The organism is Ruegeria sp. CL7, from assembly GCF_056536445.1.
This window is the reverse complement of the sequence record NZ_JBQFPQ010000004.1, coordinates 110,688-287,527: the sequence shown is the minus strand read 5'-3', so window position 1 is coordinate 287,527 and position 176,840 is coordinate 110,688. Positions and strand designations below refer to the sequence as shown.

General features: G+C 58.6%; 170 protein-coding genes and 1 riboswitch. Of the genes, 95 read left to right on the top strand and 75 right to left on the bottom strand.

Going from position 1 to position 176,840, the window contains the following annotated elements; genetic code table 11:
* Positions 1-79, top strand: a 79-nt coding sequence (locus tag ACR0LI_RS13325; protein WP_371832347.1) for an EF-Tu C-terminal domain-related protein, incomplete at its 5' end; no start/stop codon positions are given.
* Positions 80-201: 122 nt separating this feature from the next.
* Here the strand turns inward: ACR0LI_RS13325 and ACR0LI_RS13320 are convergent.
* The 3 genes from ACR0LI_RS13320 to phnF all read right to left on the bottom strand — a co-directional run bounded on the left by ACR0LI_RS13320 (position 202) and on the right by phnF (position 2,660).
* Complete coding sequence (locus tag ACR0LI_RS13320) at positions 202-726, bottom strand: hypothetical protein (protein WP_480718659.1); 525 nt, start codon at positions 724-726, stop codon at positions 202-204.
* A 364-nt stretch (positions 727-1,090) separates the two neighbouring features.
* Entirely contained in the window at positions 1,091-1,780 is a 690-nt protein-coding gene (rpe, locus tag ACR0LI_RS13315; protein ID WP_171636657.1) for a ribulose-phosphate 3-epimerase, read from the bottom strand.
* Between the two features lie 160 nt (positions 1,781-1,940).
* The gene (phnF, locus tag ACR0LI_RS13310) at positions 1,941-2,660 is read right to left on the bottom strand and encodes a phosphonate metabolism transcriptional regulator PhnF (RefSeq protein ID WP_480718658.1); all 720 of its coding nucleotides are present in this window, start codon (positions 2,658-2,660) and stop codon (positions 1,941-1,943) included.
* A gap of 103 nt (positions 2,661-2,763) precedes the next feature.
* On the opposite strand from phnF, the gene phnG reads away from it, so the two are divergent.
* From phnG to ACR0LI_RS13270, 8 genes are read left to right on the top strand one after another with little or no spacing between them, the layout of a single operon-like run.
* Positions 2,764-3,222 (top strand): phosphonate C-P lyase system protein PhnG, encoded by a 459-nt coding sequence (gene phnG / locus ACR0LI_RS13305; protein ID WP_480718657.1) that lies wholly within the window; start codon positions 2,764-2,766, stop codon positions 3,220-3,222.
* Positions 3,222-3,797 (top strand): phosphonate C-P lyase system protein PhnH, encoded by a 576-nt coding sequence (gene phnH, locus ACR0LI_RS13300; RefSeq protein WP_480491373.1) that lies wholly within the window; start codon positions 3,222-3,224, stop codon positions 3,795-3,797. The genes phnG and phnH overlap by 1 nt, the downstream gene beginning before the upstream one ends.
* Positions 3,798-3,800: 3 nt before the next feature.
* Positions 3,801-4,889: a carbon-phosphorus lyase complex subunit gene (locus tag ACR0LI_RS13295; protein ID WP_171724513.1), complete on the top strand. Its 1,089-nt coding sequence runs from the start codon at positions 3,801-3,803 to the stop codon at positions 4,887-4,889.
* Positions 4,886-5,482: an HAD family hydrolase gene (locus ACR0LI_RS13290; RefSeq protein WP_480718656.1), complete on the top strand. Its 597-nt coding sequence runs from the start codon at positions 4,886-4,888 to the stop codon at positions 5,480-5,482. The genes ACR0LI_RS13295 and ACR0LI_RS13290 overlap by 4 nt, the downstream gene beginning before the upstream one ends.
* Complete coding sequence (locus ACR0LI_RS13285) at positions 5,479-6,339, top strand: alpha-D-ribose 1-methylphosphonate 5-phosphate C-P-lyase PhnJ (RefSeq protein ID WP_480718655.1); 861 nt, start codon at positions 5,479-5,481, stop codon at positions 6,337-6,339. Before ACR0LI_RS13290 ends, ACR0LI_RS13285 begins: the two co-directional genes overlap by 4 nt.
* The gene (gene phnK / locus ACR0LI_RS13280; protein ID WP_480718654.1) at positions 6,336-7,106 is read left to right on the top strand and encodes a phosphonate C-P lyase system protein PhnK; all 771 of its coding nucleotides are present in this window, start codon (positions 6,336-6,338) and stop codon (positions 7,104-7,106) included. The genes ACR0LI_RS13285 and phnK overlap by 4 nt, the downstream gene beginning before the upstream one ends.
* A gap of 22 nt (positions 7,107-7,128) precedes the next feature.
* Positions 7,129-7,812 (top strand): phosphonate C-P lyase system protein PhnL, encoded by a 684-nt coding sequence (gene phnL / locus ACR0LI_RS13275; RefSeq protein ID WP_171724510.1) that lies wholly within the window; start codon positions 7,129-7,131, stop codon positions 7,810-7,812.
* Positions 7,809-8,357 carry a phosphonate metabolism protein/1,5-bisphosphokinase (PRPP-forming) PhnN gene (locus ACR0LI_RS13270; protein ID WP_171724509.1) on the top strand — a complete coding sequence of 183 codons (549 nt, stop codon included), beginning with the start codon at positions 7,809-7,811 and terminating at the stop codon, positions 8,355-8,357. The genes phnL and ACR0LI_RS13270 overlap by 4 nt, the downstream gene beginning before the upstream one ends.
* Here the strand turns inward: ACR0LI_RS13270 and ACR0LI_RS13265 are convergent.
* Positions 8,339-9,022: a DUF1045 domain-containing protein gene (locus ACR0LI_RS13265; protein WP_171724508.1), complete on the bottom strand. Its 684-nt coding sequence runs from the start codon at positions 9,020-9,022 to the stop codon at positions 8,339-8,341. The genes ACR0LI_RS13270 and ACR0LI_RS13265 overlap by 19 nt on opposite strands.
* A gap of 52 nt (positions 9,023-9,074) precedes the next feature.
* Here ACR0LI_RS13265 and ACR0LI_RS13260 point away from each other — a divergent pair, with 52 nt between their 5' ends.
* On the top strand, positions 9,075-10,217 hold the full coding sequence (locus ACR0LI_RS13260) for an alpha-D-ribose 1-methylphosphonate 5-triphosphate diphosphatase (protein WP_171636945.1): 1,143 nt from the start codon (positions 9,075-9,077) through the stop codon (positions 10,215-10,217).
* On the opposite strand, the gene ACR0LI_RS13255 is transcribed toward ACR0LI_RS13260, so the two are convergent.
* From ACR0LI_RS13255 to ACR0LI_RS13225, 7 genes are read right to left on the bottom strand one after another with little or no spacing between them, the layout of a single operon-like run.
* Positions 10,218-10,694: a class I SAM-dependent methyltransferase gene (locus tag ACR0LI_RS13255; protein ID WP_480718653.1), complete on the bottom strand. Its 477-nt coding sequence runs from the start codon at positions 10,692-10,694 to the stop codon at positions 10,218-10,220.
* A gap of 10 nt (positions 10,695-10,704) precedes the next feature.
* A complete protein-coding gene (locus ACR0LI_RS13250; RefSeq protein ID WP_480718652.1) occupies positions 10,705-11,460 on the bottom strand; it encodes a polysaccharide deacetylase family protein in 756 nt (251 codons plus the stop codon).
* The gene (locus ACR0LI_RS13245) at positions 11,457-12,599 is read right to left on the bottom strand and encodes a glycosyltransferase family protein (protein WP_480718651.1); all 1,143 of its coding nucleotides are present in this window, start codon (positions 12,597-12,599) and stop codon (positions 11,457-11,459) included. Before ACR0LI_RS13245 ends, ACR0LI_RS13250 begins: the two co-directional genes overlap by 4 nt.
* A complete protein-coding gene (locus tag ACR0LI_RS13240) occupies positions 12,596-13,180 on the bottom strand; it encodes a histidine phosphatase family protein (RefSeq protein ID WP_171636684.1) in 585 nt (194 codons plus the stop codon). Before ACR0LI_RS13240 ends, ACR0LI_RS13245 begins: the two co-directional genes overlap by 4 nt.
* A complete protein-coding gene (locus tag ACR0LI_RS13235) occupies positions 13,177-14,253 on the bottom strand; it encodes a glycosyltransferase family 4 protein (RefSeq protein WP_480718650.1) in 1,077 nt (358 codons plus the stop codon). Before ACR0LI_RS13235 ends, ACR0LI_RS13240 begins: the two co-directional genes overlap by 4 nt.
* A complete protein-coding gene (locus tag ACR0LI_RS13230) occupies positions 14,253-15,500 on the bottom strand; it encodes a glycosyltransferase family 4 protein (protein WP_480718649.1) in 1,248 nt (415 codons plus the stop codon). Before ACR0LI_RS13230 ends, ACR0LI_RS13235 begins: the two co-directional genes overlap by 1 nt.
* A complete protein-coding gene (locus ACR0LI_RS13225; protein WP_171636690.1) occupies positions 15,497-16,711 on the bottom strand; it encodes a glycosyltransferase family protein in 1,215 nt (404 codons plus the stop codon). Before ACR0LI_RS13225 ends, ACR0LI_RS13230 begins: the two co-directional genes overlap by 4 nt.
* A 386-nt stretch (positions 16,712-17,097) precedes the next feature.
* On the opposite strand from ACR0LI_RS13225, the gene ACR0LI_RS13220 reads away from it, so the two are divergent.
* Complete coding sequence (locus tag ACR0LI_RS13220) at positions 17,098-19,473, top strand: mechanosensitive ion channel domain-containing protein (RefSeq protein WP_480718648.1); 2,376 nt, start codon at positions 17,098-17,100, stop codon at positions 19,471-19,473.
* A 23-nt stretch (positions 19,474-19,496) separates the two neighbouring features.
* Here ACR0LI_RS13220 and ACR0LI_RS13215 read toward each other — a convergent pair whose 3' ends face one another.
* Genes ACR0LI_RS13215 through ACR0LI_RS13195 form a run of 5 tightly spaced genes read right to left on the bottom strand, consistent with a single transcriptional unit; the run spans position 19,497 to position 26,721 of the window.
* Positions 19,497-20,852 (bottom strand): CoA transferase, encoded by a 1,356-nt coding sequence (locus ACR0LI_RS13215; RefSeq protein ID WP_480718647.1) that lies wholly within the window; start codon positions 20,850-20,852, stop codon positions 19,497-19,499.
* Entirely contained in the window at positions 20,849-22,003 is a 1,155-nt protein-coding gene (locus ACR0LI_RS13210; RefSeq protein ID WP_171724500.1) for an ABC transporter permease, read from the bottom strand. The genes ACR0LI_RS13215 and ACR0LI_RS13210 overlap by 4 nt, the downstream gene beginning before the upstream one ends.
* The gene (locus tag ACR0LI_RS13205) at positions 22,000-23,028 is read right to left on the bottom strand and encodes an ABC transporter permease (protein WP_152457137.1); all 1,029 of its coding nucleotides are present in this window, start codon (positions 23,026-23,028) and stop codon (positions 22,000-22,002) included. Before ACR0LI_RS13205 ends, ACR0LI_RS13210 begins: the two co-directional genes overlap by 4 nt.
* Before the next feature lie 14 nt (positions 23,029-23,042).
* On the bottom strand, positions 23,043-24,956 hold the full coding sequence (locus tag ACR0LI_RS13200) for an ABC transporter substrate-binding protein (protein WP_171636697.1): 1,914 nt from the start codon (positions 24,954-24,956) through the stop codon (positions 23,043-23,045).
* Positions 24,949-26,721 carry an ABC transporter ATP-binding protein gene (locus tag ACR0LI_RS13195; protein ID WP_171636699.1) on the bottom strand — a complete coding sequence of 591 codons (1,773 nt, stop codon included), beginning with the start codon at positions 26,719-26,721 and terminating at the stop codon, positions 24,949-24,951. The genes ACR0LI_RS13200 and ACR0LI_RS13195 overlap by 8 nt, the downstream gene beginning before the upstream one ends.
* A 209-nt stretch (positions 26,722-26,930) precedes the next feature.
* On the opposite strand from ACR0LI_RS13195, the gene ACR0LI_RS13190 reads away from it, so the two are divergent.
* The 7 genes from ACR0LI_RS13190 to ACR0LI_RS13160 all read left to right on the top strand — a co-directional run bounded on the left by ACR0LI_RS13190 (position 26,931) and on the right by ACR0LI_RS13160 (position 34,925).
* Positions 26,931-27,452, top strand: coding sequence for a class I SAM-dependent methyltransferase (locus tag ACR0LI_RS13190; RefSeq protein WP_171636701.1), 522 nt, complete (start codon positions 26,931-26,933; stop codon positions 27,450-27,452).
* Positions 27,453-27,470: 18 nt separating this feature from the next.
* Complete coding sequence (locus ACR0LI_RS13185; RefSeq protein ID WP_480486808.1) at positions 27,471-28,100, top strand: glutathione S-transferase family protein; 630 nt, start codon at positions 27,471-27,473, stop codon at positions 28,098-28,100.
* Between the two features lie 111 nt (positions 28,101-28,211).
* Positions 28,212-30,614 carry a GcvT family protein gene (locus ACR0LI_RS13180; protein ID WP_480718646.1) on the top strand — a complete coding sequence of 801 codons (2,403 nt, stop codon included), beginning with the start codon at positions 28,212-28,214 and terminating at the stop codon, positions 30,612-30,614.
* Positions 30,615-30,616: 2 nt separating this feature from the next.
* Complete coding sequence (locus ACR0LI_RS13175; RefSeq protein ID WP_480718645.1) at positions 30,617-32,161, top strand: trimethylamine methyltransferase family protein; 1,545 nt, start codon at positions 30,617-30,619, stop codon at positions 32,159-32,161.
* The gene (locus ACR0LI_RS13170; protein WP_171636708.1) at positions 32,162-32,836 is read left to right on the top strand and encodes a TetR/AcrR family transcriptional regulator; all 675 of its coding nucleotides are present in this window, start codon (positions 32,162-32,164) and stop codon (positions 32,834-32,836) included.
* On the top strand, positions 32,833-34,137 hold the full coding sequence (locus ACR0LI_RS13165) for an NAD(P)/FAD-dependent oxidoreductase (RefSeq protein WP_480718644.1): 1,305 nt from the start codon (positions 32,833-32,835) through the stop codon (positions 34,135-34,137). Before ACR0LI_RS13170 ends, ACR0LI_RS13165 begins: the two co-directional genes overlap by 4 nt.
* Before the next feature lie 56 nt (positions 34,138-34,193).
* Positions 34,194-34,925 carry a hypothetical protein gene (locus ACR0LI_RS13160; RefSeq protein ID WP_210093566.1) on the top strand — a complete coding sequence of 244 codons (732 nt, stop codon included), beginning with the start codon at positions 34,194-34,196 and terminating at the stop codon, positions 34,923-34,925.
* Positions 34,926-34,931: 6 nt separating this feature from the next.
* On the opposite strand, the gene ACR0LI_RS13155 is transcribed toward ACR0LI_RS13160, so the two are convergent.
* On the bottom strand, positions 34,932-35,291 hold the full coding sequence (locus ACR0LI_RS13155; RefSeq protein ID WP_371807769.1) for a DUF3307 domain-containing protein: 360 nt from the start codon (positions 35,289-35,291) through the stop codon (positions 34,932-34,934).
* Positions 35,292-35,535: 244 nt separating this feature from the next.
* Between ACR0LI_RS13155 and ACR0LI_RS13150 the strand changes: the two genes are divergently transcribed.
* A complete protein-coding gene (locus tag ACR0LI_RS13150) occupies positions 35,536-38,532 on the top strand; it encodes a cyclic nucleotide-binding domain-containing protein (protein ID WP_480718662.1) in 2,997 nt (998 codons plus the stop codon).
* Between the two features lie 3 nt (positions 38,533-38,535).
* On the opposite strand, the gene ACR0LI_RS13145 is transcribed toward ACR0LI_RS13150, so the two are convergent.
* The 9 genes from ACR0LI_RS13145 to ACR0LI_RS13105 form a co-directional block, all read right to left on the bottom strand.
* Positions 38,536-38,823 (bottom strand): ArsR/SmtB family transcription factor, encoded by a 288-nt coding sequence (locus ACR0LI_RS13145; protein WP_171636950.1) that lies wholly within the window; start codon positions 38,821-38,823, stop codon positions 38,536-38,538.
* A 112-nt stretch (positions 38,824-38,935) separates the two neighbouring features.
* Positions 38,936-40,168 (bottom strand): mandelate racemase/muconate lactonizing enzyme family protein, encoded by a 1,233-nt coding sequence (locus ACR0LI_RS13140; protein WP_480620714.1) that lies wholly within the window; start codon positions 40,166-40,168, stop codon positions 38,936-38,938.
* Between the two features lie 19 nt (positions 40,169-40,187).
* Entirely contained in the window at positions 40,188-41,282 is a 1,095-nt protein-coding gene (locus ACR0LI_RS13135) for a Zn-dependent alcohol dehydrogenase (RefSeq protein WP_480718643.1), read from the bottom strand.
* An 82-nt stretch (positions 41,283-41,364) separates the two neighbouring features.
* The gene (locus ACR0LI_RS13130) at positions 41,365-42,564 is read right to left on the bottom strand and encodes a TCR/Tet family MFS transporter (RefSeq protein WP_171724489.1); all 1,200 of its coding nucleotides are present in this window, start codon (positions 42,562-42,564) and stop codon (positions 41,365-41,367) included.
* Between the two features lie 100 nt (positions 42,565-42,664).
* A complete protein-coding gene (locus tag ACR0LI_RS13125) occupies positions 42,665-43,378 on the bottom strand; it encodes an alpha/beta fold hydrolase (RefSeq protein WP_171636722.1) in 714 nt (237 codons plus the stop codon).
* A gap of 12 nt (positions 43,379-43,390) precedes the next feature.
* The gene (gene pcaD / locus ACR0LI_RS13120) at positions 43,391-44,179 is read right to left on the bottom strand and encodes a 3-oxoadipate enol-lactonase (protein ID WP_480718642.1); all 789 of its coding nucleotides are present in this window, start codon (positions 44,177-44,179) and stop codon (positions 43,391-43,393) included.
* Between the two features lie 59 nt (positions 44,180-44,238).
* Complete coding sequence (locus ACR0LI_RS13115) at positions 44,239-45,213, bottom strand: threonine ammonia-lyase (protein WP_171636724.1); 975 nt, start codon at positions 45,211-45,213, stop codon at positions 44,239-44,241.
* On the bottom strand, positions 45,210-46,040 hold the full coding sequence (locus ACR0LI_RS13110; protein ID WP_480718641.1) for an alpha/beta fold hydrolase: 831 nt from the start codon (positions 46,038-46,040) through the stop codon (positions 45,210-45,212). Before ACR0LI_RS13110 ends, ACR0LI_RS13115 begins: the two co-directional genes overlap by 4 nt.
* Positions 46,040-46,726, bottom strand: coding sequence for a haloacid dehalogenase type II (locus tag ACR0LI_RS13105; protein ID WP_480718640.1), 687 nt, complete (start codon positions 46,724-46,726; stop codon positions 46,040-46,042). The genes ACR0LI_RS13110 and ACR0LI_RS13105 overlap by 1 nt, the downstream gene beginning before the upstream one ends.
* Before the next feature lie 126 nt (positions 46,727-46,852).
* On the opposite strand from ACR0LI_RS13105, the gene ACR0LI_RS13100 reads away from it, so the two are divergent.
* A complete protein-coding gene (locus tag ACR0LI_RS13100) occupies positions 46,853-47,281 on the top strand; it encodes an FKBP-type peptidyl-prolyl cis-trans isomerase (protein ID WP_171330048.1) in 429 nt (142 codons plus the stop codon).
* A gap of 271 nt (positions 47,282-47,552) precedes the next feature.
* Here the strand turns inward: ACR0LI_RS13100 and ACR0LI_RS13095 are convergent, their stop codons facing one another.
* Genes ACR0LI_RS13095 through fabA form a run of 3 tightly spaced genes read right to left on the bottom strand, consistent with a single transcriptional unit; the run spans position 47,553 to position 50,127 of the window.
* Entirely contained in the window at positions 47,553-48,344 is a 792-nt protein-coding gene (locus ACR0LI_RS13095; RefSeq protein WP_480491405.1) for an enoyl-ACP reductase FabI, read from the bottom strand.
* A 12-nt stretch (positions 48,345-48,356) separates the two neighbouring features.
* Entirely contained in the window at positions 48,357-49,586 is a 1,230-nt protein-coding gene (fabB, locus tag ACR0LI_RS13090; RefSeq protein WP_480718639.1) for a beta-ketoacyl-ACP synthase I, read from the bottom strand.
* A gap of 31 nt (positions 49,587-49,617) precedes the next feature.
* A complete protein-coding gene (gene fabA / locus ACR0LI_RS13085) occupies positions 49,618-50,127 on the bottom strand; it encodes a bifunctional 3-hydroxydecanoyl-ACP dehydratase/trans-2-decenoyl-ACP isomerase (RefSeq protein WP_152457158.1) in 510 nt (169 codons plus the stop codon).
* 186 nt (positions 50,128-50,313) lie between these two features.
* On the opposite strand from fabA, the gene irrA reads away from it, so the two are divergent.
* A complete protein-coding gene (gene irrA, locus ACR0LI_RS13080; protein WP_117872833.1) occupies positions 50,314-50,730 on the top strand; it encodes an iron response transcriptional regulator IrrA in 417 nt (138 codons plus the stop codon).
* 6 nt (positions 50,731-50,736) lie between these two features.
* On the opposite strand, the gene ACR0LI_RS13075 is transcribed toward irrA, so the two are convergent.
* Positions 50,737-51,633, bottom strand: a complete 897-nt coding sequence (locus tag ACR0LI_RS13075; protein ID WP_480718638.1) for a LysR family transcriptional regulator — start codon at positions 51,631-51,633, stop codon at positions 50,737-50,739.
* Positions 51,634-51,716: 83 nt separating this feature from the next.
* Here ACR0LI_RS13075 and ACR0LI_RS13070 point away from each other — a divergent pair, with 83 nt between their 5' ends.
* Positions 51,717-52,538 carry a phytanoyl-CoA dioxygenase family protein gene (locus tag ACR0LI_RS13070; protein WP_480718637.1) on the top strand — a complete coding sequence of 274 codons (822 nt, stop codon included), beginning with the start codon at positions 51,717-51,719 and terminating at the stop codon, positions 52,536-52,538.
* Here ACR0LI_RS13070 and ACR0LI_RS13065 read toward each other — a convergent pair.
* Complete coding sequence (locus ACR0LI_RS13065) at positions 52,521-53,384, bottom strand: hypothetical protein (protein WP_171636737.1); 864 nt, start codon at positions 53,382-53,384, stop codon at positions 52,521-52,523. The genes ACR0LI_RS13070 and ACR0LI_RS13065 overlap by 18 nt on opposite strands.
* Positions 53,385-53,507: 123 nt before the next feature.
* Between ACR0LI_RS13065 and miaB the strand changes: the two genes are divergently transcribed.
* The 10 genes from miaB (at position 53,508) to cmk (ending at position 63,993) form a co-directional block, all read left to right on the top strand.
* Positions 53,508-54,827 carry a tRNA (N6-isopentenyl adenosine(37)-C2)-methylthiotransferase MiaB gene (gene miaB / locus ACR0LI_RS13060; protein WP_209834883.1) on the top strand — a complete coding sequence of 440 codons (1,320 nt, stop codon included), beginning with the start codon at positions 53,508-53,510 and terminating at the stop codon, positions 54,825-54,827.
* A gap of 170 nt (positions 54,828-54,997) precedes the next feature.
* Positions 54,998-55,762, top strand: coding sequence for an outer membrane protein (locus ACR0LI_RS13055; RefSeq protein ID WP_348539536.1), 765 nt, complete (start codon positions 54,998-55,000; stop codon positions 55,760-55,762).
* Between the two features lie 136 nt (positions 55,763-55,898).
* Entirely contained in the window at positions 55,899-56,921 is a 1,023-nt protein-coding gene (locus tag ACR0LI_RS13050) for a PhoH family protein (RefSeq protein ID WP_171636743.1), read from the top strand.
* Between the two features lie 36 nt (positions 56,922-56,957).
* Complete coding sequence (gene ybeY / locus ACR0LI_RS13045) at positions 56,958-57,452, top strand: rRNA maturation RNase YbeY (RefSeq protein WP_480620730.1); 495 nt, start codon at positions 56,958-56,960, stop codon at positions 57,450-57,452.
* Between the two features lie 36 nt (positions 57,453-57,488).
* Complete coding sequence (locus ACR0LI_RS13040; protein WP_171636747.1) at positions 57,489-58,376, top strand: hemolysin family protein; 888 nt, start codon at positions 57,489-57,491, stop codon at positions 58,374-58,376.
* On the top strand, positions 58,373-59,878 hold the full coding sequence (gene lnt, locus ACR0LI_RS13035) for an apolipoprotein N-acyltransferase (RefSeq protein ID WP_480718636.1): 1,506 nt from the start codon (positions 58,373-58,375) through the stop codon (positions 59,876-59,878). The genes ACR0LI_RS13040 and lnt overlap by 4 nt, the downstream gene beginning before the upstream one ends.
* A gap of 41 nt (positions 59,879-59,919) precedes the next feature.
* Positions 59,920-59,969, top strand: a riboswitch (SAM-SAH riboswitch).
* A 5-nt stretch (positions 59,970-59,974) separates the two neighbouring features.
* The gene (metK, locus tag ACR0LI_RS13030) at positions 59,975-61,156 is read left to right on the top strand and encodes a methionine adenosyltransferase (protein ID WP_480718635.1); all 1,182 of its coding nucleotides are present in this window, start codon (positions 59,975-59,977) and stop codon (positions 61,154-61,156) included.
* A 97-nt stretch (positions 61,157-61,253) separates the two neighbouring features.
* Complete coding sequence (gene trmB, locus ACR0LI_RS13025; protein ID WP_480718634.1) at positions 61,254-61,964, top strand: tRNA (guanosine(46)-N7)-methyltransferase TrmB; 711 nt, start codon at positions 61,254-61,256, stop codon at positions 61,962-61,964.
* A 68-nt stretch (positions 61,965-62,032) separates the two neighbouring features.
* Positions 62,033-63,379 (top strand): 3-phosphoshikimate 1-carboxyvinyltransferase, encoded by a 1,347-nt coding sequence (gene aroA, locus ACR0LI_RS13020; protein ID WP_480718633.1) that lies wholly within the window; start codon positions 62,033-62,035, stop codon positions 63,377-63,379.
* Positions 63,376-63,993, top strand: coding sequence for a (d)CMP kinase (gene cmk / locus ACR0LI_RS13015; RefSeq protein ID WP_171636757.1), 618 nt, complete (start codon positions 63,376-63,378; stop codon positions 63,991-63,993). Before aroA ends, cmk begins: the two co-directional genes overlap by 4 nt.
* A gap of 21 nt (positions 63,994-64,014) precedes the next feature.
* Here the strand turns inward: cmk and ACR0LI_RS13010 are convergent, their stop codons facing one another.
* A complete protein-coding gene (locus ACR0LI_RS13010; RefSeq protein ID WP_171724473.1) occupies positions 64,015-64,491 on the bottom strand; it encodes a YHS domain-containing (seleno)protein in 477 nt (158 codons plus the stop codon).
* A gap of 217 nt (positions 64,492-64,708) precedes the next feature.
* Here ACR0LI_RS13010 and ACR0LI_RS13005 point away from each other — a divergent pair, with 217 nt between their 5' ends.
* The 10 genes from ACR0LI_RS13005 to ACR0LI_RS12960 all read left to right on the top strand — a co-directional run bounded on the left by ACR0LI_RS13005 (position 64,709) and on the right by ACR0LI_RS12960 (position 75,065).
* Positions 64,709-65,245, top strand: a complete 537-nt coding sequence (locus tag ACR0LI_RS13005) for a hypothetical protein (protein ID WP_170344921.1) — start codon at positions 64,709-64,711, stop codon at positions 65,243-65,245.
* Positions 65,246-65,438: 193 nt separating this feature from the next.
* Entirely contained in the window at positions 65,439-67,124 is a 1,686-nt protein-coding gene (locus ACR0LI_RS13000) for a tryptophan halogenase family protein (protein ID WP_171636759.1), read from the top strand.
* A 126-nt stretch (positions 67,125-67,250) separates the two neighbouring features.
* Complete coding sequence (locus tag ACR0LI_RS12995; RefSeq protein WP_480718632.1) at positions 67,251-67,568, top strand: DUF6525 family protein; 318 nt, start codon at positions 67,251-67,253, stop codon at positions 67,566-67,568.
* Between the two features lie 231 nt (positions 67,569-67,799).
* Positions 67,800-69,476, top strand: a complete 1,677-nt coding sequence (gene rpsA, locus ACR0LI_RS12990) for a 30S ribosomal protein S1 (RefSeq protein ID WP_068337749.1) — start codon at positions 67,800-67,802, stop codon at positions 69,474-69,476.
* Between the two features lie 270 nt (positions 69,477-69,746).
* Positions 69,747-70,031, top strand: a complete 285-nt coding sequence (gene ihfB, locus ACR0LI_RS12985; RefSeq protein ID WP_050603110.1) for an integration host factor subunit beta — start codon at positions 69,747-69,749, stop codon at positions 70,029-70,031.
* A gap of 7 nt (positions 70,032-70,038) precedes the next feature.
* Positions 70,039-70,389 carry a lipopolysaccharide assembly protein LapA domain-containing protein gene (locus ACR0LI_RS12980; protein WP_171724471.1) on the top strand — a complete coding sequence of 117 codons (351 nt, stop codon included), beginning with the start codon at positions 70,039-70,041 and terminating at the stop codon, positions 70,387-70,389.
* A gap of 11 nt (positions 70,390-70,400) precedes the next feature.
* Positions 70,401-71,042, top strand: a complete 642-nt coding sequence (locus tag ACR0LI_RS12975) for a phosphoribosylanthranilate isomerase (protein ID WP_480491416.1) — start codon at positions 70,401-70,403, stop codon at positions 71,040-71,042.
* A gap of 47 nt (positions 71,043-71,089) precedes the next feature.
* On the top strand, positions 71,090-71,425 hold the full coding sequence (locus ACR0LI_RS12970) for a hypothetical protein (RefSeq protein WP_480491418.1): 336 nt from the start codon (positions 71,090-71,092) through the stop codon (positions 71,423-71,425).
* Positions 71,426-71,493: 68 nt separating this feature from the next.
* The gene (trpB, locus tag ACR0LI_RS12965; RefSeq protein WP_480718631.1) at positions 71,494-72,741 is read left to right on the top strand and encodes a tryptophan synthase subunit beta; all 1,248 of its coding nucleotides are present in this window, start codon (positions 71,494-71,496) and stop codon (positions 72,739-72,741) included.
* Between the two features lie 671 nt (positions 72,742-73,412).
* On the top strand, positions 73,413-75,065 hold the full coding sequence (locus ACR0LI_RS12960) for an Ig-like domain-containing protein (protein ID WP_480718630.1): 1,653 nt from the start codon (positions 73,413-73,415) through the stop codon (positions 75,063-75,065).
* A gap of 54 nt (positions 75,066-75,119) precedes the next feature.
* Here ACR0LI_RS12960 and ACR0LI_RS12955 read toward each other — a convergent pair whose 3' ends face one another.
* From ACR0LI_RS12955 to ACR0LI_RS12925, 7 genes are all read right to left on the bottom strand, one after another.
* The gene (locus ACR0LI_RS12955; RefSeq protein WP_171117420.1) at positions 75,120-75,494 is read right to left on the bottom strand and encodes a DUF2237 family protein; all 375 of its coding nucleotides are present in this window, start codon (positions 75,492-75,494) and stop codon (positions 75,120-75,122) included.
* A 9-nt stretch (positions 75,495-75,503) separates the two neighbouring features.
* Complete coding sequence (locus ACR0LI_RS12950; RefSeq protein WP_480718629.1) at positions 75,504-76,667, bottom strand: serine hydrolase domain-containing protein; 1,164 nt, start codon at positions 76,665-76,667, stop codon at positions 75,504-75,506.
* Positions 76,668-76,750: 83 nt separating this feature from the next.
* On the bottom strand, positions 76,751-77,431 hold the full coding sequence (gene pth, locus ACR0LI_RS12945; protein WP_480718628.1) for an aminoacyl-tRNA hydrolase: 681 nt from the start codon (positions 77,429-77,431) through the stop codon (positions 76,751-76,753).
* Between the two features lie 142 nt (positions 77,432-77,573).
* Positions 77,574-78,227: a 50S ribosomal protein L25/general stress protein Ctc gene (locus tag ACR0LI_RS12940; protein WP_480718627.1), complete on the bottom strand. Its 654-nt coding sequence runs from the start codon at positions 78,225-78,227 to the stop codon at positions 77,574-77,576.
* Between the two features lie 250 nt (positions 78,228-78,477).
* On the bottom strand, positions 78,478-79,644 hold the full coding sequence (locus ACR0LI_RS12935; RefSeq protein ID WP_171724464.1) for an alpha-hydroxy acid oxidase: 1,167 nt from the start codon (positions 79,642-79,644) through the stop codon (positions 78,478-78,480).
* Between the two features lie 145 nt (positions 79,645-79,789).
* The gene (trpA, locus tag ACR0LI_RS12930) at positions 79,790-80,581 is read right to left on the bottom strand and encodes a tryptophan synthase subunit alpha (RefSeq protein WP_209834901.1); all 792 of its coding nucleotides are present in this window, start codon (positions 80,579-80,581) and stop codon (positions 79,790-79,792) included.
* Positions 80,582-80,659: 78 nt separating this feature from the next.
* Positions 80,660-81,148 carry an acyloxyacyl hydrolase gene (locus ACR0LI_RS12925; protein ID WP_171636774.1) on the bottom strand — a complete coding sequence of 163 codons (489 nt, stop codon included), beginning with the start codon at positions 81,146-81,148 and terminating at the stop codon, positions 80,660-80,662.
* A gap of 198 nt (positions 81,149-81,346) precedes the next feature.
* Here ACR0LI_RS12925 and ychF point away from each other — a divergent pair, with 198 nt between their 5' ends.
* Positions 81,347-82,444, top strand: coding sequence for a redox-regulated ATPase YchF (ychF, locus tag ACR0LI_RS12920; RefSeq protein ID WP_171724461.1), 1,098 nt, complete (start codon positions 81,347-81,349; stop codon positions 82,442-82,444).
* Positions 82,445-82,522: 78 nt separating this feature from the next.
* On the opposite strand, the gene ACR0LI_RS12915 is transcribed toward ychF, so the two are convergent.
* Positions 82,523-82,915 (bottom strand): GFA family protein, encoded by a 393-nt coding sequence (locus tag ACR0LI_RS12915; protein WP_480718626.1) that lies wholly within the window; start codon positions 82,913-82,915, stop codon positions 82,523-82,525.
* Positions 82,916-83,130: 215 nt separating this feature from the next.
* On the opposite strand from ACR0LI_RS12915, the gene ACR0LI_RS12910 reads away from it, so the two are divergent.
* From ACR0LI_RS12910 to fdhF, 3 genes are all read left to right on the top strand, one after another.
* Complete coding sequence (locus tag ACR0LI_RS12910) at positions 83,131-84,012, top strand: LysR family transcriptional regulator (protein WP_171636780.1); 882 nt, start codon at positions 83,131-83,133, stop codon at positions 84,010-84,012.
* An 85-nt stretch (positions 84,013-84,097) separates the two neighbouring features.
* Positions 84,098-85,801 carry an NAD(P)H-dependent oxidoreductase subunit E gene (locus ACR0LI_RS12905; protein WP_480718625.1) on the top strand — a complete coding sequence of 568 codons (1,704 nt, stop codon included), beginning with the start codon at positions 84,098-84,100 and terminating at the stop codon, positions 85,799-85,801.
* Between the two features lie 13 nt (positions 85,802-85,814).
* Positions 85,815-88,598 carry a formate dehydrogenase subunit alpha gene (gene fdhF / locus ACR0LI_RS12900; protein ID WP_480718624.1) on the top strand — a complete coding sequence of 928 codons (2,784 nt, stop codon included), beginning with the start codon at positions 85,815-85,817 and terminating at the stop codon, positions 88,596-88,598.
* A gap of 269 nt (positions 88,599-88,867) precedes the next feature.
* Here fdhF and ACR0LI_RS12895 read toward each other — a convergent pair whose 3' ends face one another.
* From ACR0LI_RS12895 to ACR0LI_RS12880, 4 genes are all read right to left on the bottom strand, one after another.
* Positions 88,868-92,956: a translocation/assembly module TamB domain-containing protein gene (locus ACR0LI_RS12895; protein WP_480718623.1), complete on the bottom strand. Its 4,089-nt coding sequence runs from the start codon at positions 92,954-92,956 to the stop codon at positions 88,868-88,870.
* A complete protein-coding gene (locus tag ACR0LI_RS12890; RefSeq protein ID WP_171636786.1) occupies positions 92,953-94,758 on the bottom strand; it encodes an autotransporter assembly complex protein TamA in 1,806 nt (601 codons plus the stop codon). The genes ACR0LI_RS12895 and ACR0LI_RS12890 overlap by 4 nt, the downstream gene beginning before the upstream one ends.
* A 152-nt stretch (positions 94,759-94,910) precedes the next feature.
* Positions 94,911-95,897, bottom strand: coding sequence for a type I glyceraldehyde-3-phosphate dehydrogenase (locus ACR0LI_RS12885; RefSeq protein WP_209834909.1), 987 nt, complete (start codon positions 95,895-95,897; stop codon positions 94,911-94,913).
* Positions 95,898-95,951: 54 nt separating this feature from the next.
* Entirely contained in the window at positions 95,952-96,275 is a 324-nt protein-coding gene (locus ACR0LI_RS12880; protein ID WP_170344942.1) for a hypothetical protein, read from the bottom strand.
* Positions 96,276-96,600: 325 nt separating this feature from the next.
* On the opposite strand from ACR0LI_RS12880, the gene ACR0LI_RS12875 reads away from it, so the two are divergent.
* Entirely contained in the window at positions 96,601-96,957 is a 357-nt protein-coding gene (locus tag ACR0LI_RS12875) for a hypothetical protein (RefSeq protein ID WP_209834911.1), read from the top strand.
* 15 nt (positions 96,958-96,972) lie between these two features.
* On the opposite strand, the gene ACR0LI_RS12870 is transcribed toward ACR0LI_RS12875, so the two are convergent.
* Positions 96,973-97,908: a 2-hydroxyacid dehydrogenase gene (locus tag ACR0LI_RS12870; protein WP_171636791.1), complete on the bottom strand. Its 936-nt coding sequence runs from the start codon at positions 97,906-97,908 to the stop codon at positions 96,973-96,975.
* 130 nt (positions 97,909-98,038) lie between these two features.
* On the opposite strand from ACR0LI_RS12870, the gene ACR0LI_RS12865 reads away from it, so the two are divergent.
* The 4 genes from ACR0LI_RS12865 to ACR0LI_RS12850 all read left to right on the top strand — a co-directional run bounded on the left by ACR0LI_RS12865 (position 98,039) and on the right by ACR0LI_RS12850 (position 100,720).
* Entirely contained in the window at positions 98,039-98,266 is a 228-nt protein-coding gene (locus tag ACR0LI_RS12865) for a hypothetical protein (RefSeq protein ID WP_171636793.1), read from the top strand.
* 7 nt (positions 98,267-98,273) lie between these two features.
* Positions 98,274-99,080 carry a thioesterase family protein gene (locus ACR0LI_RS12860; protein WP_480718622.1) on the top strand — a complete coding sequence of 269 codons (807 nt, stop codon included), beginning with the start codon at positions 98,274-98,276 and terminating at the stop codon, positions 99,078-99,080.
* A gap of 72 nt (positions 99,081-99,152) precedes the next feature.
* A complete protein-coding gene (locus ACR0LI_RS12855) occupies positions 99,153-99,800 on the top strand; it encodes a DUF1007 family protein (RefSeq protein ID WP_480491437.1) in 648 nt (215 codons plus the stop codon).
* A complete protein-coding gene (locus ACR0LI_RS12850) occupies positions 99,785-100,720 on the top strand; it encodes a nickel/cobalt transporter (RefSeq protein WP_480718621.1) in 936 nt (311 codons plus the stop codon). The genes ACR0LI_RS12855 and ACR0LI_RS12850 overlap by 16 nt, the downstream gene beginning before the upstream one ends.
* Position 100,721: 1 nt before the next feature.
* On the opposite strand, the gene truA is transcribed toward ACR0LI_RS12850, so the two are convergent.
* Positions 100,722-101,489, bottom strand: a complete 768-nt coding sequence (gene truA / locus ACR0LI_RS12845; RefSeq protein ID WP_480486862.1) for a tRNA pseudouridine(38-40) synthase TruA — start codon at positions 101,487-101,489, stop codon at positions 100,722-100,724.
* A gap of 107 nt (positions 101,490-101,596) precedes the next feature.
* Here truA and ACR0LI_RS12840 point away from each other — a divergent pair, with 107 nt between their 5' ends.
* The 6 genes from ACR0LI_RS12840 to ileS all read left to right on the top strand — a co-directional run bounded on the left by ACR0LI_RS12840 (position 101,597) and on the right by ileS (position 111,181).
* Positions 101,597-103,012 (top strand): YcjX family GTP-binding protein, encoded by a 1,416-nt coding sequence (locus ACR0LI_RS12840; protein ID WP_480718620.1) that lies wholly within the window; start codon positions 101,597-101,599, stop codon positions 103,010-103,012.
* Positions 103,009-103,464 (top strand): N-acetyltransferase family protein, encoded by a 456-nt coding sequence (locus tag ACR0LI_RS12835; RefSeq protein WP_480718619.1) that lies wholly within the window; start codon positions 103,009-103,011, stop codon positions 103,462-103,464. The genes ACR0LI_RS12840 and ACR0LI_RS12835 overlap by 4 nt, the downstream gene beginning before the upstream one ends.
* Positions 103,457-104,446: a YcjF family protein gene (locus tag ACR0LI_RS12830; RefSeq protein WP_480486866.1), complete on the top strand. Its 990-nt coding sequence runs from the start codon at positions 103,457-103,459 to the stop codon at positions 104,444-104,446. The genes ACR0LI_RS12835 and ACR0LI_RS12830 overlap by 8 nt, the downstream gene beginning before the upstream one ends.
* Positions 104,447-104,506: 60 nt before the next feature.
* Entirely contained in the window at positions 104,507-105,217 is a 711-nt protein-coding gene (locus ACR0LI_RS12825; protein ID WP_171636806.1) for a VIT1/CCC1 transporter family protein, read from the top strand.
* Positions 105,218-105,395: 178 nt separating this feature from the next.
* Complete coding sequence (locus ACR0LI_RS12820) at positions 105,396-108,104, top strand: DUF2339 domain-containing protein (RefSeq protein WP_480718618.1); 2,709 nt, start codon at positions 105,396-105,398, stop codon at positions 108,102-108,104.
* A gap of 164 nt (positions 108,105-108,268) precedes the next feature.
* Complete coding sequence (gene ileS, locus ACR0LI_RS12815) at positions 108,269-111,181, top strand: isoleucine--tRNA ligase (RefSeq protein WP_480718617.1); 2,913 nt, start codon at positions 108,269-108,271, stop codon at positions 111,179-111,181.
* A gap of 40 nt (positions 111,182-111,221) precedes the next feature.
* Here ileS and ACR0LI_RS12810 read toward each other — a convergent pair whose 3' ends face one another.
* Entirely contained in the window at positions 111,222-113,180 is a 1,959-nt protein-coding gene (locus ACR0LI_RS12810; RefSeq protein WP_480718616.1) for a lipase family protein, read from the bottom strand.
* A gap of 134 nt (positions 113,181-113,314) precedes the next feature.
* Between ACR0LI_RS12810 and ACR0LI_RS12805 the strand changes: the two genes are divergently transcribed.
* Together ACR0LI_RS12805 and ACR0LI_RS12800 are read left to right on the top strand one after the other, a co-directional pair.
* Positions 113,315-113,770, top strand: a complete 456-nt coding sequence (locus tag ACR0LI_RS12805; RefSeq protein ID WP_480718615.1) for a methylated-DNA--[protein]-cysteine S-methyltransferase — start codon at positions 113,315-113,317, stop codon at positions 113,768-113,770.
* Positions 113,771-113,846: 76 nt separating this feature from the next.
* Entirely contained in the window at positions 113,847-114,314 is a 468-nt protein-coding gene (locus ACR0LI_RS12800; RefSeq protein WP_152457211.1) for a hypothetical protein, read from the top strand.
* Positions 114,315-114,335: 21 nt separating this feature from the next.
* Here ACR0LI_RS12800 and ACR0LI_RS12795 read toward each other — a convergent pair whose 3' ends face one another.
* From ACR0LI_RS12795 to fsa, 4 genes are all read right to left on the bottom strand, one after another.
* Positions 114,336-115,031: a CDP-alcohol phosphatidyltransferase family protein gene (locus tag ACR0LI_RS12795; RefSeq protein ID WP_170344959.1), complete on the bottom strand. Its 696-nt coding sequence runs from the start codon at positions 115,029-115,031 to the stop codon at positions 114,336-114,338.
* A gap of 68 nt (positions 115,032-115,099) precedes the next feature.
* On the bottom strand, positions 115,100-116,020 hold the full coding sequence (locus ACR0LI_RS12790) for a tyrosine recombinase XerC (protein ID WP_171636812.1): 921 nt from the start codon (positions 116,018-116,020) through the stop codon (positions 115,100-115,102).
* The gene (locus tag ACR0LI_RS12785; protein WP_171636814.1) at positions 116,017-116,724 is read right to left on the bottom strand and encodes a DUF484 family protein; all 708 of its coding nucleotides are present in this window, start codon (positions 116,722-116,724) and stop codon (positions 116,017-116,019) included. Before ACR0LI_RS12785 ends, ACR0LI_RS12790 begins: the two co-directional genes overlap by 4 nt.
* A gap of 197 nt (positions 116,725-116,921) precedes the next feature.
* Entirely contained in the window at positions 116,922-117,575 is a 654-nt protein-coding gene (gene fsa / locus ACR0LI_RS12780) for a fructose-6-phosphate aldolase (RefSeq protein ID WP_152457215.1), read from the bottom strand.
* Positions 117,576-117,663: 88 nt separating this feature from the next.
* Between fsa and ACR0LI_RS12775 the strand changes: the two genes are divergently transcribed.
* The 4 genes from ACR0LI_RS12775 (at position 117,664) to ACR0LI_RS12760 (ending at position 122,562) form a co-directional block, all read left to right on the top strand.
* Complete coding sequence (locus tag ACR0LI_RS12775; protein ID WP_480718614.1) at positions 117,664-119,859, top strand: primosomal protein N'; 2,196 nt, start codon at positions 117,664-117,666, stop codon at positions 119,857-119,859.
* Positions 119,860-119,938: 79 nt separating this feature from the next.
* Entirely contained in the window at positions 119,939-121,171 is a 1,233-nt protein-coding gene (locus tag ACR0LI_RS12770; protein ID WP_171724443.1) for an MFS transporter, read from the top strand.
* A 66-nt stretch (positions 121,172-121,237) separates the two neighbouring features.
* Positions 121,238-122,116, top strand: a complete 879-nt coding sequence (locus tag ACR0LI_RS12765; protein WP_480620770.1) for a 50S ribosomal protein L11 methyltransferase — start codon at positions 121,238-121,240, stop codon at positions 122,114-122,116.
* A 101-nt stretch (positions 122,117-122,217) separates the two neighbouring features.
* A complete protein-coding gene (locus tag ACR0LI_RS12760; protein ID WP_171636822.1) occupies positions 122,218-122,562 on the top strand; it encodes a hypothetical protein in 345 nt (114 codons plus the stop codon).
* 111 nt (positions 122,563-122,673) lie between these two features.
* Here ACR0LI_RS12760 and ACR0LI_RS12755 read toward each other — a convergent pair whose 3' ends face one another.
* Complete coding sequence (locus tag ACR0LI_RS12755) at positions 122,674-122,889, bottom strand: DUF1127 domain-containing protein (protein ID WP_171636824.1); 216 nt, start codon at positions 122,887-122,889, stop codon at positions 122,674-122,676.
* Between the two features lie 333 nt (positions 122,890-123,222).
* Between ACR0LI_RS12755 and ruvC the strand changes: the two genes are divergently transcribed.
* The 18 genes from ruvC (at position 123,223) to ACR0LI_RS12665 (ending at position 139,634) form a co-directional block, all read left to right on the top strand.
* Positions 123,223-123,720, top strand: coding sequence for a crossover junction endodeoxyribonuclease RuvC (ruvC, locus tag ACR0LI_RS12750; protein ID WP_152457220.1), 498 nt, complete (start codon positions 123,223-123,225; stop codon positions 123,718-123,720).
* Entirely contained in the window at positions 123,717-124,394 is a 678-nt protein-coding gene (ruvA, locus tag ACR0LI_RS12745) for a Holliday junction branch migration protein RuvA (protein ID WP_171229582.1), read from the top strand. Before ruvC ends, ruvA begins: the two co-directional genes overlap by 4 nt.
* A gap of 4 nt (positions 124,395-124,398) precedes the next feature.
* Positions 124,399-125,418 (top strand): Holliday junction branch migration DNA helicase RuvB, encoded by a 1,020-nt coding sequence (ruvB, locus tag ACR0LI_RS12740; RefSeq protein ID WP_171229583.1) that lies wholly within the window; start codon positions 124,399-124,401, stop codon positions 125,416-125,418.
* Positions 125,419-125,481: 63 nt separating this feature from the next.
* On the top strand, positions 125,482-126,105 hold the full coding sequence (locus tag ACR0LI_RS12735) for a hypothetical protein (protein WP_480718661.1): 624 nt from the start codon (positions 125,482-125,484) through the stop codon (positions 126,103-126,105).
* Positions 126,102-126,485 carry a tol-pal system-associated acyl-CoA thioesterase gene (gene ybgC / locus ACR0LI_RS12730; protein ID WP_171636827.1) on the top strand — a complete coding sequence of 128 codons (384 nt, stop codon included), beginning with the start codon at positions 126,102-126,104 and terminating at the stop codon, positions 126,483-126,485. The genes ACR0LI_RS12735 and ybgC overlap by 4 nt, the downstream gene beginning before the upstream one ends.
* A 110-nt stretch (positions 126,486-126,595) precedes the next feature.
* The gene (gene tolQ / locus ACR0LI_RS12725) at positions 126,596-127,291 is read left to right on the top strand and encodes a protein TolQ (RefSeq protein WP_152457225.1); all 696 of its coding nucleotides are present in this window, start codon (positions 126,596-126,598) and stop codon (positions 127,289-127,291) included.
* A 2-nt stretch (positions 127,292-127,293) separates the two neighbouring features.
* Complete coding sequence (gene tolR / locus ACR0LI_RS12720; protein ID WP_152457226.1) at positions 127,294-127,770, top strand: protein TolR; 477 nt, start codon at positions 127,294-127,296, stop codon at positions 127,768-127,770.
* A gap of 9 nt (positions 127,771-127,779) precedes the next feature.
* Positions 127,780-128,883 carry an energy transducer TonB gene (locus ACR0LI_RS12715; RefSeq protein ID WP_480718613.1) on the top strand — a complete coding sequence of 368 codons (1,104 nt, stop codon included), beginning with the start codon at positions 127,780-127,782 and terminating at the stop codon, positions 128,881-128,883.
* Positions 128,880-130,199 carry a Tol-Pal system beta propeller repeat protein TolB gene (tolB, locus tag ACR0LI_RS12710; RefSeq protein WP_171232590.1) on the top strand — a complete coding sequence of 440 codons (1,320 nt, stop codon included), beginning with the start codon at positions 128,880-128,882 and terminating at the stop codon, positions 130,197-130,199. The genes ACR0LI_RS12715 and tolB overlap by 4 nt, the downstream gene beginning before the upstream one ends.
* Positions 130,200-130,271: 72 nt before the next feature.
* Positions 130,272-130,778 (top strand): peptidoglycan-associated lipoprotein Pal, encoded by a 507-nt coding sequence (gene pal, locus ACR0LI_RS12705; RefSeq protein ID WP_152457229.1) that lies wholly within the window; start codon positions 130,272-130,274, stop codon positions 130,776-130,778.
* Between the two features lie 4 nt (positions 130,779-130,782).
* Positions 130,783-131,607, top strand: coding sequence for a tol-pal system protein YbgF (gene ybgF, locus ACR0LI_RS12700; protein WP_171636830.1), 825 nt, complete (start codon positions 130,783-130,785; stop codon positions 131,605-131,607).
* The gene (gene tilS / locus ACR0LI_RS12695; protein ID WP_480718612.1) at positions 131,598-132,857 is read left to right on the top strand and encodes a tRNA lysidine(34) synthetase TilS; all 1,260 of its coding nucleotides are present in this window, start codon (positions 131,598-131,600) and stop codon (positions 132,855-132,857) included. Before ybgF ends, tilS begins: the two co-directional genes overlap by 10 nt.
* A 75-nt stretch (positions 132,858-132,932) precedes the next feature.
* Complete coding sequence (gene ftsH / locus ACR0LI_RS12690) at positions 132,933-134,846, top strand: ATP-dependent zinc metalloprotease FtsH (protein WP_171636833.1); 1,914 nt, start codon at positions 132,933-132,935, stop codon at positions 134,844-134,846.
* A gap of 97 nt (positions 134,847-134,943) precedes the next feature.
* Complete coding sequence (locus ACR0LI_RS12685; RefSeq protein ID WP_480491478.1) at positions 134,944-135,540, top strand: MOSC domain-containing protein; 597 nt, start codon at positions 134,944-134,946, stop codon at positions 135,538-135,540.
* 144 nt (positions 135,541-135,684) lie between these two features.
* A complete protein-coding gene (locus ACR0LI_RS12680; protein ID WP_171170859.1) occupies positions 135,685-137,361 on the top strand; it encodes a formate--tetrahydrofolate ligase in 1,677 nt (558 codons plus the stop codon).
* Between the two features lie 60 nt (positions 137,362-137,421).
* Positions 137,422-137,727: a chorismate mutase gene (locus ACR0LI_RS12675; RefSeq protein WP_171636837.1), complete on the top strand. Its 306-nt coding sequence runs from the start codon at positions 137,422-137,424 to the stop codon at positions 137,725-137,727.
* Positions 137,728-137,780: 53 nt separating this feature from the next.
* Positions 137,781-138,671 (top strand): bifunctional methylenetetrahydrofolate dehydrogenase/methenyltetrahydrofolate cyclohydrolase FolD, encoded by an 891-nt coding sequence (gene folD, locus ACR0LI_RS12670; RefSeq protein ID WP_171636839.1) that lies wholly within the window; start codon positions 137,781-137,783, stop codon positions 138,669-138,671.
* 369 nt (positions 138,672-139,040) lie between these two features.
* Positions 139,041-139,634: a LytTR family DNA-binding domain-containing protein gene (locus ACR0LI_RS12665; RefSeq protein ID WP_480718611.1), complete on the top strand. Its 594-nt coding sequence runs from the start codon at positions 139,041-139,043 to the stop codon at positions 139,632-139,634.
* Between the two features lie 2 nt (positions 139,635-139,636).
* Here ACR0LI_RS12665 and pdeM read toward each other — a convergent pair whose 3' ends face one another.
* From pdeM to ACR0LI_RS12590, 15 genes are all read right to left on the bottom strand, one after another.
* Entirely contained in the window at positions 139,637-140,299 is a 663-nt protein-coding gene (gene pdeM, locus ACR0LI_RS12660; protein ID WP_480491481.1) for a ligase-associated DNA damage response endonuclease PdeM, read from the bottom strand.
* Between the two features lie 40 nt (positions 140,300-140,339).
* Entirely contained in the window at positions 140,340-142,751 is a 2,412-nt protein-coding gene (locus tag ACR0LI_RS12655) for a ligase-associated DNA damage response DEXH box helicase (RefSeq protein WP_480718610.1), read from the bottom strand.
* A 40-nt stretch (positions 142,752-142,791) separates the two neighbouring features.
* The gene (locus tag ACR0LI_RS12650; protein WP_171636847.1) at positions 142,792-144,099 is read right to left on the bottom strand and encodes an ATPase; all 1,308 of its coding nucleotides are present in this window, start codon (positions 144,097-144,099) and stop codon (positions 142,792-142,794) included.
* Between the two features lie 115 nt (positions 144,100-144,214).
* Positions 144,215-144,760 carry a prepilin peptidase gene (locus tag ACR0LI_RS12645; RefSeq protein ID WP_171724435.1) on the bottom strand — a complete coding sequence of 182 codons (546 nt, stop codon included), beginning with the start codon at positions 144,758-144,760 and terminating at the stop codon, positions 144,215-144,217.
* Between the two features lie 3 nt (positions 144,761-144,763).
* Entirely contained in the window at positions 144,764-145,615 is an 852-nt protein-coding gene (locus ACR0LI_RS12640; protein ID WP_171636850.1) for a tetratricopeptide repeat protein, read from the bottom strand.
* Positions 145,616-145,645: 30 nt separating this feature from the next.
* The gene (locus ACR0LI_RS12635; protein ID WP_371732270.1) at positions 145,646-146,188 is read right to left on the bottom strand and encodes a tetratricopeptide repeat protein; all 543 of its coding nucleotides are present in this window, start codon (positions 146,186-146,188) and stop codon (positions 145,646-145,648) included.
* A 57-nt stretch (positions 146,189-146,245) separates the two neighbouring features.
* Complete coding sequence (locus tag ACR0LI_RS12630) at positions 146,246-147,220, bottom strand: type II secretion system F family protein (RefSeq protein ID WP_171636852.1); 975 nt, start codon at positions 147,218-147,220, stop codon at positions 146,246-146,248.
* Positions 147,221-147,230: 10 nt separating this feature from the next.
* The gene (locus ACR0LI_RS12625; protein ID WP_117869719.1) at positions 147,231-148,199 is read right to left on the bottom strand and encodes a type II secretion system F family protein; all 969 of its coding nucleotides are present in this window, start codon (positions 148,197-148,199) and stop codon (positions 147,231-147,233) included.
* 11 nt (positions 148,200-148,210) lie between these two features.
* On the bottom strand, positions 148,211-149,653 hold the full coding sequence (locus ACR0LI_RS12620) for a TadA family conjugal transfer-associated ATPase (RefSeq protein WP_480491488.1): 1,443 nt from the start codon (positions 149,651-149,653) through the stop codon (positions 148,211-148,213).
* Between the two features lie 25 nt (positions 149,654-149,678).
* The gene (locus ACR0LI_RS12615) at positions 149,679-150,914 is read right to left on the bottom strand and encodes a CpaE/TadZ family protein (protein WP_152457246.1); all 1,236 of its coding nucleotides are present in this window, start codon (positions 150,912-150,914) and stop codon (positions 149,679-149,681) included.
* Positions 150,915-151,135: 221 nt separating this feature from the next.
* Positions 151,136-151,759 carry an OmpA family protein gene (locus ACR0LI_RS12610; protein ID WP_171636857.1) on the bottom strand — a complete coding sequence of 208 codons (624 nt, stop codon included), beginning with the start codon at positions 151,757-151,759 and terminating at the stop codon, positions 151,136-151,138.
* 17 nt (positions 151,760-151,776) lie between these two features.
* The gene (locus ACR0LI_RS12605; protein ID WP_209834954.1) at positions 151,777-153,150 is read right to left on the bottom strand and encodes a type II and III secretion system protein family protein; all 1,374 of its coding nucleotides are present in this window, start codon (positions 153,148-153,150) and stop codon (positions 151,777-151,779) included.
* Between the two features lie 193 nt (positions 153,151-153,343).
* On the bottom strand, positions 153,344-154,222 hold the full coding sequence (gene cpaB, locus ACR0LI_RS12600) for a Flp pilus assembly protein CpaB (RefSeq protein WP_480718609.1): 879 nt from the start codon (positions 154,220-154,222) through the stop codon (positions 153,344-153,346).
* A 293-nt stretch (positions 154,223-154,515) separates the two neighbouring features.
* Positions 154,516-154,743, bottom strand: coding sequence for a hypothetical protein (locus tag ACR0LI_RS12595; protein ID WP_171724433.1), 228 nt, complete (start codon positions 154,741-154,743; stop codon positions 154,516-154,518).
* Between the two features lie 303 nt (positions 154,744-155,046).
* Complete coding sequence (locus ACR0LI_RS12590; RefSeq protein WP_171724432.1) at positions 155,047-155,274, bottom strand: Flp family type IVb pilin; 228 nt, start codon at positions 155,272-155,274, stop codon at positions 155,047-155,049.
* 353 nt (positions 155,275-155,627) lie between these two features.
* On the opposite strand from ACR0LI_RS12590, the gene ACR0LI_RS12585 reads away from it, so the two are divergent.
* On the top strand, positions 155,628-156,494 hold the full coding sequence (locus ACR0LI_RS12585; protein ID WP_171636865.1) for a lytic transglycosylase domain-containing protein: 867 nt from the start codon (positions 155,628-155,630) through the stop codon (positions 156,492-156,494).
* A 37-nt stretch (positions 156,495-156,531) separates the two neighbouring features.
* On the opposite strand, the gene ACR0LI_RS12580 is transcribed toward ACR0LI_RS12585, so the two are convergent.
* Both ACR0LI_RS12580 and ACR0LI_RS12575 read right to left on the bottom strand, forming a co-directional pair.
* On the bottom strand, positions 156,532-157,158 hold the full coding sequence (locus ACR0LI_RS12580) for a CoA transferase subunit B (protein ID WP_152457252.1): 627 nt from the start codon (positions 157,156-157,158) through the stop codon (positions 156,532-156,534).
* Positions 157,158-157,862 (bottom strand): CoA transferase subunit A, encoded by a 705-nt coding sequence (locus ACR0LI_RS12575; protein WP_171724430.1) that lies wholly within the window; start codon positions 157,860-157,862, stop codon positions 157,158-157,160. The genes ACR0LI_RS12580 and ACR0LI_RS12575 overlap by 1 nt, the downstream gene beginning before the upstream one ends.
* Before the next feature lie 205 nt (positions 157,863-158,067).
* Here ACR0LI_RS12575 and ACR0LI_RS12570 point away from each other — a divergent pair, with 205 nt between their 5' ends.
* Positions 158,068-158,403 (top strand): hypothetical protein, encoded by a 336-nt coding sequence (locus ACR0LI_RS12570; protein ID WP_480620789.1) that lies wholly within the window; start codon positions 158,068-158,070, stop codon positions 158,401-158,403.
* Positions 158,404-158,475: 72 nt separating this feature from the next.
* On the opposite strand, the gene topA is transcribed toward ACR0LI_RS12570, so the two are convergent.
* From topA to tldD, 3 genes are all read right to left on the bottom strand, one after another.
* Positions 158,476-161,103 (bottom strand): type I DNA topoisomerase, encoded by a 2,628-nt coding sequence (gene topA / locus ACR0LI_RS12565; RefSeq protein ID WP_480718608.1) that lies wholly within the window; start codon positions 161,101-161,103, stop codon positions 158,476-158,478.
* Positions 161,104-161,270: 167 nt separating this feature from the next.
* Positions 161,271-162,395, bottom strand: coding sequence for a DNA-processing protein DprA (dprA, locus tag ACR0LI_RS12560; RefSeq protein ID WP_480718607.1), 1,125 nt, complete (start codon positions 162,393-162,395; stop codon positions 161,271-161,273).
* Positions 162,396-162,633: 238 nt separating this feature from the next.
* Positions 162,634-164,055 carry a metalloprotease TldD gene (gene tldD, locus ACR0LI_RS12555; protein WP_171724428.1) on the bottom strand — a complete coding sequence of 474 codons (1,422 nt, stop codon included), beginning with the start codon at positions 164,053-164,055 and terminating at the stop codon, positions 162,634-162,636.
* Positions 164,056-164,231: 176 nt separating this feature from the next.
* On the opposite strand from tldD, the gene coxB reads away from it, so the two are divergent.
* The 11 genes from coxB (at position 164,232) to ACR0LI_RS12500 (ending at position 174,191) form a co-directional block, all read left to right on the top strand.
* On the top strand, positions 164,232-165,143 hold the full coding sequence (gene coxB, locus ACR0LI_RS12550) for a cytochrome c oxidase subunit II (RefSeq protein WP_171636878.1): 912 nt from the start codon (positions 164,232-164,234) through the stop codon (positions 165,141-165,143).
* Positions 165,144-165,231: 88 nt separating this feature from the next.
* Complete coding sequence (cyoE, locus tag ACR0LI_RS12545; RefSeq protein ID WP_171636880.1) at positions 165,232-166,182, top strand: heme o synthase; 951 nt, start codon at positions 165,232-165,234, stop codon at positions 166,180-166,182.
* Complete coding sequence (locus tag ACR0LI_RS12540; RefSeq protein WP_162896804.1) at positions 166,179-166,340, top strand: hypothetical protein; 162 nt, start codon at positions 166,179-166,181, stop codon at positions 166,338-166,340. Before cyoE ends, ACR0LI_RS12540 begins: the two co-directional genes overlap by 4 nt.
* A complete protein-coding gene (locus ACR0LI_RS12535) occupies positions 166,340-166,915 on the top strand; it encodes a cytochrome c oxidase assembly protein (RefSeq protein ID WP_152457260.1) in 576 nt (191 codons plus the stop codon). Before ACR0LI_RS12540 ends, ACR0LI_RS12535 begins: the two co-directional genes overlap by 1 nt.
* A 22-nt stretch (positions 166,916-166,937) precedes the next feature.
* Complete coding sequence (locus ACR0LI_RS12530; RefSeq protein ID WP_152457261.1) at positions 166,938-167,753, top strand: cytochrome c oxidase subunit 3; 816 nt, start codon at positions 166,938-166,940, stop codon at positions 167,751-167,753.
* A 157-nt stretch (positions 167,754-167,910) separates the two neighbouring features.
* Entirely contained in the window at positions 167,911-168,588 is a 678-nt protein-coding gene (locus ACR0LI_RS12525) for an SURF1 family protein (RefSeq protein ID WP_480718606.1), read from the top strand.
* Positions 168,585-169,973, top strand: a complete 1,389-nt coding sequence (thrC, locus tag ACR0LI_RS12520; protein WP_480718605.1) for a threonine synthase — start codon at positions 168,585-168,587, stop codon at positions 169,971-169,973. The genes ACR0LI_RS12525 and thrC overlap by 4 nt, the downstream gene beginning before the upstream one ends.
* A complete protein-coding gene (locus ACR0LI_RS12515; protein ID WP_209834968.1) occupies positions 169,970-171,232 on the top strand; it encodes a M16 family metallopeptidase in 1,263 nt (420 codons plus the stop codon). The genes thrC and ACR0LI_RS12515 overlap by 4 nt, the downstream gene beginning before the upstream one ends.
* Positions 171,232-171,816, top strand: a complete 585-nt coding sequence (locus tag ACR0LI_RS12510) for a GNAT family N-acetyltransferase (RefSeq protein WP_171636888.1) — start codon at positions 171,232-171,234, stop codon at positions 171,814-171,816. Before ACR0LI_RS12515 ends, ACR0LI_RS12510 begins: the two co-directional genes overlap by 1 nt.
* Positions 171,817-171,918: 102 nt before the next feature.
* Positions 171,919-172,737 (top strand): MBL fold metallo-hydrolase, encoded by an 819-nt coding sequence (locus tag ACR0LI_RS12505; RefSeq protein ID WP_210093517.1) that lies wholly within the window; start codon positions 171,919-171,921, stop codon positions 172,735-172,737.
* 38 nt (positions 172,738-172,775) lie between these two features.
* Positions 172,776-174,191, top strand: coding sequence for an FAD-binding oxidoreductase (locus ACR0LI_RS12500; protein ID WP_480718604.1), 1,416 nt, complete (start codon positions 172,776-172,778; stop codon positions 174,189-174,191).
* 36 nt (positions 174,192-174,227) lie between these two features.
* Here ACR0LI_RS12500 and ACR0LI_RS12495 read toward each other — a convergent pair whose 3' ends face one another.
* Entirely contained in the window at positions 174,228-174,710 is a 483-nt protein-coding gene (locus ACR0LI_RS12495; protein ID WP_117869700.1) for a fasciclin domain-containing protein, read from the bottom strand.
* Positions 174,711-174,880: 170 nt separating this feature from the next.
* A complete protein-coding gene (locus ACR0LI_RS12490; RefSeq protein WP_171636894.1) occupies positions 174,881-175,420 on the bottom strand; it encodes an adenine phosphoribosyltransferase in 540 nt (179 codons plus the stop codon).
* A 438-nt stretch (positions 175,421-175,858) separates the two neighbouring features.
* Between ACR0LI_RS12490 and ACR0LI_RS12485 the strand changes: the two genes are divergently transcribed.
* On the top strand, positions 175,859-176,032 hold the full coding sequence (locus ACR0LI_RS12485; protein WP_210093516.1) for a hypothetical protein: 174 nt from the start codon (positions 175,859-175,861) through the stop codon (positions 176,030-176,032).
* A gap of 7 nt (positions 176,033-176,039) precedes the next feature.
* Here ACR0LI_RS12485 and ACR0LI_RS12480 read toward each other — a convergent pair whose 3' ends face one another.
* Positions 176,040-176,669, bottom strand: a complete 630-nt coding sequence (locus ACR0LI_RS12480) for a LysE family translocator (protein WP_171636898.1) — start codon at positions 176,667-176,669, stop codon at positions 176,040-176,042.
* Positions 176,670-176,840 lie beyond the last annotated feature (171 nt).

Sequence of the window (176,840 nt, the reverse complement as noted above, 5' to 3'; positions counted from 1 at the left end):
GGAAGACGGCCTGCGCTTCGCCATCCGCGAAGGCGGCCGCACCGTCGGCGCCGGCGTCGTGTCGAAAATCATCGAGTAAGTCGGCTTTGCCGACTGGTGGGCCGCAGTTGCTCTGAAAGAGCAATGAGAGCCCACACCGTCGAACCAAAGAAGGCCGCTCCACACCGGGGCGGCCTTTTTTATTTTGTGTGAAGACCTTGGCTATTTACAAATATTAACCAATTCTTCCAGCGCTTCTAACAGAGGTGAATTGTTATCTGCTGAATTGTAGTGTTCGGCGTGTGAGCTACCCAAATCACTTGTGCAATGCGTTTCATTGCATTCGATGGCTGTCTCCCGAATGAGCTGGCCAGCAGGCTGAAGAGCTTCATCGTTGTTGTAGGTTTCCATGAACGCAATCGAGTAGTTTTCTGCATTGTCACCCCCACCACTAAATACAACGTAATGGTCATCCGCTCTCAGGATGCGGAGGTCTACAATCGGAGTTTTCAAATAGGTTCCCTGATGCAAGATACCGTTTTGATCTGAAGTTTCCGTGCCGATCAAAAATATACATTTCTGTGGAAAGGAGATCTGCTGGGTTTTCTTTCGTCCGGCTGCCTGCGGCTGTGATGTCAAAGACATCTTGGCGATTTTGTGAGTCAGGCTCTCATAGTCGGTTTCGCCAGCTAAAACCGCGCGACAAGCTACGATGATTAGAATGGAGGCACCTAATAGGTGTTTCATATTGTTTCCTTCGAATGACGCTAGTCGACGGTTGGTATAATCCTTAAGGAGAAATCCCAATACCGAAAGCAACTTTAACGCGCGATGATTCCGTTTGCAGAGCATGGATTCCCCCTTGCCAAACCCCGCCAACCCCACTTTACGCGCGTTCTCAACAAGAACGTCACGGTGGGGTGATCCCAGCTTTTGAGGCGTGACGTGGATTGGCGATGCGCGTCTGTCCTCCTCCCTGCTGCGACGTCAAGGAAACGGGCAGAGCGTCTCATGTGGGCGCGGTCCGCACGGACTGAAGCCCTTACTTGACAAGGGCTGTGATCCATACCGGCGGCTGACGGTCTTGCCGTCAGCCGCTGGTGATTGCAAATCAGGACAGTGCTGATTCAGCCGCCGCCCGGACAGCGCGGATGTTGTTTCCGTAGACCTGTGGGGTTGAAACCGAACCGCCTTTGAATACAGCCGAACCGGCCACCAGCACATCCGCACCCGCCGCTGCCACCAGCGGGGCGGTATTCGGGTCGACGCCACCGTCAATCTCGATATGCACTGGACGATCACCGATCATCTGACGCAGTTTTTTAACCTTGCCAGTCATGTCGATGAATTTCTGGCCCCCAAAGCCGGGGTTCACGGTCATCACGCAAACCAGATCCGTGAGGTCCAGCAGATGCTCGACCGCTTCGGCAGGGGTGCCGGGGTTCAGGGCAACGCCGGCTTTCATTCCGGCGCCGCGAATGGCCTGCAAGGTGCGATGGGTATGTGGGCCAGCCTCGATATGTGCGGTCAGAATGTCCGCTCCGGCATCGGCATAGGCCTGGATGTAGGGATCGACCGGCGTGATCATCAGGTGAACGTCCATCACCGTTTTCACATGCGGGCGAAAGGCTTTCACGGCCGGAGGGCCAAAGGTCAGGTTTGGAACGAAATGGCCATCCATCACGTCAACATGAACCCAGTCGGCGCCCTGCGCTTCGATGGCCTGAATTTCCTGCCCAAAATTGGCGAAATCGGCGGACAGGATAGACGGCGCGATCTTGATGGTGCGGTCAAAGCTCATGGTGGCCTCGTATCAGCTGAAGAGTCGCGGATGCGTATACCCCTGAGCCGGTGGGATGGATAGCCCCCGCAAACGCTGTGCCGCCACAAAACTCTTACCGCGTAGCATCTGACCCAATGGGTTGAGGCCTCGGCCCGGAGGTCGGATGCGGCTGAGAATCCTAGTTCGCTGATGCCTCGTTCAGGGTCAGCGTTACACGCTCACCCGCGAAAACCGTGCGGCCGTACTCGACTGGCCGTCCATCCGGGTCGGCATTGACGCCGACCGAAAAGAGAACAGGAGCACCTTCAGACAATTGAAGTTGCAGCGCCTGCGTTGCGGTTGCCCCGCGCGCGGTCAGGCGAGTCGAGACGCGGACGTAATCCTTGACGCCGCAGGCTTGCAGCGCTTTGGTGACGGATTGGGTTTCGGTCAATGTCTGCAAGATATCCGGAAACCGTTCCGCGGGGAAAACGCTTTGAAACAGGGCTATTGGCTGCCCGTCCGCCAGGGATAATCCGTCATAGACGTGCACTGGATCACCCTTGTTAAGGCCCAGAGCTTCGGCTTCGGCTTCATCGGCGACGCGCGTAGTCAAAGCTAGGATTTTCTTACCCGGTATCTTGCCGCTGGCCGAGATGTTCTTGTGATAGCGCACCCTTTTGCCGATCGGATAATCCGTTGGCCGTGCCGCAACAAAAACGCCCGCACCGCGCCGAGCGTGCACCAGCCCCTGATCAGACATGTCAGCCAAAGCGCGCCGTACCGTGTGGCGGTTGACGCCATAGGTGGCGGCCAGCTGAGTTTCGGTCGGCAGGCGATCTCCGGTTTGATAGCGCCCCTCGGCGATGTCCGAGGTCAGGCGCAGGGCAATACTTTTCCAGATCGGCGTTTTGCTCATTCCACCAAACCTTCAAACGGTCGCAGATTGCGTTTTGACAACCTGTCGGTTAACATTTGTCTAGTTGTATAGTTCATGTAGACAACCTATCCAAGAGGCTTTGATGGCAAACCATACGAAAATCGGGATCAAGGCACGGAAGGAATGGATGGGTCTGCTGGCGCGCGCGCCGGACACTGCCCTAATGGCGCTGTGGGACGGCATTCAGGACTGCCCGAGTTTCGAATGGCTGCGCAGGCCCGAAGTGGGTGGTGTCATGGTGCGTGGCCGCATCGGAGGAACCGGCGCTTTGTTCAACCTGGGTGAAATGACCGTTACGCGCTGCTCGGTCGTGTTGCAGGATGGTACGGTCGGTCACGGATATGTTCAGGGCAGGTCGAAATCCAAAGCAGAAGCGGCGGCATTGATTGATGCGATGATGCAGACGGCCGCTGCTGGTGATTTGCAGGAACGGCTGCTTGATCCGCTGAGGCTGCAAATGCAGTCGATCAAGACAGCGCGCGCCGCAAAGGCAGCGGCCACCAAGGTCGAGTTTTTCACGCTGGCTCGGGGGGAAGACTGATGCCTGTTCAAATGCGGTACTCGGGGGGCTTTCAAGACGCACCTGTCGACGCGGCACATGCATTCCGCGCGGCCATGACCGCCATGGCGCGCCCGGGTGAACTCCGCACCCTGACTGGCTGCGCACCACCTGCGCCCTTGTCCGTTGCGGCTGGCACGCTGCTCCTGACGCTTTGCGACGCCGAGACAAACGTTCATCTGGCGGGTGAAGCCGACACCGATGTGGTGCGCGAATGGCTGACCTTTCACACGGGTGCACCGATAGTGGCGGCGGAAGAGGCTGATTTTGCCCTTGGTACGTGGGATGCACTGGCGCCGCTCAACACCTATCGTATCGGGACGCCGGAATACCCGGACCGGTCCGCGACACTTGTTGTGGAATGCAGGCGGCTGGAGCAGAACGGAGCGGTTCTCAGCGGCCCCGGCATCCGGCACACGGCGCGGCTTTCTCTGCCGGATATTCCGGCTCTTCAGAACAATGCGCTGCTTTACCCTTTGGGGTGTGATTTTTTCTTCACCTGCGGTGAGGCGGTCGCGGCCCTGCCGCGTAGCACGCAAATCAGGTCCAGGGGGTAAGCCATGTATGTCGCTGTCAAAGGGGGCGAAAAAGCCATCGAAAACGCCCATGCGTGGCTTGCCGAAGAACGCCGCGGTGCGACAGATGTCGCGGAACTGAGCTTCGCGCAGATCCGTGAACAGTTGGGCCTTGCGGTGAACCGGGTCATGGCCGAGGGGTCGTTATACGATCCCGACCTTGCTGCGCTGGCAATCAAACAGGCGCGCGGCGATCTGATCGAGGCGATTTTCCTCGTCCGCGCTTACCGCACGACCCTGCCTCGTTTCGGCTATTCCAACCCCGTCAAAACCGGCGACATGGCCTGTGATCGCCGGATCTCGGCCACGTTCAAAGATGCCCCCGGTGGTCAGGTTCTGGGGCCAACCTTCGACTACACCCACCGATTGCTGGACTTCAAGCTGGCGGCCGAGAGCGAAGTTCCAAAGGCGCCTGAAGGCCCTGTGCGGCTGGAATCAACGCCACATGTTACCGCATTCCTGAAGGATGAGGGTATCATTCAGGATGAACCGGCCCGCGATGACGTTCCGGGCGATCTGACCCGTGAACCGATGGAGTTCCCGTCCACCCGCCCGGTGCGCCTTCAGTCGCTGACCCGTGGGGACGAGGGATTTGTGCTGGGCATGGCTTATTCGACCCAGCGCGGTTACGCCCGCAACCACGCCTTTGTCGGAGAATTGCGTATCGGCAAGGTCGTGGTTGAGCTGGACATCCCCGAGCTGGGCTTTGCCATCGATATCGGCGAGGTCGAGCTGACCGAATGTGAGACGGTGAACCAGTTCACCGGTTCGAAAACGGAACCGCCACAGTTCACGCGGGGCTATGGGCTGGTCTTTGGCCAGTCTGAACGAAAGTCCATCGCGATGGCGCTGGTCGATCGGGCCTTGCGGTGGGAAGAGTTGGGTGAAGACAACGTGGGCGCGCCCGCGCAGGATGAAGAATTTGTTCTGAGCCATGCGGACAACATTCAGGCTACCGGCTTTCTCGAACATATCAAGCTGCCGCATTATGTCGATTTCCAGTCCGAGATGGAACTGGTCCGCAAACTGCGCCGAAAGGCCCAAGAGCGCATGTCAGAGGAGGCCATGGAATGAAAGACGTCGTTTTTGATATCGGAAACGTTCTGGTCAAGTGGGATCCGCATCTGGCATGGCTGGAGGAGATGGGTAGCCGCGAGGCGGTGGCAGAGTTCCTGACGCGCATCAATTTCCCCGAACGCAACCTGCGGGCCGATGGAGGAGAGATGTTCGCCGATCTGGCCGCTGAACTGGAAAATGCGGAAGATCGGCAGCGCCTCAGTGTTTACGTTGAACGTTATGCCAGAACCGTTCCGCAAAAGATCGAGGGAAGCTGGCGCCTGCTTTACCGCCTGAAAGAGAAAGGCACTCCGGTTCACGCGATCACCAATTGGTCAGCGGAAACCTGGCCTGTCGGCGTGGGGGCACATCCCGAATTGGGCGAAGTGTTTGGTGTCACCGTCGTGTCGGGGCAGGAGAAGCTTTTGAAGCCTCAGCCAGAGATTTTCCATCTGTTGTGCAAGCGGGCCGGGCTTTCACCCGAGAACTGCATTTTCATCGATGACGGGCTGCACAATGTCGAAGGCGCGCGTGCGGTGGGCATGGATGGGATCCACTTCACCGCGCCGCACGCGCTTGAACGCGCTCTTGCAGAAAGAGGCTGCTTATGAGCGCGTACAACTTCGCCTATCTGGACGAACAAACCAAGCGGATGATCCGGCGGGCGATCCTCAAGGGTCTGGCCATACCGGGGTATCAGGTGCCGTTTGCCAGCCGCGAGATGCCGATGCCCTATGGCTGGGGTACCGGGGGCGTACAGGTTTCAGCCGCGACGTTGACGCCCGAGGATACGTTCAAGGTGATCGATCAGGGCGCAGACGACACGACCAACGCCGTATCCATCCGCAAGTTCTTTGAAAACACCGCAGGCGTCGCCACCACGGAAAAGACGGAACAGGCCACAATCATTCAGACCCGCCACCGGATCCCCGAAGCAAAACTGCGCGAAGACCAGATCATCGTTTATCAGGTGCCGATTCCGGAACCTCTGCGCTTTTTGGAACCGCGCGAGACTGAGACGCGCAAGATGCACAGTCTTGAGGAATACGGGCTGATGCATGTGAAACTGTACGAGGATATCAGCCAGCACGGGGCGATTTCGACCGCTTATGCCTATCCGGTGAACGTGGCTGGACGCTATGTCATGGACCCGTCCCCGATTCCGAAATTCGACAATCCAAAGCTTGAGATGGACGCGATCCAGGTGTTTGGAGCCGGGCGCGAGCAGCGTATTTATGCGGTGCCTCCGCATACCAAAGTCGTGAGCCTCGATTTCGAGGATTATCCGTTCGAGGCCACCAAGGCCGATCATTCCTGCGATCTGTGCGGGGCCGAAGACAGCTATCTGGACGAGGTTATCATGGATGACGCGGGCAACCGGATGTTTGTCTGTTCTGACACGGATTACTGCCGGTCAAGGCGTGAGGCGGGGCATGCAGGCCAATTGGCCGGAAAGAACGCGCAATGACCCCTCTGTTGCAAGTCAAAGGCATTGAAAAAAGCTATGGCCGCTGGATCGGATGCGCGGATGTGAATTTTGATCTCTTCCCCGGAGAAGTAATGGGAATCGTTGGTGAAAGTGGGTCGGGCAAGTCGACCTTGCTCAACTGTATGGCCGGCCTTCTGAAGCCGGATGCCGGGCAGGTGATCTTTGATACCCGTGCAGACGGCCCGGTCGATACGGTCACAATGTCCGAGCCAGAGCGCCGGATGCTGAGCCGCACCGATTGGGCCTTTGTCCATCAACATGCGCGCGACGGGTTGCGGATGTCTGTCAGCGCCGGAGGCAACATTGGCGAGCGGCTGATGGCCGTCGGCGGACGCCACTATGGCAGCATTCGGGGCAAGGCCATTGACTGGTTGGGCCGGGTCGAGATTGACGAGAGCCGCGTCGATGACCGCCCAAGCGCGTTTTCGGGCGGGATGCAGCAGCGTTTGCAGATCGCGCGCAATCTGGTGACAGGTCCTCGGCTGGTGTTCATGGACGAACCGACCGGTGGTCTGGATGTGTCGGTACAGGCGCGTTTACTGGATTTGTTGCGCGGACTTGTGCGTGAGATGAGGTTGAGTGCGATCATCGTCACCCATGATCTTGCCGTGGTGCGTCTGCTGGCGGATCGGTTGATGGTGATGAAAAGCGGTCGCGTGGTCGAGGCCGGGCTGACGGATCAGGTACTGGACGACCCGCAACATGCCTATACGCAGTTGCTGGTGTCCAGCGTTTTGCAGGTTTGAGGCTTTGGGGAAAGATGAAGCGATGATTGAACTTGTCGATGTCAGCAAAAGCTTCACCCTGCACAATCAGGGCGGCGCCGCGATCCCGGTGGTAAAAGGCGCGTCTCTGAAAGTGGAACCGGGTGAGTGCGTCGCCCTGACCGGGCCGTCGGGTGCAGGCAAATCCACGCTGATGCGGGTGATCTACGGCAACTATCTGGCGGCCACTGGTCAGGTGCTGGTCGCAGGGTTGGACGTGGCCCGGGCTGAACCGCGGCAGATCCTGTTGCTGCGTCGTGACACGTTGGGCTATGTCAGCCAGTTCCTGCGGGTCGTTCCTCGGGTGCCGACGCTGGACGTTGTGGCAGAGCCGCTGCTGGCAGCGGGCTGTGACAGGCAAGTGGCAATGGACAGGGCAGCCGGATTGCTGAAACGGCTGAATATTCCCGAACGTCTGTGGACCCTCAGCCCGACGACTTTCTCGGGCGGCGAAAAGCAGAGAGTGAACATTGCGCGGGGCTTTGCGCATGAATATCCGGCAATGCTGTTGGATGAACCGACCGCAAGCTTGGATGCGCAGAACCGGGAAACGGTTTTGTCCCTGATCGAAGAGACAAAGAACAAGGGCGTGACGATTGTCGGGATTTTTCACGATCTCGACGCACGCGAACGGGTCTGCGATCGCGAGGTCGATGTCTCGGACTTCACGCCGGGGATGGCTGCATGACGCTTGCTCCGATCATAGCGGTCGTGGGTCCTTCGGGGGTCGGAAAGGACAGCGTAATGAACGCGTTGGTGGTCCGGGCGCCGGGTGTTCAGCGGCAGCGGCGGGTGATTACCCGTCCCGAAGGCGAAGACGGCGAAGATTTCGACCGGGTCTCGGTCGATACATTTCAGCGAATGGAACGGGTTGGTGCGTTTGCGCTGAGTTGGCATGCGCATGGGCTATATTACGGTGTGCCAAAGACGATCACGCGGCAGCGGCAGGTGGCCGTGGCCGTTCTGGTCAACCTGTCACGAACGGTGTTGCTTGAGGCGCAGGAGGTGTTTGGTGATCTGATCGTGATTTCCCTGACGGCCAAGCCCGAGGTTCTGTCCGAACGCTTGTCCTTAAGAGGGCGGGAAAGCAAGGCGGAACAGACGCGGCGTCTGGACCGGGCCCAAACGTCTTTGCCCAACGGTTTGAATCAGGTCCTGGAATTCGACAACTCCGGTGCGATGGAAGATACGGTTGCCGAAATCCTGTCGCACCTTCAACCGGAAAGCCCGTAGCGATGGATAAGGTAGAAGCGCCCGTCCTCAGCCTCGCCCGTAAGGGCCAGATCCGTGATCTGGAAGGGCTGCGGCAGCAGTGGGACCAGATCGGTTTGCAGCGCGTTCCGAGTTGCTCTCAGGGTTGGTTTGTCCAGCTTGCCGCTCAGGGTGATGTGAAAGCGGAACGCGTCCAGTACGTAAGGATAGCCCCACTGAACCAGGTTGGCGTCTTGCTCTGGGGTCAACCCGGCGGCGCGACGGCGGGCCAGTTCGGCCTTGGAGGTAGGCGCACGAAAGCTGTCCAGTTCCCGAACACAGGCCGCGGCAAGCGCATTCAGTGCCCGCGTCTCACCCAACGGACGCAGGGTCAGAAAGCGCCCAAACCGGGCGATCTCGAGGCCATCCAGCGACACAGGTGGTTGGCGGGAGGCGAGCGAGCTGCACGCCTCTTGCAGGGCTTCGAACGTTTTGCCGTCGCGCAGTCTGAACGGTGGCTTCAGTGTCGCGTGCAGCCCGTACTTGCGCGGTACTTCCGTGACAGCGGCAACGTCGATGCCTTCGACAATCGGATGGGCAACCGGCTTTCCCGCCTCCATGTCCCAACCCAGCCAACTGGTTGCAAATTTCGCCCATTCCTTTCCCGCAGGCGGCGCAAAATAGATCGCGTATCGCGTGAATGTCATGTCGGCCTCCTCTTGCGTGGCCTTCCTCGGTCTCAACATGCGTGAAGTTCAGATGACAGAAGAGTTGATCCTTGCCAATGCCACGCTTGTATTGCCGAATGAAACCGTAACCGGCAGTGTCCGGATTGTGGGTGAGGCCATCGCTGAAATCGACACCGGAAACGGGGTTCCCGCGGGCGCGATAGATTGCGAAGGCGACTATGTCAGCCCCGGCCTTGTCGAGTTGCACACGGACAACCTTGAACGTCACATTCAACCGCGCCCACAGGTGAACTGGCCCCATGCCGCCGCAATTCTTGCGCATGATGCGGAATTGGCCGGCGCCGGGATCACGACAGTGTTCGATGCCATGCGGGTTGGATCGATCCCGTCGGGCGCCCGGCGGTATGGGAAATACGCCCGCGGCCTGTCGCAGGAGTTGTGGGATCTGCACGAACAGGATGCGCTGAAGATCAGCCACTTTCTGCACTTGCGGGCCGAGGTGTGTTCGGAAACTCTGGTTGAAGAGCTGAGCGAATTTGGACCGGAAGACAGGGTTGGCATTGTGTCCATAATGGATCACACACCCGGTCAGCGTCAGTTTCGCGATATGGGCAAGCTGGAGACCTTTCTGAAGGGCAAATATGCCATGGATGATGACACGTTCTTTCAGCACGTGGCGCAATTGAAAGGGCTTCGAGATCGCAATGGCGTACTGCACGAGGTCGAAGCTGTCAAAGCTGCCCGCCGTTTCGGAGCAGTATTGGCCAGCCATGACGACACGACTGAAGATCAGGTGAAAGTGTCCGTAGGTCACGGCATCCGTCTGGCCGAGTTCCCCACAACCGTCGAAGCGGCACGCGCCTGCCACAAGAACGACATTCGGGTCATGATGGGCGCGCCGAACATAATCCGCGGGGGGTCGCATTCAGGCAATGTTGCTGCCTACGAGCTGGCTCAGCTTGGGTATCTGGACATCCTGTCTTCGGATTATGTGCCGTCGGCCTTGTTGCTGTCGGCGGTTAGGCTGGGCGAGATTTGGGGCGACCTGGCGCGGGGGATGAAGACGGTTACGCTGGCACCGGCTCGGGCCGCAGGGTTGGAGGAGCGGGGCGAGTTGCGCGTCGACGCCCGCGCCGATGTCATCCGCTTCCGGATGCGCGCGGGTGTACCCGTCCCGAGTTCGGTTTGGGCGCGCGGTCGACGCGTGGCGTGATCAGGCCGTGTAGAACAGGTAACGGTCCGGGGCGATTGTCTTGGGCCCCTGGATCTGGGCAAAGCCGACCAGGGGCTGACCTGAAATCAACAACCCGCCGGGCTGCATGACTTTTGCGATCAGCGGGCTGAGACGCTTTGCTTCGGCGACGTCCTCGTGCTTGATGCCGCGTCCGAAATCGTAATGCGCCAGCGCGATTCTATGCCCGTCGACCGCCAGTCTGAGCAGCATCGGTTCGGCCTCACCTTGCAGGAAATCCTCGGCCGGGGGGGTGCTGTCCGGATGGCATTGCAGGATCCGGTCCATCACCCAGATCCGGCGCTCTGGCAGGATTTCACGCAGGTGGTCATAGGTGCGGCCATTGCCCAGGCCCATATCCAGCACATCCCCCGGCTGGCCGCTGATCCGCTCGGCCGCCCAGTTCAATCCGTCGCGTTGGGCCGTCAGTCGGCGCAGCATGGAATCCAATCGGCTCATGGTGATGTCCTCATTCGTTCTCTGGCGCGACCCGGGCTGTGGCGGGCCCGCTCAGCAGTTTGCTCAGAAGGGCCTCGGTAAAGGTCCAGATGTCCTGATCATGGACCAGATGATGGGTCAATATGCCAAAGGGCTCGGTGTTGTCTGAACGGCCTTCGCGTCGGTCTCGCAGAAGACCAGCAGTCTGCGCGATCAGGGCGTCGGCTGAGATCAAGCCACGCGACCCGCGCCAGTCGATCGGATCAAGGTGGGTATTGATCTGCTCAAGACCCGGGGCGGCCAGGCATGATTTTCGGGGCGTTGCGGTGGACAGGATGCGGTATCCCAGCTTTGGCAACTGTTTGGCCATTTCGGGTGCAATGCGATTCCAGGGGGGCACGAACATTTGTCGCATATTGTCACCAAACAGGGACCGAAGACGCACCATCCCGGCCTCCGCATCCGTCACCATCATGTCCAGCGGACGGTCGAGCCGAAACTCGGCCTTCTTCTCGCCGCGAGGTGCATGGTTTGTATGCGCCCACCCGTGTACGACCGGAACAAGAGACGCGCGCGCGGCGACGTATTCCGCCAGCGCGGGCGTCGCGTCGCGTGGAATGACGGCCAGATGCACGGGCAGGCCCAGTTTGTCGGCCAGCTCGGAAAGGCGGTCCAATTGCGGTGTTGGCGCGATGGCATCATCATCGCGCCACCACAAAGGCAAGAGCAAGCTTTCGGCACGCCAATGATTCAACTCGACGTCAAGTGGGCGCCAGTCGGGGTTCATGTGCGCTGCTCCAGCAGGCGCTTGGCGATGTGGACGGATTGGATGGCCCCGTCAAAACCGAAATCCTGTTGTGCACGGGGGCCGTCGGCCACGACACGCTCCACCGCCCGAGCCAATGTCGCCCCGCTCAATGCTCGGCTTTCCAGAACTTCGATTGCGGGCAGATCGGACAGGCTCTGCCCGCGCAGCCCTTGTTCCACCTCTTTGCCGTCGTCGAAAGGTACAAACACGGCGGGGGTGCCACTTTGAAGGATATCCATGGCAGTGTTGTAGCCGCACATGCTTACCGATGCCGCTGCAAGGGGCAGCATCTGGCGGAAATCCGGCCGCACAGATTCCAGAACAACCAAAGCACCTTCGGCCATCCGGGACAATTCCGCGATCCGCGCCTTTGCATCCGTTCCACCGACCAGCAGGCGCCAGCGCCTGTTGGGCATCTTTCGGGCGGCCTCGATGGCCGCGCGAAAGATCGGTTGCCCGACTGATCCGCCGCCAGCGCTGACCAGGATTTCATCCTGGCCCGCTGCGTCGGGGTGAGGTTGGGGCAATGCAGGCGCCACAAAGCCGGTGTAGTGAAGTCGCTTGGCCAATCGGTCCGACACCGGCCAGCTGACCGACAGGGGTGTAACGCTTTCGGTGGAATGCACCAGAATGCCGTCATAATGTCGAGACACGATTTCATCCGCGCGCTCGGCCTTGGCGGGTTTGGAGGGCGGAGCCAGAATGTCGCGGACCGATCCGAGAATGACGGGACGCTCAGGCAACGCGCTTGCCGCATTCAAGGCCGCATCGAACTCGGCCGACAGTGATCGGCGACCAAAGGGGTAAAGCTCGGTGATCAGGATCTGCGGCTGGAAGCTGTTCACCGCCTGCACCAGGGCGGCCTCGCGCGTGGCGTGATAGGCCGCGTCAGCCTCGTCGCCGCTTTCGGTCAGCAAACGGGTGAAGTTGGTTCCGTCTGACCTGAGCGGCGGCAAGCCGAACAGGGTCATGCCCGTGCTGTCCAATTGCGGCGCGGGCATGCCACCCGTCACGACCATGACGTCGTGGCCATCATCCCGAAAGGCCCGCCCCAATGTCAGCGCCCGGCTGAGATGCCCGGTGCCCAACAGGTGCGTGACGATGATCATCACCTTCATTGCGGGGCCTCGTATTTGATCAGGCGAACAGGGTCGGCGTCGGCGGTCATGGTCTTCATGTCGACGATATACAGCCGATTGCGTTTGATCTTAAAGGGGGCAGGTCCTTCGAAATTCCAACCCCATGCCCAAGCCAGAATGACCCGCATAATACCGATATGACAGACCGCGACCGTATCCTGCCGCAGCGCGGACAGCCAGGGGCGAAGCCTGTCCCGAACCTCGGCCGGGCTTTCTCCGTTTGGTGGGCGGAAATCCCAGCCCCAATGCTCGATATGACGATATCCGCTGGATGCGTCCGCGATCAGGTCGACCCCGCGCTGACCTTCCCAATCGCCCCAGTTCATCTCGGTCAACGCGTCCGAGGTGTTCGGGTCGCGACCGGTCACGATTTGCGCCGTCTCACTGGCGCGGTGCAGGGGGCTGGACCAGATGTCAGCCTTGGCCCAGTCCTGCGGCAATCCATAGCCCGCCAATTCGGCTCGGGCGTCATCGTCCAGCGGTATGTCGCTGCGCCCCTGGATCCGTCCCGCGCGGTTCCAATGGGTGTGCCCGTGGCGGAGCAGTGCAAGCCGGGTCATGATACGTCCTTCAGCAGGGGTCGGAGGGTTGCCCACAAGCGCTCGGTCGCCTGTGGCATCAGGTGGCGCTCTGCCACGTAGTTGCGTGCCGCAGCGCCCAGAGTGTGGCGCAGCGTGGAATCCGACAAAAGGGCCTGCATGCCATCCGCAAATCCCCTGGCGCCGCTTTCGACGGATGGATAGGCCGCCGGGGATAGAACATCGCGTACACCGGGCCGATCCTGAGCGACCACAGGCAATCCCGCAACCTGCGCCTCGAGGTAAATCATGCCGTAAGCCTCATTCACTCCGGGCCATGCGAGCAGAGATGATTGTTGATAGACGCGTTGCAGTTCTTCCCGGTCAAGCTGACCCAAAAAACGCACCCGCTGTCCGAACGGCGCCATCAGCGCCTCAACCTGCCTGCGCGCCGGGCCGTCTCCTGCGATGTTCAGGTGCCAGTCCCCGGTCAAATGCGCCAGGGCCTCGGACAATATCTGATAGGACGCCAGCTTGTCCCCATGCCGCATCATGCCGACGGTCAGCATGGGTACGCCACCTTTGGCGGCCGGAGGCAGTTCCGAGATGGGAAGGAACGGAGGCAATTCGACCAAAGCCTGATCGCCAAAGCGATCCCGCTGCAAAGTGATCAGGTCGTTGGCCGTATGATAAAAGATCACATCCGCTGCATCGCAGGCCTGATGCGCCGCCTTGGCGAACTTAGCCCACGGTCCGTTTAACCGACTGGATGCGCGGGTGCTTTCCAGTTGCACATAGGGAATGCCGCGCGCCTTGCAAACCCGAGGGCCCAGCAGGTCAGGTGCCTTGTAATAGTTGTGGTAGGTCACCCACAAATCGGTATCTGAAGGCATGTCAGAGACAAGTCGCTTCGCTTCATCTTCTGCCGCGCGCCTCAGGGCTTGTTGCAGGTCTTCGTCGCCGCTTTTGTCATAAATGCGCAAGTCGGTCGCCAGATCGACCGTATCACCCTCGGCGGTCAGCGCCTGCATCAGGTTCCGGGCCATTTCACGGTCGCCCGAAGGTTTCGGGCTGTCAGGAGATTTCATCGGGGCATAAAACGCGACCCGCGCCATTAGGCGTTTTCCATGCACATGGAGTTGAGTCGTTCCGACAGCCGTGCGATGCCGGGAGCCATCCGGAACTCAGCGATCAGGCGGTCATAGGCCGCATGCGCCATCTGTGACGCTTGCTGCGGATTGGCTGACAAACGTTCGACGGCTTCCGCAAGTGCAGATGGGGCGTCATCGGACAAAACCCCATGTGTTCCGGTTTCGATAAACTCGGGGATCGCCGAGACCGGTGTCGACAGGATTGGCAACAACTGAGACGCGGCCTCCATCAGCACATTCGGCAACCCGTCGCGGTCTCCGTCCTTCGCGATACGGCTGGGCAGAACGAACAGGTCGGCATCACGCATTGCTGCGATGACCTCGGGCTGGTCGCAAGCCCCTTTCCAAGTGATCCGGTTCGCAATGCCGGCTGCGTTCGCCTGTGCCCTCAAAACGTCATCCAATGCGCCGCCGCCGATATGGGTCCAGTGCCAGTTCAGGTCATCGGGCAGCAATGCGAAAGCCGCGATCAGACGATCGAAGCCTTTTTTCTCGACCAGCCGCCCGACAGAAATCATGTGAAAAGGATCATTCACAGCACGCAGCTGTCGCGTTGGGGGCTTGGGAAAGCGAGACAGGTCCAAACCGTGATAGATCAGGTCCACGCGCTTGGGGTCATCGGCCAGGCTGCGCAGATGTTCCGCTCCGATGGCTGTGCAGGTGGCGCCAAACGTGGCCCCGTAGGAGGCGGCTTGCAGCTTTTCACGTTTTTCCCAATCCGGCGACGTCCAGATATCCTTGGCATGAGCCGAAAAACTCCACGGCAATGCGCGCATGATGGCGGCGTAACGGGCAACGGATGACGGCGTGTGCATGAAATGAGCGTACAACCCTTGCGTCCGGGCAGGCAATTCTGCGGCCAGAACGCAGGCTTGCCCAAACCGTCGGATGCGATTGGGCGTCGGGTCGCGCTTCAAGTCCTGACGCCAGGTCCGATAGGCCCTGTCGTAACCGGGAAGCGTTTGGGCCAGGGCCCGTGCCGCCCAGACCCGTTTGGGTTCATCATGAAGATACTCGGGCAGGTATCGGACCTGTCCTGTGAACCGGTCATGCAAGGGATGGCGTTTCGTATCGGTCGGGTGCCGCAAAGACCAGATGTCAAAGCGATGCCCGGCCTCCTGCAAGGCGACAAGTTCCTGCGCAATGAACGTTTCGGACAGTCGTGGCCAACCTTTGACCACAACCGCCAATCGAGGAGAATCTGAGGTCATCCGGTGGCTCGTTCCTGTTCCCAGGTCAGCAGGCTTTCAATGCGGTCGGTGACATAATCCAGCCCGTCCAGCAATCCGCTTTGTATCGCCTGCGACGGCAGGGACTGGTGCGGCAATTCCCGAATGGCGCGGATCATCGCGTCCGGCGTCAGGCCATCCCGGTTTTCATCCAGCATTCGGACAAGGCCCAGCCCTTCTGCGCGCGAGGCCCGTATCCACTGTTCCAGACGGGGCGTGGTGCGCGGGACAATGACAGCGCGTTTGTCAAAGGAAAGAACCTCGCAGAACGTGTTGTAGCCGCCCATGCAGACGACGCCTTCGGCCCCTGCAAACAGCGTTTCGATCTGGGATTCGAACCCAACGGCAGTGACGCGGCCGTTCAACGCGGCAACGCGGGTTTCGAAATCTTCGCGCAACTCACCGGACAGAAAGGGGCCATAGACCAAAACCGCGCGCGGCGACAGATCCGGGTCTTTTTCATATGCGGACAGGACGAGGTTGACCATCGCCTTGCCGTCGCCGCCACCGCCGGGCGTGATCAGGATGTAGGGTTGTTGCGGAGGCTCGCCGACCGGACCAAGATCGCGGCGCAGATATCCCGTCCAGTGGATGCGGGACTGCGCCGAAGCGCTCAGCGGCAACCCCTGCGTCGGGTCATAAATCGACTGCAAGCCGTAAACCCAGATTTCGTGATAAAACCGTTCGGTGGCTTCAACGGCTTCCTTGCGCGCCCACTCGGCGGCCAGGACTTCGGGTTCATCCAGAACATCGCGCAACCCAAGCACCATTTTTGTTCCGCAGTTCTTTTGCAGATGGTTCAGTGTCGGTAGCAGCTCACCCCGAAACCCCGTCGGTTCCTTGTCTACGATCAACACGTCAGGGTCGAACTGCTGAACGGCGGTTTGAATAAGACCTGACCGCAACTCGGTCACTTCTTCGATGCCCATCCCGATCGTGCGTGCAGCATAAGACCCGTCTGCGCGTTTGGTGACACCGGGCAGGCGCACGTGGTCAACGCGACGGGGAAAGGTAAACCGTCCGGCCACGGGTGATCCCGTCAGGATCAGCGCGGATGCGCTTTGGTCCGCCTGCGTGATCGCGGCCGCCAAAGCCCGAGACCGGCGAAGATGGCCCAGCCCGAACGTATCGTGACTGTAAAACAGGATACGCGGTGCGCGGCCCGGTTTGGAATTGGTTTTGCCTAGGCTCATAGTGTTGCCTGTCTTCTTGATCCCGGTTCGAAATCCGCGCGTTTGCAAGCGTTACTGTATATATCCCCGTCGCGCTTGCCAAAGGAGGAATTGCTCTTCAGCAAATGTTCCAAGCATTGCGATTTGGCAACAGCATATTGACGGTTTCGCGTCATGTCGCACCAAAGCTTGAGAGGGATCGCAAAAGAACCGATGAACTGGCAAAGGGGCAGGGCCTTCAACTGCCGTTCATATTCAATTTTCGCCAGATTGAAAACATCCGGAATTACGCAGTGCGCCAAGAACACGCCCGAACACGATATTGAACAGGGTGCACCCGAGTGTTTGAACTGCCTAAAACCCTTCTGTAATCTGATCGCTATCGGAAAAACTGGATGCAAAACCCCATGAAACATACCTTTCTGGCCGCAACACTTCTGGCTTTGTGGGCTTTTGTACTGGCGCTTCCGGTAAGCGTTTCAGCGCAAACATCCTTGATTCCGGGATACAACGCGGACAGTTCGTCTGCGTCCTCGCCGGAAAGTGACCTGGCTGCCGCAATTCGCGCCGCCAGCGAAGCCGGGGCCAGTGTGATCGTCATCGACAGCGCCGGGCAGGTTGTGACAACGGCAGGCGGCACGGATGCGGGTACGAATGATGCGGCGGGCGATTCGAACAATCCCATGGGTGAGGGATCGCAGCTGATGAAGGCGCAGGAGCGGTTCTCGAAATTCCGTGAGTCCATGCAGTCACGGCTTGAGGCGCTGCCGTATTCGGTGTTCGAAGTGAAGTATATCCTGCGCCAGACCAGTCCGGACGGTCGCATTCAGACCTATGTGGAAGTTCTGGGCTGGAACATCCTGTTCCTGTTGTTGGGCCGCTGGCTGTCTATCGAGATATACGGGAAACGCATCGCGCGTCGCTGGGTCGTGGCGCGGATCAAGGATGAACCGCAGGGTTACCGAGAAAAGATGCCCTTCCTTCTGTTCCGGTTCCTGATGGGGATCGGAGCGACGATATTTGCCATGCTCATGGCCCTGATCGTCGGATACCTGTTTTTTGGCGAGGCGGACGATATCTCGATCCAGTTCACGGTCACGGCGATCTTCACGGCGTTCTTCCTGTCGCGCACGGTGTCCGATCTGTGGCGGATGGTTTTGTCACCTTACCTGAGTCAATACCGGCTGCCGCCGTTCTCGGACCGGGACGCCAAGCGGCTGTATCTGTGGGCTTCGGCCCTCGCGACCTATGACATCACGGTTGTCCTGTTTTCGACCTGGGTTGCGGATTTCGGGCTGAACTACAACGTCTACGCCATGGTCTATGGCTGCCTGACAATGGTGGGCGCTTTCGGCAATATTCTGATGATCCTGTTCAATGCCCGGGCCATTTCAAATGCCATCCGGGGCGGAAGAGCGCCGGATCAGGTCTCGTGGTTGTTGCGGGTCGTCTCCTTCGGCTGGGCACCTGCACTGATCGTCTATGTCGTGTTCAGCTGGTTCCGTCTGGCGGTTGATCTTGCACTGGAGAACCCAACGCCGCTGCCGCTGATCGCAAGCAGCTATATGATCTTCATGTCTGTCGTCGTTGCCTATGGTGCGATGAACTACGTGCTGGAGCGGTATTTTGACCGTTCGCGCAAGATCAACGAGATAAACGAAGAAACCGCCGCTGCCGAAGCGGATGCCGAGCCCGTGGAAACGCCCGAGGCAGAACAGCGCAAACAGTATCTTCTGACCTATGAGGATCTGGCGCGTCGGGTGGCTGGAATTCTGGCCTTTGTGATCGGTGTCTATGCCCTTGTGGTGATTTGGTATCCCGATGCGGAATGGAGCGAGGACCTGCCGGTTGCACGTGTGCTGGATGTAATGGTCATCATCTTCATCGGCTACATCCTGTTTCATTTCTTTCGCATCTGGATCGACAGCAAGATAGCGGAAGAAGTCGATGATGGCACCGAGGCCGAACTGGGCGATGAGGGCGGGGAAGGCGGACAAAGCCGGCTGGCGACGCTGCTGCCATTGTTCCGCGGCGCAATTCTGGCCGTTGTGGTCGTGACCATCATGCTGATCGTTCTCATGGAACTTGGTATCAATGTCAGCCCGCTGTTTGCGGGTGCCGGTGTGGTTGGTCTGGCTGTCGGTTTCGGATCTCAAACACTGGTGCGAGACATCTTTTCCGGGGCGTTTTTCCTGATGGATGATGCCTTTCGGAAGGGTGAGTACATCGATATCGGAGACGTCAAGGGAACGGTCGAGAAGATCTCGGTCCGGTCCTTCCAGCTGCGTCACCATCTTGGCGCGTTGAACACGATTCCTTTTGGCGAAATCAAGGTTCTGACGAACTATTCCCGTGACTGGGTGATCATGAAACTGCCGCTGCGCGTGACCTATGACACTGACGTGGAAAAGGTGCGAAAGCTGATCAAGAAGCTGGGGCAGGAGTTGCTGAGCGATCCTGTGATCGGCGAAAACTTTATACAGCCGCTGAAGTCCCAGGGCGTGATCGAAATGCAGGATTCAGCGATGATCATCCGGGTCAAGTTCATGACCAAACCGGGCGATCAGTGGCTGGTACGCAAGAAGGTCTATCAGGAAATTCGCGAATTGTTCGCGCGGGAAGGCATCAAGTTCGCGCATCGCGAAGTCACCGTGAGGTTGGCAGACGGCAAAGACGCCGATGACCTGACGCCGAAACAGCGTGAGGCGGTAACAGGCGCTGTGCAGGCAGCGATCGATGAGGATTACCTGGACGATATCGGCCCTGGGGGCGATGATCGATAGGGGCGCGGCTGCGTACCGGATGGTCAGTAGGCGTCGAGCGGCCAGACAGGTTCTGAACTGCCCAGTTTCGACGCAGGCAAATCCCAGCGCATCGTCGCTTCGCCGACCCTCAGCGCAGGGTTGAGGCGATGGCCCGGCCCCCAGCCGGACGCCTCTGTCGCCGTGCCGTAATCCGGTGTTGCCGGGCTGACGGGTGAAGCTTCTGCGTCGTCTTTGCCGAGCACGGCCAGAAGTTCGGCGGTGCGCGCCAGAGAGAGATGCGCGTGCATGATGGAATTGCCTGACGCGGCCTCGGCCAGTGCGGACAGGACGGCAGCCGCCATCAGATAGCCGGTCGCGTGGTCCAGAGCCTGAACAGGCAACGGGGTCGGCTTGTCCGCGTTCGCCCACTCCATCCCGGCATGGGCGATACCCGCGCTCATCTGGACAAGGCTGTCAAACCCGCGCCGGGTCGACCATGGACCTTGCCAGCCATAGGCATCCAGCGTGACTTCGATCCGGTTCGGAGCCAGCTCGTCACGTTTGGCCCGGGTCAGACCCAGTGCCTCCAGCGCGCCGGGTCGATACCCGTGTACGAACACATCCGCCTGAGCCAGCAACCCATGCAATCGTTCAAGGCCGGTTACGGATTTCAAATCAAGATAGGCGCAGCGCTTTCCCAGAGATATGTCGGGGATCACCCCCGGTTCATCCCAGCCAGGTGGGTCGATGCGCAAGACCTCGGCTCCGAACCCTGCAAGCGTTCGCGTAGAAACCGGGCCGGCCAGAACGCGCGTCAGATCCAGCACCCGCAACCCGGCCAAAGGCCGATCAGCGGTGGCCCGAGGTCTGTCGCGCAGGTTGACATAGCGCGGTCCCTGCCAACCGATCAAAGGGTCGCGCGACACGGCGCGGCCTTGTGGGTGATCAAGCCATTCCGTCCGGCTGCGCATGGCAGCGGCCACCCCACCTTCGGCAACAACCGCCGTTTCCAGATCCGATACTGACCAAGATCTGACGGCTTTTGCCACGGCTTCACGCTCTGGCCGGGTGCCAAGGACTTTCAACGCGGCAGAGCGATGGCGGGGCAGGTTTGTGTGCAGCCTGATCCAGCCATCAGCGGCTTTGTAGTCGCCCGCGACCGCATCCCACAAACTGGGCATGTCCCAACCATCCGGCTTGAAGGAATAGCCGAACCACAGAGATGCCAGCCGATGATCGATCGAGACTTCGGGTGCCTTCGTGGACAGGTTGAGCGCCTGGATCAGCTGGGCCATTTCCCGCCCCACGGCTGCGAAACTGGCGGTGGCCAGTTCGGAAACGGCGAAGGCGCTTGGCAGCATACCGGCACCGACCCTGTGATAGCTGCCGGCAGCGGGAAGAGTGGCCAGCAGACTCATTGCTGATAGGGGTCGAGACTGTCGCGCAGCCCGTCACCAAGGAAGTTGAACGCCAAGACCACGACAATGATCGGCAGCATCGGGATTGCCGTCCAGGGATAGATCTCGATCGACGCGAGGTTCTGCGCGTCATTCAGCATCACGCCCCAACTGACCGCAGGTGCGCGCAGGCCGAGGCCAAGAAAGCTGAGCGCTGTTTCCCCAAGGATCATGGCCGGGATCGACAAAGTGGCCGACGCGATCAGGTGCGACATGAAGTTGGGCAGCAGGTGCTTGCGGATCACACGGCCCGAACTTGCCCCCATCATCTCTGCGGCCCGGACATATTCCTCTTCCCGCAAAGACAGGAATTTTGCGCGAACCGAGCGCGCCAGGCCCGGCCAGTCGAGGATGCCCAGAATGATCGAAATGATGAAGAACACTGCGACCGGGCTCCAGTTCGAAGGCACGGCGGCGGAAAGGGCCAGCCACAGAGGCAGTTCCGGCAACGAACGCAGGATTTCGATGACACGGTTGATGGTCCAGTCGATACGTCCGCCGAAATAGCCGGCCATCGAACCGAACAGGATGCCAAGAAAGAAGGACACCGAGATACCGATCAGACCCACCGTCAAAGACAGCTGTGCGCCATAGAGAATACGGCTGAAGATGTCTCGGCCCAGCCGGTCGGATCCCCACAGGAACAGCGTTGTCCCCTCTGGCGGGCAGAACAGGTGTGTGTCCGACGGTACGAAACCGGCCAGCTTGTATTCAGAGCCTTCGCAGAAGAACCGGATTGGGCGCGGGTCTTCGGTGTCGGGGACGAACTTCCATTGGAAGGTTTCAAGGTCCGCCTCGGCGACGATCGGATAGACATGTGGGCCGATGAACTCGCCCTCGTGAAACCAGTTTACCGATTGTGGCGGCGCGTACAGGTGCTCTCCGTTTCGGTCATTTGGCCCGTAAGGCGCAATAAACCCGGCAAAGGGCAGCATTAGATAACAAAACAGCAGGAAAATGCCCGAGATCAGGCCCAGCTTGTGGGTTTTGAACTTGCGCCAGACCAGAACCCAGTTGGGGGCATCCAGATCGGCGCGTTCCAGCTGCTGAATCGAGGCCTGCGGATCAAACGGTGCGTCATCGACATAGCGGTTGTCAGGACGATCAGTCATGCCTCGCGCCCCTCATACCGAATGCGCGGATCCAGCATCACCAGCAGGATATCCGAAATCATCGTGCCGATCAGCGTCAGCAGGGCGACGAACATCAGGATGAACGCCGACAAGAACTGATCCTGCGTCTTCAAAGCAGTCAGCAGTGTGGGGCCGATGGTTTGCAGGCCCAGAACGACCGATACCAGAACCGAGCCGGACACCATCGACGGCAGCAGGTTGCCGATATCGGCGACAAAGGGGTTGAAGGCCACCCGCAGGGGATACTTGGTCAGCATTCGTGACGGGGCCATGCCCTTCGCGATGGCGGTTTCCACATAGGGTTTGCCGAGTTCGTCCAGCATGTTCGCGCGCAGACGCTGCATCATCGCCGATGCCCCTGAAGTACCGATGACGAAGGTCGGTACGATCAGGTGGATGAGGATGGACTTCAATTTCTCCCAACTCATCGGCTGGCCTTCGAAACTCGGATCCATCAAGCCCCCGATCGGCAGGTTGAAATACTGGTGGCCATAATAGAACAGGATCAGCGCCAGCAAAAAGTTCGGCGTTGCTAGCCCCAGATATCCGACGAAGGCCGAGGTATAGTCGATCCATGTCCGGGACCGCGCGGCGGCGATAACGCCCAGTGGCAATGCGACGGCATAAACAAACAGGATTGCAGCCAGATTGACCACAACTGTCAACCAAAGCGTGTCACCGACGATTTCGGAAACGGGACGGTCGAATTCAAAGGACCACCCGTAATTGCCCTGAATCAACCCGGAAAACCCGTGCGGTCCGGGCCAGAATCCCATCCAGATCAGGTATTGTTCCCACATCGGACGGTCCAGAGCGTATTCAGCGCGCAGAAACTCTGCCTTTGCGACACCTGCGGACTGGCCCGAGGCCTGAAGTTCAGCGATCTGGTTGCTCAGATAGTCGCCGGGCGGAAGGTTGATGATTACAAAAACCAGAACCGAGACCACCAACAAAGTCAGCAGCATCGTGAAAAAGCGATACACCACGTAGCGCAGCATGATCATTTAGCTGCTCCTGCTCAGTCGGCGAAAAAGAATTCGTCCGGGCGGTGAATGCCGAAATGTGCACCGGGTTCCCAGGCCCACATAGCCTGTTCCGGAACATTGCGCAGGCGGTTTGACACCACAATGGGCTGGGGGGCGCCGTTCAGGATGCCAATCGCATAGACCTGATCGGCATGGATTTTCAACATCTCGGTCCAGACAGCTGCGCGTTCTTCATCGGTCGCGGCGATTTGCCATTCATGCGCCAATTCCATCAGGCGCTGCGCCTCTGGCATGTCGGGGGCCTCACCCGCTTCGCCACCGGTCTGATAGTGCTGCCCCCATTTTGGCCAGGCCAGAAACACCTGATCTGTCGGGGCCAGATAAGCCGGAGATGTATGCGCCTGTGGAATACCGTCATCCCAACCGAACCAGACGGACGCCATGGAATTGCCCGCGAAAACGCGGTTGCGCAGGATGTCCCTGTCCAGCGGGCGCATGACCAGTTTGACGCCGATTTCACGCCAGGTATCGGTTACGATCTGAAGCGCGTTTTCGACTTCCTGCCGCTCACCTGCGGTTTCGATAACCAGCTCCATCGGACGGCCGTCAGGCAAAAGGCGAATGCCGTTCTTGTCGCGCTGATCCAGACCAGCCTCATCCAAAAGTGCATTGGCCTGATCAATATCGTATTGTGCCCAGGCCGCAGCGTTTTCTTCACTGTAGAAGGGCGAGGCGGGAAGAACCGAGTTCGCGGCAGGGTGTGCGAGTTTGAAGTAAAGCGCCTGGTTGATGGTCTGCCGGTCGATGGCCAGCGACAAGGCGCGCCGAACACGAGCGTCCCTCAATACATTGCGCCAGACGTCATCAGAGAAGTTCAGGTTCGGGTAGATCGCGACCTGCGAGGCCACGCCGGTTTTCCACAACAGCGTTTTGTATCCGCCCTGTGCTTCGCCTTTCTTGAGGATCGACGCGTCTCGGAAGGCAAGGCCACGGCCTTGCAGGTCGCTTTCACCGGCGTTGGTCTTGGCGGCAACAAGACCGGGGGCGACGATCTCCATCTCGACCACGTCAATATAGGGAAGCTGCACCCCCTTGCTGTCGATGCGGTGATAATAGGGGTTGCGCACAAAGCTGTGACGGATTTTCTTGCCCGAGCTGGCGTTCAGCCATGGCTGCAACGTGGGAAGTTCGTGGTTGTCGAACTTGTAAAGATTATCCAGCTTGTTGTGCAGCGCTGCCCAACTTTTGACCCGGGCATCTTCAACCTGAAAGGCAAGCTCTTCCGCATCTGCGTATTTCTCGTGATACTGTTTCAGAAAGGCGGCCGGCCGGTAAATAAAAGGCGGTCGTGCTTGTGCCAGAGATTGCAGAAAGTTCGGGTTGGGATCATCCCATTCGAAGATCACTGTGGTCTCATCAGGAAACGTGACCGTGGGCAATTTGCCTTCGACGATCAGAAAATCGGGTGGGCCTGACGGGCTGAGCAACTCGTTGTTGGCGACGTCTTCCCACCAATAGCGGAAGTCTTCCGAGGTAAAGGGTGAGCCGTCCGACCACTTGTGTCCTTCGCGCAGTTTCAGGGTGAATTTGCGATTGCCCTCGTTTTCATACGAGGCCAGCAGGTCGGGTACCAATTCGTAATCTTGGTTGAACCCGACCAACCTTGCATAGCCGTAGACAACCATCTGCCGGATATCTTTGGATCGTGTGACCATGGTGCGCAGAGTGCCACCCGGTTTCCCGAATTCTCTTCCTTTTGCGGCCAGATCCACAATCAGAGGGTCCTTGGGCAAACGCTCCTGCACTGGCGGAAGATTGCCGCTTTCAACCTCGGCGCTCCAGAATGCGCTTTCCTGAGGTGTCGGGATTGTCTCTGCCGCGGCGGGCAGGGTCCCTGAAAACGCCAGCATTGCGGCCAGCAGCAGAGGGCGAATGGTATTAAACATGGCAACGTACCTTATGGCCCGGTTCCAATTCCACCAATGAGGGTATCACGGTGTCCGAGAAACGAAAGGCTTCATCCCAACTGTCCGGCGCGCCGGCACCCAGAGAAACCAATTGAAGGTCAATCGGGCGATTGATGTCGGGTTCGGGTTGAGCGGCAATCAGCGCCTTGGTGTATGGATGGCGCGGATTGTAGAAAAGAGTTTCGGGCGGTGCCTGTTCGACGATCAGACCCCGCCTCATGACGGCAACTTCGTCAGCGATCCGTGCAACAACGGCCAGATCATGTGAGATGAACAGGTAGGACAGGTTCAGGCTGTCTTGCAGGTTTTCCAGCAAAGTCAGGATTTGTTCCTGAACAGACACATCCAATGCCGAGGTCGGTTCGTCGCACACGATCAACTGCGGGTCCAGCATCATGGCCCGCGCCACTGAAAGGCGTTGTCGCTGCCCTCCGGAAAACGCGTGCGGATAGCGTTTGAGCATATCACCCGTCAGGCCGACGCGCTGCAACATCTCGGCGGCTTTGTCACGCTGTTCGGCTGTTGTGCCGATGCGATGGATTTCCAGTGGCTCGGTCATGGCGTCCTGGATGCGCATCCGCGGGCTGAGCGAACTGTAAGGGTCCTGAAACACCATCTGCGCCTTGCGCTGAAACGCTGTGCGCTGGGCTCGGGTCATTTTGTGCACCGTGATCGGGTCGGCGTCGGGGGCGGTACGAAACAGGACTTCACCACCGGGGTCGGGCAATTCAGCCCCCAAGGCGATGCGGGCCGCCGTTGTCTTTCCAGATCCGCTTTCACCGACAATTGCCAAAGTCTTGCCGCGCGCCAGGTTCAGGTCGACTCCTCGGCAGGCATAGATTGCTTTGTCGGATTGCCATCCTTTGCTGGACCGCATGGTATAGGTCTTGGACACATCCTTCATCTGCAGGATCAGATCCGTGTCGGGCATCGGTATACCCACCGCATCCTGATCCGGTATTTCCGGCGCGGCATCAAAAAGCTGCTTGGTATACGGGTGTGCGGGCGCGGTCAGGATCGGGGCGGCGGGGCCGGCCTCCATGATACGTCCCTTGTGCATGACGACGACCTGCTCGGCCATGTTGGCGACGACACCCAGGTCATGAGTCACCAGAATAAGCGCCATGCCGGTTTCACGCTGCAATTCCTTGATCAGGCCCAGAACCTGCGCCTGCGTGGTCACATCCAGTGCGGTGGTCGGTTCGTCCGCGATCAGCAATTCGGGTTTGGACACCATTGCCATGGCTATCATGGCACGTTGGCGCATACCGCCGGACAACTCGAAAGGGTAGGAGTCATAGGCACGCTGTGGATCAGGGAAACCGACGCGTTCGAATTGCGTCAGGACCTTTTTGCGCGCCGCGGACTCGGACAGCCCACGATGCAGCCACAAAACCTCGCTGACCTGATTGCCGATCTTGTGCAGCGGGGACAGCGATCTCATGGGCTCCTGAAAGATCATTGAAACCCGATTGCCGCGGATGTCGCGCAGCTCACGTTCGGAAACCGTGGTGAGCTCGCACATGCCCTTGGAATCGTTCAGGGTAATCGTGCCGCTTCGAATCTGCGCCGTGCGGGGCAGGATACGTAAGGCGGCGCGGCATGTGATTGTTTTTCCCGATCCCGATTCTCCGACAAGGGCAAGCGTCTGTCCGGCTTCGACATCGAAGTTCACATCCGTGACCACGGAATTGCCCGTACCAAAGCCGATGCTGAGGTCTCTTACGGACAACAACGCGCTCATGCGGGTTTTCCACCCGTTTGACCGTTCGATGACATCGGTTACTTCAACTCCCCGTGATTTTTTGTTCAGTGTCGCGCGGTTCCGCCCGACTAGTCAAACCCGTTCTTGGGCCGAAATGTCGCGAAATCGTGAAACTATGGGCTTCGTCGCTACACAAAGTCTTGAGATTTTGCCATCAAGGACGGCATCGGGCGCATTTATGCTCTCGAATGGTATCAAGGAGATATTTTCCGGTGTCCGAGAATCAAAGCCGTCTGGATCTGTTCATCGATCGCATGGTGTCTCAGCGCGCTTGTCTGGATCACGCAATCCGGCACACTGCGGGCATGACAGGTCCGGTGTTCGAATTGGGTTTGGGCAACGGGCGTACGTATCACCATCTTGTGCAGCACATGGATGGTCGCCCGGTCTATGTGTTCGAACGCGCGGTGGCCTCGCACCCCGACTCGACCCCGCCCGAAGATCGCGTGATTCTGGGTGATGTGCGGGATACCCTACCTGCATCGGTTGAACGGTTCGGTGCGTCAGCCAGCCTGATCCACGCGGATCTTGGCGGGCACAATCGCGAAAAGAATGACAAATTCGCGCGGTTTGTATCTCCGCTCATCGAGCCTTTGCTTGCTCCGGGCGGACTGATGGTCTCGAGTGATCGGATGTATTTCGAAGGGCTGACCGAGATGCCGTTGCCCGAAGGCGCCGTCGAAGGGCGCTGTTTCATATATCGCCGCTGACCGAAAAGGAGTAACGGCATGATTTTCTACGATTGCTCCACTGCTCCAAACCCTCGTCGTGCGCGGATGTTCATTGCCGAAAAAGGATTGGATATCGAAACGCGTGAGGTCTCGATTGCGAAAGGTGAACAGTTGAGCGAAGCCTTTCGCGCTGTGAACCCACGGGCCACGATCCCGGTTCTGGTAACGGATGACGGAACCGTTCTGACAGAAAATCTGGGTATTGCGGCTTTTCTGGAGGCACAGTTTCCGGAACCGCCTTTGATGGGCCGAACCCCCGAGGAAAAAGGTTTGGTTCTGATGTGGAACGCGATCGTCGAACATCAGGGTGGGGCACCGATTGCCGAGGCATTGCGCAATGGACATCCCGCCTTCAAGGATCGCGCCATTCCGGGCCCTTCCAATCATGCCCAGATTCCCGAACTTGCACAGCGCGGGCGCGAGCGTGTGGCGTCCTTCTTTGAAATGCTGGAAACACGTCTGACGGAAAGCCCGTTTGTGGCCGGTGACGTGTTTTCCCTGGCGGATATCTCGGCTTTCGTTTTTGTCGATTTCGCCCGCGTCATCAAGATGCGTATCCCGGAAGACAACGCGGCCACCCTGGCGTGGTTTCGAGCCATCCAATCTCGTCCAAGCGCAAGTCTGTAAACCTGCTGAACCGTGCCGGGTTGCGTTGTGATCAGCACTGTACAGAAATGTCTAGACAGATGTGAACAGTGCCACTAGCGTCTCCTCAGATTCTGTTCAGGGGAGGTCGGGATGAAATCCCAATATCGCGTCGTGGTCATCGGAGGAGGCGTTGTCGGGGCCTCGGTTCTGTATCACCTGGCCAAGTTTGGCTGGTCGGATGTCGTCATGTTGGAACGGCGGCGGCTGGCGTCTGGGTCGTCCTGGCACGCAGCGGGAGGCATTCATGCTTTGAATGCCGATCCGAACATGGCGTCTTTGCAGGCCTATACCATTGATCTGCTCAGCGAGATCGAGAAGGAATCAGGCCAGAATATCGGCCTGCACATGACCGGTGGTCTGACGCTGGCGGGAACCCCCGAGCGGTGGGAGTGGTTGCAGGCCAATTACCGTATCTTCCAGTCCATCGGCATTGATGACTGTGAACTGCTGAGCCCTGAAGAGGCGCAGAAACGCTGCCCGATCATGTCCACCGACGGCATTCTGGGCGCGATGTGGGCCGACCGCGAAGGCTATATCGACACCACGGGCACCGTGCAGGCCTATGCTACCGCCGCGAAAAAGCGCGGGGCGGAATACTACGAGGAAACCAAGGTCGAGGAACTGATCCAGACGGCGGATGGCTGGCAGGTGGTGACCGACAGGGGCACGATCACCTGCGAACATGTGGTCAACGCCGCCGGCCTGTGGGCCAAGCAGGTGGGGCGCATGGCAGGGGTCGAACTGCCGGTTTCTCCGCTGAAACACCATTACCTGATCACCGACACGGTGCCCGAGGTCGCAGCGGCCGATTTCGAGATGCCGATGACCGTGGATCTCGAGGGCTTCACCTATATGCGGCAGGATCAGAAGGGTGTTCTGGTCGGAATCTACGAGGTCGATCACGAACACTGGGCCATGGACGGCGCGCCGTGGAATTATGGCGAAGAGCTGTTCCAGGAGCAGCTGGACCGTATCGAAAACGAACTGACGCTGGGGTTCGAACGCTATCCGGCGATCCAGAACGTGGGCATCAAGACATGGGTGAACGGTGCGTTCACCTTCTCGCCCGACGGCAACCCTCTGGTCGGTCCGGTGCCGGGCAAGCGGGGCTATTGGACCGCCTGCGCGGTGATGGCCGGGTTCCTGCAAGGCGGCGGCGTCGGCAAGACGCTGGCCGAATGGATGATCCATGGCGAACCCGAGGCCGACGCGTGGCCGATGGATGTGGCGCGCTATGGCGATTTTGCACAGAACAAGCGCTACATCCGCGAGACGACGGGCCAGTTCTATTCCCGCCGCTTCGTGATGACCTATCCGAACGAGCAACTGCCCGCCGGACGGCCGCTGAAAATGGCACCGGCGCATGATGCGATGACCGAGGCAGGGTGCAAATGGGGCGTCAGCTGGGATCTCGAAGTACCGCTTTATTTCGCGCCGAAAGGGTTCGAGGAAACCCCGACGCTCAAGCGTTCGAACGCGCATGACATCGTGGCCGAGGAATGCAAAGTGATCCGCGAAGGTGCGGGCCTGCTGGATATTTCGGGCTTTTCGCGGTTCGAGGTTTCCGGTCCGAACGCAGAAGCTTGGCTGGACAATGTCATGGCCTCCAAGCTCCCCGGCCCGGGTCGTGCGAAACTGGCCCCGATGTTGGGTGAGGATGGACGCCTGAAGGGTGATCTGACGGTGCTGAATTGGGGCGACGGGACCTGGTGGATCATGGGCAGCTATTACCTGCGGGCCTGGCATATGCGCTGGTTCGACGATCACATGATGGATGGCGTCAATATCCGTGATTTGGGCGAGGAATATTGCGGCTTTGCCGCGGTCGGGCCGAAGTCACAGGCGGTTGTGGAAAAACTGGCGGAACAGGATATCTCGGGCTTGAAGTTCATGGGGTGCGGCGATTTCGATATCGGCCTCGTGCGCACCCGCGTCGCCCGCATGTCGGTGACCGGAGAAAAGGGCTACGAGATCAACTGCCGCTATGGCGACCATATCAAGCTGCGCCGCCTCCTGCTGGAAGCGGGGGCCGAGGAAGGCATCCGCGAATGCGGTTTCAACGCGATGCTGTCCACGCGGCTTGAGAAAAGCTTTGGCATCTGGTCGGCGGAGTTCACGCAGGCGTACACACCGGGCATGACCGGAATGGACCGCTGGATCGACTGGGACAAGGACTTTGTTGGAAAGGTGGGCGCGCTTGCCGAACGTGACGGCAACGGCCCCGCGCAAATTCAGGCGACACTGGAAATCGATGCTCTGGACGCAGATGCCAGCGGATACGAACCGGTCTGGGCCAATGGCGAACGCGTTGGGTTCGTAACCTCGGGCGGCTACGGGCACTATACCGGCAAGTCACTGGCGATGGCCCTGATTGATCGGGACAAGGCGGAACCGGGCACGGAACTGTCCGTCCACGTGGTGGGCGTTGAACGTCCGGCGCGTGTGATTGCGCCGTCACCTTATGACCCCGAAGGCAAAGCGATGCGAGGCTGATCATGACTGCTGCAGAGCGCGGGCGCCGACGGCGGGGGCGGGGGGCTGAAGCCGCCCCGCAGCCCGGTCGCGATGTGAACTATCGCCAGCTCAGGAATCCTTTCCCACAGATGGAAGTGTTCCCGGCCGATCAAATCGCGGATATGCATGACACCGCCTTGCGGACACTGGAAGAGTTGGGGGTAAAGGCCCTGCTGCCCGAGGCGCGGAAACTGTTCAAACAGGGCGGCGCGCGGGTGGATGAAGACACTGAGATGGTGTTTATCGGGCGCGAGATAGTTGAAGCCGCAGTCGCGTCAGCGCCCAAATCCATCGCCTGCCGCGCCGGCTCGCGGCGTCGCGATTTTATTCTTGAACTGGGCTCGCTGGTGTTTCAACCCGGAGCCGGTGCGCCGAACGCAACCGACCTTGAGCGTGGTCGGCGCCCGGCGACAGGTCAGGATTATCTGGAGTTTTTGAAGCTCACGCATCATTTCGACGTGTTCCAGATGATTTCGCCACAGGTCGAGCCGCAAGATGTGCCGACCCATCTGCGTCATTACTTCACGACTCGGGCCCAGATGGAACTGACAGACAAGTTTCCGTTCTTCTTTTCGCGCGGAACCCCGCAGGTGATGGACTGCTTTGAGATGCTGACCACGGCCCGCGGTCTTTCGGATGATGCGTTCCGGGGCCATGCGCATTGCTACACGATCATCAACACCAACAGCCCGCGCACCTTGGACATCCCGATGGCGCAAGGTCTGATCGACTTTGCCCGCCACGGTCAGATGTCGATCATCACGCCGTTTACCCTGATGGGCGCGATGGCGCCGATTACTGTGGCCGGGGCGATCACCTTGTCTCATGCCGAGGCCCTTGCCGCGCTGACTTTGACCCAACTTGCCAATCCTGGAGCGCCGGTCTGCTATGGCACGTTCACCAGTAACGTGGACATGAAGTCCGGCGCGCCCGCTTTTGGGACGCCGTCGCACTTTCAGGCATCACTGGCTGCGGGCCAACTGGCGCGGCATCTTGGTTTGCCCTGGCGGTCGGCTGCCGGATCGGCGTCAAACACCAACGATGTACAAGCCGCGAACGAAAACCAGTTTGGGCTTTGGGGATGCCTTATGGCCGGGGCAACGGTGATCATCCACTCCGCAGGCTGGTTGGAAGGCGGGTTGACGGTTTCCTTCGAAAAGCTGGTCTGCGACGCGGAAGTGCTGAATATGGTCGCCGAACTGTGCGCAGGTGCGCAGGCGGGGCCGTCCGAGATCGGGTTTGAAACTGCATTGAGTGAGGTTGAACCCAGTGGCCACTTCTTCGCATCAAGCCAGACGATGGAGCGCTATAATACTGAATTCTATCAACCGCATGTCCATGACTACGCCAATTTCGGCACGTGGGCCGAGCGTGGTTCGGTGGACGCGAACCATCGGGCAACGGATGTTTGGAAAGGCATTCTAAACGACTTCCAGGCGCCCGCTGTCGACAATGATCGGACAGGTGATTTACATGACTTCATTGCCCGTCGTACCGCCGAGGGCGGTGCCCCACCGGAGAGTTGAATGAGCCCGAAACCGATCCTTCATCGCGATGACCCCGAGGCCGAACCATTGATCGGCAACATCAAGGTCACGCGCGACGACTGGCTGAACGTGGCGATGGATGTGCTGATTTCGGACGGCGTGGACCAGATCAAGGTCCTGAACCTGGCCGAACGGATGGCAGTATCGCGGTCGTCGTTCTATTGGTACTTCAAATCCCGGCAAGAGTTGCTGGATGCGTTGCTGGCGCGCTGGCAGGCCACCAACACCGCCGCCTTGGTCGCGCAGGCCGAAGCACCGGCCGAGACGATAACGGCGGCCGTCTGCAACGTTCATCGGTGCGTGGTGAACACCGATCTGTTCGATACTGCGCTGGATTTTGCCGTACGTGACTGGGCGCGAAAATCGGGCAAGGTGCGGCGTATGCTGGATCAGTCGGACGCCCGCAGGCTGAAAGCGCTGCACGCCATGTTCGCCCGCTACGGCTATTCCGAGATCGAAGCCGAAACCCGGGCGCGCGTGCTGTATTACATGCAGATCGGTTATGATCTGGCGCAATTGAACGAACCTATCGAGATGCGGCTGTCGATGGTGCCGCATTACCTTTACGCCTTCACAGGTGTCGAGCCGAAACCCGAGGAAGTTGAAGAATTCAGCGCGTATTCCCTGCGCTTTTGGAAAGGAAACCAGACATGAGCCAACCAGACGCAATCATCATCGGAACCGGCGTGATCGGCGCGGCCATTGCGTTCGAGATGTCCAAGGCGGGACGGAAAACCCTGTCGTTGGACCGGAATTCTCAGGTCGGGCACGGTTCTACCGCGGGGTCCTGCGCGATTATCCGGATGCATTATTCCACATTCGATGGAACCGCGTTTGCCTGGGAAGGCTACCACTACTGGCGCGACTGGGCCGAGTACCTTGGCTTGCCGAAAGACGCCAACCTTGCGCAGTTCCGCGAAACCGGCTGTCTGGTCATGAAAACCGAGGCGAACGGGATGCTGGAAAAACACATGCGCAATTCGTCCGAGCTGAATTGCCCGTTCGAAGAATGGTCAGATGAAAAAGTGCTGGAACGCTTGCCGGTCTATTCGCTGGACAGCTTTGCCCCCGCGCGCCGTATGGACGATCCTGAATTCGGCCAACCCAACGGGCGTAAAATGACGGGCGGGGTGTACTGGCCTCAGGCGGGTTATGTCACCGACCCGGCCCTGTCGGCTCAGAACCTGATGGATGCCGCGAAACAGCATGGGGCCGAGCTGCGCACCGGCGCTGAAGTCACGGAAATCCTGACCGAGGGCGGGCGCGTTTCCGGCGTCAAGCTGGCCTCGGGCGAGGAAATCCACGCCAAGGTTGTGGTCAATGTGGCAGGACCTGGTTCGTCCATCATCAACAAGATGGCCGGCGTTCTGGACGATATGACCATCAAAACCCGACCCTTGCGGCAAGAGGTCGTGCACGTTCCAGCCCCTGAAGGGTTCGATTTTGAACACGACGGAACCATCGTTTCGGACAGTGACATTGCCTGCTATTGCCGCCCGGAACACGGCAATCACATCCTTGTCGGATCTGAGGATCCGGAATGTGATCCGCATCAGTGGTGCGAGGACGATGTGAACTACAATCGTGAATTCACCGATCAATGGACCACGCAGGCCATGCGGTATGCGCAGCGTGTGCCCAGCCTTGGTATTCCATCGAAAACGCGGGGCGTGGTTGACCTTTATGATGCGTCTACCGACTGGATTCCGATCTATGACAAATCCAGCCTGCCGGGGTTCTACATGGCCTGTGGTTCAAGCGGAAACCAATACAAGAATGCGCCCATTGCGGGCAAGATGATGGCGGCACTGATCGATTACTGTGAAGGTGGCGCCGATCACGACGCGAAACCGTTGCAGTTCGATTTGCCATACATCAAGCGGACAATCGACGTGGGCTTCTACTCGCGCAAACGACCGATCAATGAGGAAAGCAGTTTCTCGGTTCTGGGCTAGTCGCGTTTCGCAAACGGTCTATGTCGTGTGTGGCTGTCAACAAGCCCGGCCCTGACATGACCGACCGAAAGACAACCGTATTGATCCTTGGCAGCGCCCCATCGGCGCTGGAGGCGCGGGCATGGTCGCGCGCGCCTTTCACGCATATCGTCGCCATCAACAACGCATGGCGCATCCGAGAAGACTGGGATTACCTGATCCACCCCGAAGACTTCCCGGCAGAGCGCCTCCCTGGAAAAGTTCTTGGCACTCAACACATAGTCACTGCCGACGAATACGTCCCAAGACAGAATGACTATGGCGGGTTCGTTTATGCCGGCGGAACGATGGCTTTCACGGCAGGCTATTGGGCCTTGTCAGTCTTGAAGCCGGATGTTCTGGCTTTTTCCGGTTGCGACATGATGTATTCAGGATCGGGGCGAACACATTTTTACGGAAATGGCACGGCGGACCCTTTGCGAAAGGACGTGACACTGCGTTCGCTTGAAGCGAAGGCCGCCCGACTGGGGCTTTATGCAGCCGCTCAGGGGTGCAGAACCGTACGGTTATCCGGCGCGCCAAGCCGGCTGGTGTTTCCATCCGTCAACCTATCTGACCTGACAGCCGCACCGCTTCCCGGTATTGCAGCCATGCACAGTGTGCAGCGAATGGAAGATGATCTTGGCTATTATGTAGCCTCGGGTCGGTATTGGGAAGTTGAGCACCGGTTCGACCCTGCTGCGATTGACGCATTGGATCGGATGTGGCTTAGGGCCTATCGGCTTGCCGTATCGGAGAACGCGGCCTGACACCGTTCAGGCGGCGAAGGTAACCCAGGCCCAAACCATCGCAACATAAGTCAGGTTGTGCATCAACTGATCCAAACCTGCGGCGCGCCAAAAAGCGGGTTGCGTTGGCTCAAGTCGCTTTTTGTCTGAATAGCTGGCCTTGATGAAATCGATATTGAAATGGATGAACCATTCCAGCGCCCCGACAATCAGAATAAAAACCAGCGGCGCGCCGAACACCAAAAAAACGACGATAGAACCCACAACATGCACAGCGGCATGTTGCGCGCGTCCCAAGTGAAAATACTCACCCCGACCGGAAAGCATCTTCGGTGTCTGGAGGTAGTAGTCAGCGAACATATGCTTGATCAGCAAAAGACAAAGCATAAGAAACACTGCGCCAATACTGGCAGTCAAAAGAACCCTCCCGATATCGTTCTGACGCCAACATTAGGCAATAAAACGGGCACGCGTAAATGAACTAGTTCACATTCGGTCAAGAAATTTTCCAAAAGGGAAAAATTTGCTTATCCTGTCTGGATGATATTTGATTCATGCTGTTGAAATTGCATGCATTGCGTTTAATCCACGTCGAAGGTCAGCAGCAGGGGCAGGTTCCATAGAACGCACAATTTTCCGCTTTATCTGGAAATACTCCAAGCGCGAACAGCTGGTCCTGCTGGCCGTGACGGCGACGCTGTTTCCTTTGCTGTATCTCACACTTGAGTTGCCAAAACGAATAATCAATGACGCGATCGGGTCGTCCACCTCTGAGGTGACGATCTGGGGCTATTCCATGTCGCAGACCAATTTTCTGGTTGCTCTGTGCTTTGCCTTTCTGGCGGCCGTGCTGTGCCATGGCCTGATGAAAATGCGCATCAACACCATGAAGGGCGTGCTGAGTGAACGGATGCTGCGGCGCTTTCGCTATCAGTTGATCAGCCGGGCGCTGCGCTTTCCTCAACCCTATTTCGAGCGTGTCAGCCAGGGTGAAATGGTGTCAATGATCACCGCCGAAAGCGAGCCGATGGGCGGCCTGATGGGCGACGCGATCAGCCAGCCGGTTCTTCAGGCCGGCCAAATGATCACCATACTTTCCTTCCTGTTCCTGCAAAGCGTCTGGTTCGGGCTGGCTGCCGTGGCGCTGATACCCTTGCAGGCCTGGTTGATCCCCAAGCTGCAACGCCAGATCAACCTGCTGAACAAAAAACGCATTCAGGAGGTTCGAGTTCTGGCGGCGCAGATTGGCGAGAACGCGGCGGGCGCGTCCACCCTGCGGACCAATGGCGGCTGGCGTTTTCGCCGGTCGATGATCTCGGAGCAATTGGGACGCCTGTTCGGCATCCGTTTCGAGATCTATCAAAAGAAGTTTTTCATGAAATTCCTGAACAACTTCATCTCGCAGCTGACACCGTTCATGTTCTATCTGGTTGGTGGTCTGTTGGTGCTTCAGGGCTCGGTTTCGCTGGGGGCGCTGGTTGCCGCATTGGCTGCGTACAAGGATCTCAGCTCACCTTGGAAGGAACTGCTGAACTATTACAACCAGACCCAGGACATGTCGCTGCGCTGGGATGTGGTCATTGACCGTTTTGCCCCGGCCGGAATGCATGATGAAACCTTGTTCGAAAGTGAACCCTCCGAGTGGCCACACCTGAACGGCGACATCGTGCTGGACCACGTTTCGGTGCGTGACATGGATGGCAATCAGGTGCTTGATGATCTGGACCTCAGTTTTCCTGCCGGAAAGACAATTGGGATCGCCGCCCCCAGCGAGGAAGATCGACGCGCCATCGGCGAATTGCTGACACGGGAAATACGTCCCAGTGCTGGCCAGGTTCGGATCGGAGATCTGAAACTGGCCGAGTTGCATCAGGTGGTTGTCGCCGCGCGTATCGGGTATGTCACATCACGCCCTGTCATGTTCCAGGGTACGCTGGGCGACAACGTGATGATGCCGATGCGGTTCAAACCGCTGACTGACCCGCCGGACGACCCGGATTTTCTCGAAACCTTGAGGGCAGGCAACAGTGCCGATCCGTTTGGGGCGGAATGGCTGGACCCAACTCTGGCCGGCTTTCAGGACGCCGCAGAACTGCGTGCCTGGTGGTTGCAGTTGATTGATGGAATGGGGTTTGGCGCAGCGCTGTTCCAACGGGGCGCCGAACAAAGCTTCGATGCGGCCGAGCATTGTGAACTGGCAAAGAAACTGATCGAGCTGCGCCCGGTCGTGCAGCAGGCGGTTCGGGATGCCGGGCTGGAACAACAGGCGCTTGTCTTTGACCGGAACACCTATAATGCGGCCCTGCCTGTGGCTGAAAATCTGCTTTTCGCAACACCACGTGTTCCTGTGACACAGGCTTTGCTTGCGCAGCAAAAGGTCTTTCTCGGACAGTTGCGTGAACTGGGGCTGGACGAGACATTGATCGCGTTGACCCGCGACGTGATCGACATGCTGCGCCAGATCTTCGGGATGGATGGAACCGACCACCCGTTGTTCCAAAAGCTTGGTCTTGATGCAAAAACCTATGAAATTGCGGTGGATCTGGTGGACCAGACCCGCAAAGAAGGTTCGGACGGGCTGGATGACGAACAGCTTGCCAACATGTTGGCGGTGCCATTTGTGATCTCTGCCGAACAGATCGGACCTGCGTTCACGGATGAACTGAAGGATCGCATCCTCGAACTCCGGCACAGCCATTCCGAGAAACTGATGGAGCGTTTGCAAGACGTCTTCGTTCCATTGGATCCGAACGTCTTTGCGCCCGGATTGACGGTCATGGAAAATGCGCTGTTCGGAAAAGTCAGCCAGATTGGCGGTTCCCGTTCGGACGAAGCCCGCAAGGTGATAGTGGATGTGTTGGCTGAAAACGGCGCGCGCCCATTGGTCACAGAGCTGATCTATGATGTCCAGGTTGCTCTCGGCGGTCAGAATCTTCCGGCGGTGTTTGCCGAACCCTTGGCCTTTACCCGAGCGACGATCAAGAAACCTGACATCCTGATTCTGGAAAACGCGCTGGCCAGCTACGACATGAAAACGCAGGTGGCGGTCTATAAACGGCTCCGTGAACTGCTGCCGGACACCACCGTCGTCTATCTGAATGATCAGTTTGAAAACCCCGGTGCATTCGACATGTATGTTGAAATCCGGCAAGGTCGTGTGGTCTCGGACGGAGGGCCTGTGGCGGTGGAGGAAGACAGTGCAGCATCGGCGGATTTGACGCGGAAACTGCGCGCTCTGGAACAAACCCCCTTGTTTTCGGGTCTGGACCGGCGTCAGCTGCGCCTGCTGGCCTTTGGTGCGCGCTGGTTTGATGCCGCGCCGGGGCAGGTGGTGTTCTTGAAAGATGACCAACCCACCGACGGTGCCTATGTGGTGCTGGAGGGCGAAGCAGGTTTGTATCTGCCGCAAGAACAGGGGCCTGACCAATTGATCACCAAAGTCGGGCCTGGTGCTTTGGTCGGAGAGTTGGGCCTGATCAGAAAAGAACCACGTGCGCTGAGCATGGTGGCGGAAACCCAGCTTTCCTGCTTGCGGATCGGTGAAGAAGAATTCCTTGCCGTTGTGGAAAACGACGCGGCGACCGCATTCAAGCTGTTGCAGGTTATCGCCGGCTATGTGTCCAATTAGCGATCAAGAGTCCGTGTTGCAGAACAAATCATAAAGCAGGCGGATCACTTTTTCCGTGGCACCGTCGCGCAATGAATAATAGACAGTTTTGCCTTCCCGGCGCGTCGAGACCAACTCTTCCTCGCGCAGGCGTGCCAGCATCTGGCTGACGGCAGCCTGCCTCAGCTGAAGCAGCTCTTCAAGTTGGCCGACGGATTTTTCACCACCGCCAAGATGGCACAAGATCATCAGGCGCCCTTCATGTGCCAGTGTTTTAAGAAATGCAGCCGCGCGTGCAGCGTTGTCTTTCATGTCCGGCGGAGCGTCTGTTGGGTGTGCCTGAGGTTCGGTTTCGTTAAGTGCCACTTTCGGACCGTCATATCGCGTTTCGTGATGCCAATATGCATCAAGGCCATTTGTATTGTCACCCCTCGGTTGCCGGGGCGCCCCCTTGAAAAGCGTTGCCTTCAACGTAATCGCATGGGTCCTCCTGCATTTGCAGATGCAACCCGTCGCCGTCATATGGGTGCGCGCGGGCCAGGTCTTCATCGACATCGATCCCAAGGCCCGCAGCATCCGGGGCGGCGACAAAGCCATTCTCGACCCGGATCGAGCCCTTGATCAGTAGATCGTGGAACGGTGTTTCGATGGTTTCCAGAAGCAGCAGGTTGGGAATGGACGCCGCCAGATGAATATTGGCGGCCCATTCCACCGGACCCGCATAGAGGTGCGGTGCCATCTGCGCGTTGAAGACCTCGGCCATGGCGGCGACTTTCTTCATCTCCCATATTCCGCCTGCACGCCCCAGCGCCGGTTGCAGGATTTCGGCGGCTCCGGCGCGCAGGACGGCTCCGAATTCGGCCTTTGCGGTCATCCGTTCTCCGGTGGCAACCGGAATGCGTACATTGCGCGCGACGCGGGCCATGTCTTCGATATTGTCCGGCGGCGTGGGTTCCTCGAACCACAGGGGTTGGTATGGTTCCAACGCCTGCCCCAGCCGAATTGCACCGGCTGTGTTGAACTGGCCATGGGTGCCGAACAGCAGATCGGCCCTGTCCCCCACGGCCTCGCGGATCGCTTTGCAGAAGGCGACGGACATGGAAATGTCGCTCATCGCGGGCATGTGCCCGCCGCGGATGGTATAGGGGCCGGCCGGGTCGAATTTCACGGCGGTGTAGCCGCGGTTCACCATTTCCGCCGCCGTTTCACCGGCCTGTTCGGCAGAGGTCCAGAAATCGTTCAGGTTGTGCTGGGGCAGGGGGTACAGGTAAGTATAGGCCCGGATCCGGTCATTCATCCTGCCGCCCAGCAGCGCATGCACCGGCCTGTCGCGATCTTTGCCCAGAATGTCCCAGCAGGCAATTTCCAACCCCGAGAATGCGCCCATCACCGTCAGGTCCGGCCGCTGCGTAAAGCCGCTGGAATAGGCGCGGCGGAACATGAGTTCAATGTTTTCGGGGTTTTCTCCCAACATATGCCGGTCGAACACGTCCTGAATGACATGACGCATCGCTACAGGGCCCACGGACGAGGCATAACACTCACCCCATCCCGTGATGCCGGTATCGGTCGTCACTTTGACAAGTATCCAGTATCGCCCTCCCCAGCCCGGGGCGGGCGGGGCGGTGACGATGACGTCGAGATCCTGAAGTTTCATCCCAAATCCTTTCGGTGGGTCAGGTCCTGTCGAACAGGATCACATTTCGCTTGGCCGATCCGGTTTTGGTGTCGGCGATGGCCTCGTTGATCTGATCCAGAGACCAGCGGCCCGAGATCAGCTCGTCCAGTTTCAGCCGTCCCTGCTTATACAGGTCCACCATCCAGGGTATGTCGCGCTGAATGACCACGTCGCCCATTTTCGACCCGACGACACCCTGGCCCAGGGCTGCCAATACAACGGGTTCATAGCTGGCCATGTCACCGGAATGTGGCATTCCGATCATGATCGCCTTGCCGCCGCGCCCAAGATAGCGCGGAGCCTGATCATAAGCGGGAATCGCGCCGACGGTGATCAGAACGGCATCGGCACCGCGCCCCCCCAGCGCCCTGTATGCGGCTTTCCAAGGTTGATCCAAGCTGGCCAAAACGCCATGGGTTGCGCCGAACTCTTTGGCGATCTCAAGCTTTTCTTCGGTCATGTCCACGGCCACGATCCGCCGCGCGCCTGCAATCCGCGCGCCTTGAATTGCGTTCAGGCCGACCCCGCCCGCCCCAATGACCACCACGTCCTGACCAGGGCGCACGCCTGCCGCATTAACCGCAGCGCCGACCCCGGTGATCACGCCGCAGGACAGCAGGCTGGCCAGTTCCTTAGGCAGGTCATCCGGGATTTTGACAATCTGGCGGTGGCTTACCAAGACCTTTTCGGCAAAGGCCCCGCATGCCATCGCCTGTTCGAGCGCGCCGCCATCGCCTGTTTTCAATGGACCTTTGACAGTGTCGTAGGGTGTTTCGCAAATTGTCGGTTGCCCGCCTGCACAGGCAGGGCAAGACCCGCAGGCGCGGATCAGGGTCACCACCACAGGGTCGCCGACCTTGAAATCCCCGGCCGCGTCTCCGACTGCGGTGATCACGCCTGCGGCTTCGTGCCCGTAAACCGCCGGCAGGAACCCTCCCCATGCGCCTTCGGCATAGGAAATGTCCGAATGGCAGATGGCCACGGCATCCAGTGTCACCTGGACCTCGCCCGTGCCGGGGGGGGCCAGATAAACGTCTTCGATCACCAGTGGCTCGCCAAATGCCCGGCAGACTGCGGCTTTGATTTTTTGCATGTTGTCCCTCACTCCCGTTGGGTTCACGGTGGCGCGGGAAAAGGCGGCTCGCAAGGCAGAAACCGCCATTTGCGTGTCGTTGTTACGCCACGACAGGCCGGGACCGTCTAAACAGTAGGAACCCTGCCAGCATCAACAAGAGTGCCAGCAGAAACGGGGCGCCAGGCAGGTAGAGCGGGGTGTCAGGTCGAATGAACTGCGCGAATACGCTGGTCATCACCAACGGTGAGATCACCATCGAAAGCGCATGCAACGCAGTCAGGACACCCTGCAATTCACCTTGCTGAGAATCTGGTGTGGCCCGTGACATCATCGCCTGAAGGGCGGGCGTGATGACCGCCCCAATGGCGGTAATCGGAATGAGAAGCAGTGCTATCAGGCCGTTGGTCAGAAAGGCCAGAATGGCGAAGCTTATGATTTCAAAGATCATGCCATAGATGATTGTTGCCCGCTCGCCCAAAAGCCGGATGGCCGGGCGGATCAGACCGCCTTGCACGACGGCCATGCCGATACCATAGATTCCAAGCGACAGGCCGATCATCTGCGCGGACCAACCGAAGCGCTCGGTCGTGAAATAGGACCAGATGGCCGGATAGACGTAGATTGAAACCGAATACAGGAAATAGACCCACAGCATAGGCCGGATGCCGGGCAATGATGCTATGGCGCGAAGCGAGTTCACCGGGTTCGCGCGCCGCAGGTTGAAGGCACGCCTGTTTTCATCGGTCACCGTTTCCGGCATCACGAAATATCCGATGCAGAAGGTCAGCGCCGCCAAACCCGCAGCAGCCCAGAATGGTGCGCGGGTTCCAAATTCGCTTAGCAATCCGCCGATCACCGGACCCAGAACGAACCCCACGCCAAATGCCGCGCCCAGAAGGCCGAAATTTGCGGCCTTGTCTTTTGGGTCGGACACATCGGCCATGAAAGCCGCCGCCGTCGAATGGGTGGCCGCCGTTATGCCGCCGACGATACGTCCGACCAGCAAAAGCCAGATGCTGCCCGCCAAGGCCATGACGACGTAGTCCAGCGCCATGACGAACAAGGACACCAGCAATACCGTTCTGCGCCCGTAAGCATCGGAAAGGTTTCCCAGAATGGGGCCGAAGATGAATTGCATCGCGGCAAAGGCTGTGCTCAGCACACCGCCCCAGATCGCGGCATTGGCCAAGGTGCCGCCCTGAACCTCGACGATCAGTTGCGGCATGATCGGCATCACAAGACCAATGCCCATAGCATCGATCATGACGATGCAGAGGATAAAGAAAAACGGCAGACGCATGGGACCTGAACACATGAGTTGTGAGCGGCACCCTAGTCATGCCCGACGAATGAGGGAAGAGACAGTTCCGCGGGACACCCCATGTCGTTGCGGCAGGTTGTTAGAGTTTGCCCGCCAGTTCGGACAGAAGCTCAGCCAATTCCTGCGGATGTGAAAAAAACGGCGAATGCGAGCTGTCGATTGTACGTCGAAGGTTTTCGGGGACGCAGGCGCTCATGTCTGCCTGGTACTCGGTCGGTATCGTGTGGTCGTCGGTTGTTCGGATATAGGCCTTGGGGACCTTGGAAAAGCGTGGGCCGACAGGCAGCGGTGTTTCTTGTGGCAGGATGGCTTGCGGACACAGGCGCGCGTATGCGTATGGCAGGACGTCGTCCGGGCAATCGTGATAAAACAGCTGTGGGATCGCATCCACGGACACGGTATAGGAAAGCCCGTCCGCAGATTTTTCCACTGCGTGCGCAATGGTTTGCCGTGGCCCGCGCCTGCGCATTTCCGCCATCGAAAGACCATCCCGAGGGACATAGGCACACAGGTAAATCAAGGCGCGCATCGCATCCGGGCGGGCCTCGGCCGCTGCGCTGATCGGAAAGCCGGCCCAGGAATGGCCGACGACGATCGTATCGGGTGTACAGGCGTTCAAAATGGCATCGCGGCAACCGTCCAGCGTGACGTCGGCCACCGGCGTGGGGTCTGCACCATGGCTGGGCATGTCGATGGCGCGGGCGGTATGGCCCAGGGCTTCCAAAGCGGGGATCAGGTCGCGCCAGCACCAGGCGCCGTGACACGAGCCATGGACCAACAGGAAGGACGCCATTGTCATTCTCCTTCAGACATGTCCGATCTCGGTCAGAAATCCGGTCAGGATTTCTGCGTATTCCGCGGGATTCTCAACGCAAGGCAAATGTCCAACGCGGCGGATCAGCCGAAATCGGGATCCGGGAACAAGATCAATCGTTTCCCGCACCAGATCGGGTGGGGTCGATCCGTCTTCGCTGCCCGCAATTCCAAGCGTGGGCAGGCGCAGGCCGCTTGTGGGGGTATAAAAGTCGGTACCGGCAATGGCGGCACAGCAGCCCAGATACCCTTCGACTGGTTGGCTGACCATCATATCGCGCCAGGGCAGGTAATTTTGGGCGTGGCGGAATTCGCGCGAGAACCAACGCTCCATCGTGGCATTGGCCAAAGCCTCGATCCCGCCCTTTCGCACCGCCTGAATGCGCTCTTGCCAGATCAAAGGCGTGGCGATCTTGGCAGCGGTGTTCGATAGCACCAGCGCACGAATCTGGTCCATGCGTTTGATCGCCAGCCCCTGCGCGATCATCCCGCCAATCGAGAGGCCGACAAAGACGCAATCGCGAACCTGAAGGTGATCCAGCAGCGCCTCGGCATCCCGCACCAAAGCGCCCATCGAATAGGGTGCAGGGGGCACCGAGGATTGCCCGTGCCCACGTTTGTCATACCGGATGATGCGCAGCCCGTCGGGCATGTATGGCAGCACTGCGTCCCAAAGATGCAGGTCGGTTCCCAGGGAATTGGCAAACACAATGGGTGCACCGTCCGTGGGGCCGTCGATGCGATAGTTCAGTTTCACGTCGCCCAGATCAGCGATCATCATGACAAAGGTCCTTGTCGTCATGCCGTCCTGACGTAATTTGCACGGCTTTCGCACCGATGTCAGGTCAGGAATTCCAACGCCTTAGCAAATATTCCCGGATCGACATTCCCGCCCGATGTGACGACGATCACGTCGTCGCCTTCGATCTCGTCGCCCCGGAAAAGGGCCGCGGCCAGTGCTACGGCGCCGCCGGGTTCCAACACGATTTTAAGGCGCAGAAAGGCATATGCCATGGCCTGCAATGCCTCGTCTTCGGTGACAGAGAGTCCGGGGCCGCAAAGACGGTGAAGGATCGGAAAGGTGATGTCGCCGGGCTGCGGTGTCAGGATCGCATCGCATATGTTACCCGACGCCGCATTGTTGTTTTGAATGCGACCTGACGCCAAGGATCGTTTGACGTCGTCGAACCCTTCCGGCTCACAGGGGCGCGCCCGCAAATTCGGCGCGTGTTTCTCCAGCGCCAGCGCAATGCCCGAGGTCAAACCTCCGCCGCCGCAACAGACCAGAACATCCGACTGCGAAACCCCAATTTCCGCGGCCTGCCTGGCGATTTCCAGCCCGGTTGTGCCTTGTCCCGCGATGACCTGCGGTTCGTCATAGGGGCGGATCAGGGTCAGACCACGTTCAGCAGCGATGGCTTCGCCTATTTCCTCCCGTTTTTCATTCGCGCGATCGTACAAAACGACTTCGCCGCCCAGCGCGCGGGTGTTGTCGATCTTGAGCTGCGGCGCGTCCGATGGCATGACAATGACCGAGGCAATCCCATGTTTCGAAGCGGCCATCGCAACGCCTTGCGCATGGTTGCCCGATGAATATGCGATCACACCACGCTGGCGTATGCCTTCATCCAGCGCCGAAATGGCCGACCACGCGCCGCGAAACTTGAAACTGCCGGTATGTTGCAAGCATTCCGGTTTGACCCAAATGCGGCGGCCCGCAAGCGTGTCGAGAAAGGGCGACGACAGGATCGGCGTTTCGCGAACGTGTCCTTTCAGCCGTTCTGCGGCGGCTTCGATCATCTCAAATGTGCTCATGCGGCGTTCTTCAATACCTTCTGTATCAGGTCCAGTGATTGGACTTCGTTCAGGAACGGAACATGCCCGCGATCCGGTACCTCGACCGAGATCAGCTCCGGGTGTCGATGCCGCATCTCGGCCAGAGTGTCCGCGCCCAGAACATCGGAATTCGCGCCCCGGATCACACCGGTGGGAATGCCACGCAAGGCTTCGAAGAACACCCAAAGATCAGGGGCTGCCGCGCTTGCAGCTTGTTCAAGAAGCGCCTTGCGCAGGGCTGGATCATATCGCAGCTTCAGCCCGTCTTTGCGCATTTCATACTGAAATTCTGCCTGCTTGCGCCAGGTCTCCAGTGGAACACCGGGAAATAGTGGCTCCATTACGTGTTTCAATGCGGCGGCGGCTTCATCATAGGTTTTGGCGGTGGGCTGCGCCCCCACGTAGGCCATGATCTTGGCGATGCCCGACGGCTCGATAACCGGACCCACGTCATTCAGAATTACGGCGGCCAGACGTTCGGGGTGGCTTGCGGCCAGCGCCATGGCGATCAGCCCGCCGCGCGATGTTCCCAGAATGACTGCTTTCTCGATCCCCAGATGATCGAGCAGCTCAATCGCGTCATGGGATTCGCGGAAGATATTGTAATTCATAAAGTCGGGGTCGTATTCCGAACGCCCGCGCCCCCTGTAATCCATGGCGATCATGCGCAGGCCCGAGGCATGTGGCGCAAAAAACGAAAAGTCGCGGCTGTTTCGAGTCAGACCGGCCAGGCACAAAAGCGGCGTGCCGGTGCCGGACTCTTTGAAATAGATGCGCCTGCCGTCCGTTGTCATGAATTCTGACATCAGAAACCGGCCAGCTTGGGAATCGAGGTCAGATCGGACAGCACATGCGCAGGTGTCCAGGGGAGGCGATCCATGGGTTCACCAATCCGATTGACCCATGCGGTCACAAAACCGTACCCGCTGGCCCCGGCAGCATCCCAGCCGTTCGAACTGACGAACAAGACGTCATCGCGTGCGCAGCCAAACCTGTCTTGCACCAGATCATAGACACGGGCGTGGGGTTTGAAGACGCCGACGCTTTCGACCGACAGCACATCATCCAATACATCGCCGATTCCGGCGGACTTCACGGCTCCGTCCAGCATCGGGGGCGACCCGTTGGACAGGATCGCCGTTTGCAGCCCACCATCCTTGAGGGCTTTCAGCATGGCCGGAACTTCGGGATAGGCCTGCAATTCCCAATAGAGATCAAGCAGACGTTGGCGCAGCCCCGGGTTGCCTTGCAGGCCTGCGGCCTCCAGAGCCCAATCCAGCCCGTCCTGGGTAACGTCCCAGAAATCCGCATGCGCATCCGCCACGGCGCGCAGCCATGTGTATTGCAGTTGTTTCAGACGCCAATGCCCCGCAACGGTGGTCCATTTGTCTTTCAGGGCTTCGAAACCCGGCTCGTCTGCCGCCTGTCGGGCAGCCGCGGCAACATCGAACAATGTTCCGTAGGCATCGAACACACAGGTCGTGATCGGCATATGGTCCTCCTTAGATTGCGCGCAGGTTGGCACATCGGCGCAGGGGGTGAAAGAGCCGAGGGTTTACAACATTGTGTCAACCTATAGGGTTGGCCGCTTAACCCCTTGGAACGGCCGGAGGCCACGATGACCGAAATCAAACAAGGCGACACGGTTCGCATCCACTACACCGGGACGTTGCTGGACGGCAAAGTCTTTGACAGCTCGGACGGGCGGGATCCGTTGGAATTCGTGGTCGGGTCGGGCCAGATCATCCCGGGGCTGGACCGTGCCATGCCGGGCCTGTCCACCGGGGACAAGACGCGGGTGGAAATTGCCTGTACAGACGCCTACGGCCCGATCAACCCTGCGATGCGTCAGGAAATTCCCCGTGAAGGCATTCCAGACGACATCCCCCTGGATCCCGGGACACAGTTGCAGATGCAAACGCCAGAAGGTCAGGCCGTGCCTGTAACGGTTGTGGATTCAAACGAAGCCACCGTTACTCTGGATGCAAATCACCCGCTGGCAGGGCAGGATCTGGTTTTCGAGATCGAAGTCGTTTCAGTCAACTGAGACATGGTTCGGGCCGGATGTCCGGCCCCGATCTCACCCTATCAGAGCGTGAATCGCGGCCCTTACCTGTGGCTGCGTAAAGAAGACGAACACCAGCAACAGTGAAGTCAACGTAAGCAATAGCACCCTGGCCCGTTGGCTGAGAAAGCCGGGCTTTCGCCGGCTTTGCGTCGCGCGTGCATTGTTTGCAATGATTTGGTCAAGTTTGCTCATATCGATTACCTGCCGCCTAATGATGGTGAAATCTGGGCAGCGGCAGGGAAAGATATGGTCACATGGATTCGGGCTGAGGCATGCCCAGAACGTGGAAGCCACCGTCAACGCGGATGATCTCACCCGACGTGCAGGCACCTGCATCTGACGTCAGGTACACAGCCGTTCCGCCGACAGCTTCAAGTGTGGCGTTAGAGCGCATCGGTGCATTCTGATCGCAGAATTTGTAGGTCTTGCGGGCACCGCCGATCGCTGCACCGGCGAGGGTTCTCATCGGCCCTGGGGAAATCGCGTTCACGCGGATGCCATCGGGGCCAAGATCGTTGGCCAAATAGCGCGTTGCCGATTCCAGCGCAGCCTTTGCGACACCCATCACGTTGTAGTTGGGCACAACCCGGTTGGAGCCCTGATACGTCAGGGTCAGCAGGGAACCGCCATTGTCTTTCATCAACGGATAGGCGCGACGCGCGACCTCGATGAAGGAATAGGCCGAGACATCCATCGAATGCTTGAAATTCGCACGTGTGGTATTCAGGAACCGACCTGTCAGCTCGGACTTGTCCGAATAGGCGATAGCATGCACCAGGAAATCTATGGTGGGCCAACGTTTGGCCAGCTCGCCAAAAGCGCGATCCAGCGACTCGTCGTCGGTGACATCCGCATCGACCATGAAATCGCTGCCCAGGCTCTGAGCCAGCGGCTCCAGCCGCTTTCCGAATGCCTCGCCCTGATAGGTGAATGCCAGTTCGGCGCCAGCCTCGTGCATGGCCTTGGCAATGCCCCACGCAATCGAGCGGTCATTGGCCACGCCCATGATCAGGCCGCGTTTACCTTTGAGAAGATCCGACATTACTTTCACCCGTTATACTTTATACTTTGAAAGAACCATGGACCCGTTCGTGCCGCCAAAGCCGAAGCTGTTGGTCATGACACTGTCCAGTCCTGCGTTTTCAACCACTTGAGTTGCAATTTCACCGGGCTGAATGCCTTCGGCAAGCGTGTCGACATTGATCGATGGAGTAATGAAATCATTTTCCAGCATCAGCAGGCAGAAAATCGTCTCAAGCGCGCCCGCCGCGCCCTGAGCGTGGCCTGTCATCGACTTCGTCGAGGAGATGGGGGGTACATTGCCTTCGCCAAAGATGCGGCGCACCGCCTCTACCTCACCCACGTCGCCGACGGGGGTCGAGGTGCCGTGAGCATTGATATAGCCGACCTTGCGCCCCTCGGGCAGGGTACTCAGAGCAAGTCGCATCGCGCGCTCGCCGCCCTCACCTGAAGGAGCAACCATGTCGTGACCATCTGAAGTTGCGGCATAACCTGTAACTTCAGCATAAATTTTGGCGCCGCGGGCCAGAGCGTGGTCCAGCTCTTCCAGAACAACGATTCCACCGCCGCCCGAAATCACGAAACCATCACGGTTTTCGTCGAACGCGCGCGAGGCTTTATCGGGTGTGTCATTATATTTCGACGACATCGCGCCCATTGCGTCGAACAGGCAGGAAAGCGTCCAGTCCAGTTCTTCACCGCCGCCGGCGAACATCACGTCCTGCTTGCCCAGCATGATCTGTTCGGCCGCGTTGCCGATGCAATGCAGCGAGGTCGAGCAGGCCGAGGTGATCGAATAGTTGATGCCTTTGATCTTGAACGCGGTCGCTAGGTTGGCCGAGATCGTCGAGCACATGCATTTTGGCACGGCAAATGGCCCGATCCGCTTGGTCGCGCCCGTCTTCAGAACGGTTTGATGCGCCGTCAGCATCGCGCTGGTCGAAGGTCCGCCAGACCCCGCAACCAGCCCGGTGCGTGGATTGACGATCTGGTCTTCGGTCAGACCAGAATCGGCAATCGCCTGGCTCATGGCGATATGTGCATAGGCGGCCCCTGGACCCATAAAGCGCAATGTGCGCTTGTCCACATGCTGGGCCACGTCGATCTTGAGCGTACCCGCGATCTGGCTGCGAAAACCATGTTCTGCCATCTGCTCGCTGGCCACGATCCCGGATTTACCTGCTTTGAGCGAGGTCAGAACCTCTTCGGCATTGTTCCCGATCGAGGACACAACCCCCAGACCGGTGACGACTACTCGACGCATGTGCGCACTCCTTGTTTCAGACCGTTCAGGCTCAGGCCTCGGATAGAACGACCTTCATGTCCTTGACATCATAAATCATCTCGCCATCGGCTTCGACAATGCCATCCGCCACACCCATTGTCAGGCGGCGCGTTTGAATCGCTTTTTTGAAATCGATTTTATACGTCAGCATCTTGCGGTCCGGGCGAACCATGCCGGTCAGCTTTACTTCGCCGACGCCGACGGCCATGCCGCGCCCCTGCCATCCACGCCAGCCAAGGTTGAAACCGGTCAGTTGCCAAAGCCCGTCCAGCCCCAGACAGCCCGGCATGATCGGGTTGCCCGGAAAGTGGCACTCAAAGAACCAAAGGTCGGGTGTGATGTCGAATTCGGCCAGCACATGGCCCTTGCCGTGCAGACCACCATCGGCAGAGATGTCGGTGATCCGGTCCATCATCAGCATCGGTGGGGCGGGCAATTGTGCGTTGCCGGGGCCAAATAACTCACCACGAGCGCATTTCAGCAGATCATCTTTGTCAAAACTGCTAGGGAACTGGGCCATTCTGCCACCTTTCCTGCCGGGGGTCTGTCTTTACATCTGGCTTCGTCTAACACCCGTTTGCAAGGTCCTGCAAGAGCGGCGCGCCACATCATGTTGTGTTGGTTCTTATCTTGCGAATGAATTTCATTTGTAATTGCCGGTGATGCGCCCCTATATATAAAGGCAGGAATAATGGGTATCGGATCGATGACACCTCAGAGCCGCGAAATCGCAACAGGTTGGCTGGTGAATGCGGGCTTGCGACCGACGCGTCAGCGCGTGGCGCTGGCCGAACTTCTGGTGGGCGACGGCCGCCATCGCCATGTCACCGCAGAAAGCCTTTTTGAATCGGCAAAGGCGAATGGGGATGCGGTGTCTCTGGCAACGGTCTACAACACCCTGCGTGCTTTTTGCGATGCGGGTGTGCTGCAAGAAATCACAGTGGACGGATCGAAAAGCTATTTCGACACGAACACGCATGATCATCCCCACTTTTATTGGGAAGACGACGCAAGGCTAAGCGATGCGCCGTCGGATCAGCTGGTCATTCAGCGCCTTCCCGAGGCGCCGGAAGGTGTCGAAATCGCCTCTGTCGATGTCGTCATTCGCTTGCGCAGGAAGTAACAGACCTTAAACGCCTGTCAGCCCGGCCACCAAAACACGTTCGGCCTTTTCTGTGACCGTGTCAGAGGGTCCTGTGCCGTGCCGTGCCAGAACGACGGATTCTGCTGTCTCCGGATTGGCAATCGGTACGCTGACCAGATGCTTGTTGTCATAGCTGAAGCTGCTGGGTGGGCTGGCATAGCTGATCCCGATTCCCTCACCATGGGCGGCAAGGCTGCGTTGAATCTCAAGGGAAGCGGCCCGGTGCGCGACGGTAGGGCGCAGCCCGTTTTGCCGGAACAGGCCAAGAATGTGTTGGGCGGATAATCCTTCCGAAGACAGAATCAACGGATGACCTTCCAGCGCTGCAAGAGTGACTTCTGTGGTTGTCGCCAATGGATGATCCGGGGACATCAACGCCTTCGGTCTGCTGTCGAACAGTTTTGCACGGGCGAACCCCGCATCCATGGTCAGGTCGTATGTGATTGCGATGTCAATCTGGCCATCCATCAATCCATTCAGCAGCCCTTCGAAGGACCCGGCCACATAGGTAAGGTTGAGATCGGTGAACGTGTTGCGGAGAAGTTGCAGGGCCGGGGCCAAAAGGAAGGGGGCCAGGTCCGTAAAGCAGCCCAATCTCAGCCTGGAGGTGCCCGGCGCGGAGGTATCGGACGTTTCGATTCGCGCAGCATTTTTCAGCAAGACCTCGGCGTTCTCTATGAACGTACGTCCCTGAGGTGTCAGTGCCATGGCTGCACCCCGGCGGCGAACGAACAGCGGATACCCCAAATGGGCTTCAACACGCGTCAGCGCATTGGACAAGGCCGGTTGCGAAACATTGAGATGCTGGGCTGCCGCCGACAAACTGCCGTGACGCCCGACTGCACAGACATATTCATATTGGCGCAGCGAAATATATAACATGAGATTAATAATAACTTCGAAAGATATGATTTGAACAGAATACATTTTTCCGGTCAAAAGCAAAAAAACTTCAGGAGCTGCCGATGCCACACCCTCTTGTTACTCAGCAGATGATCGATACTTATCAGGCCGACGGCGTCGTACTGGTCAAAGGGCTGTTTGCGGATCACGTGGATCAACTGCGCGATGGTGTGGCCGCGAATATGGCCGATCCCGGTCCCTATGCCTCGGAAAACAAGAAGGCGGGTGAAACAGGTCGTTTCTTTGATGATTACTGCAATTGGACCCGGATTCCGCAGTTCCGCGACGTGATCGAGACGTCTCCCGCAGCTGAGGTTGCTGCGGATCTGATGCAATCGAAACGCGTTCAGATGTTTCACGATCACGTGCTGGTCAAGGAGCCCGGTACGTCGATGGCGACACCGTGGCATCAGGACGGCCCATATTATTTCGTCGAGGGTCAGCAGACGATAAGCTTCTGGTCTCCGCTTGATCCGGTCAGACAGGCGACGCTGCGGTGTGTTGCCGGGTCGCACCGATGGGATAAAGAAGTTCTGCCGACCCGATGGGTTTCCGAGGACGGTTTTTTCCCGGATGAAGGTCAGTACATCCCCGTGCCGGATCCGGATGCCGAAGGTATGAAGGTCATCGAATTCGAGATGGAGCCCGGCGACGCCGTCGCTTTCAACTATCACACGCTGCACGGTGCGCGCGGAAACCAGTCGGACAGCCGTCGCCGCGCCTTTTCACTGCGGCTGGTGGGCGACGATGCCCGGTATGTAGAGCGCCCCGGCCGAACCTCGCCCCCGTTTCCCGGTCATGACATGACGCCGGGACAGCGCCTGCGCGAGGATTGGTTTCCGATCTTGTTGCAGCGCCAGGCCGGCTCAGAACCACTGACCTGATTCGATCAGCCCGAGATCCAGCAGCTGGCGGGACTGCCATTCAAACGGCACCGAGTTGCGCCAACGAAAGCTTCGGATGTCAAAGGTTGACCCTGCATTGGATTTCAGCGCCTTCGCGGCACGGAAAGAACAAATGGCGGCCGTCAGGTTGTGATGCCAGGGACAGGAATAGGTATTGTATTCCGGTTCGTTGAAAGTGTGATCGGGTCTCAGCACCAGGTTTTTTTGTGCTTTGAACAATGCGATGCGGTCGATCCTGCGACGTTCGTAGGGAATGTGGTCCTCGAACCGCCACCGCAACCCGCCCGAAAGATCCACCTGACGGTCCAGCGGTTGGCCGCTTGGGTCGTGGCGGGTATGGGCATAATAGCCAACACTGTCGAACATGGCCTGATCGGGGGCCACGCCATTGGGATGTGCGGTCAGATCCTCGGCGTACAGGTCAATGACGTAGCTGAGCATCGCATTGCGACGCTCTTCACCATGAAAGACAAGCATCTCGCCCACGCTGCGCGTTTCGCAGTAGGGAAAGAACAGGTATTCGGCGTTGTAGCAATAATACATCCAGATGCCGGGTGCGGCCTGAATGATCCTGTTTATGGTTTCGAACACGACCAGCCGGGGAACACATTTCAAATTGACCCGATGCACCTTGGCGGACAGGTCCTCTGTCAGATGAAACTCGTCCGGTGCAAAGACGATGACGGATTTGAAACCCAGCCTCAGATGATGGTGCAGCGTGCTGGCCAACTCGACGTCGTCCTCGGCAAAAATCAATGCTACGGGGCCTTTGGCCAGTGCGGCCTGTCCCGATTTCAGGAAATGGTCGAGGGAATCGTACGTCATCGGGTGCTTTTTGGTCCGGCCTTGCTGGAAAGTCCTGCCAAATTCGGGTAATTGCGCCCGCATTGCAAGCGGCGTTCGAAGCGTATAGATGACGCCGATCCAGCGAATGCAAAGGCCCGTCCCATGTCTGAACCGAAGAAGCTGTTTATCAAGACTTATGGCTGTCAGATGAACGTCTATGACAGTGAACGCATGTCCGAGGCGCTGGGCGGGCAGGGCTATGTCGAAACCAAAACGCCTGACGATGCCGACATGATTCTGCTGAACACTTGTCACATCCGCGAAAAAGCGGCTGAGAAAGTGTATTCGGAACTCGGTCGCTTCAAGGGTCTGAAAGCCGAAAAGCCTGACCTGAAAATCGGTGTGGCAGGCTGTGTTGCGCAGGCCGAAGGTGAAGAAATCATGCGCCGCCAACCGCTGGTCGATCTGGTCGTCGGTCCGCAAAGCTATCACCGTCTGCCCGAGATGGAGGCCAAGACCCGTGCGGGCGAAAAGGCACTGGACACCGATTTCCCCGAGGAAGACAAGTTTGAAAAACTGAAAAACCGTCCCAAGGCCAAACGCGGCCCGACGGCGTTTCTGACCGTTCAGGAAGGGTGCGACAAGTTCTGCGCCTTCTGCGTGGTGCCTTATACGCGTGGGGCCGAAGTCAGCCGCCCCGCTGATCGCATCATCCGCGAAGCCCATGATCTGGTTGAACGCGGCGTGCGCGAGATCACGCTGTTGGGTCAGAACGTGAACGCCTATCACGGGGCCGGCCCCGACGGAGACATGACCCTGGCCGGGCTGATCTGGGAACTGAACAAGGTTGACGGGCTGGAACGTATTCGTTTCACCACGTCGCACCCCAATGACATGGCCGACGACCTGATCGAGGCACATGGCAGCTGTGAGAAACTGATGCCGTATCTGCACCTGCCGGTTCAGTCGGGCTCGGACCGTATCCTCAAGCGAATGAATCGCAGCCACACGGCAGAAAGCTATCTGCGCCTGATCGAACGCATTCGTGCGGCGCGCCCGGATATTGTGATGTCGGGGGACTTCATCGTCGGCTTCCCAGAAGAAACCGAAGAGGATTTTCAGGCAACGATGGATTTGGTTGAAGAGGTCAAATACGGCTACGCCTATTCCTTCAAGTATTCCACACGCCCGGGAACACCAGCGGCCGAGCGGGCTCAGGTTGATCCGGCTGCGGCGGATGATCGATTGCAGCGCCTTCAGGCCCTCATCACACGGCACCAAGGGGAAATTCAGGACGGTATGGTCGGTCGTACAGTCCGCGTTTTGTTTGAAAAACCGGGCCGCCTGCCGGGCCAGATGGTCGGAAAATCCGAGTATCTGCATTCGGTGCATGTGAAAGGGCCCGAGATTGCCGTTGGTGATCTGAAAGAGGTCCGGATCACCGACTCGGGCGCCAACTCTTTGGCGGGTGAGCTGCTCTGAGTCGGTAAGATTCCGCCGTTCAGACACCATAGTTGGTGTTTGTTTCCAAAATTTACCCTTGATTTATTGCTTGGAACTATGCTCCGAGAGGAGCCATGTTTTTCAGGCGCCGTTATTGCGTCAAAAAACGATTATACGCCGATCTGAAGATCGGAGTGATGGAGGTACGAGTGCCAATCTTGAACAGCTTCAGGACCCTGAGCCTAGTGAAAACCTTGCCTTTGGCCTCGGTTGTTACTTTTTTTGCCAGCGCGACGATTGCCGGAGACCTGAAGGGCACGACAACCGATCCTGTCGTTATCAGCCCCAAGAAGTTCAGCAGTGACGTCAGTGCATTTTACCTGGGGATTGCTGGAGGCTACGCCTCAGGCTGGGACGATCGATTTGGTCTGAGAACGCCCGCCGGGCTGTTTGATATTGGCGACCTGAACGTATCCGGCGCATACGGCGGCTTTCGTGGTGGTTGGCGTGGTGTTCTGCCTTCAAGGTGGGGGCGTGATTTCGTCTATGGTTTTGAAGTCAGTTATGATTTCGGATCCTTGGACGACAGTGTCAGGGCCCAGATCGGCGGTTCGAACGTTGAGGGTGGGGCAGAGATATCTGACGTTTTGTCCCTCAAATATCGAAGCGGCCTGACAAGCCGAAATGGTCGGGTTCTGTACTTTTTCAGCGTCGGTTACCTGTGGGGCGATGTTGAAACAACCAACAACATCACATCCGGAGCTACAGTACAGAGCTTTTCGGCATCGGATCGGCGGGGCGGATATACCGCAAGCATCGGTGCCGAACACAAGCTGACCGACAATTGGTCGGTCACCGGCGAATACGAATACGTCCAGTTCAAATCCGAAGACGTTCAATTCGGTTCGGGCTTTTCCACGAAGTCCACACCGAAATACGGCGGCTTGAGATTCGGGCTGAACTATACGTTCTGATGCGCGTCTGACAGGCTTTTTTCTTTTGTATGATCGGCGCTTTTGTCATCCGCGGGCTTATTTTTGAAACTGTGGCTTGCGCCCACCGAGATTTGTTGTCTACGCTCGGGGTGAACCGCCAAGACAGGAGAACGGATTGGCCATCGGTGCCCTGACCCCACCGCAAGACGAAATGCCCCAACGCGAGGCGTTTTTAGAGTTTCCCGACAACCGATTGTTGATTGACCTGTGCGGCGAATACGACCGCAATCTGACCGACATCGAAAGCAAGCTTTCCGTCCAGATCGTACGCCGCGGCAACCAGCTTGTCGTGATGGGCGATGAAGACGCCCAGAAGCAGGCTATTGAGGTGCTTCAATCGCTTTACACGCGATTGGAAGGCGGGCGCGAAGTCGAGGCCGCGGACGTGGACCGAGAACTGCGGATGGGTGGTTCGGAACAGGGGACCGGCAGCCGCGACGGCGATCAGTTGGAAATGTTCAAGGGCGGTTCAGTCGAGATCAAAACCCGCAAGAAACTGGTGGAACCGCGCACGGACGCCCAGAAAGCTTATGTGCAGTCACTGTTTCAAAATGAGCTTGCATTTGGCATTGGGCCTGCTGGCACGGGGAAAACCTATCTGGCTGTTGCCGTGGGCGTGTCGATGTTCATTGGCGGGCATGTTGATCGAATCATCCTCAGCCGCCCGGCGGTCGAAGCGGGTGAAAAACTGGGCTATCTGCCCGGTGACATGAAAGACAAGGTCGATCCCTACATGCAGCCGCTGTACGACGCGCTGAATGATTTTCTGCCCGGCAAGCAACTGGCCAAGTTGATTGAGGAAAAGCGAATCGAAATAGCGCCGCTGGCGTTCATGCGTGGACGCACGTTGGCCAATGCTTTTGTGGTGCTGGACGAAGCACAAAACGCCACGACCATGCAGATGAAGATGTTCCTGACTCGTCTGGGCGAAGGCAGCCGCATGGTAATCACCGGCGACAGGTCTCAGGTGGATTTGCCACGCGGCGTTCAGTCGGGTTTGCAGGATGCGGAAAGACTGTTGAAAACGATCCCCAACATCAGTTTCAACTATTTCACGTCCAAGGACGTGGTTCGCCACCCGCTTGTGGCCGCGATCATCGAGGCGTATGAGGCGGATGCGGGCCGGGAATCCACTTGATTGCAAGGCTCATTCACAGGGCTTTTGTGCGATAAGATGAATCTGGAACTCACTGTCGAAGACGACCGGTGGCAAGGGCTTGAAGCTTTGTCGCGGCAAGCGATATCCGCTGTCCTGTCCTATGCGGAACTGGACCCTGAACTTTGCGAGATCAGCGTTCTGGGATGCGATGACGCACGCATTTCGGAACTGAACGCCGAGTTTCGCGGCAAACCAGCCGCCACCAATGTTCTGAGCTGGCCGGCAGAAGATTTGGCCCCGGAGGAAGCCGGGCAAGCGCCCCATCCGCCAAAGCCGGATATCACCGGTGAAATTCCTTTGGGCGATATTGCGATCTCCTTCGACACCTGCGCGCGTGAAGCGGATGAGGCAGGCAAGGACATTGACGATCACGTCATCCATTTGCTTGTTCACGGAACGTTGCATTTGCTGGGATATGATCACATTCGTGACCCCGACGCCGCTTTGATGGAAGGGATTGAGGTCGAGATACTTGGCAAGTTGGGTATAGATGACCCATATAAGGTATAAGGTGGGTCATGTGACCCGATCAGTTGGAACAAGGTAATGGGCGAAACAGACGGCAGTTCTAGGGCGGCGCAAAGCGCGCAACCTCAGGACAGCGGAAATGATACAGAAGAGAAAAGCGGGTTTATTTCCCGAATTTTCGATGCGTTTTCGAGTCAGGAGACTCAGCAAAACCCGGGGATGAACGGGCAGAGCGCAGCGGCAGCTCGGCCTCACGGGATGATGAACCTGCGCAGGATGCGCGTCGAAGACGTGGCCATTCCCACGGCCGAGATCATCGCGGTTCCTTCTACCATCACCAAGGATGAGCTGGCTGACGTATTCCGGGACAGTGGGTTGTCCAGAATTCCGGTCTATGAAGGAACGCTGGATACGCCGTTGGGCTTCGTTCACCTCAAGGATTTAGCGCTGACCCATGGTTTCAATGGCGGTGCGGACAAGTTTGACCTGAAATCCATGTTGCGCACGCTTTTGTTCGTGCCGCCTTCAATGCCGATCGGTGTCCTGCTGACCAAGATGCAGACCGAACGTCGCCATATGGCGTTGGTGATTGATGAGTATGGCGGCGTCGACGGGCTGCTGACGATCGAAGACTTGATCGAGCAGGTCGTGGGTGAGATCGCGGACGAACACGATGCAGACGAAGATCAGCTTTGGGTGCAGGAAAAGCCGGGCTGTTACGTTGTGCAGGCACGTGTGCCGCTTGAGGACTTCGAGGCCGAGATCGGCAGATCCTTGACCAGCCACGAGGATGTGGATGAAGAAGACATCGACACGCTGGGGGGGCTAGTGTTCATGCTGTCCGGGCGTGTTCCGGCACGGGGTGAGGTCGTGATTCATCCGGAAGGGCCGGAATTCGAAGTTATCGAAGCCGACCCGCGACGCATCAAACGGTTGCGCGTCATGCTGCCGGACGTCGCTGCATGACGCCTGTCCGGGGCTGGCCGTTACCGTTGAGATTGTTTGCCGCCGCCGCACTGGGCGCCTTCGGCGCTTTTGGCCAGGCACCGCATGGGTATTGGGGCGCTACGGTTGTTGCACTGGTTTTGACCGTTCCGGTATTCCTCGCCAGTGAAACCCGTGCTCGCGCGGGGTGGATCGGCTGGTTCTTCGCCACCGGCTATTTTGCCCATGCGCTCAGCTGGATCATCGAGCCCTTTCAGGTGGATGCAGAGCGTCACGCCTGGATGGCACCGTTTGCGCTGGTGTTAATGGCTGGCGGGCTCGCCCTGTTCTGGGCAATTGCGTTTCGACTTGCGCGGCATGTTGGCGCGACCGCCATGCAGCAAGGCGTTTTGCTGATCGCAACGCTGTCGCTGGCCGAACTGGCCCGGGGATACGTGCTGACCGGGTTCCCTTGGGGCGGAGTGGCGCAAATCTGGGTGAATACGCCCGTGGCGCAAGTGCTGTCTCTGGTGGGGCCGTATGGCTTGAATGTGCTGACATTTGCCGTGGCGTTTCCGATAGGGGCGGCACTGATTCAGGAAAGACGCTTGCGGGCACTGGTCCGTCCACTGGGATTTACAGCTGCGGCGGCGGTGCTGGCGATTGGCTATGCGTCGATGCGGCCAACGGTTCAGGAAGGCCGGCACACAGTTCGTGTCGTTCAGCCCAACGCGCCGCAACACCAAAAGTGGGATCCGGCATATGCGCCCTTGTTCTTTGCCCGTCAGATTGAATATTCCGCCGCTTTGCCCAGACCGGACCTGATCGTCTGGCCCGAGACCGCAGTTCCAGCCTGGCTGGGCAGCGCGCAACCGTATTTGACGGCCATTGCGGATGCCGCTCAGGGGACGCCCGTGGTTTTGGGGATCCAGCGTGGAGACGGCCCGAGGATTTTCAACTCGATGGTCTATCTGGATGAAGCCGGGCAGCAGGGCGGTCTGTATGACAAACACCATCTGGCCCCGTTTGGAGAATATGTGCCTTTTGGCGAGTTGATGGGCCGTTTTGGGATTTATGGGATGGCGGCCACAACGGGGCATGGATTCAGCGCAGGGCCGGGGCCCGAGCTCTTGGGCCTTGGCAAATTGGGAAGGGCGCTGCCTCTGATCTGTTACGAAGCCGTGTTCCCGCAAGATGTGAACGGGGCGGCGGGTCGGGCGGACTTTCTGTTGCAGATCACAAATGACGCGTGGTTCGGAACGCGTTCGGGACCGTTTCAGCATCTGGCACAGGCCCGGATGAGGGCAATTGAACAGGGTCTGCCGATGATCCGTTCGGCCAATACCGGCATATCGGCCATGATTGACCCATTGGGTCAGGTCACGGCCTCATTGGCGCTGGGCAAGGCGGGATACGTGGATGCGATCCTGCCGCAGCCACATCAGCCAACAGTTTATTCCCGCATCGGGGACAGCCCTGTTCTTGGGTTGCTATTGTTTCTTGCTGCATTGGCGTGGTTCAACATCCGTCGCCTGAGCAAATAATTAGAGATTGACCCCATCTTTAAGCGAGCGTATGCGTCTGTGACCTGTCACAACGGCTTCCTGGCGTGGCGGAGAAACCCCTAATGGAGCGCATTTATGTCCCGACAGAACTATACATTTACTTCGGAATCCGTTTCCGAAGGGCATCCTGACAAGGTCTGCGACCGTATCTCGGATGCTGTCCTTGATGCATTTCTCAACGAAGAACCAGAAGCCCGTGTGGCCTGCGAAACCTTTGCAACAACCAACCGGATTGTGATCGGTGGCGAAGTAGGCCTGTCTGATCAAGACAAGCTGCACGATTACATGGGGCGCATCGAACAGATCGCTCGTGATTGTGTGAAAGACATCGGTTACGAGCAGGACAAGTTTCACCACGAAACCGTCGAAGTAACCAACCTGCTGCACGAACAATCCGCCCATATCGCTCAGGGCGTTGATGCGGCGGATGACAAGGACGAAGGTGCCGGCGACCAGGGCATCATGTTTGGTTATGCCACGACTGAAACTCCGGCGCTGATGCCTGCACCGATCCAGTATTCGCACGCTATCCTGCGGCGTCTGGCGGAAGTACGCAAGAACGGCACCGAACCTGCTTTGGGCCCCGATGCAAAGTCGCAGCTGTCAGTCGTTTATCGCGACGGCAAGCCGGTCGGCGTCAGCTCGATCGTTCTGTCTACGCAGCATCTGGATGAAGCGCTGTCTTCGAATGACATCCGCGCCATCGTCGAGCCTTATATCCGTGAAACCCTGCCTGACGGCTGGCTGTCGACCGAAACCGAATGGCACGTCAACCCGACCGGCAAATTCGTTATTGGCGGGCCGGATGGCGACGCGGGCTTGACCGGGCGCAAGATCATCGTGGACACCTATGGCGGTGCGGCCCCTCATGGCGGCGGCGCGTTCTCGGGCAAAGACCCGACCAAGGTTGACCGTTCGGCAGCATACGCAGCACGCTATCTGGCCAAAAACGTCGTGGCGGCCGGCATGGCCGAACGCTGCACGATTCAGCTGAGCTATGCGATTGGCGTGTCCAAGCCGCTGTCGATCTATGCCGACACACATGGAACCGGCCAATTATCGGATGCGGTTATCGAAAAAGCTGTGGGTGAGGTCATGGATCTGACACCGCGCGGCATTCGCCAGCATCTGCAACTGAACAAGCCGATCTATCAGCGCACAGCTGCATACGGCCACTTTGGTCGCCAGCCGAGCGATGATGGTGGTTTCAGCTGGGAGCGCACCGATCTGGTCGATGCGTTGAAATCCGCAGTCTGACCTGAACAACACAAAGCGCGCCTTTGAGGGCGCGCTTTTTCCTTGTGCGTGCCGCGCGCCCTTGCAACGTTCTCTGGCGCGCAGTATGGCGACCGCCATGAGCACCGAGACCCCACTACGCCCGCGCAGAAACTTCTATGGCCGCTTCAAAGGCAAGACCCTGAAGCCCAGCCAAAAGACCTATCTGAACGAAGATCTGGCGGCTTTGTCGCCCGGTGCGGTGGATTGGGATACAAACCCCGAACGCAGGCCGTTGGACCTGAACACGTTGTTCAGCGGCAAACCGGTCTGGCTGGAAGTCGGCTTTGGCGGCGGCGAGCATCTGGTTCATCAGGCGCAAAGCAACCCCGACATCGGCATCATCGGGGCCGAGCCCTATATCAACGGCGTTGCCATGCTGCTGGGCAAAATTCGGCAGGCGGGGGTTGATAACCTTGCTGTGCATCCCGGCGATGCCCGAGACCTGTTCGACGTGCTGCCAGAGGCCAGTATATCGCGCGCCTTCCTTCTGTATCCTGACCCGTGGCCGAAAACCCGGCATCATCGTCGCCGTTTCGTGACGCCGGAACATCTTGAACCATTGGCAAAGGTCTTGAAGCCTGGATCGATCTTCCGGGTCGCCACGGACATCCCCGACTATGTGCGGCAGACACTGGAGGAAGTCCCCCGCGCCGGGTTCGAGTGGCTGGCCGAACGCCCCGCAGATTGGCGCGAGCCGTGGGACGACTGGATTTCCACACGCTACGAGCAGAAAGCCTTGCGTGAAGGACGCACGCCCCATTACCTGACCTTCCGCCGCAAAGACTGATTGCCGCTGGACCAACCGGTGCCAATTCGCTAATCGGCTTGAGCACTGATAGCGCAAAAGGAGCCCCCATGTCCGGACACGGAACGCCCATCCCGATGACTTCGCATCCCTGCGGCCCGCTGACCGGCACGGCAGAGGTGCCGGGCGACAAGTCGATTTCGCACCGGTCACTGATCCTTGGCGCGATGGCTGTAGGCGAGACCAGGATATCGGGGTTGCTCGAAGGTGAGGACGTCTTGGACACCGCAAAGGCAATGCGGGCCTTCGGGGCAGAAGTCACAGATCATGGCGGCGGCGAATGGACCGTGCATGGCGTGGGCGTTGGCGGGTTTGCCGAACCGGATCAGGTGATTGACTGCGGCAATTCCGGCACCGGAGTCCGGCTGATCATGGGTGCCATGGCGACCTCGCCGATTACGGCAACTTTTACCGGCGATGCCAGCCTGAACAAGCGTCCCATGGCGCGAGTAACGGATCCGCTTGCGTTGTTTGGTGCGCAGGCCGTGGGCCGCTCGGGGGGGCGTTTGCCCATGACGATCGTCGGTGCGGCAGACCCGACTCCGGTCCGGTACGAAGTTCCGGTGCCCTCGGCCCAGGTGAAATCCGCCGTCCTGCTGGCGGGTCTGAATGCCCCCGGTGAAACCGTGGTTATCGAGAAAGAGGCGACCCGCGATCATTCCGAGCGGATGTTGTCCGGTTTCGGTGCCGAAATTACGGTGGAAGACACCGATGAAGGCCGGGTCATCACTTTGACGGGGCGCCCGGAGTTGAAGCCGCAAGTCATCGCCGTTCCACGCGACCCGTCCAGCGCGGCCTTCCCGGTTTGCGCCGCGCTGATCACGCCCGGTTCGGACGTTCTGGTGCCGGGTATCGGCCTGAACCCCACGCGCGCGGGCCTGTTCACGACGCTGCGCGAGATGGGCGCCGACCTGACCTATGAAAACGAGCGCGAAGAGGGCGGCGAGCCGGTTGCCGATCTGCGCGCGAAATACTCGCCAGACATGAAGGGTATTGACGTACCGCCTGAACGCGCGGCCTCGATGATTGACGAATATCCCGTTTTGTCCGTGGTTGCCGCAAACGCCACGGGCACCACGATGATGGGCGGAGTGAAGGAACTCCGGGTGAAGGAAAGCGACCGCATCGATGCCATGGCGCGCGGTCTGCGCGCCAACGGCGTCACGGTCAACGAGGGTGACGACTGGTGGTCGGTCGAAGGGTTGGGTATCGGCAAGGTTCCCGGCGGCGGGACGTGCGAAAGCTTCCTGGATCACCGCATTGCCATGTCCTTCATGGTGATGGGCATGGGCGCGCAGAACCCGGTAAGCGTGGATGATGGTGGTCCGATCGCGACATCCTTCCCGATTTTTGAACCGTTAATGGCGTCGCTTGGTGCAAAGGTAGAGCGCAGGTGAGCTTCACTGTCGCCATTGACGGACCTGCGGCTGCGGGCAAGGGCACGATCTCCAAGGCCGTTGCGGCGCATTTCGGGTTCGCGCATCTGGACACCGGCTTGCTGTATCGCGCCGTTGGGCGGCGTACTCTTGAAGGGTTTGGCGCGCTTGAAGCAGCGCAGGCCCTGACCGCCGAAGAGCTTGAGCAGGGTGATCTGCGCACGGCTGAAATCGCGCAGGCCGCATCCAAAGTGGCGGTGATCCCCGAGGTTCGCGCCGCCTTGGTGGATTTTCAGCGCGCCTTTGCCCGAAGGTCGGGCGGTGCCGTCTTGGATGGGCGCGACATCGGGACGGTGATTTGTCCCAATGCCGAGGTGAAGCTGTTTGTAACTGCCAGCCCAGAGGTGCGAGCCGAACGCCGGTTTCTGGAGCTTAGCGCAAAAGGTGCTGACGTGACGCGCGAACAGGTTCTGGCAGATGTCAAAGAGCGGGATGCGCGCGACGCAGAGCGCAGCGCTGCGCCGATGAAGCCAGCCGAGGATGCAGTGCGACTGGACACAACAGACCTCAGTATCGAGGCTGCATTGGCCAAAGCGCTTGAAATCATAAGCGCAAAACTGCCCGCGACGCGCTGACGTCGCAGGCAGGGGCGACATTTACAGCTCGCCTACGGCGATGCTCTTGATATTTGCCCACTGTTCGTCCGCCGTTTTTGTGGTGGCGGGAACGTCCTTCAGGAAGGCCGCTCGGGTTTCGGCGTTCAGGAACAGGTACAGTTTTCCATCTGCGACCAGGTACTGATCCGGGTCTCCGTCGAACTTCTTGCCGACCGACACGCCGAATGAACAGAATCCACCATGCTGCGGCAGATAGGCCGCCGGGTTCGCCATGAACGCCTCGAGGTTGGCGGCGGTGGTGAAGTAGTAGGACGCGCCATCATATGTCGCCGAGTGGGTGGCGAAGCCTTCGACCGGGTTGCCATCATTGACCAAAGCAACCAGATCGACCCCATGTGCGGCAAGCGGGGCACCTGCGGCCGAGATGCCGTTCGACACGTTGATTTCGTCCGCGGCAAAAGCCGGAGTGGACAGGGCGATGGCGGCCGCCAGGGCGGTGAAGACGATAGTTTTCATTACACGTTTCCTCTTGGTTCTGGGTTCGGGTCGATCGGATCGTCGACCGGTGAAACATAGTTAGGGGGTGAAAGTTGGACGTGTAATCGCAGATAGGCCATCAGATATTGCAGATCGTACAAGTATCTGAATGGCCAGAAGGCGCGTTCACCAAGCTTTGTTTGGTCAGTGTGGTTTTGCGTACCTATGCTGAAAGAATGCCTGCAGGAGTGCCATCATGATCCGATTAGCCCTCATTCTTGTTTTCATTGCCCGAAGCCTTGCCGCGCAAGAGCCCGTGCAAAGCCCACCCGAAGCCGAGCCGCCCATGACGTACGAACGGCTGGGCAACATTCTTTTCGCGCTTGACCCCGAAGCAGAGCCGAGCGGCCCCGGGTTTCAATTGACGATTGCAGGGGTACAGGTCTTGGTCATCACCGACACCAATGCGGATCGGATGCGGGCCATGGTCCCGATCCGCAGCGCCGAGGCGCTGTCGGAGGAAGACTTGATTCGAATGATGCAGGCCAATTTCGACAGCACTCTGGATGCCCGTTACGCGATCGCCAATGGCACCTTGTGGGCTGCGTTTATCCACCCGTTGTCCCTGTTGGAAAAAGATCAGCTGATCTCGGGGCTGGCCCAGACTGTGAACATCGCCAGGACATATGGCACCCTGTATTCCGGTGGCGCGGCAGAGTTCGGAGGCGGCGACAGCACCGATCTGCAACGTGAGTTGATTGAAGAACTGCTGAAGAAAGGCGAAGAGATCTGACCTGCACAGTGAATATGGGAATGGCGTGACGCCTGCTGGTTGGCCGACGTTGCGCGGCCGGGCCTTCATAGACCCTAGATGGATTGAGGAAAGCTGTTATAGTTTCTTCCCAGCGAAAAGGGAAAGCTGCGACACAACCCGCAAAAAGCAGGGGCGCAGCAAAAAATTCCCGAGCCAACAGGGACAAAACTACATGAACAATCGTTTGAACAAAATCACTATCGTGGGTGGCGGTACGGCTGGATGGATGACCGCGCTGATCCTGGATATGGTGTTTTCCCGCACGTCAGCGCCCAAGGATCGACCGCAAATCTGTCTGATCGAAAGCCCGAACATCTCGACCGTGGGGGTGGGTGAAGCCACGGTTCCGCGGATGCCTGTCACGCTGCGTCAGGCGGGCATTTCAGAGCGGAGTTTCTTCCGCGAGACAAACGCATCGTTCAAGCTGGGTGTGAAGTTCTGCAATTGGAACAATGACGCCAAGGGCAATCGCATCGACTACATGAACCCCTTTGCGCACGGCCAGATGCTTGAGGGACTGGAGGCTGCCGAGTATTTCCTGCGCTTCGGCAATGGCGACAGGGATTTCACGCAGTCCATCTCGCCGCATGATGATCTGGCCCGTTTGTGCAAGGGCGCGCGTCAGTTGGGGCAGCCGGAATTCGAACAACGGTTTGGTTATGCCTATCATCTGGATGCCGTAAAGTTTGCAGGCATGCTGACTAGGGTCTGCACGAAGCGCGGAGTGGAACATATCCGGGATGAGGTGCAAACGGTCGAGCTGGATGAACAGGGCAATGTCAGTCATCTCATGCTCGAGGCAAAAGGTCGCCATGATATTGAGATGGTCGTGGATTGCACCGGGTTTCGTGGGCTGATCATCAACAAGGCACTCGGTGAGCCATTTTTGGATTACTCTGACTACCTGCCCAATGATCGGGCCATGGCGTTGCAGATCGAGCATCCAGATCCTGACAAGATCGAAAGCGCCACCAGATCCACTGCCTTGGGCGCAGGTTGGACGTGGCGCGTGCCGCTTTTTAACCGTGTGGGCACAGGATATGTCTATTCGTCGGCACACCGAACGGATGACCAGGCGGCGGACGAGTACCTTGAGTGGCTGGGTGACAGCGGCAAAGGTTTGACACCGCGCGTGATCCCGATGCGCGTCGGTCGCGTGCGCAATGCCTGGGTCAAGAATTGCGTGGCTATAGGCCTGTCCGGCGGGTTCATTGAACCGCTGGAAAGCACGGCGATCCACATGATTGACCATGCGATACGCTGGTTCGCCGAGCATTTGCCCACGCGAGACATCGAGCCTTCGCTGAGGGACAGATACAATCGGCAGATGGACAAGCTTTATAACGAGGTACTGGAATTCATCTGTTTACACTATCGGTTGGGCAACCGTACCGATGACCAATACTGGATCGATGCGCGCACCGAGATGAAGATACCGGATCGGTTGGCCGAAAATCTTGAACTGTGGCAGTATCGCCTGCCGATGGATCACGATATCGAGTTCGCCACTTTGTTTGACAGCCGCGTTTATCAAACCGTTCTTTTGGGCAAACAGGTTTATGATACGGGCTATGGTTCAGGCATCCGTGATCGCCTTCGACCGTTGAAGAAACCGATTTGGTTCCAGGGTATGAAGAACGCGAAAATGGATCTGGCGAAGATCGTTAAATCCATGCCGGATCACAAAACACTGTTGCGCGATATCCGGGGGGAACTTGATCAACCTGCCTTTGGAATGGCGGCGGCAATGAAGCCGACAGTGGCGATGCCGGGCACGGCGCCAGCCCCTGTGGTCATCGAGAACATGCCGAACTTTGCTGAAATCCAAAGCGGTAAAAAGGATTTGCAACTGTTCTGACTGCTTCCTGCCCGTCGCGCAGGGAATGTTTGCAGGAAAGGCGGGGTGCAAACTCCCCGTCTTTTTTACTTCCAACTGTTTTATCAATATGTAATGTAATCACATATATATTGAAAGGCGACCGCATTGCGACAACAGAAGAAACAAGGGCAAACAAAGGGTCGGAACTTGCGGAGCACCCTCAAACGTCGGAGACGACAGGCGGCGCCTATGCAGGATTACGATTCTCTGCGGTCAGGGCTGCGCCAGTGGTTGGCCTCGGCAAGTTTGCCGTGGAGCCCCGTTTCTGCGCAAAAAATCTGGACCCGGGCCGGAGGCGCGCGCAACCCTTCCGCAGCGTTGATGCGACTGGACGCAATTGAACAGGCCATGCTGCGGCGCGATGCCGGGGTTTGGACCTTCAAAACCGGCAACGCGCCTGGGTACAGAGCCGCCAAACCTTGAAAATATGGGCTTTGCCCTTGCACAAACCGGGGAATCCGCCTATACGCGCGCTGTCGATACAAGGGCGGTCAACGTCCGGATGACGTTTCTGAGCAGGGCCGGGTTACCTCGGCCCTTTGTGTTTGTTTGCTCAGGGGCGCACCGGGTCACGTCCGATGGCACCATGAATCAAGACCGGCGGAGACAACCGCTCGGCCAGCAAAAACGTATTGTAAAGGAAAACAACGCCACATGGCTAACGCATCCATGGAGGAATTCGAAGCCCTCCTGAATGAAAGCTTCGAAATGGACACACCCGAAGAGGGTTCTGTTGTCAAAGGCAAGGTTTTGGCGATCGAAGCCGGCCAGGCCATCATCGACGTCGGCTACAAAATGGAAGGCCGCGTTGATCTGAAAGAATTCGCAAATCCCGGCGAAGCCCCTGAAATCGCTGTAGGTGACGAGGTCGAAGTTTACCTGCGTGCCGCAGAAAACGCCCGTGGCGAAGCTGTCATCTCGCGCGAGATGGCCCGCCGTGAAGAGGCATGGGACCGGCTGGAAAAAGCATATGCCGACGACCAGCGCGTCGAAGGTGCAATCTTTGGTCGGGTCAAAGGTGGTTTCACCGTCGATCTGGGTGGCGCAGTTGCGTTCCTGCCCGGCTCGCAGGTTGACGTGCGCCCCGTGCGCGACGCTGGCCCGCTGATGGGGCTGAAGCAGCCGTTCCAGATTCTGAAAATGGACCGCCGCCGTGGCAACATCGTTGTGTCGCGCCGCGCAATCCTGGAAGAATCGCGTGCCGAGCAGCGTGCCGAAGTCATCGGCAACCTGTCCGAAGGTCAGACCGTCGAGGGTGTTGTCAAGAACATCACCGAATACGGTGCATTTGTTGACCTGGGCGGCGTTGACGGCCTGCTGCACGTCACCGACATGGCATGGCGTCGTGTGAACCACCCGTCCGAGATCCTGACGATCGGTGAAACCATCAAGGTTCAGGTCATCAAGATCAACAAAGAGACCCACCGCATCAGCCTGGGCATGAAGCAGCTGCAAGAAGATCCATGGGATCTGGTTGCTGCGAAGTACCCGCTGGGCTCGGTCCATCAGGGTCGCGTCACCAACATCACCGACTACGGCGCGTTCGTCGAGCTGGAAGCCGGTGTCGAAGGTCTGGTGCACGTGTCCGAGATGTCCTGGACCAAGAAAAACGTCCACCCCGGCAAAATCGTATCGACCAGCCAGGAAGTTGACGTCATGGTTCTGGAAATCGACGGCGCCAAGCGTCGCGTGTCTCTGGGCCTGAAGCAAACTCAGCGCAACCCATGGGAAGTGTTCGCAGAAACACACCCCGAGGGCACCGAGGTCGAAGGCGAAGTCAAGAACATCACCGAATTCGGTCTGTTCATTGGCCTCGAAGGCGACATCGACGGCATGGTTCACCTGTCCGACCTGTCCTGGGACGAGCGTGGCGAGGACGCGATCCAGAACTACCGCAAGGGCGATGTCGTTCAGGCGGTTGTCTCGGAAGTTGACGTGGAAAAAGAGCGTATCTCGCTGTCGATCAAAGCCTTGGGCGGTGACAAGTTCGCCGAAGCCGTGGGCGGCGTGAAGCGTGGCTCGGTCATCACCGTCGAAGTCACCGCGATCGAAGATGGCGGCATCGAGGTCGAATACGAAGGCATGAAGTCGTTCATCCGTCGTTCGGATCTGTCGCGTGACCGTGCCGAACAGCGCCCCGAGCGTTTCTCGGTCGGTGACAAGGTCGACGTCCGCGTCACCAACGTCGACAGCAAGACCCGTCGTCTGGGCCTGTCGATCAAGGCGCGCGAGATCGCCGAAGAAAAAGAGGCCGTGGAACAGTACGGTTCTTCCGACTCGGGCGCGTCGCTGGGCGACATCCTGGGTGCAGCGCTGAAATCCGGCGACTAAGCCAAGGCAGTATCCCAAGCATGAATTTCGGCCCCGCACGACAGTGCGGGGCCGTTTTTGTTGCGAATCAATATGTTCCGAACCGCAGGGTTAATTAGGGGATTGATCGCGCATTAAGTGTGGAAATTGGCCTGACAGATAAAATTTCGCGCGAGAATGTGGCAAAATAAAGCCTCAAAACTCAGAGTATCCGTTCCCCCCTTCCGGGTTTTTTCCTATACTGTCAAAACAGTAGACCTGTCACACCGGCTGCCTGGGAGGGTATCACGCATGATCCGTTCAGAATTGATTCAGAAAATCGCTGACGAAAACCCGCATCTCTATCAGCGTGATGTCGAGCGGATCGTGAACACCGTATTCGAAGAAGTCACAGACGCCATGGCGCGCGGTGACCGTGTCGAACTGCGGGGCTTTGGTGCCTTTTCCGTGAAAAAACGCGACGCACGTGTTGGGCGCAACCCGCGCACGGGCGAAACGGTGCAGGTCGAAGAAAAATGTGTACCGTTTTTCAAAACTGGCAAGTTGCTCAGGGATCGATTGAACGGTAAAGCCTGACACCATGATGCGCTACCTTCGATATGCTTTTCTGGCGGCTCTCGGGATCATCCTGATTTCCGTGTCTCTTGCCAATGTTCAGTCCGTAGAACTGAAACTGATGCCGGATGCTCTGGCCGAGCTTCTTGGTTTTAACCTCAGCGCGTCACTGCCGCTGTTTCTGGTGGTTTTGGGAGGTGTTGCGGCAGGATTGGTTATTGGTTTCCTGTGGGAATGGCTGCGGGAACACAAGCACCGCCGCGACGCGACCGTGAAGAAAACCGAAGTGCGCAAGCTTGAGCGCGAAGTCAAGAAGCTCAAGAAAAAGCAAAACCAAGGCAAGGACGATGTACTTGCCATTCTGGATGAGGCGAGCTGAGCCTGATCGTCATGTCTGATGTTCGGTTCAAAATCTGCGGTCTGACCGCACCGGATCACGTGCGCGCTGCGGCCGAAGCCGGGGCGGGCTATGTTGGGTTTGTTTTCTTTCCGAAATCGCCACGCAATCTGGATATTTTGCGGGCCGCAGAACTGGCGCATCTGGTCCCAGTTGGCGTTGCCAAGGTGGCTTTGGTGGTGAATGCCACTGACGAAGAATTGGACGGAATCGTTTCGACTGTACCGCTTGATATGCTTCAACTGCATGGCAAGGAATCGCCCGAACGGGTTTCCGAAATTCGCGAGCGATTTGGTTTGCCGGTGATGAAAGCCATAGGAGTGGCCGAGGCCGAGGATCTGGCGGCCGTCGATCTTTACTCGGAGGTGGCCGATCAACTGCTGATCGATGCGAAACCGCCCAGAGAGGCCGAATTGCCGGGCGGCAACGGGTTGGCTTTTGACTGGCGGCTGTTGGCCGGACGGAAATACTGGCGCCGGCCTTGGATGCTGGCCGGTGGCCTGACACCCCAGAACGTTGCCGAAGCAGTCCGGATGACAGGTGCCCGGCAGGTGGATGTGTCATCCGGTGTCGAAAGCGCGCCGGGTGTGAAAGATGCTGCCCTGATCCGCGACTTTGCATCGGCTCTCAGGTGATCTGATAAAGATCTTGCTGCGTATCCCTCGAAACAGAGGGGTTGAGCATGCTCGCAGCAATCGGGGGCGTTTCCTTGAAACACTGGTACCATGCGCCGGAGTTTTTCTGGCGCGCGGGACAGGCCTGTCGGCAGGCGCAAGGCGACCCATTGTGCCTGCACGCTGACTTGTTCAGGCAGGATGGCATCTATTTTTCATTCAGTGTCTGGCAAGACATCGAAGCAATGCTGACATTTTCCCAATCCGGCCCACACAGGCGTGCCTTGTTGGCGGCCGATCGTTTGGCGGATGTGAACAGGTTTCATCATTTTCCGTGCATTGGTGTGCCCAGCTCGGCACAGGCGATTCAGGTCTGGCGTCAAAACACGCAGGTTGTGGAATGATGCGTTTTGCCCATGGCAAATCCCGCTGCCACCACCTATGAACAACAGATACGACGAGGGAGACACCCATGGCCAACGATCTTTTCAATTCCTTCATGTCCGGCCCTGACGAACAGGGACGTTTCGGCATCTTCGGCGGGCGTTTTGTCAGTGAAACTCTGATGCCGCTGATCCTGTCACTGGAAGAGGAATACAACAAGGCCAAAGATGATCCGACGTTCTGGGCCGAAATGGATGACCTGTGGGCAAACTATGTGGGTCGTCCTTCGCCGCTGTATTTTGCGGAACGCCTGACCGAGCATCTGGGGGGTGCCAAGATCTATCTGAAGCGTGACGAGCTGAACCACACCGGCGCGCACAAGATCAACAACGTGCTTGGGCAGATCATTCTGGCGCGGCGTATGGGCAAGACCCGGATCATTGCTGAAACCGGGGCAGGGCAACACGGCGTGGCCACCGCCACCGTATGTGCCAAGTTTGGCTTGAAATGCATTGTCTACATGGGGGCGCACGACGTGCAGCGTCAGGCCCCGAACGTATTCCGCATGCGTCTTCTGGGGGCCGAGGTGATCCCTGTGACCTCGGGTCGTGGGACGCTCAAGGATGCGATGAATGACGCGCTGCGCGACTGGGTGACTAATGTGCGCGACACGTTCTACTGCATCGGCACCGTGGCTGGGCCGCACCCCTATCCGGCAATGGTCCGCGATTTCCAGTCGATCATCGGCAAGGAAGCGAAAGAGCAGATGTTGAAGGCCGAAGGCCGTTTGCCCGACACGATCATTGCGGCCATCGGCGGCGGTTCGAACGCGATGGGTCTGTTCTATCCTTTCCTCGACGACAAGGACGTCAACATCATAGGCGTCGAGGCGGGCGGAAAAGGTGTGAACGAGAAAATGGAGCATTGCGCTTCGCTGACCGGCGGACGGCCGGGCGTGCTGCACGGCAACCGGACCTATCTGTTGCAGGATGACGATGGCCAGATTCTTGAAGGCTATTCAATCTCGGCGGGGCTGGACTATCCGGGCATCGGGCCCGAGCATTCCTGGTTGCACGATATTGGACGCGCGAATTACGTCTCGATCACTGACAAGGAAGCGCTCGAGGCGTTCCAGCTGTGCTGCGCAACCGAGGGGATCATCCCGGCGCTGGAACCAAGCCACGCTTTGGCCCATGTGATGAAGATTGCACCGGAATTGCCCAAGGATCACCTGATCTGCATGAACATGTGCGGCCGTGGAGACAAGGACGTTCAAACCGTAGCCAAATATCTGAACTTCGATATGTCAGACACCGAAGGCCGTACGGCGGGTTGAGTGTGAACCAGGGCGGCATGTCCCGGTTGCTCTGTTATGGCGTCCTTGGCTCAAGCGGTCCTGAAAGCAACATTTTCAAGGCGAAACGTCCTGACGTTCCAGGGCAGGACAGGCGGGATAGTCAAACATGTGACATGTCCGCCCAAATCAGGTTGCCCTGCAAAAAAGGGCCGCCGCCAAGGCGCATGTAAGGACAACACAGAGGCCCGAGGAATCGCTGGCTGCTGTGAAACCTCGATCATTGTGCCTGCATTTGTTTCCCGACAACTGCCAGTTGCGATCTCTGCCTGGGATTGTTTCGAATATCCCGCCAAGGTCGAGAATCTGTAACCGGCATATTATGAGCACGTGACTTGCAAAGTCACGGCTTGTTATGACGTCTTGCCGAGAAGACTCCTTGAAAACACCGGGGTTCGAAGTGCTTTCCGACATTTTTTGCCTTTGTCTTTTGGTTTGTGCACAGCCATGTGGCCCGCACGCCAAAGTTGAGTTGCTTCCAATTCTATACAGTGTCTCCAATTTGAATTAACTATTGGGTAACTGGCGTAGTTGCGGCCGGTTCAGGGGACGTCTCTGCAATGGATGGGACAATGGATGACGTGGCTCGGGGCACAGTGTCTTTGCCCGGGCGCCCTGGTGTTTAGCGCCCTCGCGGTGTTGTAGGAGGTAAAATGGTCAGGTCCGTTATTTCGAGGCTGTTGTGCCTCTGTTTTCTGATTTCAGCACTCATGATCGGAAGCGCGAAAGAGGGTGCGGCCCTTGGTGGCGGCTTCTTCGTAACCTCAGTTCCGACGCCGAACGGGGGAAGCATCTTTTTCAACAATATCCCACTTACCGGATCGGCCTTTGTTTCGCTGGGTGGGTCGGGGCAGGTTCCCGGCGGTAGTTTCTATTTCAACAACGGCATTCTCAACCTGAGTGCGATCACGCCTGCCGGCCTTGCTTCCCTGGGCTATATCGGCGCAACCATTCTCAGTCAGGATGGCGCGGATTCCACATATGCGGCAGACGGGTATGTGGGGATTACGTTCACCGCGCGCGAAACCGTCGGAGGGCCGCTTTATCGCTATGAGATCGCGTTGTCCGGTGTAACGAACACCCAAATCGTCAACACGCGCGTTCTGGTGGATACGACACAGCCAACTGCAACGATTGGGGCCCTGACGCCGACCGGCAGCGGAACGTTTCAAGCAACCATTACGCTGAGCGAACCAAGCACCGATTTCACCGTGGGCGACCTGTACGTCACCAATGCAACGGCCACTCTGACCGGGTCCGGCACCAGCTATGTCGCCACTTTGACGCCCCAGAACAACGGTACCATCGAGCTTTTCATTCCGGCAGGGGTGTTCTCGGACGCGGCTGGGAATCTGAACCTTGAGTCAAACAGGGTCAGCACGCTTCAGGCCGTGACAAATGCTCAACGTCAGATTCAGGCGTTCCAGAACGCCCGGGCCAACAGCCTTGTGTCGAACCAGCCGAAACTGACCCAGTTTCTGCAAGGTTCGGGGTCGGGTGTACTGGACGCTTCGGTCACGCAGGGCTCGGGGTATCTGAATTTCGCCAGTGATCCGGCGCGCCCCGTCTGGTTCAGTGTGACCGGCAACTGGAGTTCTCAGGATGATTATGACAACTCCTATGCACTGGCTGTTGTCGGGGCTCATCGCCAGATCAATTCGAACCTGTTGATCGGCGCCATGCTTCAGTTCGACTATGCCGAAACGGAAAACGGCCCGGCCAGCGTGGACGGTACGGGCTGGCTGGTTGGTCCTTATGTGGTGGCAAAATTGCCCAATCATTCGGTGTTTCTTGAAGGGCGGGTACTTTATGGCCAGGCCGACAACAACATCTCTCCGTTTGGCACCTACGAAGACAGTTTCGACAGTGACCGTTGGCTGGTCCAGTCGCGCGTGACAGGTGAGATAAAGCGTGGCGCCCTGACATTGATGCCCTTGCTGGACGTAAGTTATGCCAGTGACGATCAGAAAGCTTATACCGACAGCCTGGGTAATCTGATTCCACAGCAGGATTTCAGTTTGACGACGGCACGGCTGGGTGTGGATTTCAGCCACCCGCTTCAAGTGTCACGAGGAGAGATGATGCTGACGGGCGGGCTTTCGGGGATTTGGAGCACGACTTCGGGTACTGGCACCGCCCCGGGCGTGACTCCGATTGGCGACACCGCCCGAGCCCGTGCGGATCTGGGCCTGGACTATCGGTTGGAAAACAACAGCTTGCTTGCAGCAAACGTGTTCTACGATGGCATTGGTGAAAGCGGTTTTGAAAACTACAGCATCAGCCTGATCTGGCAAATGGCGTTCTGACCTTGGGGCGAAACTGGATCGCGGATCAGGTCTCGCCCCAGGCGCAATGGCTGTCTAGGCATTCGCCTTGTTCTGAAGCAAGATATCAAGCGGCACAATCTCGAGCGCGCGTTGATGGGTCGCCTCCAGGTGAACCTTTGGGGCGCATCCTTCGTCATGGGCTTGTAGGAACCGGCCGGCACACAGACACCAGCTGTCACCGGGCTTGAGGCCCGGGAAATCAAACTCGGGCCGAGCCGTGCTCAGATCATTGCCGACGTATTTCGAGAATGCCAGAAACTCGGCCGTCATCACGGCACAAACCGTATGGCTTCCCTGATCCTCGGGGCAGGTATTGCACGCACCGTCGCGGAAGAACCCGGTCAGAGGATCGCGTGAGCAGGGCGCCAGAACGCCGCCGAGTACATTGATACTGTCTTGCTTCTGCATGAACACACCTTACAGGCTTTCTGCGATCTTGCGGAACATTTCGATATTCTGGTCGTTTACGCCAGTGTCGCGAAATTTCCGATCAGCGCCGGTAGACACAATCAGAACGCCGCGAGGTTGGTTGAAATAGATGTATTGCCCATACACGCCCCGGGCCAGAAACTCTCCCTCATGGGCGCCGCGCGGGATCCACCACTGGTACCCATATCCAATCTTCCCCTGAGCGGTCGGGGCGCTGGGTTGAGTTGCCTCGAATATCCAGTCGGAGGGCACTACTTGCCGGCCGTTCAATGCCCCATCTTGCAGGATCATTTGCCCGAACCGCGCAAAGTCACGTGTCGTGAAGTTCAATCCGCCCAAAACGAAGGCGACACCAGCGCCGTCAGTGACATAATACCCGTCCCGCTCAAGGCCCAGGGGCTGAAGGATTTTTTCCGTCAATAGATCCGCAACACTGCGACCGGTCGCCCCGCGTATCACCATGCCCAATACATGCGTGTCTATGGAAACATATTGCCAGGTTTCACCGGGGGGCGCGAAACTGTCCTGCAATGAGGCCGCGAAATCGTCCAGTTCACCGCCCAGGGCAATCACACGACCCATCCTGTTGATGTCAGATTTCGGGTCCAGATAATCTTCGTCAAACGTGACGCCGCTGGCCATGTTCAGAACGTTCCGAATTGTCGCCCTGTCATATGCGCTGCCTGCAAGTTTGGGGGCGTATTTGACGACGGGATCATCCAATGAATCGATTGCGCCCTCTTGCAGGAGAATGCCGAAAAGCGCCGACAGATAACTTTTTGCCACTGACCACGAAATCCGGCGATCATCGGGACCGGTGCCCAGATAGTATTCCTCGAACCGGATCTTGCCGTTCTGCATGATAAGCAAAGAAGTGACCGAGCGTTCATTGATCCAAGTGTCGGTGCCTTCCGGAAGATCGAAACCTTCGCCGTAGGGCAGTTCCCATGTTGGGGCGTTTCCACGCGGCAGATCCACGGTCAGAAAGGCTTCATCCATATGCGAAAAGTTGTGAACGATCTTGTCCTCGGAAAACAGAGAGTTCACCGCCATCAGGCGCTGTAACTCTTCGCGTTTCCAAAGCCCAACGGCAGCGGCGGCCAAAGCCAGCGCCAGCACAATGCGCAGAACCCACTTCAGTATGGACCGCATCGCATAGCCTCCCTTGTTTGCGTGTATTGGAACGTGGACATCCCGCTTTCGCAACGCCGACGTAACGGAAAGAGGGCGGGGCGCTATTTGAACTTGTCCAACAGTTTCTGCATGGCCGACCGTTCATCGGCTGGTGGCTTCGGAGGTGCCTTAGATGCGGTTTCAGCTTTCGGAGCCGCCGTCTTGGACGACCGGGGCGGAGCAGTACGCAGGGCCACCGCGTTCATGAATTTACCGCCATCATCTCGCGCCAGATGGGGCGCGCCGTCCGAAACACCCCGCAGAACGTCGTCCAGCCAGTCACTCTCGGATTTCGCAAAGTCGCTCAGAACATAAGCCGAGACCATCTCCTTGCGGCCCGGATGTCCGATCCCAAGCCGGACACGGTCATAGGCTGCGCCTATATGGTCGTGGATCGAACGCAGACCATTATGCCCAGCGTGTCCGCCGCCCGCCTTTACCCGCACTTTGCCCGGGGCGAGGTCCAGCTCGTCATGGAGCACGACAACATCTGTGGACTCGAGTTTGTAGAAACGCATCGCTTCACCCACGGATTGACCGGACCGGTTCATGAAGGTCTGTGGTTTCAGCAAAAGGATTTTTTCAGACCCTAACCGCCCTTCCGAGATTTCGCCCTGAAACTTGGACTTCCATGGGCCAAACCCATGATCTTCCGCAATCCGCTCCACAGCCATGAACCCGATGTTGTGCCGGTTTCGGGCGTATTTCTGCCCCGGGTTTCCCAATCCGACAAAGAGTTTCATGACCAAGCTCCGCCTCTGTAGCCTCGAGGCTATGTGATGCCCGGAATTGCCATGGAAATCCAGCCGGCGCCGCGCGTCATAACCACAAAAAAAACGGGGTTCGTCAGAACCCCGTTTCAAAAATCAGACGTTTGATCCGAATTTATTCTTCTTCTTTGCCGACGACTTCGACTTCATCGACTGCAACTTCTGCTTCTTCACCTTCTTCGTCGTCGCTTGTCGACAGACCGGTCGGTGCCGAGACGTTTGCGATCACGAAGTCGCGGTCGATGGTCGGCTTGGTGCCTTCGGGCAGTTCAACCGACGAAATGGTGACGACGTCGTTGATGTTCATTCCGGCCACATCAACGGTGATCTTCTCAGGAATGTCACCTGCGGTGCACAACAGCTCGACTTCCGGGCGGACAACGGTCAGCACGCCGCCCTTCTTGATGCCGGGGGCTTCATCTTCGTTGACGAACTCAACCGGAATGTACAGTGCGATCTTGGTGGTCCGGCGCAGGCGCATCAGGTCCAGGTGGGTCGGCAGGTCTTTGACGACATCACGCTGAACGTCGCGGCAGATGACGCGAACGTCTTCATGGCCTTCGACTTTCAGGTTCCACAGGGTCGACTTGAAGCGACCGGCCTTCAGGCGCTTGAACAGTTCGTTGAACGGAATCTGAATCGGCAGCGGATCTTTGTCGCCGCCAAACACTACGCCCGGAACCATGCCTTCGCGGCGCGTTTTGCGAGCGGCGCCCTTGCCTGTCCCCGTCCGTTCCAGAGCTACGAGATCAGGAATCTCTCCAGCCATGATAATTCTCCAATGTTAGGGCGGGTATCCTCCAAGGCTGTATACCCGCGTGAAGCCGCGTCCTTATCTCGATTCATCCGGTTTGGAAAGGGGGGAAATCACAGCTTGTCGTTCTCTATGGCCCAACCGCGCGCTTCGGAGTGTTCTTCGTCAAATGAGTGAAGGGTCCGCTGCTTCATCTGGCCACAAATATCCCGGGGGAGACGCCCGGAACGGGCGGCGGGGGCAGAGCCCCAAATCTGCCGCGGTCTCAGGCTTGCCAGCGACCACCAAAATCTTCTGGTACCAGAAGATTGTGCGCCCCCAGCGCGCTAACGGTTTTTTCACCGCACAGCGCCATTGTTGTATCAAGTTCCTTCTGAATCACTTCCAGCGCGGTGGTGACGCCTTTCTGGCCCATGGCGCCCAGCCCATAAACAAATGCGCGGCCGATATACGTCCCCCTGGCCCCCAGTGCCAATGCCTTAAGCACGTCCTGACCCGAGCGGATACCACTGTCCAGATGCACTTCGACATCGTTGCCGACAGCGTCCATGATCTCGGGCAATACCCGGATCGAGCTGAGCGCACCATCCAACTGACGCCCACCATGGTTCGACACGACAATGGCATCCGCTCCCAGCTTGGCAGCCATTTTGGCATCTTCCGCGTCGAGTATCCCTTTCAGGATCACTTTTCCGCCCCACTTTTCCATCAGTTTTTCGACTTTGCTCCAGTCGAGGGTGGGGTCGAACTGTTCAGCGGTCCAGGCCCCCAGTGAAGACGCGTCCGAGATTCCTTGCACATGTCCCACTATATTGCCGAACTCGCGCCGTTTGGCACCCAGCATTTCAATGCCCCAGGCCCATTTGGTCATCAGGTTCGCGATGGTCTTTGCGGTCAGCTTGGGTGGTGCGGACAGGCCGTTCTTCAGGTCTTTGTGCCGTTGGCCCAGAATCTGCAGATCCAACGTAATCACCAGCGCCGAACACTTGGCGTCCTTGGCCCGCTGGATCAGACGGCTGACATAGTCATCGTCCTTCATCGTGTAGAGCTGAAACCAGAACGGCTTGTCGGTGTGCTCGGCCACGTCTTCGATCGAGTTGATCGACATTGTGGAAAGGGTAAAGGGCACACCAAAATCCTCGGCGGCTTTGGCGGCCTTCATCTCTCCGTCCGCATGCTGCATCCCCGTCAACCCGACCGGGGCCAACGCGACCGGCATTGACACCTTCTGGCCGATCATTTCCGAGGCCGTCGAACGCCCGGACATATCAACGGCAACCCGCTGACGCAGGCGGATCTTTTCAAAATCGGAACTGTTTTCGCGGAAAGTCTGTTCCGTCCAGCTGCCGCTTTCAGCGTAATCGTAGAACATCCGCGGCACGCGACGCTCGTATATGCGCCTGAGGTTTTCGATATTGGTTATCACAGGCATTACTCAGACCTCCGAACTTACTGGTTCGTTTTCCTTACCAATGCATGTCAACGCCTGCAATGATCTGGCCCGGCGTCGGGCAGTCAAAAAAGCCTGCCCCAGAACAGTCTGCGGCAGGCTTTTTAGTCTTGTGTTATCTGCGGGATCAGGCGCTATGAGCGCCATCCGACAGGGACTTTACAAAATCCAGCACTTCATTAACCGGTTTGCCTGCACCGATCTGGCTGACGATCGCCGATCCGACTACGGCACCATCTGCCACGGACGCGATATTGCGGGATTTCTCGGGCGTATTGATGCCAAAGCCCACGATCACCGGCAGCTCGGTTGCGGCCTGGATACGGGCAACCTCGGGGGCCACATCCGTTGCCTGCGCCTCGGCCGCGCCGGTGATGCCAGTGATTGAGACGTAATACACGAAGCCCGAGGTGTTTTGCAAAACGCGCGGCAGGCGCTGGTCATCCGTGGTAGGTGTTGCAAGACGAATGAAGTTCAGGCCGGCCGCCTGCGCAGGCAGGCAAAGCTCTTCGTCTTCCTCGGGCGGCAGATCGACAACGATCAGCCCGTCAATACCGGCATCTTTGGCATCGGCCAGAAAAGCCTCTACACCCCGGCTGTAAATCGGGTTGTAGTACCCCATCAGGACAATTGGCGTTGTGTCATCTGTTTCCCTGAACGCGCGCGCCAGATCCAATGTGCGCTGCAACGTCATCCCGCCGTCCAACGCGCGTTGACCCGCTGCCTGAATTGTGGGGCCATCCGCCATCGGATCAGTGAAGGGCAAACCAAGTTCGATGATGTCCACACCCGCGCCGGGCAGGCCTTTGACCACGTCGAGCGAGGTGTCATAGTCCGGGTCCCCTGCCATCACATAGGCAACAAAAGCCTTCTTTCCTTCGGCTTTCAGGGCGGCAAACTTAGCGTCGATACGGGTCATCGGATGTCCTTGCAATCGGGTTTGGACCCGTGTGCAGAAACTTTGACCGAAAATCAATCCCGCCAACGCAGGAATAGCTCAGAAGCCCAGATGGTACCGCAGCAGAACCGCGTTTACACCAGGGTTCTCATCGTTGGTGCTGGCGTTCGACTTGTGCGTGATCGCAACTGACATTCTGTTGCCGTTGTTCAGGTTATATCCAAGACCCAAAAGGCTGCGGATCTGAAAGTCTCCGCCCAGGTCGTTCTGGTCGTTGCTGGCATTGAAGTATCCCGGCATGACACTGCCTTCGACGAACCAGCGCTCACCCAGAGAATACAGCCCGACCAGCCCAACACCGATATGCGTATCCCCGTCTTCGTTCACAGAAAACGCAGCACCCCAGCCAGCACTGAACCGAGTTGCCTGGTGAAAAGGAGTGTGATGGTACTCGAGAGCAATCAGTGCCTGATCTTCGGACGTCGCCTCGGAAAAATCTGAATACCCGGCACCAAGAACAACCGTCTGAGCATGGGCTGTAGCAAATGTAGAGACCGTCAGTACGGCTGCAAGAAGTAGTTTTTCCATTATATTCTGCCATTTAATTTGATCGCGCTATGTTAATTGTTCATCCTACCCTTCGGTTTTCAGGGCCGACAAGAACACGATTTGAGAACAATTTCGTGATGTGGCCGAAGGGACTCAAACAAAGTGGCCCGGCAATCACTTGCGCATTGATGCGGACCTGCATAGAAGCTGCGTTCGTATTCTATGCAGGAGGCCGTTATGGGCTTTAAAATGGGAATCGTGGGTCTGCCGAACGTGGGCAAGTCGACCCTGTTCAATGCGTTGACCAAAACCGCTGCCGCGCAAGCCGCGAATTTCCCGTTCTGCACGATTGAGCCCAATGTCGGCGATGTGGCCGTGCCGGATGAGCGGCTCGACAAGTTGGCCGCAATCGCATCGTCAAAACAGATCATCCCGACGCGCATGACATTCGTTGATATCGCCGGACTGGTGAAGGGGGCCTCGAAAGGAGAGGGGCTCGGGAACCAGTTTCTGGCAAATATTCGCGAGGTCGATGCCATCGCCCATGTCTTGCGCTGTTTCGAAGATGGCGACGTGACCCATGTAGAAGGCCGCATCGACCCCGTGGCCGATGCTGACACCATCGAGACTGAGCTGATGCTCGCCGATCTGGAAAGCATCGAAAAGCGCCGCGCCAATCTGGTGCGCAAGCTGAAAGGCAATGACAAAGAGGCCCAACAGCAGGACCGCCTGCTTGCCGAAGCGCAAAAGATGCTGGAAGGCGGCAAACCTGCACGGTTGGTCGAGGTTTCGGACGAGGACGCCAAGGCCTGGAAGATGTTGCAACTGCTGACCACCAAGCCGGTTCTTTATGTTTGCAACGTGTCCGAGGAAGAAGCCGCTGAAGGCAACGAATACTCGGCGAAAGTTGCCGAGATGGCTGCCGCCCAGGGCAACTCTCACGTCATTATCAGCGCCAAGATCGAAGAAGAGATCAGCCTGCTTGAAGCGGACGAGGCACAGATGTTCCTTGAGGAAATGGGTCTGGAAGAGCCCGGTCTCGACCGTCTGATCCGTGCCGGTTACGACCTGCTGAAACTGGAAACCTATTTTACGGTCGGCCCGAAAGAAGCTCGCGCCTGGACCATCCGCACCGGCACCGCTGCACCGCAGGCGGCTGGTGTCATTCATGGTGATTTCGAAAAGGGATTCATCCGCGCCGAGACCATCGCCTATGAAGACTTTGTCGCCTGCAACGGCGAGCAGGGGGCGAAAGAGGCAGGCAAGATGCGGGCAGAGGGGAAAAGCTATATCGTCAAGGATGGCGACGTGATGCACTTTTTGTTCAACACCTGAAATTGCGCCACAATCCGCAATTGTATTGGCGTATCGAGGCCCGCCAACTCAAATCGGGAAATGAACTGTCCTGTGCTTTTAAGTCTGTCCGACGACTGAGGTTGCATCCCAAGATTGCGCAGACTCTTGATAGATTGATTTTTCCGGGTTGTATTTTCGCGGATCATCTAGCGATGATGCGTGAACATAGACACGATCATCCATAAGACTGCTGCGCCTTGTAAGTTGCGCTCCACAGTTCGGGCAGAAGCCGCTGAACGTTGGGTTGCCCGACCCGCCCAGCATTTCGTACGTTTTGCAAGCACTACTTATTTCAAAAGAGTCACGGACCAAAGGCATCATCTCTGAATGCCCGGAACCTGTGAGGTGCTGGCAGTCGCGACAGTGACAGCGAAACATTGGTACATCAAGTCGGGTGCCTTCATAGCGAACCAGGCCACATTTGCACCCACCTGTTATTCGTTCCGTCATCCTGAAACCTCCGCCTCTGGAAGCTAAGGTAATTTCCGGGTTTTGTCAGCTTTGTTTCGCTTGGGTGAAGACGTCATACGATTCACTGTTCCTGCATGGTAAATGCCTTGAGTTCGGGAATCACAAGTCGCAGCCCGCGCAATTTAAGCGCTCTTTTCTCTGCCGTCGAATATCCGATACTCTGACGAACGACCCGCCAACAGGAATGCCCTGAGATGATCGAAATTCGCGACCTGCAATTGCTCAGTGCCTTGGCACGGCATCGGCATTTTGCCAAGGCGGCAGAGGAATGCGGGATATCTCAACCCGCGTTCTCGATGCGTATCCGTAACCTCGAAGACCGATTGGGCGTCTCTATCGTCCGCCGCGCCAACCGGTTTCAGGGTCTGACCGAAGAGGGCGAGATGATCGTCCAGCGGGCGCGTCGCATTCTCGATGACACCAAAGCACTGGAACAGCAGGTGCTGGCCACCAAGGGCGAGATCACCGGTACGCTGATCCTTGGCGTGATTCCGACGGCCATCGCCTTTACAGGGCGCCTCACCAAACGCTTTCGGCAAGCGCATCCGCGCATCGTTACGCGCATCGAAACCATGTCTGCCACCGCCATTCAACACCGGCTGGACGAAGGAAGCCTGGACGCCGGGATAACATATGGCGACAGCATCGGGACCGATCTGCGACAGGTGCAACCTTTGTACGAGGAAACCTATGTTCTGCTGGTTCCTTCACACATGACGGACGAAAACGGCCCCTTGCCTTGGGCGCGCGTGGCTGAATTTCCGCTGAGCCTGCTCGAGCCGCAGATGCAAAACCGGCGTATTCTGGATCGTATCTTTGCCGAACAGGGGCTGCACCCGGACGTGGTTGCCGAAACCAGCGGATTTACCGCGTCGATGGTGATGGCACGCGAGGGGCTGGCTGCCACGGTTGTGCCACGTGTCCTTATTCGGGCATTGGGCGAGTTGCAGGGGACAAAGGTGCTGCCGCTGGTCGATCCGATTGTCAGCAAACCGATCTGTCTGGCCACCCTGAGCCGAGATCCTGAACTGCCAACGGTGCAGGCACTGCGCGCTGTGGTGACGTCTTTACGGTGATAAGATGTCGTTATCGTGCGATTGCAAAAAGCGATTTGACGATATGCTAGCCTGATGAGACACGGGGCCTGAATCGGAGGGCATTATGGCACCATTAGACACCAAGCCATCAGGCGCACCCAAGGGCGTCTGGAAGTCAGGTAAAGGCAAGGGGCGGCACACGCCCAAAGGCCGACAGTTTACGGATGAAGCACAGGCCGAAATTGCGCGCCTGCTGGGCGACCGCCCACGCCGCCGCGACCTGTTGATCGAGTATTTGCATCTGATTCAGGACACGCACGGCCATATCAGCGCCGACCATATTGCCGCGCTGGCCGTCGAGATGCGGATCGGGCAGGCCGAGATTTACGAGACCGCGACCTTCTATGCCCATTTCGACGTGGTGAAAGAAGGTGAAACACCGCCCCCCGCGCTGACCATTCGTGTCTGTGATTCCCTGTCCTGCGAAATGGCTGGTGCGCAGCAGTTGAAAAAAGCGTTGGAGGATGGGCTGGACCCGTCCGAAGTGCGCGTTCTGCGCGCGCCCTGCATGGGACGCTGCGACACGGCACCGGTGCTCGAGATTGGTCACAACCATATCGACCACGCGACCCCTGAAAAGGTGCAGGCCGCTATTGCTGCCGATGACACCCATGCTCATCTACCCGATTACGAAACCTTCGCGGCCTACGAGGCCAATGACGGCTATACCAAGCTGAAAGAGCTGCGCGAGGGCGGCGACTGGGAAGCGGTTCAGGAACAGGTTCTGGCCTCGGGCCTGCGCGGTTTGGGCGGCGCCGGTTTTCCGTCGGGCAAGAAATGGGGCTTTGTCCGCATGAATGACGGCTCGCGCTATCTGGCCGTGAACGGGGACGAGGGCGAACCCGGCACCTTCAAGGATCGCTACTATCTGGAACGCACGCCGCATGTTTTCCTCGAAGGTATGCTGATCGCCGCCTGGGCGGTTCAGGCGGAAACCTGCTTCATCTACATGCGCGACGAATACCCAGCCGTTCTGGAAATTCTGCGGCGCGAGATTGCCGCGCTGGAACAGGCCGGAATCGTTGAGCCGGGCTATATCGACCTGCGCCGGGGTGCTGGTGCCTATATCTGCGGCGAAGAATCCGCGATGATCGAATCGATCGAGGGAAAAAAGGGCCTGCCGCGTCATCGCCCGCCCTTCGTGGCGCAGGTCGGCGTATTCGGCCGCCCGACGCTGGTGCACAACGTGGAAACACTCTACTGGGTGTCCAAAATCTGCCGGGAAGGTCCGGAGATCCTCAATTCAGTTGAAAAGAATGGCCGCAAGGGGCTGCGCAGCTATTCGGTCTCGGGCCGGGTGGCGAAACCCGGCGTCTACCTGCTGCCGGCAGGGTCGACCATTCTTGACGTGATTGATGCCGCCGGGGGCATGGCCGAAGGTCATGTGTTCAAGGCGTATCAACCGGGCGGGCCGTCGTCAGGTCTTCTCCCCTCCAGCATCGACGACGTCCCGCTCGACTTTGACACCCTGCAGCCGCTGGGCACCTTCATCGGATCCGCTGCGGTTGTGGTTCTGTCCGATCAGGACACGGCCCGCGATGCGGCGCTGAACATGCTGCGGTTCTTCGAGGACGAAAGCTGTGGCCAGTGCACGCCCTGCCGGGCGGGCTGCGAAAAAGCGGTCAAGCTGATGCGGGCCGAGAAGTGGGATACCGACCTGCTGGAAGATCTGTGCCAGGTGATGGGCGACGCCTCGATCTGCGGGCTGGGGCAGGCGGCCCCGAACCCGATCCGCCTGGTCATGAAACACTTCGCTGAAGAAATCTGAGGGAGACAGAGCCATGCTTGATGCAAGCCCAAACAAGACCGTCACCTTCAACCTGAACGGCGATGACGTCACCGTGCCCGAAGGCACCACCATCTGGGAAGCGGCCAACGGCCGTGGACTGGTGATCCCGCATCTGTGTCACAAACCGGCGCCGGGCTACAAACCCGATGGCAACTGCCGCGCCTGCATGGTCGAGGTGGAAGGCGAGCGTACGCTGGTCGCCTCGTGCATCCGTCCGGCGGCTGACGGGATGGTGGTGAAAACCGACACCGACCGCGCCGAGAAATCGCGCGCCATGGTCATGGAACTGTTGGTGGCCGACCAGCCCGAGCAGCCGCATGACAAATCGAGCCATTTCTGGGATATGGCCAAGCTGAACGATGTCAGCGACAGCCGCTTTCCGGCGAAAGAGCCCGAGAAGATCCCGTTGCTGGATGACAGCCATGTGGCGATGCGGGTCAATCTGGATGCCTGCATCAATTGCAACCTCTGCGTCCGCGCCTGCCGCGACGTTCAGGTGAATGACGTGATCGGCATGGCCGGGCGCGGGCATACCGCGCAGGTGGTGTTCGACCAGAACGACCCGATGGGCGAGTCGACCTGCGTGGCCTGCGGCGAATGCGTTCAGGCCTGCCCGACCGGCGCGCTGATGCCCGCCACCGTCCTGGACGACCAGCAGCATGGCGACAGCAAGGATTACGATTCCGAAACCGAAAGCGTCTGCCCCTTCTGCGGGGTGGGCTGCAAGGTCAGCCTCAAGGTCAAGGACGGCAAGGTCAAATATGTCGAGGGCATCAACGGCCCCGCCAACGAAGGCCGTCTGTGCGTCAAGGGCCGGTTCGGGTTCGACTATATCCATCACCTGCACCGCCTGACCAAACCGCTGATCCGGCGCGAGGATGCACCGTCAAAAGGTCTGAACGTTGATCCCGGCAACCTGTCGACCCATTTCCGCGAAGCGACCTGGGAAGAGGCGATGGATCTGGCGGCCACCAGACTGATGGCCCTGCGCGACCAAGACCCGCGCAGCGTTGCGGGCTTTGGATCGGCCAAATGCACCAACGAGGAAGCCTATCTGTTCCAAAAGTTCATCCGTCAGGGTTTCAAACACAACAATGTCGACCACTGCACCCGTCTGTGCCATGCGTCGTCCGTTGCCGCTCTGATCGAGAACGTGGGCTCGGGCGCGGTGACGGCGACCTTCAACGAGATCGAGAATGCCGATGTGGCCATCATCATCGGGTCGAACCCGATTGAAAACCACCCTGTCGCGGCCACCTATTTCAAGCAGTTCGCCAAGCGCGGCGGCAAGCTGATCGTGATGGACCCGCGCGGCGTCGGCATGCGCAAATTCGCGGACGAAATGCTGCAGTTCCGGCCCGGTGCCGATGTCTCGATGCTGAACGCGATCATGAACGTGATCGTCGAAGAAGAGCTTTATGACAGCCAGTACATCCACCGCTGGACCGAGAACTGGGAGGCCGAGAAAGAGCACCTGCGCCAGTTCACGCCCGAGGCGATGGCACCGATCTGCGGCATCGATCCGGATCAGCTGCGTCGCGTTGCGCGCACCTTTGCCAATGCCAAGGCGGGTCTGATCTTCTGGGGCATGGGCGTCAGCCAGCATATCCACGGCACCGACAATTCGCGCTGCCTGATCTCGCTGGCCCTGATGACCGGGAATGTCGGCAAACCCGGCGCGGGTCTGCACCCTCTGCGGGGCCAGAACAACGTGCAGGGCGCATCAGACGCCGGGCTGATCCCGATGTTCCTGCCGGACTACAAGACGGTGACGGATGACGGCATTCGCGCGCAGTTCACCGAGGTCTGGAAATCGGACGATTTCTCAAACGAGAAGGGTTTGACCGTCACCGAGATCATTGACCAAGCCTATGCAGGCAACATCAAGGGCATGTACATTCAGGGTGAAAACCCGGCCATGTCCGATCCGGATGTTGGCCACGCACGTGAGGCCCTGGCCAAGCTGGACCTGATGATCGTGCAGGACATCTTCCTGACCGAAACCGCGAACTATGCCGACATCATCCTGCCGGCCTCGGCGCTGTATGAAAAGAACGGCACGGTTTCGAACACCAACCGTCAGGTGCAACGTGTCCGTCCGGCCGTGGCGCCTCCGGGTGAGGCGCGCGAGGATTGGAAGATCACGGTCGAACTGGCGCAGCGTATCGGGCTGAACTGGGATTACACAGATGTGTCCGAGGTCTTTGCCGAGATGAAACTGACCATGCAGTCGCTTGACAATATCACGTGGGAACGGCTGGAAAACGAGACGATCACCTATCCGTCGCTCAGCGAAACCGATCCCGGCCAGCCTATTGTGTTCGGCGATGGCTTCCCCCGCGCGGGGGGCAAAGCAAGGTTCACTCCGGCCAATGTCATCCCGCCTGATGAAGCGCCCGATGATGAATACCCGATGATTGCCACCACCGGCCGTCAGCTGGAACATTGGCATACCGGTTCAATGACCCGCCGGGCAAAGGTTCTTGACGCGGTCGAGCCAGAAGCCAACTGCTCGATGAACCCGCGCACGCTGAAGCTGATGGGGATTGAACCGGGCGAAATGATCCGCCTGACCACGCGTCGCGGTTCGATTGAAATCATGGTGCGCGCCGACCGGGCCATTGCCGAAGACATGGTGTTCATCCCGTTTGCCTATGTCGAAGCGGCGGCGAACATCCTGACGAACTCGGCCATCGACCCCTACGGCAAGATCCCCGAGTTCAAGTTCTCGGCCATTCGTGTCGAAAAGATCGAGGATGCGATGGCAGCGGAGTAAGATCGCGGCCAGACTGAACAAGGGCGGCCTCTGGAAGGGGCCGCTTTTTTCTTTGCCGCGCCGTCGTTCAAACGATTGCCTCATCTGACTTGCCCCGGCAATTCGTCGCGTTTTCATTTGGTCGCGGCACCACGCAAATTTCCGCACTGGCGATGGCATCGCGACCACCAACGAAATCGGAACCAGGCGTCCATAAGGCAATGTGAACACCCGTCACCTGCTGGTGCGAAACAAACGGATGGCTCAACGCGGCTTTTATTGGCAGCTGGTCAATAGTCACGCTCGAAGAACAGACCCAGGCCGGTTTCCCCTCGGCCATCGACCGTACCGCGCACCGTGAAATTGTCCGTGACATCGAGGTTTAGGTTCACTTCGGTGTCACCTTCGGTGTTCACGGTGAAATCCGTATAGAGGTTTTCACCCAGGTACGCGCCCGCGCCCAAACGGCCCGCGCCGCTTTCCGAAGCTCCTATGTCGACCGTGTCGACTCCGGTGGAGTCGCGGAGACCTTTGGTTGCATCACCACCCGCACCGCTAAGCTGCGCCAGTGATGCTGCCATTTGCGCGATCAGGAAAGGCGAGATTTCTGAAAACCGGTTCCCGAACAGCAACATTGCCAGCGCTTCTTCAGCCGGACGTTCAGGGTCGGAAAACACATTGACCTCAGGTGAATCCAGCGGGCCGGCAATTTCGATCGTCGCGGTGCCGTCAGACGTGCTGGCTGAAGACTCGAACTCGATATACGGGGTCAGGTCGCCTTGCAATGTGACGATCCCCTTGGTCAGTGCCAATCTGCGGCCCAGAATGTCGAAATTCCCTCGGATCAGTTCGATCTGACCGGACGGAACAACAGAGGCAGTGGTACCGCCGATGAAAATTCGACCGCCCAGTTCTGCGTTCACCCCTCGTCCTCTGACGAAAACCGCCTTGGGTGCAAGCAGGCTGATATCCAGCGCAATACGGGATGCGCTTTTCTCCGATCCTTCGGTCACGACCAATCCGGCCCGCTCTCGCGTGATGAAACCGGCGCGACTTTCGTTGATGTGCTGGATGTCCGGGATAGGTGCCGCGCCTACCGCGCCGGACGCGGCGGCAAGGTTGATGTTGGTTTCGTCAAACGTGATCTGACCGGCAAGCGAACTGTTTCCGGCCAACGCCCCGGTCATGGCAATCTGACCGTTCAGGGTGGTTTCATACAGCAACCGGTCTGTCAGCACCAGGTTGTTCAGGGTGGTGGTAATCTGGGCGTTGAACGGAGGGGTCAGGTCAACAGGCCCGTTGACGGTAAAGTTGCCTCCCGCCCGAACTCCGCCATTCAGTGTAATGTTTGCGCGACTTTGCGCCAGATCCACCTGACCACTGATCCCGGTAATGGTCTGACCAGCACCCGGAATGGCAAGGGATGTGCCCGAAGTGGTGACTGAACCGCTCAGCGACGCCAGCGCCGGAGCACCCTTGAGTGCCAGATCGAAGCGCGCCGACCCGTCGATCTTGTTGGGTGTGATGAAGACATTCGCGATCCCAAGGTTGATGCCGCCCTGTGCCTTCAGATCCGCCTGACCGTTGGTTTCATCAAAGGTGCCAGCCAACGTGGTGTCTATGTCGGCAGGCCCTTGCGCCTTGGCGTCAATCGTCCAGACACCGTTATCGCGTTTGGCCGTTCCCTTTGCTGCCACAGTGCCGGGAAATTCGGGAACGAACCGCTCGATCCGGTTCAGTTTGGCGTCAAAATCCACATCAGCCGAGCCATTCTGGCCGACCGTTCCTTGAAGGCTGGCGTAAGAGCTGTCAGGCCCGTCCAGGCGGGCGGTGCCTTCCAACCCAGAGCCGGTCGGAGCGACGTTCCCGCTCAGGTTCAGCGGGCCTGACAAGGTTTGCGACAGACGGGCAAGGTCATCCAGTTTGGCGGAAAAGTCCAAACCGCCGGCGTCTCGGTTCAGCTTGCCCGATGCATTCGCCGAAAGGGCCGTTCCAATCAGTTGGAACGTACGGATATCCAGGCCTTCATCGTCGTTCATCGCGTCCACGGTCAGGTTCGTTCGACCCTGGATCAGGTCGTCAACGGCGTCGATCCCGGTTTTGATGTCGTCCGCTGCCAGATTGCCTTTTACGTCGAACGCTTTGCTGCCGACTGCGCCCTTGCCGACAATATCCGCACGGATCGCCCCTGCCAGATCGCGTTTTGCAAGGCTTGAAAACGGTGACAGGTCCGGGATGTTCAGATTGACCTGCCCGTCAATGGCAAGGGCTTTCCTTGGGTCGTCTATGGTGGCAGAGGCCTTGACGGTCAGCGCTGAACCGTTCACCGATGCGTCGCGGATCACAATCTGTTCCTGGCTCAGCGCACCGTCGAACGTGATCTCGTTGCGACCGACCAACAGCGGGTCGATCTCGGCCAGACCGGTTTTGATATCCCGGCCCGATACGCTGGCCGTGCCGTCAAACTCCAGCGTCTGAACAGTTCCTTTTCCTTTCAGTTTCGCTTGCACTGCACCCCCAAGCTCGCGTTTGGCAAGGCCCGAAAACACGGACAGGTCCCGGGAATTGACCGTCGCCTGACCATCGATCGTCACGTTGCCATCAGGGGTCGTTACGGTGCCGTCGGCCTGGGCGCGCAAGGTATCACCGATCAGGGTGAAATCTTGGATGGTTATGCCATCTGCGCCACGCTTGGCGTCGAGCGTTATTGCTGTGTTGCCCTTGATCACCGGATCGATGTCATCACGCCCGGTCGAGAGGTCGGTTCCTTCGACCTCCAGTTTGCCGTCGAAACTGCCTTCCAGTGGTGAGCCTTTACCGTTTAGACGGGCCGAGACCTGGCCTCCCAGCTCCAGTTGGGCCAGTTCCGAAAACCGGGACAAATCCGTGGCTTCCAAAGTGGCGGTGCCGTCGATGGCCAAACCGGTGGACAGGCCGCTGACCAATGCGTCGACACCCAATTCGTAATCCGAACCAACCAGTTCGAGACCGGTCAGGTTCAGGGATTGGTCACTGCCATAGTCAAAGGTGCCATCCAGAGTGATGAGGTCGCCTATTGCTGCATTCAGGGCCTCGTCCGCCAGATCAATTCCGTCCAACGCGGCCTGCAGATTGCCATTGATTTTTAGCGCTGCGCCCTGTTCCAAGGTCCCGTGAGCAGTAATTTGCGCGCGCTCCAAATTAACTTGCTCGGCCTGCACGGCGTTCGCAGTCAGGCTCAGGTCCCAATGATTGCCGTTTTTTTCGTCGTACAGCGCCGAAATCTGTGCCGCTCCAACGGACGTGTCACCGCCCGAGGCTGGAAGAGTTACCCTTTCACCCTCCGGTGGCGTTATGCGTCCTTGCAGGGCCGCGAGTTGCAATCGCCCACCTGCCGCCAACTGTAACTGGCCTTTCAGGTTCAGTGCTTGTGACGAGATCTCAAGTTCGTCAATTTCCAGCGCACCTTCAGGTTGGGTTCGCCCATCCACATAGAGCTGTGTTTTGGCACCGAAAAAAGTATCCATTTCTTCGGCGACAAAAGGTGTCAAATCACCGCCGAGATCGGCAGTAAACGCAATGCCCTCTTCCGCGCTAGCCGCGGCAGTCGGGGCCGAGCGTAACCGAACCTGCCCTGTCACCCGAGGCTGACCATCGCTGCTGAGACCGATATCGGCCGTAAAATCGGTCACGGGTCCGGACCCTTTCGCTGTCAGCGCGATAGGCGGGGTATCCGGCATATCAAGAGCGGTCGAGATCAGGCCGCCCGCTGCCTCTGTCACCTGAAGATCAAGATTGATCTGGCTGTTTGAATTCTGAAAGCCCGCGGCCAACTTGATCTCATCGCCCGCCCGGTCCAGCCGCGTGATATCAAGGTTGGTGTCCAGCGTTCCGTCGGCCAGTGACAGGTTGCCACTAACCGCCAGTTCTGCGGCCACTCCGATCAGGGGCTGGCCCAAAGCCAGCTCGTCGATGCGAATTTCACCGATTTCAATGGCTACGGGCAGTTCAGGCAGTTGGAAGCCCTTTGTTTCTGCGGTTGGCGGCGGCGTGTCTTTGGTGGTGGTGCCCGGCGCACGGGCAACGTCGATTTCTTGTGCAGTCAAGGCATTGACCGAGAACCGCCCACGGATCAAAGCCAGCCGGTTCCAGTCAAGTTCGGCGTCCTTTATAGTCAGCCAGACCCCTTCGTCATCGGCAACCGTGATCTCGGCAATCGTGGCACGTGAACTCAGTGCACCTTGCAGGCCCTTGACGGTGACGTTCTGATCGTCGCCCGACAGGGTATCCTGTAGGAACCGCTCGATCATGCTGCCGCCTTCGTCCTCCTGCGGATGTCCGGCCACAGGCACGATTGCCAGCGCGGCGATCAGCAGAGGATATGAAAGGTGCCGTCTCAAAATGCCTGTCCGATCCCGATATAGAACTGTAGCCCGTCCCCGGTGGGACCGCTGACAGGATAGGCCAGATCAAGACGCAAGGGGCCAAACCCGCCCAGATCGTATCTTACGCCGATACCGGCGCCCGAGTGGTCTTCCGCGCCGCTGCCGACAAACGAAGATGTATCGACGACACCGTAGTCGTAAAACCCGACAAGCGACAGGCTGTCGGTCACCTTGCCTCGGATCTCGCCGGACAAGCCAATAAATGACTTGCCGCCCGCGACGCCGCTTCCGACCGGAATGCCGAGGCTTTCATACGGCTGCCCGCGAACGGTTCCCGCACCGCCCGAGAAAAACAGAAAGTCGGGCGTGACGCCATTTGCGGGTGGGCCGATTACCGATCCCAGTTGCGCCCGCCCCGCCAGTACAACCCGTCCTCCGGTGCCAAGGCTGGTATAGGCACGACCGTCGAAAAACAGACGAATTCCCGTGTCGCTGCCGGAAAAGCCGACAAAGGGCATGATCTGGGAATCCAGATAGAAACCGCGCGTTGCACTGACTTTGCTGTCACGCTCATCCCATTCGGATCGGAACGGCACGATGAAATACCTGAACTTGCGCCCGCTGCCATATGCGTCATCCGCGTCCGACCACTGGAACCCGGCCGATGCCTCGGCGTAAAGATTGTCCGAGAACGTCCGGCGCGCACCATAGGCCAGCGAAGCCACCGTCACATTGTAGTTTTCCGTGTTGCGGCGTTCCAGCAGGGCGCTCCAGAAGGTGTTGTCATCAGGTCCAAGCCGGTCAGGTTGATCCAGACGCAGCCCGATCCGGCCATCAATATCCTCTGCACCGCCAATATTTCGAACCGCCGCTTCGAAGCGCAGACGTTCTGCGCGCCTGAACATATTGCGATGGGTCCACGTCGCCGTCACATCCACACCATCGCGAGAGGCCAGTTCGACACCAAAGGTCAACCGACGTTTGGGCAGGTCTTCGAACGTGGCGTCGAAATCCAGTGTGCCATCGGGGTTTGGAGTCTCTCGTTCCTGCAACGAGACCACGTTGAACGTGCCGGTCCGGCGCAACCGTGTTCCCACCTTCTGGATTTTCTCAGGGGAATAGACCTCTCCACTTGGGAACCCGGCGATCTTTTCGATGGATCTGTGGCGTACATCTGAATTGCCCTTGATGAACATCTTGCCAAATGTCAGCCTGCGCCCGGGATCAAGGTCGATCTGGGCATCCAGACGAGCTTGGGCGTGGCGCGCGATGATTGTCTGACCCGCAATTCCGGCTTTTGCGTGACCCGCGTCCCTCCATCCCTGAACACCGGCCGAGGAGGCCTGTTGAATGGCACCGGTCGTCGCCAGTTTCCCGGGGGCAAAATCCTCGGGGAGTTTGGTTTCAGGGGCCAGGGGCTGAACAGTGGCGGTGCCGAATTTGAAGCTTGGCCCGGTTTCAACGGCAATCGCAGCACGGTTTATTTGTGCAGGCACCGTGAGAGAGCTCAGCTCGGCCGCTTCCTGTCCATCAAGCTTGATGCTGACGACCGGGCTGAAATAGCCCTCGTCGTAAAGGATTTGCACGATCGTACGGTAATCCGACAAGGCCGCCGAGAGGATTTCAAGCGGGGTGTCGAGGCCGCGTTCTTCAGCCGTGGTTACTGAGGATGTCTGCTTGAGACGTTCAACCAGTTCTTTCGATGCACCAGGGGCGGTGAGAGACGTTTCCAGCGCCGCCAGCGTGGTTGGGGCCAAAGTCACAACTGTGGCCATCAGCCAGCGCCCCAGGCGGCATTGCCGCTTGCTCCTTTGCATGAATTGCCCCAACTGTCCCAATTCCAGTTCTCTTGTCCGTGTCGTGCACGGCCCTTTGAATTCAGGTTAGAGCATCTGAAAGCGGATGGGGAAAGGAATTATACATGAGACGAGAATTTTTTCGGCCAAATTGTGTTGAGGTTGCCGCCCGGCTATTCGGCTGCCATCAGGCGGGCCACGTCCAGCATTCGCGCCGAGAAGCCCCATTCGTTGTCGTACCAGCCAAAGACCCTGACCTGATTTTCACCCACCATACGGGTCTCGGGCCCGGCAACAACCAGCGATTCAGGGCGGGACCGCAAGTCGGACGAGACCAGCGGCAAATCAGTCCAGCCAAGCACCGGGGATGCAGCAACGGATTGTTTCAGGGCTTGATCGAAGGTTTCGGCGCTCATGCCGCGCTGCAATGTGACCACGAGGTCCACGGCTGACACACTTGCCGTCGGAACGCGGACAGCCGCGCCCGAGATACGCCCGGCCAGATGCGGAAGGACGACATCGATCAGGTGCATCGCGCTCGATGTGGTCGGAACCATCGACAGCGCCCCCGCCCGGGAACGGGCAAGGTCGCCGCGCGGCGCATCCACCATCGGTTGGCTGTTGGTATAGCAGTGGATGGTGGTCATGTGCCCCGACACGATACCGCCGATATCGTCGATGACCTTGACCAGTGGCACCAGCCCATTTGTGGTGCAGGATGCGTTTGACACAATCCGGGCGCTGCCCAACTGGTCTTCGTTCGCACCCAGAACGACGGTGACATCAGCAGCAGGGGAGGGGCCTGAGATCAGCACTTTGCCTGCGCCCGCAGACAAACCGCGACGCGCAACGTCCGAACTGCGGGCGATACCCGTACAATCCAGCATGACGTCAACGCCCGACAGATCAACGCGGGTCAGATCAGCGCTGTGTGTCATGGGAATTGAGTGACCATCCACGATCAGCGCGGCGTTCCCTGTGGACACATCGCCGGAATAGGGGCCAAACGTGCTGTCGTATTTGAACAGGTATGCACAGGTGTCCAGCGGCGCGATGTCATTGATCAGCACCAGCTCGATATCTGACCCTGCCGGCAGGGCCAGAACCTGCCGCAGGATCGTACGGCCAATACGGCCGAATCCGTTTATTGCGAGTTTCATGCGCAAGCTATGGCAGGCCGGTCCGGCGACCTCAATGCCTGATCTGACGCTGTGTCAGTTGCAGCTGACCTGCGAGAAAAACTGGCCCGAGATGTTCTGATACATGCTGGCCACGATCGGCTTGCACCCGGTTGCCTGCTGAATCGCGGCAATGGCCTGAACGGTGCGCAGGCGCGGTGGCGGACCGAATGGGTTGAGGTTGTTGTTGTCACGCGTGGCGCGATAGACAACCGGCGCATCGGAAACCTGTGTCACCGCCCAGGTGCGGCTCATGACGAACACGGATTTGGTTTCTTCCTTGGCCGAGATGGGGGATGCAAAAAGGGCCGCGGATGAAGCGAGTGCTGCGACGGCCAGCAGGGCAGGGCGTAGTTTCATGGAACAATCTCCAGTGCTCAAAATCAGAATTTACTTGGATTTCAGCAAATTCCGGCCCGCCTGTGAAGCCCCAAGGTCAGAAATTTGCGACGCCACCCCGTCGGGCAGGTGTTACCGACGATCTGTGGGCAATGGCAAATGCCGGTTGCAGCACCTGTGCCGCCAATGCCTGACCCACCCCGGATCGCCTGTGTTGCGGGCTTGCGAACAGGGGGCACGCAGACAGATTTTTTGGTATGCTTCGAAGGTACGTGTCGGGGGCTTGGCCCTGCCGGGTTAGGGGTATAACCTTGACCACAAATGATTTCAGCTCTGCGAGGCCGCCATGAATGCCCCAAGTTTTACCGCCATCGCCGCATGCGGCATTCTATTGATGAACACCGTGGTCGAGGCCAAGCCGCTGTCCCGAATCATAGCCGAGATGGGGTTGTCTCCGGCAGATTTCGAAGTGGTCAACGCAGCCTCGAACGCGCTTTTGACCAGCGGTACGCCTTCCGTGGGCCAGGAACGGTCATGGAAGAATGACGACACGGGTTCCAAAGGGACAATCCGGGTACGATCGGTACAGGGAAACTGCGTTGGTCTTCAGCATGTGATTCAGCCGGACGGCGGTGATCAGAGCAGGGAAATCCGAACCCGCCGGTGCAACGACGGCAACGGCAATTGGATCCTTACGCCCTGATCATCAGCTCAGATTTCAGTAACCCTGATCACGATTGACTTCATGCAGCAAGGCCGCGCCGGAGCTGAGGCGCCGGAAGTTTTCAGCCACATCCGACAAGGCGTCGCCCAGATGCCAGCCTGAAACATGTGGTGTGATCGTCACACCGGGGTGGCGCCATAGCGGGCTGTCTTGTGGCAAAGGTTCCTGCGAGGTGACGTCCAAAACGGCATGGCCCGGAACCCCTGCGTCCAGTGCCGCGATAAGGGCGCCCTCATCAATCAGATTTCCGCGCCCGGCGTTCAGCAGCTGACTGCCGGGTTTCATCGCCGCCAGCATCCGGGCATCAAACAGGCCAGCGGTCTGAGGGGTCGAGGGCAGGATGGCGCAAACGTGGTCACATTGGCCAAGAAGCGCGGGCAACGCGTCCTGCCCATGCATGCAAGTTACGCCTTCAATGGCTTTGGGCGTACGGCTCCAGCCCATGACTTGAAAGCCCACGGCGTGCAGCATCCGCGCGGTGCGGGCGCCGATGTGGCCAAGACCCAGAACACCGACCACGGTGTCCGGGGTAAAAACCGGTGCTCGCGGGGACCACTCGGCGCGGGTTTGAGCCGCTTCGTGAAACGCCATGTGTCGCTGAGCGCGCAGGATATAGGCCAGAAACCACTCGGCAATGCCCTGTGCCGGTGCGTCAGGCTTCAGGCGGGTGATACGAACGTGACCGGGCAGACCGGGATGGCTGACAATGGTCTCGACCCCTGCGCCCAGCTTTTGAACCAGTTTCAGGTTCGGCAATCGCGTCGGGTGGTCACGTTGCATGTCAACCACGGCCAGCATGGTTATGTCATCAGGATTGCCCAGCGTTTCGGCGGTGCGGATATCCGCATCCGGTAACACGGCCTGTAAACTGCGGGCAATTTCGTCATCACTTATCCAGTTGGACAGCCCGGTTTCGATCAACAACGCCATGTGCGGCTCCTGCATATGTTAGATGTGGTGACGTCCCGTCACTGCGGTGGACAGGGCCCGGGCAGTTAAGCCATCCTTGCGGCGAAAGTATAGCCCGGACCCGGTGCTTCAGAGGGACATTTCCGAAAACATGACAATCAGCCTGGCCGTGCAAATTCATGATCATCTGCAAGACGTTGCTGATATGACCGGGGTCGAGGTCACTCGGATGGATGACGCATGTGTCCCTGGCGGTAATGGCGAAACTGATCGCAAGGCCGGCGTGTCCTACATTTTCGCCGCCAAAGTCGGAATGGGGAAAGTGTTTGAACGCCTGGGTTCAGACAAACGGAAACGATTTGCGCAAGAACAAACCTGAGGATCACATGGCGGAAGCGCTCGACTTTACCAACACGACTTATTTTCATCAGCGCGAGGACGGGGCGTTTGTTGGTAACGATGCCGCGCGCGGGCCTTGGTCTGCCGCACATTGCCACGCGGGGCCGGTCAGCGGCTTGATCGTACGGGCCGCGGAAACCGAAATCGGCCCCGAGAAGATGCTGACCCGACTGACTGTCGATTTGCTGAGGCCGCTCCCGCTGGCCGGGCTTCGCGTTGCGGCAGAGACCACGCGCCACACAAAGACGCTTGGGACCACGCGGGTCACGGTGCACGATCTCGACGATACGTTGTGCGCCACGGCAACAACCATGCACCTGTTGCGGCGCGATCTGGGGCAGATGCCGAATGTCGAGATGGATGCGCCGAAAATAGAGGACGTTGTCGATGGCCCTTTTCCGATAGGTGAAATTCGCCACGATCTGCCAGGCTTTGCCCATTACAGCGATATTCGCTATCCCGCAGGGGGAAAACAGGGGGCCGGGCCCAAAACGATTTGGATGCGTACTCCGCAGCTTTTGCAGGGCGAGGATCAATCGCCCATACAGGCCCTGTGCCCGTTGGCCGATTGTGGAAACGGTATCTCATGGAATGCGCCGACCACTGAAATGGGGTTCATGAATACGGACCTGACCGTGCATATCCACCGTGAACCGGTTTCGGATTGGCTGGCCTCAAAATCGATTTCGCATTGGCAGCCTTCCGGCATCGGCATGTCTCAGTCCGTGCTCTTTGATACGCAAGGTCCAGTGGGTACTGCGCTGCAAACACTGGTTCTGTTTCCGCCGACCTGATGGTGGGCCGGATTTCGCATCGGGAGTGAAAATGTCGTTGCCGCCACGCGGACGGAGACCTATCTTGCACCTATGCGTTATCTTATAACCACTATGATCCTTTGTTTGCCGATGGAGGCCAACGCCCACCCCCATGTCTTCATTGATACCGGGCTGGAGTTCATCGTGGATGACGCTGGTCAACTGACCCATGTTCGCGTGACCTGGGCGTATGACGAATTCTACTCGTTGTTGGTTCTGGAAGACATGAAGCTGGATCAGGATGCTGACGGCGTTCTGACGGAAAGCGAAGAACGGTTCCTGACCGGGTTCGATACGCAGTGGGTGGAAGGATATAACGGCGATCTTGTCGTTACCACAGACGGAACCCCCGTCGCGCTGTCGGGCCCGATGGAGGCGCAGGCGACAGTTGAAGACGGGCGCGTTGTCACCACGCATCTCAGGGCGGTGGAGGCCGGTTCCGTCGCGGCCACGGCGCTGTCTGCGAAAGCGTTTGATGAGACGTTTTATACCGCGTACGAGGTGACGCGACCCGTGACCGTGACGGGCCCCGCCGCGTGCCAGATTGACCGGTTTGACCCGGATATCGACGGCGAACTGGCCCAGATGCAGGCCTTTCTGCTGACCCTGGACGCCGACTATGACTTCGAGGAAAATGACATCCCTCTGGTCGGTGAACGTTTTGCCACCGAGATCCGCGTTTCATGTCCCGCTACCTGATCCTGCCTGTCGGCCTGGCGATTGCACTGCTGCTCTGGTTTTGGGGCAGCGGAGGCTTTGACAGCCTTGCGGCCTGGGCTGCGGGGGAGCAACGAGAATTCCAGAACCAGATCGCCCGGTCCTTGCGTGCCGCGCGTGCCGAGCAACCCGAGGCGGTGGCAACGCTGTTGACGGTCTGTTTCGCCTACGGGTTCTTTCACGCCATCGGCCCCGGCCACGGAAAGGTCCTGATCGGGGGTTACGGTTTGGGTCGGCGTGTCGCCTTCTGGCGGTTGTCGGCGATCAGTGTATTGTCCAGCCTGGGGCAGGCGGTGACGGCCGTCGTCTTGGTCTATGCCGGGGTGCTGGTGTTCCAAATGTCCCGTGAAAGCCTTGTTGGAACGACGGAACAGGTCATGGCTCCGATAAGCTACGGAGCGATCGTCCTTATCGGTCTTTGGCTGGTGGTCCGGTCCTTGCGCAGTTTTGCAAAGAAACGGAATACCACATCGCCCCATGAGCACCATCAACAGGAAAATGATCACTCGCATCATCCCCACCACGATGGAGAAGTCTGTTCAGATTGCGGCCACCGCCATGGCCCGACCGCGCAGGAAGTTGCGAATGTGGGTTCACTGCGCGAGGCCCTTATCCTGATTGCGGGCATCGCGGCACGACCATGCACAGGGGCTTTGTTCGTGCTGATTCTGACGTGGCAGATGGGCATCGCGATGGTCGGTATCGCCGGGGCTTTTGCCATGGCATTGGGCACGGCGCTGGTGACGACATTGGTGGGATGGACGTCCTTTGGCCTTCGCGGAGGTCTGCTGGCCTCAGCCTCAGCCACACGGTTCGCATCGGTGTTGGCCCCAACCATCGAACTGGTCGCCGGGCTGATCATTGCCGTGATCGCAAGTGGTTTGCTGCTGCGTGCGATTTAGGTCAGTCGAACACCGGTTCCGGATATCCGACCCGCGCCAGATACAGCCCCTGCGGCGGGCACACCGGCCCGCAGGCTGCACGGTCGGCAGCTTCCAGCGCCTCACGCACCTCCTCCGGGGTCCACGCTCCGGCGCCCACACGTTCCAGCGTTCCGACGAAACTGCGCACCTGATTGTGCAGGAATGACCGAGCCCTTACGTGAAAATGAACTTCGGGGCCGGAAAAGCCCTGAACCTGTTCAACCCGCAACTCATCCAGAGTTTTGACCGGGCTGGCCGCCTGGCAAATCGACGACCTGAAGGTCGTGAAATCATGGCGACCCAGCAGCATGTTCGCCGCTTCCTGCATGGCCTCGACATCCAGCGGATGATTGATCTGCCAAACCTGCCCTTTATCATGGGTTGCAGGCGCGCGTCGCATCAGGACGCGGAACAGGTATTGCCGTTCGACCGCCGAAAACCGCGCGTGCCAATCGTCGGTCACGCGTGCGGCGTCCACGATCGCCACCGGCTGCGGTTTGAGGTGATAGTTTAGCGCCTCGGACAGGCGGAACGGGTCCCACTCCTTGGCCATGTCGCAATGGGCGACCTGACCCAACGCATGAACCCCGGCGTCGGTACGCCCTGCGGCAGCAATCGTATGCGCACCCGGCTGGATACGGGACAGGGCCTGTTCGATTGCGCCCTGCACGGACGGCTGATCCTTCTGCCGCTGCCATCCGGCAAACGGTTCCCCCTGGTATTCGACTTTCAACGCGTATCTGGGCATGTGCCGCTGGTACAGCGCGGCGCGGGAACGGGCAAGGGGGCGAAAGCGCTGGTATGTGCGGTACCCTCTACCTATCTTGGGTGAAACGATAATTGCGGGGCGACAGATTGGTCATCTCATCTCTGGCAGACAGTCTTGTGCGCGGCGTCGAAACCATCGGCGACAGCGTATCCGAGACGTTTTTTGAGCCTGTCATCCGCCTGGGTGTCACCGGGTTGGCGCGATCGGGCAAGACGGTTTTCATCACCTCGTTGGTGGCGAACCTGCTGGATCGGGGGCGCATGACCGGGTTGGTTGCGCAGCAGGAAGGTCGGATCAATGCCGCCTATCTGCAACCCCAACCGGATGACACTGTGCCCCGGTTCGATTATGAAACGCACCTGTCCGCCCTGACGGGTCCGTCACCGCACTGGCCGGACAGCACACGCGCGGTGTCAGAGCTGCGCCTGTCCTTCAAAGCCCGCCCAGCCGGCTTGCTCGCTGGCTTGCAGGGACCGCGCACCGTCCATCTGGATATCGTCGATTACCCCGGCGAATGGCTTCTGGATCTGGCCCTGCTGGACAAGTCTTATGCAGACTGGTCTTGGGAAACACTGGCGCGTATCGAGGCCCGCACGGAGGCAGCCGAGTATCTGGGGCAGGTCAATGCCGCAGACCCGTCCGGCGCACATGACGAGCCGACCGCGCAGGCGCTGGCATCGTCTTTCACGACCTATCTCAATCAGGCGCGTGAAGCGGGGTATTACGACTGTACCCCCGGGCGTTTCCTGCTGCCGGGGGATCTGGCCGGATCTCCGGTTCTGACCTTTGCGCCGTTGGTGGTGTCTGGCCCGTCGCGGCGCAGAACGCTTCATCGCGAGATGGAACGGCGATACGAAGCCTATAAAGCCCAGGTCGTGAAACCGTTTTTTCGCGATCATTTCTCGCGCATCGACCGGCAGGTGGTTCTCGTCGATGCGCTGGGCGCTATTCACAAAGGTCCTCAGGCGGTCGAGGATATGCGGCGCGCCATGGCTGATATCCTGTCGGCCTTTCGCCCCGGCCGAAACGCGTGGCTCAGCCAATTGCTGCTGGGCAAAAGGGTTGAACGCATCCTTTTTGCGGCGACAAAAGCGGACCACCTGCACCACATGCAGCATCCCCGCCTGACCGCGATTATCGAGGCGTTGACGCGCGAGGCGCGTGATCGGGCGAGTTTCGCAGGGGCCCGGACCGAGGCCCTGTCTCTGGCTTCGCTGCGTGCTACGACCGAAGAACTGCGCCACCACGACGGGACAGACTTGCCATGCGTTCGGGGTACCCTGTTGGAGAGCGGCAAACAGGCCGCCTTCTACCCGGGAGAATTGCCCGAGGATCCAGCGCATCTGTTGGGTCCGGCCCGCAACGGGGCTGATGCGTGGTTGGGCGAAGATTACGGCTTCATGGCCTTTGCCCCGGCAAAGCTGTCGCTAAAACCTGGTGATGGCCCGCCGCATATCCGGCTGGACAGGGCGGCACAGTTCTTGATCGGAGATCGGTTGTGACGACAATTCTGCGCCGCGCGCGCCCGACGGATGCGGGCACCATCGGGTCGATCCTGCACGGTTTCGCCTTGGAAAACGACTGGATGCCTGAATTGCACAGCTGCGCCGAGACAATTGCTTTCTGTGGTCGAATGATTGATCTGGAATGGGTGACCGTGGCCGAAACCGAGGCCGGCGTTGTTGGTTTTTTGGCGCTCGACGGTCGTGAAATCCATTCGCTTTATCTGGATGCTTCGGTTCGGGGCCGCGGGATTGGTCGGCAATTGCTGGATCACGCCAAATCGGCCCGCTCAGAGCTGAGTTTGTACGCGTTTCAGAACAATGCCCGAGCCTGCCGGTTTTATGAACGTAACGGCTTTGCCGAGGTGGCCCGCAGCGATGGGGCGGACAACGACGAAAACCTGCCGGACATACGGTTTGTCTGGCGCAGCGAGGATGTGATCAATGGCTAAAGGCCCGGTTTTGATCGATCTTGAAGCGGATGAGCCCCCTGCCGATGTCGCCAAGGCCCCGCCGGTGCCGGACATCGCGCAACCACAAGGGCAGGCGATGCAAGGCGCGGCACGGCTGGCGGCGCGCAAGCCATCGGCTCTGGCGCGCTGGTTCTGGGGGCTGGCCCTGGCAGTGGTCGGGGCGGCCGTATCGGTGGCCGCGTGGGATTTTGCAACTTCGCTGGTGGCGCGAACGCCTGTTTTGGGGTGGATCGTAACCGGGTTGATCGCCGCGCTGGTTCTTGTGGCGCTTATGATCGCAATCCGTGAACTGGCCGCATTGGGGCGATTGTCCCGTGTGGATGGCCTGCGTCGGGCCGCAGATACCGCGTTGGCAGAGGAAGATCTGGCTCAGGCCCGCGCAGTCACCAATCGTATCATCGCATTCTACAAGGGCCGGGAAGACACACGCTGGGGCCGCGAACGATTGGCCGAGCGGATGGCGGATCAGTTCGATGCGTCAGCTCTGCTGGAACTTGCCGAAGTTGAGCTGTTGGCGCCTCTGGACCAAGCCGCCAGCCGCGAGGTCGAGGCCGCGGCCCGGCAAGTTGCAACCGTGACCGCATTGGTGCCGCTGGCGCTTGCGGATGTGATAACCGCGCTGGCCGCGTCATTGCGGATGATCCGCCGGGTTGCCGAAATCTATGGCGGGCGCGCGGGTACGCTGGGCGGCTGGCGTCTGACCCGCAGTGTATTTGTGCATCTGGTGGCGACAGGGGCGGTTGCAGTCGGCGATGATCTGCTGGAGCCTGTCCTGGGCGGTTCCGTTCTGAGCAAACTGTCACGCCGGTTCGGCGAGGGTCTGGTCAACGGGGCACTCAGCGCTCGTGTGGGTGTGGCCGCGATGGAGGTGTGCCGCCCGCTGCCCTTCTCGGACAGGCACAAACCTTCGACGCGGGGCATCATCAAACGCGCCTTGCAGGGCCTGTTTTCCAAGGGTTGATCCAAAGCAAGGCGCCCCGGCCTGCGCTTCGGCACACTGAATGTGTCAAAGGAGCCAGCCATGACGGATCACGGTCACAGCCCGCAGGAAATCGCCGAACGGATCAACGCACCGCCCGGACGCGGCGTGTTGCGCGATGTCGTCTATGGCGGCATCGACGGGTCCGTCACCACATTTGCCATTGTGGCAGGCGTTGCAGGGGCAGGTCTTTCCCCTTTCGTTATCGTGGCGCTTGGCCTGGCGAATGTTCTGGCTGACGGGTTTTCGATGGCTGCGGGCAATTATTCAGGCACCAAGGCCGAGCTGGACAACATTCGCCGCATCCGCGCGGTCGAGGAACGCCACATTGCGTTGTACCCGGATGGTGAGCGCGAAGAAGTGCGAGAGATCCTTGCGCAAAAAGGGCTGTCTGGCGACATTCTGATCGAGGCCACGGCAGAGATCACCTCGAGCACCGAAAACTGGATCAACCTGATGATCGAAGGTGAATATGGTCTGGGCAGTGTCGACCCGCATCCGATGAAAGCCGCATTGGCCACGTTCTTTGCGTTTCTGGTGGCGGGGATGATCCCATTGCTGCCGTTTCTGGTGTCCGTGCCGAACGCGTTTGCGATCTCGGCCTGGATGACCATGGCTGTCTTCTTTGCGATTGGCGCGCTCAAAAGCCGGTGGTCACTGGCCCCCTGGTGGCGGTCGGGGATCGAGACGCTTTTGATCGGCGGGCTGGCCGCGCTGATCGCGTATCTCGTCGGGTCCCTGTTCCACCCATGAAATTTGCGGCGCTGGGATGACGGTTGTTGCAGTGGGCCTTACCGCAGACCCCGGACCTTTTCAGGCCGACGATCGCGCGCCCGGCGATTTCGGTGCTTTAGATCGGTTCACAGCTTTCCTGACTGTCACTTTCGGACGGCTCAAGATAGCCTGACCTCCAAAAGGATCGGAGACTCGGTTGGAATCGCTGCTTGTTCTTGTTGGCCTGATTGTTCTGGCCATCCCTGTGACATTGATCGCTCTTTTGGTCGGGCATTCCCGTTTGCGTCGCCGGGTAGAGCAGCTGGAAGCGCAAATCGACGCCTTGGCCTCAGGCGATGCGACGGTCCTGCCGCAACCGGAACAGGAAACGCCTGCACCGCATCCTGCTGCTGAAGAAAAGCCGCGCAGGCCGGCACCCTGGTCGGCTTCAAAGCGGCAGGAAGACAACAGTGCCGACGCTCAGGATGCAGAGGTTTCTTCTCCGGCTGTCGTGTTTCGCCATGACAGGTTTGCGGCATTGGGAGCGTGGCTGCGCGAGAACTGGTTTTATGTGGTTTCGGCCCTGTCTCTGGCGCTGGCCGGTATTTTCCTTGTGCAATACGGCGTCGAAAACGGTTTGCTGCCGCCGGCGGCCCGTGTCGTCGCAGCCCTGGGTTTCGGCACGGTTCTGATCATCGGAGGAGAAGTCCTGCGCCGCAAGTTCGGTGATGACGAAGCGGTGGCAACCGCCTATCTGCCCTCGGTCTTTTCCGGTGCCGGGCTTGTCACTTTGTTCGGGGCCATCCTGTCCGCGCGCCAGCTGTACAACCTGATCGGTGCCGAAACGGCACTGGCAGGGATGGTCGTTGTCGCGCTGGTGGGGCTCGTTCTGGGGTGGTTCCATGGTCCGCTGTTGGCTGCGGTCGGTTTGATCGGTGCCTTCGCGGCGCCTTTCCTGGTCGGCGGCACGTCCGATGATCCGTCGTGGCTTTACGCGTATTTCCTGCTGGTCGCCGTCTTGGGTCTGGGTATCGACACGGTACGGCGCTGGGCGTGGATCTCGGTCCTGACACTGTTCGGGGCCTATGCGGCGAACCTGCTTCTGGTGATGGGCGCGCCGAGTACGGAATCGGGATACCTGATCGCGGCAACGGTGCTGGCGCTTTTGGCAACGGCCATTCCGGTGCGGCGCATTTGGCCAAATCACGCGGGCCCTATGCTGACTGAGATGATCCGCCGCCCAAAGGCCCGCCCCTGGCCAGAATTCCCAACTCGTCTGGCCGCCGGGGTCGTCGCGGCAAGTACGGTGATCCTGTCCTGGCATTGGGCGGACACGGAACCCGAATTCTGGCTGGGCGTCAGCCTGTTGTCTGCCCTTGTTCTGGCGCTGCTCCTCTGGGCCAAGGATGCACCGGCCCTTCGGGACCTGACTGTCCTGCCTGCGGCCGGTTTGGTGGTCTTTGTCGCCTCTCACGGGCTTGAGAAGGGCGCGGTTCTGGGCAGGTTCGCGGCCACTTACGCAGAAACGCCCGAGGCCGACTATCCGATGGTGGTGACTGTTCTGGTCGCTTTGGGAGGTTTGATGTCGGCCCTGATGGCGTGGCGGTCATTCAAGGCAAGCCAGTATCGCGCCGTTTGGGCCGGAGGAGCCGCGCTTTTTGCACCCGTTCTGGCCATCGCGCTGGAAATAGGCTGGCATCCGGCTTCGGTGATCGGGGCTTACCCCTGGGCGCTCCACGCGATTGCGCTGGCTGTGTTGATGGTGGTTCTGGCTGAACGCTTTGCCCGCGTTGACGGCGATGACCGGATGCGGGCGGCGCTGGCCACCCTGTCCATGCTGTCGTGTCTGGTCTTTGCCTGCGTCATCGTGCTCAGCTCGGCGGCGCTGACGGTTGCATTGGTCGCCAGCGTTGTGGTTGCGGCCGCGTTGGACCGCAGGTTCATCCTGCCGCCGATGAGCTGGTTCATCTGGGCCGGTGTCTTTTCCGTCACGGTGCGTTTGGTGCTTGATCCCGGGCTGGACTGGGCCAATTCCGCTCCGGTGTCCGAGGTGGCGATGGTCTATGGCGCGGCCACATTGGGATTTGTCGTGGGCTGGAGGCTTTTGCGTCCGTTGAAGCGCCCACTGGCGGCGCTGCTGCTGGAAAGCGCGGCCTGGGCGACAGCGGGTATCCTGCTTTCATTGCTGCTGCTGCGTTGGCTTGAAGGCTTCGGCGAGGGCGGCGCTGACAACAGCCATTGGGGCCTGGGTCTGCTGGCCGTCATCTGGCTTTTGCTTGCGTTCGCGCAGGTGCAGAGGTTCGGGCTGGGTGGCAAACTGAACTATCTGCGATACCTGCTTGCTCTGTTCTTTGCGGGGCATGGCCTTTTCTATCTGTTGCAGGCATTGGCGGACCAGAACCCCTTGTTTGATCCGAATGCGGATCCGGTGCTTGGGCCGCCGGTTTTGAATACGCTGGCCGTTGCTTATCTGTTGCCCGCATTGGCCATCGGCGGATCGGTCTGGAGGATCCGGGAAATGCCGAAACCGATCATGCAAGCAAGCTTTGCCGTTGCAGGGACGTTGGCGGCAGTTTGGTTGGGTTTGACCATCCGTCACGTCTGGCAGGGCGCGGCGGGTATGTATGAAGGCAACGGCGTCACCCAGCCGGAACTGTACACCTACACTTTGGTGCTGCTGCTGATCGGGGCCGCTTTGTTCTATCAATCTCTTGCCCGCCGATCCGACCTGATGCGCAAGGCCGGGCTGGCGGTGATCGGGCTGGCGGTGGCCAAGGTCTTCCTGATCGACATCGCCGGTCTGGGCGGCCTGATCCGGGTGTTTTCGCTGTTGGCGCTGGGCCTTGCGCTGGCCGGTCTTGCGTGGCTGAACCGGTGGGCGAAACTGCGCCATTCGCCGCAGCGGGCAGAACCTCTGGACCATTAGGTGCCGGCGTCATATAAGCGCGCCATGTATGACCGGATGGCCATCATTATTCGAATTATATCCCCGGCGCTCTGACCTCCTGAGACGCCGGGCAAAGGTGTTTGAGACTTCGCACCGACCGCTTCGATCCAATAGACGACCAGATCATCCAAAGGACGCCCCAAATGTGCGCCGACACGATCCAGACACCTGATTACAAAGACACGCTGAACCTGCCCAAAACCGATTTCCCCATGCGCGCCGGCCTGCCCAAGCGCGAACCCGCATGGCTGGAACGGTGGGAGACCATCGGTGTCTATGACCGCCTGCGCGAGAAAAAGGGCCGCACGCCCTTTACCCTGCACGATGGCCCCCCTTACGCGAATGGTCACCTGCATATCGGCCACGCCCTGAATAAGACCATCAAGGACATGATCGTGCGATCCCATCAGATGATGGGCTTTGATGCGCGATACGTCCCCGGCTGGGACTGCCACGGCCTGCCGATCGAATGGAAGATCGAGGAACAGTACCGCAAGAAGGGCAAGAACAAGGACGAGGTGAACATCGTCGATTTCCGTCAGGAATGCCGCAAGTTCGCCGAAGGCTGGATCGACGTGCAGCGCGAAGAGTTCAAGCGTCTGGGCATCACTGGCAACTGGCCCGATCCCTACATCACCATGGATTATCACGCCGAGGCGGTGATTGCGGACGAATTCATGAAGTTCCTGATGAACGGCACGCTCTATCAGGGTTCAAAGCCAGTCATGTGGTCGCCCATCGAAAAGACGGCCCTGGCCGAGGCCGAGGTCGAGTATCACGACAAGGAAAGCTTCACTATCTGGGTGAAGTTCAAGGTCGTCAACGCGGGTGATCTGGATGACGCCTGTGTGGTGATCTGGACGACCACGCCGTGGACCATGCCGTCGAACAAGGCCGTCGTATACGGTAAAGACATCTCCTATGGACTCTACGAAGTCACCGGCGCGCCGGAAGAATGCTGGGCCAAGGTAGGCGACAAGTTCCTGTTGGCCGACAACCTGGCCGCCGATGTATTGGGCCGTGCCCGTCTGAACGACGATCAGTGGACCCGTGTGCGTGACGTGACTGCCGACGAGTTGGAGAGCGTTCAGTTGCTTCACCCGCTGGCCGGCGCCGATGGCGGCAATGGCGAATGGGACGACATCCGCGATTTCCGCGCCGCTGACTTCGTGACCGATACCGAAGGTACTGGATTCGTCCACTGCGCGCCGTCCCACGGGATGGAGGAATTCGAGCTGTACCGTGATCTGGGCATGCTGGAGCAGGTCATCACCTATAACGTGATGGACGATGGCTCGTTCCGCGCTGATCTGCCGTTCTTTGGCGGCAAATACATCCTGTCCCGCAAGGGCGGCGAGGGTGACGCAAACAAGGCCGTCATCGACAAGCTGGCCGAAGTCGGCGGGCTGCTGGCGCGCGGCAAGATCAAGCACAGCTATCCGCATTCGTGGCGCTCGAAAGCTCCAATCATCTACCGCAACACGCCGCAGTGGTTCGCATCCGTCGACCGTAAGCTGGACGATGGCATGGGCGAGATGGGCGACACCATCCGCGAACGTGCTCTGCGCTCCATCGACGAGCTGGTGAAATGGACCCCGCAGACGGGTCGTAACCGCCTGTATTCGATGATCGAGGCGCGCCCGGACTGGGTTCTGTCGCGCCAGCGTGCATGGGGTGTGCCGCTGACCTGCTTCACCAAGAAGGGCGCTCTGCCCACCGACGCGGATTACCTGTTACGCAACGCCGAACTCAACGCCCGCATCAAGGCAGCGTTCGAGAAGGACGGCGCGGACGTCTGGTACACCGACGGCTTCAAGGAAAAGATCCTCGACGGAATCGCCAACCCGGACGATTACGAACAGGTCTTTGATGTGCTGGATGTGTGGTTCGACTCGGGTTCCACCCACGCCTTCGTTCTGCGCGACCGCGAGGACGGGACCGAGGATGGCATTGCCGATGTCTACATGGAAGGCACCGACCAGCACCGCGGCTGGTTCCATTCGTCCATGCTGCAAGCCTGCGGCACCAAGGGCCGCGCGCCCTATCGCAACGTAGTGACCCACGGTTTCACGCTGGACGCCAAGGGCAACAAGATGTCCAAGTCGCTGGGCAACACCATCGTGCCGGAAGAGGTCGTCAAGCAATACGGCGCCGATATTCTGCGCCTATGGGTGGCTCAGACCGACTATACCGCCGACCAGCGGATCGGGCCGGAGATTCTGAAGGGCACTGCCGACAGCTATCGCCGTCTGCGCAACACCATGCGGTTCATGCTGGGCTCATTGGCCGACTTCACCGAGGCCGACCGCGTCGTGCCCGAGGATATGCCGCGTCTGGAACGCTGGGTTCTCAGCCGTCTGGCGGAATTGGATGAGCAGGTGCGCAAGGGTTATGCCGCGTTTGATTTCCAGGGTGTTTTCAGCGCCGTGTTCAACTTTGCGACGGTTGATCTGTCGTCCTTCTATTTCGACGTTCGCAAGGATGTTCTGTACTGCGACGGGGACAGCACACGCCGCCGCGCCGCGCGCACTGTTCTGGATATTCTGTTCCACCGCCTGACCACCTGGCTGGCCCCGGTTCTGGTCTTCACCATGGAAGAGGTCTGGCTGGAGCGGTTCCCGGGCGATGACAGTTCGGTCCATCTGGTGGACTTCCCGGACACACCCGCCGATTGGCGCGATGCCGAGCTTGAGGCCAATATGGCCAAGGTGCGTCGTGTGCGCCGGGCCGTGACTGCCGCGCTCGAGGTTCAGCGTCAGGACAAGGTGATCGGCTCCAGCCTCGAGGCGGCACCGATCGTGCATGTCGAGGATGGTGATACCCGCGATCTGCTGGCCACGTTCGACGTGGACGACATGTGCATCACCTCGGGCCTGACCGTGACCGGCGATCCCGCCCCGGCCGAGGCGTTCCGTGTGCCGGAAATCGAAGGCGTTGCCGTCGTGTTCGAAAAAGCAGAAGGCGAGAAATGTCAGCGTTGCTGGAAAATCCTGCCTGATGTGGGCCGCCACACCCACGCGGGCGTCTGCGGGCGCTGCAATGAGGCCCTGGGATAAATCAACGCGCCCCCCGAATTCAGTCGGGGGGCATTTTGGGCTATGTCTGCACAGATTGCCGTGTTGGATTGAACAGATCAAAGCCAATGGCAGGATCTGACAGGGCTTTCCAAACCTGATAGTCCGTAAAGTAACCGGTGTGCCCGCCGGGATCGACCGGGATGTTTCGATTTGCAAAAATGAGCCCACCCTCGATCTCGGTTCCGACAAAATCGTCCTGCCGGAAGATGTTGAACCACGCGGCGTTCAACTGACTGGCGGTGATGGTGAACATCTCGGGAAAATAGCGCTGATAGATATGGGTGACCGGAGAGCCCATCGTGATGAGTGTCAGAGCCCGCCCGCCGATGCGTCTTTGGACACGTGGGTCAGCAAGCATCTGTGTGGCGATCACGGTGCCCTGCGAATGGGATATCACTGTGATATGATCCGCTGGAAAGATATCGAGAACATAGTACAACGTGCGATAGAAACGCTCGTCTATCGCCTTACGATCCGGATAGTTGCGTTGCCGCGTTTCCAGATCTTTTTCCAGATAGCATTTGTCGCGAATGGCGTAGGTAACGATATCCCGTGCAACGCCCAGCCCGGCGGAAACAAAATCAGAAAACCGGTACATCAACGCAGTTGCGCCAAGAACGATCAGGCCGATCTCGCCCTGCGAACAGGCCAACCTGTCCAAAGCCCAAGAGATCGGGTTGGTTTCACCTATGCCCACGTTGCATGCGGCCTCAAAACTCTGGTTGGCTGCGATCTCTCGGATCGTGACCAGAACCAGCACGATTGTACCAAACAGAAAGACCCACTGCGCCAGCCGGTTTACAATCGCCCGGCTAATCAGACCGCTGCGGGTGTGAAGGTTGGCCTTGTACGTTTTGCGACCTGCAAAAAGCCCGACGCCAACGAACCCCAACAGAACGATGGCCACAAAGGCCACGCTGAGAGTTTCGATGGACTCGTTCAAATTGCTTTCAAAAAGACGTTGCAGCTGACCGCCGGACAGGCCCGAAACAGTTTCCAGTAATTGCTCTATGGTCAACCAGAGGCCGGAAATGAAGAACATCCAGAAAACCAGCATGCCTGCACAGATGCTGGGGTACAGCCGCCTGTGCTCTGAAAGTGTGTCATTGATCCGCAACGTCCAGGCGGACAACGCGTAAAGAATGATTGTCAGGAAGATAAGAGTGGCCCAGAAGATGGAGAGCAGAAAAACCTGAAACGCCACGAATTGCTCCAGGGCCGGCGGGCAATTTCCTGTTTCGGAAGGGGCGCATGCCCACAATTTCAGGCCCAGCGGCCCAATGATTAGGCACAGGGTCAGTGCTGCTCCCATTGCGAGCATTCCTCGCCAGAAGACCCGCCTGAGATAGGTCGGTGCGGATCGGCTTTGCCCCAGCCCGACAATGGCTCCGCCGGCGTACAGCACGAACAGAAGCCAGAACAAAAGGGTAGGGTTCTGGAAAACCGAGACAGGTATCCGGTCGGTCATGACCGCTGCGGCACCGATCAACAAAAAGACGTTCAGCGTCGCAACCGCACCGAAGAAGACCCATGTGAAAAGATGTACCAGCTGTGCCGCCAGTGTATTCCTGCCATTGGGTTGGTCCGAAGCAACGCCTTTTCGGATGTGGGTTTGCTCGACATTGTCCATCGCCAGATATCCCAACGCCAGAACGACCCAAATCAGGTCCAGCACGGTTTTGATCGCTCCTTTCGGGGCCGGAGAGCGATCAGCCCAATAAACTTCGGCAAACAGGGCCTTGTCCTGAGGAACAGCCGGGTCAGTCACCGTGCGCAGATTGACTTCGAACAGCTCTGCATTTCGTGGATTTCCGTCGAAGGTGGATTCGGCCAGTTCGATCATGCCGCGTTCGACTTCGATCGGTGGTCTGGGGTTTCCATCCAGCCAAGTTGTTGCTGCGCCAACGACCTGATCGACGGTTTCGCCGGGTTTTTGTTCACCGATTCCATGTACCGTGAGGATCAAATGTCGACCCATTGCGTTCTCCAAAATCTCTTTAAGTAACGGCAGGAGCGTATCACGAATGGCGCCAATGCCCAAAAATGACGTTTTGCGTGGTCTTGCACATTCCCGCGCTTGTGCTTGGCGCTTTGATCTGAAACCGTCGGTCCATGGCGATGATTTCCGTTGAAACTCAGTTCGGACGACTTGGTGTTGAAGAAACAGACGGGGCCCTTACACGGCTTGTCTGGAACGGCAGGGACGAGGGTGAGCCGACTGCGCTGCTGCGCGAAGCCGCCGCCCAGTTGAGGGCCTATGATCAAGGGCGGCTTGACCGTTTCGATCTGCCGTATCACATTGACGGTTCAGAGTTTCAAAAGCGGGTCTGTGACCTGATGTATGCCATCCCGCTTGGAGAAACACGCACCTATGGCGATATCGCCAAAGAACTGGGGCAACCCGCCCAGCCGGTTGGCCAAGCCTGCGGATCAAACCCCATTCCCGTCATCGTTCCCTGCCATCGGGTACTGGCCGCAAATGGCCTGGGCGGTTTTTCGGGCGACGGTGGTGTTGAGACGAAAGTTGCCCTGTTGCGGCATGAGCGGGCGGCAGGTCTTTTGATCTGAGCGTCGAAATTCGGTTGCAATCCGCTTTTTGCAGACACAACTTGTAACCATTGCTGAATTTGAAGGACCGCATTGCATGACCACTGAACAAGACCGTGCAGCCCGCAAGAAGGCCATTATCGACCGGTTGATGTCGCTTGAAGCGCAAGAGCTTGCAACGGCGCAGGCGCATTACGATGCGTTTTTGAAAGATGCCCAGTTGGATGACAGGGAAGGTCACGACAAGGATGACATTGCCGCATCGCGGGAAAACGCCGATCTGGCGGCTGCCTTCGATGCCCCGGTTCATGCGCATCATGCCAAGATTGATGTCATCGAAAATACCGATTTCAGCCTTGCCGACACGGTCAGGCCAGGAGCTGTGATCAAGTTCAACAACCGCAGATTTGTCGTGTGTGTCTCGACAACGCGGTTTGAAGTGGATGGCAAGACCTATATGGGCATTTCAACCCAAAGCCCGATATATCTGGCGATGGCAGGTCTGCAAAAGGGCGACGTCTTTACCCATAACGGCACCGAGTTCGAGGTGCAGGACGTTCTGTAAAACGGGACGGGCAGCGCTGCGTCAGGCGTGGCGCTGCGGAACAACCTGTTGGGCGATGCCTGCGAAGGTCAGGTACAGGCTGGTGATGACCAGCCCCCAATGGGCCCAGCTTTCGGGGTGAAAATCGACCCATGCGGCCCAACCCGCGAAGAACGTCCATGCCAGCGCCATCGGCAAGGTCAGGCTGCGCCAGCGCTCGGTGCGCACGGGATGAACGAATTTCAGCGGCAGAAACATGGCCAGCGACAGCAGGGTGACCAGCAGCAGGATGATCCAGAAATTCGGTTCCAGTGCGAAGATCACGATCACGAACATGTTCCAGCACCCGGGAAAACCGGAAAAGGAATTGTCCTTGGTCTTCATGCGTGTATCCGCGAAATACATCGCACTGGCAAATGTGATGACGATGATCGCGAACCATCCGGTCCAGCCGTCCATCAGCCCCGATTTGAACAGGGCAAAAGCCGGAATGAACACATAGGTCAGGTAATCGATGATCAGATCCAGCAGAACGCCGTCGAACTCGGGCGCGTTGTGCTTGACGTGATAATGTCGCGCCAGCGGGCCATCGATACCGTCTACAATGAAAGACACGACAAGCCAAAGATACATAAGGCTCCATTTCTCTTCGACCGCGGCCAGCATGGCCAACATGGCAAAAACAGCGCCTGTTGCAGTAAAGAGATGAACGGAAAGAGCTTTGAATCTGAGTGTCATGCGAGCGTCATGACTGATGCGCGTCCGAGATGCAAACCAAAAGCCCGGGTTTTCGAGTCATGTGCACTTCAGGCTTTGGGATGCGCGCTGTTGTAGACCTCCATCAACCGCGCAGTGTCCACTGCCGTATAGGCCTGCGTCGTCGACAAAGAGGCGTGGCCTAGAAGCTCTTGAATGGCACGCAGGTCGCCTCCGGCTGACAGCAGGTGGGTGGCAAAGCTGTGCCGCATCGCGTGGGGTGTTGCGGTTGAGGGCAGCCCCAATTGCATACGTGCCTTGGCCATGACCCCTTGGATTGCACGCGGGTTCAATGGCCCGCCACGGACGCCTCGAAACAGGGCTTTGTCCTGTGCTTGTGGATGGGGACACAGCTTCAGGTATCCGTCGACCGCTTCGCGGGCGGCAGGAAGAACCGGTACGACCCTCTCTTTGTCGCCTTTCCCGACGATGCGCAGCGTGGTGGGCAAAGGCGCGTCCGCTCCGGTCAGGGACAGCGCCTCGGATATGCGCAGGCCGCATCCGTACAGCAGCGTGACAACCGCGACGTCGCGCGCCGCGACCCAGTCGGATGTGGATTGCAGTTCCACTGTATCGATCATGGCGCGGGCTGCATCTTCGGCCAGCGGACGGGGCAGTTTCTTGGTAAATTTCGGCGCGCGGGTGGACAGAACGGCGGTGGGCTCGAACCCCTCACGCTCTGCCAGCCAACGGTAGAAGCTTTTGACCGCCGACAGTTTGCGCGCCAAAGACCGCGCGCTGACGTCCGCGCCGCGCTGATCCGCCATCCAGGCGCGCATATCCGATACCGTGATCCGTTCCAGCGCCTTCAGGCCATGCCGTTCGGCGTGATGCAGGGTCATGAACGACAGAAACTCGACGACATCGCCACGATAGGCGTTTAGCGTATTCTCGGATCGTCCGGCAAGCGCGCTCAGGCTGTCCAGCCAATGCTGAAGCGCGTCGCGGCAAGCGGGCGAGACCAGGCTCACGACAACCAGTGGCGCATCGAGCGTTCGAACACGCCGGCAAAAAAGGCCAGAAGATCGGTGCCCAGCTGCGGGGTGAAATGCCGCGGGTCGCGGGCGGCCATGACGATCATGCCCGGAAGGCGACCGGCCCCGAGGTCCAGCTTCAGGCAGGCCTCGGAACGAAGCTGATCGGCCTGTGACCCGAAAATACGTCGGTTTGGCTGGTGGATTTCCCGCAAGATCACATCCCGCGCAGGACCGCCGCGATCAATGGTCAGGTACCGGTCGATGAAACCGGGTTCCGCGATCGTCAGGACCCCGCCCAACGTGTCGATTGCGGGATCGTTCTGAACCACGGTTGTTTCCAGAACCAGCGTAACGCTGTCGACGCGCAGGATGTCCGCCACATCGGCGCCCAGCGCGCGCAGGAAATCTTCGAACTCGACAGGTTCCAGCAATCGCAGAATGGCGCGGTGGACCTGATTGGTGCCCGCGAGGTTTTCATAGGCCGCAGCGATGACGGAACGGTGGGTGTCTTCCAGCCGATCCAGCCGCGCCTCGAGCCGTTGCATCGCAATGCCGCGCAGGTCTATCACGTTGTCGCCGCGCGCTTGCTCGTTGGCAGCGACAAGCGCCTGCATCAGGTCTTTGTCGTCCAGTACGACATCCGGCTCGGCCAGAATTGCCGCGCGGAGGTTATCCTCGAGTTTGGGGGTGCTGCTCATGTCCCGTCCGGTCTTTTTTTGTTGTCGCGGCTTATAACATGCCGGACCGGATTTGCCTTGGAAAAAATGCACGCAAGGGTGGATTTCCTTGCATGTTGTGGCAAGGGGCTCCCGCCCGCCATGCCCGATCACAGATCAGGCATTTGGCCGTTGGGCCGGGCGCGGCGCCTGATGGCGCCGCGCGGTTGCAAGCCAGATCAGAGGATTTTCTGACCGGTTTTGGCCCAGTCGGCCAGAAAGGTTTCCAGACCTTTGTCGGTCAGCGGATGGTCGGCCAGCTTCTTGATTACGGCAGGCGGTGCGGTGATCACGTCGGCTCCGATGCGGGCGCTGTCGGTCACGTGGTTGACGGTGCGGATCGATGCAGCAAGGATTTCGGTCTCGAACCCGTAGTTGTCATAGACCTGACGGATGTCTGCGATCAGGTCCATGCCGTCGAGGTTGATATCGTCAAGCCGACCGATGAAAGGCGAGATGAATGTCGCGCCCGCTTTCGCAGCCAGAATCGCCTGATTGGTCGAGAAGCAGAGCGTCACATTGACCATCTGGCCTTCGTCGCTGAGCGTCTTGCAGGTTTTCAAGCCGGCCCATGTCAGCGGAACTTTGACCGCGATGTTCGGTGCGATCTTGGCCAGTTTGCGGCCTTCGGCGATCATGTCGTCAGCTTCGGTGGCGACAACCTCGGCCGATACCGGGCCATCGACCAGATCACATATCTCTTTGGTCACTTCCAGAATGTCGCGACCTGACTTCAGGATCAGCGAAGGGTTGGTGGTTACGCCGTCCACCATGCCCAGATCGTTCAGTTCGGCAATGGCGTCGATCTCGGCGGTGTCTACGAAGAATTTCATGAGGGCAGTCCTTTGATGGGTTGGCCTTGGTCGCGGATGGCTTTACCTCAAAGAGACCCCTGCTGGAACCCCCTGCGAAGGATATGCCGTGAGCGCTAACGGATTTTTCGACCAAGGAGAGCTGGTTGCGGTGCTTACAACGCAGCCGCTTGACCGGACCCTGGATTACAAAGCGCCCGAAGGCGGGTGCGTTCTGGGCGCGTTTGTCGAGGTTCCTTTGGGACCACGCAAGGTTCTGGGGGTGGTTTGGGGGCCGGGGCAGGGCGGCTTTGACCTGAGCAAGGCGCGCTCGGTAATCCGGGTTCTTGACGTTGCACCGATGCGTGAAGAGATGCGGGTGTTTCTGGAAAAGGTCGCCGATTACACTCTGACACCAATGCCTGCGATGCTGCGTCTGGCGACGCGGGCACCGGGCTTGGGTGATCCGCCATCGATGCGCAAGGTCTATCGCTTGGGTGAAGGCCAACCAGACCGATTGACCGATGCGCGGACCCGGGTTCTGGAGGTATTGCGCGACTACGGCGGGCTGGCTTTTACCTTGAAAGAGCTCGCCGAGCAGGCGGGTGTAACGTCATCTGTTGTCAAAGGGTTGGTCAAACAAGGCGCCGTGCGCGAAGAGGACAGCCCGCGCGACCTGCCTTATCCTCATCTTGATCCGGACCTTCCCGGGAAAGACCTGACAGCGGATCAGGCAGCGGCGGTCGAACGGCTTCAGGCCGGGCAGCGGACCGGTGATTACGGCACCACGCTGCTGAAAGGGGTTACCGGTTCCGGCAAGACTGAGGTCTATTTGGAGGCCGTGGCCGAGGCGCTGCGCATGGGGCGGCAGGCCTTGGTCCTGCTGCCCGAGATCGCCCTGACCGCAGAATTTCTGACCCGGGTCGAGGCGCGGTTCGGTGCGCGCCCGGCGGAATGGCATTCCGGCGCAACCATGACGGAACGGCGGCGGGTCTGGCGGATGGTCGGGCAGGGCAATGCGCAACTGGTCGTGGGCGCCCGGTCGGCGCTGTTTCTGCCATTCCGCGATCTGGGGCTTGTGGTCGTCGATGAAGAACACGACACGTCCTACAAACAGGAAGACGGCGTGCACTACAGCGCACGCGACATGGCGGTTCTGCGCTCGGCGATCTGTGGCGCGCGGGTGATCCTGGCCAGTGCGACACCTTCGCTTGAAAGTTGGGCCAATGCCGAGGCGGGCAAGTACGAAAGGCTTGACCTGACCTCGCGTTTTGGGGCGGCGGTATTGCCCGAGATGAAGCCCATCGACATGCGGGCCGAGCAGATGCAGCCCGGAACGTGGGTTTCTCCGTCTTTGCGGCAAGCGGTGCAGCAGCGGATCGAAAAAGGTGAACAATCGCTGTTGTTCATCAACCGCCGTGGCTATGCGCCGGTGACCTTGTGCCGGGCCTGTGGCGAGCAGATCGCCTGTGATCAGTGCGACGCACGCATGGTCGAGCATCGGTTTCTCAAGCGATTGATGTGCCACCAATGCGGCGAAACCAAGCCGATGCCCGAAGATTGCCCCTCCTGCGGCGTGGAAGGCAAGCTGGCCCCGGTCGGGCCGGGGATCGAACGGCTGGGGGAAGAAGCCGAGGCGACCTTCCCCGAGGCGAAAATCGCAATGCTGAGTTCTGATCTTTTTGGTTCAGCCCGGGCATTGAAAGCCAAGATAGAAGAGATCGCCGCCGGGGATGCCGACATTATCATCGGTACGCAGTTGGTGGCGAAGGGGCACAACTTTCCCAAGCTCACATTGGTCGGTGTGATTGACGCTGACCTGTCTCTGCACGGCGCGGATCTGCGCGCGGCTGAGCGTACGTTTCAATTGATGCGGCAAGTGGCTGGGCGCGCGGGACGGGCGGACAAGCCAGGGCAGGCGCTTTTGCAGACATTTCAACCGGAACACCCGGTGATCCGGGCCATCCTGTCGGGTGATGAGGAAGGGTTCTGGAAAGCCGAGGCAGCGGGTCGGCAGGCGGCAGGCGTGCCGCCCTATGGTCGCATGGCCGGGATCGTGTTGTCGGGCCCCGAGGTCGGGCCGGTCTTCGATATCGGCAATGCAATGGCCCGCAACGATTCGCCCCTGCGCGCGATCGGTGCTCAGGTCTTTGGCCCGGCGCCGGCACCTATTGCACGTATACGCGGTCGCCACAGAGTGCGCTTGTTGGTGAAAGCCCCGAAAGGGGCGCCGATTCAGGATGCCATTGCCCGCTGGATCGCCCCGTTGCGCCTGAAGGGCGATATCCGCCTGACCGTCGATATCGACCCACAGAATTTTTACTGACCTCTGCATCTGTGCAGGGTGATTGTGCGCAGACCGCTTCCCTCTCGCCAAAGCAGCGAAATGGGCGTAGAGGGGTCTCATGCTGAAACCCATGCCCCTTACAGAGGCGCAGAGCCTGCCGTTCTGGCGCCGCCCCATCACGCTGTTGTTCATGATGGCGCTGACCATGCCCATTGCGTTCAACGCATGGAGCGCGCTGCTGAACAACTTTGTTATTGAGGTGGCGAACTTTGATGGCGCGGATATCGGTCTGCTGCACACGGTGCGCGAGATTCCGGGGTTTCTGGCGGTTGGGGTGATTGCCGTCATCATTTTCATTCGCGAGCAGGTGCTGGCGATGATCTCGCTGATGATGCTTGGTGTCGCAACGGCGGTGACCGCGTGGTTCCCCAGCCTGGGCGGGTTGCTGTTTGTGACCTTGTTCAGTTCGATCGGGTTCCATTACTACGAGACCGTAAACCAGTCGCTTCAATTGCAGTGGCTACCCAAGGATCGTGCTCCGCAGGTGCTGGGATGGCTGGTTGCGATGGGATCGGCGGCGACCATGGTGGTGTATGGGCTGATCGTACTGACCTGGGATCGCTTTGATCTGTCCTACAACTTTGTATTCATGGCGTCGGGTGGAGTTACGGCTGCGTTGGCACTGTTCTGTCTGTTCGCCTATCCGCAATTCGATGCGCCCACGCCGCAGACCAAGAAGCTGATCCTGCGTCGCCGGTATTGGCTGTATTATGCATTGCAGTTCATGGCAGGCGCGCGGCGGCAGATATTTGTCGTTTTTGCCGGGTTCATGATGGTCGAGAAATTCGGCTTTGAAGTGCATGAGCTCACCAGCCTTTATCTGATCAATCTGATGATCAACATGTTGGCCGCCCCATTGCTGGGAAAGGCGGTGGCAAAGTTCGGTGAGCGGCGCACGCTGATATTTGAATATACCGGCCTGGCCATCGTGTTCGCAGCCTATGGCGGCATCTATTGGTTCGGTTGGGGCGTTCTGCTTGCGGCAATCCTTTATGTGATCGACCACGTGCTGTTTGCGCTGGCTTTGGCATTGAAAACCTATTTCCAGAAAATCGCTGACCCTGCTGACATCGCGCCGACCGCTGCGGTGGCCTTTACGATCAATCATATTGCGGCGGTGTTTTTGCCCGCTTTGCTTGGCCTGCTTTGGGTCGTGTCGCCGGGCGCTGTGTTTGGCCTGGCCGCGGCGATGGCGATCGTTTCGCTGCTGTTGTCCCTGTTGATCCCGCGTCACCCCGAGCCTGGCAACGAGACCATCCTGACCAAATACGCTCCGGCCCCTGCGGAATAGGTCTCGGCGCTTGACCTTGACGGCGCGGCGTCCTAGGCGCGGTGTCAATCGAGACAGGAGGCCCCAATGCCCACATTCACCGCACTGACGACGCTGACAGGTAAGAAGGCCGCCGAAGGTCTGGGCGAGGCGATGGAACGTCTGGAGCCAGAGCCAACCGGCGTTGGTGTGTTCGAAGTCGAAGACGGATCCGGCCTGTGGGAGGTCGGCGGATATTTCACCGAAGCCCCTGACGAGACCGCGCTGGCGGTTCTGGCCGCGGCGTTCGACGCCAAACCGTTTGTTGTTTCAGAGCTGCCGGAAACCGACTGGGTTGCGCATGTGCGACGCGAGCTTGCACCCGTCGAGGCGGGGCGTTTCTTTGTCTATGGAAGCCATGATGCCGACAAGCTGCCCGAAGGTCGCATTCCATTGCTGATCGAGGCCGCAATGGCCTTTGGCACCGGCCACCATGGTACGACTTTGGGTTGCCTCAAGGCCTTTGACAGATTGCTGGACGAAGGCTTCACCGCGACGAAAGTGGCGGATATCGGATGCGGCACCGCCGTTCTGGCCATGGCCGCAGCCCGGGTTTGGGACGGCGACATCATTGCCAGTGACATTGATGAAGTGGCCGTTGACGTGGCCGAAGCCAATCTCAAGGCGAACGGGATGTCCGGTGCCGTACGGTGCGTGGAAGCCGCGGGTTTCGATCACCCCGATCTCAGGGCGCACGCACCCTACGACCTGATCTTTGCCAATATTCTGAAAGGTCCTCTGGTCGCCCTCTCGCCGGAAATCGCGGCGAATCTGCGTCCCGGAGGCTATGCAATCCTGTCAGGGGTCCTTAACGAACAGGCCGATGACGTGGTGTCGGTTTATTCTCAAAATGAATTCAATCTCGCTCATAGAGGTGAGATTGGTGAGTGGACGACCCTAATCTTAATGAAACAGGGCTCAAACTAGGCCATTTGCAGGAGTTTTGTGGAATTTTGCCACGTTTTTGTCGTATTCTCTATTTACCGTTTTCTGACTGAAGTCGAGGGGGGCGGTTTTTGGAGGCTGCCATGACGGGTAAACAACTGGAGTTCACTCAGCGCGTTAATCGCCTGAACAAAAAACATCAAAAGATGAGCCGTGGCTATCGCGCGACGATGCGCAAGGATGGCCTGGTCGTCATGAAGCCGCAGCGGGTAAGCTCGGCAGTGCCGGCCAGGGTGCTGTTGCTTACGCTTCTGAGTGTTGTGGCGTTCAAGGCGTTTCTTTTGTCCAGCCTTGGCCCGACCGGATACCAATATCGGATCGACAGTTTGAACGAAGGCACATCGGTCGAAAAAGCGGGTGCCTGGGTGATGCAGATCGACCCGGTGTCGCAGGCGATTGCCGTGCAACTCAACAAGGTTTTATACTGAATCTCAATTTGACTCAGTTTCCAAAAAAAAACACCGCGTGCCCGGGGCGCGCGGTGTTTTTGTTTGCCCCTCAAGGGAGGAGGAAGGGGCGAATGCGAGTGGTGGTCGGTATTACCGGAGACCTTGGGCGATGGCGTCAATGTCGCCGCGGCACAGGCCGATATCTTCCAGTTCACGATCGCTCAGACCGGTCAGCGCGTTGCGGGTAACGCGGGCGTCATTCCATTCGACAGCTGCGTTCACGGCCGATACGAAAAATGCGCCGATACGGCCAACGAGGCCGAACGAGCCAGTGGAGGCGAAGCGGGTGGTGTCCAGTGCAGCCATATCCTGTTTCCTTCTGGTTGGTGTTCACTTTGCAGTCTTGCGATCTGCCCGGCATCTAGTGCCGCCAAATCGCCCGCACAAGTTCAGTTTTTGCATGTGTCCTATGCGTTTTCTGCAATGCTGCAAAAGGCTGTAATCCCCTTAAATAATTGGTGAAAACGCGTTCACAAAAGTGTCGAATTCAGACTTTTTGAAGTCGCAAACGGCACGTTGAGTCGCCCTTGGGACAGGGGTGTCGTTTTCAGGCCTTGGGTCAATTCGCTTGGAAAATGTTCACGCTTCGTGCTAGGCGTTGAAAAAAGATCACAGAACCCGAGCAGGCCGAGGCAAAACATGCGAATTCTGGGCATTGATCCGGGGCTTAGGACCCTGGGGTGGGGCGTCATCGAATCAAATGGCAGCCGCCTGAGCCACGTGGCCAACGGTTTGTGCAAGTCGGATGGGGATGATCTGGGTGAGCGGTTGTTGTCTCTCCACAACCAGATTGTCGAAGTCATCGCCGATCACCAACCGGACCAGGCAGCCATCGAACAGACCTTTGTGAACAAGGACGGTGCCGGTACGCTCAAACTGGGTCAGGCGCGTGGGGTTGCGTTGCTGACACTGGCTCAGGCTGGTTTGCCGGTTGGGGAATACGCCCCGAACCGGGTCAAGAAAACGGTCGTGGGTGTGGGGCACGCGGAAAAAGAGCAGGTGCTGCACATGGTCAAACTGCAATTGCCCGGATGTCAACCCAAAGGGGCGGATGCAGCCGATGCTCTGGCGATTGCGATTTGCCATGCCTATTACGGCAAGACCCAACAGGTGCGTGTGAAAGAGGTGCGGGCATGATCGGAAAACTCACCGGAAGGCTGGACTATCGCGCCGCAGATCACGTGCTGATCGATGTCCGGGGGGTGGGATACATCGTCTATTGCTCTGACCGGACCATGGCGGCACTGCCGGGCGTGGGCGAGGCGGTTTCGATCTATACGGACATGGTCGTGCGCGAAGACCTGATGCAGCTTTATGGCTTTCTTTCGCTGGTCGAGAAAGAATGGCATCGCCTTTTGTGCTCGGTTCAGGGGGTCGGAGCGAAAGTCTCTCTGGCGATCCTCAGCGCGCTGGGGCCGGACGGTGTCAGCCGCGCAATCGCACTGGGAGATTGGGCGGCGGTCAAGGCGGCGAAAGGTGTGGGGCCGAAAACAGCGCAGCGGATCGTTCTGGACCTCAAGGACAAGGCGCCGGGCGTGATGGCCATGGGTGGCACGGTGATTGATGCGATGGATGGCCCTTCGATCGAAGTTGTAGAGCCTGTCGAGGCAGCGCCTGCTCCGAAGCGGACGCCAAAACCAGCCTCTGGGGCCGCTGCGGCATCAGCGGGTGCGCTGTCTGCCTTGTCCAATCTGGGTTATGGGCCGTCGGATGCAGCAGCCGCGGTTGCCGAGGCCGCCGCCAACAACCCGGATGCAGACGAAGCGGGTTTGATCCGTGCCGCCCTGCAATTGCTGGCTCCGAAAGGCTGAATGAATGGTAGACGCTGATCCCACTGTGCGCCCGGACCCATTGCCCGAGGACAACGACCGCGCATTGCGCCCGCAGGGCTTGGATGAGTTCATCGGTCAGGCCGAGGCGCGCGCCAATCTGCGCATCTTCATCCAATCCGCCCGCCAGCGGGGCGAGGCGATGGATCACACGTTGTTCCATGGCCCTCCGGGGTTGGGCAAGACGACGCTGGCGCAAATCATGGCGCGTGAACTGGGGGTGAATTTTCGCATGACGTCCGGGCCGGTTCTGGCGAAAGCGGGCGATCTGGCTGCGATCCTGACCAATCTCGAAGCGCGTGATGTCCTGTTCATCGACGAAATCCACCGCCTGAACCCGGCGGTGGAAGAGGTGCTTTACCCCGCGATGGAGGATTTCGAGCTTGATCTGGTGATCGGCGAGGGGCCCGCTGCGCGAACGGTTCGGATCGAGTTGCAACCCTTCACGCTTGTCGGGGCCACGACGCGCATGGGTTTGCTGACCACACCTTTGCGCGACCGGTTTGGTATTCCGACCCGGTTGCAGTTCTACACCGTGGATGAACTGCATGAGATCGTCACCCGAAACGCGCGGAAACTCGGCGCTCCGGCAGATGATGAGGGCGCACGCGAGATTGCGCGCAGGTCGCGCGGTACACCGCGCATCGCCGGACGTCTGCTGCGCCGGGTGGTGGACTTCGCCATTGTCGAAGGAGATGGGCGGATCACCCGCGAACTGGCTGACGGAGCCTTGACGCGGCTGGGTGTGGACCATTTGGGGCTGGATGGTGCGGACCGCCGATATCTGAAACTGATCGCCGAAAATTACGGTGGTGGTCCTGTCGGGATCGAAACGATGTCAGCCGCGCTGTCTGAAAGCCGGGACTCGCTGGAAGAAGTGATCGAGCCCTTTCTGTTGCAACAGGGGTTGATCCAGCGGACACCGCGTGGGCGGATGTTGGCGCAAAAGGCCTGGACGCATCTGGGCATGGCTGCACCCAAGCGGCAGAGCGATCTGTTCGGTTGAAGCTTGCGCTTGGAAAATTTATGCCTTCGGCGAGAGTATTTTCGAAAAGATGAAGGCTTGACCGTGACACCGGAAGAGATTGAGGCGCTGTTCACGCGCGAAAGCGGTGAGTTTCTGTTTGCCCGTTGGGGACGACCCATCGTGCCGATTGTGTTTGGCGTTGAAGATGAAACGCTGTCCACTGTGAAGGGCGCCTTCGAGGCGGTTTTCACCTTGGCCGGTCACAAAATGGCCGAAACCGACCCCGAACTTGGTGCCAACTGCATGGTCTTCTTCTTCCGGGATTGGAAAGAGCTGCTGGACGTGCCGGATCTTGATCGTCTGATCCCGGATCTGGCACCGTTGGTCGGGCGCTTGGTTGAAGCGGATGCAAACCAGTACCGCATCTTCCGGTTCGAAGAAGACGGTGCGATCCGCGCGGCTTTTGTTTTTCTGCGCATGGACAAGCAGTTGTCCAAGATACCGGCGGAAACGCTGGCGCTGAGCCAGGTGGTGCAGACCATCCTGCTTTGGTCCGATACTGCGTTTCGGACGCAATCTCCGCTGGCCGTGGCGGGCGAAACGACGATCCTGCGCCCCGATATTGCTGCGTTGATTCGGGCTGCTTACGATCCGGTTTTGCCCGGTTCGGCGCAGGATGCGTCTCATGCGCTCAGGTTGTTTGCCCGGTTGGAGCCACCGCAATGAAACATTCCTACCCGGTTCGTGTATATTATGAAGACACCGACATGGGCGGCGTCGTCTATCACGCGAACTATCTGCGGTATATCGAACGTGCGCGTTCGGATTGGGTGCGCAATCTGGGCAATGACCAGAACGCGATGCGGGAAGAAGGCATTGTTTGGGTCGTGCGGCGGGTCGAGGCCGATTACCTTTCGCCAGCCAGGTTCGATGACGAACTGATCGTCGAAACCGAAGTCACGGAAATCTCGGGTGTGCGGCTGACCATGGCGCAGCTGGTCCGGCGTGGCGAGACCGAGATTTTTCGCGCCTCGGTCACTGCCGTGTGTATCAACAAGGATGGCAGGCCGATCCGGCTTCCGGCAGAGATTCGCGCATTGATGTAACAATTTGCGGGTCAGGGGTGGTTCTATTGGCATTTCAGCCCCAACTGCGTTAGCGTTTGGCAAAACAAGGCCAAACAAACGGCCGTCAGGCAAAAACAAAGAGCAGGTTCATGGAAGCTGAAACGCTGGCGCTGGCGCAGGAGATCGATTTCTCCATGTGGGGGCTGTATGCCCGCGCGACCTTTATCGTCAAATTGGTGATGTTGATGCTGATCGGTGCATCCATCTGGTCCTGGGGCATCATTATCCAGAAGCTGATAAATTACCGCGCGGCCCGTCGCGAGGCGCAGGCATTTGACGAGAGCTTCTGGTCCGGCAACCCTTTGGACGAGCTGTTCGAGCAGATCGGAACCCAGCCGGATGGCAGTTCTGAAAAGATTTTTGCGGCCGGAATGATCGAATGGCGCAGGTCGCACCGAAATGATGGCGGATTGATTGCCGGAGCGACCGCGCGGATAGACCGGTCCATGGATGTGGCCATAGCGAAAGAGGCAGAGACCTTGCAGAAAGGTCTGCCCATACTGGCCACGGTTGGATCGACTGCGCCGTTCATCGGCCTGTTTGGTACCGTCTGGGGCATCATGAATGCGTTTATTGAAATCGCCGAACAGCAGAATACCAACCTGGCGGTCGTGGCCCCGGGTATTGCCGAGGCACTATTGGCAACGGGGCTCGGCCTTCTGGCCGCGATCCCGGCGGTTATTTTCTACAACAAGCTCAGTGCAGACTGTGACCGCATCGTGGGCGGCTATGAGGCCTTTGCTGACGAGTTCGCGACCATCCTGTCGCGCCAGTTGGACAGCTGACAATGGGCGCGGCGGTTCAGCAATCCTCGGGTGGAAACGGGCGCAGACGCGGTCGGCGTCGCGGTCGTGCGCAACCCATGGCCGAGATCAACGTGACACCGTTTGTGGATGTCATGCTGGTTTTGCTGATTATCTTCATGGTGGCCGCGCCATTGCTGACGGTCGGTGTTCCGGTAGATCTGCCCAAGACCGCCGCCAGTGCTTTGCCCGGTGACAATGAAGAACCTTTGACCGTAACCCTGACGGCAGATGGACGTGTGCAGATCCAGACAACTGACGTGTTGCGCGAGGAACTGATCGGCAAGCTGCGGGCCATCGCCGCAGAGCGGAGCAGTGACCGGGTTTTCCTGCGCGCCGATGGCGCGATTCCTTACGCGCAGGTCATGCAGGTCATGGGCGCGCTGAACGCGGGCGGGTTTTCCAACGTTGGGCTTGTGACCGATACGGGCGGGCCGACGCTGGACGAAGGTGGAGAGTGAGGGCGCACGGTGGATACCGGCACCAAGATTTCGGCGATTGCGCATGTCAGCCTGATCGGAGCGGCGCTTTTCGGCGGTACCTTCCGGTCCGAGCCTTTGCCGATGGCCGTACAGGATGTGTCCGTGATAACCGCTGAACAATTCGCGGCCATGACGGCCCAGCGGGATGCGCCTGATATCCCGGAGGTGCCGACGGCATTGCAACAACCGCCCGAACCACAGGCTGATAGCACGCCGCCAGAACCTGTGGTCGAGGAACAACCCCGCCCTGAACCCGTCGTGCCTGCCGAACCCGAACCCGAGCCTGCCCCCGTTATCGTCGAAGCACCGCCGGAACCGGACGTGCCGGATGAGCTGCCGGTACTGACAGCGCCCGAGGTCGAACCTGTCGCACAGCCGGTGCCTCCGGGGCCCGAGGCGCAGCCGCGCCCGTCCGATCGTGTTGCCCCCGAGGCCATGGCGCCACCACCGCCCGAGGCAAAACCGGATGATTTCGAAACGCCGCCGGTGTCTCTGGACGAGGGCGCCGAGGTTCAGCAAGAACAACAGGATCAGACCGCGCCGGAAGAAGCGGCCCCCGAGATCGTGACCGAGGCAGAGGAAACCAAAGAGCAGTCTCCGCTTACGTCACCGCGACCGCGGGTGCGTCCGAACCGCCCAAGCCCACCGCCCGAACCCGTTGTGGCAGAGACGCCCGAGGCGGCGCCCGAACCTGACGCGCAAGCCGACGAGGCCGCGATCAATGACGCTTTGGCCGAAGCCTTGGGCAGTGGAACCCAGCCATCCGGCCCACCGCTGACCAGCGGCGAGAAGGACGCGATGCGATTGGCCGTGTCCAAGTGCTGGAATGTGGGCTCTTTGTCTACGGATGCACTGAGTACTGTGGTCGTTGTGGCTTTTTCGCTAAACCGTGATGGTACGGTTGTGGATGGCAGCATTCGGATGCTGGACAGTTCTGGTGGGTCTGCTGGTGCGGCCAATCAGGCTTATCAGGCCGCCCGGCGCGCGATTTTGCGCTGCGGGGCCAGAGGATATGATTTGCCTGCTGACAAATACGCTCATTGGCAGGATGTTGAGATTACATTCAATCCCGAGAGGATGCGGATCAAATGATGAAACTTCTGACCAGCCTCTTTGTCGGCCTGACGCTGATGTCTGCGCCGGTTCTTGCACAGAACGGTCCCCTGCGACTGGAGTTGGACCAGGGCATTATCGAACCATTGCCCTTTGCGGTGCCGAACTTTGTTCCCGATGGTCCGTCAGCGGCGCAATATGCACAGGACATCTCGCGCGTGGTGGCGGCTGATCTGACAGGAACCGGGTTGTTCCGCGAGATCTCTTCGGATGCCTTCATCAGTCGGGTCAGCAGCTTCGAAGCACCAGTTCAGTTTGCCGATTGGAAAGCGATCAATGCCGATGCGCTGATTACGGGGGCGGTCAATGTTTCGGGCAAGAACCTCACGGTTCGGTTCCGGGTCTGGGATGTGTTTTCGGGTCAGGAGCTGGGCAATGGGTTGCAATTGGCAGGCACCACCGAGGGCTGGCGGCGCATGGCCCACAAAGTGGCAGATCAGGTGTACAGCCGGATTACAGGCGAGGGCGGTTATTTTGACAGCCGCGTGGCCTTTGTTTCGGAAAGTGGACCGAAAAACCAACGCCTGAAACGTCTGGCTATCATGGATTATGATGGGGCGAACGTGCAGTACATGACCGACAGTGCCGCAATCGTTCTGGCGCCGCGCTTTTCGCCTACTGGCGATCGGTTGCTGTACACCAGCTATGAAAGCGGCAGCCCGCGCATCTATGTTCTGGATGTGGGCCGCGTCAAACGACAGGAACTGAAGACGCAGGACGGAACCATGAGCTTCTCGCCCCGCTTTTCGCCGGATGGCCGGTCGATCGTGTATTCCTTGATTCAGGGGGGAAACACGGACCTGTGGAAAATGGATCTGGCGTCGGGGCAAAGCACGCGTCTGACCAACACGCCAGCGATTGAAACCGCCCCCAGCTATTCGCCGGATGGCAGCCGGATCGTGTTTGAAAGCGACCGTTCGGGCACGCCGCAGCTTTACGTGATGCCCGCGAATGGCGGCGAGGCCACGCGGATCAGCTTTGGCTCGGGTCGTTATGGCACGCCGGTATGGTCGCCGCGCGGCGATCTGATTGCCTTTACCAAGCAAAATCAGGGCCGCTTCCACATCGGGGTGATGCGCACGGACGGATCAGAGGAACGCTTGTTGACCGCCTCGTTTCTGGATGAAGGCCCAACCTGGTCGCCCAATGGCCGCGTCATCATGTTCACCCGTGAAACGCAGGGCGCCAGCGGCCGGGCCTCGCTGTATTCGGTGGATATCTCGGGCCGCAACCTGCGCCCGGTGCGTACACCGGATGGCGGCAGTGATCCGTCATGGGGCCCACTACAGAATTGATCGCAGCAAAGTTCACAACGAATCGTCCCTGTGGTAGACAGGCGGCAACAATCAAAACACGAGGCACTTGAAATGAATGTATTGAGCAAAGTCCTGGCGTTGGGCGCGCTGAGTGTGATCGCCGCCTGTACGAACAATGACCCATCCGCCTTGGGCGGAAGCGGTGCTGGTGGCACAGGCGCAATCGTACCGGGCTCGCCCAGTGACCCGCGTTCGCCTGCGTATTTCCAGCAGACCGTCGGGGATCGTGTTCTGTTCGCCGTGGACCAGTCCACCCTGACACCACAGGCGCAGACCGTGTTGCAAGGGCAAGCGGACTGGCTTCTGGCCAATCCGGATTTTGTTGCCACGATCGAAGGTCACGCGGACGAGCAGGGTACGCGCGAGTATAACCTTGCGCTGGGTGCGCGTCGCGCAAATGCTGCTCGTGAGTATCTGATTTCGCGCGGTGTTGCTGGCAACCGTCTCAAAACCGTCAGCTACGGCAAGGAGCGCCCAATTGAGATTTGCAGCGTTGAGGAATGCTATTCCAAGAACCGCCGCGCAGTGACTGTGCTGACCGGATCAACACTGGGGTAAGACAATGCGTATGGCAGGATGGGTATTGGCGGCGGTCATGGCGACAGCCGGTGTTGCACAGGCACAGGATCAGCAAACCCTGGCCGACATACGTCAGGAGCTGACGGTGCTGCATGTGGAAATTCAGCGTCTGAAGCGTGAGTTTTCCACCACAGGATCGCCCGCGCCAAACTTGTCCGGCAGTTCGGTTCTCGATCGGGTTGACGCCATTGAAGCGGAACTGCAACGCCTGACCAGTCAGACCGAGCAGCTTAACCAGCGTGTGCAAAACATCGTCTCAGACGGCACCAATCGCATCGGAGATCTGGAGTTCCGCCTGTGCGAGCTTGAGGCAAACTGCGAGATTTCAGGCGAACCGACCAGCACACTGGGCGGAGAGGGCACAGATGTAGGTACGGCCGTCATCACGCCTGCCACGCCATCCCAAACCGATCAGGGTGAACTGGCCGTGGGCGAGCGGGCGGATTTCGACGCGGCATCGCAAGCACTGGCCGATGGGAATTACCAGACTGCGGCTGATTTGTTTGCGCAGTTTGATGCGAACTATCCTGGCAGCCCCCTGGCGCCCGAAGCGAATCTGAAACGGGGTCATGCGCTCGAAGGCCTTGGCGACACCCGCGAAGCGGCACGGGCGTTTTTGGCAAGCTTTACCGGAGATTCCGAAGGCGCATTTGCCCCCGAGGCGCTGTTCGAGTTGGGCGCGGCGCTGGGGCGTCTGGGGCAGACCGATCAGGCCTGCATCACGCTCAATGAAGTTGGCGTGCGCTTTCCATCCGCACCGGCATTTGCGGATGCGACGCAAGAGATGTCTGCGCTGGGGTGTTCTTGAACCGTCACAGCGAAAACCTGCTTGCAGAGCTTCGCGCCCGGCTTCCCGAAAGGCTTCCGCCTAAACTGGGCGTGGCGGTCTCGGGCGGTGGGGATTCCGTGGCGTTGATGCATCTTTTGCATCAAGTCGCCCAAAACGAAGAGATCGCCCTTTTTGTGGCCACGGTCGATCACGGCTTGCGCCCCGACGCAGCGCAGGAGGCCGTGACAGTGTCGCGCCAGGCCGCTGCTTTGGGGCTGCCGCATGACATTTTGCATTGGGCGGGTTGGGACGGATCGGGCAATGTTCAGGACGAGGCCCGCAAGGCGCGTTACAGCCTGCTTGCCGGTTGGGCGCAACAGCGCGGAATCGACGCCATCGCGTTGGGGCACACGGCAGATGATCAGGCGGAAACGTTGCTGATGCGATTGGGTCGTTCATCAGGTGTCACGGGACTGTCCGGCATGTCGGCAAGTCGGCAATGGGAAGGGGTGACATTGCTGCGGCCAATGCTGGGGATCACACGCAAGGATCTGAGAGCCTACCTGACCGGTATCGGCGCAACATGGGTCGAAGACCCGTCGAATCAGGACCCTCGTTTCGACCGGATCAAGGCACGAGAGGCCATGTCCGGCCTCAAACCACTGGGAATTGATGCGCTTTCACTGTCGCGAGTGGCCGACAATCTGGCGCAGGCCAATGCAGCCCTGGGCGTTTTTGCGCAGGAATCCGCACGCAATGTCGCCCAGATCGAACAATGCGACGTGAAGGTGAACAGGGCCGGTTTTGCCGCATTGCCCAAGGAAATCCGACGCCGCGTGTTGCTTGGATGCCTTGCCTGGATCGCAGGGCAGGGATATCCCCCGCGTCAGGCGGCGGTCGAGCAGGCCATGAAGGCCATAACCGACGGGCGGGCAGGGTCGCTCAGCGGTTGCCTGTTGGTCCCGGAAGGGATGAGTGTTTGGATTTGCAGGGAATTCAAGGCCGTGGAGGCTCGGATTTCAGCACGTGACGAAGTTTGGGATGGCAAATGGGTCTTGACCGGTCCCGAAATTTCCGGTGCCGAGATCCGCGCTCTGGGTGAAGACGGGCTGCGACAGGTGCCTGAATGGCGCGAAACAGGCCGGCCCAGGCTGGCCTTGAGTGCGACGCCCGCGGTCTGGAAGGGGGGCGTGGTGCTGGCTGCTCCGCTTGCGGGATTCGCGAATGGATGGCGCGCGGACACGACGCCGGAATGGCCCGAGTTCCACGCATCTTTTTTATCGCATTGAACATACCACAATCCTCTCTATTTTAAGAGGTAACTTGGCAGCTCCTCACCTGCCGGAACTTTTGGGAGAATTTCCTTGGGCAACGCTCGCAATATCGCGTTTTGGGTCGTTCTGTTCCTGCTAATCCTTGCACTGTTCAATCTGTTCAGTGGACCGGGCGGAACGCTTCAGAGCAATGAAAGAACTTACTCCGATTTCGTCGGCGCCGTGCAAGGCGGTGAAGTCAAGAACGTGACGCTGGATGGTGAACAGATCCGCTATACGACCGAGAGCGGTGCAACTTACGTCACGATCAAACCCGGCGATGCCGAGGTCACCAAGCTTTTGATCGATGAGAACATCCCGGTTCAAGCGGTCAAGCAACAGCAGTCGGGCTTCCAGTCTTTCCTGATCACGCTGTTGCCGTTCCTGTTGCTGATCGGTGTCTGGGTCTATTTCATGAACCGGATGCAGGGCGGCGGCAAAGGCGGTGCGATGGGCTTTGGCAAGTCCAAGGCCAAAATGCTGACCGAAAAGCATGGCCGCGTCACATTTGACGACGTCGCGGGCATCGACGAGGCCAAGGAAGAACTGGAAGAGATCGTCGAATTCCTGCGCAATCCACAGAAGTTCAGCCGCCTTGGCGGTAAGATCCCCAAGGGCGCGCTGCTGGTCGGACCTCCGGGCACCGGTAAGACCTTGCTGGCCCGTGCCATCGCGGGTGAGGCGGGTGTGCCGTTCTTCACTATTTCAGGGTCCGACTTTGTCGAGATGTTCGTGGGTGTCGGTGCATCCCGTGTCCGGGACATGTTTGAACAGGCCAAGAAGAATGCGCCTTGTATCGTCTTTATAGACGAGATCGACGCGGTGGGTCGCCATCGTGGCGCTGGCTACGGCGGTGGTAATGACGAACGCGAACAGACCCTCAACCAGTTGCTGGTTGAGATGGACGGCTTTGAGGCCAATGAAGGCGTGATCATTCTGGCGGCCACCAACCGTAAGGATGTTCTGGATCCCGCACTGCTGCGTCCAGGCCGCTTTGACCGTAATGTGACCGTTGGCAACCCCGACATCAAAGGCCGTGAGAAGATTCTTGGCGTGCACGCACGCAAGACACCTTTGGGCCCCGATGTCGATCTGCGCATCATTGCTCGCGGCACGCCGGGCTTCTCGGGTGCCGATCTGGCGAACCTCGTGAACGAGGCTGCTTTGATGGCCGCCCGCGTGGGTCGCCGCTTTGTCACCATGGAAGACTTTGAGAACGCCAAGGACAAGGTGATGATGGGCGCCGAGCGCCGCTCGATGGTGCTGACCCAGGACCAGAAGGAAAAGACAGCCTATCACGAGGCCGGCCATGCCGTTGTCGGCCTGACCCTGCCGTTGTGCGATCCTGTCTACAAAGCCACGATCATTCCGCGCGGTGGTGCGCTGGGTATGGTGGTTTCGCTGCCTGAAATGGATCGCCTGAACTACCACCGTGATGAGTGTGAGCAAAAGCTGGCCATGACCATGGCCGGCAAAGCCGCCGAGGTCATCAAATACGGTGAAGACCACGTTTCGAACGGCCCGGCCGGAGATATCATGCAGGCCAGTCAGCTGGCGCGTGCCATGGTGATGCGCTGGGGCATGTCGGACAAGGTTGGCAACATCGACTATGCCGAGGCGCATGAAGGCTATCAGGGCAACACCGCAGGGTTCTCGGTGTCGGCCCATACGAAAGAGCTGATCGAAGAAGAGGTGAAGCGCCTTATCCAGCAGGGTTATGAGCGCGCGCACCAGATTCTGACCGAACAGCACGAAGCATGGGAACGCCTGGCGCAGGGCCTGCTTGAATACGAAACCCTGACGGGTGATGAGATCAAGCGCGTTATGAATGGTGAATCACCCAGCGAGGATGATGAAGGCGACAAGCCGGATGAAGGCAGCGCGCCCAGTGTCACGGCCATTCCCAAGACAAAGGCCAAGAAATCTCCGCCCGATGGCGGGATGGAGCCTGAACCCACCGCATAGTCAAAAAAGACCCGGCGCATAGTCCGGGTCTTTTTTCTTTTCATCGGTGTTTTGCCGGGCAATATGCGCGCAAGAAAAAGGATGAAACGGGAAGGCTATGCCATTTTTGCGTGAAACCGAATTTGCCGCCGAAGCAGTCTGGCTTGGCTATGTCCCTGCGGGAACCTCCTTGCGGGCCAAGGCTGTTGACGCGCTGGATCTGGGTTTTGACGGCGTGAAGGGTGAGCGCCACGAAGGCCTCAATCGGGCGTCCTGTGTCCGGGTCTCGAACCTTTACCCGAAAGGCACTGAAATTCGCAACGTGCGTCAGCTTTCAGTTTTGTCCGAGGAGGAGTTGCAGCAAATTGCGCAGGACATGGGGTTGGATCAGCTTGACCCGTCCTATCTTGGGGCTTCCATTGTGCTGCGCGGAATCCCGGATTTCTCTCATATTCCCCCGTCCTCGCGTCTTCAGGCAACGAACGGGGCGACGATAACAGTGGACATGGAAAACGCCCCTTGTGTTCTGCCGGGGCGCGAGATCGAAGCGGATCAACCGGGGCATGGCGCAGCTTTCAAACCTGCGGCGGCCGGGCGTCGGGGCGTCACGGGATGGGTCGAACGCCCGGGTCGCATTCAACTGGGGGACCGGCTGAAACTGTTTGTTCCGGATCAACCTGTTTGGGCTTGTGAAAACGGGCTTGTTTCCGATTAGAAACCCCTGAAACGAACTTACGACGCTTCGCGACGCCAGAATGTCGGAATCCATGGCTATCGGGATTGTACACAAGGGTATGGAATGCACAGCGCCGACGCCCCGCGTCGGTTTTGCACGGTATTCAATCAAGGACCCCGGCCAATGAGCTACAAATCCGATATCGAAATCGCCCGCGAAGCGAACAAAAAGCCGATTCAGGAAATCGGTGCCAAGATCGGCATCGACTCTGCGGATCTGCTGCCTTACGGCCATGACAAGGCGAAGGTTAGCCAGAACTTCATCAACTCGGTTCAGGACCGCGAAGACGGCAAGCTGATCCTGGTGACTGCAATCAACCCGACCCCGGCAGGTGAGGGCAAGACCACGACCACAGTGGGTCTGGGTGACGGCCTGAACCGCATCGGCAAGAACGCGATGATCTGTATCCGCGAAGCTTCGCTTGGCCCGAACTTCGGTATGAAGGGCGGCGCCGCGGGTGGCGGTTATGCGCAGGTCGTTCCGATGGAAGAGATGAACCTGCACTTCACCGGTGACTTCCACGCCATCACCTCGGCGCACTCGCTGCTGTCGGCAATGATCGACAACCACATCTACTGGGGTAACGAGCAAGAGATCGACACCCGCCGTGTCGCATGGCGCCGTGTGGTCGATATGAACGACCGTGCCCTGCGTCAGATCACAGCTTCACTGGGTGGTGTATCGAACGGCTTCCCGCGCGAAGCTGGTTTTGACATCACCGTGGCGTCCGAGGTTATGGCGATCCTCTGCCTGGCAAACGACCTGAAGGACCTTGAAAAGCGTCTGGGCGACATCATCGTTGCTTACCGCCGCGACAAGACGCCGGTCTACTGCCGTGACATCAAGGCCGAAGGCGCAATGACCGTTCTGCTGAAGGATGCGATGCAGCCGAACCTGGTGCAGACGCTGGAAAACAACCCGGCCTTCGTCCACGGCGGCCCGTTTGCGAACATCGCGCATGGCTGTAACTCGGTCATCGCGACCAAGACCGCTCTGAAAGTTGCCGACTATGTCGTGACCGAAGCCGGTTTCGGTGCGGATCTGGGTGCCGAGAAGTTCATGAACATCAAGTGCCGCAAGGCGGGCATTGCCCCGTCGGCTGTGGTGCTGGTTGCGACCGTGCGGGCAATGAAGATGAACGGCGGCGTTGCCAAGGCCGATCTGGGTGCGGAAAACGTTGAGGCCGTCAAATCAGGCTGTGCCAACCTTGGCCGTCACATCGAGAACGTGAAATCCTTCGGTGTACCGGTTGTCGTCGCGATCAACCACTTCGTCACCGATACCGATGCCGAAGTTCAGGCGGTGAAAGACTATTGTGGCGAGCACGGCGTCGAGGCGGTTCTATCGCGTCACTGGGAGCTGGGTTCCGAAGGGTCTGCCCCATTGGCCGAGAAAGTCGTCGAAATCGTCGAAGGTGGCACCGCGAACTTCGCACCGATCTACCCCGACGATATGCCTCTGTTCGAGAAGATCGAAACCATCGCCAAGCGCATCTACCGCGCTGACGAGGTTCTGGCTGACAACAAGATCCGCAACCAGCTGCGTGAATGGGAAGAAGCCGGATATGGCAACCTGCCGGTCTGCATGGCCAAGACGCAGTATTCCTTCTCGACCGACCCATCGCTGCGCGGTGCACCCACGGGCCATTCGGTTCCGGTGCGCGAGGTACGCCTGAGCGCGGGCGCGGGCTTCATCGTGGTCGTCTGCGGCGAGATCATGACCATGCCTGGTCTGCCCCGCAAACCGGCTGCCGAAACCATCTGCCTCAATGACGCAGGTGAGATCGAGGGCTTGTTCTAAGCCGCCGAATAGGACATCTCGTGGTCCGGGGATTCATTCCCGGGCCATGAGGAGATGACGATGCCCACTCTGACACCGCCTCAGAACTGCAACACGATGCAGGAGCTGCGGGCTGAGATCGACAAGCTGGATCGCCAACTGATCGAAATGCTGGTGACACGCGCCAGCTATATCGACCGCGCGTCGCAGCTGAAACCGGGCGAGGGCCTTCCGGCCCGTATCCCGGAACGTGTCGAAGAGGTGGTGCAACGCGTGCGTGCAAGCTCGGACGCGCTGGGGATGGACCCGGATCTGGCCGAGAAGCTGTGGCGCATATTGATTGACTGGTCGATTGCACGCGAAGAGCGCGTGATTGGCACCGACTGACTGACCGGGCGTTCTGTGCGCCCGATCCGTTTTTTGAAAGAAGGGATCGAAGTATGGTAGCTCAGGTTATCGACGGTAAGGCCTTTGCCGCAAAAGTGCGCGGTCAAGTTGCCGATCAGGTCGCAAAGCTGAAAGAAGAAAACGGCATCACCCCCGGCCTGGCCGTGGTTCTTGTGGGCGAAGACCCAGCCAGCCAGGTTTATGTCCGCTCGAAGGGCAAAATGACCGTTGAAGTCGGCATGAACTCGTACGAGCACAAACTGGACGCCGCGACGTCGGAAGAAGACCTGCTGGCGCTGATCGACAAGCTGAACAACGACCCGGCCGTGCATGGCATTCTGGTTCAGTTGCCGCTGCCCAAACACCTGAACGAGGATCTGGTGATCAACTCGATCGACCCGGCCAAGGATGTGGATGGCTTCCACATTTCGAACGTGGGCCTTCTGGGCACCGGTCAGAAATCGATGGTGCCCTGCACCCCGCTGGGCTGCCTGATGATGCTGCGTGACCACCACGGTTCGCTTTCCGGCATGGACGCCGTTGTGATCGGCCGCTCGAACATTGTGGGCAAACCGATGGCGCAGCTGCTGCTGGGCGACAGCTGCACCGTGACCATCGCGCATTCGCGCACCAAGGATCTGCCGGATGTCGTACGCCGCGCCGACATCGTTGTCGCCGCTGTTGGCCGCCCCGAGATGGTGCCGGGTGACTGGATCAAGGAAGGCGCGACCGTGATCGACGTAGGCATCAACCGCATCGAACGCGACGGAAAGAACAAGCTGGTCGGTGACGTGGACTATGCCAGCGCGTCCCAGCGTGCTGGCGCCATCACTCCGGTTCCGGGTGGTGTAGGTCCAATGACCATTGCATGCCTGTTGGCCAACACTTTGACTGCGTGCTGCCGCGCCAACGCTCTGCCCGAACCCGAAGGTTTGACGGCGTAAGGCAATCTGGTCGGGTCGATCATATCGGCCCGGCACACTCCTCGGTTGTGCGTGACCCTGCGAGACAATCGTTGCACGCTGTAGCCATTTTGCCTTGAATGGGTTTGACAGCTTGAGAAATCGTGATATCCCAGTATTCCCAGTTGGTTACAGGTAAGGTGCATCAGTGCGTGTCGTGCTAAGGTTGAATTTTGTTGAGTCATGCACAAAAGCGGTATGACGTCTGGGATTAACACTATTCGGAATGCTTGTACCCCACAGCGAGTGACGGCGGGCCTTGTCTTTCTTCCCTTGCTTGCCTACGCGTTTCCTCCGTTTCTGGTCGCGGATCTGAGCTTCGGTTTGCGTCTTCTTTTCTGGACCGGGGTGATGGTCCTTGCCCTGACAGTCACCGGTTTGGCGCGCAAGCTGATGCAGAAAAACCCTGTTCTGTTGAATGTTCCCGTCCGTGATCTGGCATTCGCGGCACTGATCCTGGTTCTGTTCACGCCGTCCCTTTGGATATTGGCGTGGGTCCTGTTCACGTGCGGGGGCCACATAGTACCTGGCGCCCAGACCGTAGCGGTATATGGGGTCCTGTTTGCAACGGGTTTGGTTCTTGTGCAACGCAATGATCTGAACCCATTGATGGCCTCGACCCCGAACGTCGAGAAGCCGCGCCTGATCAGGCGTCTGCCGCCTGACTTCGATGGTCAAATCCATCGTTTGACGGTCAGGGACCACAATGTGGATATTGTCACTTCAGAAGGCACGTTCACGGTCCGCTCGCGCTTTACGGACGCAATTGCCGAGATGGAGCCGGTCCCCGGGCACTGTTCGCACCGGTCACATTGGGTGGTAGACGCGTCCATTGTTGGGCTTGAAAAAAAAGCGGGTAAAACCTTTTTGCGCCTGATGAACGGCGATCTGGTTCCAGTAAGCCGCAAGTACAAACCGAAGTTGGAAGAAGACGGGTTGATCTGAACTCAACGCGGCATTGGGATCATCTGTGGTTGCGGACCCGTCAGAATGGCCATTGCGTCCGAGCCCATGAGATCGGAAAGTGCCCGATCCGAACTGCGCAACCCCCCGGTGTAAGTTCCGTAGGCAGGCAGGATCAGCCGGTTTCTGTCCAGCAGAAAGGCGGGCCGGGAAATGTGCCTTCCTTTTGTCCGAATCTGTGCTTTCGGATGAAAATGGCCTGAAATTTCACCTTGCGGCCGATCCTGGGCGATGTGACGAAAGACAAGACGGCCGCACTGCCATTCGACCAGATGAGAGCCCCCCATCTCGATCGGGCCGGGATCGTGATTCCCTTCGATCCAGATCCATTGGCGCCCGGCCTGCAAAGTCGCAATCCTCAACCCTTCTGCGTCGGGCAAGGTTTGGGCCGCTTCGAGATCGTCAAAGCTGTCACCCAGGCAGATGACGGTTTCGGCGTTGGTGTGTTCCAGATCGCGCGCCAGCCGGTCAAGCGTTTCGCGACTGTCATAAGGCGGAAGCGTAGCCCCGCCCCGTCGGGCCATACGTTCTGATTTTCCCAGATGCAGGTCCGAAACACAAAGCAGTCGCCGCGCCGGCCACCATAATGCGCCAGACGGCAACGCAGCGAGTTGCTGGTTTGCAAAGGAAAATTCACACACGTTCATGATACGTTCTTGACCTGATTCCACATCTTGCGCAAGGGCTTCAAAGCTGGTCCAACCCGGCGGCTTCCAGCAGGCGGGCGCTTTCTTCGGCAAGCAGCCTTTCTTCGGCGGCCCCTTTGACAGGCACCTTTCCGACCTCAAGAAACAGCGGCGCGGCCAGTGGGGAAACGCGGTCCAGACGCAGCTGATCGATGCGGTCGCCGATGCGCGCCAGCATTGCCTCGATCCGACCGAAGTCAACCAACCCGCGCATGGCTTCTTCGCGGGTGATCTGCATCAACAGATGATCGGGATCATATTTCAGCAAAGTGTCATAGAGAATATCCGACGAAAACGTGGCTTGCCGCCCGGTTTTACGTTGCCCGGCCAAGTTGCGTTCGATCAGACCGGCAATCGTGGCCGACGCGCGAAAGGTACGCTTCATGACTGCGTTGCCTGCCAGCCATGTGTCCAGCCCGTCACGCAGCGCTTCGGGTTGAAACAAAGGGCGTGGGTCAGTGACCGCATCCAAACCCCAAATCAGCGTGGCATAGTCTGTGGCGACAAACCCCAGCGGCGCCAAACCGGTTTCCTCCATCCGTTTGGTCAGCAGCAGCCCCAGTGTTTGTTGCGCGTTGCGGCCGGCGAATCCGTATACGCACAGATGCTCTCGCCCGTCGCTTGGAAAGCTTTCGATCAGCAGACGATCGCGTTGAGGCAGGCGGGACATTTGGCGCTGCAAGTCCAGCCAATCAGCCGTATGGGAAGGCAGGTGCGGCCAGTCAGTTTGGGCGAACATGCGCAGAATGCGGTCGCTGAGTTGCGTTGAGGTCGCAAATTTCGTGCCCGAGAAGGTCGCGATCTTTGGTTTGCGATCGGCGCGACGGCTGACTTCGACCACCATTTCACGCAGACCCTCATACCGTACGATCTGTCCGCCGATCAGGAAGGTATCGCCGGGGGTCAGCGAAGCAGCAAAGGCTTCCTCGACTTCGCCCAACGGTTTACCACCACGGCTGCGTTTAAGGCGAACTTTGAGTGTATCCGTGTCCTGAATCGTGCCCAAATTCATGCGAATGCGCGACGCTGCGCGGGGATCGCGCAATTGCCATTGCCCGTCGGCGCGCTGCTGTAACCTTTGCCAGCGATCATAGGCGCGCAAGGCGTAGCCACCGGTGGCACAGAAATCCAGACAGGAGTCAAATTCGGATCGGGTCAACTGTGCGTAAGGTCCCGCGGATGTCATCTCGGCATATAGATCATCAGCGTCAAAGGGCCCGGCACAGGCCGCAATCAGAATGTGCTGGCACAACACATCGCGGGGGCCGGGGCCTCGGGGTTCTCCGTCCAGGTCATGGGCTTTGGCGGCCTCGAGCGCAGCGACGCATTCGACAACCTCAAAGCGGTTGGCAGGAACCAGCAGCGCCTTGGAAGGCGCGTTGTAGCGGTGGTTGGCCCGACCAATCCTTTGCACCAGCCGCTTGACGTTCTTGGGCGCACCGATCTGAATCACCAAATCGACATCGCCCCAATCAATGCCCAGATCGAGGCTGCCGGTGCAGACAATGGCGCGCAATTCGCCACGCACCATCGCGGCCTCGACCCGCTCGCGTTGCTGCCGGTCAAGGCTGCCATGATGGATGCCGATGGGCAGGCCGTCGTCATTCGCCAGCCACAGATTGTGAAAGTAGATTTCGGCCTGCGCGCGGGTGTTGTGAAAGATCAGCGTGGTCTTGTGCCGCCGGATCTGGTCCAGCACAGCCGGAATCGAATAGGCCGCGCCTCCGCCGGACCAGGGCGGCGTTTCCGTTGTTTCCAGCATCTGGATGTCCGGATCCGGGCCGGGATCGGCCTGCACGATCCGGCAGGGGTCTGGGTGGCGCGCCAGAAAGCCGGCAATTGCCACGGGGTCTTCGACCGTGGCTGACAGGCCTACACGACGCAGACCCGGGTTGAGGCGCTGAAGACGTGCCAGGGCCAGCATCAGCTGATCGCCGCGCTTGCTTTCCGCCAGTGCGTGGACTTCGTCGACGATGATCCGCTGTACCCCATCGAACATGCGTGGCGCATCTTCGTAAGATGTCAGCAGTGCAAGGCTTTCCGGTGTGGTCAGCAGGATATGGGGTGGATCGGCCCTTTGGCGTTTTTTCTGTGTGGCCGAGGTGTCACCGGTGCGATCCTCGATCCGGATGGGCAGGCCGATCTCATCCACCGGGGTGCGCAGGTTACGTTTGATATCCGCCGCCAGCGCCTTGAGCGGCGAGACATAGAGTGTATGCAACCCGTTGTGGTCCCCGTCGGCCAGTTCGGACAGGGAAGGCAGAAATCCGGCCATGGTCTTGCCGCCACCGGTTGGGGCGATCAGCAGGGTTGCCGGTTCCTTCGCCCGGTCGAACATCTCTTTCTGATGTGGGTGGATGGACCAGCCTTTGGAGGAGAACCACGTACCAATCCGAGCGGGAATCTGCGTCATGGTTGCAGATTACCCGCCCGGAGGAGGGATTGGCACGGCGTTATTTGACGATTTTCTCGTCTTTTACGAACATGTTGGCCCAGGCACGGTCAATCAGGTCCGGGCTCATCTGATAAGGGATGCCTTCGAACTCGCAGATCGAGATCATCTGATCGATCAGGAAGATCGGTTGGTAGTTGGCATAAATATTGTTGATGGTCGGGTACTTGACCTTCAACAGGTGCACCAATGCCGCCTCATCCAGCGGCATACCTCGTTTGCGGGCCACCATGGCAAAGATTTTCAGGAAGTTCTCCTGATTGGGGCCGTCAATCTTGATCTTGAAGAAGATCCGGCGCAAGGCCGCTTGGTCGAAGATCTCATTGGGGTGGAAGTTGGTCGAGAAGATGACCAGCGTGTCAAACGGAACTTCGAACTTTTCACCCGATTGCAGGCCGAGGATATCCTTGTTTTCTTCAAGCGGGACAATCCAACGGTTGACCAGCGCCTGCGGCGGTTCGGCCTGACGGCCAAGGTCATCAACGATGAAAATGCCACCGGTGGATTTCAGCTGCAACGGGGCCTGATAGGTTCGTGCGGTCGGATTGTAAACCAGATCCAACATACTGAGCGAGAGCTCACCACCGGTTACGACGGTAGGGCGTTCGCATTGCACATAGCGAGAATCGAACCGCTTGCGACGACGCAGGCTGTTGGGGTCGTCCGGCTCCTGTTCGATCGCCGTGTGCACGATCGGGTCATAGACCGTGATCACCTGACCCGCATATTCGATAGCGTAGGGCACATAGACGTTATCACCCAACGCATCCCGGATCCCGTTCGAGATTGAGGATTTACCGTTGCCCGGAGGACCGTACATCAGAATCGATCGGCCCGCACTGACCGCCGGGCCCAGATGGTCCAGCAGGCTGTCGGGCAGAACCAGGTGACCCATTGCGCCAACTAGTTGCTCTCGCGTGACCTGAATATTTCGGATCGACTGGCGTTTGACCTGCTCGCGATAGACATCCAGCGGCACCGGCATTGCGCCGAAATATTCGGATTGGCTCAGCGCATCCAGCGCACGGGCCTTGCCTGCATCGGTCAGCTGATATCCCATCTCATTGCCGCTATTGGCGTTCAGTGTCCCGGTCGCTTCAAGCAGTTTCTGATCGCGCGCGATATCGACCAGTTCCTGTGTTACAGAACCAGGCAGACAGATGGCTTCGGCGACTTCTGATACCGTGCTCGCGTTTTTGCGAAAAATCGTCTTCAGCAGAATGTCCCGCATCATTACAAGCGGAAGCTTCATTTCGCCCAGACCTTTGGGGGCAGGGGGGGCCATAACAGAGGAATTCTGCATATTCATGCGCGGTGCTCGTCCATCAAAATGTCACGCCAAGAAGCCGAAAACGGGCGTCTTGAAGAAAATGAACCAGCTTTGTGGCGGGACAAAGGCAGCGGCAAGGCGCGCTGATGATAGTTTACGATCCGAGAACAGTGCCCAGAATCAGGTACATCGCCAATGATCCGCCCAAGGCGAAACCCATCGGAAACTGTTTGCCCCGGCTCCAGCTTTCCCAATGCGGCGCGATCGTGCGCAGCCTTGTGATCTTGGCCAAACGATGAGTGACCACGGAAGCCAGAATACAGGCGGTCAGGATCATAAGCATAATTCGCAGATCGCCCAGCCAGACAAACGCCGATGCGGCGGCCAGAAACTTGGCATCGCCAGCGCCCATGGTGCCCGCGGCGTTCAGGAAGATACCAATGACCAAAACCACGACGATATGCAGCAGTTGCCAGAAATAGACCGGCATAGACACGGTGATCGGCCCTAGGTTGCCGCCGACACTGCCTGTAGACCAGGGCGGGATGGCGATCAGTCCTATCACGATGTAAACCAGCGTCAGCGCAAGGACTGCATGGTTCTTGATCCGCATCTCACGCATATCCGTGAAGGCCACGTAAAAACAGATCGGCAGCACAAACGGCAGAAACCAGGCCGCTGCCACTGCGGGTATTTGCATGTGTCAGGCCCCTTCAAGCGCCCGAAGCGAGCGGACCGCCTCGTCGAAATGCTGCGGGTGGGTTGAAATGGCTTCGCGGAAAAGGTTCTTGGCGGTGGTTATATCGCCCTGTTTGACTGCCGAAATACCCATCGTGTTGAGCAGACGCGCCCGCTCGACCTGAGTCATCGGGACGACTGGCAGGCTATAGTTGCCTTGCGCTGATCGGGCCAAAACCAGGTTGTTCTTGGCAGTAAACAGCGAGTTGTCCTGACGGATCGCTTCCGAAAACAACCGCTCCGCTTCGGCATATTCGCCGCGGGTCAGTTTGGAATATCCCCAGTTGTTCATCACACTGCCCGGACGTGTCGTCAGCCCGACAGCGGTTTCATAGAAATGATCCGCGCGTTTCCACTCTTTCCGGGAATCCGCAACGACTGCCTCGAGGCGATACCGTTTGAAGGTTTCAAAGGTTGGGGGAACCGAATCCAGAACGGTTTTCGCCTGCGACCAGTCGCCGTTTCGGACCAATGCGTCCGCGTATTCAACCTTGTCCGCGGCGTTCGTGCCCTTCATCGTTGTGACGCGCTTCCATGCGGTCACGGCCTCGGTCGTGCGTTTGGCACGGCCCAAAGAAATTGCCAGTCCGCGCTGAAGATCGATCCGGTCCGGGTTCTTGAGCGCTGCGCCGTGGAAATAGGTCACCGCTTCGTTTGGATCTGCGGCGCTCAGAAGCACATCGCTCAGGTTTGTTTCGTCAATAACGTTCACTTCCTGAAACGTTCGTTCAACCTTTTCCTCTTCGGTTTCCTTTGCACAGGCCGAAAGGATCAGACCACTGATAACAACACTCGGAATCAAGAATTGCTGGCGCATTTTTTGCGTCCTTTACTGCTCTCGCCTCAATTACTGGATCTTGCGTAGCGTGAATTGCCCGTCGCCAAGCTGCTCCAGTGTGTATTCTTGTTGTTCTTGTGGGGTATTATTAACAGGATTTTCCATTTTTGCGAGTGCTAAGCGCAGATTGTCCCGGATTGCGTCACTTTCGCCATTGTCCAGCGCATAGGCACGCTGAAACACTTGCGCGGCCTCGGGGTATTCCTGTTTTTCCATCAGCAGGACACCCAGATTGTTCCAGGCCACCGGCCAGTCCGTGTCGTCTTCGACGGCTCTGCGCAGAAGTTTTTCGGCCTGTCCCAAGCGGCGTAGCCCCACATTTGCGGTACCCAGAGACGTCAGGACCTGGGGCGTCATACCCTGTTCCAGCGCGGCCCGGGTAAAGGTTTGAAGCGCCAGTTCGTATTCTCCGGCGGCCATCAATCTGTTTCCGACCTCGATGCTGTCCTCGGCCTGACCTTTGGTGTCAACTCCCGGTGCATCCAAACCGTTGGGTGACAGGCCTTCTGTACAAGAAGCCACCATGGCAAAAACCATGGTGGCCCGGAACATTAGGCGAAACCCGGAAGGGAAGCACCTGAATTCAGCTTTCATATGGCTCTATCCGACCTAGCGTCCAAAACTCGAAATAACATTTGCCGACGGGCCAACCAGAATAATCAGCAGCGGTGGAACCGTCAGCATCATTGTGACAAGAGTCATCTTGGTCGGCAACTTGTTCGCGGCCTCCTCGGCGCGCATCACGCGTTTGTCGCGCATCTCACCGGCGTAAACCCGCAACGCCTCGGCGATTGATGTACCAAATGTTGCCGATTGGATCATGACGGTGACAAAAGAGTTCACGTCCTGAACGCCACAGCGCACGCCGAAGTCGCGCAGGACGGTATCCTTGTCCTTGCCGGCCTTCATTTCATACGCGACGGTTTCGAATTCCTGCGCGATATCCGGATAAGACGCGCTCATTTCACTGGCCACGCGAACGATGGCCTGATCCAGCGATTGACCGGCCTCGACGCAGACCAGCATCAGATCAAGCGTATCGGGAAAACCGGCGGTGATCGCTTCCTTCCGCTCTTCGACCCGTCGCGTGATCCAGTATTTGGGTGCGAAATAGCCGATCGCGCCGGGGACAAGCACCCGGATCATCATCTGTGTTCCGGTAAATTCCTGGCCGCCGGAAAAAACCGTGACCAGCAGAACACCAATGAAAATACCAAGGATCCCCAAGGAAAACTGCGCAAAGTGGAAGAACCGAACCGAATCCTTCGACCTGTAGCCCGCCTGGCGCAGCTTCAGCTCGACGGCCGAGTATTCTTCCTCGTTCTTGGGCTCGAGGAAAGTTGCAAACTTCTCAAGCTGTTCGTTTCGGCTCGAGTTTCGAAGCTGCTCTTTCTTCCCTTTTTTCTGCTTTGGAGGAGCCGCATTCGATCTTTGCAGTTTCTTCAGGGGGTCTTCCGGCTGCTTCATCATCAGTGTGACAGCGACCAGAACCATAAGCAGGCCAAGTACGCCGACAACGATAAGCGGTCCGAATTCACCCAGGTGCTGGGTCAACAGGTCATTGATGCTGGTCAGGATTTCCATGGTGCTGCCCTCAGACCTTGATGTTGGTGATGATTTTCATGACGATCAGGTTCAATGTCAGCAGGATCGCGACAACAAAACACGCGGGAATAAACCAGGGGTGATCCAACACGTCGTCGTAATAGCCTGGGTCCTTGACCAGAATAAAAATCAGACAGGCAACAGGGAACCCGGACAGGAACTTGCCGGACCATTGCGCCTCGGCCGTGATCGCCTTCACCCGACGGAACAGGCGAAAACGGGCGCGGATCACCTTTGCCAATCCGGCCAGAATTTCGGCCAGGTTGCCGCCAGATTGCTGCTGAATACCCACCGCTACGGCAAGAAAGCGCATATCCTGCATGTCCAGACGCTCAGCCATGTCCTTCAGCGCCTCGCCCACATCGCGACCATAGGCACATTCATCAGCGATAACGCCAAATTCGGTTCCCAGCGGATCCTGAACTTCGTTTGCAACCACCTGAATCGTCGACACAAATGGATTGCCAACACGCAGAGATCGTACCATCAGCTCAACCGCATCGGGCAGTTGTTCTTCGATCATTCCCATGCGTTTCTTGGCCTTGTGGTTTACCCAGGCGTAAACGCCGCCGATGCCGATCGCGATGGAAACAACGATACGAAGTGCCGTGTCCGTAGCGGTGCCAATGCTCAAACCGACAAAGGCCATGGCTGATACCAGACCCATGATCATGATCAATTGACGTGGAGAGAACGCGATTGCAGCCTTTTGCGCCTTGTCAGCAAGAAGTGAATACAGAGGAATGCTCTGCGATTTCATATGCTGCTGCATCTCTTTGCGCAGCTGCTCCAGCACCTGTTCGCGTCCGGCACCCTTTTCCAGCATATCCAGGCGCCGGTTGACGCGGCTGTTCAGGCTAATGGACTTGCCGAAGGCGACAAGATAGATGCCCTCGACCAAGGCAAGGACCCCCACAAAGATGGCGACATAAATGATCGCCTCCATAGGCAATTGCATACCCGGTTCTCCTACATTGTGGTTGGGTCGTAGATGGACGCTGGCAAGTCAAAGCCCCATAGACGGAACCGTTCCGAATAGTGGCTCCGGACGCCAGTGGCGGTGAAATGCCCGATGATCTTGTTGTCTGGTGTCAGGCCAACGCGTTGAAAACGAAAGATTTCCTGCATGGAAATCACGTCCCCTTCCATCCCGGTGATCTCGGTGATCGAGGTCATCCGGCGCGAACCGTCCTGTAGGCGGCTGGCCTGCACGATCAGGTTCACAGCCGAGGCGATCTGACTGCGGACCGCCTTGATCGGCATTTCGATCCCGGCCATCGCGATCATGTTTTCCAGACGTGAAATGCCGTCACGGGCCGAGTTGGCGTGAATCGTGGTCATTGATCCGTCGTGACCGGTGTTCATGGCCTGCAACATGTCGATGACCTCGGCGCCGCGTGTCTCACCCACGATGATACGGTCAGGACGCATACGCAGGGCGTTCTTCAGACAGTCGCGCGGGCTGACTTCACCTTTGCCTTCCACGTTGGGCGGGCGGCTTTCCATCCGACCCACATGCGTCTGTTGCAGTTGAAGTTCAGCCGTGTCCTCGATGGTCAGGATCCGCTCGGCATCGTCGATGAAGCTGGACAAGGCGTTGAGCGTGGTTGTTTTACCCGAACCCGTACCCCCGGAAACGATGATATTCAGTCGCGTGGATACGGCGGCCTGCAAATAGGCGGCCATTTCTTCGGTGAACGCACCGAAATTGACCAGGTCGTCAATACCCAGCTTGTCTTTCTTGAATTTACGAATGGAAACAAGCGATCCGTCCACCGCGATCGGAGGCACCATGGCATTGAAACGCGATCCATCGGCCAGACGGGCGTCAACATACGGGTTGGATTCATCGACGCGGCGGCCCACGGCGGACACGATCTTGTCGATGATCCGCATCAGGTGCTTTTCATCTTTAAAGGTAATGTCGCTGAGTTCCAGCTTGCCGGAACGTTCCACAAAAATCTGTTGTGGACCATTCACCAGAATATCGTTGACCGAATCGTCCTGAAGCAGCGCCTCGAGCGGGCCAAGGCCCGTCACCTCGTCATACAGTTCCTTGTTCAGTTGGGACCGGTCTTCGCGGTTCAGAACAATGTTCCGTGTTTCCAGAACTTCACTGGCGATAGCACTGATTTCAGCGCGCAACTCGGCTTCGCCGGCGTTTTCCAGCGCGGCCAGGTTCAGGTTCTCCAGCAGTTCGCGGTGCAGTTCGATCTTGATCTCACCCAACCGCTCCTTGCGTTTGCGGTCTTTGTCTGAACTTGTGACCTCACCTGCAATCTTTTTCACGGGTTTGCGTGCCACCGCAGTCGCGACAGGTGTCGCCTGTGCAGAAGACGCCGCTGTTTCAGCCGGTTGTGCCGGCGTTTTGACGGGCTGCGCTGCGGGTTGCTTTTTGTATCTTGAAAACACGGCTTATCCCCCCTTGGGATGATGTTTACGCAGCTTCTTCGGCACTGCTGCCGAGGCTGTGGAGCGACTTCGCCAGCTTTGCGATTTCGCGGCGCAAAGGGTTCTTGGCGGCCGCATTTGCCAGAGGCAGACCATGATCCCCACTTTGCATGACCGGTTTGCCACCATCAGGCAGCAGAAGGTCGATGGAGATTCCAAGGCTTTCCCCCATGCGTTTCACGCGGCTTTTCCCGTTCAGATCGGTAAATTTCGGCGCGCGGTTCAACGCAAAACGCAGCTTGTTGAATGGTAGCTCCTCTGCCTGCAATGCACGTTTCAGGCGCAGGGCATTCTGGGCGGACCGCATGTCCAGCTCGATCAGGGCGAAATACACATGGGCGGCCTGCAAAACTGTTTCCGACCACAGGACCAGCGTTTTTGGCATGTCGACAATGACATAGTCGAAATGCGCGCGCGCCATGTCGATCACGCGCTGAATGTCTTCCGGGGTGATCAAGTCCAGTGGCACCATGTCGGAGGGTGCGGTCAAAACCTGAAGCTTTTCTTCATATGTTTGAAGGGCTTGCGAGAATACTTCGCTGTCCATCGCATCGGTATCCGACAGCATTTCAAACACGGTCTCTCGTCGCGGCAGATCCAGATAGGTGGAAACAGTCCCGTATTGCAGGTCCAGATCGATCAGACACACAGTCGGCGCGTCTTTGTCCGAGGCACAGGCTAGTTCCCAGGCCAGGTTTACGGCCAGTGTCGTTGCGCCGACGCCACCTGCCAGGCCCTGAACGACAAACAGTGCGCCTTCCTTGGACGCGCCGCCGGCCAAAGGAACGGCGGCTGCTTGCGCAACGGCAACCGGGTCGGGCTGCTTCATTCGCTCGATGGCTTCCTGCAATTCGCCTTCGGGAAGAGGATAGGGCACGAACTCGTCAGCACCCTTGCGCAGCAGTTGGTGCAGGGATGCCGGGGTAACATCCTCGGCGATCAGAACAACTTTTACTTTCTTTTCATTGGCTTGAGTGATTATCTCACCTAGCAGAGAAAGGTTGTCTTCGTCTTCTCCGTCGATCGCCAGTGCTACGAATTCCAGCGTTTCAGCTTCGGGTTGGCTGAAAAAGGCCAACGCTTCTGCAAATCCCAGATCTCCCCAGCGTTCGCCCAAGATGGCTTCCATGTCTTCGATCAGAAGGTCGAAATTCTGAACATCCCGACTGATGGTGCAGGCCAAGATTGCAGTATTGTCGTCTTGCGGCGTCGCGCTGGTCATAAACACTATCCTCGTCGTGAGGGCTCAGCATGTCATATGAACGAAATCCGCCAGATTGATGTGCTGTCGCCCCAATACGGTCAAATTTGGCCGCAGGTCACCCTATTGTTCACAATGTTGCTTTGAAGTTGGGCGAGAATTGGGCGCAAAAGAACCAATTGTAGGGAAATGGGCGACGATGTCGCCCATTTCAAACGTATTATCCACCGCTTCCGGCGGCACTAGTTGGCCGTATCTGTTGATGATACATTCTCAATCACGGTCTTCCACGTCGCACTTTCAACGTATTCGCGATAGATAATGTTCGCGTATTTACCGTCGAGCAGTTGCGGGTGACGGTCAACAAAGCCAGAAACTTCCGTTACCGTCCGGCGGTTGCGGCGATCCCGATTCGGTGTCGCGATCAACGGCTGCGTTTTCCCAAAGGATACAACGGCTTCAAGTCGTGAACGCGAGATGCCTTGCCGTTCAAGGAACGCAACGACGGCCTGTGCGCGGCGTAGCCCAAGGCTTTTGTTGTAGCTGGTCGACCCAACGGCATCTGTATGTCCGTAAACCCGGAACCTGGCTTCGGGGAACTGTTTGATCCAGTCAGCCTGCTGCAACAGTATGCTTTGCGCTGATGCGTCCAGTTGCGAACTGTTGAAGGCAAAGTTCACTTGGCTGGGCACATCCGCGGCAAATCTGCGACCGAGAATCTGAGCATAGGTCAACTCGCCGTTTTGAACCTGGATATTGTTCAATGTCGCGTTTCCAAAGGTTCCGGCATCGATCTCGTATCCGACCTCGCGCGTACATGCGGCAACGGCGACCGTAAGACCCAGTGTGATGATCCACTTCTGCATTGGTCCTATCCTCCTGATCAATCTAGGACGTAGCCGTACGAGCTGCCGAAGCTCTGTTTGGCAACCTCAGACGCTCCGCCGGCGCCCGCGCGCTGTGTGCGCGCCACCCGACCGTTCACGAACAGGTCGAATTCGCTGGGCGGTTTGACCCGATCGGTTGGAAGCGCAAGAGTTTCGCCTCGAGTCGGTGAAACTAGATGCGCCGTGATGATGATGACAAGTTCACTTTGTTCACGCTGGTAATCAGCGCTGCGGAACAAGGACCCCAGAACCGGCACATCTCCCAGCCACGGCACTTGGTTGACTTGGTCCACAAAGTTGTCCTGAAGCAGTCCGGCGATGGCAAAGCTTTCCCCGTCGCGCAGTTCTATTGTGGTCTTGGCTTCCCGCACGATAAAGCTGGGAACGGTGTCTCCATTGATCGTGAAGTTGGTGCTGGTGTCGATGCTCGAAACCGAGGTGCCCATTTCCAGATTGATCAGGTCGCCGTCCACAACCCGAGGAATGAAGTTCATATTCACACCGAAGGGTTTGTACTCGATTGCCACGACACCGTCGTCTTGCGGCACCGGAATCGGAACTTCACCACCAGCCAGAAACGTTGCTTCCTGACCGGACAGGGCTGAAAGGTTCGGTTCGGCAAGGTTGCGAACAAGGCCCTTCGACTCGAGGGCTTGCAGAAGTAAGTTGACTTGTGCCGATCCGACCCCGAAGCCAAACAACAAGACACCATTTTCCACTGTGACAGGGGGAACAAGGTTCTGCGGATTGAAACCACCGACAAAATCAGTGCCCGTAACTGAAAGCGTTGAAGAAAGCTCTTTAGCGACCGAGCGGTTCATCTCGGCAAAGCGAACTTTCAGCATGACCTGCTGGACGCCACCCACAGACATCAGGTTCGATACACGTTCGGGCGCGTACCGTTCAGCCAATTCAAGTGCGCGGGCCAGTTTGGCCGAGCTGGAGATCGTACCGGACAAAACAATGCCATCATTCGCTGTGCGAACCTCGATGGGTTCATTTGGCAGGATTTGACGCAGACGTTCCTTGAATTCCGTAACATCTGGTGCGACCCGGACGCGGACATTGGCCAAAAGATTGCCTGCGCCGTCAAACAGTGTCAGCGTGGTCAGGCCCGGGGCCTTGCCCAGAACATAGATCGTGCGCTCGGACAACGATGAGATGTCTGCAATGCCGGCATTGGCAATGCTGAGCTCTGCGAAAGGTTGTTCGCTTTCCACAACAATCGCGCGGTTCATCGGAACTTCCAGCGTTTCCACTGTGCCCTTTTTTACCACGCGAAGGGATTCAGCCCAGGCGGCATCGCCGACCGGGCCCATAAAAAGCGACAACCCCAGCAGGGTTGCGCTGATCCAGGAACGTATTGTCATGTGACCTGCCTCTCCGATCACGCCTCGTTTTTTGGGTCTTATGCCCTATGTGCAAAGAGACTGCGCGAAATCCGAATTTATTGCAATAATCAATGGTTTCTGGAATTTTCCTTATGTGGAGAATTGGCAACAACAACAAGAAAAGAGCCGCATCTGAGATGCGGCTCCGATCTTGTAACACTCTGAATTGGCGTCAATTTGTACAGGGGATAGGCACGTTGACAATCTCGCCACCGCGTCTGATGCGCGTCGTGCAGACCTGTTCAACCTCTTCCTTCGGTTCCGGAGCGGCTGCCGTTATTCCAAGCAGTTTGCGCTGATCCACCTCGATTGCCGACGCAACAGAGTCATCCTGCACCCCAACCAAAGCTAGGGAAAGACGCCCGGTGTTCTGGGCCTGCGCGAGTGCTGCGACCTGTTCCGGCGTGGCTGCGACCGTGACTGTGCGTGCAATCGTTGCGCTTGCGACGTCCGAACCAGCGGTCTGGTCGACCGCGATGAGTTGAACATTGGTTTCGATCAGCTTGGTGATGCCGCCGGTGTTGCCCTCGACGGTGCCGCTTGATCCGGTCCAGTAGATGTCGACATTGTCGCCGGGGCGCAGGAAGCCTGAAACACCAGAGGCCACGTCGACGCTGATTGCAAAGGCGCGCATACCTTTTTCAAGTCGAGATGTTAGGCCAGCCGATTCGCCTGGACGCGTGATTTTGACCTCCATAATCGCCTCGTCTTTTTCCATGGTTCTCAGAATATAACGCTCATTGGCGCCACTTTCGGGAAACAGGGCAGTGAGATCAGAGAACGTACCTTCGGGAATCGCGTTTTCCGGCCAGTCTACAGCGCGAATGTCTTCTTGCGTCAGGCGTTCACCGTATTTCAGAGGACGATTTGAAACGTAAACAGTTACCGTCGGGATCACATCGACTTTGGCATTGGCCAGCGCTTCTTCTGCCGCTTGTTTCTGCCGTGCCAGTTCGCTTTGGTAAGCCGCAATATAGTTGCGCGCCATGTAAACGGCGCCCCCAGCCAGAGCAACGCCGACAATCAGGACAAGTCCGAATACCGCTCGCATACATGCACCTCTTTCTTATTTAGTCGGATACTAAGCGGCCAAAGGGCCACTTTGAAACAGCCCAAGTGTTAAATGTAAATTGTGTCGAAATGTGGGACAAAAATGTCTGCTTGTTAGATTCTGCGTCAGCTTTCGCACAATTCCGCAAAACGACTGCTGTCATTTCCTTACGGCAGGCCAGACGAAGAACAACGAAACAAACGCCGCGCCCCAAAAAGGCCGCCGCGTTTATTTGCCCTACACGTTCACCAACAAGCTCAGGAAAGTGGGTGAATGTGAAAACTCGCTGTGGTTCAGTTGGTTCCCGCTGTGACGAGACCGCCAGGCCCGGTGTTCGAGCCGGTGCTGACAACAGAGGAACTCATGGCTTGGTTGATGTTACCGCCGATACCATCAACACTTGAGCTGATGACGAGGTAGGTCGCGCCTGACAGACCGATCAATACTGCGGTCAAAACCACCCAGTCAACAGTCACCGCTCCTGCTTCGTCCGATTTGAACCGATTAAGGAACTTTAGCATCTACATATCTCCAATACGACAATTCAGTGTTTCCCGTAACGTCGCCCAACAGTGGTTCGTTCGGATGGCGGAAATCAGGCCAAAAGTTGATTTTGGTGAAGATATCTAAGATTCAGCACTTTTTCTCGTGTTCCTTATTGCGGTGAGACCTGAAAAGGGCGTGACTAATTCGGTGGCACTCGTGATGTGTCGGGCGGCGTCATGTCTATTAGCCTGTATTTTTGCCTCAGAAGTACCGGTACTTCTGAAACAAAAAAGACCGCGCCTGAAGGCGCGGTCTCGAAATCTTGCTAAACCAGAGGCTTAGTTGGTGCCTGCAGCTGTGATACCACCTGTTGCGGTGTTGCTGCCGGTGCTGATCGACGATGCTTGCAGAGCGGTGTTCACGTCTGTTGCCAGGCCGGTCGCGCCAGCCGAGATCTGCTGGTATGCAACGGCGGCCAGGCCGATGACTGCAGCGGTCAGAACAACCCAGTCAACTGTTACTGCGCCGTCTTCGTCTTTGCGGAAGTTCTTGATGAACTTGATCATGTTACGTCCCTCCTAAAGGATCAAAAAGAGTTTAACAAACCTCGGCGTTCTTCAGAGCTTTCTCTCTCAGGCCGCTCATGTCCGTCTCGGTATGGATTAATGTTTGCCTGTTGTGCGTGGCAGGAATTGGGCCAAACACAGATTTTTTTTCGTACGGCTTAACTTTTTGGTTATAGTTTTTATAACATATTGAAAATAAAAGATAAAAAAATCACAACGATTGAAGCAAAGGCCCTATAGCGATGCAAAATTGCGCCAAATGAGGCGAAACTGCCCCATTTCGCTTTGTTTTTCTGGCCTTGCGGGAAGATTCGGGGTTCAAATCGCCTAAAAAGAAAACATGAGGCAGGCAAATGAATCTCCGGAACGCACTTCAATGCGCCGGTGTGCTGGCGTTTCTGATATCGGGTACTGCATCCGTAAATGCGACCGAGACAGAGCCGCGCGGCGTATACAAGCGCGTCAAAGTCCCAAAACCCGGTGAACGTCCGCGTGTGACCGTGCAGATCACTCCGGAAGAACATGCAGCCAACCCTTCAGCGCCCAGCACGGGCACTGAACTGGTGGTGCCGGAAATCATCGCGCGTACCAAAGTCGCTCCGCTGCCGGCGCCCGGTGCGGAAGTCAAACGAGATCCCAAAGGATCGTACAAGGCTTTCTGGAACTTGATTTCACCGCACATTGATGAAGGTGGGGCCGGGCGGCTTGACGCGGCGATCAGCGCCCTGGCCGCAACCAACGTGAGATCACCGCGACTGCAATCGCTGCAAGATATCGCAAAGGAACGCGGGATCGATATCCTTCGTTCCACTGTGGGAACCAATGTTTCACCTGCGCTGGTGCTTGCGGTCATCTCGGTGGAATCGGCCGGGCGTACAGACGCGGTCAGTTCCGCAGGCGCGCAGGGGCTTATGCAGTTAATGCCCGCGACAGCGGCCAGATTCGGGGTAAAGGACAGCCTTAAGCCCTCTGAGAACATTGCGGGCGGTGTAAAATACCTCAACTGGCTGATGGAAGAGTTCGGGAATGATCCAATACTTGTATTGGCTGGATACAACGCAGGAGAGGGGGCCGTACGCAAACACAGCGGTGTGCCACCCTATGCTGAAACCCGGGACTACGTGCCAAAAGTCCTCGCCGCGTTTCAGATCGCGCGGGCTTTGTGCGCAACGCCGCCAGACCTGATTTCCGATGGCTGTGTTTTTCAGACTTCCAACTAACAAGGCCCGCCGTGATCCGGCGGGCCTTTCCATTTGATCAGGAAACGATTGTCGCTTCCGTTGCGGCGCGCAGCTCATCTTCGCTGACACCTTCCGCCAGTTCGACGATTTTCAGACCGCCTTCAACCACATCCAGCACACCAAGATTGGTGATAATGCGATCCACGACGCCCTTTCCGGTCAGTGGCAGGGTGCATTCCTTCAGGACCTTGCTGTCGCCGTGCTTGTTGGTGTGATCCATCACGACAATCACCCGGCCGACGCCTGCAACCAGGTCCATCGCGCCGCCCATGCCTTTCACCAGCTTGCCGGGGATCATCCAGTTTGCCAGATCGCCTTTTTCATCCACTTCCATGGCGCCCAGAATCGCCGCTGCGATCTTGCCGCCGCGGATCATGGCGAAGGACGTGGCACTGTCGAAATAGGCCGTGCGGGACAGTTCGGTGATCGTCTGCTTGCCTGCATTGATAAGGTCCGGGTCTTCTTCGCCCTCGAAGGGGAAGGGGCCCATGCCCAGCATGCCGTTTTCCGATTGCAGCGTGATGTCCTTGTCACCCACATAGTTTGCCACCAGCGTCGGGATCCCGATACCCAGGTTCACATACATGCCGTCTTCCAGTTCCTCTGCCGCGCGTGCGGCCATCTGATTGCGGTCCCAGGGCATTATGCTTCCTCCTTCTTGCGGGTGGTGCGCTGTTCGATGCGCTTTTCGTGTTCGCCCTGAATGATGCGATGCACATAGATACCGGGCAGGTGGATGCAGTCGGGGTCCAGCGAACCACGCGGAACGATCTCTTCCACTTCGGCCACGCAGATCTTGCCGCAGGTCGCGGCAGGAACGTTGAAATTACGGGCGGTCTTGCGGAAAACCAGATTGCCGGTGTCGTCAGCCTTCCAGGCTTTGACGATGGCCAGATCGGCAAAAATGCCTTCTTCCAGAATGTAGGTCTCGCCGTTGAAGTCCTTGTGCTCTTTCCCTTCGGCTATCACGGTGCCGACGCCGGTCTTGGTGTAGAAGCCCGGGATGCCCGCCCCACCGGCGCGCATCCGTTCGGCCAGTGTTCCCTGGGGGTTGAATTCCAGCTCCAGCTCACCGCTCAGATACTGGCGCATGAACTCGGCGTTTTCACCGACATACGAGCTGATCATCTTCTTGACCTGCTTGGTCTGCAACAGGATGCCGATTCCGAAATCGTCCACACCGGCATTGTTCGACGCAAAGCTCAGGTCTTTGACGCCCGAATCCCGGATGGCCTCAAGCAACAATTCCGGAATGCCGCACAGGCCAAACCCGCCTGCGGCAATCAGCATGCCATCCGACAGCAGCCCATCGAGCGCCTCGGTGGCATTGGCATAGACTTTCTTCATGGAAAACTCCCCCAATGACATGGTGATGGGCTGGTTGTGCCGTCGCGTCACAGGGAAGTCAATGAAACCGGAGGCTGGGTCGTATTTCTACCAATGGAAAAGGCCGTTGCAATTGATCGGGTGGCTCTGCATGTTCGCCGCACTTTTATAGGAGGTTGAAAACATGAAACGAATTTGGGTCTGAGCAACCGCAGCTGCTGCGCTTTTGGCTTTGTCAGCCTGTGAGCCTGATCAGGCGGCGGTACTTCAGCTCGATGGTAACAAGATCAAAGTTGTTGGTACTGGATATTCTGAGAAGTCTTCACTTGAATCTGCAATTTCAACCGCCAACGCACGGTGCGCACAGCAGGGCAAAGAGGCCTTCGTTCTGGCCAGCGATACCGGCTATCAGGGGGTGGACAAGAATGCAGCCCTGATCATCGATGTCCTGACGGCTGCTGCCCAGAACTCAGGCAGCGCACCCGGCTACTATCCTAGCTCAAGCAGCTCGGAAGACTGGCAGACGACGCTCGAAGTGCGGTGCGGCCCTCAGCCCAGGTAATTCGCTGACAGCCCCCCGCAATGCCGAAACGGCGATTGTGGGGGGCTTTTTCAACCCCGACCACCTGTCAGACTAGGTTGTTGCTTTCTTGGCGGTTGCTTTCTTTTTAGACGTGGCCTTCTTCTTGGTGCCTTTTTTGGCAGCGCGCTCGTTGACAAGCTCGATGGCCATTTCCTGCGTTACGTCCTCGGGTTTGATGTCCTTGGGGATCGTCGCGTTGATCTTTTCCCATTTCACATAAGGCCCATAGCGCCCGTCCAGAACCTGCATCGCGCCGCCATCGGGATGCTCACCCAACTCCTTCAGAGGTTTCGCCGCGGCCCGCCGTCCACGACCGGGGTTTGCCCGTTTTTCGGCCAGCAATTCAACGGCGCGGTTCATGCCGATCTCGAACACGTCACTGGGGTCTTTCAGATTGGCGTAGACCGGCTTTGCCTCCTCCGGCAGCTGATGCATCAGGTAGGGGCCGAACCGCCCGAAATTCGCGCTGATTATGCCGCCTTCGGGGTGTTCGCCGATCTGACGGGGCAGGGACAGAAGCGTCAGCGCCTTTTCCAGATCCATGTCATCCTTGCTCCACCCGCGCGGAAGGGATGCGCGCGGGGGCTTTTTGTTCTCGGGCGTGGGTTCGCCCCGCTGAACGTAAGGGCCGAACCGGCCGGACTTCAGCCAGATCTCATCCCCGCCATCTTCGCCCAGCAGCCTTTCGTCACCTTCCGCGCCTTCACCGGCAATCGGGCGCGTATAGGTACATTCCGGATAGTTCCCGCATCCGACGAACCCACCCGTACGAGAGGTCTTCAGGTGCAACTGACCGGTGCCGCATTTCGGGCAGATACGCGGATCGGACCCATCCTCGCGCGGCGGGTACAGCTGCGGAGCCAGAGCTTCGTCTAGCTTATCCAACACTTCCGAAATCCGGAGCTCGGAGGTCTCGCCAATCGCGGCTGAAAAATCACGCCAAAACTTGCCCAGCAGATCCTTGTAGTCGCGCTCCCCGGCGCTGACGTCATCCAGTTGCTCTTCCAGATTCGCGGTGAACTCGTAGCCAACATACTGGCGGAAGAAGTTCAGCAGGAAGATGGTGACGATCCGGCCCTTTTCCTCGGGGATTAGCCTGTTCTTGTCCTTGCGGACATATTCCCGATCCTGGATCGTCGTTACGATCGAGGCATAGGTAGATGGGCGCCCGATCCCCAGCTCTTCCATCCGTTTGACCAAAGTGGCCTCGGTATAGCGCGGGGGCGGTTGGGTATGGTGTTGAAGGGCCAGAACGGATTCGTTCTCGGACAGGATTGCTTCTTTCGCGATCTTGTCACCGCTGTCGCTGGTCGCCTTGGCAAACTGATCCTTCAGAGAGGCTTTGGCAAAACGGGCCGGATCGCCCTGCGTGATCTGTGGCAGGCGCTTTTCATCCTCGTCCGCGACGTCATCCCGGCCTTCTTCGTATACCCGCATGAACCCATCGAACATTACCACCTGGCCCGTGGCGCGAAGGCCGACCTGACCGTCGTCGCTGCCGATCTCGACGGTGGTGCGCTCCAGACGTGCGGCAGCCATCTGACAGGCGATGGTGCGTTTCCAGATCAGGTCATAAAGCTTGCGCTGATCCTCGTCTGTCACTTTCAGCGCCTTGGCGTCGCGCGACATATCCGTCGGTCGGATACACTCGTGGGCTTCCTGCGCGTTCTTGGCCTTGTTCTTGTAGATGCGCGGGCTGTCCGGCACATATTCTGCACCGTAGCGATCCGCGATGGCGTCGCGGGTCGCGGCCACGGCCTCAGGCGCCATATCGATCCCGTCGGTCCGCATATAAGTAATGTATCCGGCTTCATAAAGCCGCTGCGCCACCTGCATTGCATGGCGCGCGCCCATGCCGAATTTGCGGCTGGCCTCCTGTTGCAGGGTCGAGGTCATGAACGGAGCGCTTGGGTTACGTGCGGCGGGTTTGGCCTCGACCGATGTCACGCTCAGCGCGCGGCTGGTGATCGCCTGAACCGCCAGCTCGGCCTGTGTCGCATTGGCCAGATCGTGCTTGTCCAGCTTCTTGCCGGCCAGCGTGACCAGACGCGCCTCATAGGTCTGCCCGCGCGGTGTCTCGAACAGCGCCCGAACCGACCAGTATTCCACCGGCTTGAATGCCTCGATTTCCATCTCGCGCTCGACGATCAGGCGCAGACAGACGGATTGCACGCGACCCGCCGATTTCGCACCCGGCAGTTTGCGCCACAAAACCGGAGACAGGTTGAACCCCACCAGATAATCCAGCGCGCGGCGGGCCAGATAGGCCTCGACCAACGGCATATCGACCTGACGCGGGTTCTGCATCGCCTCGGTCACGGCGTCCTTGGTGATGGCGTTGAATGTGACGCGGCTGACGGGCGTATCCTTCTTGATCGAGCGGCGTTTGGTCAACGCCTCCTGTAGGTGCCAGCTGATTGCCTCGCCCTCGCGGTCGGGGTCAGTGGCGAGGATCAGCGCATTGTCTTCTTTCAACGCGTCGGCAATGGCCTTGACATGCTTGCGGCTGTCGTTCCCGACCTCCCATTTCATCGAGAAGTCATGTTCAGGATCGACCGATCCATCCTTTGGCGGCAGGTCCCGCACATGGCCGTAAGAGGCCAGAACCGTGTAGTCGGGGCCCAGGTATTTATTGATTGTTTTTGCTTTGGCCGGAGATTCTACAACAACTACGGGCATTTAAGGGGAAACCTCGCTCGACGAATTTGGCGCCTTCTATGGTGGTGCAAAATGTGTGGGGCAAGCGGGAATTGTCAATGCGTTCCTTTCGTCGGTGGAAAAGCGCCGTGATTTCAGTGCGCTATCACAAATCTTCAGAAACCGGGCACGCCGGAACGAGGGTACGATCAACTTGCCAGCGACAACAGACCTCCGGGCTGACGCTGGATTCGCCCATCAAGTTCAAGGTCGATCAGCGCCGGTCCAAGCTCACCGGCCGAGGCCGCGATATCCCGCAGCAATTGATCTTCGGCGATGGGCGAGGGGCCAAGCCGCGCGATGATTTGCTCGTGCAGGTCTCTTGCAGGACGCACGATTGGTTCCGAGGGCGGTTCGATTGGCCGGCAAATCAGGTCGTCCTGCCTCGGCAAGGCTTCAATAACGTCTTCAGCAGATCGGACAAGTGTGGCGCCGTCACGAATCAACAGATTGCAACCGGCGGCCCGCGCGTCGAACGGATGGCCGGGAACGGCCAGAACCTCGCGCCCCTGATCCAGTGCGTCCCGTGCCGTGATCAGACTGCCGGACTTGGCGGCTGCCTCGACGACGACAACCGCCTGCGCAAGCCCCGAAATGATCCGATTTCGGCGTGGAAAGTGCCGGGCCTGGGGTGTTACGCCCATCGGTTGTTCCGAAATCCGCAAGCCGCGGGACGCGATGTCATGGGCCAGTTCCGTGTTTTCGGCGGGATAGATCACATCAACGCCACCGGCCATGACTGCCACGGTGCCGGTCTCCAGCGCGGCCATATGTGCGGCTGTATCGATGCCACGCGCCAGGCCAGAGACGATTACGTGCCCCTTGCTGCCCAGTTCGGTGGCCAGGCCACGTGCCATCCGCGCGCCGAGCGAGGAACAGTTTCGCGCGCCGACCATCGCAATCGTTGGCTTTTGCAGCAGCGAAACGTCTCCGATCGCCCAAAGCAGCGGCGGGGCTTCGCTGAGTCCAGCCAGGGCCGCGGGGAAATCAGCGGACCCAAGGCACAAAAGCCGCGCTTTAGCGGCTTTTGCGGCCCTGAGTTCCGCCTCGATCACGCCGGGGGGGCAGGTTTCATACCCTTTTATACCGGCGGCGCGTGCCATTTCAGGCAGCGCGGCCAGCGCGTTCTGCGCTGAGCCATGTTCGCGAAGCAGCCGACGAAATGTCGCCGGACCGACCTTGCGAGAACGCAACAGACGAAGCCACGAGAACCGGTCCTCTTCCGTGGTGGGTGGGAGTGGGGGGTGATTGGAAGAAAGCTGCTCTTCGGTCATCCGTTGCTCCGCCTTGTTGCAGAACTGGTTTACGGGACAGGCAGTTAACAGCTTGTGAATCGTCGAAAATTAGAACTGTTTTTTTGCAATTCTGTCAGAGAAAAGCATAGAACACATTGATAATAAGCAAAATAAATAATGCTCAGTCAGAAAGGGCGCTTTGGTCGCCTAAGGCAATTTTCGCGAAAAAAGAGACGCTGGGTTAACCCTGCGCCTCCGGGAATGCGCCGCTTCCGACTCAGGCGGCCGAACCACCGACAGTCAGCCCGTCCATCAGCACGGTCGGCTGGCCAACACCCACCGGCACCCATTGCCCGTCCTTGCCACAGGTTCCCATACCTGGGTCCAGCGCCATATCGTTGCCCAGCCCGCGGATGCGTTTCAAGGCCGACGGCCCGTCACCGATCAACGTGGCGCCCTTGACCGGCGCGCCGATTTTGCCGTTTACGACACGATATGCCTCGGTGCACGAGAAAACGAACTTGCCGTTGGTGATGTCCACCTGACCCCCGCCGAATCCAACGGCCCAGATGCCGTCCTTGATATCAGCCACCAGGGCCTGCGGGTCGGCTTCGCCACCCAGCATGATCGTGTTGGTCATGCGCGGCATGGGTTTGTGCGCATAGCTCTGCCGCCGCCCGTTACCCGTAGGAGCAACCCCCATCAGTCGCGCATTCTGGCGGTCCTGCATGTATCCGGTCAATATACCGTCTTCGATCAGCACCGTGCGCGCGCTGGGCGTGCCCTCATCATCCACGGTGATCGAGCCGCGACGATCAGCAATCGTGCCGTCATCCACCACGGTCACGCCTTTCGAAGCAATCTGCTGCCCCATCAACCCGGCAAAGGCCGAGCTGCCCTTGCGGTTGAAGTCGCCTTCCAGGCCGTGGCCGATGGCCTCGTGCAGCAGGATGCCCGGCCAGCCGGGGCCAAGCGCGACTTCCATGACACCGGCCGGTGCAGGAACCGCGTCCAGGTTGACTAGTGCGATACGCAGGGCTTCGCGGGCCTTGGCCTGCCAGTCGGCGGGGTCGATCAACCCGCTCAGGCCAACCCGGCCACCACCACCGGCGGATCCGCTTTCGCGGCGTCCGTTCTGTTCGACAATGACCGACACGTTCACGCGGGTCATGGGGCGCACATCGCGGACCATCACACCATCGGGGCGCAGAATCTCGACCTCTTGCACGGCTGCCGCGATCGTGGCGCTGACCTGAACCACACGCGGGTCCAGATCGCGGGCGAAGGCGTCGATCTCACGCAATGTCTCGATCTTGACCGGGAAAGCGGCAGAATCAATCGGGTCTTCGTCCGTATAGAGGCGCGTATTGGTGGAGCGCGGAGCATCCGCCAAGACCCCGCCGCCATCCCCGACAGCCAGTCTTGCTGTTTCCGCCGCCCGTTTCAGGGCAGGAATCGAGACGTCTGTGGAATGCGCATATCCAGCCACTTCACCTTGTACGGCACGCAGCCCGAACCCTTCCGACGCATCGTAAGACGCGGTGCGCAGACGGCCGTCATCGAACACGAGAGACTCGGATTTTCGCCGCTCGACAAACAGCTCTCCGTCCTCGGCCCCGTCCGTGGCCGAGCGCAAAATGGCAAGCGCTTCATCGTGTGGTAGAGCGCTTTCAAACGGGCGAAACGGGGCGTCGGACATGGGTTGCGACCTTTCGGGTTTGATCCAGATCAAAAATAGCGTCTGTTTGACGCAAGCATTTTGCTTTATCTACCCGACGGAATATGGTTTTTAACGCGGCCAAAGACAACGGGAGAGGTGCGACCGATTCACACCTTTTCGCCAGGGACGCAAAGATCAAACGATCAGGACAGAACATGAAGAATGCTTTGATGCTTTCAGGGTTTATGACAGCCCTCTCCAGCCTTCCAGCCATGGCTCAGGAGCTTGAGATTATTGGCAAGCCGGTTGACGGCGGTATGGGCTTTCAGCCCGCGGCCACCAGCCTTGCCACGGGAATTCAGCGTCTGGACGGCATGATTCTGGTGATCATCACCGTCATCTGCCTGCTGGTTGCCGGCCTGCTGGTTTATTGCATCGTGCGTTACAACGAACGCGTTAACCCGAAACCGGCGCGTTTTTCACACTACACCCCGGTTGAGATTGCATGGACCCTTGGCCCGATCCTGATTCTGGTCTTCATCGGTGCGTTTTCGCTGCCGGTTCTGTTCAAACAGCAGGAAATTCCGGAAGGCGACATCACCATCAAAGTCGTGGGCAACCAGTGGTACTGGACCTATGAATATGTTGATCACGATTTTGCCTTTGACAGCTACCTGCTGGGCCATCCGGCCACTCTGGACGAGGGCGCGCGCCCGGCCGACGCGGATGTGACTCCGTTTGTTCTGGATGACGCCATGCGCGCCAAGCTGGCAGATGCGGGTTACAGCGAAGACGAATGGCTGCTGGCCACCGACACTGCCGTTGTTGTCCCGGTTGGCAAGGTTGTCGTGATGCAGGTTACCGCATCTGACGTGATTCACTCCTGGACTATCCCGTCCTTCGGCGTGAAGCAGGATGGCGTGCCCGGGCGTCTGGCGGAACTTTGGTTCGAGGCCGAGAAGGAAGGCATCTATTTCGGTCAGTGTTCGGAACTCTGCGGCAAAGACCACGCTTATATGCCGATCACCGTGAAAGTCGTCAGCCAGGAAGCGTATGACCAGTGGCTGCAAGGTGCGATCGAAGAATATGCCGGTCTGCCGCAAAGCTATCAGGTTGCTTCGAACTGAGCACACTGAGGGCGGGTAAAAGCCCGCCTGACACGAAATGCAGGCTGTGCGGGCTGACCGCGCAGCTTTCGCCCCAGAAGGACCCGAGATGACCGACGCAAGCATCAATGCCAGCACAGCGACCGCCCACGCGGACGAGGCCAGCTTTGGCGATTACTTCGCCCTGCTGAAGCCGCGCGTGATGTCTCTGGTCGTGTTCACGGCGCTGGTCGGTCTGCTGGCGGCCCCGGTTCCGGTCCACCCCTTTGTCGGGTTCTGCGCCATTCTGTTCATCGCCATCGGTGGCGGTGCATCGGGTGCGCTGAACATGTGGTGGGATGCGGATATCGACAAGGTGATGAAACGCACCAAAGGTCGCCCGATCCCCTCCGGCAAGGTAGAGGAGGGTGAGGCGATGGCCATCGGCCTGACCCTGTCGGGCCTGTCGGTCATCATGCTGGGCCTTGCGACCAACTGGTTCGCAGGTGCGTTTCTGGGCTTCACAATCTTTTTCTATGTCGTTGTCTACACGATGTGGCTGAAGCGCTCGACCCCGCAGAACATCGTGATCGGTGGTGCGGCGGGCGCTTTCCCTCCGGTGATCGGCTGGGTGGCTGCTACCGGGTCCATGGAGGTTGAACCGTGGCTGATGTTCGCCCTGACCTTCATGTGGACACCGCCGCATTTCTGGGCACTCGCGCTGTTCATGCGCTCGGACTATGATGACGCGGGCGTGCCTATGCTGACCGTCACACATGGTCGCCGTGCGACGCGTGTACACATTCTCGTCTATACGGCCCTGCTGGCGATACTGGCGGTGGGAACCGCGTTCTCTGGCATCGGTGGTCCCATCTATCTGACCGTGGCTTTGGTGTTGAACGCGTTGTTCCTGCGCGGCGCCTGGCAAATTTCACGTCGGACCGAGGATGACTCGGAGGCCGATAATTTCAAGGTCGAACGCAGCTTTTTCAAGCTTTCGCTGCTCTACCTCTTCCTGCATTTCGGCGCTATTCTGGCCGAAGCCTTGCTGAAACCCTATGGTTTGGGAGGATGGTCATGAGCCTGCGCAAAAGCCATGAACTGCATCAGCGTCGGTTCAGCCGCAATCTGGGCGTCGGCCTGACGCTGGCTGCCTTTATCGTGATCATTTTCGGCCTGACGATCGTCAAGGTCTCGGGTACTGACTTCAACATGGCCACACAGGAGGTCCAGAACTGATGGCTTTGTCTGGTCCACAGAAAACGGTCGCTCAAACCGTGGGTGTGGTTGTCCTGATGGGTAGCCTGGCCTGGGCGGCGGTACCATTCTACGACTGGTTCTGCCGCGTGACCGGATTTGGCGGTACAACCGGTGTGGCCGAAGCCGCCCCCGAAGACATTCTGGACCGCACGGTCACCGTACGGTTTGATGCGTCCAAGGCCAAAAACATGGCCTGGGAATTCAAACCGGTCGTTCGCGAGATGGAAGTGCGCATCGGCGAGACCGGACTGGCTTTCTATGAGGCCTACAACCCAACGGATCGTCCAATAGCGGGTCAGGCCTCATACAATGTGGCACCCTATTCGGCGGGCGGGTATTTTCAAAAAATTGCCTGTTTCTGCTTTGAAGAGCAGGTGCTGCAACCCGGCGAGCGGGTAGAGATGCCGGTGACCTTCTTCGTCGATCCTGAAATGGTCGAAGATCTTGAAGCAAAGTATGTTCATACGATCACGCTGTCGTATACATTCTACGAAATTGACCTGCCAGAGGGCTATGCCGCCCTTGAAGCGCAGGCAGAAACAAACACGAACTAACGCCTGTAGGTGAGGGACGCTGATGGCACACGCTAAAAACCATGATTATCACATTCTGGCCCCGTCGATCTGGCCTCTGATCGGAGCTGTCGGCGGCTTTGTGATGTTGTTCGGAGCCGTCCTTTGGATGCACGGATTGACCCCGTGGATGTTCTGGGCCGGTCTGGTCGCAGTTCTTTACACCATGTTCGCTTGGTGGTCCGAAGTTGTTGTCGAAAGCCGCCAGGGGGATCACACCCCTGTGGTTCGCATCGGTCTGCGGTACGGTTTCATCCTGTTCGTCATGTCCGAGGTGATGTTCTTCTTTGCCTGGTTCTGGTCGTTCTTCAAACATCGCATGTACCCGATGTACGACTATGCCGGCACCGAATACATCCAGCCGGACATCCACGCGGTTGACCCGTTCCACCTGCCGCTGATCAACACTCTGGTTCTGCTGCTGTCGGGCTGTGCTATCACCTGGGCCCACCACGCGCTGGTGCATGACAACGACCGCAAAGCGCTGATCAACGGTCTGGCCATCGGTATCGTTCTGGGCATTGCCTTTACCGGTTTGCAGGCGTTCGAATACTATGAGCTGCTGGCCCATGAAGGCTGGAAATTTGGCGATGATCAGTTCTATTCGAACTTCTTCATGGCGACCGGTTTCCATGGTTTCCACGTCATCATCGGCACCATCTTTCTGTCGGTCTGCCTGATCCGGGCCCTCAAAGGCGACTTCACACCGGAAAAGCATGTCGGGTTCGAAGCGGCGGCCTGGTACTGGCATTTCGTTGACGTTGTCTGGCTGTTCCTGTTTTTTGCAGTCTACATCTGGGGCCAGGCCCCGCTGATGTAAGCCAGATCAGTTGATCAAATTGCTAAAGCCGCCCTTGAGGGGCGGCTTTTTCTCTGTTCCGGGCGCAAGATTGCGCCCCATACAATTGCGTGGTTGCAATTTGGCCCACACGCCCCTTAACAAGACGCCGGTTCCTGAAACGAGGTTCGACCCTGCCATGCGCCGCATTCTGTTCCTGCTGATCTTCGGCCTCGCCGGTTTGGGCGTTCTGCTGTCGCTGGGTACCTGGCAGATGCAGCGTCTGGCCTGTAAACAGGAGCTGTTGGCAGAGATTGAAAGCCGCATTTCAGCCGACCCTATCGCCTTGCCCCGGCAGGTTTCAGAGGACACCGACAAATACCTTCCGATAACGGTTTCGGGTGAGATGGAACCAGGCGAAATCCATGTTCTTGTTTCGGTCAAACAGGTCGGGGCAGGGTATCGCATCATCCAATCGTTCAGCACCGAGGACCGCACAATTCTGGTCGATCGGGGGTTTGTGCCGACAACTGCAAAACAGGCGTCGCGTCTGACCGGTCCGATGGAGATCACCGGCAACCTGCACTGGCCGGATGAGGTCGACAGCTATACGCCCGAGCCCGATATTGACGACAACATCTGGTTTGCCCGGGACGTGCCCAATCTGGCCGCCGCGCTGGGGGCCGAACCGGTGTTACTGATTGCACGGTCTCAGACCGACCCGAACGTGACGCCTTTGCCGGTGGATACGGCGGGGATTCCAAACGATCACCTGCAATATGCAATCACCTGGTTTGGCTTGGCTCTGGTTTGGGCTGTGATGACCGGTTATTTCCTGTGGCGCAATCGCGCCCCTTCTGAGAGTGAAGAGCAATGAAATACATCTCGACCCGTGGCCAAGCGCCAGAACTGACCTTTGAAGAGGCGATGCTGACCGGATTGGCCCGCGATGGGGGGCTTTATCTGCCCGCCGAGATCCCTGTGATGAGCCATGACGAGATCGCGGCGCTTGCTGGTCTGCCCTATGAAGACATCGCGTTCCGTGTGATGTGGCCCTATGTCAGCGGCTCCTTTGCAGAGGATGAGTTCAAGCAGATCATCGCGCGTGCCTACGAGGGTTTTGGTCATGACGCCCGCGCGCCGCTGAAGCAGCTGAACGAGAATCACTTCTTGCTGGAGCTCTTCCACGGCCCCACGCTGGCCTTCAAAGACTTTGCCATGCAGTTGATCGGCCAGCTGTTCCAGGTGGCCCTGAAACGGCGCAATGACCGCGTGACCATCGTGGGCGCGACCAGCGGCGACACCGGTTCTGCCGCGATTGAGGCGTTCCGGGGGCTGGATGCCGTGGATGTGTTCATCCTGTTCCCGCATGGCCGCGTGTCCGAGGTGCAGCGTCGCCAGATGACGACGCCTGCGGACAGCAACGTTCATGCCTTGGCCGTGGATGGCGATTTCGATGATTGTCAGGCCGCGCTGAAAGATATGTTCAACGATTTCGACTTCCGCGACGGGGTCAAGCTGGCAGGTGTGAACTCGATCAACTTCGCCCGGGTGCTGGCGCAGATCGTTTATTATTTCTCGGCCGCCGTCAGCCTCGGCGCGCCGCACCGCAAGGTCAGTTTCACTGTGCCGACCGGCAATTTCGGCGACATCTTCGCAGGCTATCTGGCCAAGCGCATGGGCTTGCCCATCGACCGTTTGGTCGTTGCAACCAACCAGAATGACATCCTGCACCGCTGTCTGTCGGGTGAGGGGTATTTCAAGGGCGACACCATCCCCTCGATCAGCCCGTCGATGGACATTCAGGTCAGCTCGAACTTTGAGCGGGCGTTGTATTACGCCTATGGCGAGGACGGCGGTGCCGTGGCGCAGCTGATGGACGAGCTCAAAAATGGCGGCTTCAACGTCAGCCAGGGCGCGATGGAAGCGCTGCGCGAGAGTTTCGACTCGGGCCGAGTGTCCGAGGAGGAAACGCTGGCGACGATCCGGCATACGCTTGCCCACAGCGCGGAACTGGTCTGCCCGCACACTGCGGTCGGGATCAAGGTCGGCGAAGACCACCGTGCCACCGATACCCCGATGATCACCTTGGCGACCGCGCATCCCGCCAAGTTCCCAGCGGCGGTCGAGAGGGCGAGCGACGTGCATCCACCTCTTCCATCCCGCATGTCTGATCTGTATGAACGTCCGGAACGGGTGACCCGCATCGCCAATGATCTGGGTGCCCTTGAGGATCATATAAAAAGGCACATCGCTGAGTGACTGTCAGACAAGACCAACTGAAGAACGGGTTTCGTATCGTCAGTGAACATATGCCGGGGCTGCAATCTGCGGCCATCGGCATCTGGGTAACCGCCGGTGGGCGGCATGAGCGGATCGAACAGAACGGAATCGCGCATTTCCTTGAACATATGGCGTTCAAGGGAACAGAGCGCCGTTCGGCGCTGCAAATCGCCGAGGCGATCGAGGATGTTGGCGGGTATATCAACGCCTATACCTCGCGCGAGGTAACGGCCTATTACGCGCGCGTTCTGAAGGACGACGTGGCGCTGGCGATGGACGTGATCGGCGACATCGTTCTGAACCCGGTTTTCGACCCGCGCGAAATCGAGGTCGAACGCGGCGTGATCCTTCAGGAGATCGGCCAGGCCTATGACACGCCCGACGATGTGATCTTTGACTGGTTGCAGGAGCAGAGCTATCACGACCAGCCTTTGGGCCGAACCATTCTGGGACCATCCGAACGGGTCAGTGCGTTTTCACGAGAAGACCTCTCTGGCTTCGTAGCAGAGCATTATGGCCCCGATCAGATGATCCTGTCCGCTGCCGGTGCCGTGGATCACGATCAGCTGATAAAAATGGCCGAAGAGATGTTCGGTCATCTGCAACCACGCACCGGGCTGATCGCTGACCCTGCGCGCTTTACCGGTGGTGAAGCACGGCAGGAGAAAAAGCTGGAGCAGGCCCATTTTGCACTTGCGCTGGAAAGCCCGGGCTATCGCGACGATGCGATCTATACGGCGCAGATATATTCGACGGCTCTGGGTGGCGGCATGTCCTCACGGCTGTTCCAGGAGGTGCGTGAAACACGCGGGCTCTGCTATACGATCTTTGCCCAGACTGGTGCCTATGCGGATACCGGTACGACGACGATCTACGCCGGTACCTCGGCAGATCAGGTGGCAGAGCTTGCCACCATCACCATCGACGAGATGAAGCGCGCAGCAGAGGACATGACCACGGAAGAGGTTGCCCGTGCCCGTGCGCAGATGAAAGCCGGGATGTTGATGGGGCTGGAAAGCCCGTCAAACCGGGCCGAACGGCTGGCGCGGCTGGTTCAGATCTGGGGGCGGGTCCCGTCTCTGGAAGATACGGTGGCCAAGATCGATGCGGTCAGCACCGAAAATGTGCGCGTATTTGCCGAGCAGATGGCCGTCAACGCACCTGCCGCTTTGGCGCTGTACGGGCCGGTTTCGGGGGCGCCGACATTGGCCGAACTACAGGAGAGGCGGGCGGCGTGATGCTGTTGGGCAGACGCAAGCTGAAACTCGAGACTGCGCGGCTCAGCCTGCGCCCGCCTGTACATTCCGACTTCAACGATTGGGCCGCGTTGCGGCGAGCCTCGAAAGGTTACCTGACGCCTTGGGAACCGATCTGGGCCAAGGACCACCTGAGCCGCAAATCCTTTACCAACCGTGTGTATTGGGCACAACGTTCGGTAGCGGCCGGGACGGCAATTCCGCTTTTTCTGTTTCGCCGTGAAGATGACGTGTTGGTTGGGGCCATCACGCTGGACAACATTCGGCGCGGTCCCGCACAGGCGGGCACATTGGGGTACTGGACCGGTCAGGCCTTTGCCCGACAAGGGTATATGCGTGAAGCCATCGGCGCGATGGTTCACCATGCCTTTACCCGTTTGGACCTGAGCCGGATTGAAGCCGCCTGCCTGCCGGAAAACCGGGCGTCGCGCGGGTTGCTGGAAAGCTCGGCCTTCAAATACGAGGGCGTGGCGCAGTCGTATTTGCAAATCAACGGGCGGTGGCGGACGCATGTTCTGTATGCCAGCCTGCGGTCTGACCGGCGTGGAAAAACCGACGCGGGATAGGGGGCGCTGCCCCCGTCGCGGCAAGCCGCGCCTCCCCCGGGATATTTGGGGCCAGATGAACAAGGGGCATGACTTGTTGTCTTTCTGCGCTACACTCGGGGTATGCGCTGGTTGATTGCGGCATTAATGGTGATTTCGGGCGGGGCCGCTGCGCAGGAGCGACGGCCAAGTCATTGTGTCGCCATTGCCGATGCGGCGCCCGGAATCGAGTATCTGCACAGGGCGGCCTGGCAGGATCCGGTGCCGGAATTCTCGGTGCGGATTAGCTATATCGCGCATGCCTCTTTCATGATCCAGACCCGCGGCGGGCTGAATGCGGTGACGGATTTTACCGGATTTATCGGCAGCGCAAACCTGATCCCCGACGTGGTGACGATGAACCATGCCCACGGCACGCATTGGACGGCGCATCCCGACCCGGCCATTCCGCATGTTCTCCCGGGGTGGGGAGAGTTCGGGAAAGGTATCGAGCATCATCTGGATCTGGGTGAGATGCTGGTGCGCAATGTCTCGACCGATATCCGGTCTGTATATGGTGGGGTCGAAGAACGCGGCAATTCGATTTTTGTGTTCGAGGTTGAGGGGTTGTGCATAGGTCATCTGGGGCATTTGCATCATGTCCCTTCGGATGAACAGTTTGCCGCGCTCGGGCGGCTGGATGTGGTCATGGCCGCCGTGGATGGCGGGACCACGATGCCTTTGCCCGATATGATTGCGGTTCTGAAACGGCTGAAAAGTTCTGTCATCATTCCGATGCACTGGTTCTCGCAGTTTTCGCTGGATCGCTTCCTGGTGGATATCAGGGATACATTTCCGGTTGAGCGCGGCGGGGTGTCGGAGATCACCGTGTCGTTGCGGAACCTTCCGGACCGCCCCACGGTTGTGGTGCTTGAGCCGCGCTATCTGATTGATCTTGAATAAGGCTTGCGGCAACCGCATCGCTTGGGCATTGGAGGCGTATGAGTTTGAACCCCGCTGATGACCGTTTTGCCGCGCTGCTCCGTTCGAAACTGGGCGACGGTGTCCTGCGCCCCGTAGAGGAACGGTATTTGGAAGAACCGCGCGGGCGTTTTTCGGGACGGGTCGGTCTGCTGGCCTTGCCGCGAAACACCGATGAGGTGGCGCAGCTGGTAAAATTGGCTGCACAGGCACAGGTTCCGATTGTTCCATATGGCGGCGGCACTGGCCTGGTCGGCGGGCAGGTGATGTCGGCGGGGCCTGCGCCGTTGGTGATCTCGTTGGAACGGATGACCGTCATCCGGTCTGTCTTTCCAACCGAGAACGTTCTGGTCGCCGAAGCCGGGGCTATTCTTCAAGATGTTCAGGCCGCAGCCGAGGCGGTAAACCGGTTGTTTCCTTTGTCATTGGCGGCGCAGGGATCCTGCCGGATCGGGGGCAACCTGTCGACCAACGCAGGGGGCGTCAACGTTTTGCGGTATGGCAACGCGCGCGACCTGTGCCTGGGGCTTGAGGCGGTGCTGCCCAGTGGTGAGATCTGGCATGGCCTCAGCCGGCTGCGAAAGGACAACACCGGCTATGACTTGCGCAACCTGCTGATTGGGGCCGAGGGGACGCTGGGGATCATCACTGCCGCATCGCTGAAGCTGTTCCCGCGACCCACCGGTGTCGGGACCGCGGTGTTTCAGGTGGCTTCTCCCGAAGCGGCGATCGACCTGCTGGCTTTGGCGCGGGACAAGGTGGGTGAGGCCGTCAGCACGTTTGAACTGATCCACCGGCAAGGGCTTGATTTCCTGACCGAGGTTCTGCCGGATGTCCGTCAGCCGTTCGCCTCGCCCCCGGAGTGGAGCGTTTTGATCGAGCTGGGTCTGGCTGATGGGCAATCACCATTTGCCGCGTTGGAGGAACTCTTTGTTCGCGCTGAAGAACTCGGTCAGGTTCAGGACGGAGTAATCGCCCAAAGTGAAGCGCAGAGAGCCGATTTGTGGGCGGTGCGCGAACGCATTCCCGAAGCCAATCGTCTGATCGGGTCAGTGTCGAGCCATGATATCTCGATCCCGATTTCCAGAATTCCCGATTTCATTTGCGAAGGCAGAGAATTGATTGCACGCCTGGGGCCCTTCCGGATCAATTGCTTTGGTCATCTTGGTGACGGCAACCTGCATTACAACGTGTTCCCGCCCAAAGGGCGATACCGATCGGAATTTGATGATCAAAGAGGCGCGATCAAGCAGGCCGTCCATGATCTGGTCTATTCCTTCGACGGTTCGGTCAGTGCCGAACATGGGGTCGGGCGCCTAAAGACCAGCGATTTGGAACGCTACTGCGATCCAGCCAAGCTGGGCGCGATGCGGGCCATCAAGCGGGCATTGGACCCGCAGGGCATCATGAATCCCGGCGCGGTTCTGAAAGGGTGAACACGGCCCGAACGTCGGACCGTGCCCGGTTGATTCCTACGATGCAGGCAGGATCACCTTGTCGATCACATGGATCACGCCGTTCTTGGTTTCGATGTCGGCCTGAACCACGTTGGCGTCATTCACCATCACACCCGAATCCAGATCGATCGTGATATCGCCGCCTTGTACGGTTGCAGCCGTCATGTCATCGCTCAGATCACCTGACATCACTTTGCCCGGCACGACATGGTAGGTCAGAATGGCAACCAGCTGATCCTTGTTTTCGGGCTTCAGCAAGTTTTCGACGGTGCCTTCTGGCAAAGCCGCGAACGCGTCATCGGTGGGGGCAAACACGGTGAACGGGCCTTCGCCTTTAAGTGTGTCCACCAGTTCGGCGGCCTGAACTGCCGCGACGAGTGTTTCAAAGCTGCCAGCGGCGACGGCTGTGTCGACAATGTCCTTGCCGTGACCATCGGCGAATGCAGCAGTGCTGAACAGGATCGAGGCGACACCGGCGGCGGCGAATTTGCGGAACATGAGCTAAACTCCCTGGGTTGAAATGCTTCAAGCAGCATCACACAGGGTACGGGACAGCCTGACCACAAGATCACTTATATTGATCCGTTTTGCGGCTTGATCGGCGCGAAAACCAGCCTAAGCCTTTCCGGTTTTTAGTTTCCAGTCACGTTTTTGTGAAAAACTCCTGGTCAGAGTCCTTCGAATTCGCACAGGACATGCACGTCCATGCCCATCTCTTCCAACACTTTACTGCCGCCAAGCTCGGGCAGGTCAATGATGAAGGCGCACGAGACGATTTCGCCCCCAAGCCGCTCGATCAGCTTGATGCCCGCCGCTGCAGTTCCGCCCGTGGCGAGCAGATCGTCAACCACCAGAATTTTTTCGCCGGGTTGGATGGCATCGTCATGGATCTCGACGATCGCCTCTCCGTATTCCAACTTGTAGTCCTGGCTGATTGTCGTGCCGGGCAGTTTGCCTTTCTTGCGGATCGGGACAAAACCGACGCTCAACTGATGTGCAATCGCACCGCCCAGAATGAACCCGCGTGCTTCAAGCCCGACCACTTTGTCAATCTGCTCACCGGCATAGGGGTGCAGCATCTGGTCAATCGCCATCCGAAACCCACGGGGGTCGGCAAACAGGGTTGTCACATCCCGAAACATGATCCCTTCATGCGGGAAATCGACGATGGTTCGGATATAATCTTTGACAGATTTATTTCTGGACATGGACCAACCTTTTAGCGTCAAACACAGGTATTGTGTTTGGCCCAACGGGGTTGGCCATGCAAGGAACAATTCCACGGTTGGATCAGCACGGGAGTGAGGTTGCAGCGTTGAGCAGGCCAAAAACCGAGGCAACTTGTGCGCCGGCCAAGATAAGTCTCCGATCCATTTTCTTGCTTGCTGCCACCTGTTCCAAACAGTTCCACGCTCGAATTTCCGGTAGCGCAATGAGCAATCTGTTTGGTTTGCAATTCGACATGTCCGTGTCTCAGGCGCGGTCGGCTTCAATTGCGAGGAGCTGGCTCAAGAACGGTCCGAAGGTGGCAAGGTTCATTGTCAATGTCCTGTCCTTGCCGTTAAGTGCCCGATAACGACAAAAACTATGCTATGGATATGCACAGCATCGCCAGATAGAGCTTAACTTCGTTGGGAAAAATACACGTGGCCAGGAATGAAGGCAAAGGATCGGCCAAGAAAAACAGTCAGTTGGTCTTACGCCTCGACAGGGATGAACGTGACTCGTTTGTCGAGCTTTGCAAAGAGCTGGACACGTCGGCTGCGCGCGAAATCCGCAGATTTATCCGTGGATTCATGAAAGAGCACGCCGAAGACTGATGCGGTGTCAGGCCGGTCGGCGTAGGACCGCCGTGGCCATACCCATGCCGATCAAGGTCAACCCGCCAAACCGTGTCATCGCAGTGATTACGCTGGCGCGGCCGATCAAACGCCGCAACCTGTCTGCCAACAGGGCGTAGGCCAACGCGTTCAACCAGGCCAGCCCGACGAATGTGGCAATCAGGATGACGAACTGAGGTCCAAGCGGTTCAGCGGGGCGTATGAACTGCGGCACAAAGGCAATGAAGAAGGCAATGGATTTCGGGTTCAGGGCTGTGACGGCGGCTGCGTGGCCAAATACGCTGCGCGCTGTGACATCCCGCCCGGTGTCGACCATGTTCAATCCACCGGCTGGCGCACTGCGCAACAGCTTGATCCCAAGCCAGACCAGATAGGCCGCGCCCACCCATTTGAGAACGGAAAACAACGTGGCCGAAGCCAGAACAAGCGCGCCAAGTCCCAGCAAAGATGCGGTCATGGCCAAAAGATCGCCCACCGCCACCCCCGTGGCCGATGCGACGGCGACACTGCGCCCCTTGGACAGGGCATAGCTGAGAACCAGCAACACCGTCGGGCCGGGGAGCAGCAGCAAAGCAGTAGATGCAGCCACAAAGGCCAGCCAGACTTCAAAAGGCATGATGCGGTTCCTTTACTCAACTCAATTCATACAGATTTTCTGTCATACTACGAATTGGATTCAAGTCGACAATGTCGGATTCAATTTCCCTGTTCGAGGCGCCAAAACAGGCCAAATACGCAAAAAGCATTACGCTCGAAACCCAAGAAGTCGCAGGAAACACTTAAAGAA

Bases quoted from the DNA above. Each gene is read 5' to 3' on its own strand.
- ruvA (WP_171229582.1), top strand. From the start codon at position 123,717: ATGATCGGAAAACTCACCGGAAGGCTGGACTATCGCGCCGCAGATCAC.
- tolR (WP_152457226.1), top strand. From the start codon at position 127,294: ATGGGCGCGGCGGTTCAGCAATCCTCGGGTGGAAACGGGCGCAGACGC.
- ACR0LI_RS12810 (WP_480718616.1), bottom strand. From the start codon at position 113,180: ATGGGTCGACATTTGATCCTCACGGTACATGGAATCGGTGAACAAAAA.
- ACR0LI_RS13160 (WP_210093566.1), top strand. From the start codon at position 34,194: ATGACCGACCGAAAGACAACCGTATTGATCCTTGGCAGCGCCCCATCG.
- ACR0LI_RS13225 (WP_171636690.1), bottom strand. From the start codon at position 16,711: ATGAGCCTAGGCAAAACCAATTCCAAACCGGGCCGCGCACCGCGTATC.
- ACR0LI_RS12765 (WP_480620770.1), top strand. From the start codon at position 121,238: ATGCCCACATTCACCGCACTGACGACGCTGACAGGTAAGAAGGCCGCC.
- ACR0LI_RS12955 (WP_171117420.1), bottom strand. From the start codon at position 75,494: ATGCAGAAGCAAGACAGTATCAATGTACTCGGCGGCGTTCTGGCGCCC.
- ACR0LI_RS12655 (WP_480718610.1), bottom strand. From the start codon at position 142,751: ATGACGCAGATTCCCGCTCGGATTGGTACGTGGTTCTCCTCCAAAGGC.
- ACR0LI_RS13245 (WP_480718651.1), bottom strand. From the start codon at position 12,599: ATGAAGGTGATGATCATCGTCACGCACCTGTTGGGCACCGGGCATCTC.
- ACR0LI_RS13145 (WP_171636950.1), bottom strand. From the start codon at position 38,823: ATGAAAGACAACGCTGCACGCGCGGCTGCATTTCTTAAAACACTGGCA.
- ACR0LI_RS12665 (WP_480718611.1), top strand. From the start codon at position 139,041: ATGGTCCTTGCCCTGACAGTCACCGGTTTGGCGCGCAAGCTGATGCAG.
- ACR0LI_RS13200 (WP_171636697.1), bottom strand. From the start codon at position 24,956: ATGTTTAATACCATTCGCCCTCTGCTGCTGGCCGCAATGCTGGCGTTT.
- ACR0LI_RS12770 (WP_171724443.1), top strand. From the start codon at position 119,939: ATGCTGAAACCCATGCCCCTTACAGAGGCGCAGAGCCTGCCGTTCTGG.
- ACR0LI_RS12755 (WP_171636824.1), bottom strand. From the start codon at position 122,889: ATGGCTGCACTGGACACCACCCGCTTCGCCTCCACTGGCTCGTTCGGC.
- ACR0LI_RS13195 (WP_171636699.1), bottom strand. From the start codon at position 26,721: ATGAGCGCGTTGTTGTCCGTAAGAGACCTCAGCATCGGCTTTGGTACG.
- ACR0LI_RS13205 (WP_152457137.1), bottom strand. From the start codon at position 23,028: ATGATCATGCTGCGCTACGTGGTGTATCGCTTTTTCACGATGCTGCTG.
- irrA (WP_117872833.1), top strand. From the start codon at position 50,314: ATGACACCTCAGAGCCGCGAAATCGCAACAGGTTGGCTGGTGAATGCG.
- trpB (WP_480718631.1), top strand. From the start codon at position 71,494: ATGGCCAACGATCTTTTCAATTCCTTCATGTCCGGCCCTGACGAACAG.
- ACR0LI_RS13290 (WP_480718656.1), top strand. From the start codon at position 4,886: ATGAAAGACGTCGTTTTTGATATCGGAAACGTTCTGGTCAAGTGGGAT.
- topA (WP_480718608.1), bottom strand. From the start codon at position 161,103: ATGCCCGTAGTTGTTGTAGAATCTCCGGCCAAAGCAAAAACAATCAAT.
- ACR0LI_RS13180 (WP_480718646.1), top strand. From the start codon at position 28,212: ATGAAATCCCAATATCGCGTCGTGGTCATCGGAGGAGGCGTTGTCGGG.
- ACR0LI_RS13070 (WP_480718637.1), top strand. From the start codon at position 51,717: ATGCCACACCCTCTTGTTACTCAGCAGATGATCGATACTTATCAGGCC.
- ACR0LI_RS13190 (WP_171636701.1), top strand. From the start codon at position 26,931: ATGGTATCAAGGAGATATTTTCCGGTGTCCGAGAATCAAAGCCGTCTG.
- ACR0LI_RS12630 (WP_171636852.1), bottom strand. From the start codon at position 147,220: ATGGAAATCCTGACCAGCATCAATGACCTGTTGACCCAGCACCTGGGT.
- ACR0LI_RS12525 (WP_480718606.1), top strand. From the start codon at position 167,911: ATGCGCCGCATTCTGTTCCTGCTGATCTTCGGCCTCGCCGGTTTGGGC.
- fabA (WP_152457158.1), bottom strand. From the start codon at position 50,127: ATGGCCCAGTTCCCTAGCAGTTTTGACAAAGATGATCTGCTGAAATGC.
- pcaD (WP_480718642.1), bottom strand. From the start codon at position 44,179: ATGATGATCGCTGATCTGGGCGACGTGAAACTGAACTATCGCATCGAC.
- ACR0LI_RS12605 (WP_209834954.1), bottom strand. From the start codon at position 153,150: ATGACAATACGTTCCTGGATCAGCGCAACCCTGCTGGGGTTGTCGCTT.
- ACR0LI_RS13235 (WP_480718650.1), bottom strand. From the start codon at position 14,253: ATGGCGCGGGTCGCGTTTTATGCCCCGATGAAATCTCCTGACAGCCCG.
- ACR0LI_RS12870 (WP_171636791.1), bottom strand. From the start codon at position 97,908: ATGGCGTTGTTGATCGAAACCGGGCTGTCCAACTGGATAAGTGATGAC.
- ACR0LI_RS13240 (WP_171636684.1), bottom strand. From the start codon at position 13,180: ATGACCCGGCTTGCACTGCTCCGCCACGGGCACACCCATTGGAACCGC.
- ACR0LI_RS12975 (WP_480491416.1), top strand. From the start codon at position 70,401: ATGTCTGATGTTCGGTTCAAAATCTGCGGTCTGACCGCACCGGATCAC.
- trmB (WP_480718634.1), top strand. From the start codon at position 61,254: ATGAGCACCGAGACCCCACTACGCCCGCGCAGAAACTTCTATGGCCGC.
- fdhF (WP_480718624.1), top strand. From the start codon at position 85,815: ATGCTTGATGCAAGCCCAAACAAGACCGTCACCTTCAACCTGAACGGC.
- ACR0LI_RS13115 (WP_171636724.1), bottom strand. From the start codon at position 45,213: ATGAGCACATTTGAGATGATCGAAGCCGCCGCAGAACGGCTGAAAGGA.
- ACR0LI_RS12635 (WP_371732270.1), bottom strand. From the start codon at position 146,188: ATGTTCCGGGCCACCATGGTTTTTGCCATGGTGGCTTCTTGTACAGAA.
- ACR0LI_RS13140 (WP_480620714.1), bottom strand. From the start codon at position 40,168: ATGAAACTTCAGGATCTCGACGTCATCGTCACCGCCCCGCCCGCCCCG.
- fsa (WP_152457215.1), bottom strand. From the start codon at position 117,575: ATGAAATTCTTCGTAGACACCGCCGAGATCGACGCCATTGCCGAACTG.
- ACR0LI_RS12535 (WP_152457260.1), top strand. From the start codon at position 166,340: ATGGCTTTGTCTGGTCCACAGAAAACGGTCGCTCAAACCGTGGGTGTG.
- trpA (WP_209834901.1), bottom strand. From the start codon at position 80,581: ATGACCCGTATCGACGCTAAGTTTGCCGCCCTGAAAGCCGAAGGAAAG.
- ACR0LI_RS13260 (WP_171636945.1), top strand. From the start codon at position 9,075: ATGACAGAAGAGTTGATCCTTGCCAATGCCACGCTTGTATTGCCGAAT.
- phnF (WP_480718658.1), bottom strand. From the start codon at position 2,660: ATGAGCAAAACGCCGATCTGGAAAAGTATTGCCCTGCGCCTGACCTCG.
- ruvB (WP_171229583.1), top strand. From the start codon at position 124,399: ATGGTAGACGCTGATCCCACTGTGCGCCCGGACCCATTGCCCGAGGAC.
- ACR0LI_RS12980 (WP_171724471.1), top strand. From the start codon at position 70,039: ATGCGCTACCTTCGATATGCTTTTCTGGCGGCTCTCGGGATCATCCTG.
- ACR0LI_RS12645 (WP_171724435.1), bottom strand. From the start codon at position 144,760: ATGCAAATACCCGCAGTGGCAGCGGCCTGGTTTCTGCCGTTTGTGCTG.
- ACR0LI_RS12925 (WP_171636774.1), bottom strand. From the start codon at position 81,148: ATGGAAAAACTACTTCTTGCAGCCGTACTGACGGTCTCTACATTTGCT.
- coxB (WP_171636878.1), top strand. From the start codon at position 164,232: ATGAAGAATGCTTTGATGCTTTCAGGGTTTATGACAGCCCTCTCCAGC.
- ileS (WP_480718617.1), top strand. From the start codon at position 108,269: ATGTGCGCCGACACGATCCAGACACCTGATTACAAAGACACGCTGAAC.
- rpsA (WP_068337749.1), top strand. From the start codon at position 67,800: ATGGCTAACGCATCCATGGAGGAATTCGAAGCCCTCCTGAATGAAAGC.
- ACR0LI_RS12650 (WP_171636847.1), bottom strand. From the start codon at position 144,099: ATGAATATGCAGAATTCCTCTGTTATGGCCCCCCCTGCCCCCAAAGGT.
- aroA (WP_480718633.1), top strand. From the start codon at position 62,033: ATGTCCGGACACGGAACGCCCATCCCGATGACTTCGCATCCCTGCGGC.
- phnH (WP_480491373.1), top strand. From the start codon at position 3,222: ATGCCTGTTCAAATGCGGTACTCGGGGGGCTTTCAAGACGCACCTGTC.
- ACR0LI_RS13230 (WP_480718649.1), bottom strand. From the start codon at position 15,500: ATGACCTCAGATTCTCCTCGATTGGCGGTTGTGGTCAAAGGTTGGCCA.
- ACR0LI_RS13220 (WP_480718648.1), top strand. From the start codon at position 17,098: ATGAAACATACCTTTCTGGCCGCAACACTTCTGGCTTTGTGGGCTTTT.
- ybgF (WP_171636830.1), top strand. From the start codon at position 130,783: ATGCGTATGGCAGGATGGGTATTGGCGGCGGTCATGGCGACAGCCGGT.
- ACR0LI_RS13125 (WP_171636722.1), bottom strand. From the start codon at position 43,378: ATGGCGTCCTTCCTGTTGGTCCATGGCTCGTGTCACGGCGCCTGGTGC.
- ACR0LI_RS13040 (WP_171636747.1), top strand. From the start codon at position 57,489: ATGGGCGAAACAGACGGCAGTTCTAGGGCGGCGCAAAGCGCGCAACCT.
- tolB (WP_171232590.1), top strand. From the start codon at position 128,880: ATGATGAAACTTCTGACCAGCCTCTTTGTCGGCCTGACGCTGATGTCT.
- ACR0LI_RS13285 (WP_480718655.1), top strand. From the start codon at position 5,479: ATGAGCGCGTACAACTTCGCCTATCTGGACGAACAAACCAAGCGGATG.
- ACR0LI_RS12595 (WP_171724433.1), bottom strand. From the start codon at position 154,743: ATGCTAAAGTTCCTTAATCGGTTCAAATCGGACGAAGCAGGAGCGGTG.
- pal (WP_152457229.1), top strand. From the start codon at position 130,272: ATGAATGTATTGAGCAAAGTCCTGGCGTTGGGCGCGCTGAGTGTGATC.
- ACR0LI_RS12905 (WP_480718625.1), top strand. From the start codon at position 84,098: ATGGCACCATTAGACACCAAGCCATCAGGCGCACCCAAGGGCGTCTGG.
- ACR0LI_RS12875 (WP_209834911.1), top strand. From the start codon at position 96,601: ATGAATGCCCCAAGTTTTACCGCCATCGCCGCATGCGGCATTCTATTG.
- pdeM (WP_480491481.1), bottom strand. From the start codon at position 140,299: ATGAACGTGTGTGAATTTTCCTTTGCAAACCAGCAACTCGCTGCGTTG.
- ACR0LI_RS13210 (WP_171724500.1), bottom strand. From the start codon at position 22,003: ATGACTGATCGTCCTGACAACCGCTATGTCGATGACGCACCGTTTGAT.
- ACR0LI_RS12575 (WP_171724430.1), bottom strand. From the start codon at position 157,862: ATGAAGAAAGTCTATGCCAATGCCACCGAGGCGCTCGATGGGCTGCTG.
- ACR0LI_RS13075 (WP_480718638.1), bottom strand. From the start codon at position 51,633: ATGTTATATATTTCGCTGCGCCAATATGAATATGTCTGTGCAGTCGGG.
- ruvC (WP_152457220.1), top strand. From the start codon at position 123,223: ATGCGAATTCTGGGCATTGATCCGGGGCTTAGGACCCTGGGGTGGGGC.
- ACR0LI_RS12760 (WP_171636822.1), top strand. From the start codon at position 122,218: ATGACGGGTAAACAACTGGAGTTCACTCAGCGCGTTAATCGCCTGAAC.
- ACR0LI_RS13215 (WP_480718647.1), bottom strand. From the start codon at position 20,852: ATGAGTCTGCTGGCCACTCTTCCCGCTGCCGGCAGCTATCACAGGGTC.
- ACR0LI_RS13255 (WP_480718653.1), bottom strand. From the start codon at position 10,694: ATGAGCCGATTGGATTCCATGCTGCGCCGACTGACGGCCCAACGCGAC.
- ychF (WP_171724461.1), top strand. From the start codon at position 81,347: ATGGGCTTTAAAATGGGAATCGTGGGTCTGCCGAACGTGGGCAAGTCG.
- ACR0LI_RS13100 (WP_171330048.1), top strand. From the start codon at position 46,853: ATGACCGAAATCAAACAAGGCGACACGGTTCGCATCCACTACACCGGG.
- ACR0LI_RS12640 (WP_171636850.1), bottom strand. From the start codon at position 145,615: ATGCGCCAGCAATTCTTGATTCCGAGTGTTGTTATCAGTGGTCTGATC.
- ACR0LI_RS13155 (WP_371807769.1), bottom strand. From the start codon at position 35,291: ATGCTTTGTCTTTTGCTGATCAAGCATATGTTCGCTGACTACTACCTC.
- ACR0LI_RS12865 (WP_171636793.1), top strand. From the start codon at position 98,039: ATGACAATCAGCCTGGCCGTGCAAATTCATGATCATCTGCAAGACGTT.
- phnG (WP_480718657.1), top strand. From the start codon at position 2,764: ATGGCAAACCATACGAAAATCGGGATCAAGGCACGGAAGGAATGGATG.
- ACR0LI_RS13130 (WP_171724489.1), bottom strand. From the start codon at position 42,564: ATGCGTCTGCCGTTTTTCTTTATCCTCTGCATCGTCATGATCGATGCT.
- ACR0LI_RS13270 (WP_171724509.1), top strand. From the start codon at position 7,809: ATGACGCTTGCTCCGATCATAGCGGTCGTGGGTCCTTCGGGGGTCGGA.
- ACR0LI_RS13320 (WP_480718659.1), bottom strand. From the start codon at position 726: ATGAAACACCTATTAGGTGCCTCCATTCTAATCATCGTAGCTTGTCGC.
- ACR0LI_RS12530 (WP_152457261.1), top strand. From the start codon at position 166,938: ATGGCACACGCTAAAAACCATGATTATCACATTCTGGCCCCGTCGATC.
- ACR0LI_RS12880 (WP_170344942.1), bottom strand. From the start codon at position 96,275: ATGAAACTACGCCCTGCCCTGCTGGCCGTCGCAGCACTCGCTTCATCC.
- ACR0LI_RS12505 (WP_210093517.1), top strand. From the start codon at position 171,919: ATGCGCTGGTTGATTGCGGCATTAATGGTGATTTCGGGCGGGGCCGCT.
- ACR0LI_RS12970 (WP_480491418.1), top strand. From the start codon at position 71,090: ATGCTCGCAGCAATCGGGGGCGTTTCCTTGAAACACTGGTACCATGCG.
- ACR0LI_RS12590 (WP_171724432.1), bottom strand. From the start codon at position 155,274: ATGATCAAGTTCATCAAGAACTTCCGCAAAGACGAAGACGGCGCAGTA.
- ACR0LI_RS12500 (WP_480718604.1), top strand. From the start codon at position 172,776: ATGAGTTTGAACCCCGCTGATGACCGTTTTGCCGCGCTGCTCCGTTCG.
- pth (WP_480718628.1), bottom strand. From the start codon at position 77,431: ATGAAACTCTTTGTCGGATTGGGAAACCCGGGGCAGAAATACGCCCGA.
- ybeY (WP_480620730.1), top strand. From the start codon at position 56,958: ATGAATCTGGAACTCACTGTCGAAGACGACCGGTGGCAAGGGCTTGAA.
- ACR0LI_RS12480 (WP_171636898.1), bottom strand. From the start codon at position 176,669: ATGCCTTTTGAAGTCTGGCTGGCCTTTGTGGCTGCATCTACTGCTTTG.
- fabB (WP_480718639.1), bottom strand. From the start codon at position 49,586: ATGCGTCGAGTAGTCGTCACCGGTCTGGGGGTTGTGTCCTCGATCGGG.
- ACR0LI_RS12625 (WP_117869719.1), bottom strand. From the start codon at position 148,199: ATGCAATTGCCTATGGAGGCGATCATTTATGTCGCCATCTTTGTGGGG.
- cpaB (WP_480718609.1), bottom strand. From the start codon at position 154,222: ATGCGAGCGGTATTCGGACTTGTCCTGATTGTCGGCGTTGCTCTGGCT.
- ACR0LI_RS12830 (WP_480486866.1), top strand. From the start codon at position 103,457: ATGGCTAAAGGCCCGGTTTTGATCGATCTTGAAGCGGATGAGCCCCCT.
- ACR0LI_RS13010 (WP_171724473.1), bottom strand. From the start codon at position 64,491: ATGAAAACTATCGTCTTCACCGCCCTGGCGGCCGCCATCGCCCTGTCC.
- ihfB (WP_050603110.1), top strand. From the start codon at position 69,747: ATGATCCGTTCAGAATTGATTCAGAAAATCGCTGACGAAAACCCGCAT.
- tolQ (WP_152457225.1), top strand. From the start codon at position 126,596: ATGGAAGCTGAAACGCTGGCGCTGGCGCAGGAGATCGATTTCTCCATG.
- ACR0LI_RS12890 (WP_171636786.1), bottom strand. From the start codon at position 94,758: ATGCAAAGGAGCAAGCGGCAATGCCGCCTGGGGCGCTGGCTGATGGCC.
- ACR0LI_RS12855 (WP_480491437.1), top strand. From the start codon at position 99,153: ATGCGTTATCTTATAACCACTATGATCCTTTGTTTGCCGATGGAGGCC.
- ACR0LI_RS12675 (WP_171636837.1), top strand. From the start codon at position 137,422: ATGCCCACTCTGACACCGCCTCAGAACTGCAACACGATGCAGGAGCTG.
- ACR0LI_RS12685 (WP_480491478.1), top strand. From the start codon at position 134,944: ATGCCATTTTTGCGTGAAACCGAATTTGCCGCCGAAGCAGTCTGGCTT.
- ACR0LI_RS13095 (WP_480491405.1), bottom strand. From the start codon at position 48,344: ATGTCGGATCTTCTCAAAGGTAAACGCGGCCTGATCATGGGCGTGGCC.
- ACR0LI_RS13295 (WP_171724513.1), top strand. From the start codon at position 3,801: ATGTATGTCGCTGTCAAAGGGGGCGAAAAAGCCATCGAAAACGCCCAT.
- ACR0LI_RS12825 (WP_171636806.1), top strand. From the start codon at position 104,507: ATGACGGATCACGGTCACAGCCCGCAGGAAATCGCCGAACGGATCAAC.
- phnL (WP_171724510.1), top strand. From the start codon at position 7,129: ATGATTGAACTTGTCGATGTCAGCAAAAGCTTCACCCTGCACAATCAG.
- tldD (WP_171724428.1), bottom strand. From the start codon at position 164,055: ATGTCCGACGCCCCGTTTCGCCCGTTTGAAAGCGCTCTACCACACGAT.
- ACR0LI_RS12510 (WP_171636888.1), top strand. From the start codon at position 171,232: ATGCTGTTGGGCAGACGCAAGCTGAAACTCGAGACTGCGCGGCTCAGC.
- ACR0LI_RS13000 (WP_171636759.1), top strand. From the start codon at position 65,439: ATGAACAATCGTTTGAACAAAATCACTATCGTGGGTGGCGGTACGGCT.
- ACR0LI_RS13165 (WP_480718644.1), top strand. From the start codon at position 32,833: ATGAGCCAACCAGACGCAATCATCATCGGAACCGGCGTGATCGGCGCG.
- ACR0LI_RS12495 (WP_117869700.1), bottom strand. From the start codon at position 174,710: ATGTTCCGCAAATTCGCCGCCGCCGGTGTCGCCTCGATCCTGTTCAGC.
- ACR0LI_RS12490 (WP_171636894.1), bottom strand. From the start codon at position 175,420: ATGTCCAGAAATAAATCTGTCAAAGATTATATCCGAACCATCGTCGAT.
- ACR0LI_RS12800 (WP_152457211.1), top strand. From the start codon at position 113,847: ATGACCACTGAACAAGACCGTGCAGCCCGCAAGAAGGCCATTATCGAC.
- ACR0LI_RS12940 (WP_480718627.1), bottom strand. From the start codon at position 78,227: ATGGCTGGAGAGATTCCTGATCTCGTAGCTCTGGAACGGACGGGGACA.
- ACR0LI_RS12540 (WP_162896804.1), top strand. From the start codon at position 166,179: ATGAGCCTGCGCAAAAGCCATGAACTGCATCAGCGTCGGTTCAGCCGC.
- phnK (WP_480718654.1), top strand. From the start codon at position 6,336: ATGACCCCTCTGTTGCAAGTCAAAGGCATTGAAAAAAGCTATGGCCGC.
- ACR0LI_RS13005 (WP_170344921.1), top strand. From the start codon at position 64,709: ATGATCCGATTAGCCCTCATTCTTGTTTTCATTGCCCGAAGCCTTGCC.
- thrC (WP_480718605.1), top strand. From the start codon at position 168,585: ATGAAATACATCTCGACCCGTGGCCAAGCGCCAGAACTGACCTTTGAA.
- metK (WP_480718635.1), top strand. From the start codon at position 59,975: ATGTCCCGACAGAACTATACATTTACTTCGGAATCCGTTTCCGAAGGG.
- ACR0LI_RS12610 (WP_171636857.1), bottom strand. From the start codon at position 151,759: ATGCAGAAGTGGATCATCACACTGGGTCTTACGGTCGCCGTTGCCGCA.
- ACR0LI_RS12805 (WP_480718615.1), top strand. From the start codon at position 113,315: ATGGCGATGATTTCCGTTGAAACTCAGTTCGGACGACTTGGTGTTGAA.
- ACR0LI_RS12860 (WP_480718622.1), top strand. From the start codon at position 98,274: ATGGCGGAAGCGCTCGACTTTACCAACACGACTTATTTTCATCAGCGC.
- rpe (WP_171636657.1), bottom strand. From the start codon at position 1,780: ATGAGCTTTGACCGCACCATCAAGATCGCGCCGTCTATCCTGTCCGCC.
- ACR0LI_RS12910 (WP_171636780.1), top strand. From the start codon at position 83,131: ATGATCGAAATTCGCGACCTGCAATTGCTCAGTGCCTTGGCACGGCAT.
- ACR0LI_RS12885 (WP_209834909.1), bottom strand. From the start codon at position 95,897: ATGAAACTCGCAATAAACGGATTCGGCCGTATTGGCCGTACGATCCTG.
- ACR0LI_RS12580 (WP_152457252.1), bottom strand. From the start codon at position 157,158: ATGCCCTGGGACCGCAATCAGATGGCCGCACGCGCGGCAGAGGAACTG.
- ACR0LI_RS12795 (WP_170344959.1), bottom strand. From the start codon at position 115,031: ATGACACTCAGATTCAAAGCTCTTTCCGTTCATCTCTTTACTGCAACA.
- ACR0LI_RS13175 (WP_480718645.1), top strand. From the start codon at position 30,617: ATGACTGCTGCAGAGCGCGGGCGCCGACGGCGGGGGCGGGGGGCTGAA.
- ACR0LI_RS13170 (WP_171636708.1), top strand. From the start codon at position 32,162: ATGAGCCCGAAACCGATCCTTCATCGCGATGACCCCGAGGCCGAACCA.
- ACR0LI_RS12850 (WP_480718621.1), top strand. From the start codon at position 99,785: ATGTCCCGCTACCTGATCCTGCCTGTCGGCCTGGCGATTGCACTGCTG.
- folD (WP_171636839.1), top strand. From the start codon at position 137,781: ATGGTAGCTCAGGTTATCGACGGTAAGGCCTTTGCCGCAAAAGTGCGC.
- miaB (WP_209834883.1), top strand. From the start codon at position 53,508: ATGTCTGAACCGAAGAAGCTGTTTATCAAGACTTATGGCTGTCAGATG.
- ACR0LI_RS13265 (WP_171724508.1), bottom strand. From the start codon at position 9,022: ATGACATTCACGCGATACGCGATCTATTTTGCGCCGCCTGCGGGAAAG.
- dprA (WP_480718607.1), bottom strand. From the start codon at position 162,395: ATGACCGAAGAGCAGCTTTCTTCCAATCACCCCCCACTCCCACCCACC.
- ACR0LI_RS12785 (WP_171636814.1), bottom strand. From the start codon at position 116,724: ATGAGCAGCACCCCCAAACTCGAGGATAACCTCCGCGCGGCAATTCTG.
- lnt (WP_480718636.1), top strand. From the start codon at position 58,373: ATGACGCCTGTCCGGGGCTGGCCGTTACCGTTGAGATTGTTTGCCGCC.
- ACR0LI_RS12915 (WP_480718626.1), bottom strand. From the start codon at position 82,915: ATGACGGAACGAATAACAGGTGGGTGCAAATGTGGCCTGGTTCGCTAT.
- ACR0LI_RS12585 (WP_171636865.1), top strand. From the start codon at position 155,628: ATGAATCTCCGGAACGCACTTCAATGCGCCGGTGTGCTGGCGTTTCTG.
- ACR0LI_RS13135 (WP_480718643.1), bottom strand. From the start codon at position 41,282: ATGCAAAAAATCAAAGCCGCAGTCTGCCGGGCATTTGGCGAGCCACTG.
- ACR0LI_RS12680 (WP_171170859.1), top strand. From the start codon at position 135,685: ATGAGCTACAAATCCGATATCGAAATCGCCCGCGAAGCGAACAAAAAG.
- ybgC (WP_171636827.1), top strand. From the start codon at position 126,102: ATGAAACATTCCTACCCGGTTCGTGTATATTATGAAGACACCGACATG.
- ACR0LI_RS13250 (WP_480718652.1), bottom strand. From the start codon at position 11,460: ATGAACCCCGACTGGCGCCCACTTGACGTCGAGTTGAATCATTGGCGT.
- ACR0LI_RS12935 (WP_171724464.1), bottom strand. From the start codon at position 79,644: ATGCCTGTGATAACCAATATCGAAAACCTCAGGCGCATATACGAGCGT.
- ACR0LI_RS13110 (WP_480718641.1), bottom strand. From the start codon at position 46,040: ATGTCAGAATTCATGACAACGGACGGCAGGCGCATCTATTTCAAAGAG.
- ACR0LI_RS13065 (WP_171636737.1), bottom strand. From the start codon at position 53,384: ATGACGTACGATTCCCTCGACCATTTCCTGAAATCGGGACAGGCCGCA.
- cyoE (WP_171636880.1), top strand. From the start codon at position 165,232: ATGACCGACGCAAGCATCAATGCCAGCACAGCGACCGCCCACGCGGAC.
- ACR0LI_RS12950 (WP_480718629.1), bottom strand. From the start codon at position 76,667: ATGCGGTCCATACTGAAGTGGGTTCTGCGCATTGTGCTGGCGCTGGCT.
- ACR0LI_RS12615 (WP_152457246.1), bottom strand. From the start codon at position 150,914: ATGACCAGCGCGACGCCGCAAGACGACAATACTGCAATCTTGGCCTGC.
- ACR0LI_RS12960 (WP_480718630.1), top strand. From the start codon at position 73,413: ATGGTCAGGTCCGTTATTTCGAGGCTGTTGTGCCTCTGTTTTCTGATT.
- truA (WP_480486862.1), bottom strand. From the start codon at position 101,489: ATGCCCAGATACGCGTTGAAAGTCGAATACCAGGGGGAACCGTTTGCC.
- ACR0LI_RS13185 (WP_480486808.1), top strand. From the start codon at position 27,471: ATGATTTTCTACGATTGCTCCACTGCTCCAAACCCTCGTCGTGCGCGG.
- ACR0LI_RS13105 (WP_480718640.1), bottom strand. From the start codon at position 46,726: ATGCCGATCACGACCTGTGTGTTCGATGCCTACGGAACATTGTTCGAT.